Source organism: Shewanella sp. SM74, assembly GCF_025653725.1.
Lineage (GTDB): Bacteria > Pseudomonadota > Gammaproteobacteria > Enterobacterales > Shewanellaceae > Shewanella > Shewanella oncorhynchi.
Genome location: NZ_JAKKRZ010000002.1, coordinates 1 through 230,686, shown reverse-complemented (window position 1 = coordinate 230,686; position 230,686 = coordinate 1). Strand labels below are relative to the sequence as shown.

General features: G+C 45.8%; 203 protein-coding genes, 8 tRNA genes, 1 other RNA gene and 1 pseudogene (1 of these 213 cut by a window edge). 122 read left to right on the top strand and 91 right to left on the bottom strand.

All coding sequences use genetic code 11. The features are described 5' to 3' along the window. Positions 1 to 2,640, top strand: the 3' portion of a protein-coding gene (gene topA / locus L5M49_RS03100) for a type I DNA topoisomerase (RefSeq protein WP_105252683.1). Its footprint begins 3 nt before the window's first position; only the last 2,640 of its 2,643 coding nucleotides appear in the window; the start codon falls outside the window, past its left edge; the stop codon is at positions 2,638 to 2,640. Between the two features lie 226 nt (positions 2,641 to 2,866). Here the strand turns inward: topA and zomB are convergent, their stop codons facing one another. Then, positions 2,867 to 3,646, bottom strand: coding sequence for a flagellar motor control protein ZomB (gene zomB / locus L5M49_RS03095; RefSeq protein ID WP_028759720.1), 780 nt, complete (start codon positions 3,644 to 3,646; stop codon positions 2,867 to 2,869). Positions 3,647 to 3,874: 228 nt separating this feature from the next. On the opposite strand from zomB, the gene cysB reads away from it, so the two are divergent. Beyond that, complete coding sequence (gene cysB / locus L5M49_RS03090; RefSeq protein WP_028759721.1) at positions 3,875 to 4,858, top strand: HTH-type transcriptional regulator CysB; 984 nt, start codon at positions 3,875 to 3,877, stop codon at positions 4,856 to 4,858. A gap of 65 nt (positions 4,859 to 4,923) precedes the next feature. Here the strand turns inward: cysB and L5M49_RS03085 are convergent, their stop codons facing one another. From L5M49_RS03085 to L5M49_RS03070, 4 genes are all read right to left on the bottom strand, one after another. Then, complete coding sequence (locus L5M49_RS03085) at positions 4,924 to 5,586, bottom strand: response regulator transcription factor (RefSeq protein WP_028759722.1); 663 nt, start codon at positions 5,584 to 5,586, stop codon at positions 4,924 to 4,926. A gap of 220 nt (positions 5,587 to 5,806) precedes the next feature. After that, positions 5,807 to 6,271, bottom strand: coding sequence for an acyl-CoA thioesterase (locus L5M49_RS03080; RefSeq protein WP_168825401.1), 465 nt, complete (start codon positions 6,269 to 6,271; stop codon positions 5,807 to 5,809). A 180-nt stretch (positions 6,272 to 6,451) separates the two neighbouring features. Next, positions 6,452 to 7,516: a 3-deoxy-7-phosphoheptulonate synthase gene (locus L5M49_RS03075; protein ID WP_028759724.1), complete on the bottom strand. Its 1,065-nt coding sequence runs from the start codon at positions 7,514 to 7,516 to the stop codon at positions 6,452 to 6,454. Between the two features lie 182 nt (positions 7,517 to 7,698). Beyond that, a complete protein-coding gene (locus L5M49_RS03070) occupies positions 7,699 to 8,511 on the bottom strand; it encodes a pyruvate, water dikinase regulatory protein (RefSeq protein WP_028759725.1) in 813 nt (270 codons plus the stop codon). 124 nt (positions 8,512 to 8,635) lie between these two features. On the opposite strand from L5M49_RS03070, the gene ppsA reads away from it, so the two are divergent. The 4 genes from ppsA to L5M49_RS03050 all read left to right on the top strand — a co-directional run bounded on the left by ppsA (position 8,636) and on the right by L5M49_RS03050 (position 15,305). Beyond that, positions 8,636 to 11,005 carry a phosphoenolpyruvate synthase gene (gene ppsA, locus L5M49_RS03065; protein WP_028759726.1) on the top strand — a complete coding sequence of 790 codons (2,370 nt, stop codon included), beginning with the start codon at positions 8,636 to 8,638 and terminating at the stop codon, positions 11,003 to 11,005. A gap of 98 nt (positions 11,006 to 11,103) precedes the next feature. Then, a complete protein-coding gene (locus tag L5M49_RS03060) occupies positions 11,104 to 14,145 on the top strand; it encodes an FAD-binding and (Fe-S)-binding domain-containing protein (RefSeq protein ID WP_263265429.1) in 3,042 nt (1,013 codons plus the stop codon). A 125-nt stretch (positions 14,146 to 14,270) separates the two neighbouring features. Beyond that, entirely contained in the window at positions 14,271 to 14,744 is a 474-nt protein-coding gene (locus tag L5M49_RS03055; RefSeq protein WP_212600194.1) for a DUF1285 domain-containing protein, read from the top strand. Positions 14,745 to 14,888: 144 nt separating this feature from the next. Next, positions 14,889 to 15,305 (top strand): MarR family winged helix-turn-helix transcriptional regulator, encoded by a 417-nt coding sequence (locus tag L5M49_RS03050; protein WP_028759729.1) that lies wholly within the window; start codon positions 14,889 to 14,891, stop codon positions 15,303 to 15,305. Between the two features lie 136 nt (positions 15,306 to 15,441). Here the strand turns inward: L5M49_RS03050 and L5M49_RS03045 are convergent, their stop codons facing one another. After that, positions 15,442 to 15,786, bottom strand: a complete 345-nt coding sequence (locus L5M49_RS03045; protein ID WP_011789104.1) for a hypothetical protein — start codon at positions 15,784 to 15,786, stop codon at positions 15,442 to 15,444. Positions 15,787 to 15,997: 211 nt separating this feature from the next. Further along, positions 15,998 to 17,032, bottom strand: a complete 1,035-nt coding sequence (locus L5M49_RS03040) for a Glu/Leu/Phe/Val dehydrogenase dimerization domain-containing protein (protein ID WP_263265428.1) — start codon at positions 17,030 to 17,032, stop codon at positions 15,998 to 16,000. 280 nt (positions 17,033 to 17,312) lie between these two features. Between L5M49_RS03040 and L5M49_RS03035 the strand changes: the two genes are divergently transcribed. Continuing rightward, entirely contained in the window at positions 17,313 to 17,762 is a 450-nt protein-coding gene (locus L5M49_RS03035; protein WP_011789106.1) for a DUF4826 family protein, read from the top strand. A gap of 176 nt (positions 17,763 to 17,938) precedes the next feature. Here L5M49_RS03035 and L5M49_RS03030 read toward each other — a convergent pair whose 3' ends face one another. The 6 genes from L5M49_RS03030 to rluE all read right to left on the bottom strand — a co-directional run bounded on the left by L5M49_RS03030 (position 17,939) and on the right by rluE (position 24,020). Beyond that, positions 17,939 to 19,078 (bottom strand): cupin domain-containing protein, encoded by a 1,140-nt coding sequence (locus tag L5M49_RS03030; protein WP_263265427.1) that lies wholly within the window; start codon positions 19,076 to 19,078, stop codon positions 17,939 to 17,941. A 152-nt stretch (positions 19,079 to 19,230) separates the two neighbouring features. Next, entirely contained in the window at positions 19,231 to 20,601 is a 1,371-nt protein-coding gene (gene purB, locus L5M49_RS03025) for an adenylosuccinate lyase (protein WP_263265426.1), read from the bottom strand. Between the two features lie 29 nt (positions 20,602 to 20,630). Then, on the bottom strand, positions 20,631 to 21,248 hold the full coding sequence (hflD, locus tag L5M49_RS03020) for a high frequency lysogenization protein HflD (protein WP_263265425.1): 618 nt from the start codon (positions 21,246 to 21,248) through the stop codon (positions 20,631 to 20,633). Between the two features lie 3 nt (positions 21,249 to 21,251). Further along, a complete protein-coding gene (mnmA, locus tag L5M49_RS03015; protein ID WP_263138563.1) occupies positions 21,252 to 22,370 on the bottom strand; it encodes a tRNA 2-thiouridine(34) synthase MnmA in 1,119 nt (372 codons plus the stop codon). A gap of 324 nt (positions 22,371 to 22,694) precedes the next feature. Continuing rightward, on the bottom strand, positions 22,695 to 23,189 hold the full coding sequence (locus L5M49_RS03010) for an NUDIX hydrolase (RefSeq protein WP_212600198.1): 495 nt from the start codon (positions 23,187 to 23,189) through the stop codon (positions 22,695 to 22,697). A 45-nt stretch (positions 23,190 to 23,234) separates the two neighbouring features. Continuing rightward, on the bottom strand, positions 23,235 to 24,020 hold the full coding sequence (rluE, locus tag L5M49_RS03005; RefSeq protein WP_263265424.1) for a 23S rRNA pseudouridine(2457) synthase RluE: 786 nt from the start codon (positions 24,018 to 24,020) through the stop codon (positions 23,235 to 23,237). A gap of 343 nt (positions 24,021 to 24,363) precedes the next feature. On the opposite strand from rluE, the gene L5M49_RS03000 reads away from it, so the two are divergent. Beyond that, the gene (locus L5M49_RS03000) at positions 24,364 to 26,589 is read left to right on the top strand and encodes an NADP-dependent isocitrate dehydrogenase (protein WP_263265423.1); all 2,226 of its coding nucleotides are present in this window, start codon (positions 24,364 to 24,366) and stop codon (positions 26,587 to 26,589) included. Between the two features lie 321 nt (positions 26,590 to 26,910). Here L5M49_RS03000 and cspD read toward each other — a convergent pair whose 3' ends face one another. Then, positions 26,911 to 27,117: a cold shock domain-containing protein CspD gene (cspD, locus tag L5M49_RS02995; RefSeq protein ID WP_006081937.1), complete on the bottom strand. Its 207-nt coding sequence runs from the start codon at positions 27,115 to 27,117 to the stop codon at positions 26,911 to 26,913. 194 nt (positions 27,118 to 27,311) lie between these two features. Here cspD and clpS point away from each other — a divergent pair, with 194 nt between their 5' ends. Both clpS and clpA read left to right on the top strand, forming a co-directional pair. Further along, a complete protein-coding gene (gene clpS / locus L5M49_RS02990) occupies positions 27,312 to 27,620 on the top strand; it encodes an ATP-dependent Clp protease adapter ClpS (protein WP_006081936.1) in 309 nt (102 codons plus the stop codon). Between the two features lie 43 nt (positions 27,621 to 27,663). After that, positions 27,664 to 29,931 (top strand): ATP-dependent Clp protease ATP-binding subunit ClpA, encoded by a 2,268-nt coding sequence (gene clpA / locus L5M49_RS02985; RefSeq protein WP_028759739.1) that lies wholly within the window; start codon positions 27,664 to 27,666, stop codon positions 29,929 to 29,931. 116 nt (positions 29,932 to 30,047) lie between these two features. On the opposite strand, the gene infA is transcribed toward clpA, so the two are convergent. The 3 genes from infA to aat form a co-directional block, all read right to left on the bottom strand. Beyond that, complete coding sequence (gene infA / locus L5M49_RS02980; protein ID WP_006081934.1) at positions 30,048 to 30,266, bottom strand: translation initiation factor IF-1; 219 nt, start codon at positions 30,264 to 30,266, stop codon at positions 30,048 to 30,050. An 82-nt stretch (positions 30,267 to 30,348) separates the two neighbouring features. Further along, positions 30,349 to 31,059, bottom strand: a complete 711-nt coding sequence (locus L5M49_RS02975) for an arginyltransferase (RefSeq protein WP_028759740.1) — start codon at positions 31,057 to 31,059, stop codon at positions 30,349 to 30,351. Next, positions 31,046 to 31,759 carry a leucyl/phenylalanyl-tRNA--protein transferase gene (aat, locus tag L5M49_RS02970; protein ID WP_263265422.1) on the bottom strand — a complete coding sequence of 238 codons (714 nt, stop codon included), beginning with the start codon at positions 31,757 to 31,759 and terminating at the stop codon, positions 31,046 to 31,048. The genes L5M49_RS02975 and aat overlap by 14 nt, the downstream gene beginning before the upstream one ends. Positions 31,760 to 31,813: 54 nt before the next feature. Between aat and L5M49_RS02965 the strand changes: the two genes are divergently transcribed. Both L5M49_RS02965 and L5M49_RS02960 read left to right on the top strand, forming a co-directional pair. Beyond that, entirely contained in the window at positions 31,814 to 32,284 is a 471-nt protein-coding gene (locus L5M49_RS02965) for a glycine zipper 2TM domain-containing protein (RefSeq protein WP_063884453.1), read from the top strand. Positions 32,285 to 32,354: 70 nt separating this feature from the next. Continuing rightward, complete coding sequence (locus tag L5M49_RS02960; protein WP_263265421.1) at positions 32,355 to 33,107, top strand: Nif3-like dinuclear metal center hexameric protein; 753 nt, start codon at positions 32,355 to 32,357, stop codon at positions 33,105 to 33,107. Between the two features lie 161 nt (positions 33,108 to 33,268). Here L5M49_RS02960 and L5M49_RS02955 read toward each other — a convergent pair whose 3' ends face one another. Together L5M49_RS02955 and metG are read right to left on the bottom strand one after the other, a co-directional pair. Further along, positions 33,269 to 34,225 (bottom strand): AEC family transporter, encoded by a 957-nt coding sequence (locus L5M49_RS02955; RefSeq protein WP_198572313.1) that lies wholly within the window; start codon positions 34,223 to 34,225, stop codon positions 33,269 to 33,271. 271 nt (positions 34,226 to 34,496) lie between these two features. After that, positions 34,497 to 36,566, bottom strand: a complete 2,070-nt coding sequence (gene metG, locus L5M49_RS02950) for a methionine--tRNA ligase (protein ID WP_198572312.1) — start codon at positions 36,564 to 36,566, stop codon at positions 34,497 to 34,499. 160 nt (positions 36,567 to 36,726) lie between these two features. Here metG and apbC point away from each other — a divergent pair, with 160 nt between their 5' ends. The 9 genes from apbC (at position 36,727) to L5M49_RS02905 (ending at position 43,809) form a co-directional block, all read left to right on the top strand. Next, positions 36,727 to 37,842: an iron-sulfur cluster carrier protein ApbC gene (gene apbC / locus L5M49_RS02945; protein ID WP_006086266.1), complete on the top strand. Its 1,116-nt coding sequence runs from the start codon at positions 36,727 to 36,729 to the stop codon at positions 37,840 to 37,842. Positions 37,843 to 37,853: 11 nt separating this feature from the next. Then, positions 37,854 to 38,492: a uridine kinase gene (gene udk / locus L5M49_RS02940; protein ID WP_028759746.1), complete on the top strand. Its 639-nt coding sequence runs from the start codon at positions 37,854 to 37,856 to the stop codon at positions 38,490 to 38,492. A 31-nt stretch (positions 38,493 to 38,523) separates the two neighbouring features. After that, complete coding sequence (dcd, locus tag L5M49_RS02935; protein WP_028759747.1) at positions 38,524 to 39,105, top strand: dCTP deaminase; 582 nt, start codon at positions 38,524 to 38,526, stop codon at positions 39,103 to 39,105. A 5-nt stretch (positions 39,106 to 39,110) separates the two neighbouring features. Further along, positions 39,111 to 39,920 (top strand): aminodeoxychorismate lyase, encoded by an 810-nt coding sequence (gene pabC / locus L5M49_RS02930; protein ID WP_263199606.1) that lies wholly within the window; start codon positions 39,111 to 39,113, stop codon positions 39,918 to 39,920. Then, positions 39,917 to 40,954, top strand: coding sequence for an endolytic transglycosylase MltG (mltG, locus tag L5M49_RS02925; RefSeq protein WP_173244534.1), 1,038 nt, complete (start codon positions 39,917 to 39,919; stop codon positions 40,952 to 40,954). The genes pabC and mltG overlap by 4 nt, the downstream gene beginning before the upstream one ends. 22 nt (positions 40,955 to 40,976) lie before the next feature. After that, on the top strand, positions 40,977 to 41,603 hold the full coding sequence (gene tmk / locus L5M49_RS02920) for a dTMP kinase (RefSeq protein WP_028759750.1): 627 nt from the start codon (positions 40,977 to 40,979) through the stop codon (positions 41,601 to 41,603). After that, positions 41,597 to 42,553 carry a DNA polymerase III subunit delta' gene (gene holB / locus L5M49_RS02915; protein ID WP_173244537.1) on the top strand — a complete coding sequence of 319 codons (957 nt, stop codon included), beginning with the start codon at positions 41,597 to 41,599 and terminating at the stop codon, positions 42,551 to 42,553. Before tmk ends, holB begins: the two co-directional genes overlap by 7 nt. 6 nt (positions 42,554 to 42,559) lie before the next feature. Further along, positions 42,560 to 42,886 carry a PilZ domain-containing protein gene (locus L5M49_RS02910; RefSeq protein ID WP_028759752.1) on the top strand — a complete coding sequence of 109 codons (327 nt, stop codon included), beginning with the start codon at positions 42,560 to 42,562 and terminating at the stop codon, positions 42,884 to 42,886. A gap of 134 nt (positions 42,887 to 43,020) precedes the next feature. Then, positions 43,021 to 43,809, top strand: coding sequence for a TatD family hydrolase (locus L5M49_RS02905; protein ID WP_263181514.1), 789 nt, complete (start codon positions 43,021 to 43,023; stop codon positions 43,807 to 43,809). 242 nt (positions 43,810 to 44,051) lie between these two features. On the opposite strand, the gene rsmF is transcribed toward L5M49_RS02905, so the two are convergent. Beyond that, on the bottom strand, positions 44,052 to 45,497 hold the full coding sequence (gene rsmF / locus L5M49_RS02900; RefSeq protein WP_263148415.1) for a 16S rRNA (cytosine(1407)-C(5))-methyltransferase RsmF: 1,446 nt from the start codon (positions 45,495 to 45,497) through the stop codon (positions 44,052 to 44,054). 224 nt (positions 45,498 to 45,721) lie between these two features. Between rsmF and L5M49_RS02895 the strand changes: the two genes are divergently transcribed. Further along, a complete protein-coding gene (locus L5M49_RS02895) occupies positions 45,722 to 46,948 on the top strand; it encodes a nucleoside recognition domain-containing protein (protein ID WP_131523339.1) in 1,227 nt (408 codons plus the stop codon). A 143-nt stretch (positions 46,949 to 47,091) separates the two neighbouring features. On the opposite strand, the gene L5M49_RS02890 is transcribed toward L5M49_RS02895, so the two are convergent. From L5M49_RS02890 to L5M49_RS02880, 3 genes are read right to left on the bottom strand one after another with little or no spacing between them, the layout of a single operon-like run. After that, positions 47,092 to 49,731 (bottom strand): PqiB family protein, encoded by a 2,640-nt coding sequence (locus L5M49_RS02890; RefSeq protein ID WP_263265420.1) that lies wholly within the window; start codon positions 49,729 to 49,731, stop codon positions 47,092 to 47,094. Further along, the gene (locus L5M49_RS02885) at positions 49,718 to 50,335 is read right to left on the bottom strand and encodes a paraquat-inducible protein A (protein ID WP_105252657.1); all 618 of its coding nucleotides are present in this window, start codon (positions 50,333 to 50,335) and stop codon (positions 49,718 to 49,720) included. The genes L5M49_RS02890 and L5M49_RS02885 overlap by 14 nt, the downstream gene beginning before the upstream one ends. A gap of 1 nt (position 50,336) precedes the next feature. Next, positions 50,337 to 50,969 (bottom strand): paraquat-inducible protein A, encoded by a 633-nt coding sequence (locus L5M49_RS02880; protein WP_028759758.1) that lies wholly within the window; start codon positions 50,967 to 50,969, stop codon positions 50,337 to 50,339. A gap of 206 nt (positions 50,970 to 51,175) precedes the next feature. On the opposite strand from L5M49_RS02880, the gene L5M49_RS02875 reads away from it, so the two are divergent. The 16 genes from L5M49_RS02875 to L5M49_RS02800 all read left to right on the top strand — a co-directional run bounded on the left by L5M49_RS02875 (position 51,176) and on the right by L5M49_RS02800 (position 74,363). Beyond that, positions 51,176 to 51,475, top strand: coding sequence for a YebG family protein (locus L5M49_RS02875; RefSeq protein WP_105252655.1), 300 nt, complete (start codon positions 51,176 to 51,178; stop codon positions 51,473 to 51,475). Between the two features lie 17 nt (positions 51,476 to 51,492). Beyond that, complete coding sequence (locus L5M49_RS02870) at positions 51,493 to 51,951, top strand: GAF domain-containing protein (protein ID WP_028759760.1); 459 nt, start codon at positions 51,493 to 51,495, stop codon at positions 51,949 to 51,951. Between the two features lie 280 nt (positions 51,952 to 52,231). After that, the gene (gene proQ, locus L5M49_RS02865) at positions 52,232 to 52,858 is read left to right on the top strand and encodes an RNA chaperone ProQ (RefSeq protein WP_006086276.1); all 627 of its coding nucleotides are present in this window, start codon (positions 52,232 to 52,234) and stop codon (positions 52,856 to 52,858) included. A 28-nt stretch (positions 52,859 to 52,886) separates the two neighbouring features. Then, positions 52,887 to 54,932: a carboxy terminal-processing peptidase gene (gene prc, locus L5M49_RS02860; protein WP_263265419.1), complete on the top strand. Its 2,046-nt coding sequence runs from the start codon at positions 52,887 to 52,889 to the stop codon at positions 54,930 to 54,932. Between the two features lie 84 nt (positions 54,933 to 55,016). Beyond that, positions 55,017 to 57,566 carry an aminopeptidase N gene (gene pepN, locus L5M49_RS02855; protein WP_263265418.1) on the top strand — a complete coding sequence of 850 codons (2,550 nt, stop codon included), beginning with the start codon at positions 55,017 to 55,019 and terminating at the stop codon, positions 57,564 to 57,566. A 43-nt stretch (positions 57,567 to 57,609) separates the two neighbouring features. Beyond that, a complete protein-coding gene (locus L5M49_RS02850; RefSeq protein WP_028759764.1) occupies positions 57,610 to 57,825 on the top strand; it encodes a DUF2835 domain-containing protein in 216 nt (71 codons plus the stop codon). Positions 57,826 to 58,163: 338 nt separating this feature from the next. Beyond that, complete coding sequence (locus L5M49_RS02845) at positions 58,164 to 60,206, top strand: DUF1302 domain-containing protein (protein WP_263162729.1); 2,043 nt, start codon at positions 58,164 to 58,166, stop codon at positions 60,204 to 60,206. A gap of 13 nt (positions 60,207 to 60,219) precedes the next feature. Then, entirely contained in the window at positions 60,220 to 61,584 is a 1,365-nt protein-coding gene (locus tag L5M49_RS02840; RefSeq protein WP_219251591.1) for a DUF1329 domain-containing protein, read from the top strand. A gap of 54 nt (positions 61,585 to 61,638) precedes the next feature. Beyond that, positions 61,639 to 62,655, top strand: coding sequence for a WD40/YVTN/BNR-like repeat-containing protein (locus L5M49_RS02835; protein ID WP_263265417.1), 1,017 nt, complete (start codon positions 61,639 to 61,641; stop codon positions 62,653 to 62,655). Between the two features lie 36 nt (positions 62,656 to 62,691). Further along, positions 62,692 to 65,007: an efflux RND transporter permease subunit gene (locus tag L5M49_RS02830; RefSeq protein ID WP_263265416.1), complete on the top strand. Its 2,316-nt coding sequence runs from the start codon at positions 62,692 to 62,694 to the stop codon at positions 65,005 to 65,007. A gap of 264 nt (positions 65,008 to 65,271) precedes the next feature. Beyond that, positions 65,272 to 70,116 carry an NAD-glutamate dehydrogenase gene (locus tag L5M49_RS02825; protein WP_263265415.1) on the top strand — a complete coding sequence of 1,615 codons (4,845 nt, stop codon included), beginning with the start codon at positions 65,272 to 65,274 and terminating at the stop codon, positions 70,114 to 70,116. Between the two features lie 63 nt (positions 70,117 to 70,179). Beyond that, positions 70,180 to 71,199 carry a quinone-dependent dihydroorotate dehydrogenase gene (gene pyrD / locus L5M49_RS02820; protein WP_263265414.1) on the top strand — a complete coding sequence of 340 codons (1,020 nt, stop codon included), beginning with the start codon at positions 70,180 to 70,182 and terminating at the stop codon, positions 71,197 to 71,199. A 200-nt stretch (positions 71,200 to 71,399) separates the two neighbouring features. Beyond that, the gene (locus L5M49_RS02815) at positions 71,400 to 71,933 is read left to right on the top strand and encodes a cell division protein ZapC (RefSeq protein WP_105252649.1); all 534 of its coding nucleotides are present in this window, start codon (positions 71,400 to 71,402) and stop codon (positions 71,931 to 71,933) included. A 292-nt stretch (positions 71,934 to 72,225) separates the two neighbouring features. Further along, positions 72,226 to 72,417, top strand: a complete 192-nt coding sequence (locus L5M49_RS02810; protein WP_263162718.1) for a hypothetical protein — start codon at positions 72,226 to 72,228, stop codon at positions 72,415 to 72,417. A 165-nt stretch (positions 72,418 to 72,582) separates the two neighbouring features. Continuing rightward, a complete protein-coding gene (locus L5M49_RS02805; RefSeq protein WP_263162716.1) occupies positions 72,583 to 73,695 on the top strand; it encodes an AAA family ATPase in 1,113 nt (370 codons plus the stop codon). Further along, entirely contained in the window at positions 73,692 to 74,363 is a 672-nt protein-coding gene (locus L5M49_RS02800) for a DUF4276 family protein (RefSeq protein WP_263254827.1), read from the top strand. The genes L5M49_RS02805 and L5M49_RS02800 overlap by 4 nt, the downstream gene beginning before the upstream one ends. 317 nt (positions 74,364 to 74,680) lie before the next feature. Here the strand turns inward: L5M49_RS02800 and L5M49_RS02795 are convergent, their stop codons facing one another. The 12 genes from L5M49_RS02795 to hisG form a co-directional block, all read right to left on the bottom strand. After that, positions 74,681 to 75,016: a YdbL family protein gene (locus L5M49_RS02795; RefSeq protein ID WP_263265413.1), complete on the bottom strand. Its 336-nt coding sequence runs from the start codon at positions 75,014 to 75,016 to the stop codon at positions 74,681 to 74,683. A gap of 24 nt (positions 75,017 to 75,040) precedes the next feature. Further along, entirely contained in the window at positions 75,041 to 75,259 is a 219-nt protein-coding gene (locus tag L5M49_RS02790; protein WP_028759774.1) for a YnbE family lipoprotein, read from the bottom strand. 13 nt (positions 75,260 to 75,272) lie between these two features. After that, positions 75,273 to 78,710 (bottom strand): YdbH domain-containing protein, encoded by a 3,438-nt coding sequence (locus L5M49_RS02785; protein WP_263265412.1) that lies wholly within the window; start codon positions 78,708 to 78,710, stop codon positions 75,273 to 75,275. Between the two features lie 330 nt (positions 78,711 to 79,040). Continuing rightward, positions 79,041 to 80,228, bottom strand: coding sequence for an aromatic amino acid transport family protein (locus L5M49_RS02780; protein WP_263265411.1), 1,188 nt, complete (start codon positions 80,226 to 80,228; stop codon positions 79,041 to 79,043). Positions 80,229 to 80,770: 542 nt separating this feature from the next. Then, complete coding sequence (hisIE, locus tag L5M49_RS02775) at positions 80,771 to 81,427, bottom strand: bifunctional phosphoribosyl-AMP cyclohydrolase/phosphoribosyl-ATP diphosphatase HisIE (protein ID WP_220590394.1); 657 nt, start codon at positions 81,425 to 81,427, stop codon at positions 80,771 to 80,773. A 61-nt stretch (positions 81,428 to 81,488) separates the two neighbouring features. Next, complete coding sequence (hisF, locus tag L5M49_RS02770; protein WP_263265410.1) at positions 81,489 to 82,262, bottom strand: imidazole glycerol phosphate synthase subunit HisF; 774 nt, start codon at positions 82,260 to 82,262, stop codon at positions 81,489 to 81,491. Continuing rightward, complete coding sequence (gene hisA / locus L5M49_RS02765) at positions 82,244 to 82,981, bottom strand: 1-(5-phosphoribosyl)-5-[(5-phosphoribosylamino)methylideneamino]imidazole-4-carboxamide isomerase (protein ID WP_263265409.1); 738 nt, start codon at positions 82,979 to 82,981, stop codon at positions 82,244 to 82,246. Before hisA ends, hisF begins: the two co-directional genes overlap by 19 nt. A gap of 70 nt (positions 82,982 to 83,051) precedes the next feature. Continuing rightward, complete coding sequence (hisH, locus tag L5M49_RS02760) at positions 83,052 to 83,831, bottom strand: imidazole glycerol phosphate synthase subunit HisH (protein ID WP_263265408.1); 780 nt, start codon at positions 83,829 to 83,831, stop codon at positions 83,052 to 83,054. Positions 83,832 to 83,862: 31 nt separating this feature from the next. Then, a complete protein-coding gene (gene hisB, locus L5M49_RS02755) occupies positions 83,863 to 84,954 on the bottom strand; it encodes a bifunctional histidinol-phosphatase/imidazoleglycerol-phosphate dehydratase HisB (RefSeq protein ID WP_263265407.1) in 1,092 nt (363 codons plus the stop codon). A gap of 101 nt (positions 84,955 to 85,055) precedes the next feature. Beyond that, positions 85,056 to 86,243 (bottom strand): histidinol-phosphate transaminase, encoded by a 1,188-nt coding sequence (hisC, locus tag L5M49_RS02750; protein WP_263265406.1) that lies wholly within the window; start codon positions 86,241 to 86,243, stop codon positions 85,056 to 85,058. A 60-nt stretch (positions 86,244 to 86,303) separates the two neighbouring features. Next, positions 86,304 to 87,626, bottom strand: a complete 1,323-nt coding sequence (hisD, locus tag L5M49_RS02745; protein WP_263265405.1) for a histidinol dehydrogenase — start codon at positions 87,624 to 87,626, stop codon at positions 86,304 to 86,306. Positions 87,627 to 87,629: 3 nt separating this feature from the next. After that, on the bottom strand, positions 87,630 to 88,529 hold the full coding sequence (gene hisG, locus L5M49_RS02740; protein WP_105252639.1) for an ATP phosphoribosyltransferase: 900 nt from the start codon (positions 88,527 to 88,529) through the stop codon (positions 87,630 to 87,632). 1,036 nt (positions 88,530 to 89,565) lie between these two features. On the opposite strand from hisG, the gene L5M49_RS02735 reads away from it, so the two are divergent. Together L5M49_RS02735 and L5M49_RS02730 are read left to right on the top strand one after the other, a co-directional pair. Continuing rightward, positions 89,566 to 90,600: a GGDEF domain-containing protein gene (locus L5M49_RS02735; protein WP_168827133.1), complete on the top strand. Its 1,035-nt coding sequence runs from the start codon at positions 89,566 to 89,568 to the stop codon at positions 90,598 to 90,600. Between the two features lie 175 nt (positions 90,601 to 90,775). After that, the gene (locus tag L5M49_RS02730; protein ID WP_263265404.1) at positions 90,776 to 91,564 is read left to right on the top strand and encodes a CLCA_X family protein; all 789 of its coding nucleotides are present in this window, start codon (positions 90,776 to 90,778) and stop codon (positions 91,562 to 91,564) included. A gap of 169 nt (positions 91,565 to 91,733) precedes the next feature. Here the strand turns inward: L5M49_RS02730 and L5M49_RS02725 are convergent, their stop codons facing one another. Together L5M49_RS02725 and L5M49_RS02720 are read right to left on the bottom strand one after the other, a co-directional pair. Beyond that, entirely contained in the window at positions 91,734 to 92,669 is a 936-nt protein-coding gene (locus tag L5M49_RS02725) for a hypothetical protein (protein ID WP_263265403.1), read from the bottom strand. Positions 92,670 to 92,844: 175 nt separating this feature from the next. Beyond that, positions 92,845 to 94,932, bottom strand: a complete 2,088-nt coding sequence (locus L5M49_RS02720) for a TonB-dependent siderophore receptor (protein ID WP_317630089.1) — start codon at positions 94,930 to 94,932, stop codon at positions 92,845 to 92,847. A 128-nt stretch (positions 94,933 to 95,060) separates the two neighbouring features. Between L5M49_RS02720 and L5M49_RS02715 the strand changes: the two genes are divergently transcribed. From L5M49_RS02715 to L5M49_RS02685, 7 genes are all read left to right on the top strand, one after another. Next, positions 95,061 to 96,230, top strand: coding sequence for a PepSY-associated TM helix domain-containing protein (locus L5M49_RS02715; RefSeq protein WP_263265402.1), 1,170 nt, complete (start codon positions 95,061 to 95,063; stop codon positions 96,228 to 96,230). Next, entirely contained in the window at positions 96,230 to 96,706 is a 477-nt protein-coding gene (locus L5M49_RS02710; RefSeq protein ID WP_105252512.1) for a hypothetical protein, read from the top strand. The genes L5M49_RS02715 and L5M49_RS02710 overlap by 1 nt, the downstream gene beginning before the upstream one ends. Positions 96,707 to 96,977: 271 nt before the next feature. Beyond that, complete coding sequence (locus tag L5M49_RS02705) at positions 96,978 to 99,149, top strand: TonB-dependent siderophore receptor (RefSeq protein ID WP_263265401.1); 2,172 nt, start codon at positions 96,978 to 96,980, stop codon at positions 99,147 to 99,149. Positions 99,150 to 99,792: 643 nt separating this feature from the next. Next, complete coding sequence (locus tag L5M49_RS02700; protein ID WP_263265400.1) at positions 99,793 to 100,251, top strand: hypothetical protein; 459 nt, start codon at positions 99,793 to 99,795, stop codon at positions 100,249 to 100,251. 184 nt (positions 100,252 to 100,435) lie between these two features. Beyond that, complete coding sequence (locus L5M49_RS02695) at positions 100,436 to 101,095, top strand: DsbA family protein (protein WP_263265399.1); 660 nt, start codon at positions 100,436 to 100,438, stop codon at positions 101,093 to 101,095. A gap of 781 nt (positions 101,096 to 101,876) precedes the next feature. Beyond that, positions 101,877 to 102,062 carry a CsbD family protein gene (locus tag L5M49_RS02690; RefSeq protein ID WP_131524760.1) on the top strand — a complete coding sequence of 62 codons (186 nt, stop codon included), beginning with the start codon at positions 101,877 to 101,879 and terminating at the stop codon, positions 102,060 to 102,062. 142 nt (positions 102,063 to 102,204) lie between these two features. Continuing rightward, positions 102,205 to 102,357: a DUF3309 family protein gene (locus L5M49_RS02685; protein ID WP_301553935.1), complete on the top strand. Its 153-nt coding sequence runs from the start codon at positions 102,205 to 102,207 to the stop codon at positions 102,355 to 102,357. 426 nt (positions 102,358 to 102,783) lie between these two features. On the opposite strand, the gene L5M49_RS02680 is transcribed toward L5M49_RS02685, so the two are convergent. The 4 genes from L5M49_RS02680 to L5M49_RS02665 all read right to left on the bottom strand — a co-directional run bounded on the left by L5M49_RS02680 (position 102,784) and on the right by L5M49_RS02665 (position 105,296). After that, complete coding sequence (locus L5M49_RS02680; protein ID WP_219234161.1) at positions 102,784 to 103,086, bottom strand: encapsulin-associated ferritin-like protein; 303 nt, start codon at positions 103,084 to 103,086, stop codon at positions 102,784 to 102,786. A gap of 389 nt (positions 103,087 to 103,475) precedes the next feature. Continuing rightward, positions 103,476 to 103,552 (bottom strand) — tRNA-Val (locus L5M49_RS02675). A 37-nt stretch (positions 103,553 to 103,589) separates the two neighbouring features. Beyond that, positions 103,590 to 103,666: transfer RNA gene (locus tag L5M49_RS02670), tRNA-Val, on the bottom strand. Positions 103,667 to 103,916: 250 nt separating this feature from the next. Next, positions 103,917 to 105,296: an MATE family efflux transporter gene (locus tag L5M49_RS02665; RefSeq protein ID WP_263166161.1), complete on the bottom strand. Its 1,380-nt coding sequence runs from the start codon at positions 105,294 to 105,296 to the stop codon at positions 103,917 to 103,919. A 33-nt stretch (positions 105,297 to 105,329) separates the two neighbouring features. Between L5M49_RS02665 and L5M49_RS02660 the strand changes: the two genes are divergently transcribed. Beyond that, the gene (locus tag L5M49_RS02660) at positions 105,330 to 105,953 is read left to right on the top strand and encodes a riboflavin synthase subunit alpha (protein ID WP_263166162.1); all 624 of its coding nucleotides are present in this window, start codon (positions 105,330 to 105,332) and stop codon (positions 105,951 to 105,953) included. A gap of 34 nt (positions 105,954 to 105,987) precedes the next feature. Here the strand turns inward: L5M49_RS02660 and L5M49_RS02655 are convergent, their stop codons facing one another. Both L5M49_RS02655 and L5M49_RS02650 read right to left on the bottom strand, forming a co-directional pair. Then, complete coding sequence (locus tag L5M49_RS02655; protein ID WP_028759934.1) at positions 105,988 to 106,188, bottom strand: CPXCG motif-containing cysteine-rich protein; 201 nt, start codon at positions 106,186 to 106,188, stop codon at positions 105,988 to 105,990. A gap of 241 nt (positions 106,189 to 106,429) precedes the next feature. Beyond that, positions 106,430 to 106,663, bottom strand: coding sequence for a hypothetical protein (locus L5M49_RS02650; protein ID WP_263166163.1), 234 nt, complete (start codon positions 106,661 to 106,663; stop codon positions 106,430 to 106,432). A 291-nt stretch (positions 106,664 to 106,954) separates the two neighbouring features. On the opposite strand from L5M49_RS02650, the gene thrS reads away from it, so the two are divergent. The 4 genes from thrS (at position 106,955) to rplT (ending at position 110,081) form a co-directional block, all read left to right on the top strand. Continuing rightward, the gene (gene thrS, locus L5M49_RS02645) at positions 106,955 to 108,883 is read left to right on the top strand and encodes a threonine--tRNA ligase (protein WP_028759936.1); all 1,929 of its coding nucleotides are present in this window, start codon (positions 106,955 to 106,957) and stop codon (positions 108,881 to 108,883) included. Positions 108,884 to 108,886: 3 nt separating this feature from the next. Next, positions 108,887 to 109,429, top strand: a complete 543-nt coding sequence (gene infC / locus L5M49_RS02640) for a translation initiation factor IF-3 (RefSeq protein ID WP_012089240.1) — start codon at positions 108,887 to 108,889, stop codon at positions 109,427 to 109,429. Positions 109,430 to 109,513: 84 nt separating this feature from the next. After that, a complete protein-coding gene (gene rpmI / locus L5M49_RS02635) occupies positions 109,514 to 109,708 on the top strand; it encodes a 50S ribosomal protein L35 (protein ID WP_006081653.1) in 195 nt (64 codons plus the stop codon). A 16-nt stretch (positions 109,709 to 109,724) separates the two neighbouring features. Further along, the gene (rplT, locus tag L5M49_RS02630) at positions 109,725 to 110,081 is read left to right on the top strand and encodes a 50S ribosomal protein L20 (protein ID WP_006081652.1); all 357 of its coding nucleotides are present in this window, start codon (positions 109,725 to 109,727) and stop codon (positions 110,079 to 110,081) included. Positions 110,082 to 110,344: 263 nt separating this feature from the next. On the opposite strand, the gene trxB is transcribed toward rplT, so the two are convergent. Both trxB and ald read right to left on the bottom strand, forming a co-directional pair. Then, on the bottom strand, positions 110,345 to 111,298 hold the full coding sequence (trxB, locus tag L5M49_RS02625; protein ID WP_007647644.1) for a thioredoxin-disulfide reductase: 954 nt from the start codon (positions 111,296 to 111,298) through the stop codon (positions 110,345 to 110,347). A gap of 325 nt (positions 111,299 to 111,623) precedes the next feature. Continuing rightward, entirely contained in the window at positions 111,624 to 112,739 is a 1,116-nt protein-coding gene (gene ald / locus L5M49_RS02620; RefSeq protein WP_028759938.1) for an alanine dehydrogenase, read from the bottom strand. A gap of 179 nt (positions 112,740 to 112,918) precedes the next feature. On the opposite strand from ald, the gene lrp reads away from it, so the two are divergent. The 7 genes from lrp (at position 112,919) to L5M49_RS02585 (ending at position 120,369) form a co-directional block, all read left to right on the top strand. After that, positions 112,919 to 113,425: a leucine-responsive transcriptional regulator Lrp gene (gene lrp / locus L5M49_RS02615; protein ID WP_006081649.1), complete on the top strand. Its 507-nt coding sequence runs from the start codon at positions 112,919 to 112,921 to the stop codon at positions 113,423 to 113,425. Between the two features lie 342 nt (positions 113,426 to 113,767). After that, positions 113,768 to 116,533: a DNA translocase FtsK gene (locus L5M49_RS02610; protein ID WP_263177169.1), complete on the top strand. Its 2,766-nt coding sequence runs from the start codon at positions 113,768 to 113,770 to the stop codon at positions 116,531 to 116,533. 55 nt (positions 116,534 to 116,588) lie between these two features. After that, on the top strand, positions 116,589 to 117,215 hold the full coding sequence (gene lolA / locus L5M49_RS02605) for an outer membrane lipoprotein chaperone LolA (RefSeq protein ID WP_028759940.1): 627 nt from the start codon (positions 116,589 to 116,591) through the stop codon (positions 117,213 to 117,215). An 8-nt stretch (positions 117,216 to 117,223) separates the two neighbouring features. Continuing rightward, entirely contained in the window at positions 117,224 to 118,555 is a 1,332-nt protein-coding gene (locus L5M49_RS02600) for a replication-associated recombination protein A (protein WP_263265398.1), read from the top strand. Beyond that, positions 118,548 to 118,922: a fluoride efflux transporter CrcB gene (gene crcB, locus L5M49_RS02595; RefSeq protein ID WP_028759942.1), complete on the top strand. Its 375-nt coding sequence runs from the start codon at positions 118,548 to 118,550 to the stop codon at positions 118,920 to 118,922. The genes L5M49_RS02600 and crcB overlap by 8 nt, the downstream gene beginning before the upstream one ends. A gap of 18 nt (positions 118,923 to 118,940) precedes the next feature. After that, positions 118,941 to 120,227 (top strand): serine--tRNA ligase, encoded by a 1,287-nt coding sequence (gene serS, locus L5M49_RS02590; protein ID WP_028759943.1) that lies wholly within the window; start codon positions 118,941 to 118,943, stop codon positions 120,225 to 120,227. Between the two features lie 19 nt (positions 120,228 to 120,246). Next, positions 120,247 to 120,369 carry a hypothetical protein gene (locus L5M49_RS02585; RefSeq protein ID WP_028759944.1) on the top strand — a complete coding sequence of 41 codons (123 nt, stop codon included), beginning with the start codon at positions 120,247 to 120,249 and terminating at the stop codon, positions 120,367 to 120,369. A gap of 99 nt (positions 120,370 to 120,468) precedes the next feature. Here L5M49_RS02585 and L5M49_RS02580 read toward each other — a convergent pair whose 3' ends face one another. The 6 genes from L5M49_RS02580 to punR form a co-directional block, all read right to left on the bottom strand. Continuing rightward, positions 120,469 to 120,807: a TusE/DsrC/DsvC family sulfur relay protein gene (locus tag L5M49_RS02580; RefSeq protein WP_105252498.1), complete on the bottom strand. Its 339-nt coding sequence runs from the start codon at positions 120,805 to 120,807 to the stop codon at positions 120,469 to 120,471. Continuing rightward, on the bottom strand, positions 120,801 to 121,082 hold the full coding sequence (gene tusB, locus L5M49_RS02575; protein ID WP_105252497.1) for a sulfurtransferase complex subunit TusB: 282 nt from the start codon (positions 121,080 to 121,082) through the stop codon (positions 120,801 to 120,803). Before tusB ends, L5M49_RS02580 begins: the two co-directional genes overlap by 7 nt. Further along, complete coding sequence (gene tusC / locus L5M49_RS02570; RefSeq protein WP_028759947.1) at positions 121,082 to 121,438, bottom strand: sulfurtransferase complex subunit TusC; 357 nt, start codon at positions 121,436 to 121,438, stop codon at positions 121,082 to 121,084. The genes tusB and tusC overlap by 1 nt, the downstream gene beginning before the upstream one ends. A gap of 14 nt (positions 121,439 to 121,452) precedes the next feature. Then, positions 121,453 to 121,842: a sulfurtransferase complex subunit TusD gene (gene tusD / locus L5M49_RS02565; protein ID WP_028759948.1), complete on the bottom strand. Its 390-nt coding sequence runs from the start codon at positions 121,840 to 121,842 to the stop codon at positions 121,453 to 121,455. A 69-nt stretch (positions 121,843 to 121,911) separates the two neighbouring features. Beyond that, the gene (locus L5M49_RS02560) at positions 121,912 to 122,571 is read right to left on the bottom strand and encodes a Bax inhibitor-1/YccA family protein (RefSeq protein WP_263265397.1); all 660 of its coding nucleotides are present in this window, start codon (positions 122,569 to 122,571) and stop codon (positions 121,912 to 121,914) included. Positions 122,572 to 122,910: 339 nt separating this feature from the next. After that, complete coding sequence (gene punR, locus L5M49_RS02555) at positions 122,911 to 123,813, bottom strand: DNA-binding transcriptional activator PunR (protein WP_028759950.1); 903 nt, start codon at positions 123,811 to 123,813, stop codon at positions 122,911 to 122,913. A gap of 115 nt (positions 123,814 to 123,928) precedes the next feature. Between punR and punC the strand changes: the two genes are divergently transcribed. Both punC and L5M49_RS02545 read left to right on the top strand, forming a co-directional pair. Continuing rightward, complete coding sequence (gene punC, locus L5M49_RS02550; protein ID WP_263265396.1) at positions 123,929 to 125,200, top strand: purine nucleoside transporter PunC; 1,272 nt, start codon at positions 123,929 to 123,931, stop codon at positions 125,198 to 125,200. Between the two features lie 80 nt (positions 125,201 to 125,280). Further along, a tRNA-Ser gene (locus L5M49_RS02545) sits at positions 125,281 to 125,371 on the top strand. 250 nt (positions 125,372 to 125,621) lie between these two features. Here L5M49_RS02545 and L5M49_RS02540 read toward each other — a convergent pair. From L5M49_RS02540 to fadE, 3 genes and pseudogenes are all read right to left on the bottom strand, one after another. Continuing rightward, positions 125,622 to 125,969, bottom strand: a pseudogene (locus L5M49_RS02540) (IS982 family transposase); the annotation flags it as partial. A 126-nt stretch (positions 125,970 to 126,095) separates the two neighbouring features. Continuing rightward, on the bottom strand, positions 126,096 to 127,982 hold the full coding sequence (locus L5M49_RS02535; RefSeq protein ID WP_263265395.1) for a cation:proton antiporter: 1,887 nt from the start codon (positions 127,980 to 127,982) through the stop codon (positions 126,096 to 126,098). 643 nt (positions 127,983 to 128,625) lie between these two features. Further along, positions 128,626 to 131,073 (bottom strand): acyl-CoA dehydrogenase FadE, encoded by a 2,448-nt coding sequence (gene fadE, locus L5M49_RS02530; RefSeq protein WP_198573281.1) that lies wholly within the window; start codon positions 131,071 to 131,073, stop codon positions 128,626 to 128,628. Positions 131,074 to 131,317: 244 nt separating this feature from the next. Between fadE and L5M49_RS02525 the strand changes: the two genes are divergently transcribed. Beyond that, positions 131,318 to 132,097 carry a class II glutamine amidotransferase gene (locus L5M49_RS02525; protein ID WP_105252419.1) on the top strand — a complete coding sequence of 260 codons (780 nt, stop codon included), beginning with the start codon at positions 131,318 to 131,320 and terminating at the stop codon, positions 132,095 to 132,097. 312 nt (positions 132,098 to 132,409) lie between these two features. Here the strand turns inward: L5M49_RS02525 and L5M49_RS02520 are convergent, their stop codons facing one another. Then, positions 132,410 to 133,201, bottom strand: coding sequence for a DUF3108 domain-containing protein (locus L5M49_RS02520; RefSeq protein ID WP_263265394.1), 792 nt, complete (start codon positions 133,199 to 133,201; stop codon positions 132,410 to 132,412). A 215-nt stretch (positions 133,202 to 133,416) separates the two neighbouring features. Further along, positions 133,417 to 133,845, bottom strand: a complete 429-nt coding sequence (locus L5M49_RS02515; protein ID WP_028760045.1) for an MGMT family protein — start codon at positions 133,843 to 133,845, stop codon at positions 133,417 to 133,419. 545 nt (positions 133,846 to 134,390) lie between these two features. Here L5M49_RS02515 and def point away from each other — a divergent pair. The 3 genes from def to L5M49_RS02500 all read left to right on the top strand — a co-directional run bounded on the left by def (position 134,391) and on the right by L5M49_RS02500 (position 136,542). Next, complete coding sequence (gene def, locus L5M49_RS02510) at positions 134,391 to 134,882, top strand: peptide deformylase (protein WP_011789520.1); 492 nt, start codon at positions 134,391 to 134,393, stop codon at positions 134,880 to 134,882. Between the two features lie 230 nt (positions 134,883 to 135,112). Continuing rightward, on the top strand, positions 135,113 to 135,958 hold the full coding sequence (gene rhlP / locus L5M49_RS02505; RefSeq protein WP_263265393.1) for a rhombotarget lipoprotein: 846 nt from the start codon (positions 135,113 to 135,115) through the stop codon (positions 135,956 to 135,958). 143 nt (positions 135,959 to 136,101) lie between these two features. After that, the gene (locus L5M49_RS02500) at positions 136,102 to 136,542 is read left to right on the top strand and encodes a DUF4274 domain-containing protein (RefSeq protein ID WP_263265392.1); all 441 of its coding nucleotides are present in this window, start codon (positions 136,102 to 136,104) and stop codon (positions 136,540 to 136,542) included. Positions 136,543 to 136,621: 79 nt separating this feature from the next. On the opposite strand, the gene L5M49_RS02495 is transcribed toward L5M49_RS02500, so the two are convergent. The 5 genes from L5M49_RS02495 to L5M49_RS02475 all read right to left on the bottom strand — a co-directional run bounded on the left by L5M49_RS02495 (position 136,622) and on the right by L5M49_RS02475 (position 144,894). Continuing rightward, a complete protein-coding gene (locus tag L5M49_RS02495; RefSeq protein WP_168825107.1) occupies positions 136,622 to 136,831 on the bottom strand; it encodes a hypothetical protein in 210 nt (69 codons plus the stop codon). Between the two features lie 185 nt (positions 136,832 to 137,016). After that, positions 137,017 to 137,400, bottom strand: a complete 384-nt coding sequence (locus L5M49_RS02490) for a VOC family protein (RefSeq protein ID WP_113939623.1) — start codon at positions 137,398 to 137,400, stop codon at positions 137,017 to 137,019. Positions 137,401 to 137,542: 142 nt separating this feature from the next. After that, on the bottom strand, positions 137,543 to 139,714 hold the full coding sequence (locus tag L5M49_RS02485) for an alpha-amylase family protein (RefSeq protein WP_263265391.1): 2,172 nt from the start codon (positions 139,712 to 139,714) through the stop codon (positions 137,543 to 137,545). After that, positions 139,711 to 141,951 carry a glycoside hydrolase family 13 protein gene (locus tag L5M49_RS02480; protein ID WP_263265390.1) on the bottom strand — a complete coding sequence of 747 codons (2,241 nt, stop codon included), beginning with the start codon at positions 141,949 to 141,951 and terminating at the stop codon, positions 139,711 to 139,713. Before L5M49_RS02480 ends, L5M49_RS02485 begins: the two co-directional genes overlap by 4 nt. 120 nt (positions 141,952 to 142,071) lie before the next feature. Further along, positions 142,072 to 144,894, bottom strand: coding sequence for a TonB-dependent receptor (locus L5M49_RS02475; RefSeq protein WP_263265389.1), 2,823 nt, complete (start codon positions 144,892 to 144,894; stop codon positions 142,072 to 142,074). Positions 144,895 to 145,389: 495 nt separating this feature from the next. Here L5M49_RS02475 and L5M49_RS02470 point away from each other — a divergent pair, with 495 nt between their 5' ends. From L5M49_RS02470 to L5M49_RS02455, 4 genes are all read left to right on the top strand, one after another. Then, positions 145,390 to 147,012, top strand: coding sequence for an alpha-glucosidase (locus L5M49_RS02470; protein ID WP_263265388.1), 1,623 nt, complete (start codon positions 145,390 to 145,392; stop codon positions 147,010 to 147,012). A 141-nt stretch (positions 147,013 to 147,153) separates the two neighbouring features. Then, complete coding sequence (locus L5M49_RS02465) at positions 147,154 to 148,425, top strand: sugar MFS transporter (protein ID WP_263265387.1); 1,272 nt, start codon at positions 147,154 to 147,156, stop codon at positions 148,423 to 148,425. A gap of 143 nt (positions 148,426 to 148,568) precedes the next feature. Then, on the top strand, positions 148,569 to 149,783 hold the full coding sequence (locus L5M49_RS02460) for an RsmB/NOP family class I SAM-dependent RNA methyltransferase (RefSeq protein ID WP_131524969.1): 1,215 nt from the start codon (positions 148,569 to 148,571) through the stop codon (positions 149,781 to 149,783). A gap of 148 nt (positions 149,784 to 149,931) precedes the next feature. Next, positions 149,932 to 152,181, top strand: a complete 2,250-nt coding sequence (locus L5M49_RS02455) for an EAL domain-containing protein (RefSeq protein ID WP_263265386.1) — start codon at positions 149,932 to 149,934, stop codon at positions 152,179 to 152,181. Positions 152,182 to 152,385: 204 nt separating this feature from the next. Here the strand turns inward: L5M49_RS02455 and L5M49_RS02450 are convergent, their stop codons facing one another. Then, positions 152,386 to 153,399 carry a D-alanine--D-alanine ligase gene (locus L5M49_RS02450; protein WP_263265385.1) on the bottom strand — a complete coding sequence of 338 codons (1,014 nt, stop codon included), beginning with the start codon at positions 153,397 to 153,399 and terminating at the stop codon, positions 152,386 to 152,388. A 321-nt stretch (positions 153,400 to 153,720) separates the two neighbouring features. On the opposite strand from L5M49_RS02450, the gene L5M49_RS02445 reads away from it, so the two are divergent. Then, a complete protein-coding gene (locus tag L5M49_RS02445; RefSeq protein WP_105252433.1) occupies positions 153,721 to 154,191 on the top strand; it encodes a GNAT family N-acetyltransferase in 471 nt (156 codons plus the stop codon). Between the two features lie 168 nt (positions 154,192 to 154,359). Here L5M49_RS02445 and L5M49_RS02440 read toward each other — a convergent pair whose 3' ends face one another. From L5M49_RS02440 to rmuC, 10 genes are all read right to left on the bottom strand, one after another. Continuing rightward, a complete protein-coding gene (locus L5M49_RS02440; protein ID WP_263265384.1) occupies positions 154,360 to 154,755 on the bottom strand; it encodes a hypothetical protein in 396 nt (131 codons plus the stop codon). Positions 154,756 to 154,850: 95 nt separating this feature from the next. Then, positions 154,851 to 157,052: an exodeoxyribonuclease V subunit alpha gene (recD, locus tag L5M49_RS02435; RefSeq protein ID WP_263265383.1), complete on the bottom strand. Its 2,202-nt coding sequence runs from the start codon at positions 157,050 to 157,052 to the stop codon at positions 154,851 to 154,853. Then, positions 157,049 to 160,834 carry an exodeoxyribonuclease V subunit beta gene (gene recB, locus L5M49_RS02430; RefSeq protein WP_263265382.1) on the bottom strand — a complete coding sequence of 1,262 codons (3,786 nt, stop codon included), beginning with the start codon at positions 160,832 to 160,834 and terminating at the stop codon, positions 157,049 to 157,051. Before recB ends, recD begins: the two co-directional genes overlap by 4 nt. Further along, positions 160,831 to 164,610, bottom strand: coding sequence for an exodeoxyribonuclease V subunit gamma (gene recC / locus L5M49_RS02425; protein WP_263265381.1), 3,780 nt, complete (start codon positions 164,608 to 164,610; stop codon positions 160,831 to 160,833). The genes recB and recC overlap by 4 nt, the downstream gene beginning before the upstream one ends. 155 nt (positions 164,611 to 164,765) lie before the next feature. Further along, on the bottom strand, positions 164,766 to 166,937 hold the full coding sequence (locus L5M49_RS02420) for a DUF3488 and DUF4129 domain-containing transglutaminase family protein (RefSeq protein WP_263265380.1): 2,172 nt from the start codon (positions 166,935 to 166,937) through the stop codon (positions 164,766 to 164,768). Beyond that, positions 166,934 to 168,040 carry a DUF58 domain-containing protein gene (locus L5M49_RS02415; RefSeq protein ID WP_263265379.1) on the bottom strand — a complete coding sequence of 369 codons (1,107 nt, stop codon included), beginning with the start codon at positions 168,038 to 168,040 and terminating at the stop codon, positions 166,934 to 166,936. The genes L5M49_RS02420 and L5M49_RS02415 overlap by 4 nt, the downstream gene beginning before the upstream one ends. A 71-nt stretch (positions 168,041 to 168,111) precedes the next feature. Then, positions 168,112 to 169,023 (bottom strand): AAA family ATPase, encoded by a 912-nt coding sequence (locus L5M49_RS02410; RefSeq protein ID WP_263265378.1) that lies wholly within the window; start codon positions 169,021 to 169,023, stop codon positions 168,112 to 168,114. A gap of 185 nt (positions 169,024 to 169,208) precedes the next feature. Next, positions 169,209 to 169,913, bottom strand: coding sequence for an EAL domain-containing protein (locus L5M49_RS02405; protein WP_113939636.1), 705 nt, complete (start codon positions 169,911 to 169,913; stop codon positions 169,209 to 169,211). A 239-nt stretch (positions 169,914 to 170,152) separates the two neighbouring features. Next, positions 170,153 to 172,078, bottom strand: coding sequence for a transglycosylase SLT domain-containing protein (locus L5M49_RS02400; RefSeq protein ID WP_263265480.1), 1,926 nt, complete (start codon positions 172,076 to 172,078; stop codon positions 170,153 to 170,155). 81 nt (positions 172,079 to 172,159) lie between these two features. Next, positions 172,160 to 173,734, bottom strand: coding sequence for a DNA recombination protein RmuC (gene rmuC / locus L5M49_RS02395; protein ID WP_173245045.1), 1,575 nt, complete (start codon positions 173,732 to 173,734; stop codon positions 172,160 to 172,162). A gap of 253 nt (positions 173,735 to 173,987) precedes the next feature. On the opposite strand from rmuC, the gene msrP reads away from it, so the two are divergent. After that, positions 173,988 to 175,022: a protein-methionine-sulfoxide reductase catalytic subunit MsrP gene (msrP, locus tag L5M49_RS02390; RefSeq protein ID WP_263265377.1), complete on the top strand. Its 1,035-nt coding sequence runs from the start codon at positions 173,988 to 173,990 to the stop codon at positions 175,020 to 175,022. A gap of 46 nt (positions 175,023 to 175,068) precedes the next feature. Then, positions 175,069 to 175,731 carry a protein-methionine-sulfoxide reductase heme-binding subunit MsrQ gene (gene msrQ / locus L5M49_RS02385; protein ID WP_263265376.1) on the top strand — a complete coding sequence of 221 codons (663 nt, stop codon included), beginning with the start codon at positions 175,069 to 175,071 and terminating at the stop codon, positions 175,729 to 175,731. A gap of 158 nt (positions 175,732 to 175,889) precedes the next feature. Here the strand turns inward: msrQ and gloA are convergent, their stop codons facing one another. The 15 genes from gloA to L5M49_RS02310 form a co-directional block, all read right to left on the bottom strand. After that, a complete protein-coding gene (gene gloA / locus L5M49_RS02380; protein WP_006087315.1) occupies positions 175,890 to 176,300 on the bottom strand; it encodes a lactoylglutathione lyase in 411 nt (136 codons plus the stop codon). 491 nt (positions 176,301 to 176,791) lie between these two features. Next, the gene (gene nth, locus L5M49_RS02375; protein WP_168825144.1) at positions 176,792 to 177,433 is read right to left on the bottom strand and encodes an endonuclease III; all 642 of its coding nucleotides are present in this window, start codon (positions 177,431 to 177,433) and stop codon (positions 176,792 to 176,794) included. 192 nt (positions 177,434 to 177,625) lie between these two features. Beyond that, complete coding sequence (locus L5M49_RS02370; protein ID WP_028760019.1) at positions 177,626 to 178,324, bottom strand: electron transport complex subunit E; 699 nt, start codon at positions 178,322 to 178,324, stop codon at positions 177,626 to 177,628. After that, positions 178,317 to 178,955 carry an electron transport complex subunit RsxG gene (gene rsxG, locus L5M49_RS02365; protein WP_105252444.1) on the bottom strand — a complete coding sequence of 213 codons (639 nt, stop codon included), beginning with the start codon at positions 178,953 to 178,955 and terminating at the stop codon, positions 178,317 to 178,319. The genes L5M49_RS02370 and rsxG overlap by 8 nt, the downstream gene beginning before the upstream one ends. Before the next feature lie 73 nt (positions 178,956 to 179,028). Continuing rightward, entirely contained in the window at positions 179,029 to 180,078 is a 1,050-nt protein-coding gene (gene rsxD, locus L5M49_RS02360) for an electron transport complex subunit RsxD (RefSeq protein WP_263265375.1), read from the bottom strand. A gap of 26 nt (positions 180,079 to 180,104) precedes the next feature. After that, the gene (rsxC, locus tag L5M49_RS02355; RefSeq protein ID WP_263265374.1) at positions 180,105 to 182,678 is read right to left on the bottom strand and encodes an electron transport complex subunit RsxC; all 2,574 of its coding nucleotides are present in this window, start codon (positions 182,676 to 182,678) and stop codon (positions 180,105 to 180,107) included. After that, positions 182,672 to 183,286 carry an electron transport complex subunit RsxB gene (gene rsxB / locus L5M49_RS02350; protein WP_028760015.1) on the bottom strand — a complete coding sequence of 205 codons (615 nt, stop codon included), beginning with the start codon at positions 183,284 to 183,286 and terminating at the stop codon, positions 182,672 to 182,674. The genes rsxC and rsxB overlap by 7 nt, the downstream gene beginning before the upstream one ends. A 1-nt stretch (position 183,287) precedes the next feature. After that, positions 183,288 to 183,866 carry an electron transport complex subunit RsxA gene (gene rsxA / locus L5M49_RS02345; RefSeq protein ID WP_006081543.1) on the bottom strand — a complete coding sequence of 193 codons (579 nt, stop codon included), beginning with the start codon at positions 183,864 to 183,866 and terminating at the stop codon, positions 183,288 to 183,290. Positions 183,867 to 183,991: 125 nt separating this feature from the next. Next, entirely contained in the window at positions 183,992 to 185,896 is a 1,905-nt protein-coding gene (locus L5M49_RS02340) for a GGDEF domain-containing protein (protein WP_212600557.1), read from the bottom strand. A gap of 211 nt (positions 185,897 to 186,107) precedes the next feature. Further along, a tRNA-Asn gene (locus L5M49_RS02335) sits at positions 186,108 to 186,183 on the bottom strand. A 50-nt stretch (positions 186,184 to 186,233) separates the two neighbouring features. Then, positions 186,234 to 186,309 (bottom strand) — tRNA-Asn (locus L5M49_RS02330). A 43-nt stretch (positions 186,310 to 186,352) separates the two neighbouring features. Beyond that, positions 186,353 to 186,428 (bottom strand) — tRNA-Asn (locus L5M49_RS02325). Between the two features lie 32 nt (positions 186,429 to 186,460). Beyond that, positions 186,461 to 186,536, bottom strand: a tRNA-Asn gene (locus L5M49_RS02320). 57 nt (positions 186,537 to 186,593) lie between these two features. After that, a tRNA-Asn gene (locus L5M49_RS02315) sits at positions 186,594 to 186,669 on the bottom strand. Between the two features lie 733 nt (positions 186,670 to 187,402). Beyond that, positions 187,403 to 188,146, bottom strand: coding sequence for a S24 family peptidase (locus L5M49_RS02310; RefSeq protein WP_263265373.1), 744 nt, complete (start codon positions 188,144 to 188,146; stop codon positions 187,403 to 187,405). 289 nt (positions 188,147 to 188,435) lie between these two features. Here L5M49_RS02310 and L5M49_RS02305 point away from each other — a divergent pair, with 289 nt between their 5' ends. From L5M49_RS02305 to L5M49_RS02170, 28 genes are all read left to right on the top strand, one after another. Beyond that, a complete protein-coding gene (locus tag L5M49_RS02305; RefSeq protein WP_041411143.1) occupies positions 188,436 to 188,663 on the top strand; it encodes a hypothetical protein in 228 nt (75 codons plus the stop codon). Beyond that, entirely contained in the window at positions 188,656 to 190,872 is a 2,217-nt protein-coding gene (locus tag L5M49_RS02300) for a DNA-binding protein (protein ID WP_263265372.1), read from the top strand. The genes L5M49_RS02305 and L5M49_RS02300 overlap by 8 nt, the downstream gene beginning before the upstream one ends. Positions 190,873 to 190,932: 60 nt before the next feature. Continuing rightward, on the top strand, positions 190,933 to 191,655 hold the full coding sequence (locus tag L5M49_RS02295) for an AAA family ATPase (protein ID WP_012089134.1): 723 nt from the start codon (positions 190,933 to 190,935) through the stop codon (positions 191,653 to 191,655). A 5-nt stretch (positions 191,656 to 191,660) separates the two neighbouring features. After that, positions 191,661 to 192,197: a hypothetical protein gene (locus tag L5M49_RS02290; protein WP_076500566.1), complete on the top strand. Its 537-nt coding sequence runs from the start codon at positions 191,661 to 191,663 to the stop codon at positions 192,195 to 192,197. Further along, a complete protein-coding gene (locus tag L5M49_RS02285; protein WP_131524989.1) occupies positions 192,194 to 192,709 on the top strand; it encodes a hypothetical protein in 516 nt (171 codons plus the stop codon). The genes L5M49_RS02290 and L5M49_RS02285 overlap by 4 nt, the downstream gene beginning before the upstream one ends. 1 nt (position 192,710) lies before the next feature. Further along, positions 192,711 to 192,923, top strand: coding sequence for a hypothetical protein (locus L5M49_RS02280; protein ID WP_063884365.1), 213 nt, complete (start codon positions 192,711 to 192,713; stop codon positions 192,921 to 192,923). Between the two features lies 1 nt (position 192,924). After that, the gene (locus L5M49_RS02275; protein WP_263265371.1) at positions 192,925 to 193,560 is read left to right on the top strand and encodes a DUF3164 family protein; all 636 of its coding nucleotides are present in this window, start codon (positions 192,925 to 192,927) and stop codon (positions 193,558 to 193,560) included. A 17-nt stretch (positions 193,561 to 193,577) separates the two neighbouring features. Continuing rightward, entirely contained in the window at positions 193,578 to 193,886 is a 309-nt protein-coding gene (locus L5M49_RS02270; RefSeq protein ID WP_113939654.1) for a hypothetical protein, read from the top strand. A 2-nt stretch (positions 193,887 to 193,888) separates the two neighbouring features. After that, positions 193,889 to 193,961: hammerhead ribozyme type II (locus L5M49_RS02265), an RNA gene on the top strand. Between the two features lie 30 nt (positions 193,962 to 193,991). After that, the gene (locus L5M49_RS02260) at positions 193,992 to 194,213 is read left to right on the top strand and encodes a hypothetical protein (RefSeq protein ID WP_263265370.1); all 222 of its coding nucleotides are present in this window, start codon (positions 193,992 to 193,994) and stop codon (positions 194,211 to 194,213) included. Next, positions 194,207 to 194,833 carry a gp16 family protein gene (locus tag L5M49_RS02255; RefSeq protein ID WP_263265369.1) on the top strand — a complete coding sequence of 209 codons (627 nt, stop codon included), beginning with the start codon at positions 194,207 to 194,209 and terminating at the stop codon, positions 194,831 to 194,833. The genes L5M49_RS02260 and L5M49_RS02255 overlap by 7 nt, the downstream gene beginning before the upstream one ends. Continuing rightward, entirely contained in the window at positions 194,826 to 195,281 is a 456-nt protein-coding gene (locus L5M49_RS02250) for a Mor transcription activator family protein (protein ID WP_006087231.1), read from the top strand. Before L5M49_RS02255 ends, L5M49_RS02250 begins: the two co-directional genes overlap by 8 nt. Before the next feature lie 110 nt (positions 195,282 to 195,391). Continuing rightward, positions 195,392 to 195,826: a hypothetical protein gene (locus tag L5M49_RS02245; RefSeq protein WP_263265368.1), complete on the top strand. Its 435-nt coding sequence runs from the start codon at positions 195,392 to 195,394 to the stop codon at positions 195,824 to 195,826. Positions 195,827 to 195,852: 26 nt separating this feature from the next. After that, complete coding sequence (locus tag L5M49_RS02240) at positions 195,853 to 196,449, top strand: hypothetical protein (protein WP_263265367.1); 597 nt, start codon at positions 195,853 to 195,855, stop codon at positions 196,447 to 196,449. Between the two features lie 5 nt (positions 196,450 to 196,454). Beyond that, positions 196,455 to 196,988, top strand: coding sequence for a hypothetical protein (locus L5M49_RS02235; protein WP_263265366.1), 534 nt, complete (start codon positions 196,455 to 196,457; stop codon positions 196,986 to 196,988). After that, a complete protein-coding gene (locus L5M49_RS02230) occupies positions 196,988 to 197,137 on the top strand; it encodes a hypothetical protein (protein WP_158497646.1) in 150 nt (49 codons plus the stop codon). Before L5M49_RS02235 ends, L5M49_RS02230 begins: the two co-directional genes overlap by 1 nt. Before the next feature lie 94 nt (positions 197,138 to 197,231). Continuing rightward, complete coding sequence (locus L5M49_RS02225; RefSeq protein ID WP_263265365.1) at positions 197,232 to 197,528, top strand: hypothetical protein; 297 nt, start codon at positions 197,232 to 197,234, stop codon at positions 197,526 to 197,528. Then, a complete protein-coding gene (locus L5M49_RS02220) occupies positions 197,518 to 198,084 on the top strand; it encodes a lysozyme (RefSeq protein ID WP_263265364.1) in 567 nt (188 codons plus the stop codon). Before L5M49_RS02225 ends, L5M49_RS02220 begins: the two co-directional genes overlap by 11 nt. Continuing rightward, positions 198,081 to 198,650 carry a hypothetical protein gene (locus L5M49_RS02215; RefSeq protein WP_263265363.1) on the top strand — a complete coding sequence of 190 codons (570 nt, stop codon included), beginning with the start codon at positions 198,081 to 198,083 and terminating at the stop codon, positions 198,648 to 198,650. Before L5M49_RS02220 ends, L5M49_RS02215 begins: the two co-directional genes overlap by 4 nt. An 84-nt stretch (positions 198,651 to 198,734) precedes the next feature. Then, positions 198,735 to 198,959, top strand: coding sequence for a hypothetical protein (locus tag L5M49_RS02210; RefSeq protein WP_263182297.1), 225 nt, complete (start codon positions 198,735 to 198,737; stop codon positions 198,957 to 198,959). Continuing rightward, positions 198,956 to 199,294, top strand: coding sequence for a DUF2730 domain-containing protein (locus tag L5M49_RS02205; RefSeq protein ID WP_006087225.1), 339 nt, complete (start codon positions 198,956 to 198,958; stop codon positions 199,292 to 199,294). The genes L5M49_RS02210 and L5M49_RS02205 overlap by 4 nt, the downstream gene beginning before the upstream one ends. Further along, positions 199,294 to 199,590, top strand: a complete 297-nt coding sequence (locus L5M49_RS02200; RefSeq protein ID WP_006087224.1) for a hypothetical protein — start codon at positions 199,294 to 199,296, stop codon at positions 199,588 to 199,590. Before L5M49_RS02205 ends, L5M49_RS02200 begins: the two co-directional genes overlap by 1 nt. Positions 199,591 to 199,592: 2 nt before the next feature. Further along, complete coding sequence (locus L5M49_RS02195) at positions 199,593 to 199,865, top strand: hypothetical protein (RefSeq protein ID WP_212600744.1); 273 nt, start codon at positions 199,593 to 199,595, stop codon at positions 199,863 to 199,865. Continuing rightward, on the top strand, positions 199,855 to 200,424 hold the full coding sequence (locus tag L5M49_RS02190; protein WP_263265362.1) for a DUF3486 family protein: 570 nt from the start codon (positions 199,855 to 199,857) through the stop codon (positions 200,422 to 200,424). The genes L5M49_RS02195 and L5M49_RS02190 overlap by 11 nt, the downstream gene beginning before the upstream one ends. Further along, entirely contained in the window at positions 200,424 to 202,064 is a 1,641-nt protein-coding gene (locus L5M49_RS02185; protein WP_263265361.1) for a hypothetical protein, read from the top strand. The genes L5M49_RS02190 and L5M49_RS02185 overlap by 1 nt, the downstream gene beginning before the upstream one ends. Next, positions 202,064 to 203,650 (top strand): DUF935 domain-containing protein, encoded by a 1,587-nt coding sequence (locus L5M49_RS02180; protein ID WP_263265360.1) that lies wholly within the window; start codon positions 202,064 to 202,066, stop codon positions 203,648 to 203,650. Before L5M49_RS02185 ends, L5M49_RS02180 begins: the two co-directional genes overlap by 1 nt. Beyond that, the gene (locus L5M49_RS02175) at positions 203,643 to 204,968 is read left to right on the top strand and encodes a phage minor head protein (protein ID WP_263265359.1); all 1,326 of its coding nucleotides are present in this window, start codon (positions 203,643 to 203,645) and stop codon (positions 204,966 to 204,968) included. The genes L5M49_RS02180 and L5M49_RS02175 overlap by 8 nt, the downstream gene beginning before the upstream one ends. A gap of 8 nt (positions 204,969 to 204,976) precedes the next feature. After that, positions 204,977 to 205,429, top strand: coding sequence for a phage virion morphogenesis protein (locus tag L5M49_RS02170; RefSeq protein ID WP_263265358.1), 453 nt, complete (start codon positions 204,977 to 204,979; stop codon positions 205,427 to 205,429). An 11-nt stretch (positions 205,430 to 205,440) separates the two neighbouring features. Here L5M49_RS02170 and L5M49_RS02165 read toward each other — a convergent pair whose 3' ends face one another. Further along, positions 205,441 to 206,244: a hypothetical protein gene (locus L5M49_RS02165; RefSeq protein WP_258547614.1), complete on the bottom strand. Its 804-nt coding sequence runs from the start codon at positions 206,242 to 206,244 to the stop codon at positions 205,441 to 205,443. 204 nt (positions 206,245 to 206,448) lie between these two features. On the opposite strand from L5M49_RS02165, the gene L5M49_RS02160 reads away from it, so the two are divergent. The 20 genes from L5M49_RS02160 (at position 206,449) to uvrB (ending at position 226,928) form a co-directional block, all read left to right on the top strand. Then, a complete protein-coding gene (locus tag L5M49_RS02160; RefSeq protein WP_014357963.1) occupies positions 206,449 to 207,048 on the top strand; it encodes a hypothetical protein in 600 nt (199 codons plus the stop codon). Between the two features lie 188 nt (positions 207,049 to 207,236). Further along, a complete protein-coding gene (locus L5M49_RS02155; protein WP_012197081.1) occupies positions 207,237 to 208,118 on the top strand; it encodes a hypothetical protein in 882 nt (293 codons plus the stop codon). Between the two features lie 4 nt (positions 208,119 to 208,122). Beyond that, positions 208,123 to 208,362: a hypothetical protein gene (locus tag L5M49_RS02150; RefSeq protein ID WP_014357964.1), complete on the top strand. Its 240-nt coding sequence runs from the start codon at positions 208,123 to 208,125 to the stop codon at positions 208,360 to 208,362. Beyond that, complete coding sequence (locus L5M49_RS02145; RefSeq protein ID WP_012197082.1) at positions 208,359 to 208,724, top strand: hypothetical protein; 366 nt, start codon at positions 208,359 to 208,361, stop codon at positions 208,722 to 208,724. Before L5M49_RS02150 ends, L5M49_RS02145 begins: the two co-directional genes overlap by 4 nt. Positions 208,725 to 208,817: 93 nt before the next feature. Then, entirely contained in the window at positions 208,818 to 209,975 is a 1,158-nt protein-coding gene (locus L5M49_RS02140) for a phage protease (protein ID WP_263265357.1), read from the top strand. After that, positions 209,975 to 210,895 carry a Mu-like prophage major head subunit gpT family protein gene (locus L5M49_RS02135; protein ID WP_168825203.1) on the top strand — a complete coding sequence of 307 codons (921 nt, stop codon included), beginning with the start codon at positions 209,975 to 209,977 and terminating at the stop codon, positions 210,893 to 210,895. The genes L5M49_RS02140 and L5M49_RS02135 overlap by 1 nt, the downstream gene beginning before the upstream one ends. Before the next feature lie 82 nt (positions 210,896 to 210,977). Further along, complete coding sequence (locus L5M49_RS02130; protein WP_263265356.1) at positions 210,978 to 211,502, top strand: HI1506-related protein; 525 nt, start codon at positions 210,978 to 210,980, stop codon at positions 211,500 to 211,502. A gap of 2 nt (positions 211,503 to 211,504) precedes the next feature. Next, positions 211,505 to 211,960 carry a gp436 family protein gene (locus L5M49_RS02125; protein WP_263182313.1) on the top strand — a complete coding sequence of 152 codons (456 nt, stop codon included), beginning with the start codon at positions 211,505 to 211,507 and terminating at the stop codon, positions 211,958 to 211,960. After that, the gene (locus tag L5M49_RS02120) at positions 211,960 to 212,403 is read left to right on the top strand and encodes a hypothetical protein (protein ID WP_263265355.1); all 444 of its coding nucleotides are present in this window, start codon (positions 211,960 to 211,962) and stop codon (positions 212,401 to 212,403) included. Before L5M49_RS02125 ends, L5M49_RS02120 begins: the two co-directional genes overlap by 1 nt. Positions 212,404 to 212,431: 28 nt before the next feature. Then, entirely contained in the window at positions 212,432 to 213,178 is a 747-nt protein-coding gene (locus tag L5M49_RS02115) for a hypothetical protein (RefSeq protein ID WP_212600729.1), read from the top strand. A 119-nt stretch (positions 213,179 to 213,297) separates the two neighbouring features. After that, positions 213,298 to 217,224, top strand: coding sequence for a tape measure protein (locus L5M49_RS02110; RefSeq protein WP_263265354.1), 3,927 nt, complete (start codon positions 213,298 to 213,300; stop codon positions 217,222 to 217,224). Beyond that, on the top strand, positions 217,221 to 217,586 hold the full coding sequence (locus L5M49_RS02105) for a hypothetical protein (protein ID WP_263265353.1): 366 nt from the start codon (positions 217,221 to 217,223) through the stop codon (positions 217,584 to 217,586). The genes L5M49_RS02110 and L5M49_RS02105 overlap by 4 nt, the downstream gene beginning before the upstream one ends. Positions 217,587 to 217,598: 12 nt before the next feature. Next, positions 217,599 to 220,073 (top strand): hypothetical protein, encoded by a 2,475-nt coding sequence (locus tag L5M49_RS02100; RefSeq protein WP_263265352.1) that lies wholly within the window; start codon positions 217,599 to 217,601, stop codon positions 220,071 to 220,073. Between the two features lie 11 nt (positions 220,074 to 220,084). Next, the gene (locus L5M49_RS02095; RefSeq protein WP_263265351.1) at positions 220,085 to 221,032 is read left to right on the top strand and encodes a hypothetical protein; all 948 of its coding nucleotides are present in this window, start codon (positions 220,085 to 220,087) and stop codon (positions 221,030 to 221,032) included. Next, positions 221,025 to 221,324 (top strand): hypothetical protein, encoded by a 300-nt coding sequence (locus tag L5M49_RS02090; protein ID WP_263265350.1) that lies wholly within the window; start codon positions 221,025 to 221,027, stop codon positions 221,322 to 221,324. Before L5M49_RS02095 ends, L5M49_RS02090 begins: the two co-directional genes overlap by 8 nt. After that, the gene (locus L5M49_RS02085) at positions 221,324 to 223,114 is read left to right on the top strand and encodes a hypothetical protein (protein WP_263265349.1); all 1,791 of its coding nucleotides are present in this window, start codon (positions 221,324 to 221,326) and stop codon (positions 223,112 to 223,114) included. Before L5M49_RS02090 ends, L5M49_RS02085 begins: the two co-directional genes overlap by 1 nt. Beyond that, positions 223,111 to 223,332: a hypothetical protein gene (locus L5M49_RS02080; RefSeq protein WP_006087201.1), complete on the top strand. Its 222-nt coding sequence runs from the start codon at positions 223,111 to 223,113 to the stop codon at positions 223,330 to 223,332. Before L5M49_RS02085 ends, L5M49_RS02080 begins: the two co-directional genes overlap by 4 nt. Positions 223,333 to 223,477: 145 nt before the next feature. Next, positions 223,478 to 224,239, top strand: coding sequence for a DNA adenine methylase (locus L5M49_RS02075; protein WP_263265348.1), 762 nt, complete (start codon positions 223,478 to 223,480; stop codon positions 224,237 to 224,239). 224 nt (positions 224,240 to 224,463) lie between these two features. Further along, entirely contained in the window at positions 224,464 to 224,616 is a 153-nt protein-coding gene (locus L5M49_RS02070) for a hypothetical protein (protein ID WP_158497640.1), read from the top strand. 305 nt (positions 224,617 to 224,921) lie between these two features. Beyond that, positions 224,922 to 226,928, top strand: coding sequence for an excinuclease ABC subunit UvrB (gene uvrB / locus L5M49_RS02065; RefSeq protein WP_263191975.1), 2,007 nt, complete (start codon positions 224,922 to 224,924; stop codon positions 226,926 to 226,928). Between the two features lie 76 nt (positions 226,929 to 227,004). On the opposite strand, the gene rrtA is transcribed toward uvrB, so the two are convergent. Next, positions 227,005 to 227,601: a rhombosortase gene (gene rrtA, locus L5M49_RS02060; protein WP_263209381.1), complete on the bottom strand. Its 597-nt coding sequence runs from the start codon at positions 227,599 to 227,601 to the stop codon at positions 227,005 to 227,007. Then, the gene (gene queC / locus L5M49_RS02055; protein WP_263182322.1) at positions 227,598 to 228,320 is read right to left on the bottom strand and encodes a 7-cyano-7-deazaguanine synthase QueC; all 723 of its coding nucleotides are present in this window, start codon (positions 228,318 to 228,320) and stop codon (positions 227,598 to 227,600) included. Before queC ends, rrtA begins: the two co-directional genes overlap by 4 nt. Before the next feature lie 171 nt (positions 228,321 to 228,491). On the opposite strand from queC, the gene queE reads away from it, so the two are divergent. Then, positions 228,492 to 229,160: a 7-carboxy-7-deazaguanine synthase QueE gene (queE, locus tag L5M49_RS02050; RefSeq protein ID WP_263265347.1), complete on the top strand. Its 669-nt coding sequence runs from the start codon at positions 228,492 to 228,494 to the stop codon at positions 229,158 to 229,160. Between the two features lie 98 nt (positions 229,161 to 229,258). Here queE and L5M49_RS02045 read toward each other — a convergent pair whose 3' ends face one another. Then, entirely contained in the window at positions 229,259 to 230,404 is a 1,146-nt protein-coding gene (locus L5M49_RS02045; RefSeq protein ID WP_263265346.1) for a PLP-dependent cysteine synthase family protein, read from the bottom strand. A 156-nt stretch (positions 230,405 to 230,560) separates the two neighbouring features. Here L5M49_RS02045 and L5M49_RS02040 point away from each other — a divergent pair. Further along, positions 230,561 to 230,686, top strand: a 126-nt coding sequence (locus L5M49_RS02040) for a transposase (RefSeq protein ID WP_263142520.1), incomplete at its 3' end; no start/stop codon positions are given.

The following is a 230,686-nucleotide window of genomic DNA, read 5'->3' as shown; positions in this document are numbered from 1 at the left end:
GGTAAATCGCTAGTTATTGTCGAATCACCGGCCAAAGCTAAGACTATTAATAAATATCTTGGCAAAGAATTCATCGTTAAATCGAGTGTAGGTCACATCCGTGATCTGCCGACATCATCGACTTCAGAAGGCAATGAAAAGGTTAAATCCGCTGCCGAAGTTAAGAAGATGTCGCCAGAAGAAAAAGCTCAATATAAAAAGGTGAAAGATCAGCAAGCGCTAGTGTCTCGTATGGGCGTAAACCCTGAAAAGGGCTGGGCGGCTAAGTACCAAATTTTGCCGGGTAAAGAAAAAGTCGTTAAAGAGTTACAGGCACTTGCCGATTCTGCTGACCAAATCTATCTCGCAACCGACTTAGACCGTGAGGGAGAAGCTATCGCCTGGCATTTGCAAGAGGTGATTGGTGGTGATCCTTCACGGTATCAACGTGTTGTTTTCAACGAAATTACTAAGTCTGCGATTCAAGATGCTTTTAGTAAACCGTCGACACTCGACACTAACATGGTGAATGCCCAACAAGCCCGCCGCTTCTTAGACAGAGTTGTCGGTTTTATGGTGTCGCCTCTGCTGTGGAAAAAAGTTGCTCGCGGTTTATCCGCTGGGCGAGTGCAGTCGGTTGCCGTGCGTTTAGTGGTCGAACGCGAAAGCGAAATCAAAGCCTTTGTGCCTGAAGAATTTTGGGATGTACACGCAGAGCTCAATACGCCCGCTCAAGAAGCTTTGCGGATGGAAGTGGTTAAGCATTTAGATGCTGCCTTCAATCCTATCAATGAACAGCAAGCGATGGCTGCGGTTCAAGCGTTATCGGCAGCAAGTTTTACTGTGCTGGCCCGCGAAGATAAAGCGACTCAAAGTAAACCATCGGCTCCTTTTATTACGTCGACACTGCAACAGGCCGCGAGTACACGCTTAGGTTTTGGTGTGAAGAAGACCATGATGATGGCGCAGCGACTTTACGAAGCCGGTCATATCACTTATATGCGTACCGACTCGACCAATTTGAGTCAAGAAGCCGTTGAAAACTTGCGCGATATGATTGCCAAAGAATTTGGTGATAAGTATCTACCCGCCGAACCGATTCGATACGGATCAAAAGAAGGCGCACAAGAGGCTCACGAAGCGATTCGTCCATCAAACGTTCAAGTGCAAGCAGCGACCTTATCTGACATGGAACGTGACGCTCAGCGCTTATATGAGCTTATTTGGCGCCAGTTTGTCTCATGTCAAATGACACCTGCACAATATGATGCCACTAAGTTGACCGTAAAAGCGGGTGATTATGAGCTCAAAGCTACGGGACGTACCTTACGTTTCGATGGTTGGACTCGCGTACAAACAGCGCTTAAGAAGAAAAACGAAGAAGACAATACGTTACCATTCGTGGCTCAGGGCGATGTATTAGCATTAAAAGAATTGCAGCCTAAACAACACTTCACTAAGCCACCAGCACGATACAGCGAAGCTTCTTTAGTAAAAGAATTAGAAAAACGCGGTATTGGCCGCCCATCGACCTACGCAACCATCATTTCAACGATTCAAGATCGTGGTTATGTAAAAGTCGAAAATCGTCGTTTCTATGCCGAAAAAATGGGTGAAATTGTCAGCGAACGATTGGTGAGCAGTTTTGCTGATTTGATGAGCTATGACTTTACCGCCAGCATGGAGCAAACATTAGATGATGTGGCTCGCGGCGAGTTAGACTGGAAAAAAGTACTCGATGGTTTCTATGCTGACTTTACTAAGCAATTAGAAAAAGCGGAGCTGGATCCTGAAGAAGGTGGCATGCGTCTTAACCAAATGGTGATGACGGATATCAAGTGCCCAACTTGTGGTCGTCCTATGGGGATCCGCACGGGAACGACTGGCGTTTTCCTTGGTTGCTCTGGTTATGAATTACCCCCTAAAGAACGCTGTAAGACGACGATGAACCTCACGCCTGGCGTTGAAGCGATTAGCGAAAACAGTGAAGATGCCGAAACAGATGCACTGCGTGCGAAGCACCGTTGTAGTATTTGTGGCACGGCAATGGACAGTTACCTGATCGATGAGAAGCGTAAGTTACACGTCTGCGGTAACAATCCAATCTGTGAAGGCTATGAAGTCGAAGAAGGCCAATTCAAGATCAAAGGCTATGAAGGTCCACTGATTGAGTGTGATCGCTGTGGTCACGATATGGAACTGAAAAATGGTCGTTTTGGTAAGTACTTTGGCTGTACCAATGAAGAGTGTAAGAATACCCGTAAATTACTTAAAAATGGTGAGGCGGCGCCGCCAAAAGAAGATCCTATTTATTTACCCGAACTGAAATGCAGTAAATCGGATGCCCATTTCGTATTACGTGATGGTGCTGCGGGTATCTTCTTAGCGGCCAGTACTTTCCCTAAATCACGTGAAACCCGTGCGCCTCTGGTTGAGGAGCTGGTTCAATACCGCGAGCTGCTGTGGCCTAAGTATCAGTATTTAGCGGATGCGCCAGTCACTGATGATGAAGGCAATAAGGCTGCGGTGAAGTTTAGCCGTAAGACGAAAGAGCAATACGTTGCAACTGAAGTCGATGGTAAAGCCACGGGTTGGTCTGCGCATTACGTCAATGGTAAGTGGGTGAGTGAATCTACCAAGAAGGCCAAGAAAGGCGCATAGCGACGGATTAAGCTAGCTTAACGCTAAGAGAACAACAAAAAAGCCAAGTCATATTTGACTTGGCTTTTTTGTTTCGATTTTCTTTAGAGACTGATTTGTTGCTGTAGATAATGAGTCAGAAATGTTGCTCGCTTTACTCGCACTCACTCACCACGCCCAATAACGCTGAAGAACGAGTGTAAGACGTGCCGCTAATTCAACTTAAAGCTAAGCACACAGTAACTGATCACCATTTCTTTTTCGGCTGAAACAGCATGTCGATATCATCTTCTTCATTCTTAGGTCTAGGAGCACTGGGTTCAGATTGTTTCTGTGCGCCCATAATCTCATCAAGCAATTGTTTAGCCTCATCCACTTTACGACCAATGAAAGGGTCATTAGGCGTTTGTGCCTTAATAGCGTGCAATGTCGATAGTGCTTTAGTCACCATTTGTTTTGATGAACCATATTGCTTCATAAAGCTGGCCGCGCGGGCACGAGAAAGCATAGAATCGACATTAATTCTGAGCTGTAAACTGTCGATGCGGCTTTCTTCTTGAGCAAAAATGCTCGGATCGACTTTACCTTTATTATGCTCGGCTCTGAGTATCGCCTTTAATTTTTTTAAGGTTTGAACAAGCGCTAAAATTTGTTTGTCATTATCGGGTAGTCTGAAATTCTCAATTGGAGGAGTTTGAGGTTGTCCAGACTGTAAGCTTGTTATTTGATTATTAATATCGGCTAAGCGGCGTTGGTAGTCTGACTGTTGTTGGCCATTACTGATCGCTGTTGCAGATTGCAAGGCATCTTGTACACGCCGGTACAAAACCAACACTATATTCGTGCTACAAGGCATCATTCCTGTGTTTGATAACACAGTTTCAGTTTCATCGATAATTGCTCTTTGACGGGCAAATTCAATGCGACGCTCAGCCTCTACACGTTCTTTTTGTTGCTGTAATACGTTAATTCCGATAACAAGCAGTAAAAGCGCACCGATGAGGATCAGAACCAAGGTGAATGACATAGATGTTCCATTATTTATCCAATTGAGCTAATGCTACAATAAATCAATAAACTAGCATAGTTATCTTAGCCTAGGTTATCATTTCTGTCGTATGAATCTGTAGACTTGTGCTCTATATTCCTATTTGCTTTAATTTTTACTATATACTATAACGATTGATTATAGCTGAGAGTGCTTTGAGGGCTCAGTTGTTAATGGCATTTTGCGTGTTTGAGACAAGGAAATAAGATGAAACTGCAACAACTCAGGTATATTGCTGAGGTCGTAAAACATAACCTCAATGTATCGGCGACAGCTGAAAACTTGTATACCTCTCAACCTGGGATCAGTAAACAAGTTCGTATGCTTGAAGATGAGTTGGGGATCCAAATATTTGGTCGTAGCGGTAAGCATTTAACCCATGTGACACCTGCGGGTTTGCAAGTGATCAGCATTGCCAATGATATTTTAGGTAAAGTTGAAAGTATCAAAAAAGTGTCTGAAGAATATACTAAGCCAGATCAAGGTGAGTTAAATATTTCCACAACAGATACTCAGGCACGCTATGCATTACCGACGATAATTCGTCAGTTTATTGATCGCTATCCTAAAGTGAACTTGCATATGCACCAAGGGACACCGTCTCAGATCAGCGAACAGGCTGCTCGCGGTGATGCAGATTTTGCCATTGCGACCGAAGCAATGCATTTATATTCAGATCTGATCATGTTGCCTTGTTACCACTGGAACCGCTCTATCGTTGTGCCCAAAGATCATCCTCTTGCGACCCGCAATCAAGGCAGCTTGATTAGTATCGAAGATTTAGCCCGTTTCCCCTTAGTGACCTATGTCTTTGGTTTTGATCGTGCTTCTGAAATTGAGAAAGCGTTCAATCGGGCCAATTTAGAGCCGCGTGTTGTCTTTAGTGCGACCAGTGCCGACGTGCTTAAAACCTATGTTCGTTTAGGATTAGGCGTGGGGGTCATCGCGTCTATGGCCATTGATCCAAATGTTGATAAAGATTTAGTTGCTATTGATGCCGGTCATTTGTTTGCCCACAGTACGACTAAAATTGGTTTTAGGAAGGGCAGTTTCTTGCGCAGTTATATGTATGATTTTATTCAGCACTTTGCGCCGCATTTAACCCGTGATGTGGTGGAGAAAGCCGTAGCATTACGGGATCAACAGCTCATAGATGAAATGTTTGCCGATAAAAATCTGCCAATGCGTTAATTGGCGATGATTTACTGACATAAAAATGCCGCTAATATATGCGGCATTTTTTATGGGTTTAGCGATTAAGATAAATCGACTTTATCCATCTCGAGTTGCGCAAGGGCAATAACTGCTTGAGTGCGGTTGCGAACGCCAAGTTTTCTAAATATGGCGGTAGCGTGCGCCTTGATGGTCGCTTCTGACACGCCAAGATCGTAGGCTATTTGTTTATTTAATAAACCTTCGGCAAACATCTGCAACACTTTATATTGTTGCGGAGTGAGATCGGATAACTTGCTGGCCATTTTATCAATGGCATCGTCATTGATAGCAATAATCTCAGTGCCTTTAGGCAACCAAATATCACCGAATAACACCGCACTTAGCGCCTCTTTTAGGGTTTCCATTGAAGCTGATTTAGGGATAAAACCACTGCTGCCATAATGAATCGCACGGCTAATGGTATTGATATCCTCGTGGGCTGAAATCACCACAACGGGTAACTCAGGATAATGTGAGCGTAGGTGGATAAGCGTGGAGTAGCCGTGGGAACCGGGCATCTGCAGATCTAACAGTACAAGATCGTAATCGACGCTTCGAACATCCAATACAGATTGCAGTGCGTCAGCACTGTCTGCTTCAAACCACTGTGCATGTTCGAAAGCGCTGGTCAGCGCTTGACGTAGTGCATTTCTGAACAATGGATGATCGTCTGCGATAATAATATTTAAGTTTTCTAGCTTCATGGCTTTTATGATTATGTTCGGTGCGCGTGAAGATTGAACTCAATGTAACAGAAAAGTAATCAAGGATCCTATTGCTTTATTCAGGAATAAGGACAAAATTTTGATATGTTTCTGGTTGTTAGACTTTGGTCGGTGTTTTACAAGGAAAAAGATGGACAGTATAGTTTCAATTGAAAGCCCGAAAGTACGGGCTAATCTATACTTTAAAATCGTCTAAAAACTACCCATATGTCCACACTTTTGTGGGATTTCGTTGTTCGTCAACCGCAACAAAGGTGAACACACCACGTATAGCATGCTCTCGATGGTCTTGATACATGTCTTCGACATAGATGTTGACTTCAACTTTTAATGACGTATTACCTACATGGATCACACGAGCGATGAGTTCTGCTAGTGTGCCTGCTGGGATAGGCTTTTTAAAATCAATTCTATCGGAACTCACTGTGACTAAGGTTTTACGGCAGAAACGAGTTGCCGCAATAAAGGCTGTTTCATCCATCCACGCTAAAGCTTCACCACCAAATAACGTATTGTGATGGTTGGTGATTGAGGGAAATACTGCTTTAATCACACGCGCTTCTGAGGAATCAATTCGAGTTTGAATCGCGTCAGGAAAAGGTGTTTCAGCGGCTTCGATTCGTGAGGTATTTTCGGTGTTTGTGGACATGGGGGTAAGCGACATACAGCAACCTAAGGTAATGCAGCAAAATAAGCTCGAATTATAAAGATTTATGGTGGTTAAAGATAGAAAACTACAGGCTTTAACCTGCAGTAGGCATATGCCTGAGGATAATGTCATGCTTCCAATAAAAAAACCGAAATGAGATCGGTTTTTTATTGGACGATTTATTTTACTTCAGATTTATTTGGTTAACAGTGCTTTTCTTTCGCGGGAAGCCGCAGCGAGCTTACGTAGCAGAATTTCAGAGTCGTCCCAATGTAAGCAGGCGTCTGTGATACTTTGGCCATAACAGAGTGGCTGGCCTTCAACGACTTTTTGATTGCCTTCTTGTAAGAAGCTTTCAGCCATAATACCTGCGATGGCAGTGCTGCCAGCACGCATTTGAGTCATAATTTCATCGGCGACCATCAGTTGTTTGAGATGGTTCTTCTCACTGTTTCCGTGGCTGAAATCGATAACCATACGTTGAGTTACCCCAACAGATGCAAGCTGTTGACGCGCTTCTTCGATATCTTGTGCGTGATAATTAGGTTTTTTACCACCACGTAGGATGATATGGCCAAACGGGTTGCCGTGGGTGCGATAGACCGCCATAGCGCCATCTTTATCTGGTGAATAGAAAACATGTGGCACTTGTGCGGCACGCACTGCATCAACGGCAATATTGATGTTCCCATCAGTACCATTTTTAAAACCAACCGGGCAAGACAGTGCTGAAGCCATTTCACGGTGGACTTGGCTTTCCGTGGTGCGCGCACCAATCGCACCCCAAGTAATGAGATCCGCTATGTACTGACCGTTCACCATATCTAAAAATTCGGTGGCGATAGGCAATTTTAATTCAGTGATTTGTTGCAGCAACTCGCGGGCAATGCGTAAACCTTTGTTTGGTTCGAAACTGCCATCGAGATCGGGATCTGAAATTAATCCTTTCCAACCGACAATTGTGCGGGGTTTTTCAAAATAGACGCGCATTAAGATACACAAGTCATCTTTCAATTCTTGGTGTAACGCGGCTAAGCGTTGAGCATAATCTAATGCCGCTTTAGTATCGTGGATTGAGCATGGGCCTATGATCACCAATAGACGTTGGTCTTCACCCATAATGATGGCTTCGACTTCACGACGTTGCTGAACCAGATAATCGGCTGCATCTTGAGTTAATGGGAACTCAGATGCCAGTTGCGCAGGTGAGATGACTTTTGCTAATAAGGAAGTGCGTAGTTCGTCTGTTTTTATGGTCATTCAAAATACCGAGCTTGCGTGCGGCGCTTTTCGCCAGATTGCCTCGGATTATAACGAATCGAACCGAGTTGCACAGTGCCAATTGCGTTAATTGTCGGCAACTGTGCAATGAATTTGATTTAAGTTAGTTTCTTTTAGACTAAATTCACTCGGTTTCTTTTGCTGATTTTGGCTTATTAGGCTTAGAACATATGCCGTTCTAGGCCCGTGACATCTAATATTTTAGTGGCAATTTCTTCCACGGAATGATTAGTGGTGTCTATGTAAGGAATGCGTTCGCGTTTAAACAGCATTTCCACTTCTTTGACTTCTAAGCGGCACTGTTTGAGCGATGAATAGCGGCTATTCTCCATTCGACTCTGACGGATTTCATGTAAACGCACGGGATCAATCGTTAAACCAAACAGTTTTTTCTTATTGCGTTTCAGCGCTTCAGGTAACTTAAGGTTATCCATATCATCTTCGGTGAAAGGGTAGTTTGCCGCTTTTATGCCGAACTGCATTGATAAATACAGGCTCGATGGCGTTTTGCCACAGCGAGAGACCCCAAGTAAAACCAGATCGGCTTGATCCATATGTTTCATGGTCTGGCCATCATCGTTGTCCATGGCGAAATTAATGGCATCAATACGCGCTTCATAGCCGTGATTCGCTTTTCCATGGGTTCTATGTACAACTGGAGAGGCAGAAACACCTAAATGTTGTTCGAGTGGGGCCACAAAAGTATTCAAAAAATCATAATCAACCCCTTCACTCGAGTAGATGATGTCGCGGATCTCGGCTTTTACGATGGAATGGAATACTAACGGCCGCTCACCTGTTGTAATAAAACAATCATTAATTTGTCGCTTAACTTGCTCCGCTTTCGTCAATGTTTCGACAAATGGAATCGTAAGTGACTCAAATTCTAATGGAAATTGCGAGAGAACCGCATGACCAAAAACTTCAGCTGTGATCGCTGTCCCATCGGAGATATAGAATACTTTTGGTGCCATACTGACCTCTTGTAGTAATAAAATTACAAATAAAATTATAGATTTACGCGTGTTCGACAGGAGTGTAAAATGCCGCTGCCCTCGTGTGAAGGGGCCACTGAAATAAACTTGCGGAGATAGAACTGTGCAGCAATACGTACTCTGGTATCAAGAATTAGGCATGGGTGACGTCAACTTGGTTGGCGGTAAAAATGCTTCTCTAGGCGAGATGATCAGCAATCTGGCCAATGCCGGTGTTCAAGTACCTGGCGGATTTGCGACAACTTCCCATGCGTTCAACGAGTTCCTTGAACAAAGCGGAGTTAACCAGAAGATTTATGACATTCTAGCCACACTGGATGTAGATGATGTCAATGCGCTGGCTAAAGTAGGTGCACAGATCAGACAGTGGGTTATCGACACTCCATTTCAACCAGCATTAGAGCAAGCGATACGTGAAGCTTACGATAAACTTGCCGCTGAAACTAGCGAAGCGTCATTCGCTGTACGTTCTTCTGCAACAGCAGAAGATATGCCAGATGCCTCTTTTGCGGGGCAGCAAGAAACCTTCTTAAACGTAAAAGGATTTGAATCCGTACTGACAGCGATCAAGCATGTGTACGCTTCACTCTTTAACGATCGCGCTATTTCCTACCGTGTGCATCAAGGTTATGAGCACCACGGTGTTGCCTTGTCTGCTGGCGTACAACGCATGGTTCGTTCAGATAAAGCGGCTTCAGGTGTGATGTTCACTATGGACACTGAATCTGGCAATAACGATGTGGTGTTTATCACTTCATCTTTTGGTCTGGGTGAAATGGTTGTTCAAGGCGCGGTAAACCCAGATGAATTTTATGTTCATAAACCTATTTTAGCCTTAGGTCACAAGGCTGTTGTGCGCCGTAATATCGGTAGCAAGCTCATCCAAATGGTATATTCAGATGATGCTGCTCACGGCAAACAAGTCAAAATTGAAGACGTGACTGCTGACAAACGTCGTCAATTCTCTATCAATGACGCTGAAGTTGAAGAATTAGCCAAACAAGCCATGGTGATCGAAAAGCATTACGGTCGTCCAATGGACATCGAATGGGCAAAAGACGGCAACGATGGCAAATTGTATATCGTTCAAGCGCGTCCAGAAACGGTTCGTAGCCGTGAAGATGTGCAATTGATTGAGCGTTATCACTTAAAGAGCCGTGGCGCTGTGATCTGTGAAGGTCGCGCTATTGGCCATAAAGTGGGTACTGGTGTAGCCAAAGTATTAACCTCAATCGCCGATATGGATCAAATCCAACCTGGTGATGTGTTAGTGACAGACATGACAGATCCTGATTGGGAACCTATCATGAAACGTGCGAGTGCTATCGTCACAAACCGTGGCGGTCGTACCTGTCATGCGGCGATTATCGCCCGCGAATTAGGTGTGCCAGCGGTGGTGGGTTGTGGTGACGTGACTGACCGTATCAAGAATGGTCAAATCGTAACTGTTTCTTGCGCCGAAGGTGACACTGGCTTTATCTACGAAGGTAAACAAGAGTTTGAAGTGATTTCAAACCGTGTTGACTCTCTGCCTGCCTTGCCAATGAAAATTATGATGAACGTGGGTAACCCTGATCGTGCATTTGATTTTGCCCGTTTGCCAAACGAAGGTGTGGGTCTAGCGCGTTTAGAATTCATCATCAACCGTATGATCGGCATCCATCCAAAGGCACTGCTCGAATTCAATCAACAGGATGCAGCGCTGCAAACTGAAATCAACGAAATGATTGCTGGTTACGAATCACCCGTTGAGTTCTATATTGCCCGTCTGGTTGAAGGTATTGCGACTATCGGTTCAGCTTTCTATCCGAAGAAAGTGATCGTACGTATGTCAGACTTTAAGTCTAACGAATACGCAAACTTGGTTGGTGGTGATAGATACGAGCCAGAAGAAGAGAACCCAATGCTGGGCTTCCGCGGTGCGAGCCGTTATATCTCTGAATCCTTCCGTGACTGTTTTGCCCTTGAGTGTGAAGCGATCAAACGTGTTCGTAATGACATGGGTCTGAAAAACGTTGAAGTCATGATCCCATTCGTTCGCACAGTGAAAGAAGCTGAGCAAGTGGTCGGCCTGCTCAAAGAGCAAGGTTTAGAGCGTGGTAAAGACGGTTTACGTGTCATCATGATGTGTGAAGTGCCTTCAAACGCCCTGTTAGCAGACCAATTCCTTGAGCATTTCGATGGCTTCTCTATCGGCTCAAACGATTTAACTCAGCTGACACTCGGCCTTGACCGTGACTCAGGTATCATTAGCCATTTATTCGATGAGCGTGATGAAGCCGTTAAAATGCTACTTTCATTAGCCATTAAAGCGGCTAAAGCGAAGGGCGCTTACATAGGTATTTGTGGTCAAGGTCCTTCAGATCACGCTGATTTTGCAGCTTGGTTGGTAGAACAAGGCATAGATACAGTGTCATTAAACCCTGATACTGTGATTGATACTTGGTTGTATTTAGCCGAAGCGCACGGTTGATCTAGATAGTAATTTTATAAACTTGTTAAAAAAGCCGCTTTTTAGCGGCTTTTTTTTGTTTATAATGGCGCCATAACGATAATTGACAGAAGCCATCTATGCTACCCCTGCTATCACATCAACAAACATTAGAGCCAGTGTATTTGGCATACCTTGATGCACTGGAGCAAAGTGAGTATTCCGGTGATATAGACAAACGTTACAGCGCACGTTTAGTGCAAGCCACCGACAACTCTGTATATCAATTCTTACCTCAAGCTGTGCTTTATCCTAAAAATCAGCAGGATATTCAAATTGCATTGACACTGGCAGCTACGGACGCATTTCGCAGCGTGACCTTCAGTGCGCGGGGCGGTGGTACGGGCACCAACGGACAATCTCTGACCCATGGTTTGATTTTGGATGTGTCGCGTTACATGAACCGTGTGCTCGAAGTGAATGCTGAGCAAGGTTGGGTTCGAGTTGAAGCTGGCGTGATTAAAGATGCGCTTAATGATGCATTGCGTCCCCATGGATTCTTTTTTAGTCCCGATTTATCCACTTCAAACCGCGCCACTATTGGTGGCATGATCAATACCGATGCCTCGGGTGCGGGCTCACTGGTCTATGGTAAGACGTCAGATCACGTGCTGGCGCTGCGCAGTGTGTTGATCGATGGCAGTGTGCTGGATACGCATCCCCTAGATGCGGGACTACTGTGTAACCCCGATAATGTCAGTGATAATCCGCTGGGGCAGAAACTGATTTCTGCTGTGGCGGCGGTATGCCGCGAAAAGCGAACTCAGATAGAAAACCAATTTCCTAAGCTCAATCGTTTCCTCACTGGCTATGACTTAAAACACGTGTGGAACGACAACCTGACGCAATTCGATTTATCACGAATTCTGACAGGCTCAGAGGGTACGCTTGCGGTGATAACCGAAGCCAAACTTAATCTCACCCCGCTGCCGACTGAGCGCGCTATGGTGAACATTAAGTACGATTCGTTCCAATCGGCATTGCGTCATGCGCCATCCTTAGTTGCCGCGCGGGCGACTGTGGTCGAAACCGTCGATTCAAAAGTGCTTAATTTAGCCCGCGAAGATATTGTCTGGCATTCGGTGGCTGATCTTATCCAAGAAGTGCCAGGTAAAGTTATTGATGGCCTCAATATGGTCGAATTTGCAGGTGACACGGTCGAAGTTGAGCAAAAGCTCGCGAGTTTGGAAGCTGTGTTGACTGAGCAGATCAGTAAAGGCGAGTGCGGTGTATTGGGTTACCAAGTGACGCAAGATAAGCCGAGTATCGAAAAAATCTACGGCATGCGCAAAAAAGCCGTTGGTTTACTCGGCGCCACTAAAGGTCGCCGTAAGCCCATCGCCTTTGCAGAAGATACCGCGGTACCGCCCGAAAAACTCGCCGATTACATTATGGAGTTTCGCGCGTTACTCGACGGGCATAATCTGCAATACGGTATGTTCGGCCATGTGGATGCGGGCGTGTTGCATGTTCGTCCAGCGCTCGATATGTGCGATGTTGAAGATGAAAAATTACTGCGAGTCATTTCTGATCAAGTCGCGGCACTGACGCTTAAATACGGCGGCCTAATGTGGGGCGAGCACGGTAAAGGCGTGCGCGGTGAATACGGTCCAGCTGTCTTTGGTGATGAACTTTTCGGAGTGTTGCAAGATATTAAAGGTTTGTTTGACCCCGATAACCGACTCAATCCCGGCAAGCTGGTGGCGCCTAAAGATACAGGTGCCCTCTATTACGATGTCGACAGTGCTAAGCGCGGTAAGTTTGATCGACAAATCCCCGTTGATGTGCGTGATGCGTTTCCCGATGTGATGAATTGTAACGGTAATGGCCTGTGTTTTAATTACAGTAGCTATTCGCCTATGTGCCCATCGTTTAAGGTGACGGGTGACAGAGTGCAGTCACCTAAGGGGCGTGCAGGGCTCATGAGAGAGTGGCTAAGACTGCTTGAGGCTGAAGGGGTTGATGTTAATGCCCTCGCAAAAGCGAAACCTTTTGGTATATTGCAGCGCATACAAAATACCATCAATGCCAAACGTGATTATGATTACTCCCACGAGGTGATGGAATCGCTCAAGGGCTGTTTAGCCTGTAAAGCTTGCTCTGGACAATGTCCGGTCAAAGTGGATGTGCCTAAGTTTAGGGCGCAGTTCTTCAATATTTACTATCAACGCTATTTAAGACCCGCGAAAGACTATCTCGTTGCAGGAATTGAAGATAGCTTGCCACTGATGGCCGCGGCACCGCGTCTCACTAACTTTGTTGCACAAAATCCATTGAGCCAATGGGTGATTAAACAGGCGATTGGTTATGTGGATGCGCCTGCGTTATCTGTGCCGACTTTGAAGCAAAGACTCGATGGTCATGCAAGCCGCGGTTACGACTTAGCTGCGTTGCAAGCGATTCCAGAAGAGAAGCGCTCGCAGTTTGTGTTGGTGGTACAAGATCCCTTTAACAGTTTCTATGATTCAGGTCTTGTGCTGCGCTTTATCCAATTGATTGAAAAACTCGGCTTAAAGCCGGTGTTATTGCCCTACAAACCCAATGGTAAGCCAACACATATCAAGGGATTTTTAGATAAGTTTGCTAAAACGGCGCAGTCGAGTGCGGACTTTCTGAACCAAGTCCATAAACTGGGCATGCCCATGGTCGGTATCGATCCTGCCTTAGTCTTGTGTTATCGCGATGAATACCGTGAAGTCTTAGGGGCTAATCGCGGTAATTTTGAGGTCAAGTTAGCCAACGAATGGCTACTGAATGTCATCAAAGATTTACCTGCAAAAGCTGCGCAAGGTAAGCAATATACTTGGTTTAGTCATTGTACCGAATCGACGGCCAAGCCAAATACCGCCAATGAGTGGACTAAAATCTTTGCCCATTTTGGCGCTAAGTTAACCGCAGTCAATTTAGGTTGTTGTGGTATGGCGGGAACCTATGGTCATGAGGCAGAAAACCTCGAGCGCTCTAAGGCCTTGTTTGATATGTCTTGGCAGCAAACGCTAGCGAAAATTGAGCAGCCGCAAGTGTTAGTGTCTGGCTATTCGTGCCGTAGTCAGGTAAAACGTTTTGCCGGATACAAGCCAAAGCATCCACTTGAGGCCTTACTCGAGTTAGTAAATATCTAGTGGTGTTTATGTCGTTTTGATTGCGCTAGTCAGATCGTAATTATCCTCACTGGTATATCCCAGTGTTGAATGTCACACTAAAGCCAGCCGCAAGGCTGGTTTTTTTATGGATGATGGAGGCCTAGATGGAAAAGATGACTGACAGTATTCAACACACGCTCAAACAATTCGCCGCTGATAGTAGGCTAACCTCGGTTGTGCCATTGTGCAGTGAAGTCCCATTGTTTGACATTAACGCCTTGGGTGATTGGACATATCTAGGCACATCGCTACCAGCAAAGTTTGCTAAGTTGTTCGCCAGTATTTTACATTGCATCGATGATGAGTATTTCTTAATTACCCCAGTGGAGAAGGTGCGAGTGCGGGTTGAAGATGCTCCCTTACTGATTGTCGATTTCGAGCGAGCGCAACCCCATTCGCTGCTCAATGTAAGAACCAGTATTGAAACACAGCATCATAAAGTCGATATAAAACAGATGAAGCTCACCGATGACAGTGTTTATTTGCCGCTTGAGCGCGGTTTATGGGGCAAATTAGGTCGGGCCTGTTACTATAATTTTGTGAATGAATTCAATTTATCTGATCTAGATGAGGAATGAGCTCGTAGGTTAATCGCATAATTTGCTGTGGTCTAAGCTAGTTTATTATGGGTTAAGTGGTAGTATTAAAACTAACTCTGGGTTCCTATGATGGCGTGCAGAGTAAGTGAAAACGCGTTAAACCTTTGCTGTAGGAGGTGCTGTTTGAATCGTCATGAAAGCTTAGGCTATCTTGTATCCCACTTAAATATCGAGCTGCAAAATGAGCTTGATCTGCATCTTAAGCGATATCAACTCGATATAAAACTGTGGCCTGTGCTGTTTGCTTTGTGGCAAGAAGAGGGCATAAGCCAAACTGAATTGTCTAAGCGTTGCGATGTGGCAAATTACACTATGACGCGCTTACTCGATCAGTTGCAGGTGCAAGGTCTTATTACTCGTCATCAAGAAGTCGATAATCGGCGTGCTTTCCAAATCTTTTTGACCGATGAAGCCAAAGCATTAGAGCAAGATCTTATCTGCGAAGCTGAGCGGGTCAATGAAAAATTCCTGTCAAATCTAAGTGAAGATGAACAACAGACATTCATTTTACTATTAAATAAAATCAACCGTTTGGCTTGAAATTTTGAATCTAATGGGTATGGAGGGAAACTGTGGTTTAGCCGTTTTCACTGCTATCTGTATGTGGTTATCTAAATCATTTTCCCAGTTTAATCCCACCCACTATGCCTCACTTTGCGGGATTAAACTGGTTTGATTAATTCAAGTAAAGTGCAAAGACGCAAAGCAGACTGACGGCTATCACTGAGTGCTGTAAATAACGCCGGCTGGCTAATAAATTTTCTTTGCCTTGTTTTAGGCTAGCGACGAGTCTATGTTGCTTATAAATTCGGCACATGAGTTCATCGGTTTGGGGATCGATAAGCAGTTCAAACTTGCAAGGCGCGCCGTCTTTAAGCTGAATGGTATGCTCGCTTTGAGGCTTAAAGTTAAGCTTGTGCGACACCATTTGGCCATTAACGAAGACCCGCTCTAAACCACTCCAATTGCTGGCTTGCAGTTCTACCACATCTTGGTTGAGATCATATTTGAAACGGATCATAGCGCTATCCTGTGCTGGGACCTGATAGACTAATTCAAGCAGACAAATATGACGTTTTCCAGCGTGATTAAATGAATATTCTGTGTCGAAATTAAAAGCGCGGCTAAACCATGAGCTTAGTGATAGATTAAATTTTAGATAACAAAAAAGCGACCTGAGGTCGCTTTTTTCAATATTTGACGGGCATAAAAAATAATAAACGCGTAAAAAATTACTGCTTAGCGGCTTCGATAATGGCTTTTGCCATTTCATCAGCCACGGCGCCAGTTGTACGGTTCTGTGCATCGGCTTGGCTGAATATTTTCAGCAGCGTGTTGTAAATTTCTTCTACTTTAGCAGTCGATTTTGCTGCGTCGTAATCTTTTTCGAACGACACGTTGATAATGCCGCCTGCGTTGATCACATAGTCTGGCGCGTACAGTATGCCCATTTCTTTCAGTTGTTCACCGTGGCGTACTTCGGCTAATTGGTTGTTGGCACAGCCAGCAACAATTTTGGCTTTCAGTTGCGGTAAGGTCGTATCGTTTAAGGTTGCGCCAAGGGCACAAGGAGCATACACATCCACATCTTGGGCGTAGATGTCCTGCGGCGCGACGATAATGGCACCAAAATCCGTGGCAACTTTATCTAATGAGGCCTGATGAATATCAGTCACAATCAGTTCAGCGCCTTCTTCATGCAAATGTTTGCACAGGTAATAACCCACATGGCCTACACCTTGAACGGCGATTTTAAGCCCTTTTAGGCTATCTAACCCTAGCTTATGTTTTACTGCAGCTTTAATACCTAAATAGGTACCAAGTGCTGTGAACGGGGATGGATCGCCACTCTTGCCTTCAAGACCCGCCATATAAGGGGTTTCTTCATGGGCGATCATAATATCAGCTGTGGTCGTGCCGACGTCTTCAGCGGAGTAATAACGGCCGCCGAGACTATTGATAAAGCGACCAAAGGCGCGGAAGAGGGCTTCACGGTCAGGGCGCTTAGGATCGGCAATAATCACGGATTTGCCGCCGCCCATGGTAAGGCCCGCAAGTGCGTTTTTGTAGGTCATACCACGGGAAAGACGTAATACGTCTGTTAGCGCTTCGTCGTCCGATTGATAGTTCCACATACGACATCCACCCACAGCAGGGCCTAAATTCGTGTTATGGATGGCGACAATGGCTCTTAAGCCACTTTCTTTATCATGACAGAATACGACCTGTTCATGTTCGTCAAAGGATACATGATTAAATACAGCCACGTGAAGTTCTCCGCTATACACAATGAAAAAGCCGACGAGGTGAGCCTCTATCGACTGCTTGTTATATTTATTGCAGAACCATAGCATTTAGCGATACTCTCAACCATGCATAATGACCGAATAAATACATTATTTGTGGCAATTTAGCTTTCCACTTTACGTAAACGTAAGCTTTATGATTAAGAATGGATTGTACTGAATTTAACGTAACGAATAGAATGAATCGCGCACTGATCCCAAGAATTAGGCTCGCGTTATAACAATAAGATAGGACGGAAGTATGACTGAACAAGCTGTCGACCAAACTCAACAAAATTTATCAGCTGAAGAAATAGAAAAGCTGCGTCAAGAGTGGGTCAGAACTCAATTTCAAAAAGCCAATCGTTTTCTCGCTGAAAAAGGCGTGATCCCAAGCAAAGTCCTAGCCGATGAAAGCCGTTATCTTGCGCCTTATATGGCGATTTGGAAGATGGAATCAAAGCGTCCAAGCAACAAAACCTATTGGGTGATGTCAGGTGATTTACCGTCGGATTTTGTCGATGTGAAAGTGGCGGCTACGGCCCGTGATGCCGTGCGTCATTTCTCTATGATGTGGCAAATGCAGGCGGAAAACTTAGTGCGTTCGGGTGCAACCCGTGATGCCACTCAGGCTAAATTTGCTCAACTATTAGTATCGCGTGCCGAGAGTTTATATCGTATGCACAACGACGATAAACTGTGGAATGCTTAAACTCAAATGAGTTGAGGATTGTATTTAGATAGTATTGAGTTAATACAGTCACTTGTGTTGATTGATACTGATAATTGAAATAACAATAAGGCACTCAGTTGAGTGCCTTTTTTATATTGACTTTTATGTTGATTTCCTATGTTAAGAACAAGGTCATCGAACAAAGTCGATAGGGCTTATTCTTCGCTGTCGCTCAAGTAGTAGAAACCTTGATTGATGAGTTTCAACAGTAAGGCTTGGACTTCTTCATGCTGACATATTTCAGTCGCTTCATCGGCGTTTAAGCTGACGTTATCGCTCAACTGTGCGATTACGTCTGCCGGTGTTTGGGGCAGTTCGTGTACATCACCATTGATGAATAATCGCGGCGTGGCGTCATTTTCAAGGCGTAATACTTTCAAACCACCGATACGGCTCACTCCAGCACCTTGGGCGAAGGCATCTTGCAAATCTTCCATGCTGTAAGCTTCTTCGCCTTCACACAAATCAAGTTCGAAACGGTTTTGACTGAGTAGCTTACCTAACACGATTTGGTAGCTATTGGGATCTTGGCTCAGCTGACTCAAGAGTGACATTATGCCCACTTGATGATCTTGGCTGACGATACCGGCTGAACTCGGCTCAGTTTGCGACGTGAAACGCTGCTGACCTAAGTTATTGTCGAGCAAATAATCGGCGACTTCACTGACCAATTCTTGCTGGCTTGGTGCACGGAAACCAATCGAGTAACTCATTGCCACAGTTAGGGTTTCGCCGCAGTGTGGGAAACCAGGTGGAATATAAAGCATGTCGCCTTTTTCTAACACTACATCGATAATGGGTGTGAAGTCTTCAACCAGCGGCGAGTTTGGATTACCGCCACGGCGTTGTTGCGGGGTATTGTCACCCACAGTCCAGCGACGTTCACCTTCGCCTTGAATGATAAACACATCGTAGTTATCGACGTGCGGGCCGACACCGCCATTTGGGGTTGCAAATGATGCCATCAAGTCATCGAAGCGCCAGTCAGGTAAAAAGCGTAGAGCTTCAACTAATGGTTGCGAATCTGGATACCAATGGTTGACTGCTTGCACTAATAACTGCCAATGGGTTTCGCCATAGCTGTCGTAATCTTCAAACGGACCTTGCACTACTTCCCAATCATTGTCTTTGGTGACGACGATGCGTGAAGAGATTTCTTCTTCACAGGCAAGGCCTGCTAATTCATCGGCGCTGATAGGATCTTCAAATTGCGGAAATGCTTTTTTGATCAACAGGGGTTTCTTTTGCCAGTATTCACTAAGAAACTGGGCGATATCGAGATTGAGTGTATACATAGTGTTAAAAAAGGCGACCACATCGCGGTGATGTGGGTCGCCTTAATCCTTATTTCTGTTTAAGAAAGAGTATTGTCCGTCGCCAACTTCAGTTAATAACTAATTTCAGTCAATAGCTTAATATTAGTTAATCGCCAATTTTAATTAATAACTTACTTCAGTTCGTCGACAAACGTTTCGGCGCGACCAATGTAATTGGCTGGCGTCATTTTCTTCAGTTCAGCTTTCACTGAGTCTGGTAATTCAAGTCCGTCAATAAACACTGACAGTTGCTGCGCGTCAATACGTTTACCGCGCGTCAGTTCTTTTAATTTTTCGTATGGCTTTTCAATACCATAACGACGCATTACCGTTTGTACAGGTTCTGCTAACACTTCCCAGTTGTGATCTAACTCATCACGCAGATGCGCTTCGTTAACTTCTAACTTGCTGATGCCTTTTAAGGTCGCTTGATACGCTATCAACGCATGGGCAATACCCACACCTAAGTTACGCAGTACAGTCGAGTCAGTTAAGTCACGTTGCCATCTTGATAGCGGCAGCTTAGACGCTAAATGTTGCATCAGCGCGTTAGCGATACCTAAGTTACCTTCAGAATTTTCAAAATCGATGGGGTTAACTTTGTGCGGCATAGTCGATGAACCGATTTCACCGGCGATAGTGCGTTGTTTGAAGTGACCTAGGGCGATGTAACCCCAAATATCACGGTCAAAGTCAATCAGCACAGTGTTGAAACGGGCAACCGCATCAAACAGTTCGGCAATGTAATCGTGTGGCTCGATTTGCGTCGTGTAGGCATTCCAGTGTAGGCCAAGGCTAGTCACAAAACGCTCAGACAGTTCATGCCAGTTAACTTCAGGATAGGCAGACAGGTGAGCATTGTAGTTACCGACGGCACCGTTCAGTTTGCCCATGATTTCGACATTAGCGATTTGTTTGATTTGACGTTCAAGGCGCATAGCCACGTTCGCCATCTCTTTACCGAGCGTCGAAGGTGAAGCGGGTTGGCCATGGGTACGTGACATTAATGGCACAGAGCGATATTCAATCGCCAGCTTTTTAATTGCCGTCAGCAACTCGTTGCAGTAGGGCAGTAAGACTTGTTCACGGGCTTCAGTCAGCATTAAACCGTGGCTTAAGTTGTTGATATCTTCGGAAGTACAAGCAAAGTGAACAAACTCACCCACAGCCGCTAATTCGCTATTGTCCGCGATTTTTTCTTTAATGAAGTATTCAACCGCTTTTACATCGTGGTTAGTGGTGCTTTCGATAGCCTTAACACGCAGCGCATCTTGTTCGTTGAAATTGTCTTTAATGCCATCGAGCACGGCGATAGCTGACGCGCTCAATGTTGGCACTTCGCTAATATCTGGACAGTCGGCTAACAGTTTTAGCCAATTAATTTCAACCTGAACACGGTACTTGGTAAGACCGAACTCGCTGAAAATCCCTCTCAATGACGCGGTTTTACTACCATAACGACCGTCTACCGGAGAGATAGCAGTTAGTGCGGAAAGATCCATGTGAAGCTCCTTGATGAACGCTAATTTTATTATAGGGTAAGACTTTTCTTGGCTGTATCGACTATGGCTTTGCGGGCGAAGACTAAGTGTCGACGTTTACCGCCCAACTGACGCCACAATACTGCACTGCGTATAGCGGCAAGCAACAGAGCACGAATTTTATGTTGTACAATAGGGCGCTGCAAACACACGGGATTACCCGATATTTGGATTTTGGGCCCTAAATTACTGATGATGTCACTGTAAATGCTGGCAAGATTGGCAACAACTTGCTCATCTGTGATGGCAAAATGATGTAGCTGGCGATTCACTTGATTAATACGTTCAGCCAACATGCCTAAGCCACTGTTAGAGCGCACGAGTTTACGCTCAAGGGCAAGCACGCCCACTAAATAGCGGGTGATTTCAACATCTTTTTGGCTGCTGTCACCGAGCTGATTCAGGATCAGTTTATAGCCTTTTTGCAATACGATTTTATCTTGGTAGACATCGGCCGTATTGTCAGGATTGGTGATGAGAATGGTGTTTAAGCTCGCTGCGAGCTCGGCATTATCCAATTCGCCATGGCGCGCTAAATGTTGAACTTGGGCAATGGCTTGCAGTATGCCTGCAAACGCCATCGTCCGATTAATGAGTTGCTCGTTCACACTTTACCCTCGGATTAATTGATCTATGATGCCGCCACCTAGGCAGACTTCACCATCATAAAATACCGCAGACTGTCCAGGCGTCACCGCCGCTACAGGTTCATCGAAGACCACGCGCAAGGTGTGTTCATCTGTGTAGGTTAATGTACAAGGCACATCTTGTTGGCGATAACGGGTTTTCACTGCGATATGACAACCATCGACAGGCCCAGTTCTATCTACCCAATGCAGTTGGTTAACTGTCATGCCGGTCGACATCAAACGGGGATGGTGTCCGCCTTGACCCACGATCAATACGTTACGCTCAAGATCTTTATCGACCACATACCAAGGATCGTCATTGCTGTTTTTCATGCCGCCAATGCCTAAGCCTTTACGTTGGCCTAAGGTGTGGTACATGAGTCCTTGGTGCGTGCCTATGACTTCGCCTTCTGGGGTTTCAATATTGCCAGGCTGCGCCGGTAAATAAGTCCCTAGAAATTCAGTGAACTTGCGCTCACCGATAAAGCAGATGCCAGTACTGTCTTTTTTGTCATGGGTGATTAAGCCCATTTCTTTCGCAATTTCACGAACTTGATATTTTTCGAGCTCACCGACAGGGAACAGGCTTCGGGCAACTTGCTCATGGCTAAGGGTGTAGAGGAAATAACTTTGATCTTTATTGCCATCAACGCCACGGAGCATTTGCGTACTGCCATCGCTGTTATCGCGACGGCGAACATAGTGGCCCATTGCGATGTAATCAGCGTCGAGGATTTCATCGGCAAATTCTAAAAATGCCTTAAATTTGATTTCTTTGTTGCACATGATATCGGGATTTGGCGTGCGGCCCGCTTTGTATTCGGCGAGGAAATACTCAAATACATTGTCCCAATATTCGGCAGCAAAGTTGACTGTATGTAGCTTGATCCCGAGCTTGTCGCACACGGCTTGGGCATCTTTTAAATCTTCTGCGGCCGCGCAGTACTCGTTATTGTCATCTTCTTCCCAGTTCTTCATGAAAAGGCCTTCAACCTGATAGCCTTGCTGCATAAGCAAATAGGCTGAAACAGATGAATCTACACCGCCGGACATGCCGACAATGACTTTTTTTCCTGTATGAGTGGGTTCGATTGATGTCATAAATCCTAAAAACCATTGAGTATGTGTGTTGGCTAGGTGGATGAATTTAAGCCGCGACATTGAGCGCGTAACAAAAATACCTAACCTAACTAAAAATATGGGCTAACTAAAAATCCAAGCTCACTTTAAATCCAAGCTAACTTTACATCTAGGTGCTGTGCTGCTGATTGCTAAATCAAACTTTTCCAGCGCTATCAAATAAAATGAGTCCGCAAACTGTCAGTAAACCTCGCATTTACGGCCAACTATTTATTTGCTGTACAAGGCCTCTGCAGTAGCACACGCATTAAGCTTAACCAGCCGTTTATGCGGGGCGGTATTCTATCACGCCTTACTCGCTTGGGCTATCGTGAGGCGGTCACTATTGAGTAAGCTAAGGGGATAAGTTTGGCCATTTTGTGCCTGATTGAGATAGTCTTTTAAGCAATCGAGTACTAAGGGGCTGCGCAGTAAAGATGGCATGGCTTCTATCTGCGCAAGACTTAACCAATGCGCACTATGGATCGCTTTATCCTGCGGCGCAGGTGAGGGCATATCATCTAACTGCACGAAAAAAGTAAAGCGCACAAAGGCTAAGTCTTCACTGGCGCTAAGTTGATAAATGCCGACGAGTCCTTGGGCTTTGAGTGATAACCCCGTTTCTTCAAACACTTCGCGCTCACAGGCTTGGATCAAGCTTTCATTCGCTTCTAAGTGACCCGCGGGTTGATTAAAGCGTTGCTCGCCTTCAATCCACTCTTCTACCATCAGATATTTGTCCTGTGAAGTTGCATGAACAATACAAGCGACGGTCACATTGGGTTTATATCTTTGACTCATGGAGCCTCCTTTGAGTGGATTTGAATGAAGAAAGTAGGCTGAAATTTAGACTTCATCACCGAGACGGATACATTTGTGCTCACCCGATGGCAAATTATCTAGACTCCATTGGCCTATTTTATAACGGATTAATCTTAAGGTCGGAAAACCGATATGCGCTGTCATGCGTCTGACTTGGCGGTTGCGGCCTTCATGAATTTGGATTTCTAGCCAAGTTGTTGGGATATTTTTGCGCTCTCTCACCGGTGGATTACGTGGCCAAATGTCGGGTGAATCCATGATTTTGACTTTAGCAGGCAGCGTCATACCATCATTTAATTCAACACCTTGGCGCAGTTTTGTCAGTACATCTTCCGTCGGAACGCCTTCTACTTGCACCCAATAGGTTTTAAAGGTTTTCTTTTTTGGCTCTGTCAGTCTTGCCTGTAATTGACCGTCATTGGTCAGCAACAATAAGCCCTCACTGTCTCTGTCTAAGCGGCCTGCGGCATACACGTCAGCAATCGGGATATAGTCTTTTAGGGTCTTACGACCTTGTTCATCGGTAAACTGGCAAAGTACATCAAAAGGCTTATTAAACAGCACAATAATCGGCGCGAGCGTTTGGCTCTGCACCGGTTTTGCCGCCGCAATTGCGCGTCGATTAGGATTTTTAAAAGGTTCTTTCTTTAAACTGCCATTGGCATTTCGTGCTGGCGCCACTTTGCTATCTACGGCGGTAGCGCGGTTGGCAGGGCCTCTGCTGGCGGGCTTAGCGGGTTTAATCGGGCTCTTGGCTGGGGAACTTGCGCTGGCATTGGCACCTTTAGGTGGAAACTTGTTTTTGGTCATACTTTTGCTAACAGGAGGTTGAGACACGCTTACCTGACTTGATTGAGTCGTTAATGTGGTCATAGTGTACTTGGCATTCGCCGTTAGTGGAATTTGAATATTATTGTGAATGCTCTATGATGTCGGCCAGAAAATGTGATCTGTGCCTAAATGTTTATTAGGTTTTAATGAGTCGTTGTAACAAATTTTAGCTTGCGCGCAAAGACAGAAGGGCATTGAGAATTTGAAAGGTGAGGGCGTGGTCGATTGCCTTGATTGATATTTTCCCTGTGCTCAGATTTGTTCGCCATGCTATAAAATTATTATAAAAAATATTAAATTTTACAATAATGTAGGATGTAACATGAAAGATAACTCATCAACAATTATTTACACTGAAACAGACGAAGCGCCAGCACTGGCCACCCTCTCACTCTTACCTATTATTAGAACGTTTACCGACGCCGCGGGCGTTGCGGTTGAAACCCGTGATATCTCGTTATCGGGCCGTATTATTGCCAGTTTCCCTGAGCAACTGACCGAAGCACAAAAGATTGGCGACCATCTGACAGAGCTTGGCGAGTTAGCGAATCAGCCAGAAGCGAACATCATCAAGTTACCAAATATCAGTGCTTCGATCCCACAATTAAAAGCCTGTATCCTTGAACTGCAGCAAAAAGGTTACGACATCCCTAATTATCCGGATGAGCCAAAAACCGACGCTGAAAAGTCAATTAAAACACGTTACGACAAGATCAAAGGAAGTGCGGTAAACCCAGTACTGCGTGAAGGTAACTCAGATCGTCGCGCCCCATTATCGGTGAAAAACTTCGCCAAGAAAAACCCGCATTCCATGGGGAAATGGGCCAAAGATTCTAAGTCTCACGTTGCCCACATGACTGAAGGCGATTTCTACGGCAGCGAACAGTCTGTCACTTTATCTGATGCGGGCAGCGTGAATATCGTGCTGACCCAAAAAGATGGCCAAGAAGTGGTACTCAAGTCCGGTCTTAAGTTGCTGGCTGGCGAAATCATCGATGCTGCGGTGTTGAGTAAAAAAGCCTTAGTGAGCTTCTATGAGCGTGAAATCGACAACGCCAGAGCTGAAGATGTGCTGTTATCGCTGCATCTGAAAGCCACTATGATGAAAGTGTCTGATCCTATTATGTTTGGTCACGCTGTGAAGGTATTCTTCAAGCCAGTATTTGACAAACATGCGGCGCTTTTCGCTGAATTAGGCGTAGATGTTAACAACGGTTTTGGTGATGTTTATGCCAAAATAGCGACATTAGCTGCCGATAGCCGCGCCGAAGTCGAAGCCGATATCGCCGCCGTTTACGCTGCGCGTCCTGCATTGGCTATGGTTGATTCTGACAAAGGTATCACCAACTTACACGTGCCAAGCGACATCATTATCGATGCGTCTATGCCTGCTGCGATTCGTTCATCTGGCCAAATGTGGGGACCAGACGGTCAACTGCATGATACTAAAGCCATGATCCCAGATCGTTGTTATGCCGGTATCTACCAAGAAACGATTGCTTTCTGTAAAGAGCACGGCGCTTTTGATCCTAAAACCATGGGCAGCGTGCCAAACGTGGGCTTGATGGCGCAAAAAGCCGAAGAGTACGGCAGCCACGATAAGACCTTTGAAATTCCTGCTGACGGTGTGGTCAACGTTGTTGATGCCAGCGGTAAGGTATTGATGAGCCATAACGTGGAAGCGGGCGATATCTGGAGAATGTGCCAAGTTAAAGACGCACCTATCCGTGATTGGGTAAAACTGGCCGTGCGCCGTGCCCGTTTAAGCAATACTCCAGCGGTATTCTGGTTAGATAGCAAACGTGCCCACGATGCGCAAATCATTGCTAAAGTGCAGCAGTATCTGCCAGAGCATGACACTGATGGCTTAGACATCAGCATTATGTCTCCAGAAGATGCTACGCGTTTGTCTTTGGCTCGCATCAAAGAAGGCAAAGATACCATTTCAGTTACGGGTAACGTTCTACGTGACTACCTGACTGACTTGTTCCCCATCCTCGAGCTAGGCACCAGTGCCAAAATGCTGTCAATCGTTCCATTAATGAACGGCGGCGGTCTATTTGAAACAGGTGCGGGCGGTAGTGCACCTAAACATGTGCAACAGCTTGAGAAAGAAGGTCACTTACGTTGGGATTCACTGGGTGAGTTCTTGGCTCTGGCGGCGTCTCTTGAGCATTTAAGCCAAACCGTGGGCAATCCAAAAGCCCAAGTATTAGCCGATACTTTAGATCAAGCCATTGGCCAATTCTTAGATAGCAATAAATCCCCATCAAGAAGAGTCGGTGAGTTAGACAACCGTGGCAGCCATTTCTACTTAGCCATGTACTGGGCACAAGCCTTAGCAGCGCAAACGGGCGATGAGCAGTTACAAGCTCACTTCATTCCGTTAGCGCATGCGCTAGCGGCGAATGAGCAAGTGATTGTGGCTGAATTAGCGACGGCACAAGGTGCACCAGTCGATTTAGGCGGTTACTACCGTTTAGATGCGGCTAAGGCTGAAAAAGCCATGCGCCCAAGCGAAACGTTGAACAAGCTGTTGATTGCTTAATCCCGCTCGTTATCACTTTTAGATGGCGTGTGCGTCAGTGTGGGCCATCTAAATTGATGTAAAGTTGTAAGTCATTAGACTGATTTTAAAAAAGGGTCTGCATTGCAGATCCTTTTTTATACCCTAAATTTGCTGTCGAGACCGATGATAAAAACTTTTTGCTGGGATGCAATGGATGATGTGCGGCGATTGAACTTGAATTAAATTCATGCGAAATGATGATGAGCGATGCAGCATTAAGTGGTGAGAATTGATGAAACACGCAGCAATAAAAAGGCAGGGACAAGTCCCTGCCTTTTAGATCATTGGCCTCACCAAACGTTATTTTGTTGGTGAAATGGCTGAAGCGTGCATCCCTTTTGGACCGGCTTCTACTTCAAATTGAACGGGTTGGCCTGCTTTTAGAGTTCGATAGCCTTCCATTTCAATGGTAGAATAGTGTGCAAAAACGTCCTCACCACCTTGATCAGGGCAAATAAACCCGAATCCTTTGGCGTTGTTGAACCATTTAACAGTTCCGCTTGCCATACTTCCACTTCCTTCTGTTGTCTACTTACCAGTAAGATAGTAAAACCTGTATAGACGGGTATTCGTTCACCGTCTGCACAACAGAATGTAAGGAGTAAATGCGGAAGTCAAGCTAAAATTAACAAAGGGGTAACAACTGATTAATTTGAACAGATCAATTGGAAGAGGCCAACACGAGAGGTTAGTATTAAAAAATGGCAAAGATAGGAAATATTGAACACGTTGAAGAACGTGTCGAATCAGAGTTAATGCCGCCTTCGATGTATAAGGTGGTACTCAATAATGATGATTACACCCCAATGGATTTTGTGATTGAAGTTTTGCAGGTTTTCTTTCGCAAGAACGAGCAGGAAGCGACCGATATCATGTTGACGATCCATCACCAAGGAAAAGGAATTTGCGGTATTTTCCCGTTTGGGATTGCAGAAACTAAGGTGATACAAGTAAATCAATTTGCAAGACAAAACCAACATCCGTTACTGTGTTCGTTAGAGAAAGCATAAAACCGCTTTACTCTGTAGTCTGTTGTTAATTTTGGGGGTGCTTATGCTGAACAAAGATCTGGAAGTCACCTTAAATCTGGCGTTTCAGCAAGCCAGAGACGCGCGTCACGAGTATATGACAGTGGAACATCTGTTATTAGCTCTGATCGACAATCCTGCGGCTCAAGAAGCGTTAATCGCCTGTGGAGCGAATCTAGATAAACTCAGAGATGAAGTGGCAAGCTTTATCCAACAAACAACCCCAATCATTGCCGATATTGATGATGACAAAGAAACTCAGCCGACGCTTGGGTTCCAGCGAGTGCTGCAACGGGCAGTATTCCATGTGCAGTCATCGGGTCGCAATGAAGTGAACGGCGCTAACGTGTTAGTTGCCATTTTCAGTGAGCAAGAATCCCAAGCCGTGTATTTACTGCGCCGCTGCGACATTAGTCGCCTCGATGTAGTGAATTTTATTTCCCATGGTTTCGCCAAAAATGATGATGCTGAGTCACATCAAGATCAAGAACGTGTCGAAGATCAGGGCGAAGGCAGCGAAGAGCGCAGTATGTTGTCGCAATTTGCGTCCAACTTAAATCAACTTGCAAAGCAAGGGATCATCGACCCACTGATTGGTCGCGACCAAGAAATTGAGCGCGCGATTCAAACCCTGTGCCGTCGCCGTAAAAATAATCCACTGTTAGTGGGTGAGGCGGGTGTAGGTAAAACGGCGATTGCCGAAGGGTTGGCGTATCGTATCGTCAATAAACAAGTGCCCGATGTGATGCTTGAAGCCACAGTGTATTCTTTGGATTTAGGTTCACTGCTGGCGGGAACTAAGTATCGCGGCGACTTTGAAAAACGCTTTAAGAACCTGTTAAAAGAACTGGCGGCGGATAAGCATGCCATCCTATTCATCGATGAGATCCACACCATTATCGGTGCGGGCGCGGCCTCTGGCGGCGTAATGGATGCCTCTAATCTGCTGAAACCTTTGCTATCTAGCGGCAATTTGCGTTGCATGGGCTCGACGACTTTCCAAGAATATCAAAGTATTTTTGAGAAAGATCGCGCACTTGCACGTCGTTTCCAAAAGGTGGATATCAATGAGCCTTCAGTGGAAGAAACCACTAAGATTTTGATGGGGCTTAAGTCTAAATACGAAGAATATCATGGGGTTCGTTATACTCAGGCCGCGATCAGCAGCGCTGCAGTATTGTCGGCCAAGCACATCAACGACAGGCATTTACCCGATAAAGCCATCGATGTGATTGATGAAGCGGGTGCGCGTATGGTGATGCTGCCTATGAGTAAACGTAAAAAGACCATAGGCCAGGCCGAGATTGAGTCGATTGTGGCGAAAATGGCACGTATCCCTGAGAAGTCGGTATCCGCTACTGATAAGGACTTACTGCGTAATCTTGAGCGTAACCTTAAGATGGTGGTCTTTGGCCAAGATAAGGCCATTGAGAGTCTGAGTTCGGCCATTCGCTTATCGCGCAGTGGCTTAGGTGCTGACCGAAAACCTGTGGGGAGCTTCTTATTCGCCGGTCCCACTGGTGTGGGTAAAACCGAAGTCACTAACCAACTGGCCAACTGCTTGGGGATGAAACTGGTGCGCTTTGACATGTCTGAGTACATGGAAAGCCATACAGTGTCACGCCTGATTGGTGCGCCTCCTGGTTATGTGGGTTATGACCAAGGTGGCTTGCTCACGGATGCTGTGATTAAAAATCCGCACTGTGTAGTGCTATTGGATGAAATTGAGAAGGCCCACCGTGATGTCTATAACCTGCTGTTGCAGGTGATGGATCACGGTACTTTGACCGATAATAATGGTCGTAAGGCTGACTTCAGACATGTGACTTTGGTGATGACTACTAACGCGGGTGTACAGGAGACTATTCGTAAGTCTATTGGCTTTACCCAGCAAGATCACACCCAAGATGCATTATCTGAAATTAATCGAGTATTTTCGCCAGAATTTCGAAATCGTCTCGATTCCATCATTTGGTTCAATCATTTGGATATGACGATTATCGCCAAAGTGGTCGATAAATTCTTGGTGGAATTGCAGGCTCAGTTGGATGCAAAACACGTTACTTTGGAAGTCAGCGACGAAGCCAGAACCTTGTTGGCCGAGAAAGGCTACGATAAGAACATGGGCGCACGTCCAATGGCTCGGGTCGTGACCGAATTGATCAAACGTCCATTGGCAGATGAGATATTATTTGGTGTCTTAGAGTCAGGTGGTGTTGCGCATGTGGATGTGAAGGAGGGCGAGATTGTCATTCGTACCGAACGTCACGAAAAAGCGACAACAAAAGCTTAACGCTTGATTATCCATTAGTTTTAGACATAAAAATGGCTGCAATTGCAGCCATTTTTTTCATCTTTCGCAAACAAAAAAACCCGGCCTTGCCGGGTTTTTAAATCTAAGAGGCTATATCAGCGTGCGCGGAAGACAATGCGACCTTTGGTCAGATCATAAGGAGTCAGCTGGACGGTAACTTTATCGCCAGTAAGGATCCGGATGTAGTTTTTACGCATTTTGCCTGAAATGTGGGCTATCACCACATGACCATTTTCAAGCTCTACACGAAACATTGTGTTTGGCAAGGTTTCAAGGATAGTGCCTTGCATTTCAATGTTGTCTTCTTTCGCCATTAATTAATTATCCCATTAGCCTTCGAATATAAAAAACGGGCGTATCATGCCCCAAATTCCCCCCGCTGTAAAGGGGAAGTACTTAGCAAACTTGGGAATACTCCCAGCCTGTCGGTGTCAGAATTTGATAAGGGCGATACAAACGCTTGTAAGACATCTTACGGTTTTCATCTATTTGATATCCGAGATAAACAAATTCTTTATTCATGAGTTTCGCCAGTCGACACTGAATTAAAATTAACAGTGCGCCGAGGGAGCGATGTTCTTCGTCGGGGTCAAAATAGCTGTAAATTGCCGAAAGACTATTGGGCAAACTATCTGTGACCGCAACTGCCAATAATTTATTTCCATCATAGACTTCGATAAACGTTGGCGGTAACCAATGGCAAAAAAGAAAGTGATTATATTGATCTTCGCTCGGGGGAAACATGGGGCCGTCAAAATGTCGCCCACGAATATAATGTTCATATAGCGTATATTGCTCGGCGGTTTGCTCCGATGTAATTCGCCAAGTCAGATCTTGGTTTTTTGCTAAAGTGCGTTTTTGGCGTTTCGATGGGACAAATTCATGGGTTGGTACACGGATTGGTTGGCATGCACTGCATCTAGGGCAGCGTGGTTTGTAGATAGAGCTACCACTGCGGCGAAAACCTACCGCGAGCAAACGCTCAAATAAAATAGGATCGAGCGTATCTTCTTGGATGACGAGTAGCTGCTCCTGCTGGCCATCAAGGTAGCTGCAGGGAAATATTTGACTGATACCGATAGCGATCGATGCTTTACTCGAGTTCAAGGATGACCTCTTTAGTGGCCCAAGTATTTGGGTCCACGGGATTGTTTCTTAGTTCGCTCAGTAACGTTATAAAATCAATGCGTTTAATAGCTTTAGCTCCCAAACTTTCTAGGTGGGGATTCATCACTTGTGCATCGATGAGTTTGAATCCCATTTTGAGTAAATGCTGTTGCAGCGCTGCAACGGCGGCCTTGGACGCATTAGTTTTACGGTGAAACATGGATTCGCCGCAAAACACTTGGCCGATTGCTAAGCCGTAAAGCCCACCAATTAAACGTTCGCCTTCCCAGACTTCAATGGAATGGGCGTGACCTGTGTAATGCAGTTCGCGATAGGCCATTTGAATTTCTTGGGTGATCCAAGTGCCGCTCTGTTTCTCTCTTGGCTGCGCGCATCCCGCCATTACATCGGTGAAAGCGTGATTGATTGTGATCCGCCAAGGTTGTTTTTTTAAGTATTTCCGCAAACTTGTGCTGATGTGTATTTCACCGGGAATAAACACGGCGCGGGGATCGGGCGACCACCACAAAATAGGATCATCTGAGTTAAACCAAGGAAAAATACCGTTGTAGTAAGCCGAGAGTAAGCGCTCAGGACGTAAGTCGCCGCCGATAGCCAATAACCCATTAGGATCGGTTAAGGCGAGTTCGGGTGAAGGAAAAGCTTCAAATTCGTGATTCAGAAAAGACAGTGACTTCACAATTGAGTATGATTTAGTTATAGACCTTATTATTAAGTTAGCGGAAATTCAGATATGTGGAAACCTACTCTAGCAAGCTTTATGTTTATTTTTGCGTTTATCCTCAGCCCCGCGAGTGCGGGTTATGACCGTAATCAAGCAGTGCCTGTCGAGAAAGTGCTCTATGGCGATATCACTTCGGTACGTAATATCACTGAAACCCAGCTGATTGAAGACCGTAATCGAGGTTGGAAAACCTTTGGTGGCGCCTTAGCAGGTGGGGTGATTGGTAATCAGTTTGGTGGCGGTTCTGGCCGTGATGTGGCGACCATTTTAGGTGCCTTGATTGGTGGCAGTGTCGGTAATCGATATGGCAGTGGCACGAGCGTGCAGTCATTGAAGCTGGTGGAATTGATGATCAATCAAGAAGATGGCACCCAAGTTATGGTGATCCAAGACTATGATGCTGGGATGGTATTCAATGCGGGTGACAGAGTACGTGTCGTCTACCTACAAGGTGGTGTGCGTGTTGATGTCGCGATGTAAGCGACTGTCTTATCTTGATTAAGTCGTCATCTTCAGTAAATGGTCATCTCGAGTAAAGGACGGTAATGCAATGACACGGACAGAATTAACTCAATATTTAGCCGATTTTTTACATGTATCGGCGTTTAAAGATTACGCGCCCAATGGGCTTCAGGTAGAAGGCAAGGATGAAATCTGCACCATAGTGACGGGCGTGACTGCGTGTCAGGCCTTGATCGATGAAGCGATTCGATTAAACGCCGATGCGATATTGGTTCATCACGGCTTTTTTTGGAAGAATGAGCCTGAAGTGATCACAGGCATGAAACAACGCCGAATTAAGGCGCTGCTCAAGCATGATATTAGCTTGTTTGGATATCATTTACCCTTAGATGCCCACCCAATGCTCGGTAATAACGCGACTTTGGGGAGACAGCTTGGGATCATCGACGCAGAAGCCATTGAAGAGGTGGCTCAGGGGCTACTGTGGCGTGGAAAACTTGATCTTGCAGTCAGTGCTAGCGAATTTTCTCACACCCTTGAGAATGCTTTAGGCAGAGCCCCACTGCACATTGGTGATAGCGATGCAAAGATCCAACATGTAGCTTGGTGTACTGGTGGCGCACAGGATTATATCGATGTTGCGGCGAGTTTAGGCGTGGATGCGTTTATCAGTGGTGAAGTGTCCGAGCGAACGTTTCACAGTGCGGTAGAGCAGGGCATACATTATTTTGCGGCTGGGCACCATGCGACAGAACGTTTTGGTATTCAAGCCTTAGGCCGTCACCTCGCCCGCGAGTTTGATCTCGTGCACCATTTTGTGGATATCACCAATCCGGTCTAATCCATTCATAAAGCGGCTTATGATGACAATCTAACTGTTTTATTCCTAAACGAAAGGCGAGCATGGCTCGCCTTTTTTATTGTGGTTTTATTGTTATTTATAGTCACTCAAATCCGTTCCTCTAGCTGATTGTGCAATCAGCTCTTAGCCTTTAGCTGCTGCTAGATTAGCTCCAAAGTGGACAATACAAAGATGCCTAAGGTGCACGTGATCAGCGAGCAGACCGTGGTTAGCGCAATAATATTGGCCGCAAGGGGCGCATTGCCACCCATGGCGCGCGCCATCACATAGCTTGCGGCTGCGGTGGGTGCAGAACTCATTAAAAAGACCATTGCTAACTCAATCCCTCGATAGCCCAACAGCAAGGCCCCAATCGTGATAAAAAGCGGGGCAAAGATCAGTTTCAATGCGGTCGAGAACCAAGTTGTATGCTTTTCATGTTTGAGTGAACCAACATCGAGCGAACCGCCGGTACACAGTAGCGCTAATGGCAGGGTCATATTGGCGAAGTATTGTCCCGCATCAAGCACCATTTTCGGTACTGGAATAGCAAGCAAATAGAACAACATGCCTGCCATAATGGCAATGATCAACGGGTTTTTGGTGATGGTCTTGATGATCACGCCAAATGCACGTTGGCTGGATTCTTCGCCTTTAGGGCTTAGGCAAATAACCGCTTGAATGTTATACAGCAGCGTCATCGAGGCAACATAGACCGCGGCTAAGGCAACACCAGAACTCCCATAGGCGTTGGAAACATAAGCTAAGCCGATAATGGCGGTATTGGCCCTAAAACCCCCTTGAATGATCACTCCTTGGTCTTTGTGCTTGGGAAATAGCCGCCCAGTTGCATAGGTGGAGAGTATGAAAAACAGGAAATTGGCCGTTAAACCATAGCCAATCAAGGGCGCACTGGAGGCGAGATCGTGATTTGAGCTAATAATGCTAAGGAACAGCAAGGCTGGCAGCGTCACGTTAAAGACTAATCTTGATGCGACATCAATAAAGTTTTCATTGATGATTTGGGTGCGTTTTAGGAGCACACCGAGTGCTAACATCAAACAGATGGGGCCCGTAATCGAGGCCGAAAACAGCAACTGCTCAACGATATTTCCCATAACTACTCCTCGAGTTATTCATTTAGCACTGCGTCGATTTTAGACTTGTCACTGATATGAATGTCACATTGCCGTGAATATCTTGTCGATAGAAATACGAGTTTTAACTCGGTCTCTTAAACCACTCAGTTAAAATTAAATGGCTTAAACTCAGTCTTTTAAAAGACTGAGTGACACTTGCGACCACGAATCGGCTCAAACAATCGATATCAACAAATAAGGCCACATAAAATGCGGCCTTATTGGTTTTTCGAGCGTTATCTAGCGCAGATTACTTAACCCGCATGCCAGGCTGTGCGCCTTCATGGGGTTCTAAAATCCACAGGTCGCTGCCACCAGGGCCAGCGGCCAAAACCATGCCTTCTGACATGCCAAAACGCATCTTACGTGGTGCTAAGTTGGCGACCATCACAGTTAGTTTGCCTTCGAGATCTTCTGGCGAATAGGCCGATTTGATCCCTGCAAACACTTGGCGTGTTTCGCCGCCGATGTCGAGCTGCAACTTCAGTAACTTGTCAGCGTCAGCAACATGCTCGGCTTTCACGATACGAGCGATACGCAGGTCGATTTTAGCAAAATCATCAAAGTTGATGGTCTCACTGATAGGATCGTTAACCAGAGGCTCACTGCTAACATTAGATGATTCAACCGTCTTTTCAGGCGCAGCCGTCTTTGGCGCATCGGCCGTGACTTGCAGGTTATCCTTGGAATCGGCAACCATAGCATTGACTTTATCCAGCTCAACACGTTGCATCATGGTTTTGAATGGAGCGATTTCATGACCCGCTAAATCTTGGTTCAATGCATTCCAAGTGAGCGGTAGTTGGAAAAAGGCTTCCACATCTTGGGCTAAACGTGGCAATACAGGTTTTAGATACGTCACGAGAATACGGAACAGATTCAAGGCATTTGAACACACTTGATGAGCCGCTTCCTGTTGATCGTCATGTTTCACCATTTGCCAAGGCGCAGCATCGGCTACAAAACCGTTAGCAATATCCGCCAGTGCCATGATTTCGCGCATCGCTTTGCCGTATTCGCGCGACTCGTAAAATTCGGCGATCACCTCTTGCTTGGCTAGAAACGCTTCAGTCAGGGTGGTGTCGTTAATTTTCGCGAGCTTGCCATCGAAACGTTTAGTGATAAAACCTGCGGTGCGCGAGGCTAAGTTCACTAGCTTACCGACTAAGTCTGAATTCACGCGCTGGGCGAAATCTTCGAGATTTAAATCTAAATCGTCGATACGGCTGCTGAGTTTGGCGGCGTAGTAGTAACGTAAATATTCAGGATCTAAATGATCTAAATAAGTTCGCGCTTTGATGAAAGTGCCTTTGGATTTTGACATCTTAGCGCCGTTGACCGTCACATAGCCGTGGGCATAGACGCTGTTTGGCTGGCGGTAACCAGAGCCGTGTAACATGGCAGGCCAAAACAGACTGTGGAAGTAGACTATGTCTTTACCGATGAAGTGATAAACCTCGGCGGTTGAATCTTTGCCCCAGAATTCCTCAAAGCTCAGCTCAGGGCGTTTGTCACAGAGGTTTTTGAACGAACCCATATAACCGATAGGCGCATCTAGCCAAACGTAGAAATACTTAGCTGGCGCATCAGGAATTTCGAAACCAAAATACGGCGCATCACGGGTGATATCCCATTGCTGCAGACCTTGATCGAACCATTCGTCGAGTTTATTGGCCATCTCGACTTGCAGGGCACCAGAGCGAGTCCACTCTTTTAGCATGCCTTCGAAGGCGGGCAGGTCGAAGAAAAAGTGCTCAGTGTCTTTCATCACTGGTATCGCACCCGATACCGCTGATTTTGGATTGATGAGCTCAGTTGGGCTGTAAGTCGCGCCGCAGGCATCACAGTTATCGCCGTATTGATCCGGTGACTTACACTTAGGACAAGTGCCTTTTACGAAGCGGTCTGGCAAGAACATGGATTTCTCAGGATCGAACAGCTGAGAAATACTCTTGCTCTTGATATAGCCATTCGCACGTAGCTTGAGATAAATATCACTCGCCAGTACGCGGTTTTCATCGCTGTGGGTGCTGTGATAGTTATCGAAGGCGATATTGAAATCGGCAAAATCCTGCTGATGTTCTTTGTTCACTTGGGCAATCATGTCTTCTGGCGCTATGCCTAATTGCTGTGCTTTAAGCATGATTGGCGTGCCATGGGCGTCATCGGCACAAATATAGTGGCACTCATGTCCACGAAGCTTTTGATAACGCGACCAGATATCTGTCTGTATGTATTCCAGCATGTGACCTAAATGTATCGGTCCGTTTGCATAGGGAAGTGCGCTGGTCACGAGAATTTTACGTTGTGAAGTTGCCATCTTGTCTCAAATATCGTGGTGGGCCAAAAATATTGGTAGAGATACTAACCGATTACAGGATGATTTTCATCAAAACCTGAGCCAATTGAGCTAAATCTGCGCTAATGTTTTCTGCATTATCTGGTACACTTGGGCAAATTTATTGGTGGGGGTAATTCTTTTGTCTTCAACTCAAACTGATTATCGTCTGAATGACGATCTTCTCGGGCCAGTTCTGGCTATTCTCGATTCATTTGTTGACCCGTATCTCGCGAAAGGGTTAGTGAGCGCAGGATGCGTAAATAAGCTGGCATTGGAAGGTAAGCGTTTGCAGCTTGGCTTAGTCTATCCATACCCTTGTATGACTCAGTATCGCGACACTGTTATGGCGCTGACGAATAAGTTAGCGGTGCTCGATGCTATTGATGAAGTCGAGTGTGAAATCGATTTTCAACCTAAAGCTTACTCAGCGTTATCTTCTATTGCGCCGATTGCCAATGTGAAGCAAGTGATTGCCGTAGCCTCAGGTAAGGGCGGTGTGGGTAAGTCAACCACAGCGGTGAACTTAGCTTTGGCATTAGCGGCTGAAGGTGCGCAGGTGGGTATTCTCGATGCGGATATTTACGGCCCGTCAGTGCCTATGATGTTAGGTATTCCTAATTTCAGACCGCTTTCCCCCGATGGCAAACATATGACAGCCGCCAGTGCCCATGGTATTGCCGCGCAGTCGATTGGTTTTATGCTCAGTGGTGATGAAGCTGCCGTGTGGCGTGGCCCAATGGCCGCGGGCGCGTTAGCCCAGTTACTGAATGAAACCCAATGGCCAGAACTGGATTATTTAGTCGTTGATATGCCACCAGGCACAGGGGATATTCAGCTCACGTTATCGCAAAAAGTCCCTGTGAGCGGAGCCGTTATCGTGACTACACCGCAGGATATCGCACTGGCCGATGCCAAGAAGGGCATCAATATGTTCCAGAAAGTGAACATTCCTGTGCTGGGTATTGTCGAGAACATGAGTTTCCATTTATGTCCTGAGTGTGGTCATAAAGAACATCCATTTGGAACACACGGCGGCAGTAAAATTGCTGAACGCTATCAAGTTCCACTGTTAGGCGCTTTGCCGCTGCACATCAATATCCGTGAAGCCATGGATAATGGTGCGCCGACCGTCGTTGCCGATCCTGACAGTGAAGTCGCAGCTCTTTATCGGGAAATTGCCCGTAAAGTGGGCGCAGAATTGGCTTTAAAGCAAAGCCAGAAAACAGTTTCTATTAGTGTTTCAGATGACGAGTAAGGTTTAAGGGTATGAATTCTCAGCAGTGTGTCATTATTGCAATTGCTGGCGCGTCAGCATCGGGCAAAAGTTTAATTGCCAAAACGATTTTTGACGAATTGCGCCGCGATTTAGGCACAGATCAAATTGGGGTAATTAATGAAGACGCGTACTATCGCGATCAGAGTCATTTATCCATGGATGAACGGGTATTAACGAATTACGATCATCCAAAAGCGCTGGACCATCAATTGTTGTGCACGCATTTACAGTTGCTCAAGTCTGGCGAAGCTGTTGATATCCCTTGTTATAGCTATACAGAACATACACGCACTGCAGAAACTTTAAAGATGACACCGAAAAAGGTGATCATTTTAGAAGGTATCTTATTGCTGACCGATCCTAAGTTACGTGCCCTGATGGACGCGAGTGTGTTTATGGACACGCCGCTGGACATTTGTTTCCTACGTCGCTTAACTCGTGATGTGGCCGAGCGGGGCCGTACTATGGAGTCTGTGATTTCACAGTACAAGAAAACCGTGCGTCCTATGTTCTTACAGTTTATCGAACCCTCGAAACAATACGCCGATATTATCGTTCCCCGTGGCGGCAAAAATCGTATTGCAACCGATATTTTAAAGACTCGTATCCAACATTTACTGGCAAAATAACGACATAAAAACTCAAGGAGTAATAGGCAAGATGCGCTTAACCGATATCGAAATTGAACAGGCCCTTGATAACGGCACTATCGTAATAGAACCTCGCCCAGGCATAGAAGCTATTTCAGGCGTCAGTGTTGATGTGCGCTTAGGTGGACAGTTTCGCGTCTTTAAAGATCATACCGCGCCTTTTATCGACTTGAGTGGTCCAAGTGCTGAGATGCAAGCGGCGCTCGATCGGGTGATGAGTGAGATTATCGAAATCCCCGATGGCGAAGCATTTTTCTTGCATCCTGGCGAATTGGCTTTGGCTGTGACTTACGAGAGCGTAACTTTACCTGCTGATATCGTCGGTTGGCTTGATGGCCGTTCGTCTCTAGCGCGTTTAGGCCTGATGGTACACGTAACGGCGCACCGTATCGATCCGGGTTGGCAAGGTAAAATTGTGCTCGAGTTTTATAACAGCGGCAAGTTGCCTTTAGCTTTGCGTCCACGCATGACTATAGGTGCGCTTAACTTTGAACGCTTAAATCATGCGGTTGCACGTCCTTATAACACTCGTAAGAGTGCCAAGTACAAAGATCAGCAAGAAGCGGTGGCTAGCCGTATCAGTCAGGACTAATACGCGTGTTCTGGGTGAATGGCGCATCGCAGGCAAGTGTCGACCCTTCTGATCGAGGGCTTGCCTACGGTGATGGTCTGTTTGCAACGATGCGAACGGACGCTGAGGGGATTATGTTTTTTGAAGCCCATCAAGCCCGTTTAACCGCAGGCGCCGCAAGGCTTGGATTTCAATGGCAAATGAGTGAAGCATTGCAACAGCAACTGAATACCTTAGCCATTGAATATCCTCATCATTGCATTAAGTTAATCGTTTCCCGTGGTGCTGGTGGCCGTGGCTATACACCGCCAGAAACGGTTAATCCTACCGAAATCGTCTCAGTTCATACTATCCCCGGCCATTATGCTCAGTGGCAGCAACAGGGTATTAGCCTTAAAACTTCGTCGGTACGATTGGGTTTGCAGCCTCTGTTGGCAGGGATGAAGCATTTAAATCGACTCGAACAAGTTTTGATTAAATCACACTCTTTACCGCAGGGATTTGATGACTGGTTAGTCAAAGATATCGAGGAGAATGTGATTGAATCTTCGATGGCGAATGTGTTTTTTATCAAAGATAATCGCATTATCACGCCTTCATTAGCCCTGTGTGGCGTGGCGGGTGTGATGCGCGAACAGATAATGTTGGCCTTGCTTGAACAGAACATGAATATCGAATGTTTGCCCGTTGGCGCCGAGCGTTTAATCGAATTTGACTCAGCGTTTATCACTAACAGCGTTTTAGGGATTGTGGATGTACTGGCGATAGACTCGCTCAAGTTCACCCGTGCTCCGATTACCGCGCAACTTAGACAGACACTTTCACTCACTCTATGAAAAAAATCATTATTATCGCCAGTTCAACCCTGTTGACCTTGCTAACCTTAGTCTGTTTGGGTGCCTTTTGGGGCTATCAAACGGTTGTCGAATACAGTCAAACGCCGCTGAGTCTCAGCGAGCCTAAAGAGTTGAAGGTTGAACGCGGCACCAGTGTAAATCAACTGGCGCAGCAACTTGCCGATGACGGCGTTATTCAAGATACGTGGAAACTCAAGTGGCTACTTAAGTTTCGTCCTGAGCTTGCCAAAATTCGCACGGGACTTTATGAAATATCACCTTCACAAACGATTACTGATTTACTCAATGATTTGATCGCTGGGAAAGTAAAAACCTTCAGTTTGACCTTAGTTGAAGGTAAAACTATTGTGGAATGGGAACAACAGCTTACCAGTGCTCCGCATTTACAAATGTCACCAGAAGCTTTTGCAGCGGTATTGATGGCACAAGGCGATGATTCTGGTTTGCCTGAAGGAAAATTCTTCCCCGACACTTATCATTATACCGCCGAGGCGGATGCTAAAGTCATGCTGACTCAAAGCTATAAAATGATGGAGCAGGAGCTTGCCAAAGCGTGGGCAGAACGGGCGCCAAATTTGCCGTTAAAATCGCCCTATGAAATGCTGATTTTGGCATCGATAGTTGAAAAGGAAACCGGCCAAGCCCATGAGCGTGAGCAAATCGCCGGTGTATTTGTTAATCGTCTTAACCTAGGTATGCGTCTGCAAACCGATCCGACCGTTATTTACGGCATGGGTGATCGCTATAAGGGTAATATCACCCGCAAAGATTTAGTCGAAGAGACGCCTTTTAATACTTATCGCATCTTTGGATTGCCGCCGACGCCGATAGCTGCACCGAGTAAAGCCTCATTGATGGCCGTGTCTAAGCCCGCCAGTGTGAGTTACCTTTATTTTGTATCGCGCAACGATGGCACCCATGTGTTTTCAACCACGCTTGAAGAACACAATCACGCCGTAGACGTCTATCAGCGTAAGATAAAACCAGCGACGCCAGAAAAATCCCCAAAGTAAAAATGCAGAGAAAGAAAATCCAATGTCAGTTTTTGCAAAATTTATCGTTATTGAAGGTTTAGAAGGCGCAGGTAAGTCGAGTGCGATTAACCTTATTCGCGACTTTATTGAAAAACATACGGGTAAAGCACCGATTTGCACCCGCGAACCGGGCGGTACACCATTGGCTGAACGTATCCGTGATTTAGTTAAGATTGCCGATGCGAACGATCCCCTGTGTGATGAGGCCGAGTGTTTACTCATTTATGCTGCCAGAGCTCAGTTGGTTGCTAATGTCATAAAGCCCGCGCTTGCGCAAGGGCAATGGGTATTGGGTGATAGACATAATCTATCGTCATTAGCTTATCAAGGTGGTGGCAGAGGTTTAATGCCGTTAGTGGAAGCGGTGAGCACTGCAACACTAAAGGGATTTAAACCCGATCTTACTTTGTACTTAGATTTAGACCCTAAGCTTGGGCTTACCCGTGCAGCTAAACGTGGTGAGCTTGATAGAATTGAGCAACAAGCGATTGATTTCTTTGAGCGAGCACGCGCTACATATCTCAAACTTGCCAGCGAAGATGACAGTATCGTGGTTATAGACGCGAGCCAAACTATGGCTGAAGTGCACAAAGATATCTTAGCCGTGCTTCAGGCGATGGTATGGTAGCCGAGTCCGGATTTACGGCTGAGCAATTACCTTGGCTCGAAGGGCCAAGACAGGCATTTTTAGCGCAATTAGCGCGTCAAAAAATACCTCACGCACAACTCGTGGGCATTGATTCAGCCTATGGTGGTGAGTTGCTGAGTGTGTTTATGGCGCGCGCGGCTATGTGTTTGCAGCCAACGCCTGTGGGAGCGTGCGGTTTTTGTAAGTCTTGTCAGCTCTATGATGCGGGCAATCATCCTGATTTTTATCATATCGCCGCCGATGGCAATCAAATTAAAGTCGATCAAATTCGTGAGCTGTGTACGCGTCTGACAGCCACCGCACAGCAAAGTGGCAGGCGTGTAGCGATTATCCACCACAGCGAGCGTCTTAACTCCGCAGCCGCGAACGCACTCCTTAAAACCCTTGAGGAGCCTGGTAAAGACACCTTACTGATTTTGCAGTCGGATACGCCTGCACGTTTGATGGCGACGGTTAGCAGTCGTTGTCAACGCATTCCTTTTGTCGTTCCGAGTCGAGAGGTCATCAAAAACTGGCTTGCCCAGCGATGCGGTATTCAAGAGGATGTAACTTGGTGTTTGAGTGTGGTGGGTGGGCCATTAAAGTTGGCTGAGAGCTTGCAGTCTGAGGGGAGCCAACAGAGTCGGTATCAATCCTTGCTACAATTTCGCAAAGATTGGGCACAAAGTTTGTCGTCTGGTCATCTGTGTGCTAGTTTGTTAATAATAAGTGAACAACAAATAATTGATGTTCTTAAGGTTTTGTACCTACTTATACGACAGGTTTTACTGAAAAATAGCCATCAAGATGCGTTTGTTCATGCGCAGCTCGGGAATTTGGCGGCTAAGATCATGGGAATGTGTCATAGCTTAAGCACAATGCCGAGCGTCAATTATCTGGCCCTGTGTCAAAGTTATGTCTTAGAATATAGAGAGATAACAAATAAGTAATATGCCATGGTAGATCTCGTCGTTAATTTTGATACCTTACATCAGTTATATCGTGCCTATATGCCTTTTATTAAGCCGGCAGGATTATTTATTGCGACCAGTGAAAGTCATTATCTTGGCCAACCGCTGACGATTGCGTATCGTTTACCCGGCGCAACCCTCACTAATGAATTTCGTGGTGTTGTGGTGTGGATTAATCCCTTAGGAGCGTCGGGGGGCCGCCCTGTGGGGATTGGCATTAAAATTATTTCTGAGCCAGATAGCCATAAACACCATATCGAAAAGTTACTGTCCCGCGAACTCGCCTCTGGCGATTTAACCTGTACTATGTAGGTTAGCCTGCATTATTGCTCTGGTTTAAACGTCTGATCACTGCCTAAACTGACTATTTACTTCTGTTGAATTTGACCTCGATCCCTTGGCTGGGTATCCTTGTCGTCCTTTTGTTATTCAGCTTGGAAATCCCTGTGCTTATTGATTCACACTGCCATCTCGATCGCCTTAAAGCGGCGCCTGATCAACAAACTCTAGAACATATTCTGGCCAGCGCGAAAGCCCGTGGTGTGGACTATATGCTATGCGTCAACGTGCGCCAGCAGGGATTTGAATCGATGCGAGATAAAGTTGCAGCCTTCGATCAGGTATTTTTATCATCGGGCGTGCATCCATTAGACGTTAAAGAAGGCCTCGATGTTGAGCAAATCCGCCGCTTTGCCACCGATCCTAAAGTGGTCGCGATTGGTGAAACGGGGTTAGATTATTTTTATGCAGACGACACTAAGCTGTTGCAACAGCAATGTTTTGAGCAGCAGATTGCCCTTGCGGTCGAAGTGAATAAACCTTTAATTGTCCATACCCGTGATGCACGTGAAGATACGATCAATATGCTTAAGCAGGGCAACGCGGATAACGTTGGCGGCGTGCTGCATTGCTTTACCGAGAACTGGGAGATGGCGAAAGCGGCGATTGATCTCGGCTTTTATATTTCGGTTTCAGGCATAGTCACTTTTAAAAATGCGGGTGATCTGCGAACCGTTATTCGCAAAGTGCCTCAGGATCGTCTGCTAGTTGAAACTGATTCGCCTTATTTGGCGCCGATCCCACACCGTGGACAAGAGAATCAGCCTGCCTATGTGCGCGATGTGGCTGAGTTTGTGGCAGAGCTTAGAGGTGAGCGTTACGAAGATCTTGCTGAATACACCAGCAATAACTTCTTTAATTTATTCAAAGATGCAGCGCGTTTAGTTGGCCGTTAGCAGCAAGTGCTTTGAATCACTTTATGCGATTGCGTGATTGTTAGCGTACAGGCATAAAAAAAGGCCCAAAACGATTAAAGCTGTTTGGGCCTAGGGGAATGGCTCATTGAAGAGCCGTGCGCTACAGGTGAAAGCGCCATGCAGTGCGCTTTACAATAGACTCAGTGTAGTCGAGCTTTTGTCTTATAGTCGCGCTCACTTTCCCCCTTTTTTAGGTTATTTATCGCTAAAAAACAGCGAAATTATAACGATTTCGTCTGTTCTGGTAGCAGTAACACTTTATCTTTCACTAAGTCTCTGGGTAGGTTGTTTTTTAACTTATTGCCTAAATGTTTCGCCATCCCTAATGGTGCACCGCCATAACAGACGATCACTTCACCTTGAGCTTTCACTGCGGTGTTTAGGGCAATATCTCGCCCCATCAAATACTCTTTCGCTTCAACATCGCTCACATCGACCGTTTTTGCGGTTGGGCTGAGCTGTTTTCCTGCTAATGCAATAATCGCTTCATGGCGGACTTTAAAGCCGTGTTTACTGTTATCGGCGAGTTTAATGCCAATACGCTGAAAGCGCATACGGCCGATAAAAGCGTTGAATTCATGCGGGAATAGCCAGAATTCATCATCGCGAACCATGATGAGTTCGTCCGGTAAGCTGATGCCTAAATCCTGCTGAAAATAGTCTTTGATCCCTTGGGCTTGTTTCGCTGATGCGGGCGTGAAGGGGAAGTTTTTCTGCAGTTTAGGCTCAGGCTGTAAACGCGGCACTGAGGCGGTTTTTGTCAATTTAGCGACAAAGAAACCTTCACTGTCGTAAATCTGTGGCCAGACATGTAAGAAGCCTTCGGGCGTTGTAGCTCGATCTGCGCCATCAAATAAATCGCTTAAGGATTCAAATTGCACCGCATCGCCGTAGACTTGCTTTAAATACTCGCACACGCCTTGGTTTTCGAGGCGGTTTAAGGTGCAGGTTGAGTAGACCAAACTGCCGCCGGGTTTCAGGGCGAGAAACGCCGATTCGATTAAGGCTTTTTGGGTTTCGCTAATCGCCAGCACATCGTCTAGGCTCCAGTGTTTTAGCGCATCGGCGTCTTTACGCACTGTGCCTTCACCGCCACAGGGCGCATCGATAAGCACGGCATCAAAACTTTCGTACAGGTATTCGCCAAATACACGGCCATCGAAATGGGTGAGGGCGCAGTGGCTCGCGCCCATGCGCAGCACATTGGCGTGCAATACTTTTACGCGGCTTGCCGAATATTCATTTGCCACTAATAAGCCTTGGTTTTGCATTAATGCGGCCATTTGCGTGGTTTTTGAACCGGGTGCGGAGGCAAGATCGAGAACGCACTGCCAATGTGCATTCGGTGTAAAAAGTGCGGTCGGCGGCAACATAGAGCTGGCTTCTTGAATGTAGAATAAGCCCTGAATATGCTCTAAGGCATTGCCGAGTTGTTCTTCTTCATCGTAACTGATCCAAAATCCGTCTTCACACCAAGGAATAGGATCGAACGTCCAGCCCTTAGGTTGCATCAAGGTCTTAAAGTCGTCGCTGCTGATTTTTAAGGTATTGACCCGAATTGAACGTCTAAGCGGCCTGTCGCAGGCGGCAATAAACTCGTCCATGGATAAATGGGCGGGGAGTTCTTGGGTGATTGTATCGATAAAATTTTGATTTAATTGGACCATTGATTTCATTGAACCATAGGAAAATAGACTGTGTATCAACTGGCGCGAGTATATCATAATCCCTTATTGGGTCTGAGATTTTCTCCCGAGCAGCCAAGGCTGCTATTGTGATTTAATGTTTATACTTTGACGATTTCAGCGATATTGGAATGAGTCGCCATAAAGCTAGCACTCAGTAGCCATGAGCTAATAGAATAAAAACAAATAAAAATAAGGGGATTAGCGTGCTGAATCGCGTGTGGTTGGCTTTTTTTATCACAGCATTGCTTGCAATAGCGGTGCAACTGTTCAATGGGCACATAGAAGTCCTATCGGCTTCGGTCGCCGCATTATTTGCGAGTGCTAAGCTTGCTGCTGAAATTTCCCTTGGGCTGATTGGCGTGCTTTCTCTGTGGATGGGATTGATGCAGGTTGGAGAAAAGGCTGGCGTTGTCGGCGCTATTGCCTTTGTGTTTGAGCCATTACTGCGCCGTTTGATGCCTGAAGTGCCCAAGGGGCATCCGGCCTTTGGCAGTATCACGATGAATTTAACAGCGAATATCTTTGGGTTAGATAATGCTGCCACACCACTTGGTTTAAAGGCGATGCATGATTTACAGAGTTTAAATCCGCTAAAAACCGTGGCGACTAATGCGCAAATCTTATTTTTAGTACTCAATACTTCCTCTGTGACCTTAGTGCCTGTGACGGTATTCCTTTATCGTGCCCAGCAAGGTGCCGCTGCGCCTGCGGATATTTTCTTGCCGATTTTACTGGCTACTTCGGCATCGACATTGGCGGGCTTGCTGGTTGTGGCGTTAGTGCAGCGGATTTCATTATTAAACTCAGTGGTGCTCGGTTATGGCGCCTTGATGCTCTCAGGGTTAGTGGCGAGTGGTTTTTATCTGATGACCTTAAGTGCTGAGGCCATTGGCACAGTGTCGACGGCAATGGGCAATGGTATTTTGCTGTTATTGGTATTTACCTTCGTGATTGTTGCGGGCATCCGTAAGGTGGCGGTTTATGATGAGTTTATTGAAGGGGCGAAGGCGGGTTTTGCTCAATCTATCCAGTTGATCCCTTATTTGCTCGCCATGTTATTAGCGATTGGTTTACTGCGCGCATCCGGCGCCTTGGATTATCTGTTGCACTTGATTGCCACTGGTGTGCGGATATTGGGTTTTGATACGCGTTTTGTCGATGCAATGCCGACCGCGCTAATGAAACCTTTTAGTGGATCAGGCGCTAGAGCCATGATGCTTGAGACAATGGATCACCACGGAGTAGATTCCTTTGCGGGTCGATTAGCGGCGATTTTTCAGGGTAGCACTGAAACCACTTTCTATGTTCTTGCTGTGTATTTTGGTTCTGTGGGTATTCGTCATGGACGCCACGCCTTAGCTTGCGGTTTAACCGCGGACTTTGCGGGGATCAGCGCCGCGATTGCTGTTTGCTATTGGTTTTATGGTTAACAGGATGGCAAGTGTCTTGAGCACCCTAGAATGTGCCAATAACAGTTCGAGAAGCTAAAAATAAATCAGGCGCATTATGCGCCTGATTTATTTGTAAGAGCTTTAATATTAGTGCGTTGGTGTAAGTATTTTGATGAAAAGAATTACTGGGCTGGTGCCCATTGCTGCCATTCGTTTTCGGCTTTGTGTTGCAATATTAATACTGTGCCCGTCGCTAAACGATTACCCTCTTGAGTCGTGTCCTTAGTCGCCACATTGATGCCGCCAGCTAGTAAGGTTTCCAGCGAGCCCGCTTCGATTTGGGCACCTGAGAAGAGGCCAACATCGACTTTAATCCCTGAGGCATCCCAGAACTGACTGCTTTGATTCACTAAGTGACTGTACTGTGCCTCGATATGGGCCTGCATCAATACACTATTCCCCTGTGTCGATAGGCTATAACCGTCGATTTGACCGACTTTAATCCCTCGGAAGAAGATAGGTGTGCCGACTTTCATTGAGCCTAGGCTAGTATCTTCTAGAATGAATTTCAGCGCATCTTCGGCAACATTGGCATAGCTGCTGGCAGCGAGGTTGGCAACAAACTGGGTCGCTTTTTGACTGCCCTTACCCGGTAAGACTCCTATGTAAGGACCTGTTATCAGCGTTTCTGGCGCTTTGATCCCCGCCAGAGAAATTTGTGCATCCACTAAATGATATTCACAGTCACTGCGGCTGAAATGTTCGGCATATTCCCCGTAGAGATATGCGCTAGCTGTGAGTGTATCGAGATCCGCATTGAGCTTCACCTGCGACACTTCACCCACTTGATGACCTTGATAGCGAATCGCGGCCTTGGCCGTCAGTTTGCTGGAGGCGGGTAATGTGAGGCGAATCGCCTGCGCCTGACTTAATGCTAACTGCTTGCTCTCATAGAGTTTTAACGGGGTTGTATTGCTCACTTTGTCATTGCTATCAAGCAGTCCCAGACTGATGCTGCCCTTTAATGCCCCTTGTAGCGGGGCAACGGCGACATCAATACCGGCAAGACTGGCACTGATATCCACGGCGCTGTTACGCCAGAATACTTTTGGCTTTTTCAGCAAGGGTTGAAACTGTTTGTCGATAGCGAGCTTGATAGCGAAGTCTTCGGTTTTGCTTTGCCAGTTCACTGAGTCAACTGTGCCAATTTGCATTTTTTTATAGTAAATCGGTGAGCCTTGGCTGACATCGGCGCCATCTTGACTGATTAACGTTAAATGCACTTGCTGCTGACGATCATAAAAAGCTGTCGCGGCATCCACAGAGCTAAAGAGGGTCAGAGCGCTGTTAGCAGCTAAAGGTGTGTCGCTGTGACCTTGGATCAAGCTAACTGCACCTTGAGTGAGCGTTGTAAAATCCCTTGCTTTGACTGATACACCGTCTAACGATGCGTTTATCGTTAATGCTGACTCAGGCACAAAATAGCTGTCGCTGCGAATTAGACTGGCAAACTCAGGTTGTAGCTCGAGTTGGTATTCCACCGCCGATAAATCTTTGGTTAACTTAACCGCAAGCACTGAACCAATGGGGATTTGCTTGAAGCGAACTTGGGCGCCCTCTGAAATGCCCATGTTTTCGGCTGAGGTTAAGGTCAAGAAACGCTTCTTCGATTGCAGTAAATCAGGTGCCTTTGATTGTAAGGCAAAGCTGCTTGGTACCGCGCTTTTGGTGTTGATGCCTGGCAGGAAGTTGATCACGCTACCTGTCAGTAAACGTTCTGGATTTTTAATGCCTGAGAGGGAAATATCAGCACCTTCAAGCCAAAACACCCCGTCGTTAGTTAACAGTGAACCGTATTGAGGTTCAAACTTAGCCACGGCTGTAACACCATTGGACGTGAGTTGTTTACTTAAAATACTGCCAATGTTCATGCCGCGATAAACGATGCGGGTACCTTTGTCGACACCGTTAGCGTCAGCCATGGTTAGGTTTATTTCTATGCCGCCAAGGGCGGTGGTTTCTGAATCATAAAGCGAAAAAACGTCACCGTTTTTAGCTATGTCTGCTTTATCGTCAGAGCTGAAACTCACGCCGCCAGCCAGAATGGACGCCAAACTCTCTGAACTGACTTTAACCCCAGTTAGTGAAGCATCAATTTTGACGCCAGAAACATTCCAAAAGTGAGAATTTTTCTTCACTAACCGCGCATATTGCTCTTGAATGAAAGCGCTGATAATGACCCTTTGATTGCCATCTAAACGATAGCTGACCACGCTACCCACGGGGATTTGGCGGAAAAATATTGGCGAGCCAACATCGAGCGAACCGAGTTTATCGGAGGTCAATTCGACCATCACACCTTCTGAGCCGATTTGCATCGGCGGCGGTTGGCGTTCTGCTTCAAAAAAGGTCGATGCATTGCCTTTCCCTGGTTGGATAGCAATATAGTTACCCGAAAACAGCGCATCTAAGCCTTCAACACCTGTAATACTTGCTTTAGGTGTGACAAGCCAGAAGAGGGTTTCTTTATTCAAGAAAGGCTTAGCGCGGTAGTCCATCATGACCTTGACGTTCACGCCTTTGAGATCTTCATCTATGCCAATGTCTTTCACTTTACCAACAGTCAAACCTTGGTATTTGACTAAGGTTTTACCTACATCAATCCCAGTGGCGCTCGGAAAGTGAATTTGAATTTCAACCCCCGATTCTTTAATGCTCTTAATGCCCAGCCAAGCACCTAATGCCAACGCGACAATAGGAAGCAGCCAAATGGGCGAAAAGAGTTTTTTCTTTACAACTTTCGGCGATTCAATTTGTGTCATCTTGAGGTTCCAATCGATCCCAGAGTAAACGAGTGTCTAAAACTTTTGCGGCTAACTGAGTTAACAGAATAACCAAGGCAAATGCGGTAGCCGCAGGCGCGGGTTTCGCGTCGAGTAATTGTCCCATGTTCACTAATGCCACTGTGATTGAGATGACAAATAAATCGAGCATTGACCAGCGGCCAATCCATTCGATGATGTGAAAACCCACCATCAATTTCTTTTTTGAAATCGGAATGTCAAAGCTGATCGCACACAGATAAATGGATAAGCCGATGATTTTAATCCATGGTACTAAAATACTGGCGGTAAACACTATGATGGCAATAGGCAGCATATCTGAATGCACTAAATGCAAAATGCCTGAAAAAATGGTGTCGTGCCGCACTTGCCCTTGATTGGTCAGCATAGTAATAGGGTAAATGTTGGCTGGCACCAGCAAGATGGCAGCGGTAATCAACAAAGCCCAACTTTTTTGCAGGCTGGAATAGTCCCTGACGTGCAACTCAGTTTCACAGCGCTGACAGTGCGTGAGTTCACTGCTGTTGAGTTGGCGACACACTTTACAGAGACATAGGCCGATATCTTTACCTTGTTGTTTCATATCAGCTATGACCTTCCAATAACGTCCACATATGTTCTAAGTCGTATTCTCTTTGTAGAAACAAGGTCACGAGAAACAGCATAGTGAAGCAAAATGTGCCCATACCAAAATAAATGTCCGAAAAATCAGATAGCTGAAATGATGAAACTAAGAAGCTGATCACATAAATTTCCAGCATAGTGAGCTGCGATAAGACGCCATGAAATTTTAACAACTGCTTCAATGAGTTACGCCAAAAAAGGCTACTCAATCCCCATTTCACAATTAAAATCTGTGTCAATATCGATAACAGTAATAAGCCTGGACCTATCACAGCTGCGGCAAGTACGGCGACACCTACAACCCAATAGCCTTGGTCAAATACTGCAAATGCCCCTTGGAAAACCGTGGTAGTACGAATACTGCCGAAAAAGTGGATCTCGAGTACGGGTAAAAAATTAGCAGGGAAATAAAACACTAATGCCGAAATACATAGGGCTAACATACCATTCACAGAGCAGTATGGCGTGTCATAAAGTGCAGTGCTGCAACGAGGACAGATTGCTCTAACACCGCTAGGCAAGGCACGTTTGCGGACTGCTAAATCGCAGGAGCGGCATAGGGTTACTGAATTTTCTGCTGCGTTTTCATGCATATAAAAATATATATTAGCCTAATAGGAGTAATAACAGCGAGATCGGTGCAAAGTGTCGTGCTAGTTAGCTGTTAAGCCACGTCTAGCGCTTTATAATCTTGGCAACGAAAGTACGCTAATAATATCAGATTAATGAGAACACTTGCATCACAAGTTCAATCTATGTCACTCTAGTTACTGTATATAAAAACAGTGCGAGGGCAGTCATGGCAGTAATAACACAGTTTGTCGTGGTCAGAGAAGGGGTTGAAAAGATGACATTCACATCTAAGAAGGAGGCTGATGCCTACGATAAGATGCTCGATATCGCCGATAACCTTATCCCCTTCATTCAAAAAGCTGATTTGGGTATAGATGAAAGTGTGGGTGAAAAGCTCGCATTCTATTTTGCTAACAATAAAGATGAGCTGACGAACTTGCTTAAAGGCGCCGTTCAGGTTAATAGTACGCCAACGAATCCGCCTGCAGCGAAAAAAGCGGCTAAAAAGACCGAAGCAGCAGAATAAAATTGTTAGGAAATGTAATGAAATCGAAATTTTATGAGTCACTTAACCGTCAAGCCTTGGCCTTGTTGGAAGGGGAAGACGACCTTGTTGCGGCTATGGCGAATTTTTCAGCCTTGCTCAATGATAATTTAACTGAGCTGAACTGGGTGGGATTCTACGTCATGCGTGGCGAACAACTCGTATTAGGCCCGTTTCAAGGTAAAGTGGCTTGTACACGCATTCCCTTAGGAAAAGGTGTGTGTGGTACAGCAGCATTCACTAATCAAACTCAGCGAGTGGCCGATGTCCATCAATTTGATGGTCATATTGCCTGTGATTCTGCCAGTAATTCTGAAATCGTTGTGCCAGTTCGTGCGCAAGGTAACGTGGTTGCCGTGCTCGATATTGACAGTCCTATCTTCGATCGTTTCGATGAAGAAGATCAAAAGGGGCTGGAATTACTGGTTAAAAGTTTTGAAAACTGCCTATTTGATTAATTTGCGTACAATAACGCATAATTCATAGTCGCAATCGGTGGCGTGCGCCTTATAATATGCGCCTGCACGCATTAAGCTGGTTTGATTGGCATGCAATGAATAAGCTTAGTGTTTTGAGCTGACAAAATTTGTTAAGGTATATTTTTTAACTTTAGTAAACGCGGCTAGGATGCTAATTTGTACGTTGACTCAATATTGAGTTTAACGAAGATAAACGACATGTAAGAAGCTGATATATATCACCTCGAATCGATGTCCCTTTTTGACTGTGGAAGTAATGATGGAATCAACAGAAAAGTTGACCGACACCAATGCAATTTTGGCGTATTTGTATGAAACATTTCCTTTGTGCTTTATTGCTGAAGGTGAAACTAAGCCATTAAAAATCGGATTGTTTCAAGATTTGGCTGAAAGGTTGGCTGATGATTCTAAAGTCAGTAAAACTCAGCTCAGAGTTGCCTTAAGACGTTACACCAGCAGCTGGCGCTATTTGAAGTGCGTTAAAGCGGGCGCACAACGCGTTAATCTGGATGGCGAACCTTGCGGCGAGTTAGAGCAAGAGCACATTGACCATGCTCAAGCCATGTTGAAAGAAAGTCAGGATAAAGCGAAAGCGAAACGTGCAGCACTCGCACCTAAGCCTGCGGCGAAGAAAGCACCTAAAAAGGTGGCTGTTCCTCAACGTGCTAAAACTGAGCGCCCTGCTAAGCCTGCGCCTAAAGCAGCGCCAGTCGTAAATTATGTCCAAGCACAATTGACTGATTTAACGAAAAAACAACGCGTCAATGTTAAGTTAGGTATGACACCCGTAGCCGGTGTGATTACTGATATTAACAAGGAAGATATTCATGTTCAGCTTGATAGTGGCCTAACGATTAAAGTTAGAGCAGAACATATCCTGCTGTAATCATTTTTTAAAACGGAGTAACTTGTTGATGCGAAAACTCACTTTGGCTACCTCGATCGCCACTGTTTTTGTCGGATTCTCGGCTTGGGCCGTACCACCCACGATTCAAATCAGCGAGTTACCCACTCTCAAGCAGGAAGCGCAACATAAGGTCGCGAGCAAAAGGGTAACGGACTTATACACTCGTTCGCACTATCATAGATTTAATCTTGATGATGCCTTTTCTACGCAAATTTTTGACCGTTATCTACAGCAGTTAGACTATCGCCGCAATGTGTTAACCCAAGCGGATGTCGATAGTTTTAAACCTTATGCTACCCAATTCGATGACATGCTCAGTTCTGGTGAACTTGAGCCTGCCTATAAAATGTTTGATATCGTCCAAAAGCGTCGTTATGAAGGCTTTGTCTATGCTTTATCCCTACTGGATAAAGAGATGGACTTCTCCGCCCCTGGCGATGCCTATGAGTATGACCGTGACGATGCGGCATGGCCAAAAGATCAAGCCGAGATCAATGAGTTATGGCGTCAACGTGTTAAATACGATTCGCTAAATCTGAAACTCACAGGTAAAAAATGGCCTGAGATTGTTGAGATCCTGCAAAAGCGTTACAACAACGCCATCAAACGTTTGACTCAAACCAACAGTGAAGACGTGTTCCAAGGCGTGATGAATGCCTTCTCACGCAGCATTGAGCCGCATACGAGTTACCTGTCACCACGCAATGCTGAACGTTTCCAAATGGAAATGAATTTAAGCCTTGAAGGGATTGGTGCTCAACTGCAACTTGAAGACGATTACACTGTGATTAAAAGCTTAATTGCTGGCGGCCCTGCGGCTGGCAGCGAAAAACTGTCGCCAGAAGACAAGATTGTCGGCGTCGGTCAAGAGGGCGGTGAAATTGTTGATGTGATCGGCTGGCGTTTAGACGACGTGGTTGATCTGATCAAAGGACCTAAGGGCAGTAAAGTCGTACTGCAAATTTTACCGAAGAAAGGTGGTTCGAATGCTAAGCCATTCGACGTTACCTTAGTACGCGATAAAATTCGTCTTGAAGACAGAGCGGCAACCTCTAAGGTGATTGAACCTAAAGACGGCGAGTACGCAAATCGCAAAGTCGGTGTGATCCATATTCCTGGTTTCTACATGAATCTGTCACAGGACGTTGAAAAAGAGCTAGTGAAGTTAAACGAAGCCAAAGTTGAAGGCATAGTCATCGACCTTAGAGGTAACGGTGGTGGTGCATTAACAGAAGCTGTGTTGCTGACGGGACTCTTTATCGATATGGGCCCTGTGGTGCAAATTCGTGATGCCGATGGCCGTGTGTCTGCGCACCGTGATAACGATGGCAAAACCAGTTATGCCGGTCCTTTGACTGTGATGGTTGACCGTTACAGTGCTTCAGCCTCTGAGATTTTTGCTGCTGCGCTACAAGATTACGACCGCGCGCTAATTGTCGGTGAATCTAGCTTTGGTAAAGGTACAGTGCAGCAGCATAAGAGCCTAGGCCGTATCTACGACATGTATGAAAAGCCAATTGGTCATGTGCAATACACGATTCAAAAGTTCTATCGGATCAATGGCGGCAGCACACAGCTTAAAGGTGTGACACCAAACATTGCTTACCCAAGTGCGTTGGAGCCGGGCGAGTACGGTGAAGCTGAAGAGAAAAATGCTTTACCTTGGGATAAAGTGCCTATGGCGCAATATGGCACGCTTAATGATGTTACGCCTGAGTTAGTGACTAGCCTTGAATCTAAGCACCTTAACCGTATAAAAAACAGCGTAGAGTTTGCCTATATCAATCAAGATATTGCCGACTTTAAAAAGCATCACAAAGAGAAAACTGTGTCTCTGGTTGAAAGTGAGCGTATTGCTTCCCGTGAAGCCGATGAGAAAAAAGTCCTCGACAGAACAAACGAGCGTCGAGTCGCCAATGGTTTAGCACCGGTTAAATCAATGGAAGACATTAAAGACGACGCTGAATTGCCAGATGCATTTTTAGACGAAACCGCTTATATCACCTTAGATATGGCTGATGTGCAAAAAATGGCTAAAACTAGTGCTAAGTAGGCGCTAGTCGAGTCGATTTATCCGATATCAAAACGCGCTTATGGCGCGTTTTTTCTTATTTAGATCAGCGTTAAAGGGATCGAAATGACACAAGCTCAAGCAAAATACTTAAAAGATTATCAAGCGCCACTTTTTACGATAGAGACTATCGATTTAGCTTTTAATTTGGCAGGCAATGAAACCCAAGTGCAGGCGATCAGTCGTATAAAACGCACTTCAAAACATGCACAAGCCTTAGTGTTGGATGGCGAAGATTTGACCGTTGTTTCGCTGACTGTTAATGGTGATGCTGTGCCTTACCATGTTAGTGCAGGTCAATTAGTTCTAGAAACTGAGCTTGATGAGTTTGAGCTGAACATTATCACTAAGCTCGATCCTGAAGCTAATTCGAGCCTTGAAGGGCTCTATATGTCCGATGGTGCCTACTGTACGCAATGCGAGGCAGAGGGCTTTCGACGTATCACTTATTTCCTTGATCGCCCTGATGTATTAGCTAAATACACAGTTCGTATCGAAGCCGATAGCGCCGCATTCCCGTTTTTACTGAGTAACGGTAATTTGATTGATCAAGGTGAGTTAGATGGCGGACGCCATTATGTTTGCTGGCAAGATCCATTTCCAAAACCAGCGTATTTATTTGCCTTAGTCGCTGGCGATTTTGATCTATTGCAAGATGAGTTCATTACTCGCAGTCGCCGTAAAGTGATCCTGCAAGTGTTCGTTGATAAAGGTAATTTACATAAAGCACACCATGCGATGGCATCACTTAAGAAATCCATGGCATGGGATGAGAGCCGTTTTGATCTTGAGTATGATTTAGATATTTACATGATAGTGGCCGTCGACTTTTTCAATATGGGTGCGATGGAAAACAAAGGCTTAAATATCTTTAACACTAAATATGTGCTTGCAGATACCTTAACGGCCACCGACGAGGATTATCACGGCATTGAATCGGTTGTAGGCCATGAGTATTTTCATAATTGGACAGGAAACCGCGTAACGTGCCGCGATTGGTTCCAATTAAGTTTAAAAGAAGGCTTAACGGTTTTTCGCGATCAAGAATTTAGCTCAGATTTAGGCTCTCGTGCTGTGAATCGAATTCACGCAATTAAAGTGATCAAAAATCAGCAATTTGCAGAAGATTCTGGCCCTATGTCCCATCCTATTCGTCCAGAATCTGTCATTGAGATGAATAATTTCTACACTGTGACTGTGTATAACAAGGGCGCTGAAGTCATCCGCATGATGCACACTTTGCTCGATGAAGAAAAGTTTCAGGCGGGAATGAAACTGTATTTTAAACGCCACGACGGCCAAGCTGTCACCTGTGATGATTTTGTGGCGGCAATGGAAGATGCCAGCGGAGTGGATTTAACCCAGTTCCGTTTATGGTATAGCCAAGCTGGTACGCCGATTGTGACTGCGATGGACAGCTTTGATGCGCAAACGGGCGTTTATCAATTGACCCTTAAACAAAGTTTAGCGAACTGTGCATCACCGCTGCATATTCCGTTTAGCTTAGAGCTCTTAGATGCGAAGGGCCATTCTTTAGTGAATGAGATTCTCGATTTTACTCAAACTGAACAAGTGTTTAGCTTTGATGGACTCACTCATAAACCCGTCGCTTCGTTACTGCAAAACTTTTCTGCGCCCGTCAAATTACAATATCGATTCAATGTGGATCAACTCGTCCACTTGATGCGTTTTGCTAGCAGCGAAGTGGCCCGCTGGGAAGCCTCTGTGACCTTAGTGAGCCAAGCGATTTGGCAAAATGTGGCGAGTTTACAACAGCAACAAGCCATGACGCTCGATCCCCGTGTGCGCGATAGTTTTAAAGGTGTGTTGTTAGACACTGAGCTTGATCCGGCATTGATCGCCGAAATATTAGCTATACCTACGGCTTCGGCTTTGATTGAGCAAACAGAGAGTGTTGATCTAGATGCGTTAGCTTTAGCACGTGAATTTGTACTAATAGAGCTCGCTTCACATAGTGAAGATGAATTGATTGCGCTATATCGTTCTTTAGTCGCAGTAGAGAGTACGCAGGCAAGAGCCCTTAAAAATCAGTGTTTAACTTGGTTAGCTCGGGTGTCGGATGAGGCTGAGGGGTTAGTGATTTCTCAGTTCGATAACGCCAGTAATATGACGGATTCTCTTGGTGCGTTGACTGCTGCCAATGTTGGGAATTTACCTTGTCGTGATGAACTGATGACGACATTTGAGCTACGTTGGCAGGATACGCCATTGGTGATGGATAAATGGTTTATGTTGCAAGCGACCCGTGATGCAGATGATGTGATTGAGTGTTTGCGTCAGTTGCAGCAACATAAGTGTTTTAGTATGAGCAATCCAAACCGAGTGCGTGCTTTAGTGGGCAGTTTTGCTGCCGGTAATATTTATCAATTCCACCATAGAGACGGTAAGGGTTATGCTTTCTTAACCGAATGCTTAATGACCCTTAATAAGCTCAATCCGCAGGTTGCGGCCCGTATGGTGACGCCATTGATCCAGTATCATAAATTCGACTTGGACCGCCAAACCTTGATAAAAGCCTGTTTAGGGCAACTTTTGGCTTTGCCTGACTTATCTAAGGATATGTACGAAAAAGTCTCTAAAGCATTGGCAAAATAGCAGTTTGTAGGAGGAGGGCAGCAGTCTGTGCTGCCTTGATATTATGGAACTGTATTTCAAACTATCGATCAGCTATCGAGATTTCTTACCTTATTATCAAGGGCTTGCCGATAAAGTCGAGGTTCGTGAAACTCAAGGGCGGATTTTGTGGATTAATGGCCGTCATTTTAGGCGTTTTTTAACCGAAAATGGCATTCAAGGCTATTTCAAATTGGTTTTAGATGACAAGGGACAATTTGTTTCATTAAATCGAGTTTAGTCTTAATTTGTTTATCTTTACTTAGAGCAATTACTTTAAACGGTCGGCTGATTACCAAGCTCGCTTTGTGATATTTTGTTTTTAAATATGTTAATGAATTATATGATTTTTTAATGTGTTTTTATGTTTCATTCCTATTCCGCTTTTCGCTAATTTAAATCTCTCCTTTTTAGTTAACGGTACAAATGTACCTACATGCTTAATTCTTTAGAAAATTTTCTCTAACTGCGCCTTGCTCAAGGGGATTAATTGCTGTAACAATGATGTTACCTGTGAGCTAACAAGATGTTGGTTGTAATTCCTAAAACAAAGAATCCAGCAGGGTACGGAGAGCTAAAATGAAAATTGTTAAAAATAGTTTTAACAAATCGGCGCTTGCTTTGGGGGTGGCGTCGGCATTGAGTTTGTTAATGATCCCAAGCGTTAATGCAGTATCTTTTAATTGGGGAGAGGTTGAGGGCACATTTGACTCAACTTGGACTGCTGGTGCGAGCTGGCGTGTAGGGGAGCGCGATTGGGAAGGTCAAATTGGTAAGGTTAATCAACCCCAATTCGATTGGTCTAATTACAGCGCATTTGGCAATACTAAATACACTTCTGCTGAGATTTGGGCCCAGCCCGGATCGTATTCCAGTAACAATGACTTAAGTAATTTACTTTATTCTCAAGGCGATACTACGTCCGAAATCGTTAAAGGTTTGCATGAATTGTCATTGAAATACAAAAACTACGGTTTATTCGCCCGTGGTATGTATTTCTATGATCGTAAACTCAATGACGGTAATTATGATTTTAATGATCCGATAACGGGCAAAGAGTTTGACCCTTGCGAAGATAACCGTGCTTCAGAAGTTCAATGTAAAGATATTCGCTTACTCGATGCGTTTGTGTATGGCAACTTTGACCTCAACGATGGCGCTAATCCATTATCTATTCGTGTAGGTAATCAAGTGGTGTCATGGGGTGAAAGTACACTGATTGCCCATGGGATCAGTGAAATCAACGCCGTTGACTTGAACATACTTAACGCGCCTGGTGCTGAACTCAAAGAAGCGTTCAGACCGCAAGGTATGGTGTGGGCTTCCCTTGGTTTGACGGATTCATTAACGGTAGAAGCATTCTATCAATATGATTGGCAACCTATTTGGGTACCAACGCCGGGTTCTATTTTTGCGACTAACGATTTTGCGGGTTTCGGTGGTTACGCTCAAAACGCTCAGCTTGGGTTTAATGCTAACCCTGACATCAATTTAGACTTCGTAATGCAAGAATACGAGCGTTTAGCGGGCATGATTGCCAGCGGCCAATCTATTCCGACACAGCAATTGGTTTCTATGGCCTTAGCCTACCCAACAAAAGTGACGCTAGTGCAGGATGAGGCAGAGCCAAGCAATGATGGCCAATATGGTATTAAGCTGGGTTATTACGCGCCTTCACTGGGTGAAACCGAATTTGGTTTTTATTTCATGAATTATCATAGCCGTCGTCCTCTTATCAGTGGTACAGCCGCCGATTTTAGCACGGGTGCACTTTTGTCTGATCTGGCGACCATAGGTCAAAATTCGGGCAACATTGATCGTGAATTGCTGCTCAATTTGAAGAGTTTCTCTAAGGCGCAAATCGTTTATCCAGAGGATATCAAGCTTTACGGTTTCAGTTTCAATACCTTGGTTGGTGATACCTCTGTCGCGGCTGAAATTGCCCATCGTCAGGATGAACCACTGCAAATCGATGACGTAGAATTATTGTTTGCCGGTATGCCACAGCAGTTAGCTAACGCTGGTCTTCGTCCAGATCTCGATGGTATTTCACAGATTAAAGATGTTAAGCCGGGTGAAACCGTGGATGGCTTTATCCGTCTTGATACCACTCAGGCGCAGATGACTTTCACCCATTTATTTGGTCCAACGTTAGGTTTAGATAACTTGACTATGTTGGCCGAAGTGGGTGGCGTGTGGATCCATGATATGCCAGGTTTTGATGAGCTACGTCTCAATGGTCCTGGTACGTCACGTTCTGGCGGCAACCCAGATATGCCCGGCATCATTCAAGCCTTGCACAACGGTCCTGAAACTAACCCGTTCCCAACCGACTTTGCTTGGGGATACCGTTTAGTTGGAAAGGCGGATTTCAACAACATATTTGCTGGGGTCAATATGTCTCCACGGGTGATTTTCTCCCATGACGTTGATGGTATTACACCTGATCCTATGTTCCTGTTCACGGAAGGACGTAAGTCTGTCGCGCTAGGCGTTAACTTCGACTATCAAAACCGTTGGGGTGCAGATATCTCCTATAACAATTTCTTTGGCGGTGTCGGTACGACGAATGCGATGGCAGATCGTGATTATGTTTCATTCAATATCAAGTATTCGATCTAAAAGGACTCAAACAATGAAGAAACTGACGATATTGGCGAGTGCAGTCATGCTGGCGTTCGCAGCGCCAGTCGCTATGGCTAAGATATCAGAAGCTGATGCGGCAAAACTTGGCAATGAACTTACCCCTTTAGGTGCTGAAAAAGCAGGTAATGCTGATGGTTCTATTCCTGCGTGGGATGGTGGTATTACTAAGCCTGTGGCGGGTTATACCAAAGGGATGCATCACCCAGATCCTTTCCCTGAGGATAAGATTGAATTTACTATTACCAATGCTAACAAAGCGCAATATAAAGATTTTTTAACGCCGGGTCAGGTGAAGCTGTTCGAACTTTATCCTGATACCTACAAGATGAATGTGTATAAGACTCGCCGTAGCGCCTCTGTACCACAGTTCGTTTACGATGCGACTAAAGTTAACGCGACTCGTGCTGAACTGATTGCACAGGGCAATGGTATTTCTGGCGCGGCTATTGGTATTCCATTCCCGATCCCTGCAAATGGTTTAGAAGCAATTTGGAACCACATTTTGCGTTTTCGTGGTATCGATATCGAAACTTCCCGTAGCCAAGCTGCACCGACAGCCGATGGTAGCTATAGCTTAGTGGAAACGGCTGAGGAAATTCGTTTCGAATATTCTCGTCCAGAAATTACCTTAGATCAGCTTAAAGCCAGCAATACGCTGTTCTACTTTAAGCAAGTGGTGACTCAGCCTGCGCGTTTAGCAGGTACAGCCTTATTGGTTAAAGAAACCATGGATCAAGAGGCGCTTCCCCGCCAAGCTTGGACCTATAACACAGGTCAACGTCGAGTACGTAAAGCGCCGAACGTGGCTTTTGATACACCGGGTACAGTGTCAGATGGTCTGCGTACGACAGATGATTTCGATATGTTTAACGGCTCTCCAGTGCGTTACAACTGGGAACTGGTTGGCAAAAAAGAAATTTATATCCCGTACAACGATTACAAACTGCATTCAGATAAGCTGAAATATGACCAAATATTGAAACCTGGTCATGTGAATCCTGAGTACGTTCGTTGGGAAAAACACCGCGTATGGCAAGTGAGGGCGACGCTGAAAGACGGTATGCGCCACATTTATAAAGTGCGCGATATGTACCTTGATGAAGATTCATGGCAAGTGTCAATCGCCGATCTCTACGACAACCGTGATCAGTTGTATCGTGTGGCCGTTGCACATGGCTTGAATTATTACGAAGTACCTGCACAGTGGGATACTTTAGAAGTCTTCCATGATTTGCAATCCCGTCGTTATCTCGCTATGGGCTTAGACAACCAAAGTGGCATGTATAACTTCGATGCCAAACTGACTGAAGCTAACTTTACCCCCGATGCATTGCGTCGTGAAGGTATCCGTTAATAGGCCACGTACAAAGGGGCGCTTAGCGCCCCTCATTAGTTTAAGGAAGTTTGTATGTCGTTTCGCATCCTTCAGTGTGTCGCTGTATTAAGTTTCGGTGGCGCTTTTTTTCCTTCTACGTTATCTGCAACGCCCTCTGATCCGATTTTTTCTCAAGTTCAACCTCTTGCTGCTTCATCTTTGATTTTAGATATTGCCAACGTAGGTGCTGGTTTAGTGGCCGTGGGTGAACGTGGCCATGCTCTGGTGTATGACGGCAGTTGGCATCAAGTGGCAACGCCCGTGAGTTCACAGCTGACAAAAGTCTTTTTCCTCAATGAAAAACGCGGTTGGGCTGTAGGTCATGATGCAACCATTTTACATACTCAGGATGGCGGTCAAACTTGGCAGCTACAAATGCATTCACCAGAGATTGAAAAGCCTTTCCTCGATGTGGTGTTTTTAGACGAAAACAATGGTATTGCCATTGGCGCTTACGGTTTGTTTTATCGCACTAATGATGGCGGTGCCCAGTGGCGTGAGGAGTTCCATGAGGAGCTCTTAGCAGAAGAAGATGTGGCTTATTTGGCGGAGTTAAAAGGCAGCGATCAATTGGCCTATTTGAGTGCGCGCGCTTCATTATTGCCGCACTTTAATCGTATTTTAACCTTAACCGATGGACGTTTATTATTGGTTGGCGAGCTGGGGTTAGTCGCTGTTTCTGGCGATCAAGGTAAAACATTTACGCGTACCAATTTTGATTACGATGGTTCTATGTTTAACGCCGCAGAAACGAAAAATGCTGTGTATGTGATGGGCCTTCGCGGTCATATATTCAAAGCTGATGTGAGTTTAAGCCAATGGAATCAAATAGAACTGCCTGTGCAATCCTCAATCAACGGTGCCATGGTTGTTTCTGACGACGCGCTATATTTAGTGGGTAATGCGGGGATAGTGATCAAGCTAAATGAGGACGACACTAGCAGTATCGTGACTCGTCGCCAAGGGGAAAACTTAGTGTCTATTGCAAAGGATAATCAAGGGAATATGTGGTTATCCGGCAGCCAAGGGCTGTTTATTCTTAAGCCATAAAATTTTAAAACTACAATAAATAACAGGGCCGAGAAGATGTTAGAAAAACTGGTCAACGGATTTGAGTCATTTTTGTTTCGCAATCGCGCATGGGTCGTCGGCATTTTTGTGTTTTTGACGTTGTTTTTTGGCTATCAGGCCAGTCAACTCAAAATGGATGCGGCTTTTATCAAAAATATTCCACTGCAGCACAGTTATATGCAGACCTACCTGAAACACCAAAAAGATTTTGGTGGTGCCAACAGCATCATGGTGGCGGTGGAGGATACCAGCGGTAATATTTTTAATGCTAACTATTTTGATACCTTAAAAAACGTGCATGATCAGCTGTTTTTTATTCCTGGGGTTGACCGTGCGCAGGTGAAATCAATTTTTTCGCCTTCCACTCGTTTTACTGAAGTCGTTGAGGATGGTTTTGCTGGCGGGCCTGTTATTCCTGCGGATTTTTCAACTTCAGTGTCTGGGTTAGAAACGGTTCGCGATAATATTGAAAAAGCAGGGATTGTCGGCCGATTGATTGCTAACGATTACAGTGCGGCTATGGTGTCGGCTCAATTAATGGATTTTGATCCACAGACGGGTAAACCGCTTGATACTATTGCTTTTGCCGCACAATTAGAAAAAGAGCTTAGGGGCAAGTTCGAAACCGATAAGGTTAAAATTCACATCATAGGTTTCGCCAAAATGGCGGGGGATGTGGCTGATGGCGCTAAGGGCGTGTTGCTGTTCTTCGTGATCGCGATTTTGATCACCGCCGTCATGGTTTACCTCTTTTCTAAATCCATCATCTTGACCATGTTGCCACTGGTCTGCAGTTTAACGGCTGTGGTCTGGCAGCTTGGTTTATTGACTGTGATAGGTTTCGGTCTCGATCCTATGTCGATTCTGGTACCGTTTTTAGTCTTCGCCATCGGTGTGAGCCACGGGGTGCAGATCATCAATGCTGTACGGCGCCGAGTGCTCGACGGGCAAACGACAAAAGCGGCTTCGGCGTCGGCATTTCGTAGTTTATTAGTGCCGGGTGGTGTGGCATTACTGTCCGATACTGTTGGTTTTATTACCCTGTTATTTATCGATATTGGGATTATTCGCGAGCTGGCGATTTCTGCCTCGCTCGGTGTGGGCGTGATCATTTTCACTAACCTTATCCTGTTGCCTTTGGTGATTTCTTTTACTGAAATAAAAGTCAATAAACACGCAGAACCGACCGCTGAAGAAGTGCGAACTGAGGCTATTTGGCGCTTCATGGCGCGTTTTGCAACGCCTAAATATGCTGTGGTAGTCATTATTGCCACTGTGTTGTTGTATTTTGTGGGTTTGCAACAAGCCAATCAGATGAAGATTGGTGATCTACAGGGCGGCGCGCCAGCGTTACATCAAGATTCGCGTTATAACCTCGATACCTTCTTCATCACAGATCATTTCTCTATCACCACAGATGTGATGACTGTGATTGTTGAGGCAGCACCTGAAGCCTGTACTTACCACGATGTGCTCACTCAAATTGATCAGTTTGAGTGGTTAGTACGCAATACCCCAGGGGTGGAGTCGACTGTGAGTCTGGCGTCAGTCGCTAAAAAAGTGAATGCAGGCTTCAACGAAGGCAATCCAAGATGGGAAGTGTTGCCGCGTACAACGGCGAGCTTAGTACAGGCCATTGGCCAAATTCCCACGACTTCAGGTTTATTAAATGGCGATTGTTCTGTCATGCCTGTGTATCTGTTTATGAAAGATCACAAGGCCGAAACCATAGAAACTGTGGTCGCTAAGGTTAAAGCCGTCGCCGCGAAAATGGACAACGAGAAGTTGCAGTTTAAACTGGCGTCGGGTCCTGTGGGTGTAATGGCAGCGACTAACGAAGCGGTGGCCGAAGCGCAGTTACCTATGATGATATACGTCTATGGTGCTGTGTTTGTACTCTGCTTAATCAGCTTTAAATCTTTTAAAGCCACTGTGGCGGTTATTATTCCGTTATATGTCGTGTCGACACTGGCACAGGCTTTGATGACTCAGCTCGATATTGGCTTAGCTGTCAGTACGTTACCTGTCATTGCGCTGGGGGTTGGTATTGGCGTGGACTATGGTATTTATATCCTCTCGACTATGTCATCTAAGCTATCAAATGGTATGCCAGTACAACAGGCTTACTATGAGGCGTTGGTCGAACGGGGCAGTGCAGTGATCTTTACGGGCCTGACTTTAGCGATTGGTGTCAGTACTTGGTTCTTCTCGGCGCTTAAATTCCAAATGGATATGGGAATATTGTTAACATTCATGTTTGTGGTAAATATGCTCGGTGCCATAATTATCCTACCTGCATTGGCCGCCATTTTCTGGCGTCAGCCTAAGTAGAGTCTACAAATGGGGAGCTAAGCTCCCCATTTACTTTTGAATACTTAGTCTGCTTTATCGATTGTTTGGTCATTTGTCATTCCTTGTTTACGCCAATACTGGATTTCAAGAGGATGTACCACTAAAATTTTCCTCGAAATACAGCGGTTTTAGTAATAAACTTCGCGCGACGATCTAGATCACATTAATTTATCTGCGATTGTTAAGCCGAAGCATCCAAATAATGAAAAAAGCGCTGCCATAGACGCTTAAGGAAACAGCAACATGGCCTTGAAAGATGCAATGCCTTCAGTACTACTTGAAAATGTAGTCAGTTTAATTCACGCTAAAGTCCCTAATTCACAAGCCAAGCAAGTTGAACAGTTCGCCACCAGCCTTTATGCCCACATGTCGAAAGACGATCTCAATGCGCGTAATGACAGTGATTTATACGGTGCGGTTCTCAGTTTATGGAACGCCCTGAACAAAACACCAAAAGGTAACACTCATCTGAGAGTGTTCAATCCTAGCCAAGCCAAACACGGCTGGCAATCTACTCACTCGATCATTGAAGTTATCCAACCTGACATGCCATTCTTGGTCGATTCAGTTGGTATGGCATTGAATCGTATGGGTATTACTGCTCACATGATGTTGCACACTCCACTGGCGATTGAGCGTTCAGAAAGTGGTGTGACAAATGTTACTTATCTTAATAAAAGCCCTGAAAGCACTGAGCATGTCGCCGTATTTTTGATTGAAATTGACCGTCAAAGCAGCACGGTCGATATCAAAGCATTAGAGCGCGAAATTCAGTCTGTGCTTGCCGATGTCGCTTCATCAGTCAACGACTGGGAAGTCATGTCTGCCAAGTTGGCTGAGATGATTAAGGAATTGCCAAAACGTCCGTTCCCGGGCGATAAGCAAGAGTTAGAAGAAGCGATTAACTTCCTGACTTACTTGAATAATCATCACTTTACGCTATTAGGTTACCGTCAATACGATTTGAAACGTGTCGAAGGTGACGTTGAGTTAGTGCCTAATATCGCCTCTAGTTTAGGTTTGATGAACAAGCACACTAAAGCACAACCTGAGCAAGGTTTGTTGTTATCTAGCTTCTCCGATAGTGCCCGCAAAGAAGCCTTAGATCACAGCTTACTGATCCTCACTAAGAGCAGCGCTAAGAGCCGTGTGCATCGCCCAGCTTATGTCGATTATATCGGTATTAAGCGTTTCGATAAGAAAGGCAATGTGATTGGCGAAGATAGATTTATCGGTTTATATGCGTCAAACCTATATAACCGCAGCCCACGTGAAATCCCACTGCTGAATGAAAAAGTGCAGCGTGTGTTAGATCGTTCAGGCTTGACCCCACGTTCACACGACTATAAAGCCCTGCTAAACATCCTTGAGAATTTACCTCGTGACGAGCTAATTCAAGCCAATGTTGATGATTTATCGCACATGGCCCATGGCGTGTTAGAAATGCAAGACAGAGACAAGCTGAAACTCTTTGTACGCAAAGATGGCTTTGGCCGTTTCTTATCCTGTTTAGTGTACGTTTCTAAGGATCGTTACAACACTAAACTCCGCCAAGATACTCAACGTATTCTGGCCCAGCACTTTAACAGCAAAGAAGATGTAGAGTTTACGACTTATTTCTCCGAGTCGACGCTAGCCCGCACTCACTACATAGTCAAAGTTGATAACAATAATATGGATGTAGATGTGGCTGCCATAGAGAACAACTTAATAGAAGCGGCACGTTCGTGGGAAGATAAGTTAAGTACTGCGCTTAACAGTGCACTCGGCGAAGAAGCTGGCACTCATCTGACTAAGCGTTATTTCAATGCGTTTGAGCAAAGCTATAAAGAAGACGTATTGCCAAGTTCTGCCGTCGTCGACATGCAACAGCTAGAAGCACTGGATGATGAACACAAGCTCGGCATGTTGTTCTATCAACCGCAGGAAGCGGCGCTGAACGATAACAAAGTGCGTTTAAAGCTATTCCATAAAGATGAGCCTATTCATCTTTCTGACGTGCTGCCAATGCTCGAAAACTTTGGTCTGCGCGTGATCAACGAGCGTCCATATGAAGTCACGACTTCAGACGGTTCTACCTTCTGGATCTTAGACTTCTTGATGACAGTTAAAGTCGTCAACACAGATAACATCGCTGATAGCCAAGATAGATTCCAAACTGCACTGTCACAAGTGTGGCAAAAGAAGTTAGAAGATGACGGCTTCAACCGCATTATTCTGGCGTCAGGTTTAACGGGCCGTGAAGTCTCTGTATTGCGCGCTTATGCGAAATACATGCGTCAAATCGATGCAACTTTCAGTCAGTCATATATTGAAGAAACCTTCGGTCGTTACCCACAAATCGCTGATTTGTTGGTGAAGATGTTCATCCGTAAATTTAACCCTAAACTGAAAACTCGTACTCTGGGCAAGTTTTTGGAGCAGATCAATTTACGTTTAGACGAAGTGTCTAGCTTAGATGATGACCGTATTATTCGTCGTTATTTAGACTTGATTAACGCCACTCTGCGTACCAACTTCTACCAACTGGATGCCAAAGGCGAATCTAAGAGTTATATCTCGTTTAAATTCATGCCTTCGCTGATCCCTGAAATGCCACGTCCACTGCCGAAATTCGAAATATTCGTTTATTCGCCACGGGTTGAAGGTGTGCATTTACGTTACGGTAAAGTGGCTCGTGGTGGTCTGCGTTGGTCAGATCGTCGTGAAGACTTCCGTACCGAAGTATTGGGTTTGGTAAAAGCACAGCAAGTGAAAAACACTGTGATTGTGCCTGTGGGTGCTAAAGGTGGCTTTGTTTGTAAACAATTGCCAACTGAAGGCGGCCGTGAAGCTTTCTTCACCGAAGGTCAAGAATGTTACCGCATCTTTATCCGTGCATTGCTCGATATTACCGATAACATTTTGAACGGTGAAATCGTCCATCCATTGGATGTGGTTCGTCACGATGAAGATGACCCCTATTTAGTGGTAGCAGCCGATAAAGGCACAGCGACTTTCTCTGATATCGCGAACTCGATTTCCCTCGAATACCGCTTCTGGCTCGGTGATGCATTCGCATCGGGTGGCAGCAACGGTTATGACCATAAGAAAATGGGTATCACGGCCAAAGGCGGCTGGGAATCGGTTAAGCGTCATTTCCGCGAAGTCGGTATTGATTGCCAAACTACAGACTTTACCTGTTTAGGTATAGGTGACATGGCGGGCGACGTATTCGGTAACGGTATGTTGTTGTCTAAGCACACTAAACTGGTTGCAGCCTTTAACCACATGCATATCTTTATCGATCCAAATCCGGATACGGCATTAAGTTATGATGAACGGGCGCGTTTATTCGCTCTGCCACGTTCAAGCTGGGAAGACTACAGCAGCAAGTTGATTTCTAAAGGTGGCGGTATTTTCCTCCGTTCATCTAAATCCATTCCATTATCGGCAGAGATGAAGCAAATGTTGGCCACAGAGAAAACCTCTATGACCCCAACTGAGCTGATGAAAGAACTGTTGAAAATGCCAGTGGATTTGATCTGGAACGGCGGTATCGGTACGTATGTGAAATCTTCACGTGAAACCCACGCTGAAGTCGGCGATCGTGCCAACGATGCTCTACGTGTCAACGGTGGCGAACTGCGCGCTAAGATAGTCGGCGAGGGTGGTAACTTAGGTTGTACTCAGTTAGGTCGTATTGAATATGCGTCTAATGGCGGTCGCATCAACACTGACTTCGTGGATAACGTTGGTGGTGTGGACTGTTCCGACAACGAAGTGAACATCAAGATTTTGCTGAACGCTATGGTGACTGAAGGTGAACTGACGCTTAAGCAGCGTAACCGTTTACTGGAAGAAATGACTGAAGAAGTCGGCCAAATCGTACTACAAGACTGTAAAGATCAAACTCGTACTATCTCTGTGACTCAAGTGCGCGGTGCTGAGCAGTTAAAAGAGCAGATCCGCTTTATCCAGTACCTGGAAAAAGAAGGCAAGTTAGACAGAGCGTTAGAGTTCTTACCGTCTGACGATGAGCTAGCTGAACGTTTAGCCAGTGGTCGTGCATTAACGCGCCCAGAGCTATCAGTATTGGTTGCCTATGCGAAGATGGTGCTGAAAGAGCAATTAGTGACGCCAGAAATCACTGAAGATACTTTGTTAAGCCAATTGCTTATCGCCTATTTCCCGAAAAAACTTCAGGAAAAATACAGCGACAAAATGGCAACCCATCCACTGCGTGGCGAAATTATTGCGACCTCACTCGCCAATGAACTCGTCAACGACATGGGCTTGAACTTTGTTCAACGTATGCAAGATGAGACTGGTGCCTCAGTTGCCGACGCGGCAATTTGTTACACTATGGCCCGCGAAGTATTTGGTTTAGCTGAATTAACTAGATCGATCACTGACTTAAACGGCATAGTTCCGGCTGTGGTTCAAGGTGAAATGCTGCATCAGTTACGCCGCAATATGCGTCGTGCTAGCCGCTGGTTCCTCCGTCACCGTAACCGCTCTTGGAGCATCGAACAAACCGTTGCCTTCTTCAAACCAGTATTTGAACAAATTAAAGATAATGTTCATTTATATCTGGTAGAAGAAGAAGCGAAAGGTATTCAATCTGAGATCAATGCCTTGGTCAAAGAAAACGTACCACAAGCTGTGGCAACCATTGTGGCTAACATGAGCACCTTGTTCTCTGCCTTAGACATTGCCCAAATTGCGCAAACAGAAGATAAGACAGTGGCATTAGTGGCTGAAACTTACTTCAAACTCGGCGCCCGCGTTGAGCTGCACTGGTTCTTAGAACAGATCAGCGCTCAACCTGTAGCGAACCATTGGCAAGCACTGGCTCGTGCCGCCTTTAGGGAAGAGTTAGATTGGCAACAACGTGCATTAAGTTCAGTTGTCTTAAGAACTTGCAGTGCAACCTGTGATGCCGAAAGTGTGATTTCTCAGTGGATTGAGATAAATCAAGGCTTATTGGAAAGATGGTTCCATATGCTAGCTGACTTTAAAACGTCGCAAATCCATGAGTTTGCTAAGTTCTCTGTCGCCCTACGTGAACTTAACCTTCTGATCCTTCATTGCGAAGGCCAAAAGTAAACTTATTATAACAATCAGAAGCCCTGGCGATCGCCGGGGCTTTTTTTAGGTCGAGGAAAGTACATGTTTTATAAAATCGCACAGAAAGTCATGTTTCAGATGGATCCTGAGCGAGCTCACCATCTTGCTATAGGCAGTTTAAAAATGACCGCCAATAGCCCGTTAACGTGTCTATATGGACAAACGATTGCACCTGCTCCTGTCAGCTTTATGGGGTTGACCTTTCCTAACCCAGTGGGACTCGCTGCCGGTATGGACAAGGACGGCGAATCGATTGATGCCTTTCATGCGATGGGATTTGGTCATATTGAAGTGGGTACAGTTACCCCAAGACCACAGCCTGGTAACGATTTACCCCGTCTATTTAGATTAAAGCCTGCTAAAGGCATCATTAATCGCATGGGGTTTAATAATAAGGGTGTCGATAATCTGGTCAAAAATTTGATCGCTAAAAAGACCGATATTATGGTTGGCGTCAATATTGGCAAAAATAAAGACACGCCAGTAGAACAAGGTAAAGACGATTATTTGATCTGCATGGATAAAGTTTATCTCCATGCGGCTTATATTGCGGTGAATATTTCATCACCCAATACCCCAGGATTACGATCGCTACAATATGGCGATCTATTAGATGAATTATTGAGCGCAATTAAAACCAAGCAACTTGAGCTGGCCGAAAAGCATAAAAAATACGTGCCCATCGCGCTTAAAATTGCTCCAGATTTAACCATCGAAGAAATTGAAAATATCGCGCAAGCTTTGATTAAAAACAAATTTGATGGTGCAATTGCGACCAATACCACTTTAACGCGTGATGGTGTTAGCGGTCTTGCCAACGCCAATGAAAGCGGCGGGTTAAGCGGCAAACCTTTAACTGAGCTGTCTACTAAAGTGATTAAGCAATTGGCAATTTGTTTGAAAGGGCAGATCCCGATCATAGGTGTGGGCGGTATTAATAGCGCTGAAGATGCCTTAGCCAAATTTGATGCGGGCGCGACTATGGTTCAGATTTATTCGGGTTTTATTTATCAAGGTCCGAAGTTAATTAAAGAAATAGTGAATGCATACTGCTTGAAATAATGATCTTAGGATTAATATAACGATCTAAAATAAGATCTTATTCTTTAACAGCGATCTAAAATGATCCTTAGATCGCTGTTAAGATCCTACAATAGATCGACTAAGTAACTGTTAAATAATTTGTATTTTATTATTTTTATTTTGATATTGGATAAAATATCTACTATTATGTCCCAGTGTTCAAATATTGGGTCACCGTTATGTTATTAATGCCGCAAAAAGATTGGCAATGGAAATATAACGATTCGTATGGTGTATTAGGCGTATCGTTAGGTTCCGAGATAGAATTTCTGACGTCTTATAAAGCAAAATTACTCATTCCAGATGCCTTATCAAGCATGGAATTTAATATTGCGCACGCCAAATTCTATATGAACTTACTCGATAGATTGCCTAAAACCCTGTCTTTGTCCGATGCCGCTATTGTTCAAATTGCGCTCAATGCCACCGCCGCCCATTTTATGCTGACACCGCAAATGCCTAAATCATGGTTTTTTGATACCAGTGATGTCTGTGTTTATAGCGACGTAGGTAAAGTCTTTGAGCTTAAATGCCAAAAGCAAAGAGTGCTCGCCCTCGTGGTTGAAAATACCCTACAGTCCGCGCTAGTGATGTTATTGTCACCTGAATGTGTTTTGTCGGGCGCGAAAACTATGGTGCAGTTTGAAACCATCAAAGTGATGCATAATCGCTTACACCCACTACGTGCGCAGCGCCACGTGGTAGCAGCATAATGGGGTTGTAGATCAATAGTCATCATTGGTTTTTAATATCTGCCATTAGCCATACATCACGATTGGTTTTGATATTAACCACTTGCCGATAATTCGCTAAAATCCCCATGGCGTTAGTGCGTTATCTGTACTCTTTTCTGCTAATTTCTGCTAAGAAAGCCTTTTCCTAAAATTAGTCACGTGGATCTTCAACACCTTCCTTTCGAATGCTACCCAACGATAATTTGTGAGTCTTATTACTCTTTATTGGCTCTGCTTTTAGTATCAAACTCACTACGCAGTCTGGTTTGCCATGGTATTCACTCGTCGACTCGCAGCGAGTCCATCCGTGGATGCTCGACCGCCCCGTCCATGGGGCGGACGGTCGTCTCGCCAATCACCATGGCGCACCTTTCAGCATTTGCGTAGTCTGCAGGTTCAAGAGGAGGAGTTTTTATTTAACTATGGTAAGAACGGTTTTGGTGAGCTGTTTGTGTACCTCTAAAAGCAAAAAGAGTTGGGAGTGCCTATATTTTTTGGGGATTAAAATGCGCTAGCCGTGGTAAAGTGTCTGTTATTGTTTGGACCGAATAAGGCGATCGTATCAACGATTACCAATTAACGTCAGCAGAAAAGTGTGTAGCCAGAGAAAGCTAAAAGAGGGTGTAAAATGGGTACAGTAAACCCCATCAAGGAATTGAGTATTGTCGGTTTTAAATCGATACGTTCGATGGAAAAGCTAAGATTAAATAGCTTAAACGTCCTAATTGGCGCTAATGGTGTTGGTAAAAGTAACTTTGTTTCATATTTCCGCTTGCTTGGCGAGATGCTCGACGGGCGTTTACAGGTATGGAGTAAAAAACAGGGCGGAGCAGATCGAATTTTAAGCTTTGGCATAAAAGAAACTGAAAAATTTGGATCTCTTGTGACCTTTGGTATTAATGGTTATAAGTTTCTTTTAGAACCAACAGTAGATGGTGGTTTTACTTTTGCGCAAGAATCACTCTATTTTAAAGGGCCTTATTTTGGTGATAAGTGGATTTCTCTGGGTTCTGGTCATAATGAAGCAAAGCTAAAATTTAAATATGAAAAAAGCAGTAAATTTTCAGAAGCTGATTATTGTTATAGTTCAATTTCGAGTTGGCGTGTGTACCATTTTCACGACACTAGCGATACGGCAGGAGTAAAGCGGTTATCCTCTGTACACGATAACGAGTATTTACGTAATGATGCTTCAAACTTAGCAGCGTATTTATATCGTTTAAAAAATGAAGAGTCCGAGGTATATAGTCAAATTCGTAAGACTGTTAAGCTAGCGATACCATTTTTCAACGATTTTGTGTTAAAGCCAACTCAGTTAGAAACTGGTGAAGAACAAGTTCGTTTATTATGGACACAAACAGATAGTGATTATGCGTTATGGCCTAGTCAGTTGTCTGATGGTTCAATCCGTTTTATTTGCTTAGTAACAGCGTTGCTACAACCCAAACCTCCTTCTACCATTATTATTGACGAGCCTGAGCTTGGATTACACCCGTACGCTATTACTTTACTTGGAGCATTATTACGATCGGCTTCACTGCGTATGCAAGTGATTGTTTCGACACAATCAGTACCTTTGCTGAATGAGTTTGAAATCGATGATCTTATTGTTGTAGAAAGAGAAAATGGTGCTTCTAACTTTAAACGTTTAGAGGAAGATGAATTTAAGTTTTGGCTTGAGGATTATTCAGTTGGTGAACTTTGGGAGAAAAATATTTTAGGCGGGAGGCCGTCAAAATGATCATTGTTCATGTCATTTGTGAAGGGCAAACTGAAGAAGCCTTTGTTAATAATTTACTTGTTGAACCTTTTGCTAATAAAGGTATTTACCTTAGGCCTGCTTTAATAGGTAAACCTGGGCATAAAGGCGGTAACTTCAAATTTGAACGTCTTTTGCCCGATATCCGAAATCGACTTACTGCGGATAAAAACTGCTATTGCACCACATTTTTTGATTTCTATGGTTTACCCGAATCATTCCCGGGTAAAAAAGCTTTAGCTGTTAATGCTGCTATTACGGATAAGGCTGAATCGTTGCAGAAAGAATTGGTTGCAAAGCTTACCGAGACATTAGGTACTGATGTGATGCGCCGCTTTATTCCTTTTGTACAAATGTATGAGTTCGAAGGTTTGTTATTCAGCGATCCCGAGAAAATGGCTTTAGGCATGGATAAACCAGATTTAGTTGCATCCTTTCAAGCTATCGCTGATAAGTTCGCTTCACCTGAACACATCAACAACAGCCCGCAAACAGCACCGAGTAAGCGTATTATAAGTTTAATTGATAATTACGAAAAACCACTGATGGGAACTTTGGCGGCACTAGATGTTGGCCTTGAAGCTATGCGCGGAAAATGTGAGTTATTTAATACATGGTTGCAACAAATTGAAGCATTGTCAGCAGAGTAATTATTACAATAGCAATCAATTTTTTAGTAACACAATTACGTAATTTAGTTAATAATTTAATAGCACCCATTGTTAAATTTGGTTACCCAGTATACGCCGGGGTTGATGAGATTAAGCACAGTCATGGAAGTGACCATCCGTGACATGGATGTCACGGTCGAGAGCCTATAGGGATACTTCTTACTAGGTAACAGGACGGCGTGTCACTGGAATAAGTGTGCTTAATCAAACTCCATCAACAAAAACGCCTGCTACTGCAGGCGTTTTGTTTATGTCTATTCGTTTTGCTTTTACGCGCTAGAGCCTTAGAAAGCGGACTACTTTTTAGTCCATTTGCCTTTGGCATCTTGTACATAGTTGCCTTTATCTGTGGCGGCTATGGCTTTTTCACCGGCGAGTTTAGCGACGTCGGCAGGGGAGAGTTTGTTCTTCTTGGCAATGGTTTCGTAGTGTGCGCGACGTTTGTTATTTACGTCGTCCATCACGACTTTGGCTTCGGGATTGGCTTGCACTAATCCCAAGTAGCCGTTGGCTTGTTCCCCTAAATAGCCCTGTGATTTAGCTTCTTGAAGTGACATGGCAAAGGCGCTTAGGCTTAAGACGCTGAGGGTTAATAGCAATAATAACTTTGTTTTTAGTCGGATTGATTTCATGGTGATTCCTCAATTCTTATTTAATTAGAACAGCTTATCGTCTGACAGGAGTTGGTCTAATTCCTTATCTACTTTGATCCGTATCTCATGTTCAATTTTCACATTGAGATTGATAACGATAGGTTTATCCGGCGGTTCTATTTTTACTGTGGGCGTACAGCCCTGCAATGAGGCTAGGGCTACCAATGCGATAAGTGCGCTTCGGGTACCTATGCTAATTTGCTGTAATTGAATTATCTTCACTGAGGTTTCCTTGTTACTTCACTGATTTTTCGATTCTGTCCTGCAAGTCATTACCAATTTGCAGACTTCTAAATAATTGCAGCATGTTCTCTTCGTGGGAGTAATTCAAGTGGATAGGGCGTTCAATCCCTTCACCGCGGCCTTTCACTTCGACGAGTAGTTTAGCATCACCGGCTTGGTCCATATCAAAGCTGCTTGATAATTGACTGTATTGTAAGTGTTCTAACGTTGAAAAGACAAAGTCTAGATACGGTTGGGATTGGCGCATCTGCTCAACGGCGGGGTTGCCTGAGATAGCGATGAGGCCGCCGGGTGCGCGCGCGGCTAATTGCCCGCCAGTGATCGACACTTTGCCGTTGATTAAATCGACGGGCAACACGCCATCGAATATGCCGTCGGCATAGATGCCAATTTGCGGTTGAATACGCAGGACCTCTTCTAGACTCATGGCCTGCAGTAACAGATAGGCATGGGATTTATCCTGCAATTTAAGATTAAATTCTGGCAGCAGAAACTGGCCGCTGAGCACTTTGCCTTTGGCGGTCATGGAAACATCGGTGTCACTTAAGCCTGTGAGTTGTTGTATCCAATTGTCGGGCAATTTCTCGGCATCTTTGCCAAGGGCGATATCGGCTTCCACTTCGATATCGGTCAGTGGGAAGCCTGGATCAAATAAGTTAAAGGTCATCAGCGTCTGCGGGCAATTGAGCTTACTGAGGCTGCTAAAATAGCCTTTATCCTGCGGCTTGTTATGAGACTCTTTTTTATAAGATTGCCCCCAAGTGAACTCACATTGCGCTTGCAGTTTTCCCCCCTCAAAAATGATGTCTTTATAAAAGCCTTCAAGTTCTGTCATCGATTGAGTTATTTGCATGGCAAATTGGGTCTGATCGCGCTGTTGGGTTAAATTAAACTGCGCCTGTAATTGGTTATTACCTGTGACATTAAGCTCAGATGGTAAGGGTTGGGTTTGATTGAGCAAGGCCAGCGCCTCGGTCATGCTAGTGTTGACTACCCATTGGCCCGTTAACACTAAGGGATTGTTCGCGGTGGCAAGGTTCAACTTGTGTTGGCTTTGCAGCTCAACTGTGCCCACTTGCCAGTGCTCATCACCAAAGAGCGTGTTATTTTTCCAATCTAAGCTTTGTGCCAGCGTTAACTTGTCCAGCTTAAGTACGGTTTCTTTGCGGCTGCGGCCTTTGCTGCTGAGCTGTTTTTCGATATTTAGCTGACTGGCTTGCCATGCGAGTTGATTACGCCAAGTGGTAGAGAGCAGCGAGTCGAACAGCGCTTCGATATTGGGTTTAAGTTCAAATGACATGGCTTTTTGTAATGCAATCGAGAAACTGCCCGCATTCATATCGGTTTTCGTTATGATGCTAGTGCTAGCATTTTTATCCGCATTAGCCTCAGTGACTACACCATCTGTCACTAAAGTCTGTTTGGTCTGCGAAAAATACAGTTGCTCCAGTGCTAAGGTTAAAGGTGGTATGGCAAGGGTTAACCTGTTTGCGGTATCAGATGTGGGTACTGAGCTTTGCGCTGGACTGACTTTCTGAATGCTAGCGTTTTGAATACCAGAACTCTGAGTATGAGTGCTTTGCTGCGAGCTTATGTTCAGCGGCGCGAGGGCATTTATCGCGATACTACCAAGGCTAAACTCTGCATGTTTAGCCGCATTTTTATTTTGCATGCTAATACGCTTAAGCTCACCCACGGCGAACTCTAGCGTGTTGCCAGTATCTTGTTTTGTTGATTGAGTCAGTTCAGTCGACTCGGTAGCGGCAGTGATGAATTGCCAATCGGTTGAACTTGGCGTCTGAACTAAGTTAAATGTGCCTGCTGTTGTTAACTGACTATTATTCCAGCTAAAGTCCTGCGGTGGATTTGCCCACAATTCAGATAATTGCATTGAGCCTGTTTGCCTCGTACTAAGGCGCCAATCTGTTTTGAAGGACAGTGCTTCGATTGATTTTGTGATTTCAACATTGGCCAAATCGACTTGGGTATCGAGCTTACTGCCTAAGGTCTTAAGCTTCACTCGAGGAAGTTTAATCGCAAGGGGATTAGCTAAGTGCACATCTTGCGGAATTTGAGTCAGCGGGTAATGCAGGGCTTCAGGCAATGTCAGTGCGATTCCCACTGGTGTATCTGTACTTTTGAGCCCCGATAGCAGCTTAGCGATTTGACTCGCTGTCTGATCAGGCACTTGCTCAGTTATCGGTTGAGATACTGGTTCAGATACTGACTGAGATGAAGGTTTAGCCAGCGTCTCATCGAGCAGCTGCATCAATCGTTGTTGCTGCTCTGTATTTGGACTCAGCGCTAAGCTAAAGGGCTCTAGTTTTAGGTCAAGTTCGGCTAAATGCCCTGCAATCTTAAATGCTAACTCAGACTTAGGTGCAAGCTCGGGTTTAGGCGCAAGCTCTAGTGCAGCCAGTTGATTAAAGGTCAGCTTTGGATCGATTAATTGATGCTCACTGATAAGTTCGCCTGAGGTTAAAGTGATACTGCTGTTGGATACCAATTGGCCTTGTAAATCAATTGCTAACGCTTGCCACTCTTTATCAAGCTCAGTTAACGGACTCAGTACACTGTCTTGCGCTTGCCTCAGGCTGATTTGATGCAAGCTTGCAAGCAGCGGCGCGAGTGCAATTTGACTTGCCAGTTGCCACTGTTGGGCTGCGAGTGTGGCTTTGAGTGTGGCGATGCTTTCACCTTCGTGGCTAAACTCGCTGTTGATTTCCCCCGCGCCGTTAAGGCTCAACTTGTCCATCACCAAACGATAGGCGGGTAAATCATTTTGGGTGTCGAGATGGTGAGCTTTGAGAATAAGGCTGGTTTTACCGATATCGATAAGGGGTAATGATTTGATATCTAAGGCCAAGGCTGGGCCTTGTTCATCGATGGCATTTCGATTGGGTAAAAATAGCGATTCTCCTAACTCGACTTCAATATCACCTGTGGAGATTTGGGTGAGTTTTTGAGTGAGGTAAGCGATTTGGCTGAACTGTTTCAGCTCGACAAAACTTTGCGGCCAGTCAAGTTTTAGCTGAATATTCAGGTTATTCAGCCTGATATGGCTGTCATGCACCCTAAGATTGGCAGAAGTAATGCGCCAATGTTCTAACTGACTTTCCCCTAATTCAATGTCAATCAGTTCGCTGTCCATGTCTGCGAGAGCAAAATTTGCCGCCTGCATGATCAGTTTTTCAGCCTGGGTATTCACAATCCACACAGTTAATGCCACGCCCGCCAAGATGCCCGTTAAGCTGGTCGCCAATAAGGTCTTTTTCAGGGGGAATTTACGGCGGCTTTGTGTTGCAACATGAGTATCCGTCCCAGAACCTGCAGTACCTCTGTGAGGGCCAGCGGATGTCTCCGTTGCCTCGTGTTGAGGTGCCTTGCTATCAGAAGCACTGCTACGGCTTGGTTTGTTGTGGATTGGCATTGGGTTCGATTTCTTTCCTTCTTCACTGAGCCCTGATCAAACTCGTGCCTTAGCATTGAACAAATACAATCACGCCTGCTTTGCATCGGTATCTTGCTGAGGTACTTTTTTAGTCACTGACTCTAGGAGCCGTCTTCTTAGCCGCTGTCGCAGCGTGCACGAGCATCAGAGGCAGTTTAACACTCAAGGGCTTAGCTGACTAATGTGAAAGGATCATCGAATAGACAAGAGCCTGCTGTCAATAGTTGAAGCTTTACAGGCTCTTGTACCTAATCTGTTATTCGAGCTAGCTAACTTTTAGTTAACTCACTCTTGGTGAGTGAATTGGAACTAGCTAAACATCTGCGCTGCGATAACCACGATTCCGCAAAGTGTGGCGAGCATTAAGGCAAACTTGCCGCCCGCGACCCGATATCCCGTCGGCATATTGGCCGCGTCCCTCGTCTGGCGCTGTGTCCACACCATGGCCACAGGTAAAAAGATGGCGAGGATCACCAGCGCAATCGCTGCGTAACCTAGGGCAGTGATAAAACCTTGGGGGTAGAAGAGGGCAAAACCTAAGGGCGGTAAAAAGGTGATGGCAGCGGTTAGGCTACGACCAGAAAAATCATCCTCTCGTCTTAAGGTCGAGGCCATAAAATCGAACAAGCCTAAACTCACCCCTAAAAACGAAGTAGCAAGAGCGAGATCGGCAAACAAACTGATCGCGCTGCTTAAGTATTCGCTGTGCAGTACGCTCGCTAGTTGATTGATAAAGCTCGATAAGCTCTGATTTTCGAGCAATTGGCTTTGGCTCAGTACACCTTGGCTACCTACTTGCCACAAAAGATAAATGACCAGTGGTAAAGCGGAGCCGAGTAGCATGATCCTGCGCAGGGATTTGACCTCAACCCCTAAGTAACGCACCACTGAGGGAATCGACCCGTGAAAACCAAAGGAGGTAAAAATCACCGGAATAGCCGTGATAATTAGGCCTTGGTTGAGTGGGAGTTCGAGCAAATGTGGGCTTTCTACCTGCGGCAGTAACAAGGCCAACATAAGCAGTAATGCCAATAGCTTAAGGGCAAACAAACCGCGGTTGATAAGGTCCACACAGTGAGTTCCCATGCCCACAATCGCCCCAATCAGCAAGGTAAACAGGATGGCGCCCGCCTGTGGTGGCAAACTTAACCCTAGCCAAGTGCTCAGCTTTTGGTTCACTTGCTCACCGCCACCGGCAATGTACGCGGCGCAAAGGGCGTACAGTAAAAACATCAAGGCGCTATTGGCGATCAACTGGCCCTTACGACCCAATAAGCGTTGCGCCAAGTGATTAAGGCTGGCATCGCTGGGGGCGAATTGATGGATTTCCACCATAAGCAGTGCCGTGTAGGCCATTAGCGCCCACAGGATCAACATGATGGCGGAGGACGTGCCAAAACCAAGTCCCGCCGATGCGATAGGCAAAGCCAGCATACCCGCGCCGATAGTGGTGCCTGCGATAAGCAGCAGACTGCCGAAAATTTTATTCTGTGTCATAACATGATCTCAAAAGCGTGTTGCAATAAAATGAGCTAAAGATTTGATCCTAAAGCAACTGTCTTAAAGGATTTTGATGCGATTCAAGCACAAAATGATTTAAGCAAATGAGACAGTGGCGTTCAGTGGATCCGAAAGGATATGGCCACAATGGAAGGTCAGGCGAGGGAGCCTATCTATGCCATTGCGGCTACAGATAGGGAGTATAAAATGCAGTGAAACACATAAAACTTGCCTTAGCGTGTGTTGAGTAAAAACGGATAAGTGTTTTTATGCCTTGCCTTAATAACCTAACGGCAACGGAGGCTACCTTAGGGATTTGAAGTGTACTTGTCAACCATTACAACAGTATTTTGTTTGTTTTTTGTCATGTGGCTAAGCTGGAAGACATGCCTAACTCACACTGAGTTTATGGTCAACGAGGGGAAGGAAAGAGGAGTTAGCTAGATTTATGGCAAGATAAAAAATGCCGCAGACTTGGCTTAAGTGTGCGGCATTTCTTGATGTAAGCGACTAGCTTGAAATCAGAGACAGTGAGACGTTTATGCTTTGCTCTGCAGTGCCTTTTGATGTCTTGCCAGCAAGTTTGCTGTGATGTCACTGAGGCTTAAGTTTTGATCTTCAAGCAATACCAACAAGTGATAGATAAGATCTGAGGCTTCGTTAACCAGTTCTTCTTTATCGTGGGTCGCAGCGGCAAGGGCGGTTTCAAGACCTTCTTCCCCGACCTTTTGGGCTATACGTTTAGTGCCGCGCGCAAATAAAGACGCTGTATAGCTTGAATCGGCACTTTGCCCTTTACGCGAGGTGATTAAGCTGGCGAGATTGTTCAAGAAAGGGTGTGCATTGTCATCTAACCAGCAACTTTCGGTGCCTTTGTGGCAGGTTGGGCCGTTGGGGATCACTTGCACTAACAGGCTGTCGTTATCGCAGTCTTTATCGATAGCCACCAACTTTAGCGTATTGCCCGAGGTTTCACCCTTGGTCCATAAGCGCTGTTTTGAGCGGCTGAAAAAGGTCACATCACCTGTGCTTAAGGTTTTTTCTAGCGCGGCTTTATCCATATAACCGAGCATTAATACCTTGCCCGATAAGTGATTTTGGATAACGGCAGGAATAAGCCCATCCTGTTTGTCCCAATCCAGTTCATTAACTTGAAAAGGGCTAAAATCCGACTTAGTGTTTGTTTGCGTTGACATAGTGTTCACTCTTAATCCGTTTGTAGAACCTAGAACCTAGAACCTAGAACCTAGAACCGCTCTAGCGTCTAATCGCGATCCCTTCGGCCGCTAAATAGGCTTTTAATTCACCAATGTTGATAATCGCCTTGTGGAATACGCTCGCCGCCAGCGCCGCATCGACCTTAGCTTCAATAAACACATCGCGGAAATGCGCCATAGTCCCAGCGCCGCCCGAGGCAATTAAAGGCACGTCGCAGATGGCGCGAACAAGACTTAACTGCTTGATATCGTAGCCGCCGCGCACGCCGTCTTGGTTCATTACATTGAGCACGATTTCACCACAACCTCGTTTTTGCACTTCTTCAACCCAGTCTTGGGTAAACCACTGGGTATCCTTAGTTGCCGCTTCATCGCCGGTAAATTGCTTTACCTTATAGCTGTTGCTGGTGGCATCGAAAAAGGAGTCGATGCCAATCACGATACACTGGCGGCCAAACTCGTCCTGCAGGCGCGAGATCAAACTCGGATCGGTTAAGGCGGGCGAGTTAATCGAAATCTTATCCGCCCCAAAGGCTAATAATTCACGGGCTTGGCTAATGGTTTTAATGCCACCGGCCACGCAGAAGGGAATATCAATCTGCTCCGCCACGCGGCTCACCCAAGATTTATCGACCACACGTTCGTGGGCGCTGGCGGTAATGTCATAAAATACCAGCTCATCGGCGCCTTCTTTGGCATAACGCGCGGCTAAGGGCACGATATCACCGACAATTTCGTGGTTACGAAACTGCACGCCTTTCACTACTTTACCGTCTTTCACATCTAAACAGGGGACTAGTCGTTTGGCCAGCATTGGATTGCCTCCACCACGTTAAACTGATTGATAAGCAAGGCTTTGCCTATAATGATGCCCGCCGCGCCGCTGTCACGCACGGCGCTCACATCATCAAGGGTCGCAATACCGCCGGAGGCTTGCCAAGCGATGTCGGGGAAGCTGGCTGCAATTTCTTGATAAAGCGCGGTATTCGCGCCCGTTAAGGTGCCGTCCCGGCTAATGTCAGTCACTAGCGCATGCTTTAAACCGACCGCGCTAAAGGTTTCTACAAGGGATTCTAAACTCTTACCACCGCCACTTTGCCAACCGGATACGGCGACAATTTTCTCGCCGCTCTGGTTGATATTGACATCGAGTGCGAGGCAAATCGCTTCGCTGCCGTATTTGATAAACCATTGTTTGACTAACTCAGGTTCTTTCACCGCCAGTGATCCAATCACCACACGTTTTACGCCGATAGCTAATAATTCAGTGACTTGCTCTTCCGTGCGAATGCCGCCGCCCACTTGAATATTAGCGTTTAGTCCCGCCACGAGTTGACTGATAAGGCGAGTTTGGCGTTTAGCGGGATCTTTCGCGCCTGTTAAATCAACAATATGTAACCACTTCGCGCCTTGTGCCTCATAGGATTGCAGCTGCGCCAAAGGACTTAAATCAAAGGTGGTCTGCTGGCCGTAATCACCTTGATAAAGGCGGACAACATTGCCATCAATTAAATCAATTGCAGGAATAATCATAAGCTCATATCCTTGATTGATTTGTTTGTAAGTGATTTATTAGTAACTGGTTTTTTAATAAGTAATTTATTCATTGGTCTGCCTTCTTTGTACCCGCTTGGCCATCAGCAGAGCTGCTTTGCAGCGCTTTGTTCATCTGTAACTCGTCCATCTGTAAAAAGTTACGCAGAATTTGCGCGCCCACGGCGGCACTTTTTTCGGGGTGGAACTGCACACCCATAAAGTTGCCTTTGCCGATGGCGGCGCTAAAGCCTTCACCATAAGTACATTCGGCTAAGGTAAATTCGCTTAACGGCGCGCGGTAACTGTGGACGAAATACACATAACTGCCATCTTCAATACCTGCAAACAGCGGGTGAACGTTAGGGCTGTTGGCGCCTTGTGAGTTTGTCGTGAGCTTAAGTTGGTTCCAACCCATGTGTGGCAAAGGTAAGCTTTCAGCTTTAAGTAACTGCGTATCCAGTTCACAAATGTCGGTTGGGATTATGCCTAAGCACTCGCAGTCTTGACCTTTTCCGCCGCGCTCCTTAGAAATTGCCGCCAACATTTGCATGCCAAGGCACACGCCCAGCACAGGTTGAGTCAGGCCTTGAATGAGTTCGACCAAGCCTTTTTCATGTAAGGACGCCATGGCGGCACCCGCAGTGCCTACACCCGGCAGCACCACACGTTTTGCCGCTTTGATTTTAGCTTTATCGTCAGTGACCAACACCTTAGCGCCTAAACGCTCGAAGGCGAAACGTACTGAGCTTAAATTGGCGCAGCCCGTATCTATGATGACGGTTTCAGCATCTGGCGATTCATTTGCTGTTAATTGCTGGCCGGCTGTTAATTGAGTGTCTTGTTGCATCCTAACCTCTTAAACGATTTATGCTGATGCCTTAAAGTACGCCTTTGCTCGATGGCAGAATATCGCCTTCAACTTTAACCGCTTGGCGTAGCGCGCGGCCGAGCACTTTAAACAGGGCTTCAACCTTGTGGTGATCGTTATCGCCTTCGGTCGACACATGCAGCGTACAGCGCAGGCCATCGGCGAAGGAGCGGAAGAAGTGTGGCACCATTTCAGTGGCCATTTCGCCCACATGCTCACGTTCAAAATCGGCTGAGAACTTGATAAAAGGACGGCCAGAGATATCCAGCAGGCATTCGCCCTTGGCTTCGTCCATCGGCAGACTAAAGCCGAAACGGGCAATGCCGCGTTTGTCACCGAGCGCTTGGCGCAGGGCATCACCTATGGCTAGCGCAGTGTCTTCGACGCTGTGGTGATCGTCGATTTCTAAATCGCCATCGACTTTCACATCCATTCTAAAATTACCATGGGTGGCAATTTGATCGAGCATATGGTCGAAAAAGCCAATACCAGTGTCGATTTTGCCTTTAACGGGGCTGTCGAGATCCACAGTCACACGAATGTCCGTTTCTTTGGTGGTGCGCACGACCGTCGCGGTGCGGCCTTTATTGAGCAGTGCATCGGCGATGGCGTTCCAGCCCAAAGTGTCGCGTTGATATTTCAGGCTTTTAATGCCCATGGCATTGCCCAGTTCCACATCGGTCTCGCGATCACCAATCACCGCCGATTGGGTGAAATCGATGCAGCCTTGGGTGAGATAGTCTTTTACTAGTCCCAGCTTAGGTTTACGGCAGCTGCAATTTTCATCATTAAAGTGCGGGCAAATCACCACATCTTCAAAGTTCACCCCTTGGCTTTTGAGGATTTGCATCATCATATTGTGGGGGGCGTCGAAATCTTCCTGCGGGAAAGACGGTGTGCCAAGGCCGTCTTGATTGCTGACCATGACTAAACGAAATCCCGCCTTTTGCAGACGGAGCAAAGCGAGGATCACCTGTGGCTCAAACACTAATTTAGCCAGGCTATCGACCTGTTTGTCGGTGACGGGTTCTTCAATCAAGGTGCCATCGCGGTCGATAAACAGAATTTTTTGTGCAACGTTCGGGATAAATTGTGGGTTCATGGCTCTACCTTCAAATTTAATTCGTTTAGCTAATGCTTAACCTGATTTTACCTTCAGCGCAGCATTTGCTTTTTATTGGTTTTATTAGTCGTTATGTTCAGTTACTTATTATTCGTTTCTGGTGATTGATCAGTGCGTTGCGATTCAAATAAATTCACTAACACATCGGTATCCGCCTTTGAACTAAAGCTAAAGCGGATAGCCTTGGCAAGCCTTGGGTCTTTGTAGGCGCGGGCGACAACACCGCTTCCTTGCAGTAACGCTGCGACCTTGGCGACATCATCAAATTCAGCCAGCACATAATTGCCGTTAGGCTTAAGCACGCGTGCGCGAGAATCTGAGCTATTCGATTTTGAACAATAAGCGCTGATCGCCGCGGTGAGTCTGGCGCCTTGCTCATTTAATTGTGCAACTTGCACTTTCATCCGTGTAACGCCAGCGCTTGATAACGCTTGGGTGGCGACTTCACTCACGGGTAGCGGCACAGGATAGGGGGCAATCACGCGCATAATAATTTCGACTACGGCCTCGTTTGCTAGCATAAAACCACAGCGTGCGCCGGCGAGTGCAAAAGCTTTTGATAGGGTGCGCAGTACCACTAGATTCGGATAGCTTTCCAGTAAATCCGCCACACTGTATTCAGGGCAAAACTCAATATAGGCCTCATCGATGACCACAAGCGCGTCGGGCAGGGCTTTGATCGCTTGCTCGATAATGGCTTTGTCGATCACAGTCCCAGTCGGATTATTGGGATTGCAGATAAACACCAGTTTTGCGCCGTGAACGTCCTCGGCATAGCTTGTCGGCAAGCCATATTCGGCACTGAGATTTAACGCTTTAACGCCCACATTAAAGGTGTTCGCGCTGATGGCATACATGCCGTACGTCGGGCCAAAGCAGGCAATGCTGTCGACGCCTGGTATACAAAAGGCGCGAATTAACAGTTCAATCGCTTCATCGGCGCCGCGGCTGGCGACTATCTTGCTGGCGCTTACGCCGCTGTATTCGCTGTAGGCATTGATAAGCTGCGGCGGTTGGCATTCTGGGTAACGATTCAATTTTGATAAATCGAGTGCTGCCGTATCGACATTATTGAACGGCGATTCGTTGGCATTGATCCAAATATCACCACGACCGCCCAGTCTGCGAGCACTCTGATAGGGCGTTAAATCCAGTAATTCAGGGCGCGCTAGGCGCTCGGCTAAATTTAGCGACGCCGATTGCGCTAACTTTGATGCCGTTAATGCTGTGGGTTCTGTAGTCTTTTCCATGCTGCTCACTTGGCTCATTTTCTTCACTCAGCTCTATTTTCAATCACTTAAGCGCTAATCATTTAAGATCTAGGCGGATCATTTCTCTAGGCTAGCTAGACGAATGGTTACGGCATTTTTGTGTGCATCGAGCAATTCGTTGCTGGCTAACGTCATGACAGCTTGCCCCAGTCCGATTAAGCCTTTAGCGCTGAGTTCCTGCACGGTAAAGCGGCGGCTAAAATCGGCTAATGACAGGCTCGACACGGCGCGGCTGTAACCGTAAGTCGGTAGCACGTGGTTGGTGCCACTGGCATAATCGCCAACAGATTCAGGTGTATAAGCGCCTAAAAATACCGAGCCCGCGGCGCGAATGTTTTTCAGCACCTCACGGGGAAAGCGCGTTTGAATGATCAAGTGCTCAGGCCCATATTGATTAGAAACCTGCGCGGCTTGCAGCATATCGTCCACAACAAAAGTGCGACTGCTCAGTAGTGCCGTTGTAGCTATATCACAACGCGGCAGGGCAGCGAGTTGTCTTGTTAGTGCATCATTTACGCCATCGGCTATAGCTTGCGAATCTGTCACTAAAATCACTTGCGAATCAGGGCCGTGCTCCGCTTGCGAAAGCAAATCGGCGGCGATAAATTCGCAATTGGCATCGCTATCGGCAATCACTAGCACCTCAGAAGGACCTGCCGGCATATCGATACACACAGTGCAGCGACCATCCTGTGACACTAAACGTTTAGCTTCCGTCACATAGCGATTACCAGGACCAAAAATCTTATCGACCGCGGGAATCGTTTCTGTGCCAAAGGCCAGTGCCGCAATGGCCTGCGCACCGCCTACTTGATAGATCTCAGTGATCCCACAGGCATTGGCTGCATAGATAATGGCATCGTTGATCGGCGGTGGGCTGACCAATACTCTTTGTTCGCAGCCGGCGATCTTGGCGGGCAGGGCGAGCATCATCACGGTAGAAATTAATGGCGCACTGCCACCAGGAATATATAAACCCACTTTTTCAATCGGTTCGTTACGTAGCTCGCAGCGTACTCCCGCCTCGGTTTCCATATCAATCGGGCGAAATTGCTGGGCGCTGTGAAACACATCTATGTTCGCCATGGCTTTGGCGATCGCCGCTTTAAGCTCTGGTGATACCTGTGCGCTTGCCGCTGCAATCTCGGCTTCACCCATGCGCAGCTCGCCACTTCCTTGTCCATTTAAATCTTTGGTCGCGCTATTGAAGCCATCAAACTTTTGATTAAATTCGGCAATGGCGGCATCACCCCGCGTTGCCACTGCATCGATAATGGCGCGAACGCTTTGCTCTAAGCCGCTGTCACCAATTAAAGGCGAGCGTTTCAGCGCCGTTTTTTGCTCGGCGGTTGATAAGGTTGACCAAGTTAGGATTTCCATACATTACCCCATCATTTTTTCGATTGGCATTACCAGAATCGAGCTGGCACCGAGTGCGGTCAACTGTTCCATGGTATCCCAGAACAAATCTTCGGTACTGACGGCGTGGATAGCAACGCGGTTAGTATCATCATTTAATGGCAATACGGTTGGGTTTTCCGCGCCGGGCAGTAGGGCGACGATTTGATCTAAGGTTTCGGTTGGCGCGTGTAGCAGTATGTATTTGCTCTCACGGGCGCGGATAACGCCGTTGACGCGGGACAGAATTTTGTCGATGAGTGCTTGTTTAGTCGGCGATTGAGTTTGGGTCGATTGAATGATGCAGGCCATAGAGCGGTAAATCACTTCGGTTTCGTATAAACCGTTGGCCTCTAAGGTGGCCCCCGTCGACACGAGATCACAAATCCCATCGGCAAGGCCAGCACGCGGGGCGACTTCAACCGAACCTTTTAACATACAGTCGCGATAAGTTATGCCTTTTTGCTGCATAAAACGGCGCAGCAGGTTCGGGTAAGACGTGGCGATGCGTAATCCTTCTAAAGAGGAGGCATCGGCGTAACTGAATTCTGTTGGTACGGCTAACGAGAGGCGACATGATCCGAAATCTAACTGACGCAGTTTTAGGCACTCTGCGGGTTTGTTCAGGGTTTGACGCTCGATTTGTTCCTCTTCGAGCACGTTTTCACCGATGATCCCCATATCAACCACGCCGTCCATCACCAATCCTGGAATATCGTCATCACGAACGCGCAGTAAATCGATAGGCATATTGTCAGCGTGAGCGATAAGACGTTGTTCATTAATGGAAAATTTAACACCACAGCTTTTTAGCAGTTGCTGAGAGTCAGTAGAAAGACGGCCAGATTTTTGGATGGCGATGCGTAAACGGTTCGATTCAGTCATAGTGTTATCTCGCTCAAAAGTATCAAAATTAAAAGATTCAAAAAGTGTTGTTTAATCGGTTTAATACGCCCTGCCATTCAATGGGTCCTAGCTAAGAAATCTAGCTAACGTATTGATAATTTATTAAATATCTAAAAGTTTTTTATTTAAATTAAAACCGAAATTAACGCCTAAATGCAAAAACCCCCGGAATTCCTTCCAGGGGTTTATGATCATCTTGAATCAGTCCGCCAGAAGGATATAGTCCTCCGGCAGTGAGCGTCCGAAGGCTACCGCATATGGTGGTGATGGTGGTGGATAGCGTTCAGTAATGGGCTCATGTTACTCTCTCGGTATTTAACGTTATTGGCTCAACTGTTCGAATAAAGTGCGGTCGAAATACAGTGGAGCGTTGAATTCGTTGTTACGGACGTATAAGTGGATTTAAACTAACCGCTTTTATGAGCCTTTGCAACAGCCAATTTGAATTAAATGAGAATATTTATGCGTTTTTGTGAAAGGCAGAGGGTTATCGTTAAATAAAGTTATTGAGCATTTTTGTTGGTGGGATGTTGAAAGTGGATAAAAGTGTATTTGAAAATTACACAGGCTGACATTTTACTTCAACTATTGAGAGCTTATCACTTCAATTATTTGGATCTAGCGTTTGCTGATACGACTCACACATGCTTAGCATGATGGTATTTACTCTCCGATACGTTGAGTAGAAACCTAGGGTTTCTAAGTTTATGAACATGGCTAACTTCTTCAGGGCTCAAGCTTCATGACTGCATCTAATGTTTTGTCGTATACCTCTGGTGAAAAATGCGCGCGCCACTGTAACTCAGTAAATTGGCCGTAAAATCGTAAATTATCAAAGTATTGGATCTGATTTTTAAAGCTTATTTGCCGAATGTGTGGGATTTATATCGCGGTAGAGCCAATCCCGTTGCGGTAATATGGGGGTAAAGACAAAGACGCTGTGATTAGTGTAGAACGCTGCTAATCTAAACATGTCGGAGATCTTCTCTAAAAGCGTCATTGCTAGGAATAATCGATGGAAAAAGAATCTCTTGAGTCTGTTTACCCCTTTTTAACCGAAGCCTTACGGCTAAGCGAGAATGGCCTCGCTGTTTTGGACAAGCACAATCATTTTATCTTTTATAACCATACCTTTGCGAAAATGTTTGGTTTTGTTGATCAAGACATGGCTGGCCGGCATTTTGACGACATGATGCACTTTGCCTTTACCCATAAGCAAGGGCCTAAAATTGATCATGAAACCATAGAGGAATGGCTTGAACTTATTCATGCGAATCAACGTAAATCAGCTTTTCGACGTTTTGAAGTGGATCTGGTCGACGGTAGCTGGTTGCAACTTTCTGAGCAGGTTTATCACAATGGCGATATGGTCATTGTTTGCACCGATATTACCCAGTTAAAACAGGTCGAATTTGCCCTAAGGAATGCGCAGACTGAGTTGAATCGACTCGCACTCACCGATGAATTAACCGGTATTGCTAATCGACGGCATTTTTTCCAGCAGTTAGAGCATGAAATCAAACGCTTGAGTCGTCTACAGTTACCTTTGTGCCTTGTCATGATGGATATCGATTATTTTAAACTCGTTAATGATCGCTATGGGCATCAAGTGGGTGACAAGATACTGCAGCATTTTACCCAATTTATCAGTGCTCGCACGCGCCCATACGATATCTTTGGTCGCTTCGGCGGTGAGGAATTTGCGCTATTACTGCCAGAAACGTCGGTCGATGTCGCGCAGAAAATTGTGACGCGTATGATGTTAGCGCTTGCGAATGAAGATATTTCAGCGATAGTCGCCGATTTTCACTATCAATTTTCGGCAGGAGTGAGTGCGTTAACACCTGTAATTACTCATCATGCCATCGAAGAAAACAGCGGTATTTTAGCGCTTCAGTCTGTGCCTTCACCGATTGAAATCGGGAGTCAGTGCCGTTCAGATGCTGAAAAGCTGGTGGCCGAGGCCGATAAAGCCTTGTACCACGCTAAAACTACGGGGCGAAATCGTGTCGTGGTTTGGGATGATGTGATATTAACGGCTAAAGCTTAGCGAACCCAATGGTTGACGAAATCTAAGCATCGCGATACCAAACCAAGAGTAAGCGCTGCTTGGCTCCTATTCTTAACTTGATATTGCACTTAATGCAGCGTTTTGTTCCTGTGCATTTTCACCTAAAATAGCCAGCTTAATTTGTCTCTCACTGTCATAGGGTTCAAGGGAAGCCGTGTTAATCAATCAGCAATATAACCGCCATGGACCCGATTATCGATTTGGTGAGCAAGTCACTTTTCTTGATATTAAACAAACCTTTGGTTTTAGCCATGTGCGTGTTGGCCGCTGGGTGACGCGGGATGAATCGCGCATTGCTGCGGATTTAGTGTTTGATTCGCTCGCCGATCTGGCCTTTATCTTAAAATTGCCACCTTTGACTTTAGGGCTGCGGGAAACCGTCAGCCTGGCCTTTGGTCATGGCGGTCAAAAGGGCGTTCAGGCCCATTATGCACCCGCGACCCGAGAGTTGGCATTGGCTAAAAATGCAGGTGCAGGTGCTTTAGCCCATGAGTTTTGGCATGCGTTTGACCATTATATTGCCGCTAAATCATTCAAACCTACTAATAAGCGGTTTCAGTGTGCGAGCGATCTTTGGCTATCCGATCTGCCCATCATAGAGCATCCATTAAATGCTCGATTATCTGAGATCTTCATAGTGACATTGTTGAGTGGACAGGGTGATGAGCCCCATGATTATGTTCGCCGAGCGATTGCATTAGATAAAAAACATGGGATGCAGTACTTCTCTCGGCCAACGGAGATGATGGCGCGAGCATTTGAAGCCTGTATTGAATCCTATACTGATATTTCGAATCCGTATTTAGTGTCGGGAACCCGTTTTTCAGCGATGGCAAAGAAGGGGGCTTATCCCGATGAGGCCCACAGACAAGTGATTTTTCAGGCACTGATCAATTACTTTGAACCGCTGGGGATTGCATTGGGTAAAAATCCCCTTAACTAGGGTGTGTTGACGTTTTGAGTCATGCATTTGAACAGAGGTTAATTTAGCGTCGCTAGAGGGCAAGGCAAAATGTAAAACGACATTCGCCTTAGGTATTTTGAATGTGTTTTGAATGCGAATGGTAGTGGACAGGGGGAGGGTCACGAGCCGTTTGAAGACTGATTGCCAATCATAAGCTCGCGTGCTTAGTCGACAACGTTTGCCAACAATAGGCCAAACTATGGCGAATCGCATCAAGATATTGAGATGCCTGAATATCCATTAAATACCAATAGCTAGGTTTTGATTCTGGCATGTGGTTGAAAAATAAAGCTTCAGCATTGATGAGCTGGCTAGGATGAGCAAATTGCTGCCAAATGTTGATGTGTGTATGCGCCAGTGTGATTAGCCATTCAAGTTGCATCTGCCGCGTGGCTGGATTTAGCGCATCTGCGATTAATAAGCTCGACTCCTGTAAACGCTCAAGTAAATCAAAGGGATTACCTGCGTTTATCCTAGGTGCGACTTGGCATGGTTGCATTTGGTTTATTGCGGATAGGCGAGGTAAAAATACGGACGCTAAGCTAAATTCAGGCCAGTCGAGCGATGGTACCAAAGCCTGGGCAATCCGTCGTTCGCCTAACCAATTATGCACCATGCAAGGTAAGTGGTCTTCAAGCGGTAAATCACTTGGTCTTGATAAACTCGGAAACAGCGACATCCGCTGCACTTGCACATGCTGAGACAATTGCTGCATCAATACTATTGTGGTTAAGCCAGATGAAGGCCAGCAACCAAGCTGAGGCGTTAATTCAATCGCAACTTGTGTCAAGGCTTGGGTAAGCAGACCACTTTGTGGATGACCTTGTACTACAAAAGCATATTTTGATTCAGCAAAACCACCGTTGGCGATATTTACTATCTGATTATTTGCATTGCTGTTTTCAGCCCATTGAGTACCGTTAAAAATAAATGTCGTACCTGTGGTCGCAGGTTGCCAATCGCCAGAAGCATTACCAATAATGGTCACTTGCTCAAAGGCAAGGGTGCCCGCTAGAGCTTGCAGATCTAATTTAGCATGTGGCATCTGCAAATGTTGATGCATGTGGGTGTGAGACTTAGGCATAGGCGGAACATCTGTTTTACGAACTCAAAATGGACTTCATTGTAATGGATTATCCCCCTGAGCCCAAAGGGTTAATCCATTGAAGTTTACCTGATGCTGTTTTAACGCAGGATAGTTTAGCTTTAGGTATACCGCGCATAAAAGTGATGCGCGGTATTGGCGATTAACAATTAGACTAAAAATTATAGCTCAGGCTAAGTTCGACATTTCGCGGTTCGCCGAAAAAACCTTGATTGTAGAAATCGATACTAGAGTAGTACTTTTCATCAAACAAGTTTCGAATATTCAAACGAACAATCGCATCATCAGTGAGTTGATAACTTGCCATAAGATTGGTAAGGAAATAACTGGCTTGTTCAGAGCTTTCGCCGTTAGGCCCCGCGTTTTCTACATAAATCTTGCTCTGCCAGCTTAAGTTGCCACCTAATGTGAGATCTTCTAGAGCGCCATCAAAGTGATAGAGCGAAGATAAGCGTACTAAGTTTTTAGGCAAATGTGTGCCAAAGGCCGAACCATCGGCTTTTTCAGATTCACTGTAGGTGTAACTGAAGTACAGATCCCAATCCTCTGTGGGTCTACCCGTTAGTTCCATTTCAAAACCACGGTTACTGGTGCCATCCACAGCGCGCATTGGAAAGCTACCATCAGGAAGTGGGTCTTTAATGTTAGGATCTTTTTCCGCCACATTTTCCTTTTGAACTTTAAACACTGCAACACTGGCGGTTAGTTTTTCGTCGAAAAAATCGGCTTTACTGCCAAGTTCAATATTATTGCCAGTTGTCGGGTCTAAGCGTTTGTTATTAGCATCTTTGGCATCTTGAGGCTGAAAAATCTCAGTGTAACTGGTATAAATCGACACACTGTCACTGATATCGTAAATCAATCCCGCATACGGCGTAATGACATCATTGTGCTCATAACCTGGATCGACTTTATATTGGCTGATACGGCTTCCTAACAGCAGTGTGACCTGATCGTGCAAATTGAGTTGGGTAGCAATATAGGCACCTTTTTGGATCTCTTCAGTCTCTTCATTGGTGGGAATCGATGGATAATTTGGCTCTGCAATCGAGCCATCCCACTCAAAGAAATTGCCTACGCTTAAAACATCTGTGGTGTAGTAAGAGTCGGCGCTAATATCTTGTTTTGAATAGAGTAGCCCGGTTGTTAGTTTATGTTCTCGACCCAATAGTTCGAATGGCCCTGAAGCAAATATTCGCGCCGCATCTTGCTTACGGGTTGATTGGTAAATCATAGGCAATGCACTCATCCCCAAACCTGTGATTTTATCTGGGGAGCCATATAAATATAGCAAGTGCCCATCCATCTTATCCTCACGATGTTCTATGTCGAGTTTGAGTTCCCAGTTATTATCAAAGTTGTGTTCTAAAGTAGAAAAAACGTTCGCACCATGGCGTTTCCAACTAGACCAAGATGCTGCAGTGGTCGTCGAACGGGGAAGGTCACTCGCTAAACTGCCGTCGGCATAAAACAGTGGCAGCGCTCCCCAAGTGGAGCCTTTAGGATCGCGGTCACTATAGTCCGCGCCCAAAGTGAATAATGTGCTATCACTTAATCTTGCAGTAACGACGCCATAAATTTGCAGATTTTCATCTTCGGCTAGATCGGTAAAACTATCTGATTTTTCATAGGCGGCGGCAAAACGTGCTTGGACATCGGCATCTTCTGTTATGTCCACTGAACTATCACCTTCTACACGATAACTGTCCCATGAACCTACTTTTGCACTGAGGTAACCTCCTGGTGAAGATTTTGGACGTTTACGAATGAGGTTGATGGCGGCCGAGGGTTCTCCTGCACCCGTTAATAATCCGGTTGCACCACGAACCACTTCTACTCGATCGAAGATAACCGTATCGGTCGAAGCATCATTGAAGAAACTAGAATAGTTAACGGGCACACCATCAAATTGGAAGTTAGTGATTGGATTACCACGGGCACTGAAAAAGTAGCGGTTAGTTTCTGCTTTCTGTGCAGAAATACCCGGTGTTAAAAACATTAAGTCAGCAACATTGTTAAGAGAAAAACTCTGAATAAATTCTTGATCTATAATCGTCACTGACTGCGGCGTTTCTCTCAGTGTTAAGGGTAAGCCCGTTGCTGTAGCAGCTTTATCTAAACGACTACCTTTAATACTGATCACTTCGATATTGGCGTCTGCGTCTGATTGAGTTTCGTCGGCGTAGGAACTCGGCGCTAACAATAGGCTCGAAATGAGCGCTGCTAACAAGGTTTTATCCATCATGATTCCCCATCATAGTATTTTGTGACCGGCATTCTAATTGAAAACAATTCCCAGTACATCGTATTGATAACAATTTGCATTACCTTTACACTCGCGAAATACGATAAGTGTTAGGAAAGTCACAAATGGCGAAGATCAGTAACCGATTCTGGTTTATGTTGCATGGTTGGGTGTCGCTCCCAATTTGGTTGTTATTTTGTTTTATCTGCTTGACGGGGACGATTGCGGTACTGAGTCATGAGATCACTTGGTTAACGAATCCTGCATCGAGGGCGTTGAACCCTAATGATTTACCCGTAAAACCGGTTAGTGAATTGATGACGATTGTTGAGGAAGCCTACCCAAGTGCGGCAGTCTCTGGTGCTATGACCTTAGAACCGTATATGGTCAATGTGATCATGTTCAGTGACGCTGATAAACCCTATGCCATGGCCTATGTCAATCAATACACTGGTGAGATCCAACAGATTAATGAAGGCATGACATTTGCCGGCTTTATCAGATCTTTACATGCTTGGTTATTATTTCCTTGGCAAAGCGGTTACAGCTTGGGCTATTACCTTGTCTGTTCGATGGCGCTGTTTATGCTCGCGTCTTTAGTGACGGGACTCATTGTTTATAAACGTTTTTGGCGAAGTTTTTTTGCTCCGAAATTGCGAGTGAGTCAAGGTAAAAAGACACTATTGGCCGATTTGCATAAATTGTCTGGTGTGTGGTCTATTTGGTTTATCGCGATTATGGCCGTTACCGGATTATGGTATTTAGTCCAAGCCATTTTTTGGCATGCTGATATTGATATTGAGCCACATGCGCCATTGGTTGCTGCTGAGCAATTGCCCTTTATCCAAAAGGGTGATGTGAATCCCGCAGATCCAAGCGTGTCATTTGCACAAGCCTTAACATTAGCGCAAACGCACTTTCCAGACTTTCAACCAAGCTATGTGATGAAACCCGAGCATAATCGTGACATGTATCATCTGAGTGGTAGCGGCGATCACATTTTTTACGATCAGTATTCTTACAACCTCAGCATTAACCCTTGGACGGGGGAGATTGCAAAAACGACATCACCCGAGACGATGACAGGGATACAAACGCTAATGCATATCGCAGATCCTTTGCATTACGGTACCTTAGGTGGTATCTGGACAAAAATCATTTGGTTTATTTTTGGGGTGATCCTATCGGGTATGTCAATCACGGGATTTATGATGTGGGGACTGCGTAATGTGCGTGCAATTAAAAAAATGGAATCCCCCAGTACTGTGGCAGATAGGTTAGAGGAGGTACGTTAATGGCTTTCATTCATTCAACTTTTTGGCAAAAAAATAAATATAAACTGAGTGGGTTTATTCTATTGCTCCCTCTATTGTTTTTGTATCAGTCGCTAACACCTACATTTCCACCGGCCTGGCAGGCTCAAGAGTTAGGTGAATTTAAAATAGCCCCTTTACCCTTAGATCTAAAAGCACCCTATGTGCATCATGATGACTATGTGAAAGATTTCATGTTGGTTTTTGAAAAAGGTGAGGTAGGTAATATACGCCAAGGCTATGCCAATATTGGAACGCAGGCTTTGCCAATAGCAGATTTACAGCGCAGTGAGAATGGTATTTTGCACGGTAATAAGCATGGCCAACACGTACACGCCATCGCAACTAAGACGCTAACTTCCGCAGATAGTCTGTGGATATCGATAGAGAATTGGCAAGGTGAGTGGCAAGTGGCAAAGTGGCCTCTGCCTGCCGAGCTAATAGTACAGACACACTGATGAGATAAAAACTAAACACTAATGGCGATCCTATGGAGTAATAATCTCAGGGTCGCTTTTAGTGGCGTAGATTAAGAATGATTAACCGAATACGGGTAAAGAATAACCTTTTTCACCGTAAACGCTCACTTTTGAAGGCATAAACACAACGGAGACGTTTATTCCTCATTAATAAATGATGAATTTGTTATATATATCACCAAAATCCAAATGAAAGTGATTCGCAATAGTGTTACCGTATGTTCATCCTAAATAAACTCCCTAAATTACTATGCGCTTTTATCTACTACCTCTCGCGTCTGCCATTACTTTGGCATTAAACCCTTTGTCAGTTTTGGCTGCAGAGCCGTCTTCTGCAGCAGATGCAAATGATCAAAATATTGAAAAAATAACAGTGATGGGCAAGTACACTGTGAGTCGAACCATTGATACCGCCACAGGTTTAGGGCTGTCACTGCAGGAAACGCCACAGTCAGTGAGCATCTTGACCGCCGAACGGATCCAGGATCAGGCACTCAATACCGTTGTTGATGTGGTTAATAACACAGTAGGTTTGTCTTCATCTAAAACAGATAACGTTCGAAATGGCTTTATGGCCCGTGGTTTTGCGGTTCAGAATTACCAGATCGATGGCGTACCTTTATCTTGGAGTTTGGGGGGCGATGCAGGTGAGACTGTGTCAGATATCTCTCTGTACGAGCGTGTAGAGGTGGTGCGTGGTGCAACTGGCTTACTAACGGGAGCAGGGGATCCTTCTGCTTCAATCAACCTAGTGCGCAAACATGCCGACAGTGACGAACTTAAGGGCTATGTTGATGTTGCTACGGGTAGCTGGGATAAAAAACAAGTTACCGCAGATGTTTCTAATGGCCTCAACGACAGTGGCAGTGTGCGCGGTCGCATGGTCGCGAAATATGTCAATAGCGATTCTTATCAGGATCTTTATCAAGACCGTAAGACCATTCTTTACGGCGTAATTGATTCAGACATTACTGACAACACTATGCTGCGCGTCGGCGGTAGTTACAATAACAACAACCCCAAAGGAGCGATGTGGGGTGCGTTACCAGCAGTATTCAGCGATGGTTCGGCTACTGATTGGGATGTTTCTACTACAACAGCGGCAGATTGGAGCCGTTGGGAAACGACTAACATCAACTATTTTGCTAACTTGAACCATTATTTCAGCAATGATTGGCAGTTGGTGGCGAACTATAATCGCATGGAATATGAAACCACCACCAAAATGATCTATATGTCTGGCTTGCTGAATAAAGAAACCGGTGCAGGATTGAGCGGCCAGCGTTATCACAGCCATGGTGAAAGTAACTCTGATAATTTCGATTTTCAGTTGAAAGGCGATTACCAACTCTTTAACCGTGAGCATCAATTTGTGACTGGTGCCTTATACAGCAAACAGAAATCCTATGCAGATACCTATGAACCCATCCGTGAGAATATGACGGGCTGGGACTCAAAGGCAGTTGAAAACTTTTATGATTGGCAAAGCAACGCCTTTGAAGAGCCTGAATGGTCAACAAATGCCAATCGCCAGTTGAATATGGATACCGAGCAGAAAGGTTTCTACGCAGCAACGCGGCTGACAATTACCGATGATTTAAAAGTGATTGCCGGTGGCCGTATTTCTAGTTGGAATCGCGAAGGGATCAGTTATGGTACTGATACTAACTTTGGTGATGATGGCGTGTTCGTTCCTTATGTTGGCGCCTTGTATGACATAAACGAAGAGCATCGTGTTTACGCCAGTTATACCGAAATATTTAATCCGCAGAACAGTAAGGATATTAACGGTGATTATTTAGATCCACTCGAAGGTAAAGCCTATGAAATTGGTTTAAAGAGCGCTTATCTAGATGATAGTCTGCACACTGCTGTGGCACTGTTTAAGATTGAACAGGATAATCTGGCAACAGCCGCTGGGACTATCATTGTTGACGGTACTCCAACCACTTATTACAAAGCTGCTCAAGGTACTGAGAGTACAGGCTTTGAGTTAGAAGTGGTGGGGGAGTTTATCGATGGGTGGAATATCACGGCTGGCTATTCGCAGTTTACAGCGGAAGATGCTGACGGAAAAAAAGTGGCGACTACTAGCCCTCGCAAACAGTTTAAACTATTCACAACTTATCAGTTTGTTGATTACCTGCCTGAATTGACCGTGGGTGGTGGTATTAACTGGCAGAGTGATAGTTACTCTGAAGGGGGGACAGTAAAAATCGATCAGGATGCTTACTCTTTAGTCAACCTGATGGCTCGTTATAACTTCACTGACAATATGGATCTGCAACTTAACGTAGAGAACCTATTAGATGAAAAATACTATGCTTATATGTCTGCCTCAGCCTCAATGTCCGAAGCATATAGTGTGTATCACTATGGAACCCCACGTAATGTGACCCTGAGTTTTAATTACCGCTTTTAAATTTTCCGCTAAATAAAAGGAGTAGCCGAGTTATCGGTGACTCCTTTTATATCTTCTATTATTGTTATTCCCAATATTTTGATGGCTCGTTTAGTGTGTATTAACGACTCAGTACTGACATCGGTAAATATTGGGCTAACTCACCTATGGTTCGTTCCCAAATCCAATGCTGTTATTAATTGAAAACGGGAAGATGATGTCCTTCAATCAAGTTATGAAATGGCAACATATTGTATTGGTAGTTTTCCTTCTTTCTTGTGCGCATTGTATTGTCAACAATCAGTGCGGCAACGAACAGAGTCAATAGAAAAATATAGGTATACTCATGCCATTAGCCTTATTACAAGGTTGTGGCTTATCGCCAGCTTTTTAAGCTAAAGACCAGATGTTATATAGATTAAGCCGTTGTTAGACCTATAAAGTATTTTATGTTGATGACAAGTTGTCAATAATTCATATCTATTAATAATAGACATCAGCGTTTGACTATTTAGTTAATAATCATTTCAAAACTGCACTTTTAATGAGACATAATGTCATAGTAAATATGGGCTTGTTTAGTAAGTTTACTTTCATCAATGCATAGAAAAGTGATTAATTTTTCACAGTAAAGACCAAGGACTCCCGTTTTGAGGAGAATAATATGCAAATAGAAACGCTTTATGATGTTATGCAATGGACTAGAAATATACACCAACAGCTGCATGCATTTGCGGCACATTGCGCACTTACAAATGATAGCGAAAGAAGCGGATTACTGTTAGAGTATATTTCAGCCCACGAGCAAAAAATGGCACTGGTTATCAGACAGTTCGAAGATAATGGCAATAGCAATGCACTTAACACTTATTGTCGGCATTATTATGAAAAAACCGCTATTCCTTTTAAAACCATAGGTGAACATCCGTTTAAGAGGATGGATACGGATGAAATAGCGATGGCCACACTTGAGTATCATAAAAATATTGTAGGGCTGTTTGAATATCTACAAAATTGCAGTTCTGCACCTTCCGTAACTGAATTTCTTAGCAATATACTGTCCCTTGAAGAAGCTGAAAAGCGATTGCTGGCACGTAACATGAAACAAATTGATGACTTCTAGTATGCCTGTTAAAAATCACATCCTTGTACCTATTACTCGGTGTAGCCTCGGTATTTATTCTGTAGTTCAGATATTGAAATCTTGACTTCATGTGGGTAACAAGTAGATCTGCCATCACAATAATTATTGATTAGCCTTGAAACTAGAGTGTATGACTTAAACTGCCACCTTATTAAGGATTAACATGAATCAACCCCTGATCATTGATTACTACTCTGATATTCTTTGTGTGTGGGCTTGGGTTGCACAACAACGTATTGAGGAGTTAAATAAAAAGTTAGAAAATAAAATTCATTTTAAATATCATTATCTTGATGTATTTGGTGATGTTCAAACAAAAATTGAGACGCAATGGAAACAGAAAGGTCAATATAATGGTTTTGCTGAGCATGTACATAAATCTGCATCTATCCGTGATGACGTTCCCACAAACTCAAAAATATGGACAGAAGTCAGACCGACAACGTCGGCCAATGCTCATTTAGTGCTTAAAGCCATTGAACTTATCTATGACAAAAACACCAGTATCGATATGGCATTGAAATTTCGGAGTGCATTTTTTATCGACGCATTGGATATTGGTAAGCTTGAAATACTTTATGATCTGGTTGATTTCTATGGGCTGGAACAGAAAATAATCATCTCAAGCGTTCATGATGGTTCAGCTATAGCCGCATTAATGAGCAACTATCAAAAGTCAACACAACAAAATCTACAAGGCAGTCCAAGCTTTATTATCGACGAAGGTAGACAAATATTTTATGGTAACGTAGGTTATCGTGTTCTTCTTGTGAATATAGAAGCATTATTGAAAAAATCAGCAGTAGAGGCTAGTTGGTGCTAAAAACCTTAGACTACCAGCTGTGTTTTTTTAAGCTCTACAAGAGGATATGAACACCTCTAGACCATTTTAACGTTTTAGCGTTATACCTCTTAGTTCCTTCTGAGTTTATCCACTGAACACTCATATACATATTTTTAATGGCATCGATGACATACCAAAATGTAGCTACATTAGGTATCAGCTGATGTTTCATTGTGTTTTAAGTTAAATTGCGGATTAAAATATTTATAATGTGTACGTTATCGCACAGACACACTTTTAGATAAATTATAAATTGGATACAGAGTTTAGATTGATATGCCTTTAATGGGTAAGCTTTATCTTAATAAGATATTTTATGTTATTTATTTTGATGTTGTGGCTCATCATTAGGATGTCGTTTAGTTGGAAAATCACTAGGTAATTAAATAATGGAATTCAGTCATGGTTAATACTAAATTTCAGTAAATAAAATGATCGCCACAATTTATACTTAAGATAAAATTCAAGATTGCTACAAAATATTTTCCTATTTAAACCAATGTCATATTGTAGCATTAATACCTAAGTTGACACGGTATGATTGATGTGGAGCCAGTCACACAATTTTATGAAAACACCGCGGAATTAATTTTAGCCTAATTTCTATGTCGCTTTACTGATATTTACCAACTAAGATTTTTACTAAAAATATTTAAATGTTTACTAAACGCTATTTACTAAAAATGAACAATAGCTCATAGCTGATTGTTAGCGCTCATTATTATTTAGATGTTATATCAACAACAAAAGGAAATTGACCATGAACAAAGACCAGATAGAAGGTTCAATAAAAGACGCAGCAGGCAAAGTGCAGCAAAAAATTGGTGAGATCGTTGGCAACCCGAAACAGCAGATGAAAGGGGTTCAGAAACAGATAAAAGGTAAAACTCAAAAAGCAATTGGTAATGTAAAAGAAGCGGCTAAGGATGCCGACAAACACAGTTGATGTCAGCGGCTTTTACAATTAAGTAAGCACCTTAAGCATAAAGTTTGGCAGCTTAATGTGGGTATTTAAAAGGATCTTAGTCATATTGATTAAGATTTCTAGTTCGAGTTATATCCATAATGTCTAGGAGACTCTCATGAGTATAGGAACAATATTATTAGTGGTTTTGATTCTGATGCTGATCGGTGTGGCTCCGACTTGGCCACACAGTAAGAGCTGGGGGTACGGCCCGAGCGGTGGATTAGGTTTGGTAGTATTGATCCTCGTTATACTCCTTCTACTCGGTAAAATTTGAGTGATAAAGCCTAAGTCATGTATGACCTCAATATTGAGTCGTCATTTCTAATTGCCGTAGGTAGCTAAAAATAGTGAGTGATGTTTTTAGTCGTTTAAAAATGGCTGACATCGCTCGTTTTTCTTGCACGGCAGTGCTCGCCATACTGAGATTGAAAGGTCCTGTACGCCTAAGATTTACACGCGAGATATGGTTTACACGCAAGATATTTCGTTAAGGTAGCATTAGGTGAAGTCCTTCACGCTAAAAATGAAAGTCACTAAGTCCGAAGCATTACAGTTTGCACGCTAGTATTCAGCAAGGTTGTATGAGATGAGCTAAATGGTGCAATAACACATACAGAGGTTTGTATTATAAGAACGGCAGCTTAGTGACTAAAGGCGTTTGCTCACGAAAATGGCTTACTCAAACAGCCAGATTGAATACTTATTTGTGAACAATAGCTGTGTGAGCAACAGGCGTATCTGTAAAAAGGTAATGTTTTAGCTGTTTATCAAAGCTCGGATCTTGTCTCCTTATCCATTCTTGTAGCATTGCAGCATGTTCTTTTTCTTCATCTCGATTATGTATGAGTATCTCTCTCAACTCATTATTTTTGCACGCATCAACTCTTTGGTTATACCAGTCTATTGCTTCAAGCTCTTCCATCAGTGATGTAAGTGCACGGTGCATGTCCTTGGTTTTATCTGTGAGTTCAGTAATGGGTTCATGATAACCTTCATTCGACATTGGGATTTCCTCGCTAAATGCAGATAGGATCGCTCACTATTGAGCGGTGATGATAATTGCAGATGATTGTCTGAACGCTATTTTCAACGAACAGACTTTGAATGCATTATTCTGTGATCTTAACCTTCGAGTGTCTGTTCGATGCCGTACTTAGTCAGAAATTTTTAGGTCGCTCGTTTAAAAGGATTGGAGAGGGCGCAGAAATACCACTGCGAATATTTGATTTAGCACAGGATATTACTTTGGATTTTGAACTTTGAGATATTTGGGAATGAATTTTAAATCAAAAGATAAAGGCAGTGAAAACCATAAACACCTGCTTTAAAAGGCAGATTAATTGTATTTAGCTTGATAAGCAGAGGGGGATTAATGAAATACATAATAAGAAATGGTACACCCGAGTGGACTCGAACCACCGACCCCTACCATGTCAAGGTAGTGCTCTAACCAACTGAGCTACGGGTGCACTGTTTGAATTTCAAATTTAGACTCTTTGAAGAGAGTGGTACACCCGAGTGGACTCGAACCACCGACCCCTACCATGTCAAGGTAGTGCTCTAACCAACTGAGCTACGGGTGCATCGCAAAATTTAACAAGCTATTCAAAAGCGTTGCGCCTTGGAACGAGCGCTATATTAGGGGCATAGCGCAGGGCTGGCAAGCAAAAAAAACAAATTTGTCGTCAAATGGTGAATTGCTGTGCAACTTGCCCAGTGTTTCAACAACGCCGCTGATAAAACCGCAATTTCTTATTCGCTTTACTTCAGAGAATGCATCGAAATCAAACTGATAAACCAAAAGGCGAGCACTGTCGCTCGCCATTAATGCAATCAATGGTGAACACTGTCACCTTCAATAAGGCTCAAATGCACGCCATGCTTTTGGATGTAACGCAGACGAATGAAAAATAACAGCGCTGCTGAGGTCAAGCCCGCAATCAATCCTGCCCAGAATCCATGGGCGCCCATCGCGGGAACGATATGGTCCGTATAAGCTAAGGTATAACCGAGTGACATACCAATCCCCCAGTAGGAAAACAGCGTGATATAAAAGGCGCTGCGTGTATCTTTATAACCGCGAAGAGCACCCGCTGCGACCACTTGAACTGAATCAGATAATTGATACAGGGCTGCCATCAACATCAAGCTGCCGGCTAAGGCAACCACTTCAGGATCACCATTATAAAGTTTCGCAATTTGGAATCTAAATAAGACGGTCAAAACCGCTGTCGTTAGAGCAAGGGATAGTGCCAGCCATAAGCCCACTTTAGTGACCACCGCGGAAATATCAGCGCGATCACGGCCTAAGTAATAACCAATCCGAATCGATACCGCGATACCGATAGATAACGGCAGCATAAATACGATGGCAGAAAAGTTGAGCGCAATCTGGTGACTTGCGACCACTGTTGCGCCAAGTGGCGCGAGTAATAGCGCTATGATGGCAAATAAACTCACTTCAAAAAACAGCGCCATTGCTATCGGCATGCCGAGTTTGGTCATTTTCTTCATAGTTTCAAAGTCTGGACGATGAAATTTACTGAAGGGAGCTAAAGCCGCGAATTTTTTATGTAACTGCATGTAAATGGTCATGGCAACTAGCATGGCCCAGAATACGAGAGCAGTGGCGATACCACAGCCTGCGCCGCCCATGGCCGGTACGCCAAAGTGTCCATAAATAAAAATATAGTTAGCGGGGATATTTACGGCTAGACCGACAAAACCAATGACCATGGTCGGTAAGGTATAGGATATACCTTCACTGCAGCCACGTAGCACTTGATAAAGCACAAATGCGGGTGCGCCCCATAAAATACCGTCGAGATATCCTATGGTTAAGCGGTATAATTCGGGTTCTAAATCCATATGGCTAAGCACAAAGGGCGCAGATGCGAGGAAAACCATCACGCCAATGCCGCCAATGATGGCAAGATAGGCACCTTGAAAGGCCAAAGGTTGGATGGCTTTTTGATTATTCGCTCCATTGTAGTGGGCAAATAAAGGCGTAAAAGCCATCAGTAAACCTTGGACGAACAGAATAGCGGGTAACCAAAGGCTAGTGCCGACCGCAACAGCGGCCATATCAACCGCGCTAACACGGCCCGCCATAACGGTATCAATAAAGCCCATCATGGTCTGAGTGACCTGAGCTATCAGTACTGGCAGCGCCAATTGGATTAAACGTTTGGCTTGATAGCCTGAATTATTCATAAATACAGCCTTTAACGATTAAGCGAGCAGAAAATGTTTACAGGTATAGTTCAAGCCACCTGCGAGGTGGTTGCAATACATAAGAAAGATGGCCTAAATACCCTTGAGGTAGCGTTCGAACCTGATTTGCATGAGGGACTTGCGATTGGTGCAAGTGTGGCAAATAACGGGGTATGTCTTACTGTGACTCAGGTAGTCGATGATAGGGTATTTTTCGACGTAGTGGAAGAGACCTTGCGACTGACGAATCTGGCTAATTTGTCTATAGGTCAAAGCGTTAATGTTGAGCGCTCGTTAACTTTTGGTAGTGAGATTGGTGGCCACATTCTCTCTGGCCATATTCATACCAAGGCTAAAATCGTTGATATTAGCCATACAGAACAGCATTATGATCTGACACTGGGCATTGAGCCTAAATGGATGGATTACATTTTTTATAAAGGTTTTGTTGGCGTTAACGGCTGCAGCTTAACGGTAGGCGAGGTGAGTGACTCCGGCTTTAAGTTGCACTTAATTCCTGAAACTTTAAAACTGACCAATTTAAGTCAGTATAAAGTGGGTGATGAACTCAATATTGAGATCGACAGCCAAACACAAATTATCGTCGACACAGTCGAGCGCGTGCTGGCCAGGCGTTTTAACGAACAAGCACGTTAGTTTTGTGACATCGCAGCGTGTAGTGCAATCTCGTTTAATAGATTTGCTCGTCGTCTGAATCGATATACAGCTCAACCGTTCGTCTCGATTCATCGATGTGTAAGCGTAAGTGAATCGGATTACAACAAATTCGGCAGTCATCGTAATAATCTTGGTCTCCACAGCTGGCATCGATACTGATATCTTGATGGTGCCCGCAGTGGGGACAAGCAATAACTTTGTTCATGACTCTCATGGTGCAACTCCTTATCGCCAATAGAGCGAATCGCTCTGCTCAATCAACGCATCTCATACTTCGTACGCTTATATTGTCTGCGCTTTGTCGATATTCGAAACCTGAGTGCGCTTTATGTGCTTCCTATTTGAGTATACAGCAGAGTGCAGTGCACTGACTTAGATGAAGTCGGTCTCAAAACGCAGCATGATAGACCTTCTGGTTAAATATTTTCTTGTTGGATCATTATCTCTTCTAAAAACTAGTCCTTTACCGTCACTAACCCCTCCATTTCACTGCTGTGTAACACGCCATCGCGGGCATCTTGGGTAATATCCAGCGTTAAACGCTGCATCTGTTGCTCAAGTTCACTTTTAATATCAATGAGTAACACTTGAGTATCAATCAAAGATTTGCTTGTGATTTTCACCTGCGGCTCAGGTAAAGCGGTTGCAGTGTGCGTGAGTGTTACGGCCAGTAGAATGCAGTTCAACATATCAACTCCCTTGTCATGTTTTCAGTGATGCCCAATAAACTGGCGCTAGAATAGGGGAGTTAGATGACCAAGAAGTTACCAAGACACTGCAAAATCATGAATTTGCTTTTTGTTTCCAATCCCAATTCTGGTCAATATGCTTGCGCCTTTTAGCTACAATCCCTTAGAATAAACGCCCTGCTACGCAAGGCGGCTAAGACTCCTGTACTGTCTTAACCTAGCGAGCATTTCTCTTACATTAACTAAAACCAAGTGGCCCTACGTGTGGGTCACCACTGGAAAGGACATTTCATGCCTGTAATTACACTTCCCGATGGTAGCAAACGCGAGTTTGCTCATGCTGTATCGACCCTCGATGTTGCCGCCGATATTGGCCCTGGTTTAGCGAAAGCTTGTATCGCTGGCCGCGTTAATGGCGAATTAAAAGATGCTTGCGATCTCATTGAAACCGATGCTGAGCTATCAATCATTACCGCCAAAGACGAAGAAGGTGTTGAAATTCTTCGCCATTCTTGCGCGCATTTATTAGGTCACGCGATTAAGCAAATGTGGCCAGAAACCAAGATGGCGATTGGTCCTGTTATCGATAATGGCTTCTACTATGATATCGACCTTGAGCACAAGTTGACTCAAGATGACATCGACGCATTAGAAAAGCGTATGCTTCAACTGGCAAAAACCAACTATGACGTAGTAAAACGTGTCGTTAGTTGGCAAGAAGCCCGTGATACATTCGCTGCGCGCGGTGAAGATTATAAGATTGCCATTCTGGATGAGAACATCAGCAAAGACGCGACGCCTGCGCTGTATCATCACGAAGAATACACTGACATGTGTCGTGGACCGCACGTACCTAACATGCGTTTCTGCCAGCATTTTAAATTAATGAGCATTGCCGGCGCTTATTGGCGTGGCAACTCAGAAAACAAGATGTTGCAACGTATCTATGGTACCGCTTGGGCCGACAAAAAAGCCTTGAGCACACACTTAACCCGTCTTGAAGAAGCGGCTAAGCGTGACCACCGTAAAATCGGTAAGCAGCTCGACTTGTATCACATGCAAGAAGAAGCACCGGGTATGGTGTTTTGGCATAACGACGGTTGGAGCATCTTCCTCGAATTAGAAAGATTCATTCGCCGTAAGCTAAACCAATACACTTACCAAGAAGTGAAAGGCCCATTAATGATGGACCGCGTGTTGTGGGAACGTTCTGGTCACTGGGATAAATACTCAGAAGCCATGTTCACGACCAGCAGCGAAAACCGCGAATACGCCATCAAACCAATGAACTGCCCAGGCCACGTGCAGATCTTCAACCAAGGGTTGAAATCTTACCGTGATCTGCCATTGCGTATGGCTGAATTTGGTTGCTGTCACCGTAATGAACCTTCAGGCTCGTTACACGGATTAATGCGTGTACGTGGCTTTACGCAAGATGACGCCCATATTTTCTGTACTGACAGCCAAGTTCAAGAGGAAGTGAGTGCCTGTATCCAGATGGTTTACGATACTTACGCTACCTTCGGCTTTGAAAATATCGTAGTAAAACTGTCGACTCGCCCAGAGAAACGTATCGGTGACGATGCGATGTGGGACAGAGCGGAAGAAGCACTTAAGCAAGCTCTGCGTGCCAATAATATTGAATTCACTATTTTGCCAGGCGAAGGCGCCTTCTACGGACCAAAAATCGAATTTACTTTACACGATTGTTTGGACCGAGCGTGGCAATGTGGTACTGTGCAGCTCGATTATGCGTTGCCAAGCCGTCTTGGTGCAACTTACGTTGCCGAAGATAACAGCCGTCAGACCCCAGTGATGATCCATCGTGCTATTTTAGGCTCTTTGGAACGATTTTTGGGTATCTTGATAGAAGAATATGCAGGACGTTTCCCAACTTGGTTAGCCCCAATGCAAGTTGTCGTGATGAATATCACTGATAAACAGGCTGATTATGTTGAAGAAGTCGTAAAATTCTTCAAAGAACAAGGTATTCGAGCGTCTTTTGACTTGAGGAATGAGAAAATAGGCTTTAAAATACGCGAGCACACCTTAAGGCGTGTCCCTTATTTGTTGGTCGTTGGCGATCAAGAAATGGAAAATAAGGAAGTAGCGGTGCGTACCCGTGATGGTATCGATTTAGGTAAGATGCGACTTGAAGATTTCGCCACTAAAATCCATCAACAGATTTCGCTCCGTAGTCTCAAATTGTTGGAGGAATAGGTCATAAAGATCAAAAAAACAGCAGGGCGTCAGCCGGCCCCTAATAGAATCAATGAAGAAATCACAGGTGTACCAGAAGTACGCTTAACAGGCATTGATGGTGAAGCTATTGGTGTGGTAAGCATCAGAGATGCTCAGAATTTGGCAGATGAAGCAGGTGTAGACCTAGTAGAAATCAGCCCAAATGCTGAACCTCCAGTATGTCGCATTATGGACTACGGTAAGTTCCTTTTTGATAAGGCTAAGTCAGCCAAGGAACAAAAGAAGAAGCAAAAGCAGGTTCAGGTCAAGGAAATTAAATTCCGTCCTGGAACTGACGAAAACGACTATCAGGTAAAACTACGCAACCTGATACGTTTTCTGGAAGACGGGGACAAAGCGAAGATTACGCTTCGTTTCCGAGGTCGCGAAATGGCACACCAAAACCTGGGTATGGATCTATTGAACCGTATCAAGGCTGATTTGGACGAGTATGCGGTTGTTGAATCTTTCCCGAAAATGGAAGGCCGACAAGCAATTATGGTGCTAGCGCCTAAAAAGAAATAAGTAGGGCAAAACTTAAAGTAGCAAAGGTCTATGGCCTTTGCTCGCCTTGCTTTTTATTAAACATCCCAATGCGGAGTTTTAGAAATGCCTAAAATGAAAACAGACAAGGGTGTAGCGAAGCGTTTTAAGAAAACCGCTAATGGTTTCAAGCGCAAGCAAGCACACTTACGTCACATTTTGACGAAAAAAAGCACTAAACGTAAACGTCACTTACGTGCCAAATGTTTAGTATCAAAAGCTGACGTTCCAGCAATCGCGCGTCAATTACCTTACGCTTAATTTAGGAGATTAGAAAATGCCAAGAGTTAAGCGTGGTGTAACCGCTCGTGCTCGTCACAAGAAAGTTTTAAAACTAGCTAAAGGTTATTATGGCGCTCGTAGCCGTACTTACCGTGTTGCTGTTCAAGCAGTAACTAAAGCTGGTCAATATGCTTACCGTGACCGTCGTCAGAAAAAACGTCAATTCCGTCAACTTTGGATTGCACGTATTAATGCTGCTGCTCGTCAAAATGGTCTGTCTTACAGCCGTTTCATCAACGGTCTGAAAAAGGCGTCTATCGAAATCGATCGTAAGATTTTGGCTGACATCGCTGTATTCGACAAAGTTGTATTTGCAACTTTAGTTGAAAAAGCAAAAGAAGCGTTAAACTAAGAAATTAGTTTGTTGCTGTAGAGAAGGGACCATTTGGTCCCTTTTTTTGTGCGCCATTTTTGACTTAACCTAATGATGTTATTTACCTAAACACTTATAAGCGCCCATCTAACTGGTACAAGATTAAGAATCGTGAAGGAAAGACACGTGCGCGCGTGAACAGTACTTACTGGTAAGCCCGCAAAAATTTTGCTATTGCTTAACGATTTTGACCTAAAAAAATAGCAGGCTAAACCTGCTATTCGTTGAAAAATCGAGTCTAGTTACTTCTTAGCGTCTAAATAACGCTCTGCATCGAGTGCAGCCATACAGCCGGTGCCAGCAGAAGTAATGGCTTGACGATAATGTTGGTCCATCACATCACCACAGGCATAAACACCTTCGATACTGGTTTGCGTGGCGTTACCTTGCAAGCCACTCTGAACTTTTAAATAACCGTGGTTCATTTCCAACTGGCCTTCAAAAATACCGGTATTAGGGCTGTGACCAATAGCGACGAACACACCAGCAACGGCTAAGTCAGTGATCGAGCCATCTTTAGTGCTCTTCATCTTCAGACCTGTCACACCCATGGCATCACCAACCACTTCATCCATGGTTTGATCTAAGTGAAGGATGATGTTGCCATTGGCGACTTTGTCCATCAGACGGTCGATCAAGATTTTTTCTGAGCGGAAGGTGTCACGGCGATGGATGAGGTGAACTTCAGCAGCAATATTGCTTAAATACAATGCTTCTTCAACGGCGGTATTGCCGCCACCGATCACTGCGACTTTTTGATTGCGATAGAAGAAGCCATCACAGGTTGCACAGGCTGATACACCGCGACCTTTGAAAGCTTCTTCTGACTCTAACCCTAAGTAACGGGCAGAAGCGCCAGTTGCGATGATCAGCGCATCACAGGTGTACTCGCCGTTATCGCCTTTCAAACGGAAAGGGCGCTCGGTAAGGGTCACTTCGTTGATATGATCGAACAAGATTTCAGTATCGAACTTTTCAGCATGCTTCTGCATACGTTCCATCAAGGCTGGACCCGTTAAGTCGTCCGCGTCACCAGGCCAGTTTTCAACTTCAGTCGTCGTGGTTAATTGACCGCCTTGCTGCATACCTGTGATCATCACAGGTTTTAAATTCGCACGCGCAGCATAAACGGCTGCGGTATATCCTGCTGGGCCTGAACCCAAAATCAATAAGTTACAATGTCTGACTTGGCTCATTTTTATCTCCGTGCCTTTAGCAAATTGCAAGGATTGTAGGGAATTTACCTGTGGGGGTAAAGTGTTGGAGGGCGATTCTTTTAGATTGCACTAATCGAGTCCATCCGTTTTGGTATGGAGAGTGTCAGTTTTACTTTACTGTGAAAAAATAAATAGCTTAAGTGTGAAGCACGGGATGAGCTTGTATAAATATGGTGGTGCGATCGTAGTGAAGCCTATTTCTACCCAATAAAAAAATCGGCCTCAATAGTATCGAGACCGATTTGAATTATATACTAAGTAAAGTCAGCTTAAATCCACATAAAAAGTTAAGTTAATTAAAAGCTTATACTAATAGTGTCGCAGGAGATGTGAACGCTAAGTTTAGGGCGTGAGCCACTTCCTTACACACCACTTTACCGTGCATGACGTTTAAGCCATTAAGAAAATGCTTGTCTTGCAACAGCGCTTCTTTATAGCCTAAATTTGCTAACTTGAGAATGTACGGTAAGGTTGCATTGTTAAGCGCAAATGTTGAAGTGCGAGCGACCGCACCAGGCATATTTGCAACACAGTAATGCACAACATCATCAACGATATAGGTCGGATCTTGGTGAGTAGTGGCATGTGAAGTTTCAACACAACCGCCTTGATCGATCGCCACGTCAACGATAGCGCTGCCAGGCTTCATACGTGAAATCATGCTACGAGTAACTAATTTTGGCGCCGCAGCACCAGGAATTAGTACACCACCGATCACAAGATCGGCCTCAATAACATGACGTTCAATTGCATCCGCAGTTGAGTAAATGGCTTTTACAGCAGAACCGAATTGCACATTTAAACGACGTAGAGCATCAATACTGCGATCAAGCACAACAACATCAGCACCCATGCCAACTGCTACTTGTGCTGCATTAGTACCAACCATACCGCCGCCAATAATGACGACTTTAGCAGGCTCAACCCCCGGTACGCCGCCCAGCAACATACCGCGGCCACCAGAAGATTTCTCTAATGCCATAGCGCCAGCTTGGATTGACATACGACCAGCGACTTCAGACATAGGAGCAAGCAAAGGCAGGCCACCACGATCGTCTGTCACAGTTTCGTAAGCGATACATACGGCACCACTTTTGATTAAATCTTCAGTTTGCGGTAAATCTGGAGCAAGATGCAGATAAGTAAATAAAATCTGATCGTGACGCAACATAGCGCGTTCAACTGCTTGAGGCTCTTTTACTTTTACAATCATCTGCGCTTTAGCAAAAACTTCAGCAGCAGTCGCTAAAATTGTGGCGCCAGCATCAATATAATCTTGATCTGAAAAACCAATACCTATGCCTGCATTTGTTTCAACAAAAACGTCGTGACCTTTGATCGCCAACTCGCGAACACTAGAAGGAACCATACCGACACGATATTCGTGGTTTTTAATTTCCTTGGGAACACCAATAATCATCTTTGAGCCTCAATTGCCTGAAATCCCACTTTTAATGGGCATAATTGTTATTTTATCGTGACCTGAACGTGATTAATTCAGGGATATCTAGTATAGTATCGGCGACGCAGTTTATGCTGCTGAACTTTCGGCATACGTAGAATAAAATGTTGTTTTAGTGATAAAGCAAGGTTAAATAAATGGCATATAATAAAAAGAGTCCTGTAAAAGACTTGGATCGCATCGATCGCAACATTCTTAATGAACTACAACTTGATGGCCGCATTTCAAATGTGGAATTGTCAAAAAGAGTCGGACTAAGTCCAACTCCGTGTTTAGAAAGAGTAAAACGTCTCGAAAAGCAAGGTTACATCAATGGCTATACCGCATTGGTGAATCCTCATTTCTTGGGTGCATCCCTACTGGTATTCGTGGAAATCACATTAAGCCGTGATACTCCCGAAGTGTTTGATAAGTTTAACCGCGCAGTGCAACTACTCGATGATATTCAAGAATGTCATCTGGTTTCAGGCGATTTTGACTACTTACTGAAAACTCGTGTTTCAGATATGTCGGCTTATCGTCGCTTGTTAGGTGAAACTTTATTGAAATTACCTTCTGTTTCCGACACGCGTACTTATGTTGTGATGGAAGAAGTTAAGCACACCAGTCGTGTAGCGATAAATCATCTACTCTCAGATATCTAAATTACCCTGATTGTTTGGTTTTACAATAAGGGGCTTAGGCCCCTTATTTATCAGTAACGTCGATATATCCATCTCATTTAACGCTTATTGCTATTAGCCTTGTATTGCCCTTAAGTTTGCTAACTTAGGGGCTTCTTTTTGTGGCATTTTTAAACAAATTTGTTAACGGAAGTGTTTGTGTAATAACTCATTCCTCCCCAAAAGCACACTAAAACACCTCAATAGACTAAATTTTGCCAATCATGACCAATTCTGTATAGAAAAACAGGCTAATGTGCTCCACATTTAATGGGATTCTGGTATCGTTAGCCCACCTGTTTTCACTTTTATGGATTACGTCGTTTGTCTCAAGGAAATAGTGTACGCACGCTCACTGGCCTGCAACGTCTGCTGGAAGGCGGACTCATCATTTGTTGTGTTCTCGCCACTTATATTTTGCTCGCATTGACGAGTTTTAGTCCGTCTGATCCTGGTTGGAGTCAGTCGCATTTTCAAGGCGATATTAAAAACTGGACCGGAGCAGTAGGGGCTTGGATTGCCGATATTCTGTTATATTTCTTCGGCGTTACGGCTTATATCATGCCAATCATTGTCGCATCGACAGGTTGGTTATTGTTCAAACGTGCCCATCATTTACTTGAAATTGATTACTTTTCAGTGGCCCTGAGATTGATTGGATTTTTACTGATCATTCTAGGATTTTCTGCTTTGGCGAGTATGAATGCCAACAACATCTACGAGTTTTCGGCAGGCGGAGTGGCGGGTGATGTCATAGGCCAAGCCATGTTGCCGTATTTTAATAAACTCGGCACTACCTTATTACTGCTGTGTTTCTTGGGCTCAGGCTTTACGCTGTTGACTGGGATTAGCTGGTTGACTGTGGTCGAGAAAATCGGCTTAGTCTCTATTTGGATTTATAAAAAGTTAAAATTATTGCCGCAAGCGATGAAGCGTGAGCATGAAACCGAGGATACCCGTGGTTTTATGTCCGTGGTGGATAAATTTAAACAGCGCCGTGAATCCCAGTACGTGCTAGAAAAGCCCCCCATAGTTGAAAAGCCTAAGGTGCGTGAGCGTCATATTGGTCGTAGAGCTGAGATAACCCCAACGCTATATGCTGCCACTGATGATACGGTCATTGAACCAGAAGGTATTATTACTGAAACTGAGAATAATTCGTCGCCCAAAAACAAACTATCGGCGCTTGCAAAAATTCTGAGCTTGAATGGCAGCAAAAGTAAGAGCGTACAACGGGTTGAGCCACAAATCGATAATGATGATTTGGCCGCCCATGGCAATTTTGAAGCGCCACCTTGGTTAGCTGAACCTCAGCATTCAAATGCCGATGAGCAAGATAGTGCCGATTTTAATTCGCATTCATTCGATCATGATGACAATGAGCCAGTGTTTAGCAGTCAAGCATTTACAGAAGATGAAGACGATGAAAATCTAGGTTTTAGCGATGATGACGTCATTGATTTTGATACCAAAGTGTCAACAGGTGCAGTGAATCAAGCGCAGCGTAATAAGCAAGATCAAAAAGCTAAAATTGTCGATGGCATTGTGGTGTTGCCAGGACAAGAAGACAAACCCGCGCCGAAAAAACCGATGGATCCTCTGCCGAGCATTAACTTGCTCGACATACCTGATCGTAAGAAGAATCCGATCAGCCCAGAGGAATTGGATCAAGTCGCTCGCCTTGTTGAGCTTAAATTGGCCGATTTCAACATCATCGCCAATGTAGTGGGTGTGTATCCAGGTCCTGTGATCACACGCTTTGAATTAGAATTAGCGCCGGGCGTTAAAGCGTCAAAAATCTCTAATCTATCAAAGGATTTAGCTCGTTCATTACTGGCTGAAAGTGTGCGTGTGGTTGAAGTTATTCCGGGCAAGGCTTATGTCGGACTCGAATTGCCCAATAAATTCCGCGAAACCGTGTTTATGCGCGATGTGTTAGATTGTGCCGCCTTTACTGAGAGTAAATCCAACTTAACTATGGTGTTAGGCCAAGATATTGCTGGTGACCCCGTTGTTGTTGATCTTGGTAAAATGCCACATTTATTGGTAGCCGGTACTACAGGCTCTGGTAAGTCTGTGGGTGTAAACGTGATGATCACCAGCTTACTGTATAAGTCTGGCCCAGAAGATGTACGCTTTATCATGATCGACCCCAAAATGTTGGAATTGTCTGTCTATGAAGGTATTCCGCATTTGCTATGTGAGGTCGTTACCGACATGAAAGAAGCTGCCAATGCGCTGCGTTGGTGTGTCGGCGAGATGGAACGTCGCTATAAGCTGATGTCTATGATGGGCGTACGTAATATCAAGGGCTATAACGCTAAAATTGCCGAGGCTAAGGCCAATGGCGAAGTGATTTTAGATCCTATGTGGAAGTCTTCTGACAGCATGGAGCCAGAAGCGCCTGCGTTAGATAAGCTCCCATCGATTGTTGTCGTGGTCGATGAATTTGCTGACATGATGATGATTGTTGGTAAAAAAGTTGAAGAGTTGATTGCCCGTATCGCGCAAAAGGCCCGGGCGGCAGGGATACATTTGATCCTGGCAACCCAAAGACCGTCAGTGGATGTGATCACAGGTTTGATTAAGGCCAACATTCCCACACGTATGGCGTTCCAAGTGTCATCTCGTATCGATTCGCGCACCATTTTAGACCAACAGGGTGCTGAAACCTTGCTTGGTATGGGTGACATGTTATTTTTGCCACCGGGTACCGCGGTACCGAATCGTGTTCATGGTGCGTTCGTTGATGATCATGAAGTTCACCGTGTCGTTGCCGACTGGTGCGCCCGTGGCAAACCGCAATATATCGAAGAAATCCTCAACGGTGCCAGTGATGGTGAACAAGTATTATTGCCTGGTGAAACCGCTGAATCAGACGAAGAATACGATCCGTTATACGATGAAGCAGTTGCCTTTGTGACTGAAACTCGTCGCGGCTCGATTTCAAGCGTACAGCGTAAATTTAAGATTGGTTATAACCGTGCAGCACGCATTATTGAACAGATGGAAGCACAAGGTATTGTTTCTGCTCAAGGCCACAACGGTAACCGTGAAGTCTTAGCGCCGCCAGCACCAAAACATTATTAAGCCGCGCTAAGGCGTAGCTTTGATACACCCAAGGGTTTACAGGGTAAGGAATAAAATGAAAAAACGATTATGCGCTGTGTTGTTAGCTTCACCTTTGCTATTTAGCGCGGCTGTGTTTGCCGATGATGCGCAGCAGCTCAGGGAAAAATTGATTGGTACCGCGTCACTAAAAGCCGATTTCAAACAAACCGTAACAGACGTTAATAAAAAGGTTATTCAAACGGGGTCAGGCATTTTTGCCTTGGCGTATCCGAATCAATTTTATTGGCATTTAACCCAGCCCGATGAATCACAGATTGTCGCTGATGGTAAAGATTTGTGGATCTACAATCCTTTCGCCGAAGAGGTGGTCATCATGGATTTTGCTGAAGCAATCAATGCATCTCCCATCGCATTGCTCGTCCACCGCGACGATGCGACTTGGTCACAGTATTCAGTGTCCAAGAAACAAGATTGCTATGAGATCAAACCTAAGGCGATTGATTCGGGCATATTGTCCGTTAATGTTTGTTTCAAAAATGCCCAGTTAGTCAACTTTAATGTTGCCGATGATAAAGGTAATTTAAGCCTGTTTGATTTAAGCAATCAGCAAGCCATCACAAATAAAGACAAAGCCTTGTTCACCTTTGTGATCCCAGACAGCGTCGATGTTGATGATCAACGTCGTAAAGCAGCGCATTAGGCTATCGCGTGAGCAGTTTATCGTTTAATTTTGCGCCCGATTTTCGTCCCTTGGCCGCGCGCATGCGGCCAAGAACGATTAGCGAGTACATAGGTCAAGCCCATTTACTGGGTGAGGGCCAACCACTACGCAAAGCATTGGAAGCAGGGCGCGCCCATTCCATGATGTTGTGGGGACCGCCGGGCACAGGTAAAACAACCTTAGCTGAATTAATCGCACATTATTCAAATGCTCACGTTGAGCGCATTTCCGCGGTCACCTCTGGCGTTAAGGACATTCGCGCCGCGATTGAGCAAGCAAAAGCAGTTGCAGAATCTCGTGGCCAACGTACTCTATTGTTTGTCGATGAAGTCCACCGATTTAATAAGAGTCAGCAGGATGCCTTTCTGCCATTTATTGAAGATGGCACAGTGATCTTTATCGGCGCGACCACAGAAAATCCGTCTTTTGAAATCAATAATGCCTTACTCTCGCGGGCAAGGGTCTATCTTATCAAGCGCTTAAGCCATGATGAAATCGCCCATATAGTGACTCAAGCCTTAAACGATAACGAGCGCGGTTTAGGCCTACGACGATTTGTAATGCCAACCGATGTGCTCACCACATTGGCACAACTTTGTGATGGTGATGCCCGTAAAGCGTTAAATCTTATTGAGTTGATGAGTGATATGCTCATCGACGGTGGCACCTTTACCACTGAAATGTTAATTCAAGTGGCGGGGCACCAAGTTGCTGGTTTTGATAAGAACGGTGATCAGTTTTACGATTTAATCTCGGCTGTACATAAATCCATTCGCGGATCAGCACCCGATGCCGCGTTGTATTGGTTTTGTCGAATATTAGAAGGCGGTGGCGATCCGCTTTACGTGGCAAGGCGCTTACTGGCGATTGCCTCTGAAGATGTGGGCAATGCCGATCCTGCGGCGATGACAATCGCACTGAATGCCTGGGATTGTTTTCACCGTGTTGGCCCCGCCGAAGGTGAGAGAGCAATAGCACAAGCCATTGTTTATCTTGCCAGTGCGCCGAAGAGCAACGCTGTGTATACCGCATTTAAGGCGGCGCGTGCGTTAGCTCGCGAAACAGGGCAAGTCGAAGTGCCGCACCATTTACGCAATGCACCGACTCAGTTAATGAAAGACATCGGCATGGGAGCTGGGTATCGATATGCCCACGATGAAGCCAATGCCTATGCCAGTGGTGAAAATTATTTCCCCGAATCCCTGCAAACAGCACAGTTTTATTTTCCGACTGAGCGAGGGTTTGAGAAGCGGATCAAAGATAAATTGGCGCAATTAGCCCAGTTAGATCAAGCCAGTGAGAACAAAAGATATGACTAACATCTTATTAGTGGCTTTCGGCGGGTCAATTGGAGCAGTTTTACGCTATCTTATTTCAATATTCATGATCCAAGTATTTGGCAGCAGTTTTCCTTTTGGTACACTGTTGGTTAATGTTATAGGTTCATTTTTTATGGGCGTAATTTACGCTCTGGGGCAAATGAGTCATATCAGCCCTGAACTCAAAGCGCTTATAGGTATCGGTCTATTAGGTGCTTTGACAACGTTTTCGACTTTCTCTAATGAAACCTTGTTGCTGATGCAAGAAGGGGATTGGCTGAAGGCGATTTTGAATGTGGTGTTGAATCTAAGTCTATGTTTATTCATGGTGTACTTAGGTCAACAACTGGTTTTTTCTCGCATTTAACTATTAAGAATATATCACATGTTAGATCCTAAATTTTTGCGCAACGAATTAGAAGTTACCGCTGAGCGACTGGCTACCCGTGGCTTTATTTTAGACATAGCTCATCTCATTCAATTAGAAGAAAAGCGTAAGTCACTGCAAGTGGCTACCGAAGAATTACAAGCGTCGCGTAATGCCATCTCCAAATCCATTGGCCAAGCTAAAGCCCGTGGTGAAGATGTTGACGCGATTATGGCGCAAGTGGGCGATTTAGGTTCACAGTTGGATGCCAAAAAGATTGAACTGGCCGCCGTACTTGAAGAAGTCAATGCCATTGCCATGTCTATGCCTAACCTGCCTGATGAATCAGTACCAATGGGTGCCGATGAAACAGAGAACGTTGAAGTGAGACGTTGGGGTACGCCACGCACTTTTGATTTCCCGATTAAAGATCATATCGATTTAGGTGAAGGCTTAAACGGCTTAGATTTTAAAAATGCAGTTAAAATTACTGGCTCACGTTTCATCGTGATGAAAGGCCAAGTCGCCCGCTTAAACCGCGCCATTGGTCAGTTCATGTTGGACTTACATACCACAGAGCACGGTTATACCGAAGCCTATGTGCCATTACTGGTAAACGAGGCAAGCTTACTCGGCACAGGCCAGCTACCTAAGTTTGGTGAAGACTTATTCCACACTAAACCTGCGACTGAAGAAGGCCAAGGCTTGAGCCTTATCCCAACCGCAGAAGTGCCATTAACTAACTTAGTTCGCGATAGCATTGTTGATGAAGACGAGCTGCCAATAAAGTTAACTGCGCATACTGCATGTTTCCGCAGCGAAGCGGGCTCATACGGCAAAGATACCCGTGGTCTGATCCGTCAGCACCAATTCGATAAAGTTGAAATGGTGCAAATTGTTAAGCCTGAAGATTCAATGGCGGCACTTGAAGCGCTGACAGGTCATGCTGAAACTGTATTGCAGCGCTTAGGTTTACCGTATCGAACAGTGATTTTATGTACTGGCGATATGGGCTTTGGCTCAAGCAAAACCTACGATATCGAAGTCTGGTTACCAGCACAAAATACCTATCGTGAGATTTCTTCTTGCTCAAACATGAAGGATTTCCAAGCCCGTCGTATGCAAGCGCGTTACCGTGTGAAAGCAGACAATAAGCCTGCGCTATTGCATACGTTAAACGGCTCAGGTTTAGCTGTAGGTCGTACTTTAGTGGCTATTTTAGAAAACTATCAAAATGCTGATGGCAGTATCACAGTCCCTGAAGTTCTGCGTCCTTACATGGGCGGTTTGACTCAAATAGGCTAATGGAACACAAAATAATACTATGGATAAAGGCCAGCGCTATCTCCGTTGGCTTTCCTATACCGCTGTGATTGCAGTATTTTTTGCTGTAATGCTCGCCACCGTAGGCAAAGCCATCTGGGTTGTGTTAGAAAACGTCAAATAACCCTATCAACTTTGTTCAAGTAAAAAGAAAGGCATGTTTCCCAAGGGAACATGCCTTTTTGTTTGTGTCATGTTTACGTGATGACTTAACCCTATGCCATTAAATACACTTAGCTGGTTTGGGCAGGCCCGCGATTTTCGTTGCTTGTTTCGCAGGTCCAATCGGGAATAGGGTATATAAGTATTTTGAATTGCCTTTGTCTGGTCCTAAGGCTTGGCCAATGGCTTTAACTAATACACGGATAGCAGGGCTCGTTTTATATTCGAGATAGAAATCTCGAACAAAGTTAATCACTTCCCAATGGGCTGGCGTAAGTACAATTTGCTCTTCTGCCGCTAACAACAGGGCCATATCGGGTTGCCAATCGTTAAGATTTTTTAAATAACCTTGATGGTCACGGGCGATTTCTGCGCCATTAAATTGCAATGGATTTACCACGTTATCACCTTGTCATGGAGTAATGATTGAGCCACAAACTCATTGTAATCGATAAGCATCACGTTCTTTAAACGTTCGGATAGGCCACGTGCGACAACATCGTCTTTTAAGACCATCAACTTGAAGGGCGATAATGCCATTGCCCACTGGCGCAGCAGTAACGCGTTAACGCCATCGCTCGATAATAAAATTGCATCTTCCTTACAGGCGTAACGTAAACAAAGTTTCAGCGCGCTATCTCGACTGGGAGATGTTTGAATATGATGTAAAATCATTAGAATACTAAGACCTCATCCACTTGGTTTAAATGGGCTGCGATGGCTTCATCGTTGACCACTGTCACTGGGATCGACAGTAAGCCATGGCTTAAGCCGTAATCGGCTAAGGATTGCTTACAGACAAATACAGAGCCAATATCATACAGCGGCAGTGCTTTAAAGGTGGAGATGTAATCTTTAGCACCAATAAGCTCAGGCTGTTGATCTTTAATCAAATGCAACACACCTTCATCAACAAACACTAAACTCACTTCTTGTTCGAAGCTAGCGCTAAGCAGGGCAAGATCTAAACCTTCGCGGCCACGAACAGTACCATGTGGCGAGCAGCGAAATAGAATACACAATTTTTTCATAGTAGCCCTGAGAGTTAAAAACTGATCAAACGATCGGCCGATTCAATACCTGTGATTAGCTCACCTAAACCGCCCATGATAAATGACTCGCCCACATTCCAGTGGCTTAGGCCATTCTCGCTGGCATCTTGCTGACTCACAATGCCACGACGTAGCGCTGCAGAAACGCAATTGACTAACGGGACCTGATGGGATTGCGCCAGCTGTTTCCAGTCACTGATCACATCATTTTCATCGGAGGCGGGTAAGCTTAAATCTGTGGAGTTATACACGCCATCTTGATAAAAAAACACACAGATAATCTGATGCCCAGCTAAAAGTGCAGCTTGGGAGAAGCGTAAGGCGTTAACACTCGCCGACGTGCCATAAGCGGGCCCGTTCACTTGGATAATAAATTTGCTCATTTAAAATAAAAATGGCCCTAAAAGTAGGGCCATTCTAACGCAAGTTAAGCTAAAAATCGCTAACTAGGATTAGTCATCGTTGCCTATGCCCATCAGGTGCAACAGCGCGATGAAGAGGTTTAAGAAGTCTAGGTATAACGAGATAGTCGCGCGAATGTAGTTAGTTTCGCCGCCATTGACGATACGGCTAGTATCAAACAGGATAAAACCTGTCATCAGTAACGCCAAGCCCGCGTTAATTGCCATAAAGGCAACACTGTTACCCATAAAAATATTAATCACAGCGGCGGCGATCACCACAAGCAAGCCGGCGAACAAGAATCCACGTAGGAAAGAGAAATCTTTCTTAGTGGTCACTGCATAGGCTGATAACGCAACGAAAATCACTGACGTTAACCCCAGTGCTTGCATGATCAGCTGTGGACCGTTTGCCATACCCGCGTAGTGATTGAGCATGTAGCCCAGTGAAGCACCTTCTATACCCGTAAAGGCAAACACCCAGAAGATACCCGCTGCAGACTCGGCTTTACGTAAAGTGACAAACAACAGTACTAGGCCACCAATCGATAAACCAATGGAGACTAATGGACTGATATTTAATGCCATTGCCAAACCCGCACACAGGGCAGAGAAGGCCAATGTCATCGATAACAGCATATAAGTGTTTTTAAGAAGTTTGTTCACTTCCAGTGTTGACGCACTCGTCGAATATAAGGTTTCTTGGGTCATGTTGATCTCCGTTGACACATTTCCAAACTGATCATTTTGATTTTTTACGGCACACTAAGTTCCCGTAAAATCCTAAAATGAACTTAACTGGTGCAATGATACCGTACATGAGATACGGGTGAAAGTCATAGAACCATGAATAACAAATTGTTAATCTTCAAAATTTTACTCAATTATTTATTTCAAATTTAACTGCAAAGCATAAAAAATAAGATTCTTGTATCTGCGTCTTCATCCACTATGAAGGTAAAGACTTAGTCTGTACATAAGCAGACGGTACACAATCACACTCAACGCTGATTTCAATGACTAGATCAACATATTGAGTTTAAACCAAGCTTAAGCCAGCCACTCTTTGTGCAATTTTTCAGTATCGCCAAGATATTCCAGCACCCAAGCGAGCGCAGGCGACATCTTGTCAGCATTCCAGGCCAAGCAACAAGGGCTTGTCTGCTTTGGATTTTCCAGTTGTTTTTCAACGAGCGCACCCGCCTTAATAAACACGCTCGCTAAATGCACTGGCATATAACCGACGCCTAAACCTTCACGGAAACAGTTAATGGCACGGATCCAATCAGGTACGACTAACCTGCGTTGATTCTCTAGTAACCAAGTCATACGTTTTGGAATTTCCCGAGAGGTATCTTCTAAACAAATCGAAGGAAAAGGGCGCAGCTCATCGTCACTTAATGGGCGGTCAATACTGGCCAAGGGATGATTTTTACTAACAAGAAACGCCCACTCAATATCCCCCATGTCTTTATATTGGTAAACGCCACCGACTGGAATTGCGGTTGTCGCGCCAATAGCAATATCACTGCGACCCGTGGCGAGCGCTTCCCAAACACCGTTAAAGACTTCAATACGAATAATTAATTCAATATCATGGAAGTGTCGATAAAAGTCAGCAATTAATACGCTGATCCTGTCGGCACGGACGATATTATCAAGGGCTATGGACAAGGTGGGTTGCCAACCATTTGCCACACGCTGAGTGCCACGTTTCATCTCGTCCATCTGCGTGAGCAAGGTTCTGGCTTGCTTCACAAAATGTTCACCCGCAGGGGTTAACGTTACGCTGCGATGATGCCGTTCAAAAAGAATGACGCCGAGTTCTTCTTCTATTTGCTTGACCGCGTAGCTCACGGCAGAGGGTACTTTATGTAGCCGATTCGCCGCCGCGGTGAAACTACCTACACGAGCCACAATATCAATGAGTTCTAGCGCTTGTTCTGAGAGCATAACTGACGTCCATTCCAATGAAAATAATTGATAGCACAAGTCAAAAATAAACGTTTCCAATAAATTTAACAAGTCTTTAGACTGCACACTTTAGTCAATCTGACCCGATTATTTTATGAAAACGTCTAGTAACACCTTTGTAAACATAAAGTTCTTTATGTTTCTATTCTATTTAGCCATGTTGAGCATGCTTGGCTTTATTGCCACTGACATGTATTTGCCTGCTTTCAAAGCAATTGAAGGCTCATTTAACAGCACACCATCACAGGTGGCGATGTCACTGACCTGTTTCCTTGCGGGTCTTGCCTTAGGTCAGCTGCTTTACGGCCCGTTAGTCAATAAAATCGGCAAACGTTGGGCACTGATCTTTGGCCTTGTTTTATTTGCCATTGCTAGCGTGTTTATTGCCAACAGTGATTCTATATTAATGCTCAATACCGCGCGCTTCTTCCAAGCCATTGGCGCCTGTAGCGCAGGGGTTATTTGGCAAGCTATTGTGGTTGAACAATATGATGCCGATAAAGCCCAAGGTATTTTCAGCAACATTATGCCATTGGTCGCATTATCACCTGCATTAGCACCGATCCTTGGCGCTTATATTCTGAACGAATTAGGCTGGCGTGCAATCTTTATCTCCTTGTGTGTTATCGCTTTTCTGCTGGTATTGATGACCTTGTACTTTGTTCCAGGCAAGAGTCAACATAAACACAGTGAACATGCAGCTGTATCTTATGGGCAAATTTTGAAAAACACCCGCTATTTAGGCAACGTCGTGATCTTCGGTGCCTGTTCCGGTGCTTTCTTTGCCTACCTAACTGTGTGGCCGATTGTGATGGAAATGCACGGTTATCAAGCGACTGAAATTGGGTTAAGTTTTATCCCGCAAACCATCATGTTTATTGTCGGGGGTTATGCGAGTAAGTTACTGATAAAACGCATTGGCGGGCATCAAACACTGAATATCTTGTTGTCGATTTTCGCAGCCTGCGTTATTTCGATCATCATGTTCACGCTGATTTATCCCGCGAGCACGATTTTCCCACTGCTTATTTCGTTCTCGATTTTGGCCGCAGCTAATGGCGCCATTTACCCGATAGTCGTGAACAGCGCGCTACAGCAGTTTAGTCAGAATGCTGCTAAAGCCGCAGGATTACAGAACTTCTTACAGATCAGCATTGCCTTTGGTGCATCAAGCTTAGTCGCTATGTGGGCAAGTCTTGGTGAAGTGGCGATTGGTTGGGGTATCCTATGTTGCGCTATCTTAGTGGTGGCCGGCTATATACTTAAGAGTCAACAAGAGTGGGGCGACTTTGCCAAACATTTCACTAAGCCAGATCCCGCACGGGTAGGCATAATGTCCGATGTGAAGCAAAATCCAGCGGATTGAGTGTAATAGCAACAATTGGCGCATAATTGAGAGTTAGTGCTTTACAGTCAACAGACTTACTTATATTATGCGCCTCGTTCGGAGGGGTGGCAGAGTGGTTTAATGCACCGGTCTTGAAAACCGGCGTGGGTTTATAGCCCACCCAGGGTTCAAATCCCTGCTCCTCCGCCATATTTAGTCAAAAAGCCGCTAAGCAATTAGCGGCTTTTTGCATTCTGAAAATTATATTCACAGGCCCAAATTGGATGACTGAGACTCATTAATCTGAAATCGGTTTAACGCGCCATCATTGTAATAGTATTAATTTCAGCGTTAGCGTCTTTTAATTGATAGCGATGAGTCTCAGAATCATATTGAGCAAAACGCTATGCGCGTACTACTGTGTTTGGAGTGCTCTATTTGAGGGCGATTATTTAACTTATCTATGATAAACGTCTGGATAGAATGCTTTTATACTAATGCAATCCATATACTTGATGCCCGCTGGCACACTTTTAAGGCTGGAGAAATATGCTGTAAAGAAGCATTAAAGTACTGGGTATTATCTCAAGAAAACGTGTGTAGCTCAGTAAATTGGGGAAAAGCTGATTTGTAAAAGTGAGCTAAATAGCCAATGTAAAAATTTTGAAATGATTATGGTTGGGTGCTAAGAAGGTAATGATGATCGTCACACGGTCAGCATATTGACCTTAGCGTGCTCCATCCGTTAACAGCGTTTTCTTCCATTCTGTGATGAAACAGCAAAAAAATCATCGACATCGCAAAATATTTCAACTAATTAGTGTATTGGCCCTTCGGAGTGAGATAGTTCCTGTTGGATCGAAAGATCCATCACGTGGAGGGCCATTAGTTTACATTCTCTTATTCCGAATTTAGGTTAAGTCGTAAACCTCAATTAGTACTTTACTAATGTATCTTCCTTAGCTTGTAATGACTCTGCTGTCGTTTTCTCTTGTGCTTCTCGCTCTGCAATCGCTTGCTGCACTTTGGCTTCTTCTAAGGCTTCAATTGGCAATAGACTGATAAGCTCAATGCCATTCGGAAATACGGTATCATTACCCGAAACAACGACGACCTTACCTTCTTTTGTCAGGTAAACCAGTGGTATTGCCGTCTCACCGTAACGTTTACGAAAATGTTCAAAGCTGAAGTTTTCGGTTAAATTCGTTACTTTAAGTTGAGCGCCTTTCGCCATTAGGCTGGCTATCTTGGCATAAGACACTGCATCACCAAACAAACATAAACGTTGCTTATAACTTTCAGAGAGCTGGTGGCGCGCACTGCCAACTTCGGTATTATTAAGACCAAAAACTTTTTTAGCACCAAAAAAGTCTTGGAAATGAAAGCTCACTAACGGGTTTAACTGTCGGTAAGGTGAAATAATCAACACGCGGCCAATTCCAGTTAAATCCATATAAGTTTCAGCATGTTCCGAAACAGGATTACCGAAATACACTGGAATATTATCCATACGCGCAAGGCGAATATTATCCCAGTTATTATCAGCCAGTAGCACTTTGACATCTTTGGCTTTTAAAATTTTCGCTAACTCTCTGGAAAATTTAGAGGCACCAAAGATCAATAAACCTTGGGCAGAATCGGCTTTGACACCGAGGAATCGCGCCCAACGTCCCGCCGTTAAACTTTGGACCACCACAGTGCCGATAATAATTAAAAACACTAAGGGTACAATCGCATCTGCGCCCTGCACATTATTGGCTTCTAACTTAATCGCAAACAATGACGATACCGCAGCAGCAACTATGCCTCGAGGGGCAATCCAGCATAAAAACCACTTATCCGCTTTCGACAGAGATGTGCCTATACCAGAAGCCCAAATACTCAGCGGTCGTGCCAATAACATGGTCACAGCTAAAACACCCAGTCCACCCCAGCCTAAGCCGAGCATGGCGTTAGAATCTAATCGCGCCGCCAGTAAAATAAACAGTGCTGAAATCAACAGAACGGTTAATGTTTCTTTAAATTCAAGGATTTCAGCAATATCCACACCACGCATATTCGCAAGCCAAATGCCCATAACCGTCACAGTCAATAAGCCCGATTCTTCTTGTAATAGGTTCGAGCCGACAAAGATACCCAGCATTAAGGTCAAAACGGCGGTATTACGCAGATAGTGTGGCAATAGGTTGTGTCTTAAGATTTGTCCCGTTAGATAACCCGCTACTGCGCCAAGTCCTAATCCGAGGGACAACATAGAGCCTAAGGCATAGAGCACATGCGTCGTTTGATCGCTGGCAACGGTTATGTATTCAAAGACTAACACTGCGAGCAGCGCGCCTATTGGGTCAATCACTATACCTTCCCAACGCAAAATACTCGCCAGCTGGGATTTAGGACGCACACTTCTGAGCATTGGCACGATAACGGTAGGCCCAGTCACTACCACTAGCGCCCCAAAGAGCAATGCAATTTCCCAACTAAAATCCAGTAAATAAAAGGTGGCCGTACTGATACAGGCCCAAGTGATCACGGTACCGATAGTCACAAGATGCGTCACCATACGACCATGATCTTTGATTTCTTTGAAGTTAAGAGTCAAAGCCCCTTCAAATAAAATCACGGCGACCCCGAGGGAAATTATCGGAAAAAGCAAATCACCAAAAATCGTATCAGGATTGAGGAATCCAAGCCCAGGGCCTAAAGTGAGCCCACATAGCAACAAGGGTAAAATCGCTGGTAACCGCAGTTTCCAGCCAAGCCATTGACAAAATAACGATAGCACTCCAATTAGCGCTAGCATGCCAGTAATGTGTTCAACCATATAAATCCTTTAGATAACTGAGCTAAATACTAATGAGCTTAGCTTTAATGACGCAGATGACAACAGCATGAACAGTAAGCTGAAATGATCTATTTGATATATCCACTGTTAAATATGACTCTTCCCTCATCACCTATGGAGAAAAATCAAGAAAACGGAGCAATCTAGCGACATCAAGTAAAATAAGCTGTAGTACAAATCCGCAAACATTAGATTTATCTTAAATAATTTGAGCTCTCTTTAACGTGCTTTGACTGCAATAGTATTAAATTCTGCATTTAGGATGTTCAATTTTGACTTATTGTCTTTTAAATGATTGGCGGTGAGCGTCACAATCAGTCCAGTGGGAAATGAAAATAATGGTAGAGCATCACGGTGCCTTATCATTAATAGTAAGCTTTATCAATGTATTATGTTTTGTTCAAGATGAGTTCGTATGGCGTTCTAGTTGAACACTTGGGACGGTGCCAAGTAAACTTTAAGTATTGAGGGAAAATGGGTAACGAATTATTGAGAAAGCGTAAATTCTTTCCAAGGGAGGTTATCTACAAAGCGCTACCATAAAAAAAGAGCCGCTCACAGTTAATCGAGCGGCATTAGGCTAATTAGCCTCCTTTTTGTGGTTTAAATCTTACTGAGTGGATTACGCAGCACGTTCCTGTGAAGTGGTTGAAACCACTTCTGGGCGCAGTTCTGCTGGGTCAAAGTCATCAACGTTGATTGACTTCATCCGGCCAATTTCCGCTCTTTCTAGTAATTGTACTTCGGCATCGCTTAACACACCTAAGGCTTTACCTTCTGCGGCAACTTTATCTAACCACATAAATGGTAGACGTTTACCACTGGCTTTACAGACTTTGTCATGTAGCGGTTCAGACGCGATGATGTCGAGTAGTGTTTGTTCTTGGATCCCCACAGCATTGTGCTCAGAGTTAGTCCAGAACTGGCCTTTACCTAAACGGTTACGGCTTTCACACGGTGTTTGCATGATCTTAGCAACTTTATGATCTAACACATCGCTTGGGCGTTTCAGTGGACGACCGAATGGGAACATCACCACACGTAATACGCCACCAAGGCCCATAGGGAAGTTATCCAGTAAATCGTCTAAAGAAGCTTGTAGCTTATATAGCGCATCTTCAACTGCCCATTGTACTAATGGCAAGTCGTCGGTTTGACGGCCTTCATCTTCATAGCGTTTCAGCGTGGCTGATGCCAGATACAGTTGGCTCAGTAAGTCACCTAAACGGGCAGAGATACGTTCTTTACGTTTAAGGTTGCCGCCCAAGGTTGCCATGGCTAAGTCAGAGAGCAGGGCAAGGTTGGCACTGAAACGGTTCATCTGTTGATAATAACGCTTGGTTTTATCTGAATAAGGCGCGTTAGAGAAACGGCTTGATGTCAGACCTAACCAGAAGCTACGGATGAAGTTACTGGTCGCGAAACCAATGTGACCAAAAATAGCTGCATCGAAGTTAGCTAAACCTTGACCCGATTCAGTATCAAACGCTGACTCCATTTCTGCGAGTACATACGGATGGCAACGAATTGCGCCTTGGCCGTAGATGATCATAGAACGGGTAAGGATGTTTGCACCTTCAACAGTAATTGCGATAGGCGCAGCTTGGTAGCCACGGCCTAAATAGTTATTGGGGCCAAGACACACGCCTTTACCGCCGTGAATATCCATGGCATCGATAACGCATTTCTGCATTCTGTCTGTCAGGTGATATTTTACAATCGCAGAGATAACCGACGGTTTTTCACCTAAGTCGATACCTGTAGTGGTCAACGTGGTTACCGCATCCATCAGATAAGCGTTACCGCCGATGCGTGCCATTGGCTCTTCGATACCTTCAAGCTTACCGATAGGCAATTTGAACTGACGACGAATGCGAGCATAAGCCCCTGTTGCCAGCGCTGCGGTTTTCACGCCGCCAGCTGAGTTTGATGGCAGTGTGATACCACGGCCCACTGACAAACATTCCACCAGCATGCGCCAGCCTTGACCAGCCATTTTCGGGCCGCCAATGATGAAGCTTAATGGTACGAATACTTCGTTGCCGCGAGTCGGACCGTTTTGGAACATGCAGTTGAGCGGGAAGTGACGACGACCCGTTTCTACTCCTTCCACATCGGTAGGGATCAAAGCACAGGTGATGCCGAGTTCTTCTTTATCGCCAAGGAGATGCTCTGGATCGCGCAGTTTAAAGGCTAAGCCTAATACTGTCGCGACAGGGGCTAAAGTGATGTAACGCTTGTTCCAAGTCAGCTTCATCCCCAGAACTTCTTCGCCTTCCCATTGGCCTTTACACACAATACCAAAGTCAGGAATCGAGCCTGCATCGCTACCGGCTTCTGGGCTGGTCAGTGCAAAACAGGGGACTTCTAAGCCTTTGGCTAAACGCGGTAAATAATGGTTTTGTTGCTCTGGCGTGCCGTAATGTTGCAGCAGCTCTCCAGGGCCTAAAGAGTTAGGTACGCCAACAGTTGAAGCCAACTCACTGCTTAACCCCGCCAGTTTTTGTAACACGCGAGATTGGGCATAAGCTGAATATTCTAAACCGCCGTATTTTTTCTTAATGATCATGGCGAAGAAACCGTGATCTTTCAGATATTGCCATACGTCGGCAGGCAGATCGGCAAGTTGATGTGACACTTGGTGTTGATTCACCATGCGGCACACTTCTTCAACAGGGCCATCGAGGAAGGCCTGTTCGTCTGCACTTAAACGCGCAACTGGGTAGTTATGGAGTTTTTTCCAGTTCGGGTTACCCGCAAACAGATCGGCTTCCCACCAAGTGGTGCCGGCTTCAATCGCTTCTTTCTCTGTTGAAGACATTTCCGGCATGATGCCGCGATATACCTTCATCAGTGGACGACTGATCACATTTTGTCTAAATGCACTGATATTTAACGGCAGCGCGATCACGAGGAAAACGATCCAAGAGATAGGGCCGACAACATCGAGTGTCCATCCTGCTGTCATCACAACAGCGGCTGTAATAGTGGCAGTGAGCAAAGATACCCGAAGGTAAGCTAGGGCTCCTAGCACTAAGATCATGGCGATGATCCAAAGTAGGGTAGTCACTGTAATTCTCCTTAAATATGACCGAGTGCCAACCACAGGTCATAGAGTGTTTTATTGATTGCGATCACAATTATAGTTTGTGGTCAGACCTGTGTCGCATAAAAGTTAAACCTAAGAGAATTTTAATACAAGTATTTTTCAAACAATTGTTTAAATTATTTGTCAGCTTTGATCATTCCACAAATGTCATCAACTAGTTACAATGCCAATAAGTAGTTTTTTTGATTGATGATAGGCGAGAAATATGTGCGAGTTACTTGCGATGAGCGCCAATGTGCCGACCGATATTGTGTTTAGTTTTACGGGATTAGCACAACGTGGTGGTGTAACCGGTCCCCACGTGGACGGCTGGGGTATTACTTTTTACGAGGGGAAAGGTAGCCGTACTTTTAAAGATGCTTGCCCGAGTAGCGAATCGCATATTGCAAAATTGATCAAATCCTACCCGATTAAAAGTGAAGTGGTGATAAGCCATATTCGCCAAGCGAACCGCGGCTGTGTGTCTTTAGAGAATACTCATCCTTTTACCCGCGAATTATGGGGACGTTATTGGACCTATGCCCATAATGGTCAATTGACGGACTATCTGCCCAAGTTTCATGTCTCGCGCTATCAACCCGTAGGCGATACCGATAGCGAACTTGCTTTCTGCTGGATTTTGGAACAAGTCGCCCAGAAGTTTGGCGGTACTAAACCTGAAGATATGTTGGCAGTTTTCCATTACGTCGCAACGTTGGCCGAGCAAATCCGTGCCTTAGGTGTGTTCAACATGATATTGAGCGATGGCGAGTATTTGATGAGCTATTGCAGTAATAACTTATGTTACATCACTCGCCGCGCGCCGTTTGGTAAAGCGAAACTTATCGATACCGATGTGGTGATTGATTTTGATAAGGAAACTACCGCCCATGATGTGGTGACTGTGATTGCGACTCGCCCATTGACCGAGAATGAACAGTGGCGCGTTATGCAGCCGGGTAACTGGAAGCTGTTTAGATTGGGTGAGCTGTTAATCGATCTCTGATGCTATGCCGTTGAGCTAAATAATGAGGGCGAGCGGATTTACGGTTGATTTTGTTTTGTTCAGGTCACTTTATTAAAAAGTTCGATTCAGTATCTAACATACCTTCTAGCAATCAGTGATGAACCATTAGCGATGAACATTAACCGAAACCGAACTTAGAGGTAGGCCCTAAGTTCAGTTAGACATAGTTCGGTTAGATATTCGTTCGGTTGGGTTTTATTCGATATTAGTTTGGCTTTAGTTCAGTACTTTTATGCGAAGGCTTTGTATCATTGGGTTAAGTTAATTCATCTTAACTCAATGCCTTACCGATTAACCCTCAGTCGTGCCGAGCAGTTTAGGCACTAGCAGTTTTTCTGCAATGTCTGCAGGTATGGTTTCTTGGTGCGGCACTTCATCGAAGTGATATTTAAGTAACTTAATATCGAGCTGCTTACTGCCTTTTTCAAAGTGAGTTAGACGCACGGGCAAATACGCTAAGTCAGGCGCCATCCAGAAGAAGGTTTGACGTTTTTTATTGTCACGCACGACTTCAATTTTGACTGTGTCGTAACTGCCGCTGTCGATGTTCATTCGTTCTTTACCGATCACATGAAACTTGTATTCATCGACTTCGTTATCCTTGACCATCTTATAGTTGAGCACTTCTTTGCCTGCCATCATATCTAGCCTAAATTGCAACTGCACCATAAGAGGATCAAAGATTTTATCATCATAGGGAAACTTGCCTTTTTCATCTTTGTAACGGGTATGAATAAAGCCTTGAGCTTTGGCGAATGCGGTTTGCTCCGTGTAATTAGGCCCGACACCTTGGCGTTGTTGTAAGTAACGCAAAGGACTGAGCTGCGAATCATTTTGAGTAAATTCACTCAAGATGTGACGCACATCGGTTAACAATAACAGGCTGAGATCGCTATCAAAACGATACTTAAACACGCCATCTTCGGCATTGGGTAGCGTGTATTTGGCTTTTCCTAATTCAATGTCTCCATAGTTGACTTGGTATTCGGCCGTCTGCGGTGTTAGCGGCGTTGGCGCTGCCATGGCAAACATACTTTGAGTGAGGACGGTAAAACTCACTAATAATGTGGGAATGGTACGCAAAGAATGCTCCTTGGGTCGCAGGTTTTCACCTTGTATCACTACAGAACGGTCGGTAGTGGTTGATAAAAAAGTGTCGAGTAGCATGCTTACTTACACAGTTCTGGGTCAATCAGTTGAGCATAAATCAATTATCGGATCGACTGTAAGCAGGTTATAGCCGAGGACGACGTTTCTGTAAATAGAGATGTAAATAGTTTATGGATCAATATATTAAACTAAAATGGCATTGCCATGACTAAAGTCACCAGATCCGGGCGCCACTCGTATTCAGACAAACTAATTTTGCCGCAGTTCACTGTTATCCCTTCAATTCTTAATAATTCCATCTGTTCTTGAAAGAAGGTTGAATTTTTCTCGAAGGATATTTTGCCTTGACTATTGAGTACCCTATGCCAAGGGAGTGACAAATGTTCGGGAGCTGCTTTCAGCGCTTTTGACACATAACGCGCTCGTCCCGGTAATCCTGCATAATCAGCTATTTTGCCATAGCTGCTGACTTTACCCTGCGGGATCATGGCGACGATATGCCAGATTTTCGCCATAGGAGACAAATCCACTGCTTGGGGCTGTTTTTTCGCTACACTCTGTTTATCTTGTTCAAGGTATTGATACAGTGGTGATTTTTCTTTAGGAAACGATGCCATTGAATTGTTAACCCTCAGCTTAATGGTATTGATACCAATCACATTAAATATCTAATCAGTTCAAAGCCTCACAGGTATTTAAATCTCAGGCGCATTGACGCAGAAATCGTTATTCTCTTTTAAGTCAATGCAACACCGGAGTGGGATACCTGTGAGGCTCCCAAAGGGCGGGTTTCAAAACGCTTTATACTGCGTTTAAGGCTTTCGACAGAGCACCACTATGCCTTCAAGCCTTCGCCTTGTCTAAAGCGCGTTGAATTCTCGCTGAATGAACAGATATTTAATACGATTGGTATGACTCACAAAGAATCACGCTCAAAAACTTTTGCTTGATGAGTTCACGCTAGTGTAACGGTAAAGCCTGGCTTAGCGGAAGATGTGAGAGTATTTGGCATTTAAAGGATTAAGCACTTCTCGATATTTTTATCGGCTAGCTCGATTACTAACAAAATATTTAAACTGTTTTTAGCTTAAATATTGTGTAAATGGTCAAATAGTCCATAATAGCGCCAATTTTTTTGACTCGATGAGAGAAGATAACTGGCATGGCTGTACTCGATATTCTAACTATTCCCGATGAGCGCCTTAAACGTAAAGCGCAACCTGTAAAAGATATTGAAGCTGTTCAGGGATTTATCGATGATTTAATCGAAACCATGTATCACACGGACGATGGTATAGGTTTAGCGGCAACTCAAGTCGGCAGTACAGATGCCATTATCGTGATCGATTTATCTGACGGTCGCGACCAGCCTTTAGTGCTGATTAACCCTGAGATTGTTGAAAAGTCAGGTGAGTTCGTCGGTGAAGAAGGTTGTCTGTCTATCCCCGGTTATCGCGCTAAAGTGTCACGTTTTGAAAAGGTTAAAGTGACAGCCTTAGACAGAACTGGCAAGGCTATCGAAATCGAGACTGATGAGTTTTTAGCCATAGTGTTGCAGCACGAAATCGACCATTTGCATGGCAAAGTATTTATCGAACATTTATCCATGCTAAAACAACAAATCGCCCTTAAAAAAGTGCGTAAATACGCTTAACTTTTGACTTAAGTTGTATTTTAGAGAATGGTTGTACCTATTGACTAGCCGCATTTATAGTGCGGCTTTTTTGTATTTAAAATCTAATCAAGGAAGATTAATGCTGTGATATGTGAACATAACAGCTTGTTTTTACTCTGATGAATGGATAAGGTAACCCAAAATCTACATTAGTTGTAGGTTCAGTTTTCATCATTAACAGCAAGTGTATGGATACGGTAGGGAAACAAATGAAACTTAAGGTATTAGCCTGTGGTATAGCCTCATTCGCAATGCTTTCACTGGGTGGTTGTAGTGCATTTTTTAACGGTAATACTACGGAGAAAAATGCGGTATCAAGTAGCTTAGTTGAATATTTATACCCTGATGAGAAGAGTCGCCAAGCCCAGCAGCCATCCTTACCTGTGCTGCGTTTACCTATTACCGTCGGCATCGCTTTCTTGCCTTCGTCCCATTGGCAAGCCGATGCAATTGATAGCCGAACTCAGATGGCATTACTTGATAAGGTTAAAAAATCCTTTGTTAAATATGACTATATCGATCGTATCGAAGTGATCCCAAGTACCTATCTTAAAAATGGTAAAGGTTTTGAAACCTTGCAGCAGGTTGCTCGCCTGCATGATGTCGATGTGATGGCATTGGTTTCTTACGATCAATTGATGCAAAGCCACGAGAACAAGTCCGCCATCCTTTATTGGACTATCGTGGGTATGTATTTAATCCCCGGTAATGAAAATGCGATTCAAACCTTTGTTGATACCGCCGTTTTCGATATGCGTAGCCAGAAGATGTTATTTAGGGCGCCAGGTATTAATCAGTTAACTGAAAGTTCAACCGCTGTTGGCGTGACGACAACCCTAAGAGAGAAATCCTACGAGGGTTTTGATCTTGCGGTGAACGACATGATAGTCAATTTAGATGACGAGCTTGCCCGTTTTAAAACTCGGGTTAAGGAAGAGCACGTCGCCACCATAGAACATAAACAAGGTTACAGCGGCGGTGGCAGCTTATCGCTATTAATACTTTCACTATTGGGGATTTTTGCGGTGCGCCGTTTAACCATCTGCCGAGAATAGTTGAACCCATTTATCAGGGGTGAGGTGAATGAAAAGGAGTTTCAATGTTTTGGATATTTCTACTTCGGGCTTTGTATTAAGTTCTTATCACTCCTTTACCCTATGTTAAATGGGCTGATTGAAGCATTAAGGACTTAAATATAATGACAGACATTATTGATAGAATTGTTTATGACATCAAGGATGTTGAAGAGGCGGTAAACCTTGTAAAAACTATCTCGTCAGCACATGAATTGTATGCCTTATTGGACCATTATAATTGGGATGATGGTAATGAGATTCCTATTGCAATTGCGGATCATCCATTATGCGAGTTAGCCATTGCCATAAAGCTATTTTGGCTTGCTGAAGCGATGGATTGGTTAGAAATGAATGAGCTAAATGAATTAATTCCAACAAATGAAGTAATAGAACCTTATCAACAGGAACATTATGATTTCGCGGTCATGCTGACTAAGCGAATTTTAAGCGGTTATTATCAGGTGAAAACAGTCTCTCATACTGAAAAAATAACAAAGACGGCGCAATATTTTCTTAAGAAGCGTGGAGTGCCTGAGATTTTGTATCAACCTATTGTGGTATGAGTGTAGAGGTATACAAGTTGTATTAGCCTCACCATTTATTTTGTAGCTTCTGTCCGTACACATTTCTATAAACCCCAAATCATATCCTTACAAAATACGGCAGTGCGATCAGGGCGATGCCGATGGCGATAAGTAACGCGAGATTGGTGACAAAATAGGGATAAATCATCAGGGTGAGGCCAACAACTAAAGGGATGGGGGCCGCTTGGCGTTTGCCATAGGTGAAAAAGCCAAGACCAAAGAGGCTAAAGACTAAACTCCATAGTAATAATGCTGGATTATCAAACATCTTGAGTTCCTCAATGGTTAACCTAGGTAGGCTTTGACCTTATCACAGCGCCAAATTAGTCAATCGATTACTTAAATTATTGGTTAAACGGCTGCGTCGTTTTATTGAGTCTAATGCTGACTATCCCGTAGCGTAATTAAGCTTTATTCATCTTATTGTTGCGATGTTGCCTTATTTCACTCGTGCTATAGCTCATATAACTCTAAGGGTAAGCCGTCGGGATCGCTAAAGAAGGTGAATTTTCTGCCTGTGTATTCGTCAATGCGGACGGGTTCAACGGTAATGTGATGGCTATGAAGATGTTCGATGGCGGTTTCAATCGATGCTACGCGAAAGGCGAGATGCCTAAGTCCACAGGCTTCGGGATAGCTTGGTCGTTTGGGTGGATTATCGAATGAAAATAACTCAATTTGACTCTTATCGGCCAGTTGTAAATCAAGTTTATAGGACTTACGTGCCTCACGGAAATGCTCTGCAAGCACGGTAAGGCCAAGAATGGTTACATAAAAGTGTTTGGACTTTTGATAGTCACTGCAAATAATCGCTGCATGGTGAATGCCGAGTAACATCGCTTTCCTTTGTGATTTTTAAAGGGTGATCAAATAAGATAGAAAGGTTTGAGATTATAACGGTTAAAAAAAGATAGCGTCACAGTTTAGCATGACGCTATCGGTCGATTTCACTTTTTAGCTCACCTAGCTTTTTGCTCGTTTAATCTTCTAGCTCGAATATGGCTGAAGACAGCGGTGCAAGTTGCATCTGAACTTGTCCTTCACCTTGTTTGACAACCAACTGTGCTTTATTGTCTTCCAGCAAATCCTTAAGTGGATAGGTCCCATCCGTTAACTGCCATTGGTCGATAAGTGGCTTTGGTAGCTTAAGGGATAATGGCTTTGCTTGGGTTTGATTAAAGTTATTCACAATAATCAGTTTTTGGCCCTTTTTATTGGTCGTATTTTCCTCAAAGCGCACAAAGGCAAAAGTGCTGTCATCATAACCCGTTGCACTGCCATGAGTATCCATTGTGGCGGTTTGTGCGCTGCGGTTGGCGGCATCGAGTGAGTAATATTCTCCTAAAAGCGCAGGTACATTTTTACCTGTGCTTAGGTTCAGTAATTTTTGATAATAAGCCCGCAAAGTGGCTTCCTTTACGGTTGATTGTCCACCATCAAACCTGCCATTGTTCATCCAGCGCTGATGGGCAGGGACGCCAACATAGTCAAAAATACTGGTGCGTGATGCATGACCAAATCCTGGGTTGTCGGTGGCGGCTTCTCCCACTTCTTGGCCAAAATACACTAACGTCGGTGAAGTGCCTATCGTTGCCGACACTACCATAGCGGGTAGGGCATAGTGTGGATTCACGGCTTGGGTTGCCGTGGGCTTATTTGTGTGTAGCGATGCTAAAAATGCCGCATTACCAATACGTTGCTCGTCGTGGTTTTCTAAAAAGTGCAGCATGTGAGATTCAATATCCTGCACTTTTTCCTGATCTGCCGCGATATTAGCTGTGCTGGTTTTACCCGCCATCACGGCTTTGAGCGTGTCGTAAAGGTCAACCTTATCGTACAGATAATCCATTTTGCCAAGTTGGATATAATCTCGGTACAAGTTAGGGTTATAGACCTCGGCCAAGATAAAGGCATCGGGATTTGTGTGTTTTATCTGGCTGTTGAGATAGCTCCAAAACTCCACTGGTACCATTTCTGCCATATCATAGCGAAAGCCATCGACCCCTTTTGCTAGCCAGTACTGCGCAATCTGATTGAATTTAATCCAAGAGCTTGGGAGCTCAGCTAAGTGTTGTTGCCAAAAAGCGTAATGCTGCGCCTGCGTTAAAGTGGCGAAATTGGCTGGCAGGCGAGGGAAGTCATAGGTGCCATCGGGGCGTACGCCGTAATTGATTTTAACGGTCTCGTACCAATCATTGGCATCGGGCTTGGCTAAGCGTGAGCCATTGCCAGTCCATTTTGCGGGAAATTCGTTGAATTTGCCGTCACTTAAGGGGTGAGCTTCTCCGCCCAGCGGTTTAAGTCCTGCGGGTAAGCTTGGCACTTCAAAGGCATGTGCTTGTCCCTTTGCCCCCTCCGAGCCATTATTAACATCAACTTTATCAAGGATATAATAGAAATTGTTGTTTTTGGCGTATTCCAGACTTGTATCATCATCTTCGCCAAAATCACGCACGCCGTGGGGTTTACTAACGGATTGATAATGGCGCGCCACATGGTTTGGCACGATATCGATAATCACCTTTAAGCCGTGGTGATGGGTACGGGCAATGAGCGCTTCGAACTCGGCTAAACGGTTGGCGGGATTGACCGCCAGATCTGGGTTGACGTTGTAGTAATCTTTGACTGCGTAGGGTGAGCCCGCGCGTCCTTTGACCACATCGGGATCATCAGTACTTACGCTAATAGCGCTGTAATCACCAATCAATGCATGGTGGGGAACGCCCGTGTACCACACATGGGTAACGCCTAGGTCCTTGATGCTATTGAGTGCAATATCATTGATATCACTAAACTTGCCGACGCCATTGTCGGCAATCGTGCCCCAAGGTTTATTGCTTGGATTTTTATTGCCATAAAGGCGAGTAATAATCTGATATACCACAGGTTTTAGCGTCATAACCTCACTCTCAGACTTTGGCAGTAACTCATTATCAAGCGCCTGCGCCGATGTATTTGCATTGGTCGAGAAGCTAAAAAGCGAGGCAGTTAATAAAGAGGCGCTGAATAGAGCGTTTAAACATAAGCTGAGTGATGACTGTCGGCGCTGCGGGGCTTTCGCTGCTTGGGTTATAAGTAAAGCCACTATGGGAAATTTCGCCGCTTGGGGGCACTGAGTCACTCTGGAATCGATAGGCGATAAAAAGCTCAAGACTGAATTCCTTTTAGGGTTGAGTTTTTGATTGGATGAGTTGTTTGAGCCGGAGTTAAATCGCTAGCTGAGTAACTCATGTGATTAGAGGTTTGACGGCTAGGTAAGCCAGTATTTAGCTGCGGTCTGGCTTTAAGCTCAAGGATAGTGACACCTGCGTGGGGCAATGCTAGCGCTTGATTAAGTGAAACTGTGTTGCCACTGATGATATCTGTAGCGGCGCGGTTATCGCCAAGTACACTGGCAAAGCGGTTTACATCTAGCGTGACTGCTTTGTCATTTTTATTATAAATCACCATGACTTTATCGGCCGAGGGTTGAGTGCAGGCATTGTGTTGGGCTTGAGAATTGTGTTGAGTTAGTGACTTAAGCGCTTCGGCTTTCTGTTCAGCTGATAATGGCACATGTAATAAGCAACGAAATTGCACATAGATACCATCCTGCGGCACAAAGTGCAGTAAATCGCCCGATTGCAGCGCAAGGGATTGTTTACGGTAATTCAGTAGGGTACGGACAAATTGCTGTGCTTGTCGTTGAGGTTCACTCAGTCCTTGGCCGGTAAAGGCATTCGTGGCACTGTTGGCAAACCCGCCGGGAAAATCACTGCGTACAACGCCATCGTGACGGCCCTCGGTTGGGCTGGTCATTAACACTTCTGTACCGTAGAACAGCTGCGGAATGCGTTTGGCGGTCAACACATAGGTGAGGGCCATCTTGTATAAGTCTATATTTTCTTTCACTAAACTGAAGATACGATTGGTGTCGTGATTGCCTTCAAATAGCACTAGCTTACTAGGTTCTGCATACACAAGATCGTTGGCTAACATCTCGTAAAGCTTGATAAAACCCGTATCCCAGCTTTCTGGCTCATTAAGGCTGGCAATCAATTTTTCATATAGCGGGAAGTCCATCAAACTGGGTAAATTTGAGGTATAGCCATCGGCATTGATTTTGCCCTTTTGCCAATAGGACACTGTGATGGGGTTTGCGGTCCATTCTTCGCCAACAATATTAAAATTTGGGTACTCAGCCATTACGGCCTTAGACCATTTAGCGAGAAACCCTTTGTCGGCGTAGGAGTAAGTATCTTCACGTATCCCCGAAAGTCCTGCGTACTCGACCCACCAAATACTGTTTTGGATAAGATAGGTTGCCAGTTTTGGATTGCTTTGATTTAGATCTGGCATAGTGTCGGTAAACCAGCCGTCGACAAAATCAATATGATCTTGCGCTGCCGCGTAGGGATCTTGCACTGTCGTGCGCCTATGGCTGGTGAAACGGGGGCTGGTAACGCTGGATTTAATAGCACTGGATTTAGTATCGGCAGACTGCATCAAGTCAGGCTTGGATTTGCGATTATGTAGCTGCGTTTTTGTGGCATCGTTCAGCCAGTCTTGGCTAGGTAAATCGTTGAGCCACCAATGGTTAGAGCCGATATGATTCACCACAACATCTTTAATCACCCCTAGGCCAAGCTTGTTAGCCTTAGCGACTAAGGCTTTATAATCTTCGTTGCTGCCAAAGCGGGGATCGACGCGGTATAAATTGGTAATTGAGTAACCGTGGTATGAATACTGGGCTTGATTATTCTCAAGCAGCGGATTGATCCATAACTGAGTCACGCCAAGTTTTGCCAGATATGCTAAGTGCTGGCTGATCCCTGCTATATCGCCGCCATGGCGAGCATCGGGATAGTTGAGATTACTGGGAGAGTTAGCTGCGACTTGCTCTAACATATCGGCTTGATTGTCATTACTCGTGTCGCCATTGGCGAATCGGTCCGGCGTGATAAGGTAAATCACATCCTTATTGCTAAATCCTTGGCGCTCACGGCTGCCCTTAGCACGCCCTTGCAACGTATAGGGCAGGCGATAAAGAGGCGTGTCGGCTTTTGAAGCCGAGTCAGTGTTGGAAATTATTAGCTCAAAGGTTTGCGGCGCAGCTTGGCTCAGATCTAAATTGATAAACAGATAGTGAGGGTTATCAGTGTGCTCAAGGCTTTTAAGTGTGATGCCTTTTCCTTGTATATCAACCTTAATCTGCTGCGGTAAGCTTGGAAGTTCGCGGCTATACAGCATCAGCTGTAACTCAGGGTTCTGCATTCCCGCCCACCAAAACGCGGGTTCAAGCTTAACGTCCGTTGATATATCTGGCTCAAAGGTGTTTGCATAGGCCGTATTAAATGAAGAGCAAACCAAGCATAAATAAAGCGCAATCATTAGGTTTTGACGGATCATAATGTAAGCCTTTTAAAGATAGAGAAGTAAAACGTGCTGGCATGATGAATGTTAGAAATGCTGAAATCTACATAAGCAAAAGCCTGCTTCTTAATTGAAGCAGGCTTTATTTGGGGTAGTTTATAAAGAGTAACTTAACCCTAGGAAGTACTGTCTACCGAAGTATTGGATTGTTCCTGTCTGATGTTCTTCACCAAAATAGGTTTTGTTCGGTTCATCAGTTAAGTTATTAATTTGGAATAAGAACTTAAGTCCATTTTCCAGAGCGTATGAAGCTTGATAATCCACAATCGTTTCGGCATCGAAGAAAGCAAGTTGTGATTCAACTGCCACTTGTTCTGAAACATAGCTGCTACGATATCTCATGCTGACGCGAGTATCGAAACCGTCCAGAGTATAGAACAAGGTGGTGTTGAGTACGCTTTCTGATAAACCTGGTAATGGAATGGTTAAGTTTGAACCACTTAAATCTGTGGTAAATTCCACTTCACTGTCTGAATACGAGTAGCTGCCAGTGAAGCCAAGACCGCTGAGTGGCGATGGTAGGAAATCAAAGACTTGGGTATAACCTAACTCAACACCACGAATGTAGCCGCCATTGTCGTTGTTGATCGCAGTTTGATATTGACCTTCATCTTTCACTACTGGGAATTCAACACCATTATCGATAATAGTATCGGGGACGATAAATCCATTACCTTCAAAATCAAATGGTTGGATTGTAAAGTTGTTGATAAAGGATTTAATATCTTTGTAGAACAAGGCTACGACAACCGCACCTTCAGAATCTTCAAAATAGTGCTCGTAAGATAAGTCGTATTGATCTGCATAAAACGGATCGAGTAGAGGACTGGTGTTACCCCAAGCATTGTATTTTTTGTATCCCGGTGTAGCAGAATCGTCATACCAAGATCCCATGCCTGACTTTAGCTTGTCGATTGGAGGACGTGACATCACAGATGCTGCAGCAAAGCGCAGTTGATCATTTTCAGTGAGGTGGAAAGTTAAGTTGAGTGACGGTAAATAATCGGTATAGGTTTTACCTATCTCGTTACGGATATAATCGGTACTGATCACGCCAAGTTCATCAGTAATCGCTTCACCTAGACCATAGCCAACTTGTTGTAGACCTTTACTGCTTTGATCTGTTTGAACAACACGCACGCCCACGTTACCCGTGACTTTCATATCGCCTAAGTCAAACTCGAGATTACCTTGGACATAGCCAGCTAATACATCTTCATTGACCGAACCGCTTTGGATCATGGTCCAGTTATTAGACCAATTTGCTGTCGGGGTGAAAGGGGATTGTCCTGTTGCCGCTAACTGCGCGTTAACCAGCTCAATGGCTTTGTTGAAATCAACGGAAAGGAAGTTAGGGTAGCCTGATAATTCACCGCCAAAGTTGACGACATTTGTCATGTCAGTGTTCATTTGAAGCACCGGCTGGTTAGTTGGGTTTTTACCAAATTCAAAACCATAACCGGCTTGTGAACGTTGCGCATTAAACTCACGTTCTGAGTAGCGCAGACCAAAATCAACTGAAGTTAAGAAACCAGAATCTAATGCATAGTTAAAGTCTAACTTGTAGGCGATAAGATCATTTTGTTGATCGTATGGCCACATACCCACTTCTTTTAAACCCAAGGTCGCGGTATTGGTATAGTCGTTTGAAAAACTGACATCGGCTGGGCTTAAACCATGTAGTTGATAATTAATTGATTCGGCTGAGCGTACTTCATTACCTATATCATCATATAAAACGGCACGAGTGCCGCCGTTGACGAACTCACCATCGGCTTTTGAATAGCTCACATCACCTGCGACAGTTAATGCGCCGCCATTATTCCACTCAATATTGACTGAGCCTGATGTCAGTTCTGAATATTTTGAGTCGTTATCATTGATAACAAAAACGGCAAAGTTATCAGTACCATCAGTTGATACCGTTCCGCCTGTCATAGAACCATTTTCGACAACCGCATCACTAATAGTACCGTTTTTTAATGACTTAACGCGAAAGCCTCGGGCAAAGTTTTCGGAAGTGAATTTTGAATGGAATAAATCACTTTTTACACTGAGATTGTCTGTTGGTTGCCAATGGATAGCAGCCATATAACCATCACGTGTATCATCACCGCCTTTTTGCTGTAACTCAAAACCTTCACTGATTGATTCGGCAGCACCGTCGCCATTGACATCTTTTTTATCGTCGTTGAAACGTAAACCAATGAATTGACTGGCAACATAAGGTTGGTACAAATGGGCATAGCCTAGCGCCACACCGAGTGTATCTTCAAGGAATTTGCCTTGATAGGCAAAGCTAAGACGGTTGCCATATTGATCGGCATCGGAAATCTCATCCGCTCTGTCATTAAAACTGCCGCGAGCATTGATATTAAATGATTGGTCTTTGTCGCTTTTTAAGGGATCTGCTGTTTTTAATTCTACCGTACCGGCGACGCCACCTTCAATCAGCGAGGCTTTTGGTGTTTTATAGACGGCGGCTTGACTAATTAATTCGGATGGATATTGGTCAAACTCAATCGCGCGTTTACCGCCCGTTGTCACTTGTTCGTGTCCATTAAGTGTTGCAAAGACGAAATCACCATCAAGACCTCGAATATTGAGGCCGCTTGCTTGTCCACCAGTGCGCACTGCGGTCACGCCTGGTAAGCGAGTCAGTGCATCAGCGATTGACTGATCGGGAAGGGCGCCAAGATCATCTGCTGAAATCGATTCAGAGACGGTATCTCCAAAGCGTTTATCATTTAGTGATTTGATGACACTGGTTCTAAAGCCTTTAACTTCAATAACCTCAATAGCAGCTTCTTTTGCTTTTGCTTCCTTATCTGTGGTCACTTCATCTGCCGCATAGGAGTGCATACTGGCACCTGCGGCGATGAGCGCTAAGGTTAGCAAACTGGGTTTAAATCGCATCATATCTCTCTTCCCCTTGGAGTCGCTTTATCGCTTTGTAGAGCGTTTTATCGTTATCACCGCGTTATGTTTGCGGCCTTTTTTTGGTATATGGGCGCTTAATTGACTGCATAAGTGCTGCGTTTATGACCAAATTGTTATGCAACGGTGAAGATACTACTCCCGAGTTTCTTAGCTGAACAACAGAGTGCATACGTATTCAATACCTAGCAGAGTTAAGAATAGACTGTGATAGAGGGTGAACTCAGGGAATAAAATGATTTTATTTTGTAATCAAGTGACTGTTACTAAAAAGTAAATTTCATTGTGATGCCATGTGACTATTGGCTGCATCTTCTGCATACGTATGCAGGTGTATTGAACCTTATTTCCCTCTTCACGTATGCTCGGTAACACAAAATAAGCCGCGATGACTTTACTCTGCAGTAACAAAACGATAACTGTTTGCTTGAGTGTGTTAGGGAAAGTTCGCTGTAGAATAATGATAAAGGGGCAACAATGAGTGAGTTAACGTGGTGGCGTGGTGCAGTGATTTACCAAATTTATCCGCGTAGCCTTTTAGATACCAATGGTGACGGCGTCGGGGATTTACGCGGCATTATTATAAAGCTGGATTACATTGCGAGTCTCAATGTCGATGCCATCTGGATTTCACCTTTCTTTAAATCTCCTATGGCAGATTTTGGCTACGACATCAGTGATTACCGCGAAGTTGACCCTCTTTTTGGCACTATGCATGATTTCGATGAATTGATTGAAAAAGCCCACGGTTTAGGTATTAAGGTCATTATTGATCAAGTATTAAGTCATACCTCGGACCAACATGCGTGGTTTATTGAGAGCCGCGAAAACCGTTCGAATCCCAAGGCGGATTGGTATGTGTGGGCCGATCCTAAGGAAGACGGTACAGCACCTAACAACTGGCTCGCGATTTTTGGCGGTTGTGCTTGGGAGTGGGAACCGCGCAGACAGCAATACTATTTACATAACTTCCTGCGTAGTCAGCCCGATATTAATTTCCATCATCCCGAAGTGCGCCAAGCTGTGCTGGATAACGTTGAATTTTGGCTTAAAAAGGGGGTAGATGGCTTCCGCTTAGATGCCATTACCTTCTGTTATCACGATGAACTGCTCAGGGATAATCCGGCAAAACCTAAGGATAAACGTCAGGGCCGTGGTTTCAGTGAAGATAACCCTTACGCCTATCAATACCATTACTACAATAATGACCGTCCGCAAACCATCGCTTTTATTGAAGATTTACGAAAGCTCATCAATCGCTATCCAGGAGCGGTGACCTTAGGCGAAGTCTCTGCCGAAGATTCTTTGGCTGTAATGGCTGCCTACACTAAGGGCGAAGATCGCCTACATATGGCCTATAGTTTTGAGCTATTAACCGACGATTACAGTGCCGCTTATATTCGCCAAACCGTAGAGGCTTTGGAAGCGAGCATAGGTGATGGCTGGCCATGTTGGGCTATCGGCAATCATGATGTGCAGCGCGTAGCGAGTCGTTGGGGGCAAGGTAAGCAAAATTCAGACATGGTCAAAATGCTCAATGCCATGCTAAGTTCGCTGCGCGGCAGTATATGTAGTTATCAAGGTGAAGAACTCGGTCTAACCGAGGCGCCAATTGAATTTCATGAGCTGCAAGATCCTTTTGGCAAAACATTTTGGCCTATGTTTAAGGGGCGTGATGGTTGCCGTACGCCAATGCCGTGGCAGCAAGGCGCTGACTTTAGTGGTTTTAGTGATGTTTCTCCTTGGCTGCCAATTGCACCTGCGCACCAAGCGTTAGCTGTGGATGTACAAGAATCTGATGCTGATTCCATGCTCAACGGTTATCGACGTTTTCTGGCTTGGCGTAAGTTACACCCGGTGTTAGTTGAAGGTGATATTAAATTTGTTGATACAAAGGAGCCCATTTTGGCCTTTGTTCGCACCTTAGGCGATATAAAAGTGTTCGTGGGATTCAATTTAGGTGATACCGAGGTCGAGTTTGATTTCTCTGCATTTGAAATCAGTGAGTCGCTGACGGGACATGGCCTTAAAACCGCACAAATAGAACACAATCAGCTGAAGTTTTCGGCATTTACCAGCTTTTATGCAATGTTAAAGTGAAAATGATTCATTTTTATTCGGTTGAAGTGTTATAGATACGGGATCCCAAGCCCACAGTTCGATATAAACCCGCCCACGGGCACCATGGGGAATGTAACCTTAATTAGTTCCTGATAATAAAAACATACAGAGAGAATAACTATGGCGTCATCAATTAATACCGGTAGCTACACGAGCAGCACTGGCGAAAATGGGTCGGGCAGTTATCGTTTTGCCTTGATCTCATTGACTTCACTGTTTTTTATGTGGGGTTTTATCACCTGCTTGAACGATATTCTGATCCCGCATCTTAAAGCGGTGTTTTCACTTAATTATACTCAAGCCATGTTGATCCAGTTTTGTTTCTTCGGTGCTTATTTTCTAGTCTCAATCCCTGCGGGTAACTTAGTGAAAAAGCTGGGTTATCAAAAGGGAATTGTTACAGGTCTTGTGATTGCAAGTATTGGTTGTGCGCTGTTTTATCCTGCGGCGGCCCTTGCTACTTACAACTTGTTCCTCGGTGCATTATTTGTTTTGGCATCAGGCATCACAATCCTGCAAGTGGCAGCCAATCCTTATGTCAATGCCTTAGGCAGTAGCGAAACTGCGTCGAGTCGTTTGAACTTAACGCAAGCGTTCAACGCCTTAGGCACAACGGTTGCGCCGTTTTTTGGTGCTATGTTAATTCTTTCTGTTGCCAGTTCAGTATCAGGCGATTTAGCCCAAGCGAGCGCTGAAGCGGAAGTGGTTAAACTGCCATACCTGTTACTTTCTGGCACCTTGGCAATTTTAGCGCTGATTTTTGCGAAGTTAGATTTACCTGTGATCCGTGAGCATGATGAAAGTGTTCAAGGTGAAGTTCAGACCCATCTAGGCAAAACCAGTGCCTTACAAAGTAAGCACTTAGTGCTCGGCGCTGTGGGTATTTTCGTGTATGTCGGCGCAGAAGTGTCTATCGGTAGCTTTTTAGTTAGCTTCTTAGGTGAAAGCCATATAGCGGGTATGCCAGAAGTTGAAGCCGCCCATTACATCGCCTATTATTGGGGCGGCGCTATGGTGGGACGTTTCATTGGCTCTGTGGTGATGCAAAAAGTACCAGCAGGCTCAGTACTTGCATTTAATGCTTTTATGGCGGCGCTACTTGTGGTTGCAGCGATGACAACCAGTGGCAGCATTGCTATGTGGGCAATCCTTGGGGTGGGGTTATTTAACTCGATTATGTTCCCAACGATCTTCAGCTTAGCGCTTCGTGATTTAGGTCCCCACACTTCACAGGGCAGTGGCATTCTGTGTTTGGCGATTGTGGGCGGCGCGATTTTGCCTTTATTCCAGGGCATGTTAGCGGATAATCTTGGCGTTCAGCTCGCCTTTATTCTGCCCGTGATTTGTTATGGTTTTATCCTGTTCTACGGGGCTAAAGGCTCAAAAATGTAATGGATTAAACTGACTGTGGCAAAAAAGCGATCTTAGGATCGCTTTTTTTATGGCTTTAACCTTAACTCGGCGCCAGCGCGCTTGCGTATTAGGGCCTGACCTCCTATGATCCTCCGGTTTTATCATTCATGGTGACCTTTTAAATGTTGAATTCTCCGCTTTCTGCCAGCTCGAACGAATTAGTGATCAGTATCTTAACTATGGTGCTGAGCCAAGGAAAACCCTTAGATCGGGCCTATTCTCAGCATTTTTCTGGGTTGCAATTAGTACCCGCCGAGCAGGCGCGTATCGCATTAACGACGGGTGATATCCTACGTCGTTTAAATTTATATTGTTATCTGGCGGAAATTAGTCCAGATGAGATGGAGCGTTTTGGCTCTAAATTGCTTAATGCTTGGCATTTATTCCACGGGCTTGAACTGCCTAAAATGCAATATTCGCTGCAAGTTGATGAGGTGCGTTTAGCTGAGCGTATCGAGCAAGCGAAAACTAAGCCTGTATTGTGGGACGGTTGCCCTGAGTGGCTCGATGTTATGGGTCGTGAGCAACTAGGTGAGTCTTGGGAAAAAGAGCGCGCCGCGTTAAGTACTGCGCCGAAACGTTTTTTACGCGCTAACGGCCTTAAGGTGACTCGTGATGAACTGGCCGCTAAGCTTGCCGCTGAGTTTGTGAGCACGCTCTGTGTTGATGGGGTCGATTCAGCCCTTGAAGTGACCTCCGATTCAGCCTTGTTCCGTACCCAAAGCTTTAAAGATGGCTTATTCGAGCAGCAGGATGCGGGCTCTCAGCGCGTAGCTGCGGCGCTTGATGCCAAGCCAGGCATGAAAGTGATTGATGCTTGCGCGGGTGCGGGCGGTAAAACCTTACACATAGCTGCGCAAATGCAGGGTAAAGGACGCTTGTTGGCCATGGATGTGGAGCAATGGAAACTCGACAAACTCAAAGAGCGTGCCCGTCGTAATGGGGCACACAATGTCGAAACCCGTGTTATCGCCAGCAGTAAAACCATTAAACGCTTAAAGCTCAGTGCCGATAGGGTATTGCTTGATGTGCCTTGCTCTGGTTTGGGTGTATTAAAGCGTAATCCCGATGCAAAATGGCGTGATACCGTAGAGCGTTTACCCGTGTTAATGGAACTGCAAAAACACATTTTGAGCAGTTACAGCCGCATGGTCAAAGTCGGCGGCATAGTCGTCTATGCGACTTGCTCTATCTTCCCTTGCGAGAACCGCGGTCAAGTGGATGCGTTTTTAGCCGAGAACCCCAACTTTCGCCTGATTGAGGATGAAAGTATCAGCCCAGCCGATAGCGGCTTTGATGGCTTTTACCTTGCAAAACTTGAACGTATTCAAGAATAAAGCATTGCTTTTTAGACTAAAGTAAACCTTTTACCGCGCAGGTAAAGGGTTTACTTAATTAACATTAATGCCTAGAATTTCTTATAAGTTATAAATATTTAACATTGTTAATCAGTATTTATATTGCAACTTTGCTCTTAAGGAAATTATGGCGTACGGCGTTAACCTTCCAGATCTGCTCGATCATGCAGACGTTAAACTCGCCCACAATGTCAGCATAGCTTGTTATAGCAGTATTCTTTCTATGCTGCTCAATGGCGCACCGCTACATGAAATCTTGCACGCCTTAGTCTTAAAAATCGAGGCTCAAAAAGTAGGAACCAGAGGGTCTGTGTTACTGCTCAGTGCTGACGGTAAACGTCTGTTATTAGGTGCCGCCCCCAATTTACCCGACAGTTACAATCAAGCCATTAATGGTGTCGAAATTGGCCCCAATGTGGGTTCTTGTGGCACGGCTGCCTATTATGCGCAGCGTGTTATCGTTGAAGATATCGCTCAACATCCTTACTGGGTTAATTATAAAGAACTGCCATTACGTGCAGGTCTTAAATCTTGCTGGTCAGAACCTATCAAAGATACTCATGGCAAAGTGCTAGGCACATTTGCCATGTATTATGATACGATAAAATCCCCAATAGAGCAGGATTTAGAGCTCATTTCAGAGGCGGCAAGACTGGCGAGTTTAGCCATTGAACGCAGTCGTGCAATGGGATTTCAGCATTTAGCTGTGAAAATTTTTGACCGGTTACCCCTTGCTCTGGTTATTTCCAATTCTGACGATGCAGTTCTCTATGCTAATCCCGCTTTCAGACATATAGTTATTCCTCAAGATACTGATATAGCTAACTTTCACCCTAAGATTTTTTTAGCATCATCCCAATCTAATGAATTAGTGGGGTTATTTGAGCATTTAGCTCAGGACAGAATGTGGCAGGGTGAGTTGGTGGGTCTTAGGGGAAATGGCGAGGAGTTTTATCTTGACCTTATCGTCACAACCTTCCGAGAGTCCAATGGTCAGCAACCCTGTTTTGCATGGCTATTTTCAGACATTAGTGAACGTAAGAAAGCGGCGCAGCTGATTAAGTATCAGGCCAATAATGACTCTCTTACGGGACTTGCTAACCGCAATGCGTTATTCAAGCAGATCCAAGCGTTAATTACTTCCGACAGTTTGACTCCCGGCTTTAGTTTTATGTTGATGGATTTAGATAACTTTAAGCAAGTTAACGACACCCATGGCCATGACAAAGGTGATGCGCTGTTAGTGCAAGTGGTTAAACAGATCAGCGAGTGTGTCGATGACACTATGGTGTTTGCACGCTTAGGAGGGGATGAGTTTGCCTTGCTATTACCTGGGGTTGTTAACCAGAAAGAATTGGCACAAATTGCAGATACAATTAACAAAAATGTGGCAAAACATTATGTGCTAGCCGATGGAAAAGGCGTTTATAGCTCGGTAAGTATAGGGATTGCCCGTTTTCCTGAAGATGCCCTCGATCTTGAACAGTTGTTAAATTGTGCCGATCAGGCCATGTATATTTCTAAGGCAAATGGTCGCAATCGATATCATTTTTTTACTGAACAAATGCAGCTAAATGCCGAGCGTGTTGCTAGCCTTCATAATCAGCTTAAGCAGGCATTAGATCAGCATACCTTCGAGCTTTATTACCAACCCATAGTCAATGCGACCACAGGCTTGATTGTCCGTGCTGAAGTGCTGCTGCGCTGGCAGCATGAGGGAACGTTTATTCCACCCGATGAATTTATTCCTATCGCTGAGAACAGTGGTTTAATCGTTGATATTGGCCGAGATGTTCGCCTTGGTGCTATGCAGACTATTTTAGAAATGCAGGAACGAAATTGGCCCATTAATTTATCGGTGAATGTCTCGACTTTTGAGTTTTGGTCCCATGAACTACAAGATGCCTTTGTGGAATCCTTTGCTGCGATTATCGAGCAACTTGAGGTGACAGATTTCCCTTATGATAGATTAACCCTTGAGATCACTGAATCTTTATTGATGAAGCAACATACGTATCTTATTGATGTACTTAATGGTTTGCGAGTTAAAGGGATTAAAATTTCCTTAGATGATTTTGGGACGGGTTACTCATCTCTATCTTATTTAGCTAATTTCCCTATCGATCAAATTAAAATCGATAAGAGCTTTATCGACAGATTAGATGAAGGCAAACGTCACGAAGCGTTGGTGGAGGCCATAGTGCGTTTAAGCCATGCGTTAGATTTAACTGTGACCGCAGAAGGGGTAGAAACGGAGTCCCAGCTAAAATTTGTAATGGCAAATCATATTCAAGAAATTCAAGGCTATTTATTTTATAAGCCTATGCCCAAAGCTGCATTCTTTGCCCTGTTGGCAAAGCAAGCTGAGCTGCATTAGGTTCTTGGTATTGGAGCTTTGATGTTTGACCTAAATATGAGGGCGGCTTAACCTGCGACAGCCTGATTGATATATTGGGTTTAGATGTAAGTTAATAATCCAATATTTAGGAATATAGTGTTGAAAGATAACAAATAAAAAGAGCGCCTCGGCGCTCTTTTTATGATTGAAAACGGATGCAGTACTGAGTCAGCTTGATGAATGTTAAGATTTAGCGGTTAGCTGACCATTAATCACTAGGCTCAAGTATTGCGTAAAATCGTGACCGTGATTTTGCAGCATTTTAGGGAACATAGAAATCGGCGTAGAACCTGGGAAGGTATTGATTTCATTCAATAGAATTTCATTGTCCGCGGTTAAGAAAAAGTCGATGCGCGATAAGTGACGCAGCTTCAATCCTTTAAATGCCTTGATTGCATAAGCGCGGATCTGTTCGCTGATCTCAGCTGACACATGCTGCGCGACCACATCGGTGCGTGCTTTACTGTTTTTGGCGTATTTCTCATCGAAGGTGTAGAAGGTGTGGGTATCACAGATGATTTCACCTGGTACTGTCGCCACCACTTCACCGTTGTACTCGTATACTGCGACTTCTAACTCACGGGCTTTAATGGTTTTTTCAACGATAACATAGGGCGCATAGCCGAAAGCATCTTTAAGCACGCCAGCGACTTTATCGCTGTCATCGACTTTATAACAACCAACAGAGGAACCCTGTGAGGCCGCTTTGACGAAGATGGATCCCCATAGTGCTAATGCGGCTTGGGTTTGCTCTATTGCTGCATCATCGAATTGGTTTAGGAAAATATACGGGGTATTCGGAATACCTAAGGCAGAGAACCACATTTTAGCGGTGATCTTATTAAAGCAGTTACTGCTAGCCTCGGATTCACAGCCAAAATAGGGCAGTTGGATCAAATTAAAATAGGATTGAATGTCACCTGTTTCGCCGGGATAGCCATGAATGCAGGGAATGACGTAATCGACCGGCCATGGGGCTTTGCTCTCATCGCGGAAGCGAATTTCGCGGCTATTGGTCAGTTCACAATCATCACCCGCAGCGGTGCGGTATTGACCAAATTTATCCAGTTCGACACGCAATACACAAAACTGTTCGGATTTTGCCAGTGAGGTTTCAAAATAATTGGCCGACATGAGTGAAATATCGTGTTCGGCACTTCCGCCGCCGCACAGCAAAAGCAGGTTGATCTTAGACATTGTGAGTGATTCCTCAAAGTGAGCAAAATCGGATGACATCGGCCTGTGGCAATACGAATATCATCCTATAGTACAGCCGCTGTCATCTTAGTTTTCTTGCCCCTATGAGTGCAAGGTTTTGCTGACTGATGGCTATTAAGTGGTGAATTTTAACGCATTACATCGCATTGCAAATATGGGGTAGTGCCTTTGTCAGGTTTATTTTGATTTTTGTGGCGTGAGATGGCAATGTCGTTGGACTATTGCTTCGTCACCGTCATCTAAACTGTGCAACCCAGTACGAGTGACATTGACTTTAGGCAGATTACAGCATGGTATCTCATGGTGAATAAAAACATTCGGTTAGCCCGCTTACAGGATACAGATAGTGTGCAGGTATTACTTGAGCAACTCGGTTATTCTTTGCCCCATGCTGCTTTAGCCCAGACGTTAAGCCAATATCAGCATGATTCTCTGCGCCGCAGTGATGAATTACTGGTGTATGAGCAACATAATGCGCAGGGTGACCTACAAGTTGTCGCTGTGATGGCCTTAATGTTCTTTGATTATTTCCCCGCCTTGAGTCGTATCTGTCGTATAACCGCAATTGTGGTGGATGCCGACATGCGGGGTCAGGGCGTTGGCTCTCAGTTGATCGCCTTTGCGAAAGAAAGGGGAAAGCAAGAGAATTGCCAGTTACTCGAACTCACTACATCGATGCAGCGCATTGCCACACAGCAATACTATGAAAGTATAGGGTTTACCAAAACATCTTTTCGCTACAGCTTAGTGTTGAGCGAACCAAACGGCTAATTCTTGGCTCGAGCGAGCATAATCAGATCCGTTGTCCTTGTGCCTTCGGGTACCGGAAAAACGTTGCGGGTGACATTGATAATTTCAAATTGATTGATTTTAGCAATTGATATTGCCTGGCCCACAGCCGATATTTAGTCATGCGAATTTGTACATTAATACCAAAGCTCAGAGTAAATAGTTCAGATCAAAACAGATGTTTAGCCCTAAGTTATAGGCATGATTTTTATGTAAATTCACCATTAACTCGACATCCATCAGTTGCGCTAAGGTCACTGGTCTCGCTTCCCAGCGCGGTGCGTGGCCAGCATCATTACAGTGTGCTAGGTATAAACGTCGCGTACTTTGATGTATGCCAAAATACGTCATATTACAACGCTGGCTAATCGTTAAATAGGGCTCAAAGTCGAGTGCATATACCTGCATGTCTTGAAATACTGACCACTGGATATAGCGGGTTTTTTCATAATAACGCTTAGGTAAAGTGGCATCTGGTGCTATGGCGTCAAACAAGGCAATAACGGCTTGTAGATCCTTAAGTGTAATAATGTCCTTTTTAATCAATGTTTAAATCCTTAGTTTCATGGTTAGAGTAAATCTAAAAGCCATATCTTAAAATGTAGTTCCTAAAGTGTTCCCCATTGACCACAAAGCTTCATTTACCCCCAAAGGCGGTCGGCAAGACCCGATGCGCGTTGGGTTGCTTGGCTACTGGCCCGCTCGAATACGTGCTGGGTGCCTAAGCAGGTAAAGTGGACTTTAGCGCGGGTGATGGCGGTGTAGACCAACTCTTTGGTCAGCAGTTGCCACTGGGCTAGGCTGGGGCTCGGCGGCAATACTAAGGCCACACTGCTAAATTCGCTGCCTTGGCTTTTGTGTACTGTCATGGCATAACAGGTTTCATGGCTGGGCAAACGGGCTGGCAAGACTTTTAACAGGCTGCCATCGGCCTTGATGAAGTGCGCCATTAAACGTTCGGGTTTATCTTCATCCTGCAAAATCAATCCGATATCACCGTTAAACAGGCCTAAGTTATAGTCATTGCTTTGGATGATAATCGGCCGACCCAGATAAAACTCCTGTAGCGGTTTAATCAGCTTGGCATTGGCCAGTGCTTGAGTCACATACTGATTTATGCCTTCAACCCCATAATCGCCCGAGCGCATAGCACATAGAATACGGTACTGGTTAAAGCGTTCAATGATGTAAGCTGTGCTTGGATGCTTGCTTAAATCACTATTACTCGTATCGCTATTCAAGGCGCTGAGATAAGTGCCATATTGCTGGCAGGCTTGCTCCAGTAGTAAATTGAGTCCCATATTATTAGCAGGCTCGCTTACTTTGGCTTGGGTTTGGCTTACGACCATACTGTGTTCTAACCAGCTCAATTCTGCAGGTCCCTGTTGCCATACCTGCAAAATACCTTGAAGATCTGCGCGATTGACGGCACTGGCGAGCAGTCCAATCCCTGCATCGCCTTTAAATCTGTGGCTGTGCATTAGCATACATAAGCTATCGCCAAGTTTAGGGGCGTCGCTGGTATAGGGCGTTAACTCAAAACCTGTTAACGCACTCAGACGCTCGGCTTGTTCCTTGGAATAGCGCATTTGCCACAGAGCAGGGCTGTTTGACGCTATGTTGTTCTGAGCAAGGTTATTGGGATCTACTGGTATTTTAAGGCCCGCACAAATATCGGCGAGCACAGCGCCCGCCTCAACCGAGGCGAGTTGGTCTTGATCGCCGAGTAAAATCAAACTGGCGTGCTCGGGCAGTGCGCTGAGCAGTTTGTACATCATGGGCAAATCGACCATAGAGGCTTCGTCGACAATCAATAGGTCGAGCCTAAGCGGATTACCTTGATGGTGGCGAAAGTGCGGCGAATTGGGGATCACCCCAAGCAGCCTGTGTAAGGTTGATGCCTCCTCTGGAATACGTCCCAGAGCCGTTAAAAAGTCTTGGCTATTTCTATTGAGAGCTCCATCATCAACAACATCAGCATGGGCGCTGAGTTCCTTCGCCAGACGCGCTTTTGAGGCTTTGATTGATTCGCTTAAGCGAGCCGCTGCTTTTCCCGTTGGCGCGACTAAACGGATTTCCTGCTGTGATTCCATTTGTAGCAATAACAAAAGCTTAGTCACAGTGGTGGTTTTGCCCGTACCTGGGCCGCCAGTGATCACTGACAGCTTTTTACCTAGCGCTGTTGCTGTGGCGACCTTTTGCCAATCAATGGGTGCTGTGTCTTCACTGTTAGTGAGTACATTGGTAGTGAGTGCATGGGTCGCGCTCACATTGGCAGGGAACAGTTGATCTAACAGTGACCTCAACTCAGCAGTTTGAGTTTGCTCTTGGTGGCTTGCTTCTTCAGATAAGTGCTTAGATACGCTTCCGGACAAGCGGATTAATGAGGCGGCGACTGAGGTTTCAAATTGATGATAACGTTGTAAATAGAGTCTGCCATTATCAAAAATAAGCGGTTTGTTACTGCCCGCTTGGCCGACGGCATCAAAGGTTTGTAAGGCCTCTGTGAGCGCTTCGAGGCTTAAGGTGATTTTACAATGGCTATTTTGTTCGGCCATGGGATTGAGTGGCACTATATGGGCGAGCACTAGACAACTGTGCTGTGAAGATAATTGCTGGCTTAATAGCGCGCACAGCAAAATAAACAAGGGATGTTGGCTGTCGCTTGGATGTAAGAGACTCATTTCGAGTGCGAAATGCCGATCGAGCGGTGTGAGCAGTCGTTCTTGCTCCCACTGTTTTAACAGCTCTGGCAGCGGCGCTGTAAGCTGAATTGCGCCATTATCTATCCATTTCGCTGCTGTGAGTGAATGTGCATTTAGCCCTTGAGTTGAGCGCATCATGCCGTGACTCCTGTATCTATTGCACGAGCCAATCTGCTGTGAAATAAATTGTCATTAAAAAGTGAATCTAGCGCGAGAATAAGTGCCTTCGGCGGCTTGTCGTAGTAAATACCATAGCCGGGATATTGAGCCGACATTCCCCGTAAGAACAAGTAATAACAACCGCCTATGTGGCTATCGTAGTCATAACTTGGCAGGCGTAAACTCAAATACCTGTGTAGCGCCAATGAGTAGAGAATGTACTGCAAATCGTACCTGTGATCGGTTATTGCGCTTTGCAGCGCGCTCTGATGATAGGCATTGATGTTGTCGCCTAAATGATTCGACTTATAGTCGGCGATATAATATTGACCTTGGTATTCAAAGGTTAAATCGATAAAGCCTTTGAGCATGCCCTTGAGATCATCAAACTTAAGTGTCGACTCATAGCCAAATTGCAGCAGTAGCGCATTGAGCTCAGTATCTTTAAGTTCGCTTAAGGGTAAATAAAACTCCATTTCGACTAAGGTATTCTGCGGCGATAACTTGGCTAAGCACAAATCAGGATGAGCAGGTTTGACGGCGCTTACATGCCCCGTGACCTGCGACTCTAAGGCGTGCGGTATCGCGCAGAGCGGTGCATGCAGCACATCCAAATACCAAGTATGTAATACTGTTTGCCATTCGGGCGCGATACCGTATTGCAGCATAGCTTTAGGCAATTGCAGCGGTAAGTCGATTTCTGCCTGCGTAAAATCAATCTCTTCTAACACTAAATGCATAAAGCTACCGGCATTGGCGCCGCGTTCAAAGTTAAAGCGATTGAGCATGCCATCCTGCAGCTCATGACTTGGCTCATCAGGAATAGAGAGTGTTTGCGCAGCCATATATTCAAGCGTACCTAATGCTTCATCATCGGCGCCCGGAGCGGCTTTGCCATGGCTGGTATTTTTAACTAGGCCTGAATAACTGCCGACTCGCCACGGCGTGCTGTATTGGCGGGTTAAGGTTTTTGCGCTCAGTATTTGTGCTATGTCTTGGCTTGAGGGCAATGGCCGCTCGTCTATGTCATCGGGCACCTTATCAATACTTATGGCTTCCACATCTTGGGCGAGCTGCTGCGCAGCATTGCAGATACGGGCAAAGTCACATTCTGAGTCGCCTATGCCCAATAGATAGCCGATAGCGGTTTCATGCAGCTGACTTTTAAGGCCATTTTTAAGCTGACGACTGTGATTGGCGATATACAAATAACACAAATACACAGGGCGAGTGAGCGCCACATACAAAAGGCGCAAGTCTTCGGCCAAGGTTTCTTGTTTGGCGCGATCCCAACCCTCATCCGTGCCTTCGATATCCCATACTAGCTCTTGCTCACCTGCATCGTTAGTTCTGTGGTACAGCATAGGCGTCGGGCGGCGGCGATTGTCACGGGCTAGGCTAACAAAGGGCACAAAACATACGGGATACTCAAGGCCCTTACTCTTATGGATAGTGACGATCTGCACTAGATTCTGCTCGCTCTCAAGGCGCAGCTGCTGTTCATCTGTGCCTGTGTTATCAATCAGTTGCTGTTCATACCAATTGAGTAGGGCACTCATACCATCAAGTTCGGTGGCCTTTTGCTGTAAGAGCTCAGCAAGGTGGCGAAAATCCGTCAAACGGCGCTCGCCATTCGTGGCATCTTGCTCCTGTGCATCGGTTTGCGTACTGGCGGTGTGCAGTAAACGGTCAATCAGTTTAGTGCTATTGGCAAGGCTGAGTAGCGCGGGCATGATGCCGCGTTTTTGCCACACTTGGTGCAAGTTAAAAAATTGCTCTAATAACTGCTGTCTGTGCTCTTCATCTTGGTTAAAGGCATGGATTTGCTCGGCGCTATAACCTAATAATGCCGTGGCTAGGGCGCTGCGCAGTGCCCGTTCATCCTTAGGATTCGCCAGAGATCGCAAAATTAACGCCATTTCTCGCGCTTCAAGGGTATCGAACACACTGTCGCGACTTAAAAACACCGCGCCTATGTGGCGTTTACTTAATGCGGTTTTCATCACTGCCGCTTCGTTGCGATCCCGCACTAGGATAGCGATGTCTTTAGCGATCAAAGGCCCTTTAGGGCTGTGGCATTCGCCATTGGCCGCATCTGTCAGTAAACGGGTAATTTGTGCCGCCGCGTCTTCGGCGAGCAAGTGTCTTGCCGTGGTTTTGTTGAGGCCGTTTTCTGCGCTTTCGCTTAAGAGTCTTAATCTTAAGGCGGCGGGATTGGCAGTTTTTTCAGTGAGGATTTTCCCTTTAGCACTGCTGGGCGTTTTCACGCTATCAAAGGGGATCGATTGATTGATAAAAGGATCGTGATGCTGGCTAAACAGATGGTTGACCCCAGCAACCATGTTTGCGCTTGAGCGGTAGTTGGTATCCAGATGATAGTGGGCCTGCGTATGATGACGGGCCTCAATATAGGTATGGATATCGGCGCCGCGAAAGGCATAAATGGCTTGTTTTGGATCGCCTATCATCAACAGACTGAGCTTATTTTCTGTATCGTTTTTGCCTTGCTCAAACGAGTAGCGGCCTTGGTAGATGCCAGAGAAGATTGCAAATTGCAGCGGATCGGTATCTTGGAATTCATCGATAAGCGCGACGGGGAAACGTGTTGCTACAGCTTTGGGCAAGGTTTCATTATTGGCATGTAGCGCGCTTGCTAACGTTGTGAGCAAGTCATCGGGAGTCAGCACGTTTTTTTGCTGCTTTTGCTGGGCAAATCGCTCGCTTATGCCGAGTTTCGCGCTATATAAAAACGCCGGTTTAATGGCGGCAATCAATGTGGCGAGCTGCTCCATATGATCCATCAGCGGCGCTTCGCTCACGCTTGGGATCACGCCGCCCTTGTTGAGTTTTAACTCAGACAAGGACAAGGCTTCTAATTCTTTCAGTGGCGGCAACCCATGACCGAAGGCGAGCCAGTTATCTAGTGCATCGAACATGGCGGCGAGCTTGGGGTACTTATCCGTTGCTTTGCCAAAGCGGGTGCCGTTGAGTGGCAAACTGTGTAGCAATGCCAATAAGCCATCGCGTCCCCTTGGCCAAGCTAATTTAAAGCGCTCTAAACTTTGGCGTAGTGACAGGGCTAAGGCATCAAACTTAAGCGCGGGTTTCAGAGGCTTTGCTTGACTGGCACCAAGGAGCGGTCGCAACTGTTTGACTAAACCATCGGGCTCGCCAAATTCCTTGGCAATGATTTGCGCTAAGTAATCGGGCAGCGGATAACAGGCCTCACGCCAAAAATCCCGCACGGCATGGTGCAAAAATTCGCTGTCGTCCAAGGTAAAGTCCGATTCGAACAGTAAGGAAGACTCAAAGGCGAGATCCGATAAAATTCGCTGACAGAAACCGTGAATGGTAAAAATCGCCGCTTCATCGAGGGATTTAAGGGCGAGATCGAACCGCCGCAGGGCAATGGCGCGTTCATTCTCTGGGGTGTTGTCATACAACGCCTGTACAAAGGGATCGGCAATCGTTAGCCCTAAGAAGCACTTAAAGGCGACTTGAATACGCCGGCGAATACGATCCCTTAGCTCTTCGGTGGCCGCATTGGTGAAGGTGACCACGAGAATTTGTTCGCAGGTGAGCGGTGCAAGAATGCCATCACCAAGCAATAAGCGTAAATAAAGACCTGAAATCGTGTAGGTTTTACCTGTGCCTGCGCTGGCCTCAATAAGACGACTACCGCCAAAGGGCAGAGTGAGAGGATCAAGCGCTTGTGGTGCTGAATGTAAGGCTTGCGTGTTCAACGGCATGTGTTCACTCATGCTTGCTCTCCCTGTGCGCTATTGCGGTTCAAATGTGGTGCGAGAGCTTGTGTGTCAGTCGCGTGTTCATTAGCAGGGCCTTGGCTCATGCCATCGTTGAGCGCAAATTCCTCAAGCTGAGCCAGCGTGTCTTTGATATATAAACTCACCATAGGGCGATAGATACGCTCGGCTAATGCGCCAAAGCTATCCTCAGAGAAATCCCGCGGGAAACTGAATAATCGCTGGTAATGGGGTTCATTTCCTTCTCCAAAAGCAGCTTCACCCAATTGACTCTGCTCATCTAACCATTCGGGTAACGCTTGCTGCAAACGCTCATCGTGCTCACCCTCGCAGCTGACGTAGGCCAGTGACGTGCGCGGCATAAAACACAGTGGGTGTTGTTGGCCTTGATAAAACAGCACCAGCAAATCGGCCAGTAACGCATGGGCGCGTTCAGCAGTGATTGGCGCTAGGGCGTGGAAATGCCCCATGTCGAGTAGATAGCTTGCATGTGTGTGGCCCATTGCCATTAAACACAGGTGGCGAAGGTATAACCTCAGCACATCGCGACCGTGGGCGCTACCGGGACGGTAATTGACTAACCCCTTAGGGCTGATGTCATCGATACGACCTTGCAGTAACACTTGCTGGGATTTACCCGCCGTGATGGGCAAGTCAAACACGAGTTTAATATCGGCGTGACTGCTGGCTTGTTCTCCCTTGAGGAACAAGGTTCTGCCAATCAAAGGTTTAATATCATGCTGATATTGGCGCAGTAGCAAATCATCGAAGGGCTGCATGGGCAAAGTGCCACTGGCTTTGAGGCGTTTAATCAGCTCGATATCGGGCTCAGTTAGGCCTTGGCCTATGGCATCATCGAGTAACTTGGCCTGTAACATATAGCGCTCTAGGGCATTCAAGCTAAAGGGCTCGTCATTATCATCGGCCTGAATATTAAGGCTGAGATCGACTTTTAACGTACGGTTGAAGAAGTACTGCGCCGGATTTCGAAAGAAACGGATCAGGGCTGACACATCCACTTGCTTACTTTGCTGTTGTTCGTGCTCAGAATCTGGCACTGAGTCTTGTTCATCCGCGTCGAGCATGATGCGAGTTTGCACGCCGATAAAGCGGCCCGCATGTGTACCCACAGCGTCCGTATTGGGTGGACACCATTGCAGGCTGTAACTTTGGCCTATGCCCGAGCTATTTGGGGTTCTGCCTGAGCCATCTATGTTTGAGCCATTTTTGTCATCATTTTTTTCTGTGGCTTGATACAACTTAGGATCGAAGGGTTGCAGTGGCTGGTGGCTGACAATTGCGTTATAGAGGGCTTTTTCGGCATCCTCTGGGTCTATGGGGCTTGAAGCGTTTTGCGATTGAGCCAATAGCGTTTCAGGTAGATAGCACAGCTGACAATATTCAATCAGTTCAGAGACGAGCATAGAGGCGATACGCTCAGAGTTATCCCGTTCGCTGCGTCCGATGTAGCTGATATACAGTTGCTCCCGCGCCGACAATAAGGCTTCTAAAAACAAATATCTGTCATCGAGGCGGCGGGAGCGATCGCCTTTACGGGCACCAAAGTGTGCCATTAAATCAAAGCCAACGGGATGTTGAACCCTAGGATAAACCCCATCATTCATGCCGAGTAAACACACGACCTTAAAGGGGATCGATCGCATCGGCATTAAGGTACAAAAGTTCACGCTTCCCGCAAGATAACGCTGGCCGACCCGAGATTCGGTTAAGCGTTGATTAAACCACTGCTGCAGTACTTCAATACTGAGGCTCAGTCCGCTTATACGCTCTTGGGTTAGCGCCTCTAGCGGGTTTGTCTCTAACGTTTTTGTATCTAAGGGCCTGCCCGCTGATAGTAACTCTTGCTCTAGGGCGGCAATGGCATCGCGGATTTCCTGTAATTGTTCGCGTTCGTCTTCATCTGTGTCGTAGAAGGCATCTAGTAGCTTAGTTAATTCCGCTAAACGCAGGGCGCCCACTTGCGGCAGGGCGAGTATTTGCGCCGTTTCATCGAGTACTTCAATAAAATTGAGTAGCTTACCTAACGCCTGTGCCGATTGGCCTTCGATGCCAGTGACGACAAGATGGTCTTGGTAGAGCGGCGCATCGTCACTCAAGGCGTAACCTAAAATCAGCCTTTTAATACCAAAGGCCCAGGAGTTTTGCTCAAACGCTGGCACACCTTGTTTAAGGCGGCTTTGTTCATCGCGGCCCCAGCGCACGCCTGCTTCATCTAACCAGCGGCGGATCAGTTGCAATTCATCGTCATCGAGCTGGAAACGGCGCAAAATGGCGGGCACTTCGAGTATGCTCAAAATGTCGGTCAGACCAAAACGACTTTGATTAATTCCAAGTAAATTTAAAAAGCTATTGATGAGCGGTGATTCCTGCGCTGCGCCGCGATCGGCAATGGCGTAGGGAATGTAATACAGGCCTTGCTTCGCCGAGAAGACGGCATCGATATAGGGTGCGTAGGCGGCGACATCGGGCATCATCACCACTATGTCTTTGGGTGTCAGGTCGACATTATTGCTGAGTAACTCAAGCAAGTGATCGTGCAGGGTTTCGACTTCCCGCAGTGGGCTGTGACAACTCTTGACTCGAATGGATTCATCGTCGCGCTTAAGCAGGCGTCTGTTCTCGACATTTTGGTACAGCTCGGCATCTGGCCCTAGCACTCTGTCTAAGGTTTGCATCTCTAAAATATCGTATTGCACGCCGTGGAGCATGCTGGCGTTACTGTGTGGCAAGTTGGGATCGTCACAGGGTTCACAATACACATCGTCGCCAAAGTCGCAGTGTTCGGCGGGGAGCTCAAGCAGCATATCGAGTAATTCACGGCCCATCTTGCCGTTATTGGCAAGCAGCGGATTACCCACTTCGAGTTTATCTTCCCACAGTTCGGCTAATTGGCGTTTACCCGCATATTGCACCGCCATGCGGGCCCGATTACGGGGATCAACAATGTCGCCCCAATAGTGCTGACAGGGGCTTAAGCCAAGCACGATCACATCGATACGACTTGCCAGATGGTAAAGCACTTCAAGGGTTTGCGGCGCCATCGAGGAAATGCCAAACACAAATAGGCGTTGTGGCAATTTGGCGAGTGACGTGTCGGGATGATTCAGCGCGGCAATTAAGTCACTGTGCAGGTTGGCCCTGTGGTAATGGCTTTGATTAAGCTCATCATGATTAAACGCAATCAGTGCGCGCCATAAAATGGGTTGCCAGCGTTGGTCTTCATTCAGCGGCTTGGTGAGTGATTCGGGATGCTCGTTTTGCTCCCACGCTAAAATCCAATCGGGGCGATACACTAAGTATTGGTCGAAGATATCGGCAATCCGGCCACAGAGTTGGTACAGCTTAATATCGTCAGCCGTCATATCACTCGTGTCGGTGGCATTTGTGCTGGATTGCTGATGACTTAGATAGTGTCTCAACGGCCCAAAGGCGTCATTTTGTAGCATGCGCGGTAAGAGTTGCATTAGCTTCCACGTCATTGCCGCCTTAGTGAAGGCGTTATCCTTAGGCACATTGGGCAATAAGTCATGGCACAACTGCCAGGTAAAGCTCGATGGCAGCGGGAATTCCAGTGCGGCGGCAATTCCATTTTGTTTGGCGATTTCGAGGCGTAGCCAAGTCGACATGCCGGGACTCTGTACCAGAATATGCTCGTTACTCAGTAGACGTGCAAAAGCAAGCGGTTGGGTCAGGTAAGCGGCTAAATGGGCGCAGAGCACTTCCATCTGATTGGACTGGATTAACTTTAGCATGTGCAACTCGGCATGGTGACAATAAAACAATTCTATGTGTTTGATTTATAAGATTCAACACTATTGCTGCTTCTGTGGAATTAACCCGCAATTTTAGGTGTTTATTGGTGCTTGCTCCGATGATGTATCGTCAGTTATAGCTCAGTTGACGAATGCTAGGCTAGCGTGAACTTATCTTTCACTTTGGCTCTGAGCAATAACCAGTTGAGTTGCTTCGCCGCCGCTTTAAATGCGGTTAAATGCGCTTGATAGTCATCAGCCGGTAAATCTTGATATTTCAGCGCCACATAACTTTGGGTCAAGGTGTGCATCAGCGTGCAAAGCTGTGGTGCACTGTGTTGGTATTGCTCGATAATCTGCTGCGCAAATTGGTTTGGCCCATCACTGTCATTACGCTTAATACCATGGCGGGCGAGGCGATTGCAGATCTGTTGATAGCGGGCGCTGATAGGATCGCCCTGAGTGCTAAAATGTAATAGCCCCGCACTGTAGGCGATATAGAGCACGATAAGGCTGATACACAGCCCCATAAAAACCGCGATTTTAGTGTTAGTTACATCACCTAAGATGCCGCTGAGCACTTGATTCTGCCTATCTTGATTGAAACCCAATACCCAAACGCTCCAGTAATAATCTATGCTGGCAAAACGTTGTCTTAACTCATTGAGCCAAGGCATGGATTTAAAGTGTAAGCTACTAAAAGGGCTTTCCTGCAGGTAACTCAGTGCGGGATCAAATTGAGCGTCGAATCCTTGCTCGATACGATCGGGCGCCACCATAGCGGTCGGGTCGAAACGCACCCAACCTTCACCTTCGAGCCAAACCTCTGCCCATGCATGGGCCATATATTGATACACGCTGTAGTAACCCGCTTGCGGATTAAACTCTCCGCCCTGATAGCCTGTGACCATACGCGCGGGTAAGCCTGTGGCCCGCGCCATAACAATGAAGGCTGCGGCATAGTGCACACAAAATCCGGCTTTGTTTTCAAATAGAAAATCATCTACTTGTTGCGGCCCAAGGGGGGGAGGCGTGAGTGTGTAGAAAAAAGGCTCGGTATTGAAGTGGCGCATCATGGCCCACAATCGTGGCTTAGGCTCGGGATACTGAGTCTTAAACTGCTCAGCTAACGTTAAAGTGCGTGGATTACTTTGGCTCGGTAGTTCGAGGTTAATCTGCCTTTGCCGCGCAGATAGCCTGAGATCCATCTTAGCCTTAGGCCAAGACTCTACTTGATAACTCATTCGCTGATCGATATTGCGCAGCGCCAACAGCCGATAGTCGGGCATATTGACCACGTTATCATCTTGGCTATAGGCCACATCGAGACCAAATAACCACGGCTGGTGGCTCGGCTCAGCAATCACTTGATAACGAATACTATGCTTATCTTGCTTACTTAATGCGATCTCTTGATCTTCACTGCTTATCGGAGCAGGACTATTGCTCATGGGATCACTCATGGGATCAGGATTATTGACCATCAATGCTGGGCTGGGCCGTGAGGGCGGAAACAGCAGCGCATCTTTTTGCAACTGTTTAATCCCCGCTTCTTGGCGCCAAGTGACACCATCATAGTTCTCCATCACGAGGGCACGCCAATATAACTCGGCATTAATGGGCGTTGCATTGGTAAAACTCGCCCTAAAGGCAAGTTCAGTCGAACGGGTGAGCTTACCTATATCACCAATCGCTAGACTATCGGACAAGCCCGTTTGGGCTTCTTTCATGTTAGGCACTAACCAGAGCGGTGCAAGACGCGGTAACACTAAAAATAACAGCAGCGCGAGGGGAAGGCTCTGGAGTAAAAATTTGCCACCGATCCAAGCCGTGTGTTTTAAGGATTGCTTATCTTGATACAAAGTCACGAGTACGCAGGTATTGATCAGCGTTACCACGAGTAAATGCGCGGTATTAAGCAGGGATTGATGGTCGATAAAGGTCAGCGCGATAATAAAATAGCCCGCGAGGACGACAACGCGCACATCCCTTTGATTACGCATTTCAATGTATTTTAAGGCATAACCTAACAGCAGCAGATTCACTAGCGCATTGAGTAAGCCGATTTCCTTTGAAACGAGTGCCAATGTGGTTGCGGCGCCGATCGCAAGACTGGTCACCAAAAAACGCGGTGGTTTTGCCACTTTGCCGACATAAATCCCCACACGCCACAGCAAACAGATAGCGCAAATGCCCAAAGTCCAAGGCGTGGTTTTATCAAATAGTGGGCTTAATACCGCAATATTGGTGATCAATAACCAAAAAAGTGTCTGGCGGCTAATATTGTCGCCGATTTGAGGTGTCGTGCTATTGGCCGCTAACTTCATACTTGCTCCCTCGAAGTAGGGATATGATGCTGCTTGCGGGGAGCTTGATTCGTTTTTTGTGGCTGATTAGCGGCTGATGACTGATATGGGGGCTTCGCCGTTGAAGGCGCTAATTGTGGATATAAGGCAATGGCTTTTTGACAGGCGATCCTATGGTGATTGCCTATCGCGGGCGCGATCAGAACATCGTCTCCCATTGGGTTTTGCAGATGTAAGCCAAAATACTGCTCAAGTTGCGTGAGTTTATTGACTTGCCAGCTTAACTGACTCAATTGGGTTTCGAGGCGTTTGGCATCGGGTCTGAGCCTTAACCAGACGGGATCACCTTGAGGCTGCTGGAATTCTTTAGTCAGCATGCCGCGACCCTGTGCCCATTGTTTCCATGCCACTTGCTTGAGGGATTCGCCGAGCACATGGGGTTTAAGGCCTTTAAACTCATCAATCCCCGACACATGTTTACCCGCGAGTAACAGGGGATCTTGCTCCGACTGGGTATGATCAGCCTCAAGCTGTAGCGGCGCTTCAATCGGCTGGGCAAAGACTAAGTGACTAATGGCTAAATCCACATGTGACCACGCGCGGCAAAGCCCTAAGGGATAGAAGGATTCAATTTTGAGCCGACCCGGTGACACATGACCCCGCTGATGATATTCGAAGGGCACGAGCGCTTGTTGTTCATCTGTACCCAGGTTCTGCACCGTATAAGTGCGATTATTCGGATAGTTAAGTTGTATGTTATGGCCACTATGGTGAGTGCTGATGAGGACGGGAAAGGTTAAGGTTTCGCCCGCATAGACTTCGGGCGGCGTCGTGGCCCGTAAATGTAAGCCGGCCAGATTTTTGTAACTGTATAGAATGCAGGTATTAAAGAGGCTTAGGAGTAAGATGCTGAGGCCAATGACTAAGTTGTTTTGATAGTTAGTGCCGAATAAGTATAAGAGTAAAACCAGACCAAGCCAAACTAACCCAAAACCGCTCGGCAGAATAAAAATGCTGCGATGGCTTAAGGTTATTTCGGGACTCGGTGGCAAGCGTCTTGCTAACCAACGTTGCCAAATCGGGACTAACGTCGGAATGAAAGTCGGGAGTATCAGTCGTTTCACTTCTGAGTTATTTCCTTAGTTTAATGGGTTAACTGCATACTTTAGCGATATCTCCTCATTACAGTATCTTGCTACATAATAGGGTTAACGCTGGCGAGAATTCGCTCAGATAGGGCTTCACCCTGTAATTGGCTACTGGTTCTGAGTCTATGCTCCGCTACACAACAAAATACCGCTTGCACATCTTCGGGGACTAAATAATGTCGACCTTCTAAAAAGGCCCATGCCTTAGCTGCTTGTAATAGCGCTTTGGTGGCACGGGGTGATAACCCCACGCTATCACTTTGGCTACGGGAAAAACTCACTAAGGCCAGAATATAATTGAGTAAGGCATCGGAAGCGCTGACCTTGTCGCACTGCTCTTGCAGTTGCATTAAGGCCATCGGTGTCAGGCATTGGGGCAATTGATCTAAGGTTAAGTGGTTATGATTGCTCTTAAGCATAGCGAGTTCAGCATCGTGGCTTGGATAACCAATAGAAAGACGCATCATAAACCTGTCGAGCTGCGATTCTGGTAGCGAAAATGTACCGGATTGATCGGTGGGATTTTGAGTCGCGATTACAAAGAAAGGATTGGGCAATCTGTGGGTGATGCCATCGACGGAAATTTGTTGTTCGGCCATCGCTTCGAGTAAAGCGCTTTGTGTCTTAGGGCTGGCGCGATTAATTTCATCGGCCAAAATCATCTGCTTAAAAATTGGTCCAGGATGAAAGATAAATTGTGCTTGATGTTTATCAAAAATCGATACGCCGAGAATGTCGGCAGGCAGCATGTCACTGGTGAATTGGATCCGCTGATAGCTCAAACCTAAGCTTTGGGCTATACCATGGGAAATACTGGTTTTACCCATGCCGGGTAAGTCTTCAATCAACAGGTGCCCACGGGCGAGAATACAGGCTAGAGCGAGACGAATTTGCCTAGGTTTGCCCAGCAATATTTGTTCGAGTTGTTGTAGTAATTCGCTGATCCCAGATTGTGCCACGGGCGACTCCTAATACATTTGGAAGTGTGCTTAAGGTGCATTTGCAAGCTGATGTGCGTTATCACTATGGCGGATCATCGCCCGTATATCCAGTGGCATTTCTAGTGCTAAATCAATTACTCGACAGCATTAGGTCTGGTCTTGAGTGGGCTGGTGGCGCGAATGTAAACCGTTTTAGCCTGATCTTACGTAAGGCACAGTGCTTGGCTGCTGGTGGGGCGAATAAACCAGGATTTAAACAAAAAGCCTTGGACAAAGTCGACACCGATATCGCGCGCAAAGGCTAAGTGAGCTTCAGTTTCTATGCCTTCTAAAATGCATTGTTTGTGAGTCTTTTTGGCAAAGTTGACCAATGCAATTAATAATTGGGCTCCCTCTGGGTGTGTTATGTGCGTTAACCAATGACGGTCAAATTTAAGATAATCCACGTTCATCATCAGATCGACACTGAGCATGGAGTGGGGCGCACCAATATCATCCAGCGCCACATGTATCTTAGCTTGTTTAAATTGAGTGAATAATTGACTGGCCAGCTGAGCATCGTTAATGCAGGTGTTTTCGATGATCTCGACCGTGACTCGTTCATAGTGGGACAGCAAACGAATGAGCTTGGCGGTATGTGGTCCATCGACGGCGTGGGGATCAACATTGATAAAAATTCGCTGCTGACTCGGCGCATGGATGAGTTGAAATGCCTTGGCTTGATATTCAACTGCAGCGAGTATTTCTGTGGATTCATGCAATTGCTCGAACACAATATTAGGTGCAACCGCATCACCATTAGGCAAGTAAAAGCGTGCTAAGGCTTCATAGCCGTCGATGGCTAAAGTATGAGGATTGACAAAGGGTTGGTATTCGCAGCTAAGCGTTAACGAACTAAGGTTAATCATGGGTGTAATGGGATTCTTAATGCTTTAATACTAATTATTCGCATTTAACGCCCTTCAGTGCAAACAAGTTTTCGATAAAACGGCGTGATTGCTGAATAATTATTCGCTTTGCTAATTATTTGAATTTAGAGAATAACATTTAGAATTTTTGGTGGTTAAAGCATGAGCTTTACCCTAGGGTATGCTGAAAAGTAGGAACTCGATGCTGCTGAGTATCGAGTTCCTTTTCATGTCGCGAGTTAGTAAGCAAACTTAAGCTCAGCTTCGCTGAATAATGGCTGTGCTTTTTGCTTTTGCGCCTCATAAATCAATCGATAGCTGAGGACGGCTTGAACATATTCACGGGTTTCAGTAAAGGGAATCGCCTCGATAAAGCCCATGGCATCGAGTTTGCCATCAGAGTTTGATAACCAGCGACGCACGCGAGAGGGACCCGCGTTATAGGCCGCCGTCGCGAGGATGCGGTTTTGGTTAAACTCTTTCAACAGCTGGGCATAGTAAGCGCTACCAAGATTGAGGTTAAGCTCTGCGCTGTAGAGATCCTTTGGATCGCTATATCTGGCCCCGTGTTTTTTGGCGGTAGCTTTGGCCGTGGCAGGCATAATTTGCATTAGGCCACGGGCACCTACGCCCGAGGTCGCATAAAGATAGAATGCACTTTCGCGGCGGCTAATCGCACGGATCTCATCGATGTTAACCCTATGCTTTTTGCTGGCGTGCTCAAAACCGGCTTGGTGTGCCATAGGGAAGCGTAGAGGAATATCATCCCACAACTTACCTTGAATACTGGCTTCAACACCAAAATCGTACCAGCCCTGTTCATGGGCATAGCGTCCATAGCGTGCTCGCATCGTATTGTCACTGCGTTTTAGTAGCGACATCCATTCATAGCGAGCATCAAAATAACGGTCGAGCGCCATTAACTCTTGCACGCGCACAAAACCCAGATCATCGGTTAACTTTTGGCTATTGGCATCAACAACAGGCTCAGGGCTTTGATTGAGTGATACCGGTTTATTTAAGAACTGCGCAGCAGCAAAACCGTAAAAATTACGTTCATTACTGATTGTCGCGAGCGCTTTTATGGCGCTTTCAGGCGCTTCTTTGGCATTGGTGCGATAAAGCCAGTATTGCCAACGTTCCTTTGCCAAGGTTGCTGGTTGGAGTAGGTTCAAGTAACGGGCAATACTGCGCATGTCGTGATCGCGGATAGCCCATCTTAAACGGCGCTCAAATAGGTCGTCATTTTTCAGCTCAGTGAGCACATTGTCGACATAGTTTTTATAGTTATCATCTTGTTCAATTAAAATGCGGCGAACAAGGTATTTATCGAGTTGCTGCGCTTGTTCTGGGGTAAAACGATGGGCCTTTTGATACCGTTCATACAAATTAATGGCTTGGTCGAGATCCTTACGGGCAAGGCGTTTTAATCCTGCGGCAACAATGTCACCGACAATGGGATTTTTATCTTTAAACTTTTCGGTATGGCGCAGGCTATTGGGATCTTTATAGACGGCGACTAAACGCTTAGCTTCGTTACTATGGGTGGTGATTTTTTGGGATAAAAAACTCAGTAAACTCGTTTCGCCAGCCTCGAAACTCAGCATCATTCGCGCCCATACGACATCTTGAGTGCGTTTACCGGCTTTGGTCCATGTGTTGAAAAGAGGATCACATTCCTTTGGGCGCGAACCCCCAAATACCCAAAGTGATTGTGCGGCCGCATAAGCCGTTTTTAGATCGCCCTTGGCGAGTTTCGCCTCATAGTAATAACACTGCAGGCGGATGTCGGTAGGCGCTTCTGGGGTGATCGCAAGATAATCATTCCAGCGTTTTTGGCTACCAGCATTGTTTAAATATTTAGACCGTAACCTATTGTACATGGGTGTGGTTTCATATTTTTCAATCAAGGCTTTAGCTGCATAACCCTGTAAGGCATTAAGAGCACCTATGTCGATATCATGATCTAAATAAATCGCGAGCGGATAATTACCTAGTTTTGCCCGTAGGGGTTTATAGGTTGCATAATCTTGCTTCTTCAGGGCTTTTTCAGCCTCAAGAAAGGTTTTCTGCGTTGACGTTAACGCAAGTGCAGCAGGGGCATTCAATGCGCCTGCGAGCAATATTGCACTGGATATAACCACATTTATAACTGCTTTGCACATGGAGCGTTTGCCTCCGGGCATCAAGGTATCAATCGACATGTCCGTATCGATTTGAGGTAATTAATGGGTGTTCAATTCTTGTTATCTATCATTGCACTCGACAGGCTCGAGTTCTGTGTCCTTAGGATCGCGGGTATGCGATAGATTAAGTTCAGCGTCGTCATCCTGAGTGTCGTTATCGTCTTGGGCTTCATTGAGTGCTTTTTCTAGCAGCATTTTATCCAGTTGTTTGCTGGTATCGACCCCGAGCTGCTGCATTAAATGGGCTTGACGCACTAGGTTGCCTTTGCCCGATGACAGCTTGTTCATTGCGCTGTGATAGGTTTTTTCTGCATTATCTAAGGCGCGGCCGAGTTTTTCCATGTCTTCAATATAACCACATAACTTGTCGTAAATTCGACCCGCTTGTTTTGCAATGGTTTGTGCGTGTTGATTTTGATATTCGTAGCGCCAAATATTGTTAATTGTGCGCAGGGCCACCAACAAATTCGTTGGACTAACGAGCATGATATTCTGCTCAAGGGCAAAATTGACTAGGCTAGGATCATGCTCCAATGCCAGTAAAAATGCCGGTTCGATAGGAATAAACATCAATACATAATCGAGACTCTTAAGGCCATGCAGATGTTGATAATCCTTTTGACTTAAGCCTTTAATGTGACTGCGAATTGAAATGACATGCTCGTTAATGGCCTGTTGGCGCAGTGCCGGATCTTCACTGTTGAAGTAGCGCTCATAACTGACCAACGACATCTTAGCATCGATGACCACATCTTTATTTTCTGGCAGATGCACAATCACATCCGGCTTAAAGCGTTTACCGCTATCATCTTTGAGATCTTGCTGAGTATGGTATTCATGGCCCTCACGTAGACCGCTTTCTTGCAGCACGCGATCGAGGATCACTTCACCCCAATTACCTTGTTGCTTGTTATCGCCCTTGAGTGCTTTGGTCAGGTTGATAGCATCTTGGCTCATCTTTAGATTGAGCTCCCTTAAGTGCTCAAGCTGATGTTTGAGGGCGCTGCGTTCGGATTGTTCGTGGGTGTAGGATTCACGAATTTGCTGTCTGAATCCTTCTAGCTGTTGTTTTAATGGCCCAAGCACGCCTTCGAGTTGGCTGGCATTTTGGTGCTTAAAGTTTTCGCTACGTTCTTCAAAAATACGGTTTGCGAGGTTTTCAAATTGGGTTTGTAAACGCACTTCGGCCGATTCTAAGCTGGCAATTTTATCCTGCAGCGATTCTTGCTGGGCATCGGCCTTGGCTTGAATGGTTTGCTGCATGGCATTGGATTTCGACAGGGCTAATTGGATCTCTAACTGACGGCGCTGGCTATCATTTAATTGCTGCTCTAAGGTGGGAACGCGTTCGGCTAAGGCCTCGGCTTTGCCCAGTTGTTCAATCTTGAGCTCAAGGCGTTGCTGGTATTGACGTAATTGCGCTTCTTTGTCATCGACCAAAATTTGCTGTTGTGCTAAGGATAATTCTGCATCTTCATTTACTTGACGCATTTCTTGCTCAAGTTGGTCTTTGTGTAGTTGCCAGCGTTGGCGGGTGAGTCTTTGATTGAGCAGAGCACCGATCAACAGGCCTAAGAAGGCAATGGCGAGAAGGCCGATGATTTCGGCGACAGAAAAAGATTGAGAAAATGGCATGATCAATAGCACTCCTTTAGCTTTGGCGCTTAGGTTCGCATGCCCCCCAACAGGCTTCAAGCCCTTTAATCAACTATATCTGCGCTTAATGCTTGAATGAGCAAGTCTTATACGTTTAAGGTGAATTTATTCACGGGTGGAAAGTTTTTCTGGCTTTTACCTGTCTATATAAGAGTGAGCGATACAGACGAGCGCCAGAGAAGGTTTTTATCGCAACTCGGTGACTTTAATCATTGGATGGTAGAGGTGTCAATTGGCTAAAAATTCCCGTTTTACCCCAGGTATTCTTAAAAAAGCGCAGTGGCACATGCAAGACAACCAAGTGACGCCCGAAGCGGTATTTCGCTCGCGTCGGCAAATTGTAAAAGCCATGGGACTCGGTGCTATCGGTGCCAGCGTGCCCGGTTATGTGCAGGCTGGATTATTCGATCTATTTGGCGATCAACCTAAGTCCTCATTTATCACTACGCCACTGACGTTTCAATCCAATAAGCAGTACGGTGACGCCGATGTGTTAACCCCGTTTGATAAAGTGACGCAGCATAATAATTTCTACGAATTTGGTACGGACAAGCAAGATCCCTTCAATAATGCCCAAGGCTTTAAAGTCGACCCTTGGCACCTGCGTATCGAAGGTGAAGTTGAACGGCCCATGACTTTAGATTTTAATGATCTGACTAAAATGTTCCCGCTTGAGGAGCGTAACTATCGCCTGCGCTGTGTTGAAGCTTGGTCTATGGTGATCCCTTGGGTGGGGTTCCCGCTGGCGGCATTATTGAAAAAAGTTGGCGTCACCAGTAAGGGCAAGTATGTCGCCTTTGAAACCGCCTTCGATCCCGAACAAATGCCGGGGCAGAAGAGCCGATTAATGGGCGGTGGTATTCATTATCCCTATGTTGAAGGCCTCACGATAGCCGAAGCAATGAACGATTTAACCTTAATGTCGGTGGGGTTGTACGGTAAAACCTTGCCACCGCAGAACGGTGCGCCCATTCGCTTAGTGGTGCCGTGGAAATACGGCTTTAAGAGCATTAAATCAATCGTGCGAATTCGCGTCATGGATAAACAACCGCCGACCAGCTGGAATCAGCTTGCTTCACACGAGTATGGATTTTATGCCAACGTTAATCCGGCGGTGGATCATCCACGCTGGTCGCAGGCCACAGAGCGTCGTATCGGCGAGGGGGGATTGTTTTCAGCAACCCGCATCGATACCCAGCCGTTCAACGGTTACGGCGAGTTTGTGGCTTCACTGTATGACGGCATGGATCTGAGGAAATACTATTGATGATTGGTTTGTTGTTTGGGGATTCGCCATTAAGCGGGGACAAGCTATGTTGAGATTAACCGCTAAGCACTTGTTTTGGCTAAAAGCGTTATTTCATTTGTTGGGTTTAGTGCCCATCGTCTACCTTGTGCTTACAGTGGTGCTTGGCCGTGCAGGCGGCGATCCCGTGCAGCACATTATCCACTACACAGGCATAGGCGCATTAAATGCACTAGCGGCGACCTTGCTGATCTCACCGATTGCCAAGTTGACCAAGCAAGGGCTGTTGATGCTGACCCGCCGTTTAGTGGGGTTATATGTGTTTGCCTATGCCACTTTGCATATCTTGGCCTTTTTTAGTTTAGATCTGTTGTTTGCTTGGGAATTACTGTTTAGCGAGGTGGTAAAACGGCCGTATATTTTAGTCGGCGCAGTGGCTTATCTTATCGTCACCGCTTTGGCGATAACTTCGTTTAAAGCCTTGATGCGCAAGATGGGACGTCGTTGGCAAACCTTGCATAATGGGGTGTATTTAGTCGCTATATTAGCGCCAATCCATTTTTACTGGTCGGTAAAATCGGAAATCATCGAGCCGAGTCTGTATATCGTAGGTTTTAGTGTGTTGCTGCTGTGGCGCACGCCTTGGTTTAAACGTCATTTCAGCCGTAAAGTGGCGAACAAAACCGAGCGAAAGCTGACACAAGATAAAGCTTCGATAAAGTCGGTTTAGACGCATGGCGCGAGCAGTAAATCACTGGCTTGATTTATGTTTCTTTGTGCCTAATGTGAGATCTAAAGTATAAAAACAAAAATGCCGAATGAAGATCCGGCATTTGTCGCTGAATAAATAGTCTTGCTCAGCTATTTTTCGGGTTCAGTTGGCAGGACTTAACCTAAACCTTGAGTCGCTGATTTCATTTGAATGAACTCAATTTTATAACCGTCTGGATCTTCAACAAAGGCAATCTCTGTGGTGCCACCTGCGACTGGACCTGGTGCACGTGTTACTTTGCCTCCGGCTGCGGCAATAGCAGCGCAACGGGCGTAGATATCTTCATCGCCAATCGCTAAGTGGCCAAAGCCAGTGCCTAAATCGTATTTGTCAGTACCCCAGTTATAGGTCAGTTCAACCACGGCTTGGCCTGTGGATTCTTCACCGTAACCCACGAAAGCTAAAGAATATTTGTACTCTGGATTTTCAGAGGTGCGAAGTAGCTTCATGCCGAGCACTTCAGTATAAAAAGCAATACTGCGTTCTAAGTTACCGACGCGGATCATAGTATGTAATAGTTGCGACATAGGTCCTCTCTCTAAATAGATTACGGGGTGGAGTATACCAAAAATCCGTAGATGGACCTCGATAAATGTCAGCCATTGTTTTTACTGCGCTTGACCCAGATTAACGCTTAGGATAGGGAAATGATTGTCTGTAAGAGGAATTTTCAGGATTTAGAAGAGAAAATTGCCGATAAATTGGCTATCGCTCACAAAACACAGATACAAACATGGGTTTTTATCACTGGGTTGATAATAATGTAGCCATACCAACTAGGAGAGTGAATGATGAACACCGAACTTAAAATGGCTTTAGGCACCACAGTTGTTATTGCTTTATTTTTCAGTGCTTTTTTTGTTTCAATGTTTTAACGACTAATACAAGTTTGAGTTGACCCAGTTCCAAGTTAAGCAAAAAAGCCGCTATTGCGGCTTTTTGTTTGTCTGAAATCCAGTCTAATCAATGTGAAAACAACACTGAAACGTCAATTTGCTCCACTCAGTTGATTCGAAGCTTATTCTTCAGGGTATATTTTTTCTTTAAATTCACACAAGTCTTCAATGATACAGCTACCACAGCGGGGTTTGCGCGCGAGGCAAGTGTAGCGTCCGTGCAGGATAAACCAGTGGTGTACATCGACTTTAAATTCCGCCGGCACGACTTTTAGCATTTTCTCTTCCACTTCGACTACGTTCTTGCCGGGCGCGAATTTAGTGCGATTGGCGAGGCGAAAAATATGGGTGTCTACGGCGATGGTTGGCCAACCAAACGCAGTGTTTAGTACCACGTTAGCCGTCTTGCGGCCAACGCCGGGCAGAGATTCTAGGGCTTCGCGGTTTTCTGGTACTTCGCCATTGTACTTTTCAATCAAGATCTCACAGGCTTTGATCACATTGATGGCTTTGTTGTTGTATAAGCCTATGGTTTTTATGTATTGCTTTAAACCCTCTACGCCAAGGGCATAAATGCTGTGGGCTGTGTTTGCCACAGGAAAGAGCTTGTCTGTTGCCTTGTTGACACTCACATCTGTTGCTTGGGCCGATAACGTCACTGCCACTAGCAGTTCGAAGGGACTTGAAAAATTGAGTTCGGTTTCAGGTTTGGGATTGTTATCGCGAAGACGAGTGAGGATCTGGATACGTTTTTCTTGATTCATGTACGATTCCTGCGCTGTGGTGGGTTTCAACTCTCAACCGTTCATTATCACTATCTTATTAATGATGATTGATGAGTTTACAACCCACGTTCGCTGATTTTCTTATGCTTTGAGTTTTGCCGCTAATCATGTGCTAGGCACACATTAAACGCGTTAACACGAGCGCCATAATGCCTGTCGTTACTTGAAAGCCTAACCTACCTTAGTGATCCGTGCGCGGGTAACGCTCGGTTCTGCGGCGACTTGAGGTTGGCGTTCTTTGACTTTTTTATCAATCACATTTTTCAATGCAATCAATAATCCCATCACGATAAATGCGCCGGGTGGCAACATAGCAAGGAGAAATGGGGTATCGACTTGCCATAGATGCATGGTTAACGATTTAGCCCATGGGCCGAGCAGTTGATCCGCACCATCAAACAGTGTGCCTTGGCCTAAGATTTCCCGCGTTGCGCCCAGCACTGTAAGCACTAAAGTAAAACCAAGGCCCATCATTAGACCATCGAAGGCGGCACTAAACGCATTATTACGCGAGGCAAAGGCTTCGGCGCGGCCGATGATGATGCAGTTCGTCACAATTAATGGCAGGAAGATCCCAAGGGATAAATACAGGCCGTAGGCATAGGCATTGATGAGCAGTTGCACTGTGGTGACTAGCGCGGCGATGATCATCACAAACACAGGAATACGAATTTCTTTGGGTACATAGTCGCGCACCAGTGACACCAAAATGTTAGAGCCAATCAGCACCAGCATAGTGGCTAGACCAAGGCCAAGGGCGTTAGTGATCGTTGCAGTAACCGCAAGTAGCGGACATAAACCTAACAGTTGCACTAGGCCTGGGTTGTTTTTCCACAGTCCTTGCCACGCAATTTCGCGATAATTAGTCATGGTTGGCCTCACAATTTAGCGGCTGGCTGAAAATTTGTGCTTGGTTAGTGCTGAAATACCATACCGCGTTTTTGACTGCTTTAACATAAGCGCGCGGGGTAATGGTTGCACCGGTAAATTGGTCAAAATCGCCGCCATCTTTTTTAACTAACCATTGCTTATCATCTGCAGAGCCCAACACTTTACCAACAAACTGAGTGACCCAATTCGATTTACGTAGTTCAATTTTGTCACCCAGCCCAGGGGTTTCTTGGTGGGACAAGGTACGTACGCCTAAGACTTCACCTTGGATATTAATCCCAACAATTAATTTGATATTACCGCTATAGCCATCGGGTGCGATGGCTTCCATGGCGATAGCGACAGGCTTGCCTGCATGGGTAGCAATATAGGCCGGCATTGGACTATCCGTGCCTAATGCTTCTTTGTTTAATAGCAAGGTACACTGAGCGGTAAGCTCGTTATCATGTATTTCATCAGGGATTAATTGTTGCAATACTCGCATCAATTCCTGTTGTTCTTGCTGCTTAATCTTGTCAAAGGTTTGTTGATTGACCGCGGCGACGAGACCCGTGCAAATCAAGGCAAACAGCGCCAATAAAAAACCATTTTTAATCATCGGATTTTTCAACTCTTTTTCCTTAAGCTCTCGTTGCCAGCAGAATGACATTATCTTGTAGCATGACTTAGTCCGCCAAATGGCCTTAGCTAGCTGAATGACCATAGGTGCGTGGCCGCACATAGTAGTCAATAAAGGGGGCGCAGAGGTTAGCCAATAACACAGCAAAGGCAAAGGCGTCAGGGTAACCGCCTTTAGTGCGGATGATATACACCAACACACCAATTAACGCGCCGAAGATAATGCGACCTCGGGGGCTGGTTGCAGCTGTGACGGGATCGGTTGCGATAAAAAATGCCGCTAACATGGTCGCGCCAGAAAATAAATGTAATAGGGGACTGCCTTGGGTATCGGGCGACAGTAAGAAACCAATACTCGATGCAACAAAGAGCCCCAATAACACGCCAGTACTGATGTGCCAACGAATGGCTTTCAGTTTAAGTAACACTAAACCGCCAGCCAGATAAGCTAAATTCACCCAGAACCAACCTACGCCTGTGCTGCCATCAAAGATGGCTTTAGTTAGGCTTTCAGTGGTGGTTAATCCTAGGGATAAATCGGTTTTAAGGGTATCGAGTGGCGTCGCCATTGCGATGCCATCTATTCCTAAACGAAACTGTTCCAAGTTAACGTGGGCGCCAATGTTGAAGATAAGTTGCAAGCTCTCAGCTAGGCTAGGCGAATGCAGCGCAACGGTACTCGGTGCTATCCAAGTGGTCATTTGCACTGGGAATGAGATTAACAGCAATACATACGCCGCCATTGCAGGGTTAAACAGGTTATGGCCTAAACCGCCGTAAAGGTGCTTAACGATAACGATCGCAAAGGCGGTGCCCATCACTATCATCCACCAAGGTGCTAGGGGAGGAATGGCGACACCAATCAAGATTGCGGTCAGCATGGCGCTGTTATCGCTAAGGCTGGCTTTGATATCACGATTGCGAAGTTTCATCACCGCGGCCTCACAGCTTAGGGCAACAAGGATCGCCAGCAGGACTTGCACGAGCGTGCCCCAGCCAAAAAAGGCGCATTGCACCACAAGGCCCGGCAGTAAACATAAAATCACCCTTTGCATCACAGTTGAGGTATGCAAATTACGTGTGACATGGGGTGATGAGGCTATTTTAAACGCCATTGTGTTCCCTTTTTATCATTCTGTTCTTAATCATTAGCAACATTTGAATCGCTCGAAGCTTCGGTTTGTTGAGCGAGTGCCGCTTTTTTGGCTTTCGCCTTGGCGATGGTCGCAGCAATCCGTGCTTTTTTAAGCTCATCGCCTGATAAGGCTGCCGTTTCAATGGGTTCTGCGGATGGTAAAACGGCTTCAGGTTTGGCTGCTGCTATCGACGGCGATGCCATGTTAGCTTTAGTTTGAATGTCGTCAACGGACTCTATTTCAGACTCAGCTGCTGATGCCGCAGCTATTTTCTTCGCTTTAGCACGAGCAACAGCGGCGGCCACTTTGGCCTTTTTAATCGCTTCAGCGTCGTTAACGTCAGTAGCGGCGGCTTCTGTATCATCATTCACATCTGCTTGAACGCTAGCTGCGGAATCAACTGCTGGAGTCGCTGTCTGAGTTAAATCATTGTCAGCATTTGTCTCAACTTGCTGCGCGGCTTTTTTCGCTTTAGCACGGGCAACCGCGGCGGCTACTTTGGCTTTCTTAATCGCTTCTGAATCATTAACGTCACTAACGCTAACATCACTAACGCTAACGTCAGTATTGCTAACTTCAATATCACTAGCGGCGGTTTCTGCTTGCTGCGCCGCTTTCTTGGCTTTTGCCCGCGCGACTGCGGCAGCCACTTTGGCCTTTTTATCATCGGCAGCGCTGGCTTCTGATGTGCTGTCAGTGGTTTCAGTAGGCTCAAGCGGCGCAGTATCGGCTTGCTGAGCCGCCTTTTTAGCTTTGGCACGAGCAATGGCCGCGGCGACTTTGTCCTTCTGAGATAACGGCACTTCTTGCGCGATTGCATTTGTTGCTAAGAAGGATTCATCACTTGCAGTAACATTCACCACATCGTTTGTATCAGCACCATTGGCATTCACTTGGGCGGCTTTCTTCGCCTTAGCGCGGGCGATGGCTGCGGCAACGGCAGCTTTACCCTTGGGCGCGTCTGTCGTATCAGTGCTTATTACGTTTGATTGATGATTCAATGATTCTTCAGTCGACAACTCTTCAGTTGCTGATTGTGCAGCTGCGGCTTTTTTCGCGGCGATCCGTGCCATGGCTTCAGCGACGGCATTTTTATCCGTGCCAGTCATAGTCGCTTGTCGGCGCTCTGCGGCTTCTTTGGCCTTAGCTTCACGGGCAAGCTTTTCTTCTTCAAGACGCGCTAAACGGGCATCGAAACGCTGTTTAGCGCGCTCCGCTTGCTGCTTTTCATCGGCGGCTTGTTTAAGTGCGGACTTGGCAATGCGGTAATACTCGACTAAGGGAATATCACTCGGGCAGACGTAACTACAACAACCGCATTCAATACAATCCTTTAGATTGTAGCTGGCAGCTTTGTCATATTCTTCGGCCTTGGCGTGCCAAAAGAGTTGCTGTGGCAATAAGAGTGCAGGGCAGGCATTGGCGCATTCGCCGCAGCGGATACAGGCTTTTTCTTCTGGCGTAGTTCCTATTTCTTGGCTGCTTGGCACCAGAATACAGTTAGTACCTTTTAAAATAGGCACTTGGATATTCGCCAACGCATGGCCCATCATAGGCCCGCCAATAATCACCTTTTGTTCAGGCTCTGGCGTGAACTCAGTCGCAGCCAGCACATGCTCAACAGGTGTGCCTATCGGTAACCAGTAGTTCCCCGGTTTACCGACATTTTTGCCCGTCACAGTCACAACACGCTCAATCAGCGGTTTACCTTGAGTAACCGCTTGATGAATCGCAAAGGCAGTGCCGACGTTATGCACGACGATACCGAGTTTGGCGGGAATAGCGCCCGAGGGCACTTCGCGGCCAGTAATTATTTGAATTAACTGCTTTTCACCACCAGAAGGATATTTTGTCGGAATGACCGTTACCCGAATGCTGTCCGCTGGGAGCCCACATTGCACGACTGCAGCTTGCATGGCTTTTGCCGCTTCTGGCTTATTATCTTCAATGGCGATAACAATGCGTTTTGGCGTTAATAGCCGATGAATAATGCCAATACCGGCGAGGATATCTTGGCTGTATTCGCGCATTAATCTGTCATCTGCGCTGATATAAGGTTCGCACTCGACGCCGTTGATGATGACTAAATCAATTTCACTGACCGGATTAAGCTTAATATGAGTTGGAAACGCCGCGCCGCCCATGCCTGCAATGCCAGCAGCACGGATCTTATCGATCATCTGTTGATGGGTTAAATCATCAAGCTCATTTTGCACCAGCTCACACCAAGTGTCTTTGCCATCGGCTTGGATAACGCAGGTATTAACCGGCAATGCTGAGGCGTGGTTACTGGCCCTTGGCTCAATGGCAACGATAGTGCCTGATGTCGGCGCATGCACAGGTAAATGCCAAATGGAGGTGCCTTGCGTTAACGGCGTGCCTTTTAATACGCTATCGCCGATGTTTACCGCAAGTGTGCAATTTTCACCGACTTGAGGAATGGGCACTAAGTACGTATCGGCTAAGGGCAGTTGGCTAATCGGCGTCGCGTTCGAGAGGAATTTGACTTCGGGTGGATGTATACCACCGGGTGAGCGCCAAAGGGTTCCTTTATCTAATTGATCTAATAAAGTTAACACCGCTTTTCCTCTTCTAACTGTGGGTCTTGGTTCTGAATCTCTTTGATGAGAGTGTCTTGGATGAGAGTCACTGGGATGGCATTTAAACGCCAGTTCCAATTTTTAAGATTCTGGGTGACTGGGATCATATCAATACAATCGACGGGACAAGGCTCAACACAGAGATCGCAACCCGTGCAATCGGTTGTCAGCACAGTATGCATAAGCTTACCTGCACCGATAATCGCATCCACGGGGCAGGCTTGAATACACTTAGTGCAGCCAATACATTCGTCTTCACGTATGTAGGCTACCTTTTTCACTTGAGATTGTGCTTCGGCATTCAGCGGCTCTGGCTCGACGCCCATCAGGGTCGCCAGTTTTTCCATGGTGGCAGTGCCGCCGGGAGGGCATTTGTTGACTTTATCGCCGTTGGCAATCGCTTCAGCATAAGGGCGACAGCCAGGGTAACCACATTGACCACATTGGGTTTGTGGCAGAATCGCTTCGAGTTCATCGACAATCGGATTGCCTTCAACCTTAAATTTAACGGCGGCAAAACCGAGTAATAGTCCAAAGACTAATGCCAATAGGGTCAACAATATGACTGCAATTAAAATTCCGGACATCTTACTTAACCAATCCTGTGAATCCCATAAAGGCGAGGGACATAAGACCTGCGGTGATCATCGCTATGGCGCCGCCTTTGAAAGGTAAGGGGACATCTGCGGCTGCTAAACGTTCGCGCATCGCCGAGAAGAGAATTAACACTAATGAGAAGCCTAACGCAGCACCAAAGCCATAGATAGCCGATTGGATAAAATCGTGCTTCTCGTTAACGTTCAATAGGGCAACACCCAACACAGCACAGTTAGTTGTGATCAGCGGCAGGTAAATCCCTAAAGCGCGATGCAGTGCAGCACTGGTTTTTTGCACCACCATTTCAGTAAATTGCACCACAACCGCAATCACTAAAATGAAGCTCATGGTTCGCAGGTAGCTCAGATCAAAGGGCAATAGTAGATACTGGTTGACGAGGTAACTGAGAATAGAGGCTAACGTCAGCACAAAAGTGGTCGCCATAGACATGCCAATAGCGGACTCCAGTTTACTGGAGACCCCCATAAAAGGACACAAGCCTAAGAATTTCACTAAAACGAAATTGTTGACCAGTACTGTACTGATCAACAAGAGGAGATATTCAGTCATCTCAATACTTTTCTAAACGGATCTTGGCCGTATTATCGACTTTTCCGTTTGCATAAACAACATATAGAATGCAGGGTTAACCATCTTTACTGTAAATTTTGGCGACGAATTAACCCGTTAAAGTATTAAATTTGATCTGTAATCGCCATGGCTTGGGGCTGTGCTATGTAATAGCCTTGCAATCCATCAACTAAGAGTTTTTCGAGGGTGAGTTTTTCTTCTTGGCGTTCGACGCTGGTCGCAATAACCCGAATGCCTATCCGCCTTGCGACATCCACCATCATACGGACGAAGAATTTATTATTGCTGTCTTCATCAATGTTCGACGTGTAGCTGCCATCAAGCTTTATGTAGTCTGGGCGCACTTCACTGAAGAATTTGAAGGACGTAAAGCTCATGCCAAAACGCTCTATCGACACCCGTGATCCAACGCTATGTATTTCGCGAACGAACTTATAGCTTGCCCCTAAGTTAGACTGCATACCGGACTCATTGATCTCAAATACTAAGCGCGAGGCGATGTATTTTTGCTTGCCTAAAATGTCCTTTAGCCAAGCGACAAACATATCTTGATGCGCAGAAAATGCGCTGATATTGATGCCAAAGTTACCCGAAATGGTCGGGTTTTCCTTAAGCATTCTTAATGCACTGATCACCACCAGTTTATCTAATTCAGAACTCATTCCGTGACGTTCGGCCATAGCGATCACTGTGGTGGTCGGTAAAAACTTACCTTCGCTATTGTAAAAGCGCGCCAACAACTCACGGTAAACCTCTACATCAGTTCGGCAGGGCTGAATTGGCTGTTGGTAGAATTTTAATGCTTGGCGAGTGACTAAATCATTGATCGCCATTTTCCAGCGATCATCGCCAAACTGCTCGTCACCATTGAGTTTTTCTTGGATATGATAACTATTAGGCCCAAGGGTCTGCGCTATGCTGACTGCGGTATCCGCAATCGTCAGTAAATTAACCGCATCGGTACCTTGGTGATAGGGAACTAAACCGATATGGGCAACAGATTCCGCTTTTGTCATCTGCAAATATTCATCGAGATAAATTTTTAATTGATCTAAAAATTTTGGCGCATCCTTCAGCATGACATCAGGAATAAAGATGGCAAAATCAGCACTCGATACCCTGAAACATTCTGCATCTGAATACTTACTACAGGCTTTGCGGATACAATTGGCCACCCTTGAAAGATAATCATCCCCCGCTGTTCGCCCTTGTTTTTGATTGATTTGCGCAAGCTCTGTCGCCTTAACCATTGCCATCAGCCCCAATTGAGGAATATCGGGATTGCTTATGGTTTCTAATTTTTGGGTAAAGCGCTGGCGACTACCAAAACCCGTCACTGTGTCTTGATAGGCCGCTTTATGCAGCTTTTCATTCTCTTGATTGAGTTTATCGATTTGGGCTTTAAGTTGAAGACGACACTCTTCAAGGGATATTCCAATGGGGTTTAGCTCATCTGTGAGTTTTGATGATGCGACAGCAGAAAACCCTAACTCAGGTATTTTTGAAATATAATCAGCAGCATAACGTATCGCCGCCCTATGTTTTGACATTAACAGAATAAACACTAACAGCAAGATAAGGTAAGCCACCAGTAACATGACACCGAGCTTTTGAGTATGACTAATCGAAGTTTCAATCGCTTGGTTTGCACTGAGTTTGACTTGTAAACGACCGGTTGCCAATTTTTGTGTATGACTGAGCTCGATAGAAAATAAACGGGCTAAAGGATGAGGATGTTGGCTGTCTAAACGACCTTCAGTATGACTCCGTTGGCCATCGGTATCATCAATATATTGGAAAAATTGGAATGGGTAATTTTCAGAAAGTTTTTTGAAGAGTTCGGCTCCATCACCTTGCCATTGTTGGTAGCGGGTTAAACTGGTTTTAAAGCTATCCAGTTCTTGCTGTTGTTGGATTTGTAATTGGCTATTTTCGCTTTGATATACCCAAGCAAAAAGACCTAAGAAAATAAGCAGTAAAAAAATTGGATATGATTTTGACATGGCCATAAAAATCCGCTCTATTTTTTTTGGTGAGCTCAAACAGGATAAGTTTAAGTCAAGAATACTTAACTGCAGCTATCTGTGTGATGACACTCATAAATTTTTATTAATAAGCTGATAACAGTGTAACTGCATTTGCTTAAAAACAAAACGGAAAAGAATAGGGTAACTTGAAGCCGGAAGAGGCAAAGGCACGAGAACAAAACGAAGAATAAATTGGCTCCCCTGACTGGACTTGAACCAGTGACATACGGATTAACAGTCCGCCGTTCTACCGACTGAACTACAGGGGAGTAGAGGGTGCGATATTGCTATCGACTTTACAGAAATAACACTTTTTAAATGGCTCCCCTGACTGGACTTGAACCAGTGACATACGGATTAACAGTCCGCCGTTCTACCGACTGAACTACAGGGGAATCGAGTTGCGATATTACTATCGACTTTTTAGCTTGCTTAAATTGGCTCCCCTGACTGGACTTGAACCAGTGACATACGGATTAACAGTCCGCCGTTCTACCGACTGAACTACAGGGGAATCATTTTAATGCTTCAGCTTGATAATGTAATTGGCTCCCCTGACTGGACTTGAACCAGTGACATACGGATTAACAGTCCGCCGTTCTACCGACTGAACTACAGGGGAATTGTTTACAACTTATCTTACTGCTTGTTCTAACTCATTTTTATCATGTGCTTAAATTGGCTCCCCTGACTGGACTTGAACCAGTGACATACGGATTAACAGTCCGCCGTTCTACCGACTGAACTACAGGGGAATCGTTTCACACAATCGTAGCGACTCGTTGAGAACGGAGCGCATAGTAAAACGCTCTGTTGGATGAGTCAACTCGAGTTACTAAAAAAAGTGTAATTATGCTGTTAAGTGCTCATCTAATGTGCATCGTGGTGCAGAATTCGACATTTTTCGTGAAAAACCACTTAACAATTCGCAATATAGCCATAATTGAGTCCATCGTTTTTAAGCGGTGATTCTATGAAATTGAAATCATTCGCTAAATAATCGACACCGTTTTCGGTACTTGGTCGAGTACTTAAGACTCAAACCGCTCAAAAAAGGATCTCAGGTGGGGTAATGTGAATTTACTCAGTTCTTTATACCGATAGAAAACGTGGGTTATCTTTTCGCCGTTAAAGCCCGTTTTTCTGTTTTAACAAGTTTACTGTTGTTGATGGGGGTGTTAATTGAGGCTTTATCGAATTAGCGTGAGCTGTTTTTCAAATTAAGTGATGCACTTCACTATAAGTTGTGGCACCAGATGCGCTACTACAACTTGTAACCAGTCAAATGGATTGACAATAAGTGAGAACAGCCGAGATTAGTTGAAACTAGGCGGGAGGCCTTGGTGTACAAGAGTTGTTCGAGTGAAGAGTTAAGTCGGAAGTGATTCACTAGGATTGATAAAAACAAAGCCGGAGCATAAACAATGCGCCAGCTTTGAAAAAAAATCATAGGTCATCAAGATTGATAAACTCGGAACTTTTAAAAATTTAATCGAGGTTTTTACCCATCCAAACGACTTTGCCAATAATTTGCAGCATTGGCAGTTCACCCGCAGAGACAATCTGAGATTTATACTCCTTGTTGTCACTGAGTATCTCTATGCCGCCATCAAACAGTTTCTGTAAGCGCTTAGCATAAAGATCGTCGCCCAGGCGTAATACGAAGATACAGCCGTCTTCTAGCATCGTCTTACTGATATCAACCAGTAAGCTATCTCCGCTGTGTATGGCGGGCTCCATCGAATTGCCTTTGGCATAGACGACTTTGAGATTCTCGGGCTTTAAACCACGATATTTAAGCCAGTTCTTTCTAAACGGCAGCCGTCTGCGTACACCTGTTTCATCATTAAACGCACCATGCCCAGTGCTTACCACCACGTCATAGCCTTCAATCAAGAAATACTCTTCATTGAATTGGTCTTGGTGGACGTAAACAACACCTTCCTGGGAAATTTCATCGCGTTGGCGATTGGGGTATTTAGGGCCATTGCCAGTTGCAAGCCAACGAATGCTCACGCCAGCCTCTTCTGCTATACGTATTGCTGTATCTAACTTAGGTTCTCCACCTTTGATTAGATTACGTAGGGTGCCTTCAGATACGCCAATTTTAATGGCGAACTCTCTAATACTGTTTTTCCCAATTGCTTCCGAAATACGGTCAGCAAGAGTGCCGACTTCAGTTGTGGAAGTCGGATCTAAAGTTGGATCTGAGTGTAAGGCTTCCGACTTCATTATTTTCCTCGAACCAAAATCTATTTAACGCTCAAGAGAGCAATAGTTATTACTTAAAAACTACCGAATAAGTAATGGTTTACTGAATATTCAACCGAAACTACATCAATCTTTTGCGCACTAAAATAACTTTAGTGCGTAATTTTCTGCGCAAAAAAGCAGAAAGCTGTTGATTTGTGCTTAACTCGGATCTATATTCGCAATACGTTACGCAGTGCGTAACGTATTGTAGTTAAACTGCGTTCGTTCGCAATGCGAACGTAATCAAAATATTAGCACGGTAATTCTTATGAAGATAGAAAGCGCTCGTCATATACATGCAGCCTTGCTCGCAAATGGACAAAGCTGCCGTGCGTGGGCGATTACGCATGGATATAACCCAAGGACGGTTCAGAAGTGCGTTCAATGGTTTGCACCCAATACAGGTCGTAAACCTAAACGCTTAAAAGCCATCAAGATCATGGCTGCTTTATCTGAGTACCTTGGTGTTGATTTAGTGGGAGAGCACCATGACTAAGGAATGGTTTAGCACTGTAGAAATTGCAGAGCTATTGGATGTCGGGGATAGACGCGTTCGTGATAGGGCAAAACATGAAAACTGGCAAAAGCAGAGGCGACAAGGGCTAGGTGGAGGATTTGAATATCACCTAAATAGTTTACCCCTTGAGGCTCGTCAGAAGCTGGCAAAACAGGAAGCGGAGAAGATAGCAACATCTCCAACGTCCCTGATGCGTGCGGGATCTGCTGTTGCCAAACTGCAAATCCCTGCAGTGAGTCAAACAGAAAAAGCCAAGAGCATTCAGCAGTTTATAAATCTACCTGATAAAGCGCAAAAGCGGGCAGATGCAAAGATGCTGATCGTCAATGCCAAGGCTAAATTCTGCATGCCTTACCTTGAGGTTCGCAAGCTCGTTGATGGTGAAAAAGCATTCTGCAAAGCGTATGCCCAGCGTTCGATTGCACTACCGGACTGGGTATTCTCAATTATTAGCAGCGTTTCTATTGTAACGATCCGCCGTTGGGAAAAGGTCTTAGAAAAAGATGGCGTTAGCGCACTCGCTGGTAAATATAAAGTTGAGCGTCCTTGTCTACTGAATGACGAGCCCGACTTAGCCGACTTCCTAAAGGGGCTGATCACTGCCAAACCGCATCTGGCAGGCAAGGCAAAGCAGCTTAAAAAGCTAGCCGAGATCTATGCGATAAAAACCGACATGCCTTGGCAGATCCCAAGCATCTCCAGCATTCGCCGCTGGGTGAATAAATGGATAAGCCAGAATCAAGCGGCTTTTACATTCACTACAAACCCTAAAAAATTCAACGATAAATACCGGACTGCAGTTGAGCAAACCTATCCATGGATGGCTGCGCCAAACGATGTATGGGAATTTGACTCAACCCCAGTCGATGCCATGTTGAAAGAAGGGCGACACACCATTATTGCGGTGATCGACTGCTTCACACGTCGCGTCAAACTGCTTGTTTCACCTACTTCATCAAGCGAAGGCATTTGCCTTTTAATGCGTAAAACCTTGCTGGCTTGGGGAGTTCCAAACCAAGGCGGCTTAATGCGTACCGATAATGGTAGCGATTATGTCAGCCAGCGAACCACGAGCATCTATCACTTACTCGATTTAGAACAAAGCCGAGCTAACCCATACTCGGGTTGGGAAAAGCCCTTTATCGAACGTTTCTTTAAGACGCTCAGCCATGATCTTATTGAGTTGCTGCCTGGCTACATTGGCCATAACGTCAATGACCGCGAGGCTATCGAGGCTCGAAAAGAATTTGCGGTACGCCTTAAAGAGCGCAACAAGAAAGAGAACGAAAAGGCTGATTACGATCTCCGTATGACGCAACCGGAATTACAGCAACTTCTTGATAATTGGGTTGATGCCTATTATCACCTCCGCGCACACGATGGCTTAAAGGGTAAAACACCCAATGAAGTCTATCGCGCAGCTCAATATCAAGTGCGGGCTGTCGAACATCCAGAAGCCTTAGATCTCCTGCTTAACCACGTTGGCGAGTACACCATCCTTAAGGGCTTTATTAAAGCGGGAGGATTGCGTTATACGGCACCGGAAATGTTGGAGCATGAGTGGAAAGGGCAACGAGTCCGTGTATTTCTCGATCCAACTGACGTCGCTCGAGCGTTTATATACCCGATCAATAATTGGGAAACCCGAATCGAAGCAGTTGATAGCCGTCTTTTAGGTCAAGAGATCAGCCCTGCGGCTTATCGTCAAACCAAAAAAGAAGAAGCTAAGGCACTGCGTAGTTTCAGGGCCGAAATGAAGCAACTCGCTAAAACGTTCAACATAGGCGAGATCCATCAAACCGTTATCGAGCACTATGCCAAGCAGGCTAAGTCACTAGTCGAGTTTCCAACCCAGCCAATAGCCCACCAAAACCCCAGTTTAATGGCATTAACTGAGGCTGCAGAGCAGCTCGTTAAAACCAATAAGCCTGCTTATAGCGACCAACAAATTGAGCATTTACGCCAGAAGCGTAAAGCGATTGAAGAACGTAAAAACACCATTAATCAACAGCATGCAACCTTAGTGCGTAATGAGCACGAAAAGGCACGTTTGCTTGCCGCTGAATCTCTCAACCGTGAATTAACGCCAAAGGAGGATGCATTCCTAAAGGATTACAAAAAGCACAACAAGTTAGGGGCAAAACGGATTGATGAAATCATGGGCCATAAGCGCAGAGCGACCAACTGAGCACTTATGACCCATAACGGCCATGAAGGCCATAAAACTAAAGCAAATGGAGTATACAAAATGAAAGCAGTGATCGCACCTGTAAAAAATGTTCTGACAGCCCAAGACGCCTTCGATAACCTTTGTACCCGAGGCATAGGTGTACCAGGTCTCGGTTTGTACCACGGCCCAAGTGGCTTTGGTAAAACAACTGCAACCACTTATCTGTTTAACCAAGTGAACGGTATCTATGTTCGAGCCATGGCCACAGACAGTGCCAGTACGCTAATGAACCGTATTGTGGGCGAACTCGGATCGAGCGGCATGTGGCGCATTAATAAGATGGTCGATTTCACTATCGAGCAAATGAGCATGTACGAACGCCCGCTGTTTATCGATGAAGCCGACTACCTCATGTCGGACGTTCGTATGCTTGAAACCGTGCGCGATCTCTACGACAACACCGAAGTCCCAGTGATCCTCATTGGTATGGACCAAATCGCCCGCCGTATCAGTACACGCAAACAGTTCTTTAACCGTATTTCAGAGTGGGTTGAGTTTCGACCAGCCGACTTAGATGACGTCATGGTGATGGCCGATTCCCTCTTAGACAACGACATCAAAGTCGAACCAGAACTCCTTGATGAACTGCGTAAAGCCAGCAGTGGTGAGGCTCGTCGCATTGTCATTGGCCTTAATCAAATCGAACGTCTCGCCAAAATGAACGAACTCGATTACGTCACAGCAGAACACTGGGGTGCACAGCCATTCCATGGTGTTCGACGTCCAAGCCTTGTGGGTTAAGCGTTATGGCACAAGTCAAACGCTCAACCCCGTTAAGGCACAGCGCATGGTTGTTTATGTGTTGTTGTCGCAATCGAAAAGTCAGCTTTAGTGCTGAACAAGTTGCCGATGCATCGGGAATGCCCAAGTGCCTCGCAAATCGCTTTTTACGTGATTTGTATCGAGAAGGGCGCTTAACACTCGAATGGAAAGGGCGTACAGGGCTGACCAACCGCTACTGGTTAAACGATGACAGCCCGTTAAAGCGCCAGTCTCAGTTCGCTAAGATTAAAGCGAATCAGCGGATCTGGAACAGCTGCCGCATCATGCGCAATTTCTCGATTGAAGAAATCATGGTCACAGCCAGGGTGGCGCGCTCAACGGTAAAGCGTTACCTCAATGCCCTGCAACGTGCAGGCTTGATCCGCATCAGAGCTATCGAAGAGGAAATGATCATTTATCACCTCAACGTTGACTGTGGCGCTTTAGCGCCAGAGCTAATCGATGACGGTATTTATGCACCAACCAAATCGAAGTTTTATCCCTATAGGGAGGCGCTATGAACAAGGACAATTGGTTCCAAGTGCTTGAGTTAAAAGTCAGTGAGAGCAGCCAAGCGCAGATTGCCAGAGAGCTAGGTGTCAGTCCGACCATGCTTAATCAGGTCCTGCTGAACAAATACAAAGGCAATATCGACACCATTAAAAATCGTGTCGAAGGGCGCTACTTACGTCACCACGTACAGTGTCCCGTTGCAGGACAAATCAGCGTTGATACCTGCAAAGACAATCAAGAACGGCCTTTTAGCTCTACCAACCCACAACGCGTCCGACTCTATCGCGCCTGTCGCGGTGGCTGCCCACATTCGCAGTTAAAGCAGTCGGCAGTAACACAGAGGATCGATGTGCAATCCGCGACAGACAGTCGTTACAACGTAGAGGAACAGCTCGCGTTCTGTCGCCGACTCGCCCAGGGCGATCAACTACAGCATATCGAACTACTCGAAAGGGAGTTGCAAAAGGTGGCTAACCGCCTAAATAGCGCCCTTTGGGATAACAAATGGAAAGGTAAATAACATGCAAACAAAAGCTATCAATGTGATTGCCGCCTTAAGGCTTCGTGGGATGAAGGTCGTTAGCCAGCATCGCGGTGTTATCCAAATTGACGTTCCAAGCCGTGATTTTAAACGCATGGCAGTTGAGATTATCGAGAACATAAAAGGTATTCGTCGCCGTTGTATGGCGGTGCAATTTCATGGCGTGACAGTGCGCTGGAATGAGGACAAATAAGATGAACACACAAGAACAAACCCACAACCAAGCCGCTATTCCGCAGGGCTACCGCAAAAACGCGGTAGGCGATTTAGTACATGAAGATCGCATTAAGCCAGTAGACAAACTGCGCGATGAAGTGGTCAAGACCATAGTCAATAACGCCAAGCTGCTGCGTCAGTCGATGACCGAATTCAAGCTAACCACCATGGCAAATATCAATGACTTTGTGGAACTGTCTTCATCGGAGTATGGCACTAAGTTCGGCGGCGCTAAGGGCAATATTCTGCTCACTTCCTTCGACGGCCAATACCAAGTGCGCCGTGCAGTGGGTGAACACCGCGTATTTGATGAGCGCATTCAAACCGCTAAAACCTTGATTGATGATTGCATTAAAAGTTGGAGCGGTGGCGCGGATACCCGCCTGATGGCCATGGTTGAGCATGCCTTTCGGGTAAACCAGCAAGGCCGAATCGACGTTAATCAAGTACTCAGTCTGCGCCAGCTGGATATCGACGATGCCAACTGGAAACGGGCCATGGACGCCATAGCCGACGCGATTCAAATCACAGGCACTAGCCAGTACCTGCGCCTATATGAGCGTCAGCCTAATGGCAAATACACCCAACTACCACTGGATATCAGCACCCTTTAGGGGGCAAGGAGCACATCATGACACTCAGTACACAATCGGGCATTCAACACCTATTCGATGACAACCAAGCCGCACTCGATCGGGTGGCGTTTCAATTACGCCAAGCGACCTTACTTGAAGCCAGCTTTGACAATCTGCGCAGCGAACTCAGTGGCCTAGCTGCTGAAAGACCGCATTACTGCTTGATGATGTGCGCCGCTCTGCTCAATGCACTTAAGGAGTTAAGCAAAGAGTTTGCGGGCGAGCGCCGCGCTGTGATCGCCTTTTTTATGGAGAAGTCACTCAATAATTTAGAACTGCTAGAACCAAAGCCAGCAATGCGTTAACCCTGCGAAACCCGCTCCAGTCATTGGGGCGAGGTCTATCCAGTGTAGTGGCTGGGTACTGATGAGCAGCTAACAAAAAGAGCACTAATTTTAAGAGTGAACAAGATGACACCCTATGCTAAACGCTTACTCAAATATGCCATTGCGAACTGCCCAGTTATGCCCGTTCGTAAGGGGAAAACTAAGGCAGAACTGCTCGCCGATCGTGAGCTTTGGGCTGTTAACTTTTTAAATGCAGCAACACCGAATTGGCAGCAGCTTAAGAGTCAACCTAAAGCCATCAAGATAGTATCCAGTGCGACAACCGATGAGGATGACGAATGTTAGAAACTAATCAAAAAGCCCCTGTGCAGACTAATGCGCAGGCGCACCCAGTCGCTCAACACAAGAAGCGTCTGATCACCTTAATCAATGTGGCTAAGGGATCATTGCAGCTCGATGAAGCCATCTACCGCGCCATGCTGAAAAATGCCACGGGTAAAGATTCCCTGCGGGCAATGAACTTGCCCGAGCTTGAACAGGCGTTAGAAGTGTTTAAACAAAAGGGCTTTAAACCCACGTTAAACCCCCATAAAAAGCGCCGTTTAAGTCCTGCTGCGGGTAAAAGTAAATTGGCCAGCATAGATAAAATACGTGCCATTTGGATCACCATGGGCCACCACTTAGTTATCCAGGATAACAGTGAATCGGCGCTCGATGCCTATGTGCGTCGCATGACGCTACGCAGCCGCATTACTAATAACCAAACCCAAGGCGTGGACGTCACCGCTTGGATGACAGAACCGCAAGCCTACAAGGTACTTGAAAGCCTGAAAAACTGGCATAAGCGCGTACTTATCGAGCGCATTATTGTCCGTGGTGAGCGGCTAAAGATGAATGAAGCAGGTACACGCCCCGCAAACTATGAAGTGATCGTCGCGCAATACGAGGGGCATGGCTATGAGTAAGAACATCTTAAACGCGGTTAGCATTCCAGAAAACCAGTTGGATTTATTGTCCACCAGCGCCGCCGAGCTGGAACAAGCCCTCGAAACCTTAGCCACGCTTAAGCCAGATGAGCGTGAGGACTTCATTCGCCGCTGGCCCTCAACTCTACAAAGCTTGTGCGATGTGATGCGCCAAACCCTAAAGCAATACGATATTGATAACGCGGATAATGTGAGCGAAGCCTTAGCTACTAGCCTAAGCGCCTACCTAGGCGGGCGCGATATCTACATCCCCAATGGCGAACGCCTCAAGGATGCGCTGCGGGATATCCGCATTTGGCGCGAGTTTAAGGGAAATAACCTAGAGCAGTTAAGCCGTGATTATGGACTCACCGAACGCCGGATCAGTCAGATAGTGGCAGAGCAAAGGGCAGCATTTGTGGCGAGGAAGCAAAGGCGACTGTTTTGAAATCTAATCTATATCACAGGGCTGCTACGAAGTAGCCCTTTTTATTCCGTTATTTTGACGATAAACTCAACAAAGTTGCAATATATGTTAAACAGTTAGGATGTTGAAGCATGCTGAAATGGATATTACTCACAAGCATCGTGGTGCTGCTAAGCACTCATGTAAATGCTGAAATCTACAAATGCACCAATGACGGTATTGATACCTATAGCCAAACTCCCTGTGCGGAAGATGCGCAACCTATCATTATTACTCCACCTGCCAAGTTGCACTCTGGCGAAAATACCGTAAATGAAGATGAGTTAGTATCACAATGCGTTGAAGTACTTAAGCATTATGCTGGCTTTAAAGATCCTGACTCGGTTAAAGTTGAAGGGCATTTTTTCGATTGGCTTCAGGATGATAGTGGTGCTAGAAGAGTATTACAGATCAAAATTAATGCAAAGAACAGTTATGGTGCTTATGCAGGCAGTGAATTTTACCCCTGTTTTTTGAACTACACAGGGACTAGATTAAGCGCGAATCAACAATTTATCTTTAAATAATTTTGAGATTAATTAGTAGGATCTACATGGATTTTTTTAAAAGTTTTGCTTTTTGGATAGCCATATTATTTATTTTCGCGGCACTTTCTCCTTTTATGATAAATTTTTGGGGGATGGAACTATCAATGAAAATGCAAGATTGGGCGAGTTTTGGTACATATTTTTCGGGTGTATTAACACCTATTGCAGGGTTAGCTATTTTTTGGCAATTGTGGAGCCAACATCAACAAGTACAAACATTTAAAAATGATAAAGTGAAAGATCATTATGTGAATGAGTTAAAATCTAATGTTGATGAGTTAAATTATATGATCCGTTCTTATGATAATCGATATCATTCCGATGATGTACTAACTCTACGACTTTTGACTGATGGGCACCTTAATCCATGTGATTGGCATGCTGTGATTTTCGATCATAGGTATAAGGAAAATTTTCCTTTTGAACAGGAATATGTTTTAGGGAAAATTTGTAAAAAGTTAGTCCAGATTAAAATGCTAGCAATTAAGATAGATGAAAAAACTACCTATGAGAAATTGCACAATGATTTTAGTGCATTAGTCTTTGTTCTCAGTGCTAACAACTGGTTAGAGAATAGATTCACTTTTCTCGATGAGGATTAGAACGCGTGAAAGAATGTAATAAAGAAGTAGTACTTGAGAAAGCTTCATCGGCAAAATTAGTTGTTGATTATGCTAAATCAGGTTGGGATGATGAGCTTAAAAGGTTTTACAGCATTGATGATAAGCTATCAAAATTATTGCGTTATATTTTGAGCGTACTGGTGCTGTTAACAAGTTTTCTGGCATGGCTTTACGTTCATATAAGCGAATTTTCATATATCTCCGCCATTTTTATTATCGTTACTAGTGTTGTTTCTTTACTAGCTTTGCTTAGTGCTATGTATCAGTCTCATAAAGGCATCCAATTAATGGAGCTTCCTCGTCCAGCGATGAATAAAGCACTGCTCGAGTTGTTAGCTAAAGATAATGAAGAATCTGCTAAATTAATTGCAGAAACATATTTAGCTACGATTGCAAAACACCGAGACATGATGAAGGTAAAGGAAGACTGCTTTGACTTATCATCAAACGACGTCATTTTTTCTTTGTGCGCTATAGCTATAACTATGTTTTTATTGATATTACTAAGGGGAATATAATGAGTGAACAACATAAACATGACCGAACGCCTTCTGTTCCAGCCACGGGCAGTAGTGATAAACGTAGTAAAAACGATGGTGGATTAGGTGTCGAGTTTGTTAGAAATAATAAAGAACCCGGCAATGGGAAAAAGCAAGAGAATAAGTAAGTTATTCACCCTTAGCTAATCCCGAAACCTTTCCAATCCACTCCAAACCCTTAAGCCGAGACAATGAACCCATGTTCACTGTCTCGGTTTTTTTATGGCCTTTGTCACCCACAACAACTATCGCAGCGGCGTTAACAGTATGCCGATTGCGAATGCGCAGCCCAAACGCATACAAAACCGAGTCTATCGCCAGTGCGCTAAGGACGGTTTTAATGCCCGCATCAAGGCGGAGTTAGCAGGCGATGTGCCCGCCACCGTACCCGTGTATAGCCACAGTCTCACTCGTCAAAGCTACTTTGAACAAGGCTGGCATGCCGTCACTCACCTCCATGTTTTAAAAGCCCGCGAGCAACGCAAGGCACAAGCTATGGCGGTGCCAAATGAACAGTAAACTCAAGGCTATTTTACTGGCTGCTGGCTTAAGTTCGGCGGCCATCACTGGCGCACAGCTTACCGATAAATGGGAAGGGAATAGCCTGAGCGTCTATATCGATGCGGTTGGCGTGCTGACCGCCTGTCGTGGCCATACGAGCAAAGACTTGAGGCTTGGGCAAACCTTTACCGAGCAACAATGCATGGAGATTTTTGCCAAGGATATCGCTCGCGCTGATAAGCAGTTGCTGCAACTCACGGCCCCTGTAGCACTTACTGATGGCGAGCATGCGGCCTATCTGTCGTTTATGCATTGGGCGGGCTATGGCAATTTTGCCAGCTCAACCCTGCGTAAAAAGCTGCTTGTAGGGGATCGTGTGGGTGCCTGCAAGGAGCTAACGCAGGCCTGTTCCACCAATCCTCAAACGGGTGAGCGCATCTGCAATGGTTGGACCTATGGCACCCGCCTAGGTGTCAAGGTGCGCCTAAATGGGCTGATTAAACGCCGCGCCGAAGAGCAGACCATTTGCTTAAGCGAACTGGGCCTCTCGCAAACAAAGGGGGGCGCGCAATGAATCCCTCACAAATCATTAGCACTGTGCAGTGGCTATTTTTGTCACTGGCATTAGTCACCATTGGGCTGATGTACCACCAACAGCAGAGCACTAAGAGCCAGCTCACCCAAGCGTTAACTGACAATGCTGCCCTAAAACAGAGCGCAGACACGCTAGCGGTATGGCTACAAGACGCCAACGTTGAACGCATTGCCCTAAAAGACGAAGGCGAAACCCTCGCCCTACAGGTGCAAACCGTTGAGCAGCAAAAGGCCGCGTTAGCCAACCGCAATCAAGATCTTAACCATCAACTCACCCAGTTACTTGAGGACGCCCAGGATGAACAAACACAAACATGGCGTGTGGCTAGTGTGCCTAACGATGTTGTGCGCGTGTTCGACAACGCCGCCCGCTGTGCGTTACGTGCCTATTTACAAGACCCAATATGTGTTGCCGCCCGAAGTACTGATGCGAGAGTGCAACGTCACTCAGGTTCCACTACAGGTATTGCAGTGCCTGCAAACCCAGAAGGAACAGTGCCTATCCAACCCAAAGTCAGCGGGGCTAATGCTCTCGCTACTCACTGACCTTGGGCAATGCAACCTCGACTGGCAAGCCCTGCACGATTGGCGGCAACGCCATCAAACTGACCAAACAAAATAAGGAACCCCATGGACGAAACCGATTGGGCTAGCAATATGGAAACCCGCGAGCGAGCTGCCTGCGTTGATGCAGTAAGGGATGCCGCCAAGCACAAACAGCATCGCCAAGGCAATGGTATTTGTATTGATTGCTTAGAGCCAAATGAGCCACAGCGGCTTAACGAGTTGCGCTGTATCAGTTGCCAAGAAGATGAAGATAAGCGCCAGAAGATGCGCTATGGGAAGCGTTTATGATCGAATCGCTATTTGAATATTTCGGTAAGTATTGGGGCTTCATTGGCAGCGTCATTAGCGTTTTATGTGCACTGCTGATGGCGTGGTTTAGCACGCGATTTACCCCACGAATTGAGCATGAAAAGGTGATCCAAAAGGTGGCTGAAATCGACAAGCGCCTTAGCGAAACTGAAATGCAATTGGAGTACATGCCTACCCGTGACGAACTGCATGCGCTCGATAAAACCCTCACAGGTTTAGGTGAGCGCTTTGGCGCAATGGAACAAGGCATTAGGCGCTTAGAAACCAAGACCGACATGCTTCTCGAAAACGAACTGAAAGGAGGCCACCAATAATGGCGATGCAGCAAATTATCAATGAGCACCAACGCCTTGTGGTGCTTCGATTACTGACCGAGGCGGGAGCCTTCGCGCTCAATGAGTCCATCTTACAAGATGGCTTAAATGCCTACGGCCTCGACATTAGCCGCGATGCCTTGCTGGTGCAGCTCGCTTGGCTTAATGAGCAAGGGCTGATTAAAACCGAGTTAGTGGGCAAAGTGACCACGGCCACGCTAACAGGTCGCGGCCAAGATGTGGCGACAGGCCGCGCGGTAGTGCCAGGGGTTAAACGTCCACGGGCGGGAGAGTAGCCATGGCCGTTAAGCCGTTAACTGCTGGACAAAAGAACGTGCTTTATCACTTAGCCCTCGCTTTGGTTACCGCTGATGTAGAAAACCAAGTCATTAAACCCATGATGGAAAAAGAAGGTAAGCGGTATATCGAAGGTGAGTTCCGCAAGATGTATTTCGCCAAAGTGCCCCAAGTCGCACAGGCCGAAAGAGCTTTGCAAAAAGCCATGGCTCAAGCGCAGAAGGATCTTGCTGCTTCGATAAAGTCTTCTAAAGGAGCTGACAATGGCAAATGAAACCCGAGGTCGCCGCTCTAAGGTGGATTTAATGCCCGATCCTATCCGTAAAAAGCTCGATGCGGGGCTGCGTAATGGTTCGATTCAGCAGATTGATTTGCTCGATGAAATCAATGCGCTGATTAAAGCCGCAGGCTTGCCTGAGGAAAACCAGCTTTCCCGCGCAGGCATCAACCGCTATGCCACCAAGATGGAGGCTGTGGGTAAATCCCTGCGCGAAATGCGTGAGATCACCCAAGTGTGGACGGCAGAGCTGGGTGACAAGCCCACGGGTGAAGTGACTAAACTCATCCTCGAAATGGCGCGTTCGCAGCTGTTTAAAGCCCTATTAAACCAAGATGAAACGGGCGAAGGTGCCGATGTTGGCATGATTAAAGATGCCATGTTAGCGGTGCAGCGTTTGGAGTCTGCTGCCATGGCCAGCCATAAGCGCGAGAAAGAGATCCGCACCGCGTTCGCGGCCGAAGCGGCTAATGCCGCCGAGAAGGTCGCGAAAACCGCTGGCTTAACCAGTGATGCCGTGGCCTTGCTTAAGCGCGAAATACTGGGGATTGCCTGATGACCATTAAGAAAAAGGTGTTAGCAGCCGCGACTGCGGTAGCGCTAGCCATCACGCCAACGGCAAGCTGCTTTGATCCCACGTATGAGGCAAGTTGCCTAAGTCGCTTTGATCCTAAAGAGGTGCTGCTCGGTTATCAGAAACGCTGGATAGCCGACGAGTCACCGCTGAAAATTGCCGAAAAGTCGCGCCGAACTGGACTCACTTGGGCTGAGGCTGCCGATGCTTCTCTTACCGCAGGCGCTGCCCGTGGCCAAGGGGGGACTAACCATTTTTATGTGGGCAGTAACAAGGAGATGGCGCGGGAATTTATCGACGCTGCGGCCATGTGGGCCAAAGTATTTGATAAAGCCGCAGGCGAAATCCAAGAAGAAGTGTTTGTTGATGAAGGCCAAGACGGTAAAGAGATCCTGACCTTTGCCATTTACTTTGCCTCAGGTTTTAAGGTGCAGGCGCTATCGAGTAATCCCTCGAATCTGCGCGGTATGCAAGGCAATGTGACCATAGACGAAGCGGCGTTCCACGAACGCTTGGCCGAAGTACTAAAAGCTGCATTGGCGCTGACCATGTGGGGCGCGAAGGTACGCTTGATCTCCACCCATAATGGCATTGATAACCAGTTCAATGAGCTGATTAACGATTCCCGTGCGGGTAAAAAAGATTACTCCATTCACCGTGTCACCTTGGACGATGCCTGTAGCGAGGGGCTGTATAAGCGTATTTGCCAAGTGCGCGGCATCGAATGGAGCCAAGCGGCCGAGGATGACTGGAAAGCGAAATTACTCAAAGCCACAGCTACCGAAGAGGACGCATTAGAAGAATACTTCTGCGTGCCTAAATCGGGCGGTGGTGCCTATCTTAACCGCGCGTTAATCGAAGCCCGCATGGCCAGCGTGACAGATAGCGGCCCCGTTATTCGCCTTAAAAAAGACGATGCTTTTGGACAATGGCCAGAGGGTTTACGGGCGGCGGAGATCCTTAAGTGGTGTGAGGATGAACTAAAGTCGGTTCTCGATAGCTTAGACCCTGCACGCCCCCATTGCTTTGGTGAAGACTTTGCCCGTAGTGGTGACTTAACTGTGATTGACGTGGGGGAAATCGCCCAAGATCTCCACATCAAAACCAAGTTACAGGTCGAGCTTAAAAACATTCCCTTTCGCCAACAAGAGCAGATCCTGTTTTACATTGTGGACCGCTTACCACGGTTGAGGGGCGGCGCGATGGATGCGCGCGGTAACGGCCAAGCGCTTGCTGAATACGCCCAGGATAAATACGGCAGCGAAGTGATCGCCTGCGTGATGCTATCTGAGTCCTTTTACCGCGAACAAATGCCACGCTTTAAAAGTCACTTTGAAGATGGGCTGATCACTATCCCAAGGGATGACGACACCAGTACTGACCTGCGGGCCTTGAGCATTAACCGTCGAGGTACGCCATGCCTTGGCGATGTACGCACAGGCCAAGAAAAAGAACGCCATGGGGATGCCGCGATCAGCCTGTTCTTGATGGTATACGCCTCCACCTTAGACGGTGCCCCCATAGAGTTCACCCCCATTCCAAGAAGTGATCACCGCAATCCGAATGCCCATGCAAGTGCCCATGAGGATGATGATCATCAAACGCAGCGAGGTTGCTGGTAATGCAAGAAAAAATAACTGAATCACGTATTTTGGACGCCAGTGGTCGGCCGTTTAAACAGCGTGAAGCCAAAGCGCTGCAGACCGACGATGTGCGTTTAATTGGTCTGCAACGTACCTTTAGTCAGCACCCGAGTAGTGGCTTAACGCCCGCCAGTGCAGCCAATATTTTGCAGGCCGCCGAGCAAGGCGATCTCATTGCCCAATGTGAACTAGCCGAAGATATCGAAGAGAAAGACGGCCACCTATATGCCGAGTTAGACAAACGCAAACGGGCACTGATCGGCGTGGATTACTATTTAATTCCACCCCGTAACCCGACGCCACAGGAAAAGGCCGACACTGAATATCTGCAAGAGATGCTCGAAGAAGGTAACTGGATAAAGACGCTCATTAAGTCAATGAGTGATGCCATTCTCAAGGGCTTTAGCATGCACGAGTTAGCCTGGACGCGAGAGCTAGGGGAATGGTTTATTGAAGTGCCAGAGTATCGCGATCCGTCTTGGTTTATGACTCACCCTGAGCGGCGCAACGAACTGCGGCTGCGTGATGCCACGGTCAATGGCGCTGACCTGTGGCCCTTTGGTTGGATTAAACATATTCACCCAGCCAAGTCGGGCTATGTTAGCCGCAGTGGTTTAGTGCGTCAGTTAATCTGGCCGTTTATTTTTAAAAACTACAGTGTGCGCGACTTAGCTGAGTTCCTTGAGATTTACGGTTTGCCGCTGCGTATTGGTCAGTATCCTGCGGGTGCCAGCGATGAGGAAAAGCGCGCCCTGTTAAATGCAGTGATGAGCATTGGCCATAACGCGGGTGGCATTATGCCCAAGGGCATGGTGATGGATTTTGAGAGTGCCGCCACAGGTCAAGCCGATCCCTTTGATTTGATGATTAGCTGGGCTGAAAAGACCATGAGCAAGGTGATTTTAGGCGGCACCTTGACCAGCCAAGCCGATGGTAAAAGCTCAACTAATGCGCTCGGAAACGTGCATAACGAAGTGCGCCAAGAGCTGCGCGATGCTGACCTTAGCCTGATTGCCGAAACCTTAACCCGCGACTTAGTGGCCCCCTTGTATGCGCTTAACTGTAAGAGTTATCAAAGCCATCGTCGCCATCCTCGTTTAGTCTTTGATACCACAGAAGCCGAAGACTTACGGGCCTTAGCTTATCCGCTGCGTGCGTTCGTCAGCATGGGCATGCAGATCCCACAAAACTGGCTGCATGAAAAGACCCGAATCCCTAAGCCCGCTAATGGTGAAGCCGTGTTGGTGATCCAGCAAGAAGACCCCAATGCCAGCGCTGCTAGCCAGACGGCATTGGCGGCTTTAGCCGCTCAACCGTCTAGTGCTCCGTTGAGTGAACCGAGCCAAACCGCCTTAGATAAAGCCTTGGATGCACTCACTCAAGGGCAAATGAGCGAAGCCTATATGGCGATGGTAGAGCCATTACTGGCACAACTGCAGAGCGAGCCGGAGCAGCTGCGGGCGCAACTGGAAAAGGACTACCCCGCCATGGATACCGAGCAGCTTACCGAAATGCTCGCGCGGTTAATGTTTGTGGCTGAACTGTGGGGTATTGCTAATGCCTAAACAAAGAGTGCCTAAAACCGTTGATTTAAGCATTGCCATTAACCAAGCCCCCGCCGATGCGGTGGCCTATTTTCGTGCCAAAGGCTTTGCCATCAGTGACGATTGGCAAGACGTGTGGACTCGCGCCCACGCCCGAGCCTTTACTGTGGCCAAGGCGGCACAGATGGATGTGCTCACGGCGATCCGTAATGAAGTGGATGCAGCCTTAAGCCAAGGGTTAACCGCTAAGCAGTTTCAGGCCAACCTTAAACCGCAGCTCGAAAAACTCGGATGGTGGGGTAAACAAGAGATCGATGGCCGCGAGGTACAGCTAGGTAGCCCGTATCGGTTAAACACTATCTATCGTCAAAACCTGCAAACCGCCTACATGGCTGGGCGCTATCGGCGCATGTTATCGCGCACTAAAACCCACCCCTATTGGCAGTATGTGGCGATAGATGACGGCCAAACACGGCCAGCCCATGCGCGGCTTAGGGGTAAAGTGTTCCGCTTTGACGATCCAATATGGGACATCATTTATCCTCCCAATGGCTGGGGCTGTCGTTGCCGCGTTCGGGCGCTCACCGAGGCGCAAGTGAAGGCGATGGGGATCACTGTGGAAAATGGCGAAGGTTATATCCAGCGCTTTGACACAGAGACAGTCGCACGCGGAACGGGTGAAGTGTTAACCGTGCCCCATGCGCGTATCGATCTGCCCGATGGCAGCAGCATGAGCCCCGATTTAGGTTGGGCCTATAGTCCAGGCGAAGCCGCCTTTGGTACCGACGTGGCCGTCGCTAAAAAGCTTGGCACTATTCAATCCCTCGATACCCGCGCGCAGTTTATTCAAGCACTCAATAATAGCCCACTGCGCCACGCCCAGTTTGCCCAATGGACGGATGAAGTCCTTGCCGCCAATCCAGGGCAGAAACGACGACCAGGCTTAGGCGTACAGGCTTTAGGTTTTATGACGCCCTCGATTCAAGCAGCGGTAACAGCACGTTTAGGCCGCGAGCCTAGCGCATTGCTCGCTATAACTGAGCGGCAACTCAGTACAGCGCATGCCTCGGTGACGCCTAACCAGTTACAGCAATTACCGCTGCTGCTGACTAAGCCCGAGGCCGTGCTATGGGATAACGATAATCAAACCTTGCTCTATGTGTATCCAATGGAAGGGCAAGCAACCAATGACCCAGCGAGCAATAGTAAATTACTTATCGCGAGCCAGTGGCAATTACAGCGCACACCTAATGATGGCCAAGTGGAAGTACTTAAGTTATCGCTAGTTGAATTGCAGCAAGCCCAATACCAAGTGCTTGAAGGCCAGTTAAAAGAGTAGGAGGCACTATGAGCAAAGTGGATATTCAGTTTACCAACGGCACAGTATTGCAGGTGCTTAATAGCTTGCTGGATAAGCTCGATGACTTAAGCGAGCCGATGAACGATATTGCTGCCGTGCTCGAATTGGCCACCGAATCAGCATTTGAAGCAGAGGCCGATCCCACCACAGGCCAAGCTTGGGCATCCTTAAGTGATGCCTACCTTAAAGCCAACCCTAAACGCCAGGGAGGTAAGATGCTGCAGGCCAGTGCTGGCGGGCTAGCTGCCAGCGTGACTGCTGACAGTGGTGACTTTTGGGCGGCGATTGGCAGCAATAAAATCTATGCCGCCATTCACCAGTTTGGTGGCACCGACGATATGCCCGCAGGCCCAGCGGGTATTCCAGCACGACCATATCTAGGTGTGGGCACTGAGGATGAGCAGCAAATAATACAAATAATATCCGATTACTTTTGTTAAATTAAAGCTGATTATCTATTCGGATATAAAACTCCATAAATTATATCTAGCTGATTATTAATTTCTGGCGCATTGAAAGTACATTGAAATGGTTCTAGCATTTTCCTAGCTTCATCTAAATAGATATTTGCGATTACTGGATTACTAGACAGCTCGTTATAGATAACTACTAACTTTGCAAAATGAATTAAGAGTTTTTCAAGCTCGATCCATTGATTAGTCGTGTTAGTATTCTTAGCTTTTAAATAGAAAACGTGGAGTAAATTCCTAGTGTCTTGGTTGAGTTTAGTTGAAAAATTATGCCCTTCTAGCAATAAACTCCGAATACGAATATTTTTCATTTCATAGATAGGAGGTTCTGAATAAAATGAAATATGATTTGCTAATTTCTTATCGTAGGTAACTTGCTCATCTAATGTGAGTTGACATTGAGTTCTCAAGTCGGCCATAACCCTCATTAGCTCATTTAATTTTGCTTCATTCTGCAAATGAGACACTTGAGCTTGCATCGCTTCTTTGGTTCCTTCTAGTTCACTGCGGGTAAGAGCAAGTTCTTCTCTTTGCATCTTCAGTGACCAGATAAGTAACCCTACTGTCGCAAAGCCTAAAATAGGGTTGAGCACACCACCTAGAAAGTCGCCAAATGCACCGAAATCGCCTTGGTTACCCCAGCCCCCGTTGAAATTGATAAAGTACAAAGCAAGTAAAAAAGCAGCAACAATGGCCAGCAAAATGATAAGCCAATTAAATGATCTCTCGGATTCGTGGTTTTGAGTCTGCTGTTCTGCTTGAGGCGATGTAGAAGGGGTGCTCATGTGCCGTCCATGGTTTAAAAGTAATGACTGTATTCTAAGGTAACAAGCTCCGAAGCGTAAAGCTCTCAAACGCATTTTAAGCGCCTTAACTCTCAAGTTGGTATAACGGCTTAGCGCAAAACCGCTTAAACGCTTTAACAAGGATTTAAACGGGTTTTAAACTGGGTTATGCTCGAACTCAAATCACTTATATGGATCGTCCTCATGGAAAAGGAATTTATCGGATTACTAGGTGTAGTTGTTGGTTTTGTGCTGAATCTTGTCTATGGCGCATGGGGGAAACGAAACCAGCGAAAACAAGAACAGTATTATCTTGCCGTTGTGGTAACGATGCAGCTTGATAGATTTTTTGATGAAGCAGTTTTCTTATGTGGTGATAATGGGACACCTGATCAAGAAGGTTACTATATTTCCACAATCCCTTATCCCAAGTTTGAGTTGCCAACCAAGGATGTAGATTGGCGCAGTCTACCACAGGACCTTATGAGGGATATTTTGTGGTTACCTGAGTGTATACGTAGTGCGCAGGAATTAATCGCAAGTGCGTCTGAATACGCAGCTAGTCCTCCTTATTTCGAAGAGTACTTTGAAACGAGGCAGTATGAGTTTGCTAAGCTGGCTCTTTCGGTAAATAAGATGTCTATGAGATTGAGGAAAGTGGCTAATTTGCCCATGAGAAAAATTAGTGATGAGTATTATGATCCTATCACTGGTTTGATAAAAATAGTTTCCAAGGTTGATAAAGTGCGGGATGAAAGGCACTTGAATAGAAGTATACTGTTGAAAGAAAAGCGTGCTACATAAACGGCATCTAACTAATCTTATTTTTCCAATCAGCCTAAGCACTCCAATGTGAGTGATAGTGCCCATCATACCGTAAAAGCCACTTAAACCATTTAAGAAGGATTTAAGCAGGGATTAAAGAAGGTTGCGTTACTTGTTAAGTGAGCATTAGAATTGCAACCTACATTTTACAGAACAAAGTCTTGGACATGGAAAATAAAACAACTCACCAGATCATTTTATCTTTTGGTAAGAAAGACAATACAAATCATCAAATGCCACTAGCTACGTATATTACTTCTCTGCAGGGATTGCAGGAAGTAGTCGAACAGACTGATAAAATCTTGAATGGTGAAAATTCTGAATACGATATTAAGGTAATTGCTGAGCAACCTGGATCATTCGAGACTGTGATCGATTTTGTTCAGTCAGGTGGTATTGACGTATTCAGAACTTTGGGCTTCGTCGCAGGAGGTTTTGCTTTAGGTACAGTGTTGGAAGTTGTCGAGCAGTTAAAAAGTAGAGCTATGACTGAGATTGAGATTAGTAAAGGTGAACACGGTAAACAAGCTACAATCAGAGTAGATGGTCAGGAAGTTACTTGTTCTGAAACTGTCGCCAAGTTGGTCAAAAATCCGAAAATTAGATCTGGGTTAGATAAGTTGCTTTATTCATCATTACAGGACGAGGATGCGAGTAATCTTAAGATTACCTCAGAGGGGGGAATTTCTTTAGAGGTGGATAAAGATGAAGCAGAAGTGTATAAAGCACCTCCTTCAGTGATGCATCAAGAAACTGAAGTAGAGACCATTGTTGCCGATGTTAGATTTACTAAGGTTAATTTCTTAGGTGCGAAGGGATGGGAGATTGCTTATGGTACAGCCAGATACCCAACTCAAATGACGGATGAGTTCTTTTTAGAAAAAATCGCAAACGGTAAAGATGGTAAACCTTTAGAGATATCTTCCGATGACTTGTTTGTAGTCGAGATGAAAAAGACTGAAATTACTTCTAATGGTAAGAAAGGTCGCCCACGTTTCGTTATTACAAAAGTCAATCGCCACAGAAAGGCCGATGGCCGAATAGTGTAGGATTATGAGCGCATTAGGTTGGGTTATTACATTTGGAGCTGTAGTACTTGCATATCGACTCGGAAGAGTCGTGGTGCGAGTGCTGTTTGATTTAATGCATGGTGATGTCAATCGCCTGAAGCTGACTTATGTTGACGCGAACGGCCAGAAAGTTTCGAAAATTGTCGAGATTGACGACGATATTGAGCAGCTAATTCAAGAGATCAAATTGATTCAGCAAACCAAAGGGACCACGACCCGATGAGTAAAGTGAGTAAATTTGATTTTGTTTTCTTTGTGGCTCTATGGGTAAATCTTATTAATTATTTTAAGCCAACTGCTGGTTGGCCTTACTTTCCGGATGTTATTGATGCTCTGGTTCCTGCTGTTGGCGCATTAGGCTCACACGTCACAATGCTAGCCATTATGGCTTTAAAATTACCTACTGAAGATCAAGTTAGAACTTGGGCAACTTTGAGATCACAAAAGCGTGAAATAAAAAAGCAGCTTAAAGATCCAATGCTTGATGATGAATACAAAGCTGCATTAAAGCAGCGCTATACATTGTTGCACAAGACTAAGCTGGATTCCTTAGGTATCGAAGTTACGCCAGCTGATAAGCAATAAACCTAAGAATGTAATCCCGAAACCTTTCCAATCCGCAAGTGATTAAAGCGAGATCATCATAGGCACTCCAATGTTATTGAGAGTGCCTTTTTTATGTCTGCAACCACCACAGCTTTGGGTTTTGCCGCCTTAAGCTGCCAGTTAAACGTCAATTCAGAAGCAACCTTTGTGGTTGGTGAAGATGGCTACATTCAGGCGCTGCCTGATGGTCACTTTGCTGCCGTAGATGGTCGCCCTGATGATGTAGCTGGTGGCAAGTGGTTGATGGATAGCGTTGCGTTCGCGGCCCTGCGAGCAAACACCCCCCATAAAGCCGGTGATCTGGTTATTGACTACGAACACCAAACCCTCAACAAAGAGAAGAATGGCCAGCCTGCACCCGCTGCGGGTTGGTTCAACATCGATGACGTGCAATATCGACAGGGGCAGGGCTTGTTTATTAAGCCGCGCTTTACCGATAACGCCATCGCTTATCTCACGGCCAAAGAATACAAGTACTTCAGCCTAGTGTTCGGTTATGACACCTGCACTGGCCGCCCGCAATTTATCCATTCAGCAGCGTTAACTAACCGCCCTGGTGTCGATGGCATGTTGCCACTCGCATCGTTGGCTGCACTGGCTGCTCTTAATACAAGCCTCAATCCACACGAACCTATCCAATCCACCGACACGGAGGAACTCCATGTGAACCCATTACTGAGAAAAATCTTAGCCGCCCTTGGGGTAGATGTGCCCGAGGATGCAACGGCCTTAACGGCTGAGCAAGAGGTCGCGGCGCTATCTGCACTTAATACGCTAACCACGGCAGCAAATAGCGTTGATGGCTTAAAGCAACAGCTTACCGCGCTGAGTGCTACATCGCCCTCGGTTGATCTAAGCCAGTACGTTCCAGCGGCAACTGTCGCTGCTCTGCGCACGCAACTTGTTGCACTTACTGCTGAAAACGGTGTGCTTACCGTTGAGCAAACCGTGAAGGCGGCGATAGATGAAGGCAAAGCCTTTGAGTGCGAACGTGATTACCTAACCAAGTTAGGCAAGCAATCCATGGCGGCGCTTACAGCCAACTTGGGTGAGCGTGTGGCTATTGCCGCATTAACGGCCAAGCAAACCACCACAGTTCCCGATCCTATCAAGGACAAGGAAACCAAACTCGCGGCACTGACTGCCGACCAAATCAAAATGGCCGATTCTTGGGGCATGTCGCACACTGACTTTGCTAAAGCTATCGCCGCTGATCAGGAGCACAAATAATGGCTGCTATTAATGCCCCAGTATTACAAGCCCTGCGCACTATGGTGCGTAGCGAGTTTCAAAATGCGTTAGCTAAGACTGATCCACTGTATTTAAAAATAGCCTCAGTGGTGCCAAGCAATACTAAGTCCAATACCTACGGCTGGTTAGGCTCAATGCCGACCATGCGCGAATGGATTGGTGCGCGGGTGATCAACTCCATCAAAGAGCATGGTTATTCAATCACTAACCGTACCTTTGAAACCACCATCGGTATTAGTCGTGATGATGTGGAAGATGACACTTTAGGGATTTACAAACCTATGGTGCAGGCATTGGCGCAGGAAGGTGAAGAGTTTCCCGACGACTTGGTGTTCGAGCTATTAGCCGAGGGCTTTGGCACTTTGTGTTATGACGGGCAGAACTTTTTTGACACTGACCATCCCGTTAACGAGAAGCACGATGGTACGGGGGCTGACGTATCGGTGGCCAACATGGTGGTTGATGGCGCTTATACGGGGGAACCTTGGTTTTTGCTCGATACCACGCGCCCATTAAAGCCACTCATCTTTCAAGAGCGTCGCAAGCTGGATTTAAACACCCTGTTTAATCCAACCGACCCTGCAGTTTGGACCAATAACGAGTTCCAGTTCGGCACCGATATGCGCTGTGAGGCGGGCTTTGGCTTCTGGCAAATGGCCTTCGCCAACAAGCGTACTCTCAATGCCACCAACCTATGGAGCGCTTACAAAGCCATGCAAGCTTTTACCAGCGATGGCGGTAAGAAGCTCAAGATACGCCCCAATTTGCTGGTGATCCCAGCTTCTCTTGAAGACGTCGCACTCAAGTTAATGACCCGTGAGCGCATTGATGAAGGTGGCGTGACCGTGGATAACGAACTGAAAGGCAAGTTCGAGATCCTTGTGGTGCCACAGCTTTAGGTGTTTACCCCTTAAGTTTGAGCAGCGAATCGCAGGCACAAGGATGCGCCCGCACCCCAACATCGAGTGAGGTAACAATGAAATGGCGAATCCTTCTAATAACATTCAAGTCCTGTTGGTTATCTGTCTTGCGCACACTGGCTACCGCCGTGCGGGCATGGCGCTTAACAAAGGCGAAAACTTTATACCGCTGGCCGAGTTGTCGGATGAGCAAGTTGCAGCGTTTGAAGCTGACCAGCGCCTTAAAGTATCCGTGCGTGATATGGCACCAGCGTCGGGGAGTGTGGACATTCCAGACGGTGATCAGACATTAGGCACCGATATCACAGGCAAGCTGACTGGCGTGAAAGAGCCTAGCGGTGAAGAGAAAGTCTTAAACCAACTGACAGTAGATGAACTGTTAGACCAGCTCACGGTAAAAGATCTTAAGGCGTTAGCAAAAGACTTGGAGATCATCGGCTTTAACTCGATGAATAAACCTGACTTAGTCAATGCTATTCGGGCGGTAAGAGTCACAGTGCCAGGTGCGAGTGAAACGGCTACCCCAAGCGCTGAAACACCAAGCACTGAAACATCGTGCACCGTCACCAACGAAGCAGGTGAATAGCCATGGCCGACTTAGCCATCACAAGAGCCATGTACGCCACCCCTGACAACATGCTCAGTCGCTTTGGTGCACAGGACTTAATGCTGCTCACCGAGCGTGAAGACAGTGTGCCAGGGGAAATAAATACCGTCGTGCTTGAGCAAGCGCTGAGTGATGCGTCGGCCGAGATTGATGGCTATATCGTGGGCCGTTACACCTTGCCGTTAACCACTGTTCCCGCCGTATTGGAGCGTAACTGCTGCGATATCGCCCGTTACTTCTTGTATGGCGATAAAGCCCCTGAACAAGTCGAGAAACGCTATACCGCTGTGGTGAAATTTTTAACCGCAGTGAGCAAAGGCGATATCAGTTTGGGGCTAGCTGATACGGGTGAAGTCGCTAGCCAAAGTGAGTTAGTGGTCAGTATCGAAAGTGCAGGCAGCGTGTTTGGCCGTGCATCGTCTAAGGGGTTTATCTGATGTTTGAGATTAAAGATAACTACCTTGCTGCAGGTGATGCGTTGACTCAACTGCTTGAGCCATTAGTGACGAGCCAGAAGCTGAAAAAGGTCTATCAAGCCAATGAGCTAAGCGAAGTGGATGAGCGCAGCCAAATCACCCCCGCCGCCCATGTGCTGTATATGGGCGATACGCTGGCGGATACCGCACAAGGCGGCAACACCAGCCAAATTAAGCAGACTTGGCTTGTGGTATTGGCTTGCCGTTTATCTATTCACGAAGGCCAAGCGGGTGAGCGATTAGTCAGCCTGTTAAACGCGATTGTGGGTAAGTCCATTGCGGTGGATGGTCAGATGCTTGGCCCCTTTGTGCGAGTGAACAGCCCGATTAAACCCCGTTTCACTAAAAGCCACGGTTATTACCCCGTGGCCGTGAGTGTGCAACTGAGATTCAAACCCAGCTAACCCAACAACTTAAGATGAGGAAAATCCTATGAATGGATTATTAGTCGCAGGCAACTTTTTTGTTGACCGCTTAAATGCCCAAGGGCAATCAACGGGGATCATTGGTCCCATCAACACCACTAAGCTCGCCATTAAAACCGACGCCGACGAAAAGGTACGTGGCAGTAAAAAGAAAGACAGCTATGGCCAAGCTTTAAGCGTGGTGAAAATTGCAAAACCTGTTGAGGTGGAATGGTCGTTTGACGATCAACCCGCCGAACTGATTGCTATGGCACTGCTGGGTGATACCCAAGTGCTGAACACGGGCAGCGGCACCTTAACTGATGAGGCCGTGACCTTGCCTGATAATCAGCGTTGGATACAGCTACCTAAAAGTAACTTTGCTGCCCTCGGTTTTGTGGTGAAGAAAGACGCTGCCACCTTAGTGCTGGGCACTGACTATGAGGTGAACTATGCCCTAGGGCTAGTGCGCGCCGTAAAAGGCGGCGCTATTGAAGCGGGTGGCGCGGTGACGGTGACAGGCCAACATAACGCCATTAGCGGCACCCTCATTCGCGGTGGCATTAACGCCCAAACTCGTGCGCGGATCTTCGGAGAAGGTACCAACTTAGAAACAGGCAAGCCGATTAAGCTTGATGTTTTCGACGCCAGCTTATCGCCTACGGCTGCGATCGATTTTGCCGCCAGTGAGTTTGTGAGCGCCACCCTTGCGGGTAAAGCCCAGTTAGTCGCGGGTAAAGATCATCCGTTCGAGTACCTAGAGCTGGATGCATAAGCGGTTTTGCTTAACCCAAGGGCATGGCCGTACTCAATTGCCATGCCCTTTAATCCCCATTTAACCGCCGTTTAAACACCGATTATTTAGATACTAACGAGAGCATTAACGAGATAGCCATGGCTGATAAAACCTTAGAACTCGCCCTGCGGATCGTGGCAGAAGCCACGGGCAAGCAACACATTGCGGCTTTAGTCGATGAGCTTAAGCGCATCGGCACTGAGTCGGATGCGGCGAATCCTAAGACGCAGGCGCTCGCTGATGAACTCGATGGAGTGAGTGATGCCAGCCAAGCGGGTGCTAACCAAGTTGATGAACTTAAAAACAGCCTTGATCCGTTAAGCGACCAGTTAGACCAAGTTGCCCAAAGCGGCCGTAATACCAGCAACCAAGCAGAGCAGCTCACTAATGACCTCAAGCCTTTAGCAACAGGGCTTGATGATGTGGGCGAGAGTAGCCAATCGACCAGCCAAAAAGCCAATACCTTAGCCAATAAGCTCGATGAACTGGCTAACCAGCAAGACCTGATCAACACCTTTAAGCGGTCACGTAATGAGCTTGAACAACAAGAGCTTGCTGTCACTGCTGCAGCCTTAGCACTGCAGGACTTAAAGCAACGTGCCAGCCAAACGGATGCGCCTTTTGTGCAGCTGGCACGCTCTATTGATGTGGCAGAAAAAGAGCTGGAGCAAATGCAGCGCGAGTTGGCGCAGCAATCATCCAGCCACACTAAGCTGCAAAATGCCCTGTCAAAATCGGGCATTGACTACAACAACCTGACCACAGCGCAGCGCAAGTTAAGTGCCGAATTTGACGGCACTGGCCGCAATGTCGATAAGTTTGCCAATCAGTTAGATAAGGGCAATGCCAGCGCCCGTGATCATGCCAGTTCCCTGCGTGGCGTGATCGGCCAAGTGACCGCCTTAGCAGGGGCTTACTTGGGCTTTGACCGTGTAGCCCAAGCGGTGAAGGATGTCTTTGCCACGGGCGATCAATTTGAACGTCTTGGCGTGCAAATGAATGCCGTGATGGGCGGTTTTGAATCTGGCAAACAAGCCACCGCTTGGGTAAAGCAATTCGCCATCGATGTGCCACTGCAACTGAACGAAGTTAATCAAGCGTTTGTGAAGGCCAAAGCCTTTGGCCTCGATCCTATGAACGGCACCATGAAGGCGATTGTGGATCAAGCCTTTAAACTGGGTGGCGGTTTTCAAGAGGTCGAGGGGATCACCTTGGCACTCGGCCAAGCCTGGGCAAAACAAAAGCTACAGGGTGAGGAGATCCTGCAGTTGATTGAGCGCGGCGTGCCCGTATGGGACATGCTGGCTAAGGTCACGGGAAAGAACACCACCGAACTGCAAAAACTCAGTGAGCAAGGCAAGCTTGGCCGCGATGTGATCCAAGGCCTGATTGATGAAATGGGCCGAGCCGCAAATGGCAGCGCAGCGGCGCAGATGGCTTTACTCAGTGGCCAAGTATCAAACCTTAAAGATAACCTTTCATCCTTCTATGATCTCGTGGCTCAGTCCGGTGCACTTGATTGGCTTAAGGGCCAGATCAGTGAGTTGAATCTTGAGTTTGCCGCCATGGCCGCTGATGGCCGTTTAAAGGAATGGGCGCAGCAAGTCAGCGACACGATCGTGAGCATTGGCTCAGCGGTGCAAGATGGCGCGGCTATGCTGTACCACTTCCGTGATGAAATTGGTTTTGTGGCTAAGGCATTTCTAGCGTTAAAAGTCGGTAGCTATTTTAGTGATGTGATCACCGGAGCCAATGCCGCCATCGGCGTGATGCGTCTTTACACTGGCGCGATCATGGGTACCACTGCGGCGAGTGAGGGCGCGGCCTTAGCTGCTGGCAAACTTAAAACCGCCTTGGCAGCAGCGGCTAAAGCGGGTTTGTACTTAGCCCTGATTAGCGAGTTGATCGAGGTTGCTCGGGTATACCAAGAGTTATTGATTGCTGAAGAAGCACTGGCAAAGTCTAAACGCGCTGCCGCGTCTAGCGCCAAACAGTTGGAGTACTCACTTAAGGACCTCAGTGAGCAAACGGGCGTAGCCTTTACCACTATGGCCGAGTTCAACAAGGCGGTAGACGAAGGCAAACTGATTTATGACGATGCCACTGGTAAGTGGAAGAACGCCGCTAAAGCCATGGAAGAGGTTAAACAGGCCGCCGTTGAAGTCGTTGAGCCGATTAAATTAACGGTTGAAGAAGCGCTGCGCCTGACCTTTACCTTAAGCGAACAAACTAAAACGCTCGATGGCGTTAAAGGTGGTATGGGCGGTTTCATTCGCCAAATTGACGCCGCCTTAGTGCCGTTAAAGGCGGCGGGGGATCAATACGAAGGCCACGTTAAGTTACTCACAATACTGCGCGCCAAGTTTGAAGAGCAGCAAACCTATCTAGATGCCACGGCTAAGGGCACCGAGGCATTGGAGCAAGCCTATAAGGATTTAGGGCTGACCAGTAGCCATGCCTTAGAGCAGGTGAACACGAAAGCCGAAGCGGCCTTTAATCTGATTAAGAACAACCGTGAACCGATTGAGCAACAAAAGGATGCGTTTTTAGCCTGGGCTAAAGCGGCATTAACGGCCGCCGAAGCAACGGGCGCTGCGGTACCCGAAACCTTGAAAGCGCAAGCCGCCACCCTTGGGCTAACCAAGGAACTGAGCGAGCTGACAGCAAAGCAATACGGCTATACAGACAGCGTGAAGGAACTTTCACCCGAGCAAGCCAAGCTAAGCCGCGCAGTGGCAGAAACTGAAGCCCGTTTGCAGCAATGCCGCGATGTGATGAACAGCTCGACGGTATCGAGTAAAGCCAAAGCAAAAGCCCAACAAGATCTGATTAGTTTACAGGGCAAGTTAAGTGACCAAACTAAGCAGCTCAGTGAGGTTCAGGCACTCGAAGCTGCTAATTATGAACAGATAAAAAGCAAGTATGCCGCTGTATCTGATGAGATGTTGAGGCTCGAACAAGCCTATAAAGACGGCGGCATCACGGCGGAAGAATACCTGCGACAAAAAGAGCGCTTAGTTGAAGTGCTCAGAATATTGCAACGCTTAATGGGCGGTTTGGAAGATGGTGAGCAAGAGACTGACGAACAGGTAAAAAAGACCACTAAAACCTTAATTGAGCAACGCGAAGAACTTGAACAATTAGAGGAAACCACTGGCCGCGCCACTGAGTATGTCAACCTGTTCGCGGGTGCCTATGCCCACTTAAATAAACAGTTCAACTTTAACGAAGATAGCACCGAAAAACTCAACGCCCGCGTCGATGAGCTGACTAAAAGCATCATGAACAATATGCGGGTAAATACGGGCTTTTGGGGTGTGCTGGCGCAGCTCAGTAACCAAGCCTTTATTCGCGAAAAGCAGATCATCAATGAAACCTTACTGACCCGTAAATGGACTGAAGAACTCGAAAGCTCCAGCATTAGCCTCGATCGCGTCAATCAAATTAGCCGCGAGGCTAAGTGGAATATACGCGAGCTAGGTGACGAAGAACTTAAGCCACTGCAAGCGGCCATTGATGCTACCCGTGATCGTATTCTCGGCCTGCGTGACGATATCAACGCGACCTTGGACAGTCTCAAAGATGAGATGGATCAGCTTAACAATAACCAAGCCGCTATCGAGAAGCGCCGCTATGAGCAGCAACAGGCTGAGCTTAAGGCGCAGCTCGATGCTGCCCGCACTGCCCAGGATAAAGAGTCCATCGCCAGTGCCCAAGAAGCTCTGCAACTGAGTCAGCAAATCTACAGCACTAAGCTGAAACAAATCGAGGCCGAGGCGGCAGAACGTAACGCACAGGCGATCGAGCGTGCATCAAGCAGTGCAAGCACCGCGACGAATTCCACTCGCAGTCCCTCAAGCCAAACCACTGCGCCATCGGTGAGCAATCAGAACACAGGCGGCAGTGTACAAATTTATCGGTTAGAGCTGGCAATGCCGTCGGGCAATGTGGTGAAAGCCGATTTGCTTGATGAGTTTAAGCAGCTGTTTTTGCTCGAACTAGAACAGATTAAGGCCACCTCATGATCACCTTAGACACGCTTCAATTACCGCATTTTATTTGGCTTAACCGCTTTGGTTATACGCTCTTTGTGAGCAGCACTGAGTTTGCGCTCGATGGCTCGCAGCATGTTGAAGTGGCCGCCAAACAAGCGGGCCGCCCTGTGGTGTTATTCAGCGATGCAGAAGCCTTATCTGTGTTTAACGCCCTTGAGGCCCACGCCAATTCAAAGGGCGCGAACAGCTTTAACCTGGATATCAATGGCACTGCATTAACTGTGATGTGGGACTACAGCGAACAGCCCATTAGCGGCACGCCAGCGATCAATTACAGCGATACCGACCCCGACGAAATCGAGGCTATAACCTTGAAGTTAATCACTGTTTAAAGGCCGTTTAATATGACTATTTCCCGTTTAGATTTAAAAGTATTTAAGCCCGAGTTACTGGGTTCAAGTAATGAGGCAGGCGGCCAACGGACTAAACAAGTGGTGCAGTCTGGCAAGCTTAATGAGCTATTTTCAGCGATATCCGATATCGACCATGCCCAATCCAGTATCGACATTGTAAAAGCGTTCCCTGCGCTCGATACGCCAGACACCAGCACTTTGATTGATGCACATGTGTTTATCAGTGAGCCACCGATAGACCCATTAGTTAACGTATTCATGATCGAGTCTGCCGCGCTGGATGATGAATCTCGCATGACGGATATGAAAGAGATCATTGAGTCGTCAGTCACAGCAGGGGAATTGATCCGTGAAGGTGGTCCAGGCTTCCTTGTGAACCAAAACTCGTTTTCCTCAGATTACCTGCAGTCGTCCTATCGCTTTAATGACCGCGACTATTGGAAAACCACTTATCTGCAGATTGGCCAAGTGATCTGTATTACCGTGGAATATCCTGGTATTGAAAACGTGGCATGGCCACGCAAAACCCATTTTTGCAAAGTCACTCGTACTAGCATAGTGCCTGGCGCGGTGGGCACTGTTGTATTCGAGCCGCCGATACCGTTTGCGACACCAGAACCAGGTTTGCAAATCAATGGCCAGAGTAAATGCACTCGCTTGCGATTATCTAACACTGCATCACCATTGAAATTCCACGGGGTAACTAAGCTGACTGCCGCCGCCAGCGGGGTAAGTTTAGCTGTGGGGGCGACTCAATTGTCGTTACTGCCTGCGATCACCACCTTAGCGCCAAAGCCCGGCAATACCATCACGGGTGGCAGTGATAACGGCGATGCCACTGTTAGCCAAGTGATCCGCAAAGTAATTAGTCAGCCAAGTGCCCAATGGACGTACAGCTATACCTTCACCACAGCGGATTTACTGATAGACACTGATGTTGTCACTGCAGTATCAACAGATCCTTATGGCGTTTTCGGTGGGAGTAGTGCTTTAGTTCAGTCGATTACTGTCGGGACAGGGAACGTGACCGTTACGCTGCGGCCTGATGTGCGCTTTGCCTATAATCCCACAGTCTCGCTCTATTATGTTTCTGCATACAAATACAGCATTTACTCAAGCGCTAATGCATTCCCAGCCAATAAGCAGCTAACGGTCGGCAGTATAAAAGGCCGCGCTGTGTTTGCCGATAGTAACTATGTGCCTCAGGATGTGTTTGAAAATGTGAATAGTGGTATCGGTAAGTTGTATGACACCACTGAGTTGCTGGCGACCATTGATTATTTTACGGGTGTCGTTACCAAGCAAACGGTCAGCCGTGGTGATTTTGAATTGACCTATTCAGGTTTAGTTGAATCAACCGCTGCAGCGGCAGCCGGCGATACTACGGCTAAATTTGCCTTGAGTGTGGCTAATCCATTGTTAGAGAGCTTTTACGTGCAGGTTGAGCGGATATCCGATCACGCCATTATCAGCGCCTCATCTAACAACCAAGGGGTGATAACTGGCAGTGGTATTAGCGGCACTATTGTAGATGGCTTGGTTGAACTGTTATTTACCAATCCGGTGGATTTAACCACGCTGCGCTATGACATTACCGACCAATTGCGCCAGCTACCCCCCGCCGAGATTTATGGGCTAAACCCACTGCGCATCCCCAATGATGGCATTGTCGATATGTTCAGACGCTGGGGCACTGTCGCGCTGTCTCATGCCCAAGTACAGCAAGTCACAGGCTCTGTCGGCACTGTGTTTACGATTCGTGAAAATGCCCAGTTTGTGGATATCACCGATGCCAATGGTGCCAGCCTATGGACCACTAATAATGACCATTTCACCGTAAACAAGGTGGCCGGAACGGTCACGATTAACAGTGATTTTACGGGGTTTACTGCGCCGTTTGTGCTAAGAGATACCATTATGGAACTCGGTCTAGTTTCATCGTTTTCAGGCAATAGCGTTGTGCTGGCCAAGCCCTTAGCCCGTGAATATCCGGTAGGTACCACATTAGCCAGTGTGCAAATTCTTGGCGACCTGCAGGCGCGTGTTGGCAGCGTGCGGGATATGACGGCATGGGCCAACAATTGGGACCTCGATGGCGACCCAGCAACGGGCAACGTGAATGCGGTTGATTATCCGTTTGAAGTCAAAAACACCACAGCAGTGAATGAAGATTGGGTATTGATTATGACCTCAGCCACCGCCTTTCGTTGTGTTGGCCGCCGTCTTGGTCAAATCGCAGCAGGCGATACGCTGAATGATTTTGCACCGATTAACCCACTGACTAATGCCCCGTATTTCATTATTCGCTCAGGTGCATGGGGTGGCGGTTGGCAGCAAGGCGAAGCGATTCGTTTTGCCACGTTCGCCGCTTCAAACCCGATTATGCTGCTGCGAAATGTGCAGGTTGGCCACAGCCAAATCACTAAAGATAACGCCGTGTTGTCATTTTTTGGCAACGAGTCATAGGAGCAATTGCAATGGGCTTACCAGTTACTGTTTATCGTTATACCGATGCGGGTGCCCCGCAGTTGGTTAATGCTAATGTGTCAGAATGGATTAACATTCTAAAAAAAGTGTTGGTTGAGGGTTATGGTACTAAGGCATCACTTGGGTGGACATTAGAATTTGAAAATGCAGCCGCTTTTAAAGTTGCGTTTCGCAACACCACAACTGACGGGGGTAGTGGCGGTTATTTTCAATTTAGTGGTGCGAACTCGAATAATGCTACTTGTCTCATGTGGGCCAGTGCAGGTATGAGTGATCTTGATGCATTCATCAAAGGTGTGCCGTACCGAGCTTTTATAAATCAAGTGAGTCATAGAGGTTGGGAAATTATTGGTACGTCAAGAGGGTTTTATTTAATTTTGCATCAAACCAATAAGATGACAATGTCAGACGGTACTAACACCAGCAGCTATTCATATTATCAAATGTATTTCATTGGTGACGCTGAGTCATTTTATGCAAATGATCAAAGCACATTTACCTTAATTAGTGGTACTGGTGGTGGCAATACAACAGGTAATCTTGGTGTAAACAATAACGTTAAATATGCACGATTTTATGATGTAGAAGGTGGAAACGGTGGAGTGAAAGAATACACCGCTAACGATCCATTTACAGGCAATAACAATACAGCAAGTTATAACCAAAATGCAGAAACCTTAGGTATTCAGCACATATTATCACCACTACTACTGACCATACCTTATAACACAACAGATCGTAACGGTGATTATGCGGCAAGCAGCATGATCAGCCCTATGGTAAGAGCCAAAATACCCGGCATGTATTCCTCATGCTTTATGGGGTATAGGGATGAAGATTGGCCGATTGATTTGCCGATGAATGGTGTTATGCATACGCTATTAAGATCAAACTATTCCCCGCATCTTTGGATTAATACGGAGCAATGGTATGACTAAAATTATCAATGTTTCTGCAGCAAAAGATAGGGTATTCGCTCAGGCCATGGTTGAAGTTGATGCCGATGTTAACGCTGAACGAGTGTTGATTATTGATCGTTTAAGTGGTGAAACATATCAAAATTTCAAATTGCAAAACAATAAAGTGATGAAATTTATTGTTCCAATCCAACACAGTAATACTCACTCCCTACTGGTTGGGATATTGGATGATGATAACGTTTATAACGCTGAAATAGTTGATGGAGTTAAGGCCGAGTTAATTAATGGCAACATTGTGAATGTACGCTAATGACAGCCATCATTTTTAGATTTACTAAGCCTTGGCCAAATAAAACTTCACCGATAAAAATCCGGTTTGGTGATGACCCTATTCCTGAGTTACCAGACCCGCCTATCCGTGTTGGCAGCATAGGGATGCTTTGCGGTTTGGTAATGGAAACAGGTCAAAGTGTTGAACAGAAAATCACCCTCATTACACGTAGTCTATCGCACGGTACCAATGGAAATTTTGCATGGGAAAGCATTCTTCTAAAGCAGCAAATCAGCATGTTATGGAATGCCTCGCCACCATTAGCTGGGGAAGCGTTCGCCTTTGAGTGGCAGTGGAATACCTTGGTACCTTTTCAACTTGATATGAATTGGTTGGTACCTCAGTCCCATGGCCATCAAGCAATGAGCAATTGGATAGTGCCAGAGCTGCAGCAGATAATGCTTGAAATGCAGTGGTCACAGGCCGCCGCCAAGAGCCAGCAAATTACCGTTAAACTGCATATCGGCGAGCAACTAGCGACTGAGATAGCGCTTAGTTATACCAACATTCAAAGCCAAGGTGATAACAAGGCTGTGGCATGGGCTCCCCATGCGGCGCGTTGGGTGTGTTCCAGTAAATACGTACCGCCAGTGGGTAAGGTAACGCTGCGCTTTAGTGAGCCTTGGATTAACTCAACCAGCCCAACACAGCTTAGATTTACTGCCTCACCGAACGTGTGCTACTGGGACGATGGCGGCGGCCTGATAGGCACTAATCCACCATTACCTACCATTGATTTTAAGATCCCCATCGAACCGCAAATCAGAAGGAGTTACCTCATGCAGCCTCAAATCAGTTGTGTTCGTGTGAGTGACGGCGTTGCTGTGGTGCTCAAATCAGTATCCATTTCTCAGTCCCGTTCGCAATGGGCTAGTAGCGGAAGCTTAGCGTTTTCATCTCGTATTGATGCCGAGCGTGCCGCTAATGAATTACTGAAAATAAGCATTAACGGCTATGACTTTTACCTGCTTTGTGAGTCTCCCAGCGAATCTAAAGCATTCGGCAAAACCAGTTATAGCGCGACAGGTCGAGGTCGCTTAGCCACACTCGCCAGCCCGAACAGAAAGGCCATCAACTATGTGAACGTGGTAGCCCGTAGCTTTATTGGCTTAATGGCCGATATTGTGGCCAATACTGGGTGGACTGTCGCCAGTAAAATTAGTGACTACCCTGTACCTGCAAACGCCTTTAGCTATGCCGCTAAAACACCCGCTGAAGCGATTAACATGATGGCAAATAGCATTGGGGCCATGCTCGATGTGAATGATGAAACTCAGACTATAACGGTGATCCCGCAGTGGCCAGTCGTGCCTTGGAATACCGCAAGCGCAATTCCCGATGTGATTTTGCACGATGGAGTGATCCTCGAATTTAACGAGCGTATCGACATTCGTCCCGATGCTAATGCGGTGTTTGTGCGTGGTGAACAACAAGGCGTGGCGGCGAAAGTGAAACGTTTCGGGACAGCTGGTGACAACTTTGCTGGTGATATAGTGGATAAGTTAATCACTGATAATCAAGCCGCAAGAATGCGCGCAACGGCCGAGTTAGCCAACGCAGGTAATAAGGTGCAAAACAGCATTCGCGCTAAGGTCATGGCGGATTTGCCACCCATGCGACCAGGCATGTTAATTGGGGTTCGCAAAGGTGCCGAGGTGTTTAAGTCAGTGTGTGAAAGCTTCAGCATAAGCGGCAGCGTTAATGAGTCAACGGGGATGGTTACTGTGAATCAGACCGTGACGCTATTGCGTAATGAGGTGGCAGCATGAGCAACATCTATCAACGCTTAGCGAACTTAAACCCCAAGCCCCAGCGCAGTGTTGCCACTGTGATTAGCGTGACAAATGGCACCACGACAGTACAGCACGTCGATGGCAGTTATCAGACTGTTTTGGGTGACTCAGTTGCCAGCGGGAAAGTGTATATCGTTGATGGTCAGATCCAAGGCCAAGCCGCCGACCTGACGTATGTTGAATTAGAGATTTGATAAAAGAGAGCGGTCTAGCAATGCTACCAACACTGCTAGACCGTCAACACACAGGATAACACCCTGTGAGCCAACCAAGGCTCCCTCACCGCGTCGACACGGCGAACCGAGCCTAGCATAAAAAATCCTAAAAAAGGAGGCTCACATGCCAAAACCGATTATCCCTTGGATGGGCGGTAAGCGTAGATTAGTTAAGCAGATTTTACCGATATTCCCTGAGCATCATACCTATGTTGAACCCTTCTGCGGCGGTGCTGCAATGTTCTTTAGCAAGGATGAGGCAAGGGTGGAAGTGGTCAATGATATGAATGGTGATCTCGTTAATCTTTATCGAGTGATTAAACATCATTTAGAAGAGTTTATAAGGCACTTTAAATGGGCTTTAATTAGCCGTGAAGAGTTTTTATGGCAGAAGAATACTAACCCTGAAACTCTAACCGATATTCAGCGAGCGAGTCGCTTCTACTATCTTCAAAAGCTGGCGTTTGGCGGGAAAGTATCAGGTCAGAATTTTGGGAGTTCAGCGTCTCGACCAGCTGGTTTGAACTTGTTAAGGATTGAGGAAGATCTCAGCGTTGCTCACCTACGCTTGGCAAGAACCTATATCGAGCGGTTGGACTGGGCTGAGTGCGTAAGGCGATACGATAAGCCAGAAACCTTGTTCTATTTAGACCCGCCTTACTGGAGTACCGCAGGTTATGGTGTAGAGTTTGGACTAGAGCAATATGCCTTGATGGCCGAGCTTGCGAAGACAATCAAAGGCAAGATGGTGATCAGTGTGAATGACATACCAGAGATGCGCGAGGCATTCGCTGGACTACAAATGAAGACGCTGGGAATACGTTACACGGTAGGAGGCTCAAAACGCTCTGGAGAGCAGCAAGAACTGCTCATTTGGAACTGGTAGACCAACGTATTAACTAAGTAGAAAAGACTCAATAGCCCTCGATTTAGGGGGCTTATTAAGAAGTTTATCAAATTGAGTGAACCCATATTTATCAGACTAAGTGAACCAACGAGTAATTGATTAATCACTAATTTTCAATTTAGGTGAATTCGTTTATCAAATCTCGTGGCGCGCTACAAAATGTAATTAAATTACTAAATGCCGAGAGACGGTTGTTAAGACACATGACAGCCTCCAATCCCGCGTGGTTTCTAGGTTATTTCGACTTATCAACAAAATCTGTGGATAACCCTGTGAGTTGTCCTGAAAAATGGCCGCCAAAGCCTTGGGGTATGGGCGGCGGACTTAAAATGCACTATTTTGGGGTTCAAAAATAAATTTAAGTATTATCAAATGCATACTAAAAGCAAGTGGTTTTTGTTGAGGGTGAAAACAAGGTTGCAATTTTGTAATCGAACGAAATTGATTTCTTGTGTATTAAATTGGCATTTTTGCTTAGTTTGCGGGTGTTTTGTGAGCAAAAAACGCTGAAAACGCCTTAGTTTAAAAGTTTCATGTTTCTTCCTTTAAATTGTCATCTTGCGGTTTTAGATCGTATTGATATGACGACAGGAAGGATAACTGTGGAGCTTAGTCGGTGACTTGATTAGAATGGGGCGACTCACTAAAAGGATATGTGCGCGTGTCAGAATCTGTTTTTCAGCTTGAATCGCAATTCGCCCCCGCAGGCGACCAACCTACAGCGATTGCCAAATTAGTCGATGGACTCGAAGCGGGTCTGGCCTGCCAAACTTTACTCGGAGTGACGGGCTCAGGTAAAACCTTCACAATTGCCAATGTGATCCAAAAGTTAGGCCGGCCCACGATTATCATGGCGCCTAATAAAACCTTGGCGGCGCAGCTTTATGGCGAGATGAAAGAGTTCTTTCCCCATAATGCGGTCGAGTATTTCGTTTCTTACTACGATTACTATCAGCCCGAAGCCTATGTACCTGCGTCAAATACCTTTATCGAAAAGGACGCTTCGGTTAATGCTCACATTGAGCAGATGCGCTTATCCGCCACTAAGGCGCTGTTAGAACGTAAAGATGTGGTGCTGATTGCTTCGGTGTCGGCTATTTATGGCTTGGGCGATCCCGATTCCTATTTAAAAATGTTGCTGCATCTACGCCAAGGCGATGTGATGGGGCAGCGTGACATCTTAATTCGTCTCAGTGAATTGCAGTACAAGCGCAATGATATTGAGCTACAACGTGGTACTTATCGTGTGCGCGGTGAAGTGATTGATATTTTCCCCGCCGATTCTGAGCGTAATGCCATTCGAGTCGAGTTGTTCGACGATGAGATTGAACGTTTAAGTGAGTTTGACCCGTTAACGGGCCATATTATTAAACGTATCGCCCGTACGACGGTTTACCCTAAGACTCACTATGTCACGCCGCGGGAAAAAATTATCGCTGCCACTGAGTTTATTAAAGAAGAACTGCGTGAGCGTAAGCAATATCTACTCGATAACAACAAGTTAATTGAAGCCCAGCGTATCCATGAGCGGGTGCAATACGATGTGGAAATGATGGTGGAGTTAGGTTACTGCTCTGGCATCGAAAACTACTCGCGCTATTTGTCTGGCCGCGCACCGGGGGAAGGGCCACCAACCTTGCTCGACTATTTGCCTGCCGACGGCTTATTAATTATCGATGAATCCCATGTGACTGTGCCGCAAATCGGCGCTATGTACAAAGGTGACCGTTCCCGTAAAACCACACTTGTGGAATACGGTTTCCGCTTACCGTCCGCCTTGGATAACCGGCCGCTTAAGTTTGAAGAGTTTGAGCAATTGATGCCGCAAACTATCTATGTGTCGGCAACACCGAGTGCCTACGAGCTGGAAAAGAGCGAAGGCGAGATTGCTGAGCAGGTTGTGCGGCCAACGGGATTGCTCGATCCTGAATTAGAAGTGCGCCCTGTTGGGACCCAAGTGGACGATTTATTGTCTGAAATCGCCAAGCGAGTGGCCGTCAATGAGCGGGTGTTAGTGACGACGTTGACTAAGCGTATGTCGGAGGATTTGACTGAATACCTCGACGAACATGGCGTAAAAGTGCGTTATCTGCATTCGGACATTGACACTGTCGAACGGGTTGAGATCATCCGCGATCTGCGTTTAGGTAAGTTTGATGTATTGGTTGGGATCAACTTATTGCGCGAAGGCTTAGATATGCCTGAAGTGTCATTGGTGTGTATTTTAGATGCCGATAAAGAGGGCTTCTTGCGCTCTGAACGCTCGCTCATCCAAACGATTGGCCGCGCGGCGCGTAACGTCAATGGTAAAGTGATCCTCTATGCCGATCGCATCACCAATTCGATGGAGAAAGCGATAGGTGAAACTGACCGACGTCGTGAACGTCAGCGGGCGCACAACTTAAAGCACGGTATCACGCCTAAGGGCGTCGTTAAACGGATCACCGATGTGATGGATGTGGATGATGGCCGCGACAGTAAAGCGGTGTATGGCAAAGTGGCTGAGCCTAAGTCCCATTATCATAAAGTCGATGCGGCAGAGTTAAGCCATCAAATTGATCAGCTTGAGAAGAAGATGCATGAACATGCGCGCAACTTAGAGTTTGAACAAGCGGCGGCAATGCGTGATGAAGTCAAGCACCTGCGGGACCTGTTGATCAAAGCCTAGATTTATTCTTGCGCTTAGCATTAAAAAAGCCGTCCAGCAATCATGCTGCGACGGCTTTTTAATATCTTGACTTGGATTAAGCAGGGACTTTTGATTGGCTCATTTTTAGCTTAATAAACACCGCTAAAGCGCAAATCAGCCCGCAGATTAAGCCGACCAAATGCGCCTCGGTTGCTACGCGCGCACCTATCATGGCGGTGACATCACTGCTGGCACCATAAAGCTGTTCGTATCCGACCTTGATGATAACGCCAACGAGCAGCAGATAGCCTGAGCGCAGCTTACGGACAATATCCTGCACTGCGCCGTAGGCGAACAAACCATGCAACATACCGCTTAAGCCGACATAACCAAGCAATTGCGGATAGCCTAAATACAAGCCTATACCTTCAAGTAAACATAACACGAAAAATAGTGCACTTAAGCCTTTGAGATGATAATGAAAATGGTGCAAAAATAGCACCACCCACAGCCCTGCAAGGTTCATCAATAGATGCCATTGATTCGTGTGCAGTAAATTTCCAGTGATTAATCGCCACCATTCACCCTCACTAATGGCACTGCGGCGATAGGCGAGTAGGTTATCGACATCGGGGCTTGCTAAGCCTGCGGCATACAAACCCGCACAGATCAGACTCACCATCAGCGCGACCCAATAGGGACTGCGTGTCATGCTTTAGGCTCGCTGGCGTCAAGCTCAGCCATGACCGCTGCTTTATTCTGTAGATAGTCATCTAATCCACGTTTGCGAAGATGACAGGCAGGGCAATCACCACAGCCATCGCCAATCACACCGTTATAACAGGTGAGAGTATGGTGGCGAACCAGATCAAGTTGCTGATATTTATCCGCCAGTGCCCAGGTTTGTGCCTTATTGAGCCACATCAAAGGCGTGATGATTTTTAGTTGCTTATCCATGCCTTGTACTAAGGCGGATTCCATCGCTTTGACAAAATCGTTACGACAATCAGGGTAGCCTGAAAAATCGGTTTCACACACGCCTGTGATAATCGCCTGCGCCCCTAATTGATAGGCATAAATGCCCGCAAGCGTTAAAAACAGAATATTACGTCCAGGCACAAAAGTATTCGGCAGGCCATTTTCCATTAACTCATGTGAAACGGGTATCGCATCACGGGTCAGTGCCGATATCGCTAACTCATTGAGTAAGGTGACATCCATGACTTTATGGCTGGTGATCTTCAAGCGTTTTGCTAAGGATTTGGCGACTTCAATTTCTTCGCGGTGACGTTGACCGTAGTCAAAGGTGATCCCGTGTACTTCATCGTACTGGGTTAGTGCTTGGATAAGACAGGTTGTCGAATCTTGTCCGCCACTGAATACCACCACTGCTTTGGACGCTAAGGGTTTTGACACTAAGCTCGTTGACATAAAAGATTTCACTTAACCGTAGAACACTCATAAATAGGCCGTTAGTGTAACTCAGGCCATAGTCCTTGCAAACTCTGGCGATCTGCATCAAATAGGCTTTCTCGGCGCAAAAACTTGCAGCTCAAGCTAAAATCCACTATAAATGCCGCCCCAGAAAAGTGGAACGCCAGCATGAACTACCCAGTCAACGAAGTATTTGAAACCATTCAAGGTGAAGGTGTTTTTACCGGAGTGCCCGCCATATTTGTCCGCCTACAAGGTTGTCCCGTGGGATGTGCTTGGTGCGATACGAAACAGACATGGGATGTGCTTGAAGCCAATAAAGTGACGCCAGAGCAAGTGATTACCGTGGACGGCACCATTGGTCGCTGGGCTGATCATACGGCGCAAAGTCTTATCGCTGCCTTTCATGCTAAAGGTTTTACTGCGCGTCATATCGTGATCACCGGCGGTGAGCCTTGTATGTACGATTTACGCGAATTAACCGAGACCTTGCACAGCCAAGGCTTTGCGACTCAAATCGAAACCAGTGGCACCTTTGAAATCAACTGTGCCGATGACACTTGGGTGACAGTATCACCCAAGGTGAACATGAAAGGGGGCTATCAGGTATTAGCACAGGCGCTGAATCGCGCCAATGAGATTAAGCATCCTATCGCCACTGAAAATCACATCGATGAACTTGATGAGTTACTGCAAGACATCGATATTTCAGCGAAAACGATTTGCCTGCAGCCGATTAGTCAAAAGCCTAGAGCGACAGAACTGGCGATGAAAGTGTGTATCGCCCGTAATTGGCGCTTATCGATCCAGACCCATAAGTATTTGAATATTGATTAATGCTAATTTGCAAAGCATAAAAAACGCCTCACAGTTGTGGGGCGTTTTTTATGGTGGATGTTTTGTGGATTTTAAACCTAACGACTTAATACAGTTGCTTAATCAAGCTCACTTAACTGGCCGAAATGATTAAATGCTGCAAGTTGGCGCTGATAGGGCGCAATATCGCCGATGTTAGCTGCAATCCAATCTGTATCGTAATAAGTATCAAGGTAACGCTCACCCGAGTCACAAATGAGGGTCACTATTGAGCCTTGCTCTCCACGCGCTTGCATTTGTACGGCAAGTTGCAATGCGCCGTACAGGTTGGTTCCTGTGGATGCGCCGGTTTTACGGCCAATCAATTGTTCTAACCAATGAATTGTCGCCACTGATGCGGCGTCGGGAATTTGCAGCATAGTATCGACAACACCAGGAATAAACGATGGCTCGACTCTCGGTCGACCTATGCCTTCAATCTTACTGCCATTGCAACAAGTTAAGCTGGCATCGCCGCTCTGATAGAAATCAAAAAAAACGGAGTTTTGCGGGTCGACTACGCAAAGTTGTGTCGCCAACCTTTGATAGCGAATGTAACGGCCTATGGTCGCCGATGTGCCGCCAGTGCCTGGGCTCATCACTATCCACCGCGGGATAGTGTGTGGCTCGCGCTCCATCTGATTGAAGATAGAGTTGGCTATGTTGTTATTACCACGCCAGTCGGTTGCACGCTCGGCGTAGGTGAATTGATCCATATAATGGCCGCCAAGCTCTGCGGCAAGGCGCGCCGATTCGGCGTAAATCTCACTGGAATGATCGACAAAATGACATTGACCGCCATAGAAAGTGATCTGCTCAATCTTTTTTTTAGCCGTGCTTTTGGGCATCACGGCAATAAAAGGTAAACCGAGTAAACGGGCAAAATAGGCTTCAGAAATCGCCGTGCTGCCCGATGAGGATTCGATAATCGGCGTGCCTTGCTTAATCCAGCCGTTACACAGGGCATAGAGGAAGAGTGAGCGGGCGAGGCGATGCTTTAAGCTACCTGTTGGGTGAGTACTTTCATCTTTGAGATAAATATCTATGCCATCGAGCATAGGTAATTCAAGCTTAATCAAGTGGGTATCGGCGCTGCGCTGAAAATCCGCTTCAATCTTGCCTATCGCGTGGGCTTCCCATGTGGGGCAGAGTCTGTGAGCGCTGTGAGAATCCACTGGTGGTTGAATCGTGTTAGAAATCATAGTAGTCACATCGAAAGGGATCATTTTCAGAGCATATCACAGGGACGGGCAAAGCGGTTTTATTGTCATCCTAAAACCACCGCCTCTGGCGGTGGTGATTGTTCCTTGAGGCTATAGCCTGAATTACGCCCATGCTAAAAGAGACTTCTTATTCACCACAAGTAAGAGGAAACGAAAAGCATGGGCGATTATAGAAGTTCATCACATGTTTATTGGCGTTGCAAATATCATATTGTTTGGACTCCGAAGTACCGTTTTAAAATGTTAAAAGGAAACCTTGGTAAGGAGTTATACAGGTCAATTTAT

Excerpts from the sequence above, each read along its gene's own strand:
- L5M49_RS02125 (WP_263182313.1), top strand. The coding sequence starts at position 211,505 with ATGGCCGACTTAGCCATCACAAGAGCCATGTACGCCACCCCTGACAAC.
- L5M49_RS02830 (WP_263265416.1), top strand. The coding sequence starts at position 62,692 with ATGTTAGAAAAACTGGTCAACGGATTTGAGTCATTTTTGTTTCGCAAT.
- L5M49_RS02475 (WP_263265389.1), bottom strand. The coding sequence starts at position 144,894 with ATGATGCGATTTAAACCCAGTTTGCTAACCTTAGCGCTCATCGCCGCA.
- L5M49_RS03010 (WP_212600198.1), bottom strand. The coding sequence starts at position 23,189 with ATGAGTCAAAGATATAAACCCAATGTGACCGTCGCTTGTATTGTTCAT.
- rpmI (WP_006081653.1), top strand. The coding sequence starts at position 109,514 with ATGCCTAAAATGAAAACAGACAAGGGTGTAGCGAAGCGTTTTAAGAAA.
- punR (WP_028759950.1), bottom strand. The coding sequence starts at position 123,813 with ATGCTCTCAGAACAAGCGCTAGAACTCATTGATATTGTGGCTCGTGTA.
- L5M49_RS02560 (WP_263265397.1), bottom strand. The coding sequence starts at position 122,571 with ATGACCCAAGAAACCTTATATTCGACGAGTGCGTCAACACTGGAAGTG.
- rsxB (WP_028760015.1), bottom strand. The coding sequence starts at position 183,286 with ATGTCCGGAATTTTAATTGCAGTCATATTGTTGACCCTATTGGCATTA.
- L5M49_RS02205 (WP_006087225.1), top strand. The coding sequence starts at position 198,956 with ATGATCGAATCGCTATTTGAATATTTCGGTAAGTATTGGGGCTTCATT.
- hisC (WP_263265406.1), bottom strand. The coding sequence starts at position 86,243 with ATGAGCCAAGTGAGCAGCATGGAAAAGACTACAGAACCCACAGCATTA.
- L5M49_RS02665 (WP_263166161.1), bottom strand. The coding sequence starts at position 105,296 with ATGAATAATTCAGGCTATCAAGCCAAACGTTTAATCCAATTGGCGCTG.
- rsmF (WP_263148415.1), bottom strand. The coding sequence starts at position 45,497 with ATGGTCCAATTAAATCAAAATTTTATCGATACAATCACCCAAGAACTC.
- hisIE (WP_220590394.1), bottom strand. The coding sequence starts at position 81,427 with ATGTCAACGCAAACAAACACTAAGTCGGATTTTAGCCCTTTTCAAGTT.
- L5M49_RS02445 (WP_105252433.1), top strand. The coding sequence starts at position 153,721 with ATGGTGAATAAAAACATTCGGTTAGCCCGCTTACAGGATACAGATAGT.
- rluE (WP_263265424.1), bottom strand. The coding sequence starts at position 24,020 with ATGACCAAAAACAAGTTTCCACCTAAAGGTGCCAATGCCAGCGCAAGT.
- L5M49_RS02245 (WP_263265368.1), top strand. The coding sequence starts at position 195,392 with ATGCTGAAATGGATATTACTCACAAGCATCGTGGTGCTGCTAAGCACT.
- infA (WP_006081934.1), bottom strand. The coding sequence starts at position 30,266 with ATGGCGAAAGAAGACAACATTGAAATGCAAGGCACTATCCTTGAAACC.
- L5M49_RS02110 (WP_263265354.1), top strand. The coding sequence starts at position 213,298 with ATGGCTGATAAAACCTTAGAACTCGCCCTGCGGATCGTGGCAGAAGCC.
- L5M49_RS02495 (WP_168825107.1), bottom strand. The coding sequence starts at position 136,831 with ATGTTTGATAATCCAGCATTATTACTATGGAGTTTAGTCTTTAGCCTC.
- L5M49_RS02875 (WP_105252655.1), top strand. The coding sequence starts at position 51,176 with ATGGCAGTAATAACACAGTTTGTCGTGGTCAGAGAAGGGGTTGAAAAG.
- hisD (WP_263265405.1), bottom strand. The coding sequence starts at position 87,626 with ATGGAAATCCTAACTTGGTCAACCTTATCAACCGCCGAGCAAAAAACG.
- hisG (WP_105252639.1), bottom strand. The coding sequence starts at position 88,529 with ATGACTGAATCGAACCGTTTACGCATCGCCATCCAAAAATCTGGCCGT.
- rmuC (WP_173245045.1), bottom strand. The coding sequence starts at position 173,734 with ATGCCATTTTCTCAATCTTTTTCTGTCGCCGAAATCATCGGCCTTCTC.
- L5M49_RS03055 (WP_212600194.1), top strand. The coding sequence starts at position 14,271 with ATGGAAAAGATGACTGACAGTATTCAACACACGCTCAAACAATTCGCC.
- L5M49_RS02105 (WP_263265353.1), top strand. The coding sequence starts at position 217,221 with ATGATCACCTTAGACACGCTTCAATTACCGCATTTTATTTGGCTTAAC.
- L5M49_RS02660 (WP_263166162.1), top strand. The coding sequence starts at position 105,330 with ATGTTTACAGGTATAGTTCAAGCCACCTGCGAGGTGGTTGCAATACAT.
- L5M49_RS02195 (WP_212600744.1), top strand. The coding sequence starts at position 199,593 with ATGGCCGTTAAGCCGTTAACTGCTGGACAAAAGAACGTGCTTTATCAC.
- queE (WP_263265347.1), top strand. The coding sequence starts at position 228,492 with ATGAACTACCCAGTCAACGAAGTATTTGAAACCATTCAAGGTGAAGGT.
- lrp (WP_006081649.1), top strand. The coding sequence starts at position 112,919 with ATGGCATATAATAAAAAGAGTCCTGTAAAAGACTTGGATCGCATCGAT.
- L5M49_RS02695 (WP_263265399.1), top strand. The coding sequence starts at position 100,436 with ATGAATCAACCCCTGATCATTGATTACTACTCTGATATTCTTTGTGTG.
- hisA (WP_263265409.1), bottom strand. The coding sequence starts at position 82,981 with ATGATTATTCCTGCAATTGATTTAATTGATGGCAATGTTGTCCGCCTT.
- rsxD (WP_263265375.1), bottom strand. The coding sequence starts at position 180,078 with ATGGCGTTTAAAATAGCCTCATCACCCCATGTCACACGTAATTTGCAT.
- L5M49_RS02095 (WP_263265351.1), top strand. The coding sequence starts at position 220,085 with ATGGGCTTACCAGTTACTGTTTATCGTTATACCGATGCGGGTGCCCCG.
- L5M49_RS02275 (WP_263265371.1), top strand. The coding sequence starts at position 192,925 with ATGAACACACAAGAACAAACCCACAACCAAGCCGCTATTCCGCAGGGC.
- L5M49_RS02180 (WP_263265360.1), top strand. The coding sequence starts at position 202,064 with ATGCAAGAAAAAATAACTGAATCACGTATTTTGGACGCCAGTGGTCGG.
- L5M49_RS02795 (WP_263265413.1), bottom strand. The coding sequence starts at position 75,016 with ATGAAATCAATCCGACTAAAAACAAAGTTATTATTGCTATTAACCCTC.
- L5M49_RS02290 (WP_076500566.1), top strand. The coding sequence starts at position 191,661 with ATGGCACAAGTCAAACGCTCAACCCCGTTAAGGCACAGCGCATGGTTG.
- L5M49_RS02480 (WP_263265390.1), bottom strand. The coding sequence starts at position 141,951 with ATGATCCGTCAAAACCTAATGATTGCGCTTTATTTATGCTTGGTTTGC.
- L5M49_RS02680 (WP_219234161.1), bottom strand. The coding sequence starts at position 103,086 with ATGTCGAATGAAGGTTATCATGAACCCATTACTGAACTCACAGATAAA.
- L5M49_RS02710 (WP_105252512.1), top strand. The coding sequence starts at position 96,230 with ATGGCTTTCATTCATTCAACTTTTTGGCAAAAAAATAAATATAAACTG.
- L5M49_RS02890 (WP_263265420.1), bottom strand. The coding sequence starts at position 49,731 with ATGACACAAATTGAATCGCCGAAAGTTGTAAAGAAAAAACTCTTTTCG.
- def (WP_011789520.1), top strand. The coding sequence starts at position 134,391 with ATGGCTGTACTCGATATTCTAACTATTCCCGATGAGCGCCTTAAACGT.
- L5M49_RS02535 (WP_263265395.1), bottom strand. The coding sequence starts at position 127,982 with ATGGTTGAACACATTACTGGCATGCTAGCGCTAATTGGAGTGCTATCG.
- L5M49_RS02310 (WP_263265373.1), bottom strand. The coding sequence starts at position 188,146 with ATGAAGTCGGAAGCCTTACACTCAGATCCAACTTTAGATCCGACTTCC.
- lolA (WP_028759940.1), top strand. The coding sequence starts at position 116,589 with ATGAAAAAACGATTATGCGCTGTGTTGTTAGCTTCACCTTTGCTATTT.
- L5M49_RS02210 (WP_263182297.1), top strand. The coding sequence starts at position 198,735 with ATGGACGAAACCGATTGGGCTAGCAATATGGAAACCCGCGAGCGAGCT.
- L5M49_RS02835 (WP_263265417.1), top strand. The coding sequence starts at position 61,639 with ATGTCGTTTCGCATCCTTCAGTGTGTCGCTGTATTAAGTTTCGGTGGC.
- L5M49_RS02870 (WP_028759760.1), top strand. The coding sequence starts at position 51,493 with ATGAAATCGAAATTTTATGAGTCACTTAACCGTCAAGCCTTGGCCTTG.
- L5M49_RS03075 (WP_028759724.1), bottom strand. The coding sequence starts at position 7,516 with ATGACCATAAAAACAGACGAACTACGCACTTCCTTATTAGCAAAAGTC.
- rsxA (WP_006081543.1), bottom strand. The coding sequence starts at position 183,866 with ATGACTGAATATCTCCTCTTGTTGATCAGTACAGTACTGGTCAACAAT.
- recD (WP_263265383.1), bottom strand. The coding sequence starts at position 157,052 with ATGATGCGCTCAACTCAAGGGCTAAATGCACATTCACTCACAGCAGCG.
- dcd (WP_028759747.1), top strand. The coding sequence starts at position 38,524 with ATGCGCTTAACCGATATCGAAATTGAACAGGCCCTTGATAACGGCACT.
- pyrD (WP_263265414.1), top strand. The coding sequence starts at position 70,180 with ATGTTTTATAAAATCGCACAGAAAGTCATGTTTCAGATGGATCCTGAG.
- L5M49_RS02150 (WP_014357964.1), top strand. The coding sequence starts at position 208,123 with ATGAGCGCATTAGGTTGGGTTATTACATTTGGAGCTGTAGTACTTGCA.
- L5M49_RS02460 (WP_131524969.1), top strand. The coding sequence starts at position 148,569 with ATGTTGAATTCTCCGCTTTCTGCCAGCTCGAACGAATTAGTGATCAGT.
- rhlP (WP_263265393.1), top strand. The coding sequence starts at position 135,113 with ATGAAACTTAAGGTATTAGCCTGTGGTATAGCCTCATTCGCAATGCTT.
- L5M49_RS02845 (WP_263162729.1), top strand. The coding sequence starts at position 58,164 with ATGAAAATTGTTAAAAATAGTTTTAACAAATCGGCGCTTGCTTTGGGG.
- recB (WP_263265382.1), bottom strand. The coding sequence starts at position 160,834 with ATGAGTGAACACATGCCGTTGAACACGCAAGCCTTACATTCAGCACCA.
- L5M49_RS02160 (WP_014357963.1), top strand. The coding sequence starts at position 206,449 with ATGGAAAAGGAATTTATCGGATTACTAGGTGTAGTTGTTGGTTTTGTG.
- L5M49_RS02170 (WP_263265358.1), top strand. The coding sequence starts at position 204,977 with ATGAGCAAAGTGGATATTCAGTTTACCAACGGCACAGTATTGCAGGTG.
- L5M49_RS02045 (WP_263265346.1), bottom strand. The coding sequence starts at position 230,404 with ATGATCCCTTTCGATGTGACTACTATGATTTCTAACACGATTCAACCA.
- L5M49_RS02185 (WP_263265361.1), top strand. The coding sequence starts at position 200,424 with ATGACCATTAAGAAAAAGGTGTTAGCAGCCGCGACTGCGGTAGCGCTA.
- L5M49_RS02220 (WP_263265364.1), top strand. The coding sequence starts at position 197,518 with ATGAACAGTAAACTCAAGGCTATTTTACTGGCTGCTGGCTTAAGTTCG.
- nth (WP_168825144.1), bottom strand. The coding sequence starts at position 177,433 with ATGAATCAAGAAAAACGTATCCAGATCCTCACTCGTCTTCGCGATAAC.
- L5M49_RS02405 (WP_113939636.1), bottom strand. The coding sequence starts at position 169,913 with ATGATTAACCTTAGTTCGTTAACGCTTAGCTGCGAATACCAACCCTTT.
- L5M49_RS02585 (WP_028759944.1), top strand. The coding sequence starts at position 120,247 with ATGGATAAAGGCCAGCGCTATCTCCGTTGGCTTTCCTATACCGCTGTG.
- L5M49_RS02370 (WP_028760019.1), bottom strand. The coding sequence starts at position 178,324 with ATGACTAATTATCGCGAAATTGCGTGGCAAGGACTGTGGAAAAACAAC.
- L5M49_RS02240 (WP_263265367.1), top strand. The coding sequence starts at position 195,853 with ATGGATTTTTTTAAAAGTTTTGCTTTTTGGATAGCCATATTATTTATT.
- L5M49_RS03070 (WP_028759725.1), bottom strand. The coding sequence starts at position 8,511 with ATGGCACCAAAAGTATTCTATATCTCCGATGGGACAGCGATCACAGCT.
- clpS (WP_006081936.1), top strand. The coding sequence starts at position 27,312 with ATGGCAAAGATAGGAAATATTGAACACGTTGAAGAACGTGTCGAATCA.
- L5M49_RS02280 (WP_063884365.1), top strand. The coding sequence starts at position 192,711 with ATGCAAACAAAAGCTATCAATGTGATTGCCGCCTTAAGGCTTCGTGGG.
- L5M49_RS02965 (WP_063884453.1), top strand. The coding sequence starts at position 31,814 with ATGTGGAAACCTACTCTAGCAAGCTTTATGTTTATTTTTGCGTTTATC.
- L5M49_RS02305 (WP_041411143.1), top strand. The coding sequence starts at position 188,436 with ATGAAGATAGAAAGCGCTCGTCATATACATGCAGCCTTGCTCGCAAAT.
- L5M49_RS02780 (WP_263265411.1), bottom strand. The coding sequence starts at position 80,228 with ATGACACAGAATAAAATTTTCGGCAGTCTGCTGCTTATCGCAGGCACC.
- rplT (WP_006081652.1), top strand. The coding sequence starts at position 109,725 with ATGCCAAGAGTTAAGCGTGGTGTAACCGCTCGTGCTCGTCACAAGAAA.
- L5M49_RS02270 (WP_113939654.1), top strand. The coding sequence starts at position 193,578 with ATGACACTCAGTACACAATCGGGCATTCAACACCTATTCGATGACAAC.
- pepN (WP_263265418.1), top strand. The coding sequence starts at position 55,017 with ATGACACAAGCTCAAGCAAAATACTTAAAAGATTATCAAGCGCCACTT.
- holB (WP_173244537.1), top strand. The coding sequence starts at position 41,597 with ATGGTAGCCGAGTCCGGATTTACGGCTGAGCAATTACCTTGGCTCGAA.
- L5M49_RS02075 (WP_263265348.1), top strand. The coding sequence starts at position 223,478 with ATGCCAAAACCGATTATCCCTTGGATGGGCGGTAAGCGTAGATTAGTT.
- L5M49_RS02885 (WP_105252657.1), bottom strand. The coding sequence starts at position 50,335 with ATGAAACAACAAGGTAAAGATATCGGCCTATGTCTCTGTAAAGTGTGT.
- hisF (WP_263265410.1), bottom strand. The coding sequence starts at position 82,262 with ATGCTGGCCAAACGACTAGTCCCCTGTTTAGATGTGAAAGACGGTAAA.
- trxB (WP_007647644.1), bottom strand. The coding sequence starts at position 111,298 with ATGAGCCAAGTCAGACATTGTAACTTATTGATTTTGGGTTCAGGCCCA.
- L5M49_RS02260 (WP_263265370.1), top strand. The coding sequence starts at position 193,992 with ATGACACCCTATGCTAAACGCTTACTCAAATATGCCATTGCGAACTGC.
- L5M49_RS02840 (WP_219251591.1), top strand. The coding sequence starts at position 60,220 with ATGAAGAAACTGACGATATTGGCGAGTGCAGTCATGCTGGCGTTCGCA.
- msrQ (WP_263265376.1), top strand. The coding sequence starts at position 175,069 with ATGTTGAGATTAACCGCTAAGCACTTGTTTTGGCTAAAAGCGTTATTT.
- recC (WP_263265381.1), bottom strand. The coding sequence starts at position 164,610 with ATGCTAAAGTTAATCCAGTCCAATCAGATGGAAGTGCTCTGCGCCCAT.
- L5M49_RS02715 (WP_263265402.1), top strand. The coding sequence starts at position 95,061 with ATGGCGAAGATCAGTAACCGATTCTGGTTTATGTTGCATGGTTGGGTG.
- L5M49_RS02115 (WP_212600729.1), top strand. The coding sequence starts at position 212,432 with ATGAATGGATTATTAGTCGCAGGCAACTTTTTTGTTGACCGCTTAAAT.
- L5M49_RS02130 (WP_263265356.1), top strand. The coding sequence starts at position 210,978 with ATGGCGAATCCTTCTAATAACATTCAAGTCCTGTTGGTTATCTGTCTT.
- crcB (WP_028759942.1), top strand. The coding sequence starts at position 118,548 with ATGACTAACATCTTATTAGTGGCTTTCGGCGGGTCAATTGGAGCAGTT.
- L5M49_RS02725 (WP_263265403.1), bottom strand. The coding sequence starts at position 92,669 with ATGCCTAAGTCTCACACCCACATGCATCAACATTTGCAGATGCCACAT.
- L5M49_RS02705 (WP_263265401.1), top strand. The coding sequence starts at position 96,978 with ATGCGCTTTTATCTACTACCTCTCGCGTCTGCCATTACTTTGGCATTA.
- L5M49_RS02300 (WP_263265372.1), top strand. The coding sequence starts at position 188,656 with ATGACTAAGGAATGGTTTAGCACTGTAGAAATTGCAGAGCTATTGGAT.
- mnmA (WP_263138563.1), bottom strand. The coding sequence starts at position 22,370 with ATGACATCAATCGAACCCACTCATACAGGAAAAAAAGTCATTGTCGGC.
- L5M49_RS02070 (WP_158497640.1), top strand. The coding sequence starts at position 224,464 with ATGACAGCCTCCAATCCCGCGTGGTTTCTAGGTTATTTCGACTTATCA.
- ald (WP_028759938.1), bottom strand. The coding sequence starts at position 112,739 with ATGATTATTGGTGTTCCCAAGGAAATTAAAAACCACGAATATCGTGTC.
- L5M49_RS03035 (WP_011789106.1), top strand. The coding sequence starts at position 17,313 with ATGACTGAACAAGCTGTCGACCAAACTCAACAAAATTTATCAGCTGAA.
- L5M49_RS02650 (WP_263166163.1), bottom strand. The coding sequence starts at position 106,663 with ATGTTGAACTGCATTCTACTGGCCGTAACACTCACGCACACTGCAACC.
- tusD (WP_028759948.1), bottom strand. The coding sequence starts at position 121,842 with ATGAGCAAATTTATTATCCAAGTGAACGGGCCCGCTTATGGCACGTCG.
- L5M49_RS02955 (WP_198572313.1), bottom strand. The coding sequence starts at position 34,225 with ATGGGAAATATCGTTGAGCAGTTGCTGTTTTCGGCCTCGATTACGGGC.
- thrS (WP_028759936.1), top strand. The coding sequence starts at position 106,955 with ATGCCTGTAATTACACTTCCCGATGGTAGCAAACGCGAGTTTGCTCAT.
- rrtA (WP_263209381.1), bottom strand. The coding sequence starts at position 227,601 with ATGACACGCAGTCCCTATTGGGTCGCGCTGATGGTGAGTCTGATCTGT.
- metG (WP_198572312.1), bottom strand. The coding sequence starts at position 36,566 with ATGGCAACTTCACAACGTAAAATTCTCGTGACCAGCGCACTTCCCTAT.
- L5M49_RS03085 (WP_028759722.1), bottom strand. The coding sequence starts at position 5,586 with ATGAAGCTAGAAAACTTAAATATTATTATCGCAGACGATCATCCATTG.
- L5M49_RS02255 (WP_263265369.1), top strand. The coding sequence starts at position 194,207 with ATGTTAGAAACTAATCAAAAAGCCCCTGTGCAGACTAATGCGCAGGCG.
- cysB (WP_028759721.1), top strand. The coding sequence starts at position 3,875 with ATGAAACTGCAACAACTCAGGTATATTGCTGAGGTCGTAAAACATAAC.
- L5M49_RS02800 (WP_263254827.1), top strand. The coding sequence starts at position 73,692 with ATGATCATTGTTCATGTCATTTGTGAAGGGCAAACTGAAGAAGCCTTT.
- L5M49_RS02225 (WP_263265365.1), top strand. The coding sequence starts at position 197,232 with ATGGCCTTTGTCACCCACAACAACTATCGCAGCGGCGTTAACAGTATG.
- L5M49_RS02285 (WP_131524989.1), top strand. The coding sequence starts at position 192,194 with ATGAACAAGGACAATTGGTTCCAAGTGCTTGAGTTAAAAGTCAGTGAG.
- udk (WP_028759746.1), top strand. The coding sequence starts at position 37,854 with ATGAATTCTCAGCAGTGTGTCATTATTGCAATTGCTGGCGCGTCAGCA.
- L5M49_RS02145 (WP_012197082.1), top strand. The coding sequence starts at position 208,359 with ATGAGTAAAGTGAGTAAATTTGATTTTGTTTTCTTTGTGGCTCTATGG.
- L5M49_RS02420 (WP_263265380.1), bottom strand. The coding sequence starts at position 166,937 with ATGAAGTTAGCGGCCAATAGCACGACACCTCAAATCGGCGACAATATT.
- L5M49_RS03030 (WP_263265427.1), bottom strand. The coding sequence starts at position 19,078 with ATGTATACACTCAATCTCGATATCGCCCAGTTTCTTAGTGAATACTGG.
- L5M49_RS02085 (WP_263265349.1), top strand. The coding sequence starts at position 221,324 with ATGACAGCCATCATTTTTAGATTTACTAAGCCTTGGCCAAATAAAACT.
- cspD (WP_006081937.1), bottom strand. The coding sequence starts at position 27,117 with ATGGCAAGCGGAACTGTTAAATGGTTCAACAACGCCAAAGGATTCGGG.
- tusC (WP_028759947.1), bottom strand. The coding sequence starts at position 121,438 with ATGAAAAAATTGTGTATTCTATTTCGCTGCTCGCCACATGGTACTGTT.
- L5M49_RS03080 (WP_168825401.1), bottom strand. The coding sequence starts at position 6,271 with ATGTCGCTTACCCCCATGTCCACAAACACCGAAAATACCTCACGAATC.
- L5M49_RS02200 (WP_006087224.1), top strand. The coding sequence starts at position 199,294 with ATGGCGATGCAGCAAATTATCAATGAGCACCAACGCCTTGTGGTGCTT.
- L5M49_RS02470 (WP_263265388.1), top strand. The coding sequence starts at position 145,390 with ATGAGTGAGTTAACGTGGTGGCGTGGTGCAGTGATTTACCAAATTTAT.
- proQ (WP_006086276.1), top strand. The coding sequence starts at position 52,232 with ATGGAATCAACAGAAAAGTTGACCGACACCAATGCAATTTTGGCGTAT.
- L5M49_RS02090 (WP_263265350.1), top strand. The coding sequence starts at position 221,025 with ATGACTAAAATTATCAATGTTTCTGCAGCAAAAGATAGGGTATTCGCT.
- L5M49_RS02810 (WP_263162718.1), top strand. The coding sequence starts at position 72,226 with ATGGTATTCACTCGTCGACTCGCAGCGAGTCCATCCGTGGATGCTCGA.
- L5M49_RS02825 (WP_263265415.1), top strand. The coding sequence starts at position 65,272 with ATGGCCTTGAAAGATGCAATGCCTTCAGTACTACTTGAAAATGTAGTC.
- L5M49_RS02190 (WP_263265362.1), top strand. The coding sequence starts at position 199,855 with ATGGCAAATGAAACCCGAGGTCGCCGCTCTAAGGTGGATTTAATGCCC.
- L5M49_RS02215 (WP_263265363.1), top strand. The coding sequence starts at position 198,081 with ATGAATCCCTCACAAATCATTAGCACTGTGCAGTGGCTATTTTTGTCA.
- L5M49_RS03045 (WP_011789104.1), bottom strand. The coding sequence starts at position 15,786 with ATGATCCGTTTCAAATATGATCTCAACCAAGATGTGGTAGAACTGCAA.
- L5M49_RS02140 (WP_263265357.1), top strand. The coding sequence starts at position 208,818 with ATGTCTGCAACCACCACAGCTTTGGGTTTTGCCGCCTTAAGCTGCCAG.
- L5M49_RS02155 (WP_012197081.1), top strand. The coding sequence starts at position 207,237 with ATGGAAAATAAAACAACTCACCAGATCATTTTATCTTTTGGTAAGAAA.
- L5M49_RS02450 (WP_263265385.1), bottom strand. The coding sequence starts at position 153,399 with ATGTCTAAGATCAACCTGCTTTTGCTGTGCGGCGGCGGAAGTGCCGAA.
- L5M49_RS02175 (WP_263265359.1), top strand. The coding sequence starts at position 203,643 with ATGCCTAAACAAAGAGTGCCTAAAACCGTTGATTTAAGCATTGCCATT.
- L5M49_RS02080 (WP_006087201.1), top strand. The coding sequence starts at position 223,111 with ATGAGCAACATCTATCAACGCTTAGCGAACTTAAACCCCAAGCCCCAG.
- L5M49_RS03060 (WP_263265429.1), top strand. The coding sequence starts at position 11,104 with ATGCTACCCCTGCTATCACATCAACAAACATTAGAGCCAGTGTATTTG.
- L5M49_RS02230 (WP_158497646.1), top strand. The coding sequence starts at position 196,988 with ATGAGTGAACAACATAAACATGACCGAACGCCTTCTGTTCCAGCCACG.
- L5M49_RS02655 (WP_028759934.1), bottom strand. The coding sequence starts at position 106,188 with ATGAGAGTCATGAACAAAGTTATTGCTTGTCCCCACTGCGGGCACCAT.
- L5M49_RS02165 (WP_258547614.1), bottom strand. The coding sequence starts at position 206,244 with ATGAGCACCCCTTCTACATCGCCTCAAGCAGAACAGCAGACTCAAAAC.
- hisH (WP_263265408.1), bottom strand. The coding sequence starts at position 83,831 with ATGCAACAAGACACTCAATTAACAGCCGGCCAGCAATTAACAGCAAAT.
- L5M49_RS02960 (WP_263265421.1), top strand. The coding sequence starts at position 32,355 with ATGACACGGACAGAATTAACTCAATATTTAGCCGATTTTTTACATGTA.
- L5M49_RS02880 (WP_028759758.1), bottom strand. The coding sequence starts at position 50,969 with ATGCATGAAAACGCAGCAGAAAATTCAGTAACCCTATGCCGCTCCTGC.
- L5M49_RS02295 (WP_012089134.1), top strand. The coding sequence starts at position 190,933 with ATGAAAGCAGTGATCGCACCTGTAAAAAATGTTCTGACAGCCCAAGAC.
- L5M49_RS02515 (WP_028760045.1), bottom strand. The coding sequence starts at position 133,845 with ATGGCATCGTTTCCTAAAGAAAAATCACCACTGTATCAATACCTTGAA.
- L5M49_RS02805 (WP_263162716.1), top strand. The coding sequence starts at position 72,583 with ATGGGTACAGTAAACCCCATCAAGGAATTGAGTATTGTCGGTTTTAAA.
- L5M49_RS02785 (WP_263265412.1), bottom strand. The coding sequence starts at position 78,710 with ATGCCAATCCACAACAAACCAAGCCGTAGCAGTGCTTCTGATAGCAAG.
- L5M49_RS02135 (WP_168825203.1), top strand. The coding sequence starts at position 209,975 with ATGGCTGCTATTAATGCCCCAGTATTACAAGCCCTGCGCACTATGGTG.
- mltG (WP_173244534.1), top strand. The coding sequence starts at position 39,917 with ATGAAAAAAATCATTATTATCGCCAGTTCAACCCTGTTGACCTTGCTA.
- punC (WP_263265396.1), top strand. The coding sequence starts at position 123,929 with ATGAAAACGTCTAGTAACACCTTTGTAAACATAAAGTTCTTTATGTTT.
- L5M49_RS02735 (WP_168827133.1), top strand. The coding sequence starts at position 89,566 with ATGGAAAAAGAATCTCTTGAGTCTGTTTACCCCTTTTTAACCGAAGCC.
- zomB (WP_028759720.1), bottom strand. The coding sequence starts at position 3,646 with ATGTCATTCACCTTGGTTCTGATCCTCATCGGTGCGCTTTTACTGCTT.
- L5M49_RS02400 (WP_263265480.1), bottom strand. The coding sequence starts at position 172,078 with ATGTGCAAAGCAGTTATAAATGTGGTTATATCCAGTGCAATATTGCTC.
- L5M49_RS02100 (WP_263265352.1), top strand. The coding sequence starts at position 217,599 with ATGACTATTTCCCGTTTAGATTTAAAAGTATTTAAGCCCGAGTTACTG.
- L5M49_RS02465 (WP_263265387.1), top strand. The coding sequence starts at position 147,154 with ATGGCGTCATCAATTAATACCGGTAGCTACACGAGCAGCACTGGCGAA.
- hisB (WP_263265407.1), bottom strand. The coding sequence starts at position 84,954 with ATGAACCCACAATTTATCCCGAACGTTGCACAAAAAATTCTGTTTATC.
- L5M49_RS02850 (WP_028759764.1), top strand. The coding sequence starts at position 57,610 with ATGGAACTGTATTTCAAACTATCGATCAGCTATCGAGATTTCTTACCT.
- clpA (WP_028759739.1), top strand. The coding sequence starts at position 27,664 with ATGCTGAACAAAGATCTGGAAGTCACCTTAAATCTGGCGTTTCAGCAA.
- L5M49_RS02490 (WP_113939623.1), bottom strand. The coding sequence starts at position 137,400 with ATGTTACTCGGCATTCACCATGCAGCGATTATTTGCAGTGACTATCAA.
- tmk (WP_028759750.1), top strand. The coding sequence starts at position 40,977 with ATGTCAGTTTTTGCAAAATTTATCGTTATTGAAGGTTTAGAAGGCGCA.
- L5M49_RS02500 (WP_263265392.1), top strand. The coding sequence starts at position 136,102 with ATGACAGACATTATTGATAGAATTGTTTATGACATCAAGGATGTTGAA.
- L5M49_RS02340 (WP_212600557.1), bottom strand. The coding sequence starts at position 185,896 with ATGGCCATGTCAAAATCATATCCAATTTTTTTACTGCTTATTTTCTTA.
- L5M49_RS02815 (WP_105252649.1), top strand. The coding sequence starts at position 71,400 with ATGTTATTAATGCCGCAAAAAGATTGGCAATGGAAATATAACGATTCG.
- L5M49_RS02455 (WP_263265386.1), top strand. The coding sequence starts at position 149,932 with ATGGCGTACGGCGTTAACCTTCCAGATCTGCTCGATCATGCAGACGTT.
- serS (WP_028759943.1), top strand. The coding sequence starts at position 118,941 with ATGTTAGATCCTAAATTTTTGCGCAACGAATTAGAAGTTACCGCTGAG.
- L5M49_RS03000 (WP_263265423.1), top strand. The coding sequence starts at position 24,364 with ATGAAAGATAACTCATCAACAATTATTTACACTGAAACAGACGAAGCG.
- L5M49_RS02120 (WP_263265355.1), top strand. The coding sequence starts at position 211,960 with ATGTTTGAGATTAAAGATAACTACCTTGCTGCAGGTGATGCGTTGACT.
- gloA (WP_006087315.1), bottom strand. The coding sequence starts at position 176,300 with ATGTCGCAACTATTACATACTATGATCCGCGTCGGTAACTTAGAACGC.
- L5M49_RS02720 (WP_317630089.1), bottom strand. The coding sequence starts at position 94,932 with ATGGATAAAACCTTGTTAGCAGCGCTCATTTCGAGCCTATTGTTAGCG.
- L5M49_RS02250 (WP_006087231.1), top strand. The coding sequence starts at position 194,826 with ATGAGTAAGAACATCTTAAACGCGGTTAGCATTCCAGAAAACCAGTTG.
- L5M49_RS02525 (WP_105252419.1), top strand. The coding sequence starts at position 131,318 with ATGTGCGAGTTACTTGCGATGAGCGCCAATGTGCCGACCGATATTGTG.
- L5M49_RS02910 (WP_028759752.1), top strand. The coding sequence starts at position 42,560 with ATGGTAGATCTCGTCGTTAATTTTGATACCTTACATCAGTTATATCGT.
- L5M49_RS02700 (WP_263265400.1), top strand. The coding sequence starts at position 99,793 with ATGCAAATAGAAACGCTTTATGATGTTATGCAATGGACTAGAAATATA.
- prc (WP_263265419.1), top strand. The coding sequence starts at position 52,887 with ATGCGAAAACTCACTTTGGCTACCTCGATCGCCACTGTTTTTGTCGGA.
- tusB (WP_105252497.1), bottom strand. The coding sequence starts at position 121,082 with ATGATTTTACATCATATTCAAACATCTCCCAGTCGAGATAGCGCGCTG.
- L5M49_RS02690 (WP_131524760.1), top strand. The coding sequence starts at position 101,877 with ATGAACAAAGACCAGATAGAAGGTTCAATAAAAGACGCAGCAGGCAAA.
- purB (WP_263265426.1), bottom strand. The coding sequence starts at position 20,601 with ATGGATCTTTCCGCACTAACTGCTATCTCTCCGGTAGACGGTCGTTAT.
- queC (WP_263182322.1), bottom strand. The coding sequence starts at position 228,320 with ATGTCAACGAGCTTAGTGTCAAAACCCTTAGCGTCCAAAGCAGTGGTG.